Source organism: Paenibacillus rhizosphaerae, from assembly GCF_014192015.1.
In the GTDB taxonomy this organism is placed as follows: domain Bacteria; phylum Bacillota; class Bacilli; order Paenibacillales; family Paenibacillaceae; genus Paenibacillus_AQ; species Paenibacillus_AQ rhizosphaerae.
Genome location: NZ_JACHXJ010000005.1, coordinates 1 through 230,686, shown reverse-complemented (window position 1 = coordinate 230,686; position 230,686 = coordinate 1). Strand labels below are relative to the sequence as shown.

The following is a 230,686-nucleotide window of genomic DNA, read 5'->3' as shown; positions in this document are numbered from 1 at the left end:
GCCTTCCATCCGGATGACGCCCGCGAGCGCCCGCGGCAGCTTGTTGGAGGAAGCGCGTCTCCAGAGAAGGAGCATGCCGATGATGCCGATGGCGCTCCCGATCAGAATATCGGTCAGTCTGGCCGAGATGAAGAAGCTGACCGCCGTATCCGGATGGCTGCTCTCCGCGATCAGCAGCGAGCTCGGTGTGATGAAGATGACGGCCAGGGCATAATTGCGCAAGTAAATCAGTTCGATAATAAATTGAAGAACGGCCATAATCAGCGCAATATAGATGCCCTCGGGCCGCAGCGACAGGAGGAAGGCGCCGAGGAACAGTCCGACGACGGTGCCCGCCGTCCGCTGGATAGCCCGGTGAGCCGTGCCGAGCACCGTCGTACCGAGCATCACCGCCGTGCAGGAGAGCGGCACCCAGTAGGACCGGTTCAAATCCAGCGAGTAGGCGACCGCTGCAGCGGCGGCAATCATGATGCCGTACCTGAGCGAGGTATGAAGCAGCGCCGAATGCGGGTTCAAGGCGCCAGACAAGAGACGGCGCAGGGAAAAAGAGGGAGGAAGGGTCACTTCCTCCACCGTCCCGCGGCCGGCATCTTCGCCCAGGCAGATGGCGGCCGCCTCGTTCAGCAGCCCGGACAAGCGCCGGACATGCCCGTTCGGGATGTCCGCAGCCGCCTTGGGCTGCAGCTCCTGCTGCGGATCCTGTAAGCGATCCGCAATCGAGAGCAGGGACGCGGCCGTGCCGGCCGGCACCTTCGCCGCCTGGCGGTCCAGCGAGATTTCGACGGCGGCCATAAACATTTCATTGGCCTTCCGGCTCAATGCCATCAGGCGCAGCGTCGGCCTGTAATTCCGGCGCCAGCGCAGCTCCCCGCCGGACACGGCAGCTTCAGCGGTACGAAGCTGAACGGCCGCCTGGTATCTTTTCTCCGGGTACAGGTCGGTTCCGATGGCATCCACAAAGGCAGCCAGGCCCCGGTAAGCCCCCGCAACCGCTTTGGTCTCCGGCCCATGAGGACGAAGCAGCCAACCGCTCATCCCCACCATCCAGGCAAAGGCTCCGCCGGTCAGCACAAGCAGGGTTCGCAGCGGCAGGGCATGAAGATCGTACGGCAGACTCGTCCCGACCGAGAAGGTCAGAATGAAGAACATGGCCGACGGTCCGGCGATTTGAAACGCGCCAAAGCCGAATACGGCAAGGGCACCGATCAAACCGAACAGCAGCACCATCAGCCACGGGGTTGCCGCCGAGAGCGCCCCAAGACCAAAGGTAATGGACAAGCCCAGGGCTACGCAGGCCAGCTTAATCGCCCGCTGCCGGTACGTTTCGCTCCCCACGTACAGGAAAGCAAAGCCCCCGATCGAGGCGCAAAGCCCGTAATCGAGATGCCCGGTCAGCGCGCCGACCAGCGTAGGCAGGCCTGCCGCAACGGCCGACCCGATCCCCCGGAACCACTGCAGCGGCAGCGGCCGGATGCGGAACGCGTCCCGGACGGTTCCGGGAGCCGGACCCTTGTGTACCGCCCTTCCCCCCGGATAAGTATGCATTGAATTCAATTCGCATCATCTCTTTCTCTTAGACTCCATATTTGTTCGCACCCATCAAGGCGGTACGTCATACCTTTTCATCACTACTCAGCCTCATATTCATCAAGAAAGGGACCGCTCACGCCGATATTCCGGTTGATCCGCTTCAGTGTCTCGTTGAACAGGGCCAGCTCTGCCTCCGGAATGCCGTCGAGCACCTCTTCCCGGTACAGCCGGTTGATCCGCCCGACCAGTTCCCCGTGCAGCTGCTTGCCCTCTTCCGTGATATAGATCAAAAACGACCGCCGGTCCTCTTCATTCCGGCTGCGGCGTACGAGTTGCTTACGTTCCAGGATGTCGAGAATCTTCGTCAGGTTCGCCTGGTCCTTGTCCGCAATCCATGCGAGCTCCTTCTGCGTGATGCCGTCCTGTTCACTGAGCCGCTTTATGACCGTCCATTGTTCCGGAGTGATATCATCATCCTTCAAATGAAACGCCATGTAACGGTTCAGCGCACGGCTGGTTCTGGATACAAATTGTCCGTACAGATCCTCGTAGTCTCCCTTGTTCACGGCCGGATCGTCCTTTCTCTTGTACATGTTCTTCTTTTCACTTTACAGCCAAAAATGTTTTTTGTAAATAATATTCGTAAGCAAATAATTGACATACGAACTAATTACTCAATCGCATCTCTTCCCCTACATCATGCGCAGTGCAGGTGTAAGGGGATACACCCGGTTTTCAAAAAAATTTTCGTCAAACGCAAAAAAAAAGCAGGCATTCTACGCGAATGACTGCGCCCCGCTATGTATTTCTATTCTCTATCCAATTCGTTCAAAATCAGCTTGGCCGCCCCGATCGCTCCCGCCTGGTTGCCAAGCTGTGCCGGGCGGACATCAATCCCCGGACTTAAGCTGGTGAGACTTTCATCAAGCAGCGGCCACCAGATTTCCTGTGAATCGGTCAAGCCTCCGCCAATGACGATCGCACCGGGGTTAAGGCCGATATGGATATTGTGCAGCAGCACACCTAAATTTCGGACGTATTCGTTGACAACCTTCACAACAGCCGGAAGCCCCCGCTTGAAGTCCTCCAGCACCTCAATTCCTGATGGATAGGATACGTTTGCAGCCTCAGCCGCAAGGGAAACCAGCGCCGTCCCGGACAGATATTGCTCCACGCAGCCCCGCTGGCCGCAGTTGCATGGCCGCCCCCCGGGGACGAGTATGGTATGCCCCCATTCACCGCCGTTCCAGCCAGCCCCCCTGAACAGTTCGGAGCCCACCATGTTCGCCCCGCCTACGCCGGTGCCCAGGGTGAGCATGGTGATGTCGGGAATCCCTTTGCCCGCTCCGAGCCACGCCTCGCCGACAAGGGCCGTGTTGGCGTCGTTATCGACAAAGACCGGCCTGCCGTATGCCTGATCCAGGATCGCCTTCAGCTCCGTTCCCTGCCAGCCCGGCAAATTGTCGGTCGCATACACAATCTTACCGGTATGAACGTTGACCCGGCCGGCGGTGCCGATGCCGATGCCGGATACATCCCCGTTTCTTTGCAGCAGCTCATCCAGGAGCGAATGCATGTTAGCCATAATCCGATCTTTTCCCTGCTTCGCATCAGTCGCGATTCTACCGCGGTCGAGCACCTGTCCGCTCCCGTCGAGCACCATGCCCTTGATGGAGGTTCCGCCAATATCCAGGCCAATTGCTTTCACTTGTCGCACATCCCTTCGATCCTGCTCAGATGTCTCTATTATAACAATGGCCAGATATTTTCTCCATTATTAAATTCATAAACGGAGAAATATTTCATCAATACAATCCAACTGCCTCCCTTCAGCAGTACCGCTTAAAATGAATGTTCTCGTATTTCATTCTCAGCCGGTCCCGGAGCGCAATCAGCTCGTCTTCAGGCATGGGGTCCAACTGCTCCCTCGTATAATCCAGCCCATGCTCCTCCGCTATATCCAAAATCCCCTGAATATAAAGTTCCCGGTAATCTTTCATCCCCAGTCCCACCTCCTTTGAAGTTTAGCCCCTACTTCATACACTACCCCGCTGTTCTGCGCTTAAACAAGAACCTCCACCTCCTGCACCTGGGCCGCGTATAACTGAATCATGATTGGATAGAATACCCACGAGGTGTGATTTATGGACGTATTTGCAAAAATTAAGCATTTTTTTGTAGCCGGGGAACAAGAAGTAACCACGGTCAAAGAGCCGGAAAAGAACGAGCATCCTTCACTTGAACACACAATCCGGCAGTTTGAAAATTCGATGGATTTTATCCACCGAACCTATCCGCAGTCCCATGTGGATGTCATATACCTGGCTTATCTCATCGGAAACGACCAGCTGCTTCAAGAGATCATTCGGCCCTTTACCGATGCGAATGAAGAAGAAGTCAAAACCGTTCTTAGCCGTTCCCAGTATGTCGTCGTCGTGGACAGCAAGGAGTGCATCAACGGCATTCTGAACGGCAAGGCGGCCGTTTTCTTCCGTGGCAGCACCTATTTGGTTGATATCTCCAAACCGGTCGGCCGCAGCGTTGAACAGTCCGAAACCGAAACGGTCATCTCCGGCCCCCATGACGGCTTCGTGGAGAATATCGGGCAGAACCTCGGCGTTCTGCGCCAAAGGCTGAAAAGTGCCCACTTGAAGTTCGTCAAGCTGGAGGTTGGGGAGGTTGCCAAAAACGTCGTCGTTGTCGCTTATATTGAAGGGCTCGCCAATCAGGAGATTGTCGACGAGCTGATCAGGCGGATCCAGTTGATTGAATACGACGCCGTTACCGATACCAATATGCTGATTCAGTTCATCGATGAGAATCCCAACTCGATCTTTCCGCAATTTATGACGACCGAACGTCCGGACGGCATCGTATCCAAGCTGATCGCCGGCCGGGTCGCCGGATTTGTGGATGGCAGTCCGTCGGGCTTTACCTGCCCCACCGACTTCTTCGACTTTTTCTCATCGCCGGACGACTATTACCAGCGGTGGCTGATCGGCACCGCACTGCGCGTTTTGCGGTTTATCGGCTTCCTGATTACGATTTCCTTCACCGCCTTCTATGTATCCGTCACAACCTACCATTACGAAATGATCCCGCACACGATGCTGCTCAACTTGACGGAGTCCCGGGCCAAGGTCCCTTTTCCCCCGCTGCTCGAAGCGCTGCTCATGGAAACGACAATCGAGCTGCTGCGGGAAGCCGGCGCCCGGCTGCCGACCAAGGTTGGACAGACTATCGGCATCGTCGGCGGTATCGTGATCGGGCAGGCCGCCGTTCAGGCCGGATTTACGAGCAACATCCTGATCATCGCCGTGGCAACGTCAGCGATCGCTTCCTTCGTGATCCCGAGTTACATCATGAGTGCATCCATCCGTCTCATCCGGTTTGGACTGATCCTAATGGCCGGTATTCTGGGGAATCTAGGTCTGCTTATGGCTATCGGCATGGTCGTGATCCATTTGGCGGGAGTCACGAACATGGGGACCTCTTATCTCACCCCCCTGGCCCCCATCAACTTCAAAGACATGCTGGACACTTATATCCGGGGGCCGTTTTGGGCTTTACGCAGCCGGCCGACGATAACGAGAACCTCCAACAAGAAAATCAACAAAATGCGGAAATAGCGGCGGTGATGGACTGTGAACGAAAAATTGAGCGCTTTTCATATTGCGACCTTGATCTATATGATCGAGAATAACATCGTCTTGTTCGCCCTCCCGCGGCTGGTGGCGGAGAATATGGGGACTAACGGCTGGGTGGGATATATCATTCTTGCCTTGGTGTCCACCTGCAATATTCTCCTGTATTGGGCCGTCTATCGCATGGGGAAGGGAAGGTCCATGTTCGACATTCTGGAGAAGTCCCTTTCCAAATGGATTCTCTACCCGGTATATGTAGGACTAGCCATGTTTTATATCTTGGTCGCTGCCTTTGTCGGAAAAAACTTCTTTCTGATCTTCCAGATGATTTCGTTCCAGACATCCAATGTAACATTTATCTTTCTGCTGTTCTGCGTCATGGTGTATTTCCTGCTCATCAAGCATGTGTATAACATCAGCAAAGCAGCCACAGTGTTTGCTTTTTTGACTTGGTGGACCTTGCTGCTGACGTCTTACCAGGCGCGCGAGTGGAAGCTGGTCCGCCTAACGTCTTATTTTTTTGAAGATCCCGCCGGGGGCCAGGTTCTTCACAATTGGGCCGAGGTGTATACCTCCTTTATTGGTTATGAGCTGTGCATCTTTTTATTCCCTTATGTCAACAAGAAGAGCAAACTGTTCAAGGGAGTTCTGTACGGGCATTTGCTGACCGCATTGGCTCAGGTCATCGTCCTGCTGACGGCGTTTGGCTTCTTCAGCTTCCAGCAGCTTCAATCCCTGCTGTACCCGATCATCGATATGCTCGACTTTATTGAAATGCCGTTTATTAACCGGGTGGAAAATCTGGTGTTCGTCATATTCGTATTCGGCAATCTGGTGTCGACCACGATGTTTTCGTTTGCGTCCCTGTCCATGATCAAGCGGATCTTTCCCAAGACCCGCCCAAAGCGCCTCGAGTTTTTCATCGTGCTCGGGGTATTTATCGTCGGGTTCTACTCCAGGTATTTGTCCCAGTCGGAATATCAGCTCCGGCGCGTGCTTTTTACCGAGATCGGCATTGCCTTTATTCTGCCTATGCTGCTGATCCTGGTGCTCCTGTTTCAAAAGCTTCGGGAAAGGATGAACAGTCATGAACATTAACAAGCGCCTGCTGATGATGATGACTGCCGTTATCCTGCTGCTCACGGGATGCACCGACCAGCATATTATCGAAAGGGCGGGGTTCGTCCGGACGATCGCCTATGACTTATCCGGTGAAGGTGAGAACACGAAATTAAGGGTAACCGTCAGCATCCCGAAGTCCAACCACGAGGACGCGATTGTCTACTCCACCATGGCGGAATCAGGGAAAAAGGCCAAAATGATCTTCAATCGGCATAACAACCGCCGCCTGGTCAACGGACAGCTGCGCCAGGTCGTATTCGGCGAGAGGCTGGCAAGAAGAGGCGTTTGGAGCAATATGGACACGCTGACCCGGGACCCGTCCATCGGTTCGCGCCTGCATATTATCGTGTCGGAATCCGACCCGCATCACATCCTGATTCGCAACGACTATCCCCAAGGCCCCACCGCCGGGGAATATATCGACACGCTGATCCGGACCGAGGCCAAAGCCGGCGAAATCCCGGACACCTCCTTGTATACATTCACCAGAGACTACTATGACGACGGCATTGATCCGGTCGCCACGATCTTAAAGGAAGAGAAGGAGTCTCTGTCCGTTGACGGCATCGCACTGTTCAAAAATGACCAATATGTCGGGAAAATCGAAGCGGAAGACCGAATGTTTTTCGCCCTGCTCCATCATGGGGTTCGTGCCGGCGACTTAAACGTCAGCATCCAATCGGAGCGAGACCTGGAAGAGCAGGCAACGCTGGAATACCTGTCCAGCAAACGGAAAATCAAGGTGCTCTCGACCCGGGGCATCCGCGAGGGCAGGCCAATTCAGGTTGCCCTCCGCATCAAGCTGTCGGGCTCACTGCTGGAATATATCGGAGAGCTCGACATGAAAAAGCCGTCCGATCAGCGAAAGCTGGAGGCGGAGCTGGAACAAACCATTAACCGGAAGTGCCAGAAGCTGATCGACCACATGCAGGAGAAAAAATCCGACCCAATGGGGATCGGGCAGTATGTCCGCAACTCGATTCCCCACAGCGTATGGAAGCAGCTGAAGTGGGAAGAGGTATTTTCCAAAGCGGATATCAGCGTGCACGTCGACGTCAAAATCCGGGATTACGGCAAAATGCTGCACTAATGCGGACTGGTACCACCGTGCTTGCGTCAACAATCGTGAGAATGCACCAAAAAAACCGCCCCGAACGAGACGGCACCCACCCTCAGATACAATCTACCATTGGGGATGCTGTACAAACGCTCGGAGCGGTTTTTCTGTCTGTTGGCATGAACCGGCTGCCCTAGTCCTCGTAACTGGCCAATCCCTGATCCATCAAAAAGTCCATTTCCGCCTCCAAAATGGCTTCCACGGTCATCTCATCCAGCTTGATATCGCGGCGGTTCAGCACATAATCGACCAAATCATCCATGTCGATCTCCACCTCGCCTTTCACATCGGCTTTGGCGTTGTTAATATAGGCTTCCTCATGCTTCAGAACGAGCGCAATGCTATCCCGGTCGGCTTGTGTTTCCTCGGCAATATATGAAATCAGCTCTTGTTGTTTGAGCGGCTTGTTCATGGGCGAAATCATCTCCAATCTTTGTTTGACTAGAGCCATTGTACCACATCTTTCCCCGAACTCCATGGGCAGGGCCCGGCGCGAAAAACCCTCTTCTCATTTCGGCCCGTTGTTGTAGAATAGAATGGCATCCTTATGGAATGCAAGGAAACCATTGGGAGGGCCAATAAAATGAGTTCAGCAGTCCCCTAGATCAGGACTGTTCGGAAAGGAAATGTTGGACGAGAATGAAGCAGGTGTACGACAAAGTGTTTAACCGCTATTGGAGCCCTTATTTGGCCATGGCGCTGGCCGGTATTTTAAGCGCATTGTATTTTGGCATCACCGGCACCGTCTGGGCCGTCACCGGAGAGTTTACCCGTCTGGGCGGACATCTTCTGGAATGGTTCGGTGTGGATATTTCGGACTGGGCCTACTTTCAGCTGATCCATATGAACGGAACCACGCTGACCCGGACCGACGGATGGATCGTATGGGGTATGTTCATTGGCGCGCTGATCATGATTCTGCTCAGCAACAGCTTCAAGATCAGGGTGCCGCGGCAGAAACGCCGGCTGTTTCAGGGGCTGGCCGGAGGTTTTGTAGCCGGCTTCGGAGCGAGGCTGGCCCTCGGCTGCAATCTGGCGGCATTTTTCACAGGCGTGCCGCAGTTTTCCCTCCACTCCTGGATTTTCATTGCAGCTACCGCAATCGGTACATACTTCGGGACCAAGCTGGTGAATACCTCGTGGTGGAAGGGGAAGCCCACCCTTCTGAAGGGAAATGCCGCCGCTCCTTCCGCGGCCCGCAAGAAGATTCAGCCCTACGTCGGTGCCCTTCTGGCACTCGCATATGCGGCTCTGGTCGTCTATTTCTATGCGGCAGGCAAAACGATGCTGGGCACGGCCGCTTTGTTCGGGGCCGCCTTCGGTATTCTGATTGAGCGGGGACAGATTTGCTTTACGTCCGCGTTCCGCGATCTCTGGATCAGCGGACGGGCGGCCATGACGAAGGCGATCTTTGTCGGGATGGCCGTCAGCTCCGTCGCCACGCTGATCATTATTCTGGTAAACGGAATGGATCCGATTACGAAGATTGCCGCGCCGAGCACGCTGATCGGCGGCATCCTGTTCGGCATCGGCATCGTCATGGCCGGCGGCTGCGAAACCGGCATGATGTACCGTCTGATGGAAGGCCAAGTAGTATTCCTGCCTGTATTCATCGGCAACATTGCGGGAGCCACCGCTTTGGCATACGCCTGGGACCACCTCGGCATTTTCAATGCCATCGTGAAGCCCGGCAAACCAATCAACCTCATTACGGCGATGGGACCGGCCGGGGCGATCCTTCTGACGCTGGCTCTGCTGGCGGTCGGTTTTGGCATTGCCGTGTACTGGCAAAAAAACTACCGGTTTGGCATCGGCTTTAAGAAAGGGGAAACGAAACATGTCCATTGATTTTACGCTCGATCTCCGCGGGGAATCCTGCCCGTATCCGGTCATTTACACGCTGGAAACGCTGCGTGACCTGAAGAAAGGCCAGCTGCTGCAGGTCATTACCGACTGCCCTTCTTCCTTCCGCAACGTACCGGAGGAAGTCGTGAAGCACGGCTATGCGCTGGAACAGGATCCCGTCCGGAACGGCCAGGAGTTTTTATTCTATATCCGCGCGTAAGCCGCGGCATACATTGAAGACCAAAAAAGGATTAGAGCGATAACCGCGCTAATCCTTTTTTACATAACAGACAAGGAACAGCGCCAAGAGAGTCCCCGTCACGCCCGCGATGACAGCCGTAACGCCGGCGGCCTCCGGCCGTTCCCTGTATTGATCATAACGTATGAAATGCATACCAGATCAAGATGTTTTTTCGCCGCGTACTTTTTTAGGCTTGCGGCTCGCTGACTTTGACTAACATTTTGCCGAGATTCGTACCCTGGAATAGCTGCAGGAAAGCGTCGATGACATGGTCAAAGCCTTCAACGATCGTTTCTTCGTATTTCAGCTTGCCTTCGGCCAGCCACTGTCCCAGCTGCTGCAAACCTTCGGCTTGGCGGGAAGCATAGTCGCTGAGCACAAAACCTTTGATCATCGAGCGGGTCTTGATCAGCTTGGACAAAATTCTCGGACCTACATCCTCCGTGCTGTTGTAGGACGAAATCGCACCGCACAGCGGAATCCGGGCATAGTCGTTCAGCAGGTTCATGACCGCATCCGATACCCGGCCGCCGACATTGTCAAAATACACGTCGACCCCGTTCGGACATGCTTCTGCCAGCTCCTCTTGGAAATGGTCTGATTTATAGTTCACCGCCGCATCAAAGCCGAGCTCGCGGACCAGGTACTCGCATTTCTCATCCGTACCGGCAATACCGACGACGCGGGTGCCCTGTATTTTGGCGATCTGGCCCACGAACATGCCGACGGAACCGGCCGCTCCCGAGACGACGACCGTTTCTCCTTCCTTCGGCTTGCCGATGTCCAGCAGACCGAAATACGCCGTCAATCCGGTCAGGCCCAGCACGCTCAAATAAGCGGACAACGGCGCGATCGACGGATCGAGCTTGCGGACGCTGCCGGCATCAACCGTGTTGTACAGCCGCCAGCCCAGCATGCCAATCACCTTGTCCCCCGGCTGCAGGGCATCGGACTTCGATTCCACCACTTCGCCGACGATCCCGCCGGAAATGACCTCATTCAGCTTGAACGGCTCGATATACGACTTCGCGTCGCTCATTCTTCCCCGCATATAAGGGTCGACCGACAGGTACAGCGTGCGGATGACGGCCTGCCCTTCCTGCGGCTCCTGGATGCTCCCTTCGCGGAACTCAAAGTTTTCGGGTCCCGGCATGCCCACCGGGCGCGATTGTAACAAAATTGAACGGTTCATTAATTGTTGTACCATACAATATTCACATCTCCATCGTTTAGAATTGGGATCAAAAGGCGATGACTACACACCTTAAAACAATCGAATTTGAATAAGAAAAACGTCTATCGGCGTACCTTTCTGATCTCTTCAGATAGTTTTAAAACTTTCAAATTACAAGGAATAAAGAGAGGTTTCCCGCCCAATCATAGACTGTCCAGGAAACCCGGTAAAAATGCGTTAAACGTATCCTCTCTAAGCTGCCCGTATTTATTCTGGCCCCTCCGGTAAATGTGGATCAATTCGGCTTCATACAAAATCTTGAGATGATAAGACACGTTGGACTTGTCCATCCCGAGCGATTCGCCGACCTCACCGCATGTCTTGTGCTCCGGATGCCGAACCAGATATCGGATCATTTCGATCCGTTTCACTTCCGACAGCGCCTTGAAAATTTTGGCCCGTTTCTCATCGTCTTTTGACGTTAGTTTGATAGTCATGCAACTATCCTACTCCTTTGCCTTCGGCAGAGTCAAGCAGCCAAATTGTTACATCCCCTATTCCACTGCCTGCTCTTTCTCGGTCGTAACAATGACCCCATCGATATTATCCCCGGAAATCTCATAGTTTGCAGAAGCCGGCTTATCAATTTTTCCCATATCTGCCGACGGGTAATAAGCGATCTCGTAGGTCTTGCCCTCGACCGTCTCCGTGATCTTCCCCTGCTGCTTCACATAGTCCAGATATTCTTCCAGCGCCATATTCTTCTCATGCATCACCGCGCTGTGCGGAAGGCCGACATAACGGAAGTGCCACGGTTCATATTCGATGCCGGTAATGCTGATTTTGTCCTCGGGATAACGCAAAATAAAGCCGTACTTCCAGGCGTTCTCCTTCAGCCACTTGCCTTCCGGGGCCTTATCCATCTCCTCGAGACTGGAGCCGATATCCATAGAGAGCCCTAAATTATGCTCGCTGGCACCAGCCGGAAGGGCATATTTGGAGCCCTTTTCCTTATACAGCTCCTCCTGCTTGTCAAAATCGCGGTAGCCGCTGCTGATGAGAAAATGATCCACGCCGTCCTTCCTGGCCGCGTCCACCATGGTCATAAAATGGCGTGCCAAATCCTCGGACAGCATAATATGCGCGTCCAGCAGGCTGTATCCTTCCATCAGTTCTTTATGATCAAACAGATTGACAACATCCTTCTTTACCGCGTCCCCGGAAACGACGGGATGATCCTTATTGACCAGCAGCAGGTTGCCCAGATGCACCTGATTCGAATCGACGTCCAAATACGGACTTTCTTCTTTGGTTGGGGACTCTTGGTCCGGTTTCACCGAAGCCCCGTCTTGCTTGGGTGCTCCCTGTTCCGTTTCTGTCTTGACATGCCTTGTGCCCGAGCCGCCGATCTGATGCTGGACGCTTCTAAAGCCCACCAGCACCAGGATGACGATGACCGCGAGCAAGAAAAACCACTTTCTCATTTCATCGTGTCCTCCTTCAATGCCTGTGTAATATAATAGAGGATCGCTTGGGAAATGAATAGGGGAAATTATGACTATTTCGCGGATTCGCCAACAATGTACGGTGCTAAGGGCGTCCGGGAGACCGTCTTGACGATCGCCCACGACAGCAGGATGGACAGCGCTCCGCCGGCCCATACGAGCAGATGATAGGAAACCGGTCCGGTCTGCTGTACATATTCCCGCCACAGGAGAAGAAAGAACGGATGCATCAGGTAAATGCCGTATGAATACGTTCCCAGTGAGAACAGCGCCTTGTACAGCGGGCTTCCTTGGCGGAATCCCCGCGCCAGCTGCAGCAGGAATAAGCAGGCCAGCGAAAAATATAATGCTTCGGACAGCTTGTTAACATACGATAGATACGGCTGCGGGACCCAGTGGGGAGCGGCGGTCTGCAGCCACTTCTGCCCAATATACACGGCTGCGGCCGCTATAAACGCTGCGGACATCCAGCCCGCGCCTTGGCCAAAGGCTTGTTGGACGCCCTTCTCCCTCATTTTTTTGGCAGCGAAAGCCCCCAGGTATAAATACAGCATATACGATCCGATAAACGTACCGATTTCGTCCATATGCCATACATAATAGTTCAACAAATAGACAGCCAACTGGATGGCGATCCCGAAGACGAGCGGATGCCGCCTCAGCACCGGAACCCTCTGCAGCAGCATAAACAACGGAAACAGCAGGTAGAACTGCGCGATAATGACCATGAAATACAGATGCTCGTAATTGTTCCCCAGCGGCAGGTTGTTCCAGAATCGATGCCAGCCCTGCTCCAGCGAGAGCCGGTGATCGTACGTGTAATAGGCGGCATAAAAAAAGGACCAGAACAGATAGGGAACCACGACTTTCTTGATCCGCTTTTTATAAAAAGAAAGCCAGCTCAGCTGCCTCCCGTCGTAATGATAGAACAGCAGGAGCGCGCTCAGGAACAGAAATCCCGGAACGGCGAAGTTGCAGCCGACGTTCACGGTATAGTACAGCGGGTATAACGCCGAACCGGTCGGCAGTTTTGCGACCGAAAACGAAGTCGTATGAATGGCGACTACCGCGATGATCAGTAGGCCTCTCAGCAGCTCCAGATAGGTTATCCTCTCTCTTTTTCCCACAGTGTCACCCCAGATGTTTGGATTCAGCCATATACAGGTATTACCCACATGTTAGGGGTGGTTACCCAGGTATTTTTAGGGGGCGGGAAAAAGCAAAGAGCCCGCGGGATCTTCCCGGGGCCTAAAACAGCTGCATTAACTCATCATTCTGTTCTACAGATGCTGAAGCTTATCGGGGTTTCTGACGATATACAGGTCGCGAATCCGGTCTCCCTCCACATGGAGGAGCATGGCGCCCTCGATTCCCTCCGGCGACCGGAACACAAGCCCCGGCTGGCCATTCAGTGAGACATGCTCAACTTGAATGCCTCTCTCAGCGTCCGAAAATTTACGGTAAACTCCCAAAGCGAAGCGGGCGACGAAGATCGGCGACACGATCGGCTGAACCGCCGCGGACGCCTTGCCGCCCCCGTCGGACGTGATGACGACGTCCTGCGAGAGCAGCGACAGCACAGAATCTATGCTCCCCTGCTCGAGAGCCGACAGAAACCGGTGGACCCACTCTTCATCCGCAGCTTCCGGCTGAATCGGCATCTCGGGATCAAACCCCATTTTCGCACGGGCCCGGCTGAACAGCTTGCGGCAGTAAACCTCCGTTTTCTCGACGAGCTCCGCAATGTCCGGATATTCAAAGCCCAGTGCCTCCCGAAGAATAAAAACGGCTCGCTCCAGCGGGGACAGCCGTTCCAGCAGCACCAGCATCGCGTAGGACAGCAGCTCCCCGCGTACGACGGTCTCGGCGGTATCCTCCGCCGACGTCTCGATCGGCTCGGGCAGCCACGGCCCGAAGTACTGCTCCCGCTGCCTGCGGGTGGATTTCAGCATATCCAGGCAGCGGTTCGAAACCATTTTGCACAAGTAGGCTTTCGGTTCGTTCAGCTGCGCCAGGTCCCGGTCCGCTATCTTCACGAAAACGTCCTGCACCGCATCCTCCGCATCGGACACGGAGCCCATCATTTGATAAGCGATCGAAAACAGCAGCGGACGGTAATTCTCATACAGTTCCCTCATCGAATGCTCACCTTTCCTATTGGCATGGCGGGTGCTCACTTGAGCAGACTCGCATGATCCCAGGTAAATTTCCGAATATTCCGGCCGAGTCTCCCTTGTATGATCATATCGAGTCCCCACTGCCGGGTCCAGACCATTCCTTTGGCCGGACCCAGACCGAAGCAGAAAACATCCATATACCCTTTATGGACAGGTGCAGGACGGCCCTCGACATCCGCCGCCACGACCTGGCCGAGCCTGGTCGCCTGAGCGCCCGCCTCCTTGCAGGTCATACCGTCCGCCCGGCCCGTTTCCGGATCGACGATCTGAGCGCAATCTCCAATGCTGTAGACGCCGGGTTTGCCTGCTACCCGATAGCTCGCATCGACAGCCACTTTTCCTTCCGCAGTAACCGGAAAGCCCATGCCGGAAAGCCCCGGATTCGGCACGATACCAAGTGTCCATACGCACAGCCCTGCGGAGATTTCGCTCCCGTCCGAAAGGGCGATTACCCCGCCGCGTTCCCGAATGACCTTGCGTCCGTGCAGCGTGGTCACCCCTTCGTCGGCGAGCAGCCCCTCCAGTTTACGGGACACCTTCATCGGACCCTGTGCAAACAGCCGCTCCTCGGCATTGACCAGGTACACCCGGATGTCCGCGGGATTGAGGCCCAGGCCCTTGGCATCTGCCCGGATGGCATGAGCCAGCTCGGCCGAGGTTTCAATACCGCTGATGCCTCCTCCGGCCACGGTAAACGTCAGCAGCTTGGCGCGGTCCTCCGCATCGGCGCCGGCCGCCTCGCGAAGATTCTGCTTCCACATCCGGCGGATCTGTTCAGCCGCTTCCTGCGAAGTCAGCGCGATGCCGCCCTGATCCGGCTGCGGGCGCCGGACCATGCTTCCCGCCGCCATCACCAGGACGTCATACCCAAGGCGTGCGTCCCCGCCTTCGCTGCGGCTGAAGGCGATCTGCTTTGCCTCAAAATCTACGCGCGTGACCTCCCCCTGAACGAGTTCGACCCCTTCTCCTTCGGGGAACAAACGCACCAACGGGACGGCGATGTCCTCCTGCAGAGCCGCCGGCTTGAACAGCAGCACCTTGCGAAGGTGATAAGGGTCCTTGTTGATCAGGATGAGTCTAAGCTCCCGGACAACCCCTTTAAGCGATTTTTGCATAGCCTTGACCGCATTGATTCCGGCGTAGCCGCCGCCGACCACGACGCATGTTAACTTTTCCATAACGTCCACTCCCCGCTTTGGTTTTGCATATATCACGAAGAAGAGGGAGCATTTGTGACACTCGAAGGGAAAAATTTAAAAAAAAGCGGTACAGACTAAAAACAGACCTCCCGCCTTCGGGAGGTCTTATGCATTTCTATGATTTGTCTTCCGTGATTATGGCTGAGCGCCGGGATTTAATCCGCAGGACGCCTCGCCTGCAGCATTCACACATTTCTTCTGTCCCGCAGCCCCTGCCCTTGCCGACTTCGAGCGCTCCAGCATCAAGCTGCCCGCGGCCAAGGCGATGCCAATGGCTACGATCGCGGCGGAAGCCAGCGGCAGTCCGGGCAGCCCCAGCCTGCTCTCAGCCACATACCCGCCGATAAAGGCGCCAAGCGCATTGCCGAGATTAAAAGCAGAGATGTTCAGGGTGGAGGCCAAATCCTGCGCTGAGCCGGACCGCCGCAGCACCTGGACATTCAGCGGAGTGACCATCGCGTACGCGGCCGCTCCCCATATAAACACCGTGATAAGTGCGGGCACGACCGAAGTGCTCGTGAAATAAAAGGCGATCATCACCACAAGCAGCAGCCCCATACTGCCCAAGAGAGATGTATGCAGATGCCGGTCTGCCAGCTTACCCCCAGCGGCATTCCCGATCACCGAAGCCAGCCCAAACAGCAGCAGCACGATCGAAATGCGCTCCTCCGGCAGCTCCGTGATCTCCTGCAGGATCGGAGAGATGTACGTAAAGGCCAAAAAGACGCCGCCAAATCCGAATACTGTCGTGAAAAGGGCCAGTACCGGTCCCGTACGCGCAACCTGACCGAGCTGCCGGCGGATCTGCGGCCTTGCAACCTGCGGCATGTCCGGAATCTTCCACAGGATGCCCGCTCCGACGAGCAGCGTAATGATGACCAGCATCCAGAACGGAAAACGCCAGCCGAACTGCTGGCCGAGCAGCGTGCCCAGCGGCCCGCCGATGACCGTCGCTATCGTCAGCCCCGACCCGGCTAGAGATATGGCCGCGCCTTCCCGTCCCGGAGCGGCCAGCTGGCCGGCCATGACGACGGCGGCTCCGAAAAAGGCCCCCTGCGCCACGGCGCTGACGACGCGGGAGGCGATCAGCAGTTCGAAGGAAGGCGCGACAGCGCTGAGCAGGCTTCCTGCCCCGAACAGAGCCAGCATGTACAGGAGCAGGCGTTTGCGGGGAACCCGGACCGTGGCGACCGTCAGCAGCGGTCCTCCTGCGACGACACCGAGCGCATAGGCGGTGACGAGCCAGCCTGCCGTCTGAACGGTGACCTGGTACTGCCGCCCGATGTCCGGCAGCAGACCCATCGGGAGCAGCTCTGACGTGCTAATCACAAAAATGCCCACGGCCAGCAGAAGGACCTGCAGGGTACCGGGACGCATCCATCCGCTGCCCCTCATCCCCGGACCTCCTCTGCCTCAGGCGTCCCGCCCGGTCTGCCCACGATCGGCATCTGCAGTTCGGACATCACCGGGCTGGCCGGCTGCTCCGGCAGCTCCCAGTAAACCTCCCGGCTCGGCTCCTGCTCCGGGATGCCGTAACCCTGTTCCTCGAGCCAGCCTGCCAGCCTGGACGTGACCTCATAGGAACCCGCTAGGCCCGCGGAATGGGCGATACAAGCAAGCTGGGCAGCCTTCAGCTCCCTAACCCGTATCCGGCCTTGGTCCGGGAGGGGGCCCGCAACCGGAACACCTACTTCCAGATCCACGGCGTCCTCACATTCGGCGCAGCTGTGCCACAGAACAATCACCCGCTGATCCAGAGTGCCCTTGTACAGCGTTTTGACGGCCTGCCGCAGCTCCCGGATCAGCCCAGGAACCTTCGATTTGGAGGTGACTTCCCGAACGGAGGCGATCCATTCTGGGCCGGTCTTCCTCACGACGACATCCAGGGGCGGCTCTCCATCCTCATTCCGCTCCAGCTCATCCAGTCTGGCCCCGAGCCGGTTCAGGCGGGCCTGCTCCTCCCTCAGCATCTCGGTAATTTCGGCCGATTTATGAAGGAGCATCGACCTCATCTGTTCCGTCCCCAGGGCTCCGTCCAGCAGCGGAATCATCTGCTCCAAGGTGAATCCCAGGTCCTTAAACACAAGAATCCGGTGAACACGCTTCAGCTGGTCTGCCGTATAGAAGCGGTATCCCGTATCCGGATCGGTATAAGACGGCTTTAGCAGCCCGATCTGATCGTAATAGCGGAGCGCTTTGGCCGATACCTGGCTGATTTTCGAAAATTCCGTAATTTTAAACATTTCCCAGCCTCCTCTCCGCTCCAGTATAAAGCTTTCCCTTAAGTGGAAAGTCAACCCCTGTGACAGCGCCCATCGTTCATGGATTCCATAAGCTTTTACGAAATCCAAGGCGAATGTCCATACCTTTCATGATAGAAAGAATACGATAAAAAAAATCAACTGTCATCACACCAGCCGCTGCTGTCTAAGTTACTTTCCAATGGAGGGAGACCCCAACATGGCACATCTTCTTGGTCAAAGGGAGATCCGCAGCATTTCCCGGCGCTTCCGCCTGCAAGCCCTTCGCTGCACGCCTGTCTCTTCGCTGTACCGAAAAAACGCCGTGATCCAAATCCAGACGAACCTGGGCACGTTTGCATTAAAGCCGTACAACCGGAATCCCCATCTTCGCTCAGGTCTGGCTGCCCAAATAAAATCAGCCGCAAAGAATGTCCGTTTGTTAATGAACAACGCATATGGCTTTATACCGGACTGGCTTCCCGCCGACTCCGGAAAGCTGTGGGTCATGCACCGAGGGAAACCTTTTTATATGACAGCTTGGATTCATGGGCGGCCTATGGGGATGGAGCAAGATTATGAGCAGCTGGGCCTTGCCCTGGCAAAACTTCACACCCTCCGCTGCGGACTGCCGCACACCCCTCAATCCGCTACCCTGGAGCAAGTTCGGCTGTGGAAAGCCAAGGATCATGATCTGCGGAAAAATATGGTTCGGGCCTCTTCCGTGAATCCCGCACTCCGAAGAGCCGTCAGGCAATATGGCACAGCTTGGAAACGCTTCTCCGATGAGGCATGGTCCGAAATCCGTCATCCGGATATTTCGCGGCTCTGCGCCCAGGAAAAGGCGAGTCCCGCCCTGATTCACGGCGACATCACACCACCGAATGTCATTATTGCAAATGACGAGCGACTTCATATTATAGACTGGGATTTTATCAGAGTCGGCTCCACTTATGCGGATACGGCCAAGACGATCATGAATACGACCGGGTTTCATACCGCCTTCATGGAGGCTTTTCTTAGAGGATACGAAGGGATCAGGCCCTTAAGCCTGCCGGAGCGTAGATTGGTCAAGGCATTGTACGGCTTGCCGAGGGAAGCCTGGTATGCCGTCCGGTTCCCCAAGAGCAAAAGAAGCACCGAGATGCTGAAGACGATGGACCAGACCTGGACGCTCAGGCGTCAATCGATGGAATACATGAACAGCTGGGCAAATCCATAACAAGGGGTGATGTTATGACGATGACGGACTTCAGGACCAGTATTGAAGAAACCTACGGCATGAGGATCCGCGAAATCAGGCGGGTAAAGGACGTATTTCGGATTCGGACCCCTCAGGGTACTTACTGCTTGAAGGGCTACGATGTTCAGGCGGAGGACGTTTTCTATATAGCCCGGGTCTTTGCCTGCCTGAACGATCGGCGGTTTACCCGAAGTCCAAAAGTGTACCCTACTACCGCGCATTCACCGATTATGGTCCATCAGGGCTCGGTATACATGCTGACGAATTGGGTACACGGAAGGCAGCCGGATTTTGGGACAACAACGGATTTGAGGAAAGGGCTGCGCGCGCTGGCCAGGTTTCACACTGCCGCCGAAGGCTTTCCTGCAGGGGAAGCCCCCGCCTCCAGGATTCGTTATTTCGATTTGGAGAAAGATGTCTCGGATTATAAGAACCTGCTCGGATACTACGAAAATACAGGCCACTTAGTCCCTCCGTGCGAAGAAGTAATCCACTGGCTGCGCGAGCCCGCCGTTCTTGCGGCGATTACAGCGGAGCAGCAGGCATCTGCTTTTATCCATGGAGATTACAACTATCCCAACTTGATTAAAGACAAACGGGGAAAGCTGCATCTGATTGATTTTGAAAACAGCTCACTGCATGTGCGAATGAAGGACTTATCCCACATTCTTCACCGCAATTTCACCTGGAACGCCAGTGGAATGCTGCGCGCCGTCGAATATTACCAGCGGCACCGGCAGCTCAGCGCCCCGGATCTTTCTTTACTGCATGCACTGCTGTCCGCACCGTATCCCGTCGTCCGAAGCATCAAAATCGGCGGAATCCAGTCCGCCGCCCGGGTCATCCCCTCCCCAGCCCGATTCATGCAATATCGAAAGGAACTGGGCGCATTGCTCGCTACCTCCTGAATTTCCGGCCGCGCTCACCCTTCATCGGGAAGGTGCGCACGCCTCGTTTAACGGAACGAAGGGAGCCTGTGCCCAGGCCTCAATCCGCCCCAGGCTGCGGATGATAGAGGTATGCTTCCAGGTCTATCCGTCCCTCGGCGTCGACCTCTACCCCCTCGCCCTTAAGATACAGCATTTGCAGCATGCGCGGCTCCTCCTCTACAATGGCGATCTCGCCTTTCGCGTTGACGACCCGGTGCCAGGGAAGTCGGTGCTTCCTGCCCAAGGAATGAAGGATGCGCACGACCTGTCTTGCCTCCGGCTCCCCGCCAGCTCGGCGATTTGCCCGTAGGTCATCACACGGCCCTCTGGTATATGCTGAATAATATGGATGACGTTCATCGTAAATGGCTTCATTGGCTTCCCCAACCTCCAAAACGGGATTCATGCTTTATACGGTCGATAAAATACCGGTACGCCGGCCTCTTCCGGGTCTCCTGCCAAATCCAGCCAAAGTGAACCCGCTCCTGGTCAAAGCCTTCGACATCCAGCATGACGAGGTTGTCTCGGAGCGGTCCGCCCAAGCTGTAAAACGAATAATCATGTCCCACCGTCACGGCGAGACCCTCCTGCAATGCGCTCTGCACGGCTCCGCCGTTATTGGTCCTGAACTCCTTTATATAAGTTTAGCTTAAGTTAGGGTAACCACAATTAAATTTATTTAAAGCCCAAATCATCGCGGTGGACGTCTCGGATGAGCGGCTGGCGAAGGCTCAGGAGATCGGTGCGACGGCGATCATTAACGGAACCCGGCAGAACACCGAGGAGGAAATCCTCGCATTGACCGGCATCGGCGTGGATGTAGCCTTTGAAGCGGCAGGCGCCCAGCCGACGTTCACCAATGCCGTGAACACGGTCAAAAAGGGCGGCGAGGTTGTTGTGATCGCGGCGTTCTCCAAACCGGCGAGCATTGATTTGATGCAGCTGATGGTGAAGGAAGCGAGCGTTACCGCCATCCTGGCCTACCGCCACATTTTCCCTGAGATCATTTCACTCATCGCAAATGGTGCTCTGGACGTCAAACAGGTGATCACCAAGAAAATCCCGCTGGACAACCTCATTGAAGAGGGCTTCGAGCTGCTGATCCAGGACAAAAGCCAGGCTAAGATGTTGACCAAAATCCAGCCGTAACGGCAGGCCGGAATGAATCGACGGCTCCCGCTGGCACAAAAGGCCGCCTCTAAAGAGGCGGCCTTGTTTGGGCTGCAGCGCTTGTACAGATCGTTACTTCACCGGAATCCAAATTTCCGAATACAGGTCCGGACTGGAAGGATCGTCGTCTGTATAAACCTCCAGCTCGGCAGTGCCGGTATATTCGTACCCGCTGGACGGGAACCATTCCGAGAAAATCCGCTTCCAGGCGCTCTGCATCGCGTCCGGCATCGGACCGCGCACTTCGAACACGGCCCATTTGGATGCCGGAATGTCCAGCTTCTCTAAGCCTTCCGGCGTCTCCTGATCGCATTCCGTCGCAATCCAGTAGTCCATCTCCTTCGATCTCACCGCGCCTTGATCAACGCATACGCCGAGCGCGCCCTTGATCTGCCCGCTGTTCACGCGGAACAACAGATCGTTGACTCCGTTCTGGTGAACCTCCTGCCACATCTTCGGAATCCCCTCGAGGTTCTGGCCATTTTCATAGGAAAAGGCCCGCTTGACTCCAACGACTTGGAACGCTTCTCTCTCCACCATATGATATTTCACCGGTTCGGCTCCTTTCAGACTCACTTGGATGACCAGGCGGTTATAAAATTGCAGCTTCCCGATCCCTTTCCGCGCCTCCGTCGGGGTGACGCCGTGCTGCTTGCGAAAAGCCTTCGAGAACGCCTCGGGAGTGTCGTATCCGTATTTGCAGGCAAGGTCGATGATTTTGGTATCCGTTCCCGTCAGCTCCTTCGCCGCGAGAGACAGCCGCCTGCGCCGAAGATAGTCGCCGACCGTAATATCGGTCAGCAGCGTAAAGGTCCGCTGAAAATGAAACGGTGACGAGTGCGCCTGCCTGGCGATCTCCTCGATAGTAATGTCTTCGTAGAGGTGGTCCTCCATATAATCGATTGCCCGCTGCAGCGATTCTACCCATGCCATAGTTCCGATCACTCCTCGTATGTCATCATAACCCCGTCATTCGCCAAATTCCTGTCATTCCGTGCTATTGCCGAACAGGTTGTCCGTTACGTTCTTCCGTTAAACTTAAGTATACAATAGGAACTCGGGGGTACAGCACCCCGTTTGGCGAAGACGGCACAAATCAAGAAGCCTGGCTGTTTGGGAACTCCGCATAGAACGTCAAATAAGCCCGGAACGCAGAGGTTTCGGGCTGCCCTAGAATATGGCTGATCATTGGATATGCATACCGTTCATTTTTTTATCTTCCCCATTTCAGAAACATGGCCAGCTTGCAGCATGGATCGGTCTCCACTAACGGGTCGACGGTAATCCCGATTCCGCTCGGGGAAAACTCGGACGAGATCTTCGACGAGCTGCTGATCGACTTCATCAGCCGGTCTACCTCCTGCTTGTTCCCGGCCTGGGCGGCTGTCATCACCTGAACGGCAAAAGAATGGTCCGACAGCCTGTTGAGAATTTTGTAGCCCTCCTCCATCAGCGGATAGTATCCCTGAATGGACTGGTTGAGGGTATCGGTCTTGATCTGCGGGTATTCACGAATCCATGAATAGTAATAGGGCCGCGGGTAATAATGGGGGCACCATCCACCGTATGAGGGATAACTCATGGCGTGATCTCCTTTCTGTAGGCACCGGTCGGTCCATTATATGCCGCGGCTGGGCAATGGTGAGAGACGCCTACCCGAAACGCTTGGTCTTATACCATTTGCTCTGTCTGCCCGTCACTTTATCGACGATCATCGACCAGAAGGCCAGCAGCGAAATGACCAGAAACAGCTGGGCATACGTGAAGTAAGACACGCAGGACAAGATGAAGTTCCTGACGTTGCTCTGTCCGATATCGGTCGCCAGCGCCAGGTTGATCTGAAGAACATAAATGTAATACATCAGAGCCCAGGCAATGACCAGATACACATACAGGTCGCTGCTGAATTGGAACGGTGATAACATATCCGGGTAAAAGAGCGCAATGATCTGGTACACGAGATTGACGATAAAAATGAGGTCGGAAACGATAATCGCCACCATGAACCAAAAATAACTGGCGGCGTAATAAAGCACTTGCAGCTTGATCCGCCAGCTGCTCCTGTTAAACAGTTGGTGGATATTGTCCACGACCACCCTGTAATTTCCCTTGGCCCAGCGCTGGCGCTGCTTCATATAAACGTCGAGCCTTTCCGGCTCCTGCTGATAGGCTTCAGCCTGCGGTGCGAGCGCGATCAGCTGGCCGCGGCCCAAAATTTCGAAGGACACCGCCGTGTCTTCCGTGATGGCGTGCTCGTCCCATCCACCGATATCCTCCATCAGCGAGCGTTTGACGATAAAATTGGTCCCGGGGATCGTTCCCAGACCGAACAGCTCCCACAGACCGGTATGATGCACCCGCTGGATCGTGATCAGCTCCAGGTTGATGAACTGCGACAGCAGGTTCTGCCCGCGGTTGCGCGCTTTGTTGCGTCCGAACACCGCACCGTAACGCTCAGGCTGCTCCATAGCTTTCCGGACCAGAAAGTAGAGGGCGTTGCGCTCGGGTGCCGCATCGGCGTCATAGACGCAGATCCAATCGCCGGTGGCTTCCTTCAGCGCGTCATTCAAAGCTCCGGATTTCCCGCCGGTGCCGGTCCTCTCCAAAATGAGCAGGTCCCTGTCTCTATAACTGGTTTTCGCCTTCAGTGCCTTCAGCTTGTCCGCGGTGCGGTCGGCGCAGTTATCGGCGATCACGATGATCTGGACTTTGTCCGGGGGATAGTACAGCTGCAGAATATGCTCCACCGTCGCGGTAATGACCAACTCTTCATTGTGGGCGGGGACCATGACCGTCACGGTCGGAAAATCGTCCAATTGCCCGCTGCGCACCAGAGCCCCCCGGTTCTGCCTGTACACAAACCGGATCGCCCCGGCCATGATGACAATCGACTCCAGCACGGCGATCCAGATCGATACGATCGACAGGAGCAGGATCACGTCAGCCACTGAAATTCCCCCGATCATATTTTTTCTTGACTTTGGCCCGGAACATCAGCGTGGCGATCGTCAGCACCAGCACCGCTGCGGCAAAAAGGATGCTGACGCCGATACATACAGGAAAAAACCACTGGGTATACGACATGCGGGCGCCCCTCCTTTCTCCTTATACATACTCACCGATCAGATCGGTCTCCGTATTGCGCTCCAATGCGGCAATGACCTCGTCGATATGTTCATATTTGCTGAACTGCTCCGGCTGGAACACGAGCGCCCCCGTGCGGACGACGAGCTTCAGCGGACTCCCGCTCCGGTCGACGGCGTCAACATTCATCATGGCCTGCTTAATCCGGGCGGTGAGCTGCTGCAAATGCTCCTGATTCGTCATCGGATACAAGACCACAAAGCGTCCCTGGTCGATGAAAAATTTATAATCCTCGTAGCGGATCTGCTTCTGGATCGTGTGCGACAGCTCGAGCAGCAGCCGGGCGTACCGCCTGGAACCGAGCGACTCTTGGACGAGCGGCAAAAATTCAATTTTAAACATCGCCATACAGAAGTCGTAGCGCTGCGGATAACGTTTGGCGAGATTGGAGTGTTTGATGACGGCATCCTCCAGGGAAAGCTTATTCCCGAGGGACGTATCGAGGTCCAACTGCGGGCTCATGTCCTTCAAATCCTCCAGCCGCTCGATCAGCCTCCGGTTCCGGATCAACCCGGAATGAATCACGGAGGCCAGGATCATGTTGGCGGGAACGAGCAGCAGCCAGGAGAACGATAAGATATCCACATGTGCATAAGTGTTCAGCCACACAAAATAACTCACAAGATAAAAGAAGACGGCCACCGCCGTAACGCCGACCGGCATAAAGAAGCCGATCAGCAGCGCAGCCAATGTCCCCAGGCTGAACAGCAGCTCCTGAGGGGTATAGGCCTGATCTGCATATACCTTGATAAAAATAAGCAGCTCCTGAATCATGATGACAAACACAAGGATGAGATAGCCTGCTTCAATGCGTCGTGTCGGCGTTTGGTCTTTCATCGGCATCCTTCCCTTACAGCAGCTACAGCAGCCAAAATTGGAATCAATTTCTAATTATTACCCCATTTACAGGCGATGTCACAAAAAAATACCCCCGCAGAGCGGCGGCTTTTTACTCAGATGCCTTGGACCCTGCGGGGGGATTGAAATTCATATTTTTTAAGCACGTGAAAAAGTCATTCCGATGAGAGAATGCAGACCTGTTAATGATCGTCCTTCCAAATGACCCGGTCCCCATAATGACTGCCCCAGTCGTACATCATCCGCAGCACCGGCATCAGCGAGCGGCCGTATTCGGTCAGCGAATATTCCACCCGGGGAGGGACCTCCGGATATACCTTCCGCGAAATCAGCTGATCGTCTTCCAGCTCCCGAAGCTGGTTGGTCAGCATTTTTTGGGTCACATTGGGGATCAGCTTCTTCAGCTCGCCAAACCGCTTCGTCCCCTCAAGCCCCAGATGCCACAATATAATCAACTTCCATTTGCCGCTGATCACGGCAAGAGTCAGTTCCTTCGCGCAATTGATTTCCTTTAGATTGATACGGTCTTTGATTTCCGTTGCCACGCTGCCACCTCCTTCTTATAGGATACTACACGATTCGCTTTTTCGCTTGATGCAAAAAAGAACCATCCCTCGGTCTGTGAGACCTTTGGGATAGCTCCTATGCGAACTGCTTGATTTGATATTTCTGGTTGAGCTTTACTCCAGGTTTGCGTGCCTGCCGAACATCTGGGAGGAACTTTGCCCCCGCTGCTCCATCAACCGGAGAATGACGGCATCGTATAAAATGATCAGCGTTTGCTCAAACAGCGATCCCATCGGCTGAATGGTCGCCTTTATTCCATTGTCCGCCGTTTGTTGATCCTTGGGCGTACCCGGGAGACGGACCGGGAGATCGGACAACCGGCCCAGCGTGGAGTCCGGGTGAATGGTTGCGGTGACTACCGCTGCTCCGATCTTCTTGGCTTTACTGGCCATGGTGACCAGGCTTTGCGTCTCGCCTGACCCGGACCCGATGACAAGCAGGTCCTCCGGGCCGATTCCCGGCGTCACCGTCTCGCCTACCACATATGCGGGAATTCCGAGATGCATCAGACGCATGGCCAGTGCCCGGCCCATCAGGCCCGACCTCCCGGCTCCCGCCACAAACACGTGTCCGGCCCCGAGAATCATGTCGGCGAGCCGATCCGCTTCTTCATCCGAAATGCGGGTAATCGATCGCTGCAGCTCCTTCGTAATTTCGAGGGCGTAATCGGCCGTATTCATCTTAGACCTGACTAACCAGCTGCTTCATCTGCGATGCCGCAGCCCGCTTGTCATCCTGACCGGTGATTCCCCCGCCCACAATGACCAGATCCGGGCCGGCCGCAATCACCTGAGGCAGCGTACTCAGCTTGATCCCGCCGGCAATGGCCGTTTTGGCGCGGTTCACCACGCGTTTGATCGTCAGCAGGTCTTCAAAGGAGCTGATGCCTGCCGCCTGGTGGTCGTACCCTGAATGCACGCAGATATAATCCACGCCCATTTGGTCAATTTCCTTGGCGCGCTGTTCCATATCCTTCACATTGATCATATCGACCATGACTTTTGTGTTTTGCTTCCGGGCTTCATCCACGGCTCCCCGGATGGTGGAGTCATCGGACACGCCGAGAACGGTGATAATGCTCGCTCCGGCCTCGGATGCCTTCATGACTTCGTATCCGCCGGCGTCCATGATTTTCAGGTCTGCCAGCACGCGCAGGGAAGGGAAGGCTTCTTTCAGTTCTTTCACCGCCCGAAGCCCCTCATTGATGACGATCGGCGTTCCGATTTCCACGATGTCTATATATTCAGCAACCTCGTTTACGATTTCCTTGGCTCCGGGAATATCAACAAGATCAAGTGCCAATTGAAGTTCCATAGTGCGTATATCTCCTTTATGATCGATTTGGTTCGTGAACCACAACCCCATTGTAGTTGCTCCATTTCGCTTGCGTAAGTAGGCACTTTATCGTAATGAAGTTACCTCGGCGTAACTATTGGATGTCCAAAGAACACAAAAAAGGCCCCCTTGAGGGGGCCCTCACGACCAAAAGTGAACGGTATCATGTTGGCCGGAGCAGGGCTTCTACTGCTCCTTTTTCCCGCCGTACCGCACGGCATTGTACCGCTCGATAAGCGTATGGACCGCTTCCGGCGCCAGGCCGGTTAAGCTCTCTCCCGCCGTAAGCTCGGCGCCGTTCTCCGCAGGAGTACGGCTCGCCCGGAACGCGTACCCTTTCTTGACCGCACGGCGGATCAGGCTCTCATAAGCCTGACGCGGGTCGCTGCCGCTGATATCCTGTTCCTTGCGGAAGCGGCGGAATCGGCGGGGCTTGGCGGCAACGCGGTCGATTCGCTCGACCTCATCCACGAAGTCCGCCGTCTCCTCGGAAATCCGCCGGATCTGCCGCAGCAGTCCGAGCCGGTAAGCGAGGCGCCGGACCCAGCTTCGGATGCGCTCCGGAAGCCAGCGCCGGAACAGCTTATACAGCAGCATCCCCAGCAACACAAGCGCGGCCAGGCAAAGAATGCCCAGAACGACATAGCCTATGACTTTCAGCCACATCGGGTGCTGCACAGGACCCTGATCCATTCCGGACAGATCGGGCATCATCGGATCGGCCGGTGCTTGCGGGGGCTGTTCCACAGACTGTCCGTCTCCTCCCAATCCTTGAAGGAGAGACCGGAGGCCGTCCCGCAGGAACAGGAAGATCGAACTAAGGCCCTTCCATCCGCTGAGCAGGGCGATGACGACAATGACGATCCACGTCATTGAGCGGTTTGCCGTCAGGATCCGGCCGAACAGCTGGCGGTCGGCCTGCTCGGCGTGCGAGGCGTCCCGGACCCGCTCGCCGTTCATGCGCAGCAGGAGGGCGAACAGCGTGATCATGGCCATCACGTACAGCGACGTGCGGTGCGGATGAAGGGCGCCGACCTGGCCGGCCGTAATGTACAGCACAAGCGATGCGCCAAGGCCGATCAGCGGCAGCCGCTGCACCGCTGTCTTCCACCACTGCTTGCGCCCGGCAATCAGCCCGCGGATCGCAGCCGCCAGCAGGGCCAAAGCGGCCAGCGCCGCGGCGAGCCGCAGGCCGAACACGGCCAGGGGCAGCAGGACCGCGGCCGCCAGCAGGATGGGCGTCCACAGGCGGCCGCCCCGGCTGCGGGACTGCTCCCGCCCGGCCAGTACGCCTGCCGCATGTACGGCTCCCGCGAGCAGCCAGATGAGCAGCGGATGGAGCGGCAGCACATATGCCGCAAGCAGCACGGCCACGGGGTACAGCGAAGCGGACTCGAGCAGCGAGAAGTACAATGCTTCCCCGGCTCCCCGGTAACGGGCTTGCGCTTGCTGACGTATCATACCGCCGCCTCCCTCGCATCCGGCCATTCCGCAACCGATACGCGGTGGCCTTTGTTCTCGAGTCCGTGGATGCTCTCCCGGACCGCTTCAGACAGATGGGCCGTTATGAGCAAATAATCGACCCTCTCTTCCTGCTCGCGCTCCGCTTCCAGGCGCAGCAGCTCGTGGAATGACATCCGCGTCTTCATATCCACACCGGCCATCGACTCCAGCACATTCTCCAGATGGGCCATGCCGTAATCCGGGTCGAGCCGGAGCATAGCCTGGCTCTCCGGATTGACCGAGGCATTATGGGTGAAGCCGGCGGCCATGCCCTGGTGGATCAGCGAAGCCGCACAGGTGGCTGCGTAAGACAGCGCATCTTCGACCGTCTCCGGCCGGGTCACCACGTTCCACATCTGCTCGGACACCTCGATGTTCAGGCAGATCATGACCCGCGGATCGGCGGTATAGCCGTGCTTGTGCACCTGAAGCTCCCCCGTTCTGGCGGTGGCTTTCCAGTGGATCCGGTTCATCGGGTCTCCCGCGGCGTATTCCCGGATTCCGGTGATGAGAAACGGATCCTCAACGACCCAGCGCCGCACCGCTAGCTCCCCCTGCCAAGTCTTCCAAGAGGACGGCAGCTGATCATCGCCCAGCAGCTCCGGGTAGACGACGAGCCGTTTGCTGAGCGTAATTTGCCGTGACGGGGTGTAGACCGCAAACAGGTCCCCGCCGGTCATCGTGGCCGAGTCCATCCGGTAGATCCCCCGGCGGGTACACTGGATTTGATGCGTCCGGGTAATCCGGGTCCGGGGACGAAGCATAAATAAGCTCGTATGATTCTGATAAATATTCCCCTCGCTGATAGAGGTTTCCCGGCTGCGCTTAAACATCAGGGACGAGGGAAGCATCGCTTCCAGGCGCAGCCAGGGCACCGGAAACATTTTGCCGTTTTCGATCACCTCGACCATTTCAATCCGGTCCCCCACGTAACAGGTTTCCGTGCTGAAATGGCGCTCGTACGTCAGTTTCCGCAGCGATCCCCTGCCCAGGATCAGGCCCTGCAGCACCAACACCCCGCCGCAGGCCAGAAGCAGCCACAGCATCGCCATTATCTCACGCCGCTTTCCAGTCCCGCTTCGCTGGGAACTGCGATATGATCCAGCACCTCAAGCAGAATGCGCCGGGCGGCCTCCTGCTGCCCGCCGTAGCGCTTCTTGAGCACCAGTCTGTGAGCGCAGACCGGCACCAGCAGATGCTTAATGTCATCGGGAAGTACGTACTCCCGTCCATTCAGCGCAGCATAAGCCTGCGCCGCGCGCAGCAGCGCCTGGGTTCCGCGGGGGCTGATGCCAAGAGCCACTTCCGCATGGACACGGGTCGCTTCGGCCAGAGAAACGATGTATCCCATCAAGTCCTCGCTCACGTTCACCTGCGCACACAGCTGCTGGGCTTCCAGCACCTCGTCGGCCGTTGCCGTGCGCTCGGCCCGCTCTGCGGTTAGCCCGGCCGGTCCCTGCGTCCGCTTCAGAATCTCCTTCCCTTCCGCTGCGGATGGATACCCCAGCTTCATGCGGATCATAAAGCGGTCCATCTGGGCTTCGGGCAGCGGAAACGTGCCCTGGTTATCGACCGGGTTCTGGGTGGCCAGCACCATAAACGGCCGCTCCAGCGCCATCGTCTGCCCATCAATGCTGACCTGCCGCTCCTCCATACACTCCAGGAGGCTGGACTGGGTTCTGGGTGTGGCCCGGTTAATTTCATCCGCAAGCACGATCCGCGAGAACAGCGGACCCGGGCGAAACTGAAATTCGCCGTCCTTCTGGTTGTAGAAATGGATGCCCGTCAAATCCGACGGCAGCAGATCCGGGGTAAACTGGATCCGTTGAAAGCTGAGCGACAGGGACGCCGCCAGACTTTTGGCAAGCAGCGTTTTACCGGTCCCCGGTACATCCTCCAGCAGCACATGTCCCGACGCCAGCAAGGCCGTCAGCAGCAGCTCCACTTCTTCCTCTTTGCCGACAATGACTCTCCCGATATTCTCTTTCAGTTTTACAGCCAACTCGCGAACTTGATTCACCTGCATTGCATTCCCATCCTCTCCTGTAGGACTGCCTGCACTTTAGGCTAAGGCAATCTACGGTTTATGATTAAAGCGTTTACAAGTGTCTTTGATGCCCCCGGCAGGCTGGGCCTTTACGCGGGAACTGTTCAGCTATCGATCTTCCGGCAGGGCCGTTCTCTATTACCGGACGGTTTTGCTATATTTTATCACCGAAAGGATCATTAATCACCTACCAGGCGTAAAACGCCCTATTTTTTGCCCCTCCAAGACAGTTGTCCCTCACAAAATCCGGCAAACATCACTAGGATGAACCATACCACAGACAAAGGATGGTTGATATGAGGAGGTATCTTAAAAGCCACGGCTGCGGTTATGCCCGCCGGCATATGGCAGGACGACGGAAGAGGCACTCTCGTCCACGGTCACAGGGCAAGCTCATCGTCAGCATCGTCCGAGGTGAAAAACGGCTGACGACCAAAGTTCCGCTCCGCAGGTTCGATAAGTTCGTGTTTGTCATTAACGATCAGTTCACAAACGCCCCGAATACGACGCAGATTGCCAGCGGTGCAGGCCACAGCAGCGCGTCGGGAAGCAACGCGGCCATCGGATCCCCGAATACGGACCAGCAGGTCAGCGTCGGCGCCGGAGGAACCGCCGATAACATCAGCTTCCTCCGCGAGTCCACTCACAGCTGCCGTGGGAAGCGGAGACGCTCGCGCCGCCGGAAGAAGGAAGCCATCTTCGTTCTTAATCACCAGCGGGTTCAAATCCCGGAGGGAAGCGAAGAAGCTGCCGCCACTCAAATTGCCAGCGGCTCCGGCACACACAGCACGAGCGGTACGAACTCCACCATCGACAGCCCTTGCACCAGACAGCAGGACTCGGTCGGCGGCGGTCCCGGGGCGAGCGGCATGAACAAGTTTGTGAAGAAGCAAAGACGGAGTCACCGTATCCGCCGGTATTATTAAGAAAACAGACCGAATCCAAGCCGTTGACGGCCGCCGCGCCAGAACGTATGATGACGCTTAGAGGTGATGGATGTGAATACGCTGCTCATTCTGGGCGGAATCATGATGTTTCTGGCCGTGGCCATCGGCGCATTCGGGGCGCACGCCCTGAAGGATAGACTCGATGACAACCGGCAGAAAACCTATCAGACGGGAGTCCAATATCATTTGGCTCACGGTCTTGGCCTGCTGCTGATGGGTCTCTTTGCCCCATCCGCCGCACATTCAGGCACCATCCAACTTGCAGGATGGCTGCTGTTTGCGGGAATTCTATTATTCTCGGGGAGCCTGTACGCGCTGAGCGTGACCGGCATCCGCAAGCTGGGGGCGATTACGCCGATCGGCGGGTTGGCCTTTTTGGCGGGATGGGTCGTATTTATCGTGGCTGTGGCTGGCTAACCGATTGAGGATAGGGCTGTTCCGCCTAAGATGCCCTTGGACATGACAAAAGCCTGCAGATTTGCAGGCTTTTTCGTGTTTATTCATGTTTTCGGCCTCAACCGTTTACCGCACTGGCCTGGCTCGCACCTCTGCCGTTTTCCTTGCGGATTTGCTTGCTGCGCAGTTGTCCGCAGGCCGCATCGATGTCGGTTCCATGCTCCAGCCGGACGCTGACGCTGACCTGGTTCTTTTTGAGCGTGTCATAGAAAGCCAGGATCGACTCCTGCGCGCTTCTCTGATATTGGCTGTGCTCATCGACCGGGTTGTACGGGATCAGGTTGACGTTGACCAGCTGTCTGCGGTCACCGATCAGCTCCGCCAATTCAGCCGCGTGTTCCCTGCCGTCATTGACGTCCTTGAGCAAAATGTACTCGAGCGTCACTCTGCGCTTCGTTTTGGCCAGATAGTAATCCATGGCCCCCAAGACCTCCTCAATCGGATAAGCCTTGTTAATCTTCATAATCCGGGTTCTCAGCTCATTGTTCGGTGCATGCAGCGAAATCGCCAGATTCACCTTCAAATCGCGGTCGGCAAATTCCATAATTTTCGGAGCCAGCCCGCTGGTCGATACGGTAATATGGCGTCCGGCAATCGCCAGCCCTTTGCGGTCCTTCACCACATTGATGAAGTCGACCATGTTCTCGAAATTATCAAACGGCTCCCCGATGCCCATCACCACAATATGGCTGACCAGGTCGCCCGGCTTGTTCTGGTCCAGGAACAGCTGCACCTTCATGAGCTGCTCCACAACTTCCCCTGCCGACAGGTCCCGGCTTTTCTTCAGCAGTCCGCTCGCGCAGAAGCTGCAGCCGATGTTGCAGCCGACCTGGGTTGTCACGCAGACGGAAAGGCCGAACTTATGGCGCATCAGCACCGTTTCGATCAGGTTGCCGTCCTGCAATCGGAACAAGAATTTAACCGTCCCGTCGGCCGACTCCTGCTTCACATGCTCTTCGAGCGTCTGGATGACATAGTGCTCCGCAAGCAGCTTCACACAGTCCGGATTGGCATTCGTCATGTCGGCAAAATCGGTGACCCGTTGCACATATAGATAGTCCCACACCTGAGAGGCGCGGAATGGTTTATGTCCATATTCAAGCAGCCATGCAGACAGCTGATCGAACGTTAATCCATAGATGGATGGTTTATTCATCGTTTTTCCTCTTTTCAAAAGCTTTAAAATGCACGTTATCTAGATTGAACTAAAGTTTGCCCTATAACATTCATTTCTTTAGTTCATTCTATGTATCTCTACTTTACCAGATCCGGCAGGCAATCTGTCTATTATTGTCCCAAATTTTTTTTGTTAAAACAAGGGATGCGGCAGGAGTTTTGCCACGGGATAGGCATCTGGCTGCGCAATTATCGCATCCTGTTGATAAAGAACAAACTTTTTAAAAATCAGTGCCCGATTTTCGGCGGCGGGAATCCGCGGGGCTGGACTATAATAAGAAAAAAGCATGCTAAAAAAGAGGAGGCCGGTCATGATTACGGCTGAACATAAAGTGGAGTATTATCAGGCGCTGCTCGATAAAAAATCGGAGTACGAGGGGATTTTCTATGTCGGGGTCAAAACGACGGGAGTGTTCTGCCGCCCGACGTGCCCGGCCAGAAAGCCCAAATTTGAAAACTGTGAGTTTTACGAGACCGCGCAGGAGGCGCTGCTCGCGTCCTTCCGGCCCTGCCAGCGCTGCCGCCCGCTGTCCCCTCCGAATCACGTCTCGACGGTCGTTCAGAAGCTGGTTGAAGCCGTCGAGACCTATCCGGAAAAAAGGTGGAAGGAACAGGACTTTGATGACCTCGACATCGACGCCTCGACGGCGCGGAGGCAGTTCAAAAAACGGTTCGGCATGACCTTTGTGGAATATGCCCGCGCCCGCCGGATGGGGCTGGCATTCAAGCAGATCCGGTCCGGCCAGGCGGTGATCGACGCCCAGCTGTCGAGCGGATATGAATCCGGAAGCGGATTCCGGGACGCCTTCTCCCGCATTATGGGGGCGGCGCCGGCGAAATCCGCAGACAGCCGCATCCTGCGCGCGGCGTGGATCGATACACGCCTCGGCCCGATGGTCGCGATTGCCGACGAGAAGGCGCTGTACCTGCTGGAGTTTGTGGACCGGCGGGGCCTCGAGCGCGAAGTGGAACGGCTGCGACAGCGGACGAAATCGGCGATCATCCCGGGCGCCACCGCTCCCATACGGTCCATCGAGCAGGAGCTGACGGCTTATTTTGACGGGAGTCTGTCCGTATTCACCACACCGCTGCATTTGATCGGCTCCCCGTTCCAGAAGTCGGTCTGGGCGCAGCTGGTGCAAATACCGCCGGGCGAGACCCGTTCCTACTCCGGGCTGGCCGGGGCTCTAGGCAAACCAATGGCCTTCCGGGCCGTGGCCCAGGCCAACGGCGCCAATCCGCTCGCCCTCGTCATCCCCTGTCACCGCGTCATCAATGCAAGCGGCGACCTAGGCGGTTACGGCGGCGGACTGACGCGTAAAAGCTGGCTGCTTCAGCACGAGAAGCAGCTTATTTCAAACCAGCGGCAGCATTGATCCAAAGCGTTCCCTGCTTAGAATAAAGCACGCCGATATCGAAAAACAGGAGTCCCCTGCAGGTCCAATGACCGCTCGGGCACTCCTGTTTGCTTTTTCGGCGCATGCTTCGCCTATGCGTGCTGCTCCCCGCCGCTGCCCGTAAGCGTAAGGCTGGCGGAAGCCGCCTCCCGGCCGTTGACCAGCAGCACGATCTGGTGCTCGCCCGGATAATGGCGGCGCGTCGTCAGATCGGCCCAAGAATGGGTTCGCGTCCCCGACAGGCGGGAGCCTCCGGGTACGGTCTTATCCGACAGCAAAAACGCTTTGCGCGATATTTTGCCGCGGGCTTTGACAAAGTCGATCCCGTATTCCACCCGGATATGGACCGGCTGCCCATCCCGCACGCGGATCTCGTAGTGAAGCTCTGTGCTGCCTCCGACTGCTACTTCGGACGGCTCTACCGTCAGCGAAGCGGCGGACGCCAGCGGCTCCTCCGCCGAAGACTCCGCGTATCCGAACAGCGCCATCGCTTCCGGGTGGGACTTCTTGATCAAGGTCCGGCATCCATGACGGATAATCCAGTCGGTATGCGGATGGGTGCCCTTCCATCGCCGGGCAATTTCCAGCACCGTGTCCGGATGATCCTTCGCGATGTCGTTCAGGTTGTTGGCGACGCTCTTCCGGACATAAAGCGACGGGTCCTGCTTCAAGAGTTCCAGCACGGGCAGCACCGGCGCCGGATCCTTTTTGAACATCGGCAGTGCCTGTCCCCACGGCAGCCGCGGCCGGCTGCCTTCGCTGGCAAGACGCCGCACATGCTCGTCCGGATGCTGCGCCCAAGCCGCCATCTGGCGCATCATCCGCTCCGGATCCCGCAGCAGAAAGGGCCTGACGGCAAACTCCGCCGACGATTTGGACGTGAAGCGCTCGAGCGCCTTCATTGAAAGGTCCCAGTGCTCCGGCGCCTGCCCGAACACTTCCACGAAATCGGGAAAGAACAAGTACGGAAACCCCGCACAGTGCTCGTCGATCGCGAAGAGCACCTCCAGCGCCTCTTCATATCGGGCGGGCAAATGGACTCCAAGCGTTTCGCTGATCCGCCGCATGCGGGCCTTCAGCTCAAGCTCCTCCCATGTGTCGTCCATAACGTCACCAATAAACTTATCTGTATCAAACGCAGCGTGGGCGGTATGAACCTTTGCCCCGAATCCGCGTAAAAACTGCTCATTGTATACTGCCTTCAGCTCAGCCATCAGCACACCTCCTCCTGAAGTTATAGTAGACCGCAGCGGAGGAGGAAATCAACTCTCCCAGTCGTCTTACCAGCCCTGCCGCTCCCTTTTAAGCGGCGGACTATGATTCATGGCTCATGCTTGCGATTCGCCAGCAGCCAGCTGCTCCCGGATATGGTCCGCCGCCTCCTCCCAATATGCCTTCATCTGCTCACGCTGCTGGATATCCGCCAGCTTCTCCTGATGGAAGCTGATCGTCGTTCCGGTCTTGGCCTCCAGCAAGCGGATCTGGACCGTGGAAGGATGGATCCAGCCGGGCCGCTGCCAGGTCAAGCGGATTTGTTCCCCGGGATTGACCACCCGAATCTCGCCGTGGTTTCCTTCCTTGGACGTATACGCCGTTCCCGGCTTGAATTCAAGCACCGGGAGTTCCCCGAGCCATACCATCATACCCTCCGGGGAAGTCAGCAGCGACCACGCTGCCTCCCGAGATACCGGAAACGTTCTCCGGACGCCGACCTGAAACCCGGCAGCGGCAGTTAAACCTACGGGCTTCGCTGCATCATTCGCAATGGGTACCGCCAGCTTGCTTGTTGATTTGCTCATTGTCACCGCTCCTCGTAATGTAAAAATGGTTGCTTTGGCCTGTCCCGGCCGAATCGAGCATCCAGCTCCACCACCCATCCAATTCTCTACCGGTCTGTAATTCGTTCGTTCATCGGAGTCAGGGCATCGACAAACAATTCGATGCTCGTCTGCAGGAACTGCTCATGGGACACAGCTGTAATCAAATCCGCGTTGTGTAGACGGGAAATGAAGGCACCGTAATTCATCCACATAAACGTCATAGCCTGCGCCTCGGAATCTATGGCCTTCACCTTCCCCTGCCGGTGCATTTCCTGGAAGTACGCCGTCAGCAGCTGCTGCAGCTGCCGCGGATGATCCTGGGCCCGGTCGCGCAGATCGGACAGCTCCGCGCTCCGCAGCATGACCAGAACCAGCTTCCGGTTCCGATTCATGATGTCATGGTAGGCACGGGTTATCTGCAGCAGATCTTCACGCAAGCTCCATGTCAGCCGGGTGGAAAACAGTTTCTCCATCTCGCCCGCATAATGAAAACAGCCGATCGCCTGTTCCAGCAGCTGCAGCTTGGTGCCGAATTGGCGGAACAGCGTCATCTCGCTCACCCCCGCGGCTGCGGCAATTTCCTTCGTGGATACTCCCTGATATCCCTTCTCAGCCATCAAGTCAATTGCGGTCAGCATCAACCTGTCCCGGTTTGTCGTTGATTCCGTCATTGTGCCAACATCCTTTGGAGTAGTCATCCGGGTGATGTTAGTGTACACTAACATTCCGTTTGGAATCATTGTAAAACTACCACGGGCCTGTTGTCAATAACTGGGATCCATCATGAAGCACTTTATTGAATCGGCGCATCCCATGGAGGGTTCTGTATGATTCGGATTTGTTATGGATTTCCGCCATGCTCCGCGTATTATCTTCTGCCCCGAAAACCCAAGGCGAACGCAACGGCGACGATCACAAATTCCTATGATCGGCGCGCTCCAAACCCTGACATATTGTTGTCAGCGTTGTTGGCTATACTGAGGATATAAGAACGTATAGATCATGAACCTTAAGGAGGCGGTGCAGTCGTGACCGAGCCGATGCCTAAGCCAACCGATACATCCCTTTTTGCGAAAAATGTTCCCCAGGTGCTCAGCCGCCGGGCCTTGAACCGGGCACTGCTCGACCGCCAGCTTCTCCTGCGCCGGGCAGAGATGCCGGTGCTTGACGCGCTGCGGCATCTGGCCGGCATGCAGGCCCAAGCCCCGATCCCGCCGTATTACGGCCTGTGGGCCCGGCTGGCCGGCTTCCGGCACGAGGAGCTGTCCCGGCTGATCGAAACGCGCCAGGCTGTGCGCATCGTAATGATGCGCTCGACGATCCACCTCGTGGCGGCCGGGGACGCCCTGGCGCTGCGCCCCGTCCTTCAGCCCGCGTTGGACCGCGGCTTGAAGGGAAGCTACGGCAAGGAGCTCGCCGGCCTGGATACCGGCGCGGTCGCCGCAGCCGGCCGGGCTCTTGTGGAGGAGGCGCCGCTTGCCTATGGCGAGCTCGGCGCCCTCCTGCAGGAGCGCTGGCCGGACCGCAGCCCGGCCGCGCTAGCAAACACGGTGCGCACGCTCGTGCCGCTCGTGCAGGTGCCTCCAAGGGGCCTGTGGGGCGCCAGCGGCCAGGCCCTGCACACCACCGCGGAGGCGTGGCTGGGCAGCCCGCCCGCGGCAGCCTCCAGCTCCGGATTCGAGGAGCTGGTCCTGCGTTACCTGGCCGCCTTCGGGCCGGCCTCGGTTAAGGACATCCAGGTCTGGTCCGGACTCACCCGGCTGAGCGACGTCATCGGCCGGCTCGGGCCGCGTCTGCGGACCTTCCTGGATGAAAAGGGCGTCCTGCTGTACGACCTGGCGGACGCACCCCTGCCCGCGGAGGATACACCCGCACCTCCGCGTCTCCTTGGCGAATTCGATAACATGCTTCTCTCCTTCGCCGACCGCTCCCGGATTATGGATGAACGCTACCGCCGCCGCATCTTTACGGTGAACGGCATCATCCGGGCGGCGGTGCTCGTGGACGGATTCGTCCGCGGCATGTGGAGCCTGGAGCGGAACAAGCAGTCCGCCGAGCTCGTGATCAAGCTGTTTGAGCCTATCTCGGACGCCGATCAGGAGGCATTGGCCGACGAAAGCCGCCGCCTGCTGGAATTCGCCGCAGCGGATTGCCCCAACCGGGAAGTCCACTTCAAGCTATCCGAGCTCTAACACCGAAGCCTAGCTAGTGACCTGCCGTGGCGTGTCTTCGTTGAACAAGTGGCGCGCGACGGCCCTCAATGATCTAATTCCTTCACAACATGGAAACCGCCCCGCAACGTTCCCGTTCGCACCATCCGATTCCAAACGCCTCCCTTTGTTCCAGCCCGCACGGCAGCCTGCCTATCTCGGGCTTTTTCGCATGTTAGCAAGAACGGTCAAAACGCACCCCCTCCCGTCTGCTATGCTGATATCAAAGGAGGGGCACACTGGTGTATTCAAGTCGGATTCAACACAGCATCCGGTTCATGGAGGAACAGCTTCACGAACCGCTGACACTCGAGCAGATCGCGGCGGAGGCCGGATTCTCACCATTCCATTTTCACCGGTTGTTTAGAAGGGAGACCGGGCTGAGCATCGCCGAATATTCGCGCAGCCGCCGGCTGTGTCTCGCCTCGCGAATGCTTCTGTACTCGGAGGAGCCGATCATCGGCATTTCGCTGCAGTGCCATTTTGAGAGCCAGGAGGCGTTTACCCGCGCCTTTAAAAAGATGTACGGCATGCCGCCAGGGCGATAACCGGAAGATGTTCAGCCTTCATGCTCAGGCCCATGCCGCCCAAGGAGGAGAAAAGAACATGATCGAGGAATCAATGGTGAAGGGCTGGGTGCTGAGCGGCAGCCACCCGCATCAATATGAAATCGGACTGGACCGCCACAACGTTCATCAAGGGAATGCCTCGGGTTATTTGAAAGCCGTCACACCAGCAGGCCCGAACGTGTTCGCCACCATGATGCAGCAATTTAAAGCCGATCGGTACCTGAAACGTAGAATGCGCTTCTCCGGCTTCGTCCGGACGGAAGGAGTAACCGAGTTCTGCGGACTGTGGATGCGGGTCGATAATCAGGCCGAGGACGTGCTCCGGTTTGACAATATGAACAACCGCCGAATTGTGGGCGATACGCATTGGAACCACTACGCCATCGTGCTTGATGTCCCGGACAATGCCGCGACAATCTCGCTCCGCGTGCTGCTGATGGGACCGGGGCAGGCATGGGTGGACAGCTTCCGGTTTGAAGAGGTCGACGAGAGCGTACCTACCACGAATCTGGAGATCGTCTACGAGCTTCGGGACGAGCCGTCTAACCTGACATTTGAAGAATGATAGCCAATATACAGTAAGGGAGGGCCCTCAGGCCCTCCCTTACATATTTCCGTCCGCTTCGGAGGCGGTTTCCTCCTTGGCGGCATTTACCTTGAAATCCATATGCTCATAACCCCAGCTGCACATATCGTGGAGCACGGATCTCAGTGACTCCCCATGTTCCGTCAAGGAGTATTCTACCTTGGGAGGAACCTCCTGATATACCTTCCGGTGAATCAATCCATCTTGCTCAAGCTCACGCAATTGGTTGGTCAGCATGCCCTGTGTAATATGGGGAAGCTGCCTGCGCAGCTCCCCGAACCGTTTCGTCCCCTGGTGCAGCAATATAAACAAAATGAGCGGCTTCCACTTGCCTCCGATCGCCTGCAGCGTCGTGATGATTCCTCCCGTGTTTCCCGTCCCGTGGTCCTTACTCATCTCGCTAGCCCTCCCCTTTCCAGCCGAAGCGGCAGTGCCGTCTTTGCTGCCATTGTACCAGAGTACGCCGAATCGTGACAGTACTCTTCTGAATCGTACATAGTATGGTTTTTCGTACTACCCGGCAGTACGCTGTCCTGATCAATAGTACGGTATACAGGACTTAGTATGTTTAAAATGCGTACTTTTCAAAGCGGCGGTCATGAACAATACTGGGGGTGCATCATTCATAACGCACTCCACCCGAAAGGATGATTTGAAATGAAAACGATGGTCATCGTATCCCACCCTGATCTGAGCCGATCCAAAGCCAATCGTGCGCTGCTCGAAGCGCTGCCGAAGCATACCGATATCCACGTCCGCGATCTGTATCAGGAGTATCCTGATTGGCAGATCGATGCGGACCGGGAGAAGCAGCTGCTGCTTGCTTACGACCGGATTGTTCTCCAGTTCCCTTTTTATTGGTACAGCTCACCGCCCCTCCTAAAAAAATGGTTTGACGATGTACTGACTCCCGGCTGGGCTTACGGCCCCGGAGGGGAGCATTTAAAGGGCAAAGAATTCATCGTCGTCACTACCGCCGGCGGCACGGATAAATCATTTCAGGCCGGAGGAGAGAACTGGTTTACGATCAGCGAGCTGCTAAAACCGATCCACCTTACGATTGCCCACTGCCACGGCACCTTCCTTCCCCCGTTCGTGGTGTACGATGCCAACCGGGCCAGTCAGGAGCAATTGAAGACGGAAGGCATCCGGTACGCCGAGTATATCCAGACGCCTTCTCCTGTGCTGATTCACTGATTCCATCCCGGATAGCTTAAAAGAAAAAGGAAAACGGGCAAGGCCCCTCGGCCTGCCCGCTGTTTATTCTCCCGGGATCAACCCGGGAGCTCCTTTATTTCTCGCACAGCCAGCCTGGTTAGTTTAAGACGTCCTTCATAAACCGTTCCAGTTGAAATACATCGGTAATATTCTGGTTGCACTTGGCGCTGTCGATGCACATATAATTTCCGACCCGTCCGAAATGATCCAGTGCCGATCCTTTGGCTTTCGTCTGCGCGGTCACGAAGGCCACCTCTTCGTGCTTATTGCAGAGGCAGCAGACCCCCTTCTTGTTCGTCGGGGTGAACCGGCCCTCAATGCCTGTCATTTTTCCGTCCAGGTTATAGACGATGAACAGTTTATTCGTTGAAATGTCGGTCCAGCCGATATAGGTCAGGAAGCGGAAATTGAGCTCGGCCAGCGGCGGAAGCTTCAGCTTTTTAACCTTGGGAAAAAGCTTCTTCAGCTGCTGTTCCGTGACCTGCGGAAAGGCCGTGACGTATTGCTCCAGCTCGCTCAAATAAGCCTGGAATTCCTCGGCACGGTTTAGCGTCGGAATCCGGTCGAAAAACCGCTTCTGCTCCTCCGTCGCAGCAGGGAACATTTCAATGACTCGCGTCCAAGTCGTATGCCGGATGGCGGCTATTACCTTCTGGTCGGCTGTGGTCTTGATGTTATATTCGAGGCGCCCCACCAGGCGCTTGATCAAATTATACTCGTGGTTTTCCATAAATGGCGTTAGCATGTGTTTTCCTCCTCAATTCACCAAAAAACGGAGTACCTCAAATAAGGCACTCCGTCGGTATCGAAAAAAATACGATGCGAGAAGTTCCTTGTATTAGGTCAAAAGGGCATACGTATCCCGTGAACAAATCACGAAATTTTTGCACTTTTGCCGGCTACAAGCAAACAACTGCCACTTATGGATTCCCCTTTCGAACTTCTGCACATACACCGACATTATAAATTCTCATTTCAGCCTTGTAAAGATATCCCTGGGTTAAGGATTCTTAACCGCCTGCGGCGGGTTGGAGAGCTAAGCATTCCCCGGCTGGTGTCCGATTGACAACTGCAGGAAGCCTCCCTTATACTGTGTGGCGTAACGATAAACTTGAATGAGGTGGGAAGGTCATGGAAATTTTGTCTACTGTTCTTAGAAGAGATTTGGCTTGATACGGGAGAAGTCTGCCCTTTTTTAGCCATCTCGAGAACAGTCGATATGATTTCCACATCTTTTCCAGCTTTTGAACGTTAAGCGGGTAAGGTGTGTTCACCTCACCCGCTTTTTTTGCATATTTGGGCGGCCCCGTAAAGCACCTGAAACACCGGGGGAACGGACCCAATTGGCTGGGGTATCTTAGTATACAACCGGATATTCACATCATTTCGCTGTCCTCCTGATGGCTTCATTCGAACGTATTCAATGAAACCTAAGGAGAGAGAATCATGAGCATATTAAATGTCACGAATCTTACGCATATGTACGGAGATCAAATCACGTTTCGCCACATTGAATTTCGCCTGCTGCCGGGCGAGCATGCCGGACTGGTCGGCATGAACGGCGCCGGCAAGTCGACGCTGTTCCGCCTGCTGACCGGAAGCCTGCTGCCGGAGGAAGGGCGGATCGAGTGGTCGCCGCGCGTCCGGGCCGGCTTCCTGGAGCAGCACATCTCGCTGCAGGAAGGGATGACGGTCCTGCGGTATCTGGAGCGGGCCTTTCAGCACTTGTTTGACATGGAATGCGAAATGAATGAAATCGCGGCCCGATTCGGTGACGCAGGAGACAACCTTGACGCAATGCTCAGGCGCTACGGCGAACTGCAGGATGGCCTGGAGCAGGCCGGCTTCTACACCATTTCCGCTAAAGTTGAGGACGTGGCCCGTGGGCTGGGTCTGGCCGAGATCGGCCTGGACACCGACGTAAGCCGCTTAAGCGGCGGCCAGAAGACAAAGCTGCTGCTTGCCAAGCTGCTGCTGGAGGAGCCCGATGTGCTGCTGCTCGACGAACCGACCAACTATCTGGACGCGGTGCATATCGAGTGGCTGACCGGCTACTTGAAAAAGTACCCGCACGCCTTTATCGTTGTGTCGCATGACGAGCATTTCCTGAACGAAATCACGAACGTGATTTTTCACCTGGCCCATCAGACCTTGAAACGCTACACAGGCAGCTATGCCGCGTTTCAGAAGCAATACGCGCTCACCCAGAAGCAGCAGCAAGCCGTCTATGAGCGGCAGACCCGGGAGATCGAACGGCTGGAATCCTTTATTAACATCAACCGGGTCCGCAAGGCGAAGCAGGCCAAGAGCCGCGAGAAAATGCTGAGCCGTATCGAGCGGGTCGAGAAGCCCGGAGAGGGCACGGCGCCCCGTTTTGAGTTCCGGGCGGAAGGAAATCTCAGCGGCTCGGTGCTGATCGAGGCCAGACGGCTTCAGGCCGGGTACGGGGTGCCGCTGTTCCGGCCGCTGAACCTCACCGTCAAGGTCGGCGACAAAATCGCCATCATCGGGGAGAACGGCACCGGCAAGTCCACGCTGCTGAAGACCCTGCTCGGCGGCATCAACGCGCTGGGCGGCGCCGTCACCGTTCAGAACACGGTCCGGACCGCCTATTATCAGCAGGAAGACACGCCCTCTTCGGACACACCGCTGCAGTACGTCTGGTCCTTGCGTCCGGATTTGACGGAGAAGGAGATCCGCCGCACGCTGGCCATGGCCGGTCTGAGCGCAGAGCATATCCGCAAGCCCCTGCGGACGCTGAGCGGCGGGGAACAGGCCAAGGTGCGGCTCGCGGAGCTGATGCTCAGCCGGAGCAATCTGCTCGTGCTGGATGAGCCGACGAACCATTTGGATGTCCGCGCGAAGGAGTCCCTGCAGAAGGCACTGGCCGCCTACCCCGGCACCGTGCTGCTGGTGTCCCACGAACCCGCCTTCTACGAAGATTGGATCACGGACATTTGGAGGGTGCAGGATTGGAAGTAAGACCAAGAGACAAAGCGCAAATCACGAATCCAATATGGATTCGCATCATTGATCTTCAAGGAAAGAAGCTGCCGCTCCGGAAGAACCCGGTCGGCAGCTTCTTTTTTGTAACGGGTAAACTTGCTACTTTTTTAAATGGTACGGCACCGTGGTGACGATGATATTTTTCCGGTAGAGCAAAAAGGCACGGATCAGCAGGCTCGACTGGTTATGCAAAATGTTATGCCAGCTCTTCTTGGGGATAAACTGCGGAATAAGCACCGTCACCCGGTAGTGCGACTCTGAAGCTTTGTACTCCACGGTATCCACAAATTTCGTCAGCGGCTGGATAATACTGCGGTAAGGCGACAGCAGCGTCACCAGCCGAATGTCGGGCTGCCACTGCTTCCACTTCTCCTCCATCTTCCGCTCCGATTCCCGGTCATAGGCTACGTAAACAGCGATGATCTGGTCGGGTGACAGCGACTTGGCGTAATTAATCGAGTTCTCCACCACATGGGTAATCCCGGCGACAGGCACGATCATCACATTTCCTTCGACGGGAACGGCCGGCTCGCAGGTCGTAATCCGCAGCTGGTCGCCGACAGCCTCGTAGTGCCTTTTGACCGCATGAAATATATAAACGATCAGCGGCAGGAAAATCAGCACGGGCCACACCTGCCCAAACTTGGTAATAAAGAAAATCATCATGACCGTGAAGCTGATCAGCGCCCCCACAAAGTTGATGATCAGCTTGCCCAGCCAGCCTTTCGGCTTTTCACGAATCCATTTGACCAGCATCCCCGTCTGGGCCAGCGTAAAAGGAATGAATACCCCCACCGCATATAGAGGGATTAAATGCTCCGTGCGTCCCTTGAAGGCGATGATCAGAATGATCGACGCCGTGGCCAGAAACATGATGCCGTTAGAATACCCCAGGCGATCCCCGCGGACGGTAAACATCCGGGCGATGTATTTATCCTTGGCCAGGTTGACGGCGAGCAGCGGAAAAGCGGAATAGCCGGTATTGGCAGCAAGGACAAGAATAAGGGCGGTTGTCGCCTGGATAAAATAATACAGGAAGCTCCTCCCAAAGGTGGTGGAGGCGATTTGGGATACGACCGTTTCTTTTTCATTCGGTGCGATCCCATAATAGTAAGCGAGAAAGACGATGCCGGCGAACAGGATCGCCAGCAGCGTGCCCATCGCCATCAAGGTTTTGGAGGCATTATTCGGCGCCGGGTCGCGAAAGTTCGGAATGGCATTGGAGATGGCCTCCACCCCGGTCAGCGCCGAGCTCCCTGAAGCAAAAGCCCGCAGCAGCAGAAACAGGGAGATCCCCGCTACCGGCGTGCCTATTGGCGCGTGCAGGGTTGGGGGCACCTGTCCGGTCGCGATTTTGTACAAGCCCACCCCGATCAGAATGAACAGCGCCAGCACGAACAGGTAAACCGGATAAGCCAGAATGGAAGCTGATTCGGTAATCCCGCGCAGGTTCAGAATGGTAATCAGAACGACCAGTGCACAGGCGATAACCACATTATAAGGATGAAGGCCGGGAAACGCCGACGTAATGGCATCCGTCCCGGAGGACACGCTGACCGCCACCGTCAAAATATAATCGACCAGCAGCGAGCCGCCGGCGATCAGTCCCGGATTGATCCCCAGGTTCTTCTTGGAAACGACATACGCTCCACCGCCGTGGGGATAAGCAAAAATGATCTGCCTGTACGATAAAATGAGGGCCAGCAGCAAAATCAGAATACCGAAACCGATCGGCATCGTGTACCAGAAGGCTACTGTGCTGACGGTCACCAGCACGAGCAAAATTTGCTCGGGACCGTAGGCAACGGAAGACAACGCATCGGAGGACAGGATGGCCAGCGCCTTGGTTTTATTCAGTTTTTGTTCACCCAATTGGCCGGACTTGAGCGGGCGGCCGATCAGAAACCTCTTGACGGCGGATAACATGAATAACACCTCGATCTCTGTCGATAGTATGGTTTCATTAGGGTATCCCTTTCCCAGCCAAACGACTCCGGGTATATCTAGGAATCCCCTCCTCAATCATTTACACCGCCGCAGGGCATAAAACAACAAAAAAGCCTTCCGCTTAGGGAAGGCCTTGTGTGAAGAATGTGATGAAAGAAACCATAAAAGCCCGAACTATACCAAAAAGATCGCCACGGCCGTGGTCACCGCCAGCCCGATCAGCACGGGCTTCAGGTTCCGTCTCGCCAGCTCGAACGGGCTGACGCCGCAAATGGCCGCGGCGGGAATCAGCGCCCAGGGGATCAGCGTGCCGCCGCCCACCCAGATCGCCGCCACCTGGCCGAGGGCTGTCAGTGTGGCCGCACTGGCATGCGTGGCGGCCGCGAACAGCTGGGCGATCGAGCCGGCGAGCGAAATGCCGGAGAAACCGGAGCCGTCTAGTCCGGTGATGGCCCCGGTGATCGTCAGCGTGACGGCGCCCACCGCTCCGTTCAGCGGCACCACATGCGCCAGCGCGGCGCCCAGGTCGTTGACGATGCCATTTGAGGATTCCGGCAGCACCTTGCCGAAGAGGTCGGTAAACGCCGCATCGCCGAGGTAGAAAAAGGCGGCGATCGGAATAACCGGACCGAATACTTTAAACCCGAACGTGAAGCCGTCGATCAGGTAAGAGGTCACCTTTTCAAGCCCCTGGTTCCGGTGCGAAAGCAGCGTCACCGCGATCAGGATCAGGACGGCCGTGCCGCCAACGAGCGCCGTGGCGTCTCCGCCCTGCAGCTTCAGCACAAACATGGCGGCCACGTCAATCAGGAACAACACCGGGATGATGACGGCCAGCCACACCCTCACGCGGGGCGACAGCGGGGCCGCAGACTCTTCCGCTCCCCCGCCTTCGCCCGTAAGCGCACCCGCCCCGCCGGACCCGGTGACCATACCGTCCCGCCACGTGCCGTTCTTCATATCCCGGCGCATCATCCAGTAGGCCGTTGCGGTCGTCACCAGCCCCATCACGATGACGAGCGGAACGCTCGCTTCCATGACCTGCGATACATGAAGGCCCGCCGCGTCGGCAGTCAGCTTGGGCGCGCCCTGAATAATATAGTCCCCGGAGAGCGCGATGCCGTGCCCGAACAGGTTCATCGCAATCGCCGCGCCAAGGGCGGGAAGACCGACGCGGGTCGCGACCGGGAGCAGCACCGCTCCGATCAGCGCCACTGCAGGCGACGGCCAGAAAAACAAGGAAGTCACCAGCATGATCAGTCCGATTCCCCAGAAGGCGACCGCCGGCGTCCGGATAAACCGCGTCAGCGGCGCAACCATCGTCTCGTTAATGCCGGTGCGGATCAACACCCGGCTCATCGCCACGATAATTGAAATGATCATGATGGTGCCCATCAGCTCTTTGGTCGCATAAATAAAAGAATTAAAGACGCCCGACACCGAGCCGCTCAGCGTCTCGGTCGCCAGCCATCCGAGCACAAAAATGCCTGCCACGCAGATCATCGTCGTATCCCGCCGCTTAATCAGCAGCGCCATAATAAAAACGATAAACGCCAAGTACACATAGTGTAAGGCTGTTAAATGAATGACCATACCGGTCACACCCTTCCCCTGCTGCATTTGTGCTATATGCTATGCGGGGGCCTGGGCATGTGTTCATGTCTATGGCTTAGGACAAACGGTAGGTAGCGAACGGCTCACCGCTTCGGAACGGCTCGCTGATGCGGTCCAGTTCCTGGATCGTCTCCGCGCTCAAGGTCATTTCTACGCTGCGCAGGTTGTCCTCCAGCTGGCCCGTGCGCGTCGCCCCGACGATGACGGTCGAAACGGCCGGACGTGCCATCAGCCAGGCCAGTGACAAGCTGCTTGGCGCTAATTCCAGATCGGCAGCCAGCCGTCCAACCTCCTGGCCAAGCCGGATGTTGCGGTCAATGACAAACCGGCTGAAGTTCGGATCGGTATCGGCCCGGGATTGCTCCGGCGCCCGGTTCTCCAGCGAATACTTTCCGGTGAGGATGCCCCCGGCCAGCGGAAAATAAGGGATGATGCCGACGCCTTGATCCTGGCACATCGGGACCAGCTCCCGCTCCGGCGTCCGGTCTGCAAGCGAGTAGCTGACTTGTGTGGACACGAACCGGTTGAGCCCTTTGGCTTCACTGATGCCGATCGCCTTCATCAGCTCCCAGGCGGCATAATTGGACGCGCCGATGTAGCGGACTTTGCCGGAGCGGACCATATCGTCCAGCGCCCGGAGCGTTTCTTCCAGCGGAGTATGCGGGTCAAACGTATGAATCTGGTACAGGTCGACGTAATCCGTGCGCAGCCGTCTCAGGCTGTTCTCCAGCTCCGTCATCAGATGGTAGCGGGAAGAACCGCGGCCGTTAGGGCCCTGCCCCATGACCAGCCCGGCCTTGGTGGCAAGCACCGCCTCCTTCCGTCTGCCTTCCAGCGCCAGGCCGATGATGCGTTCCGACTCGGTCCCGGCATAAATATTGGCGGTGTCGATAAAGTTCACCCCGCTATCCAGTGCGTGGTGGATGATCCGGATGGAGGTATCCTGATCCGCCCGCTTTCCGAAGGCGTTCGTGCCTAATCCCAGGACGGATACTTCCAGTCCGGTATGGCCAAGGTAACGGTATTTCATGAGTTCATTCCCCTTTACGATAAAGTGAGTGTTCAGTGGCACCTCTTGGGATATTGTGCAGCCCAGGTTCATATGGTTTGCTCCCTAAGCTTGGGCCGTCCGCCGATATTTCCGCCTTCGGCTTCCCGCCCCCGTTGACGAGCCAGATCCCCAGCAGCACAAGCACAATGCCGACCGCCACGACGGGATTCAGGTTTTCCTTCAGGAACAGGCATCCGCAGATGACCCCGACGACAGGCACCAGCAGCAGCGAAATTGAGGCTTTGCTGGCCTCCACCTTGGACAAAATGTACGACCACATCACAAACGCCAGCGCTGAGCCGACGACGCCCGAGAACACGACGTACACGACCGGCATGACGCCCCAGTGGCTCGTCCCGTGCTCGAAGATCGCCGAGTACAGCAGCAGCCCTACCGCGCCGGCCACCATCTGCCAGGTCGTAAACTGGAGCATGTCGCTGCCCGCGAGTTTTCGCTTGATAAGCAGGTTGGACAACGCCCAGGACAGACCTGAGGACACCGCAAGCATCAGCGCTCCTGTGCTGCCTCCCCAGTGGGCATCCATGGCGATGAAGAGCCCGATGATGCCGATGATAATGCCGGCGAGCTTGCGCAAGCGCAGCTTTTCTCCCGGGAGCCAGAAATGGGCCATCAGCGTCAGCCAGAGCGGCATGCTGTACGTGAGGACCGATGTCAGGCCGGCGCTTAGATCCTCCAGCGAAATCTGGATCGCCAGGTTAAAATACATCGTCTGCAAAATGCCGCATACGATGTACCACTTCAAATCCTTCCAGCGGGGCAGCGGCACCCTGCGGAAATAACAAACCGCCAGGAGTACGAGCGCCCCGAGCGCAAAGCGGTAGCCGGCAAAAAGCACCGGCGGAAACACGCCGTTGGCCAGCTTCATAAAAACCCAATTGAAACCCCATATTAAACATAAAAGACCGATCAAACCATTCATGTTCACACCCCGGATGTCTGAGATTGAAACCCCCGTCCGCAGAGTGCAGTCCGGTGAACCCTGCCAGCGGCAGTTACAGTTACCTTTCATGTTAGTCCAATTTCGGACCCATGGGAAGAAAGAAAAATCTTAACTCCATGCGGTTGGCACGGCGGTACGATCGGATTTCTTGCAGATTTCGAATAAATGGATGTGTTACCCGATGACGACGAAAAAGGCCCGGGAAGCTTTGCTTCCAGGACCTATCCATGCTCAGATCTGACACTACATCATTTTATCCTAACCGCAATGCATGTACGCGGAAGGGATGGGCAAATGTTAGGCTGACGCCTCGATTTCCGTCTTCTGTTCGGACTTTCGGCCCGTTCTCCACGCCTTGTTCGCCACCAGCGTCACCAGCATGGCCAGAATCAGCGCCACCAGCATAGCCGCGGCAAAGCCGACCACGTTGTTTGACAGAAACGGCCCCATAAAGGACGGAACGTACGCCGTTCCGCGGACGTTAAACAATCCTACCAGTCCCCCGCCGACGCCGGCTGCCCCAATGGCGCCCGCAAAAACGACCTTGTTTGAGAACATAAACGGGTACGCCGCCTCGACAAAGGTGCCGAAGCCCATGTTGATCAGAAAGCCCGGCGCGGCCACTGCCGCCTCTCCCCGGTCCCGCGGAGCGATGATGTTGGCCAGGGTGATTCCCGCGGAAACCATTACGAGGCCGACCATGTCGATGGCCCCCAGGAAGCTGTTGCCGGTCTTCTCCATTTCCAGCAGGACGATCGGCAGAATCGCCGCATGATACACGCCGCCGATAATTGCCGGCCAGATCAGAAGGCCTGCAACCACGCCCGCGATGATCGGATTCAATGAAATCGCCTGATTGATGATGTATTTAATGAACTCGCCGAGCTGCAGGGCAAACGGGGCGATCAAATAATACATGATCAATCCGGATATGAGTCCCGCTAATCCTCCGGCCACGATGTTGACCGTCGTCATCGGAAACTTCCACTGCACGCATTTGACGAATAAGTACTGCACCAGCAAGCCGGCGCCAATCCCACCGATGATGCCCCCGATAATGCCGCCGTTCACCGACAGCACCCCGGCGATGACGCCCGCGACGATGGACACCTCGTCCATGTCGGAAATCTGCTTGGCCGCCACAACCGCCAGCACGACCGGCAGCGCCTTGAGCATTAGGTCGAACACCTCGCTGAGTCCCTTCAGCGCCGGAATCTGGCTGATCGCCAGCACGATCGCCATGGCGATGAAGCCCGGCAGCGAGGACTGCATGATGCCCTTCAAATTGATCCGCCGCAGCGGGTTCCCCGCAGGTGCAGCGGACTTCTCCCCGGCGCTTCCGAGCACCGGGATGTATTTGATCCCCCAGTACTTGCACAGGGACGTCATAAACGAAACGGCTCGCGTCCGGTTCGTCGTCCCGGTCGTGCCCGACGTGGCGATGACATTCGCTCCCTTCGAGCTGATCATCGCCATCGATGTCCCGCCGGTTCCCACGACGGGAATTCCCGCCTCGGCCGCGGCCTGCACCGCCTGCCGGTTAGACCCTTGCGGATCGGCGCTCATCACGATCAGCCCGTCGATGCCGCCGGAGCGGATCCGGTTTGCCAGCTCCGCATCCGCTTCCGCCGCCGCTTCGTTCGTATCCTTCAGCGTCCCTTCATAGCGCTTCTCCAGACGCTGCTCATCCTCATTCCATCCGTACAGCATGGCGGCGGTGTGGTCCTTCGCCACGTCCATCGACTCGGACGCGGCAATGAACTGCACAAGTCCGATGTCCACGCCTGCGCTCTGACACTGCGCCTTGATCTCCCCGATCAGTTTCTCGGGATCCTTGCCGCCGAGGTTAAACAGGTTGCCTCCGCTGCTGCCTGCAATCGCTATTCGCTTCATCTCGTTCTCCTTGTTGTATGGCTTTCGTTCTTTATCTGATTACCGTATTACCATATTATAAGGATAAAAGGTACGGCCGACAACCGTTTTGCCTGCAGAAAATAGGCCTCTTTCTGCGTTACTGCCGGCACCCAATGGTTAAGCCATCCGGGGTCCCACATTTCGGTTCGATGTTCGGCGGCATCTCCAACCGCCTTGCACCTCCTCCTTCGCTCAAAGTAACTTCGCCCTTTCCCTACGTCAGGCCGAAGGCGGCAGAAGAAAGGACACCCCTGGTGGGTGCCCTTTCGCCGAAGCTTATTCTTTTTTTAACGAACCGTAGACAGTGTTTTCCGCCAGCTTTATTGTCTTTCAAACAATCCCTTCTGCTGGTCCTCTACCGCCATCTGCTTCACGACAAAATGCTTTTTCTTGCCGGTTGCCGTATACGGCAGCTCGTCAATGAACCGGTAGAAGCGCGGCTTCTTGTAATTGGCCAGCATTGGATGATCGCTGCAGTACTTGTTCAGTTCTTTGGCCGTCAGCTCCGGATCCTCCTTGATCACGTAAGCGACGATCGATTCGCCGCGCAGCTCGTCCGGCGCGCCGACGGCGACCGACTCCTTCACTTGCGGGTGCTGGTTCAGAATTTCCTCGATTTGCACCGGGTGGATATTTTCGCCCGAGGAGACGATCATGTCATTTTTCCGGCCGACCACGGTCACGAACTCATTCTCGTCCCAGGTTCCCATGTCCCCGATGTACACCCAGCCTTTATAAAATACCCGCTCGCTCTCATTCGGATTGTTCACATAGGCATACGTGGATTTACCCGGCGACTTGACGATGATCTCGCCTACCTCGCTGCCATCGCGCGCCACGACATCATCCGGTTCCGCCCGTTTGTCCGGGTAGACCTTGACCACCGCGACATCGTCGTCGGTGCAGGAACGTCCGGCCGATCCCGCCATTTCCGGCAGATCGTAAGGACGGAGGAACGTGTTCCAGAACGCTTCCGACGTGCCGTAGCCGTTGAAAATATTCGGCGTCAGCGTCTCCTGGAATTTGATGCAGTCCTCCCGCTCCAGCGGCGCTCCCATCGTCACGATGCCTTTTAATTTAGACAGGTCCACAGGGTTTTTCTTTTGGGCGTCATAGAGCATTTTGAGCATTGGCGGAGCCCCGATCAGGAAGGTCAAGTTGTATTTCTCGGCGAGTTCCAAGCATGTTTTCGGATGGAAGTATCGTAGAATGACGATTTCGGCCCCCACATACAGGGATGGAGTCGGTCCTCCGGAATGGATGCCTCCGCGGTGGAACCAAGGGCTCATATTCATCGTTTTGTCGGTAGGGTTGAGAGGAAAATGCATCGCCACGTCGTGGGCGGACAGGATGTCGTTAATGTTGTTGATCGGAACCCCTTTTGGCTGGCCGGTGGTTCCCGAGGTATACAGGCGCGTAATTTCATCGTAGATATGGGAGGGCCGCTCGATGTCCGGGTTATGCTCCGGCTTGTCCTGCACATAATCGCTGTAGGTGATGTGATCCGCAGGGGCCTCTTGATTGCCGTTCATGTCGACCATCACGATCCGGCGGGGGCGGTGTTTGGCCATGGCCAGCGCCTGCTCTGCCGTTTCCTTGATTTCCGCGTCGTAGATGTAAACGGCTGGCTTGCTGTCATCGAGGATAAACGCAGTTTCTCCGGGGGAGAGCTTGAAGTTGATCGGGCAGTTGATCGCGCCGATTTTTTGCGGAGCCAGGTAGCTGAACACGAATTCGGGCGAGTTGAGCAGCTGGTACACCACAACCTCATTTTTGCCGACTCTGTCTTCGAGCAGGGCATGTGCAAGGCGGTTTACTTCGCCGTTCAGCTGGGCGTATGTCCAGGTGTGCTCCCGCACCGGATCGGTCAAGGCCGGGCGTCCGGCAAACCGGTGCACGTTCCGCATAAATCCGTTGATATACGTAAACTCATTTTCAAAGGTATCTTTAAACATCCGAACATCATAGGTAAATTGTTGTTCCATGGTACCCATCTAACTTCCTTCCTTCATATTCAAAATCAAATCTTTACGAGACTTCGAAAAGCGGAACCGGGTCTCTCGCCCGTCCGCTTCTTAATTGGTTCCGTTGTATTTCCCGACGATCAGGGACGTATTCTGTCCGCCGAAGCCAAAAGAATTGGACATCGCGATACGGACCTTCGCCGCTCTCGCCTCATTCGGCACATAATCCAGATCGCATTCCGGATCCGGCTGCTCGTGATTAAGCGTCGGCGGTACGATCCCCTCGCGGATCGCCTGAATGCAGGCAATCAGCTCCGTGACGCCGCCCGCCCCCATCAAGTGGCCGGTTGCCCCTTTGGTCGAGCTGACCGGGATTCCGCCTGCCCCTTCGCCGAACACGGCCTTCAGGGATTTGGCTTCGATCCGGTCGCCAAGCGGCGTGGACGTTCCGTGCGCGTTAATATAATCCACGTCGGACGGAGCCAGGCCGGCCTGATCCAAGGCCTGTTCCATGCACCGCACCTCCCCGGATCCCTCGGGTTCCGGCGAAGTCACGTGGTAGGCATCCGAGCAGTTGGCGTGGGCGAGCAGCTCTGCCTTGATGTCGGCTCCCCGGCCTTCGGCCGATTCGAGCCTTTCCAGAATGACCGCACCGGCTCCCTCGCCCATCACGAACCCGTCGCGATTGAGGTCAAACGGCCGGCTTGCTTTAGCCGGGTCGTCGTTCCGGGTCGACAGTGCCCGGGCCGACGCCAGACCGGCGTCCATCAGTCCGCACAGGATGGATTCCGCTCCGACGGCCACGACCGCATCCGCTTGCCCGGACTGCAGGAGCATGGAAGCCATGCCGATGGCGTCCGCACCGGAAGAGCAGGCGGTGTTGACCGTATAGCTCGGACCTTTGAAGCCATACGCGATCGAAATTTGGGCGGCTGCAATGTTGCCGAGGATTTTGGGAACCAAATACGGGCTCACCCGGGCGCTTCCCGTTCCGGTCATCTGCTCCTGCGCCGCCGCTGCCGTCGTGATGCCTCCCAGCGCCGTTCCCACCACGATGGCCACCCGCTCTGGCTTCGCGTCCAGCTTACTGTCAGCCAGCGCCTCTTGGGCTGCGACCATAGCAAACTGCATGAAAATATCGGTCTGTCCAGCTAACTTCTTCGGTATGTAGTCCGTGGGGTTAAACGCTTTGACTTCCGCCGCGATCTTGACCGGAAGCTCCGAGGCGTCAAACCGCGTAATACTTCCGATCCCGCTGTGTCCCTTCAAGAGATTGTCCCAGTAAGCCGGCACGCCGATGCCGACCGGGGTTACGGCCCCCATGCCTGTAATCACCACGCGTTCCTTCACTCCGAAAGCACCTCCTCTCTTTTTGTGCCACAACCTATATCGTTCTTGCTTGTAGTTTAAGCTTGTGCCGATGACTTGCCTGTCAATGCGCCGCTCCATATGCTGCTGATCTGCTTCCACAACTCTGGGAAACGCTTCTCCACGTTAAACGGAAGACCTTGGTCATCCACATACGTGTGGGACGTCGTCCCCTCGCACGCCAGCTTTCCGTCCTGCTTCAGCACTTGATAGGTGAACGTCATCCGGCTCCGCGACAGGGCTGTCAGCGATGTGCGGACCGTGACGGGCTCCTCCGGGCGGAGCATTTTTTTATAATCGCAATCCGCTTTTAAGCAAACCAGCGAAATGCCTTTACCATGAAAGGTTTCCATGTAAGGAAATCCGTATACGTGCATGAATCTCATGCGCCCGTTCGTGAACCAGTCAAAAGCCTTGGCGTAATAGGAGATTCCCGCCGCATCGCAGTCCCCCCAGGTCACAATCATCTCCATGTCATGGCTGGGAAAAGAATCTGTCAATCTCGCTCCCTCCTTTCGCTCGTGCTATTTTTCACACTGAACATTATACTCCGATTATCAAAAATAAAAAGTAATTTGCTAACTTTTATAAGGTGGCCCACTCTTTACCTGCGATTCCAATCCACTATTGAGTCCGTTGTCCATTCAAGGATTGCCCTGAGGGCATGTTTTCAAACTGCGAAAATTTTGATTGAAATACACCTGAGAATCACTACAATTCAGATTAGGCTTATTGGTTATTATTTCATGTTCCATAGGGGGAAATAGGTTGAGAAATACGTTGATGAAAGTCCTCACGTCCGCGGCGCTGCTCAGTGCCATCACTATGCCTTCCGTAAGTGCGGCATCCACCACGTTCTCGGATATCGGCGGATCTTACGCCAAGGATGCCATTAACGAGTTAGTCGAAAAGGGTATCCTTAACGGAAAGGGCGACGGCAAATTCGACCCTGCCGGAAAAATTGAAAGACAGGATTTTGCCATCATCCTTGCCAAGGCATTAGGTCTGGACGTTTCCAGTACACCAAAGTCGCCGACATTCTCGGACGTACCTCCGGACAGCTATGCCTATGCCTTTGTCGAGGCCGCTGTTAAGGCTGGACTGATCAAGGGTCAGGGAGATGGAACTTTCGGCACCGGCTCCAACCTGTCGCGCCAGGATATGGCGGTACTGTTCACCCGGGCTCTGGGCGTTGATGTCCAGGGGAAAGGGGCCGATTTGAAATTTTCCGATGCAAGCTCCATTTCCGACTATGCCAAGGATGCAGTCGGCGCCGCGGTTGAGCTCGGATTGATCAAGGGAGGCACCGACGGCAAATTTGATCCTAAAGGGGGTGCGGCCAGAGAAGCAGTGGCACAGGTAGCCAGCCGTTTTTTTGACGCCAAGGAGATCATCGGCAGCCAAGCTCCGCCTGCGCAGCCGGACCCGGCTCCAACCACGCCAGATGAACCGACCAAGCCGACTACTCCAACCCCTCCGGTGACTACGGTGCCATCTACATCGGGCGAAAGCAGCAATAGCGGCGGCAGCACGCCTAGCCAGCCGGAAACGTCGGCTTCGGCGGTGACCTTGGTGTCTTCGTCTCCACTAAATATTGGAGATCCGATCAAATTGATTAGCAGCAAAGTAGGCAAAGTGTATGTGGTGCCTTATGCAGCAACTCCAACGAGCAAGACGGACCTAGATTCACTGCCTGATTTGTTCGTGAGATCAGTTCTTAATGCGAATCAGGTCACGGAAATCGGAACATCATTGTTGACAGCCGGAGAATACAAGGTATATTTCGGAGACAACGAAGGGCGCATGTCGGCGCCGTCTTCTAAAATCGTGCTTCAAGATAATCCTAAGATCGCTTTAACGAATGAAGGGGAATCCTCCTTCCTTTTAGGTAAGGAAGGTGCCGTTCTTAAAGATTTTACCTATACCTATAATCCTTCTAGTACAGACAGAGATATCAACGATTGGATTCAGGTGAAGTGGCACGGTAAATCTTTAAAAATGATCTATAATTCAACTCAACACAATTTCAAAGTTTTTGAAGGGGACCATCTGGTAGGCACAATAGAGGTAAGCTCTGGTTCAGCCCCTATCGCCATTGAGCCCGCTGAAGATGGACTCCACATCCGGCCCACCGAAAAGGCTACTGAAACAACAAAAGCTGCATTTCAGTTTACCCTAAAGAGTTACAATACAGAGGAAGAAACTCAACAAGAGTTGATCTGCCGGTACAATTTGACCTTGCACCATCCGTTACCGAGGCGACTTACCAAGACGGCGTTATCACTTTAACGGTAGATCAAGATCTTCACCAAATGGATGTTCTCCCTCTCGTTAAAAGCATCTCCTATTCTTCAAGCGGCGAGTTTGGTAATGACAACGGATATTTACTTCAAGATGAAGAGTTCAAAGTTGCGTTAAGCGAAGACCCCAAGCAATTTACTATAACTCTCACCGACTCCGTGCTTAACGAGCTGCTCTTGAACGAAAGGGGAAAATTCCGCATGGTTATCTCTGGCCTCAGAGACAAGGCAGGCAACCTGTCCGAAGAGGAAACCCGCGATGTGAACATATCAAACGTCGGCCCAAACCCCACTTCAGAAGGCGAATAATGCAACAAAAAAACGGCCAACATCCTTGGCCGTTTCTCTTTTATCCCTCCTGCCCCGCAGCCTCCATCCTCAGCAACCGGGTCCGGGTCACCATCCCTGCACTTTCCAGCGTCCTCTTGGACGCCTCGTTGTAATACCAGCAGCCGCTGAGCGGCCGGATCCCCTGGGCATGGCACCAAGCTTTCAGCCATAAAATGATGCTTCGGCCTACTCCCTGATGGCGGTACGACTCATTCGTGAACATGCCGATACTGGCGGTGCCGTCGATCAAGACCGAGCGCTCCACAATGCCGATACCTAGCAGTTCGCTGCCCTGATACCAGGTAAAGAGCTCCCCTTTTTGTATTCGCAATGCGCAAGAACCACCCAGAAAATCTCCGCTTACCCGCTGGATGTCTTCCAGATCGGCAAGCTCCGCGGGACGTAATATGCCTGGTTCGGGCCCTCGATCACTCGTCAAGTCCATTCCGCTGTCCTGAAAGAAATAGGCCTGCTTGGCGATAGTCATATCAAAATCCAGGGCTAGGCTGAGCAGGAGCTCATCTCCCGTCGACACGAACACCTCACTCACCTGATGCTCTTCCAGCACCCGCCGCAGCAGGACCTGCGCATGCCTCTGATGTGTCCGGCGGAGATAAAACTGGGTCAGCAAACTGTTGTCATGGACGGCGTAATATCCAAGCGGCGCGTCTTCAGACAGGATGATGTAATATTGTGATTCCAGAATATACTGCTCCAAAAAGGTATCAAACGGCGAAGACAGCCCTCCTATGTATTCCTGCAACAGCTCTCGAACTTCTTCGATCCCGCACGCTCTAGTGTCCATGCTCGAAACACCCTTTCCAACCATCCTTTTCCTTCATTTTACATCGGCTTCCCGCTGATCGAAACTACAAAAAAGACCATTCCCACACGGAATGGCCTTTTGTTCCAAAAAGCTCCTAGAAGCAGCTCCTGCGGCTCGCCCCTTTAGATTTTAAAAGCCCCCATCAGCGGCATAATCATTTGCAGCATGTTCATACCCACCCGAATATTCGGGATAATCTGGCCGAACATGCCCATAAGTCCTCCGGATTGGCCTGTAGTCTGACCCTGCGCATTGGGCTGACGGCCGCCGCCAAACAAGGCGCTGAAGATCCCGGATACCTGTACTTCTTTCTCCCGCGTAGGCGGGCCCGTCATCTTCGACCGTCCTCTGGCCGCGGACAGAACAACCTGCCCGTTCTCAATGCCCGTTACGTATCCCACATACTGCGTGCCATCCTTGAGCACCACCCAAACCGGCTGACCCAGCAACTGGGCGGCTTGTTTAGGATCGACAACGTACTCCTGCTTCATGAAAATCACCTCGCTTTTCAGCTATCTGATCCGCTCGCCAATCCCTTGCTTCCAATCCATACCACATAAGACAATACATCGCCGAACTCGTCGTAGAACTGATGATTCCTTTGCAGCAGCTGCAGCGCTGCCGGATCGTCAAGCCACTCTATATCGAACATTTGGTATGGATCAAAGGATATGCTCACTCCCTGCTCCTGCAGCGAGGCCAGGCGGTCCGAAGGAAGCCGCGCATCCAGACTGCGGAAACCCGCCTGCTTCAATAGCTGCTCCCATTCTTCCAACGAGGGAATATCCCGGGCGCCGTACAGCTCTTGCGACGCTTCCCTCAGTCCCAAACAGTCCTGCTTCCGGACCATTTCACGGTCATATAACAGTCCGCCGTCCTTGAGCACACGGTGGTATTCCCGCAAGGCAGCCGGAATGTCCACAAATACGGTAACCGACTCGACAAAAACGACATCGAACCCGCCGGCTTCAAACGGAAGTGAGGCGGCATCCGCAATCCGGAAATCAACCTCCACTTCCATGGCCTCGGAGCGCCGGCGGGCTTTCCCGATCATGCCCTGATGAACATCGACGGCGGTTACCCGGTAACCCATTTTCGCCAAGTGGCAGGCCGTTCTCCCGGTTCCGCAGCCCACCTCCAGAATATTCGCTCCGGCCGGTATGGTATCGCGCTCAAGGAGTGCCAAGGTGCTGTCAAAGCCGCCTGGATGAGCAGCCCCTTCACCCAGCGCAGCCAGCATATCAAAGTACTTCAACGTTTCTCGCCTCCATCAGGCACTCCGTCTGGTCATCGGCCCGCCATGGCGGACGGACAGGTCTCCCGTTTTTCTCTTAAAAAAAGATCCCTGCATTCCCTATCGTCTGCAGAGATCAGTTCACATCCAGCGAAGCGCCAGTATATATCGTCTATTCTATTTAGATGAAGAGGAACGGTATCAGGAATAATAAAGCAATGGAAGTCCAGGCTAAAGCCCCGTATCCTGGCGGGTAACCGTAACCGTAGCCGCCATAGCCGCGGCCGTAAGGACCGTATCCCGTGTAGCTGGATGTCTTGGCTTTTTGCTGCAGCTCGCTCAGCTGCTTGCTGGCTTTTCCGGGATTCGTGGACAGAACGGTCGCACGGGGAGCCGCGTCGCCGAGCTCCAGTCCATGATCCGAAACTCCCTTAATCGTGCCATACACTTGCGTACCATCCTTAAGAACCGCACAAACGTGCTTGCCGACATACGATCTGCACGTATCAGCCGATGGTGATTGGATCAGCATCATGCCTATTCCTCCTTCCCACTTCATTCCTTTATCCTATTCACCTGCAACCGAAGTCGAAAGGGGAATATGACCATTTATATAGAGCCCTCGCCAGAAAGGCCTTGAAACCCATATTCTCAGGATACGGGCTCCGTTTTCGTCATGTCATCCATGTTCCGGTTATAAAAAAGAAACCGCGTCTCCTATAGATAGGTAGACAGGGCTTCTCTTCAATGCTGACAACCGCCCAGCCTGGCGGCGCTCCAGTTTCAGCTTCATTTTGTTAGGCCAATAATTTTACAGCGACACAGCTCCTGTGCCAGTTCATCTGCCGGGCCAATGCTTGCCGGCCTGCGGAAAACTTGCCGCCGCCTCTTGCAGCGCCCGGTCGATTTGCTGCTTGATAATGTCCGCATAGACGGTTTGGTTCATCTCCAGCAGGCTGGGATACAGCATATCCACCAGCTCGCCGATCGTTGTAAGCGCGGCGGAAAGCTCGCGGATGCGCATCGTCACCGCCCCCCCGCCAGAGGGGACCTTGACCGCCGGATGCTTCCGCTCGGGCTCCTTTAAATCTTCGTGCAGCCTATGGAGCTGCTCTGTTACCATCTGGAACTCCCGGCTCTGACAGATGCAGACGATATGTCCTGTCCCTTCTTCGTCCCAGGACTGATAGACGTCAACCAAAGCAAGCGGGGCGGAACGGGTCTTCATGATCAGTTCCACTTTCACGTTGGCATGGGAAGGTGCAATGTAGGTAATCGCTTTGTCCACCGAGCCCTCGTCGAGCAGATCGAGCAGGGAGCCGGCTTCAGCAAATGTCGCTTCGGCCTGCCTGGAGGCGGTTAAAATATGATAATCCCGGTCAATGCAAAAATAAGGGACCGGTATTTGCGTCATGTCCATGGACGGTCATTACCTCACGATCTGCTGCTTCGCATCAGCGAATAAATAGGAATCGATCCAATCGTTTAATTCGAGTAAAGTTGGCACAAACACGGCCTGATCGGCCAAGCCCTGATCAATTCCGTACGGTTCGATCACGCGGCCGCCAATGATAACTGCAGGACTGCCGGGCAGGCTCCCGAGTGCGTTTACGTACTGCTTTAGCTTGGGTAAATGATACACGATGGAGACCGAAAGGCCGATCACATCCGGCTTCCAGTTCATGGCGCCAAGAAGGGCATCCTTCAGTGGCAGATTCGGGCCGTAAAACCGGGCGGCGAACCCGCGCTCTTCGAAGAGGGCCGATACCATTTTCAGACCGAAATAATGCGCTTCTTCCTCCACGCAGAGAAACATGCCTCTCTTTCCGTTCGGCTGCTCCGGCTTCACTAGCGCGGCATACCGGGTCATCAATATATCGCAGACGCCTGAGGCCAGATGCTCATCGGCCACCGTTATCAAATTTTGCTCCCACAGCGAACCGACGTATCGCATGGCCGGCGCCAGCCACTGCTCATAGATATACAGGCTGTTCCTGCCGGACTCAACTTGCTCCACAAGGCTGGCCCAGCATTCTTCTGTCCTTCCGCCAATCATTTGTTCAGCGAGTTGTTCAATGCCCATATTCATGCAGCGGCAGCCTCCTTTTCCGTCGGTTATGGATATATCACCAATCATATATCAGACTTATATACTATCATCCATACAAAAAGAAGGGAATGTAGATTCAACACAGGTTTTGTCGAATTTGACGACCTTGGGCCTGTTCCTCTACGATGAACACAAATAAAAAATGAAAGACTTGAAAACTTTGGGAGATTATACCCATGATCTTTATTATAATATAATTAGCCCTCATCCGAGAGGCAAGGAGGAACATGCATGTATATCGTTCACTCAACTGTCGTTGTCCCTGCTGATAAGGCCGACGAAGTTATCCATATTTACAACCACCGATCCAAGTTGGTGGATCAGGCTCCAGGCTTCCAATCCTTCATGCTGCTGCAGAATGAACGCAAGCCTCATGAGCTGACGGTACAAATCACTTGGGAAACCAAAGAAGACTACCTCCGTTGGGCCAGGGGGGAAGATTTCAAGCGGGTCCATGAGCTGGAGAAGCAGTACCCGGATCAGGAGCTGGCAGCGATCGTCCCACAGGTCAATAAGTACAACGTGGTCGCCCGATGAAACAAGCCGGCAAATACGAACGACTGATTGATCGGGTGACGCAGCTGATTTACGAAGCCGACCCTTCACTCATAGACCGATACGGCGAGAAAGGAGTGCAGAAATGCAAGGATGATAATGCACACCATATGCGTCATCTGGAAACGGCACTCGAACTTGACGATTCACGGGTATTTAGCGATTATGCCGTTTGGCTGAATGGTATTCTGAACACCTACGGCATGGAAACGCGTACGCTGACGGATAACTTCCGATACCTTCAGCAATCTCTTTCCACAGTGGACGAATTGGACGAGCCCACCAAACGGGCCTTCGGCCAGTACCTGACCGATGCGATAAATCGGCTTGAAGCAGATCAAGATTGATTGCTTTTCAAGAATGATAACGGAAGGGGTAGACGCGGATGAACGGGAATGGACGTAATGAGCTGCAAGCTGCAGCACCGGTATCGACACAAGAACTGACGCTCGTGAATAAGGATGCACTGGAATTGGACCCCAGCTTTGTGGTGGGTCTGGGTGCATCAGCCGGCGGACTGGAAGCATTGGAGATTTTCTTTGACCAAATGCCGACAGACACGGGGATGGCCTTCATTGTCGTTCAACACCTTTCTCCGGATTACAAAAGCCTGATGGACGAGATTTTGCGCAAATACACTTCCATGCCCATTCGCGAAGCCAAGCACGGCATGAAAATCAACGCGAATCATATTTATTTGACCCCTCCACGTAAAATCCTCACCGTTTTGGAAGGACGTCTGCAGCTGACCGATTCCATTCCGCCTACAGCCCTGCACCTGCCGATCGATATGTTTTTCCGCTCACTTGCCATGGCCTACGGCACCAAAGCCGTAGCCGTGATTATGTCCGGGACCGGCACCGACGGCTCACGGGGAATACATGACATTAAGGAAGCCGGGGGACTCGTCATTGTACAGGACAGTCAATCAGCTAAATTTGACGGGATGCCCAGCAGTGCAAGGCTGTCCGGTAACGCCGACGTGGTGCTGGCCCCGAAGGAAATGACAGAAAGGCTGATGCAGCACGCTCATGGCGCAGAGTACGAGAGCATGACAACGGTCCGGGAAACCATTACAACCGAGCAATACATTCAGCTCATTTTTGAGAAAATCCGCCAGGACTGTGGCGTGGATTTTACCTATTATAAACGGAACAGCGTGCTGCGGCGGATCGAGCGGCGGATGGCCATCCATAACGCCCCGTCTATGGCGGCTTACATGACTTATCTGGAGGAACACCGCGAGGAGCTGCAGGCGCTGCGGAAGGATCTTCTGATCGGCGTCACCAATTTTTTCAGGGATCCCGAAGCGTTCCAGACCATATATGACAAGGTGCTCCCGGAAATCTTCGAGCGCAAAAGCCTCTCCAAGGAAATCCGCGTCTGGGTGGCGGGGTGCTCGACGGGGGAGGAAGCCTACTCGATCGCGATGCTGCTCCGCAAATACGCGGATACGCTGGATGAGCAATATCTGATTAAAATTTTCGCCACCGATCTGGACAAGGAATCGATTGAATACGCCAGCCAAGGCATCTATACGCAGAGCAACATCAGCCACTTGTCGGAAGAAGACCAGGAGCGCTTCTTTATCAAGGACGACGATATGTTCCAGGTAAGCAAAGACATCCGCAAGATGGTTGTGTTCGCTCCGCAAAACATCATCAAGGACCCCCCATTCCGGAATCTCGACCTGATCACCTGCCGGAATATGCTGATTTACCTGCAGCCGGAAATGCAGCAGAAGGTGCTGTCCCTGTTTCATTTTGCGCTGAATCCGGAAGGCTTCCTGTTCCTCGGACCCAGCGAAACGATCGGGCGCTTTGCGGGGCAGTTTGAATTTGTGGACCGGCGCTGGAACATTTTCTCGCACAAGAACGGAAAAGCCGAATCGGAAACACGGCTGTTTTCACTCGAAGGGCGGATTTCGCAGACCCAGTCCTACCGTAAAACCGCGCCTCCCCCGGCTGCCGTCCGCGACCCGGCATCGCCTAAACGTCTGGACGATCTGCAGGGGGCGCTGGTCGAGGAGCACATTCCGCCCGGCATGATCGTGGATCAGAACAACGATGTCATTCACCTGAATGGAGCGATCAACGATTATTTGACGCTTGCCCAAGGCAAACCAAGCTGGAATTTGTACAAAATGATCGACCCGAACGTATCCGTCGCGGTCTCGTCCGCCGTCCAGAAAGTCCGTCAGGAGCGGCGCGGCGTCGTCTACCACTCGCTCAGCATCGCCACCAACACCGGTGAAAGGATGGTGGACCTGCACATTCGGCCGTTTTCGCTGAAGAATAAAGCGTTTGAAAAGTACGTGCTCATCCTGTTCATGGATCCCGAGGAACCGGAGGCCGCGGCACAAATGGTGTTGGAGCCGTTCGAAATTGACCGCAACGTGAGCTCCCGGATCATCGAGCTGGAGCAGGCGCTCCTGATGGCGGAGGAATCGCTTCAAGCCACCGTCGAGGAGCTCGAGACGTCCAACGAGGAACTGCAGGCGACAAACGAAGAGCTTGTGGCCGCAAACGAGGAGCTGCAGAGCGCCAACGAAGAGCTGCAATCGGTGAATGAGGAGCTGGTGACCGTCAACACGGAATACCAGTTTAAAATCCAGGAGCTCACCGACGTGAATAACGACATGAACAATTTTCTGGTCAGCACGCGCATCGGCACCATTTTTCTGGACAAACGGATGTGCATCCGCCGCTTTACTCCGGCCATCACGAAGGAGATCAACCTGCTGGAGGTCGATTACGGCAGGCCGATCGAGCACATCTCCCACCATTTTAAATACGATACGCTGGTGGCCGATGCAAAGCAGGTGCTGCAAACGCTCGTTCCATTCGAGAAAGAGATCCAGAGCCAAGACGGCACCTGGTACAGTATGCGCATCCTGCCTTACCGGACGGAGCAGAATTTTATTAGCGGGGTCGTGCTGACGTTCGTGAACATCACGGATCTCAAGGCGGTCAATGAAGAGCTGACGAAGCTCAGCTACGCGGTCGAGCAAAGCCCGAGCATTACCGTCATTACCGACGTCAGCGGATCGATTGAATACGTGAATCCGAAGTTCACCGAGATTACCGGGTTCAGCCTGTCCGAATCAAGGGGAAACAGCCTGAAGGCCTTTTGCAAGACGTCCGAGGGAAGTCCCACGGTGGATCTGATCATGGAGACGGCCAAAAACTGTGGCATCTGGAAAGGCGAGCTGACCAGCACCAAGAAGAACGGGGAATTGTACTGGGAATCGGTGAAGCTTATTCCGATCAAGGACAAGAAGGGCGGGATCATCCATTTCGTCAAACTGTCCGAGGATATCAGCGAGCGCAAACAGGCGGAGGAGATGCTCCGCAAGACCGAAATGCTGTCGGCCGTCGGCCAGCTGGCTGCAGGTATCGCCCACGAAATCCGCAACCCGCTGACCGCGCTGAAAGGCTTCACCAAGCTGATGTCCAACAAGGGGACGGGCAACGACTCATATATAGGGATCATGCTGAACGAGCTGAACCGCATCGAGCAGATCGTCAGCGAGCTGTTGGTGCTGGCGAAGCCGCAGGCGGTCGATTTTGTCCAAATGGACCTGGAGCCCATCCTGCATGACGTCATCATGCTGCTGGAATCGCAGGCCAACATGAACAATGTGGAGATGAACATCGACCTGAAGCCGGGCATGAAGGTAGTCTGCGTCGAGAACCAGCTCAAGCAGGTGTTCATCAACGTGCTTAAAAATGCGATTGAAGCGATGCCGCGCGGCGGCGAAGTGAACATCCAGGCCAGCCTGAGCGACAACCACAACATCGTCGTGCGGTTTGCCGACAACGGCTCCGGCATTCCCGAGAGCAAGCTGGCGAAGCTGGGCGAGCCGTTCTATTCCACGAAGGACAAGGGAACAGGCCTCGGCCTGATGGTCAGCTACAAAATCATCGAGAATCACCAGGGATCGATCCGTTTTGAAAGCGCTGAGGGTGAAGGGACGACGGTCACGATCACAATTCCGGGCGTGGCGTAAGGATTACCGCAGAGTTCATCATAATATCAGCAGCGACAAGGGGATCGCGCATCACTAGCCCGACAACCTGCGTGTTTCCCCGCTAATCAGGAGGATGGGGAACCTTGAATTTATTTATTCCCGGATTAAAGTTATCTCAGTTGTTTTATGAAGAAGTCGTCAGCAAGCTCATCCAATGCCCGCATGCAGCGGCTTTGATCGGCGAAGGCTCCGAAGTGCTGGGGTATGACCAGCCGCGCTCCACCGATCACAGTTGGGGACCGAGGCTGCAGATTTTTGTTTCAACCGCCGAGGTCGAAAAGGTGAGCATGCGCGTCGACAGCGGGCTGCCGGATAGTTTTATGGGATATCCCGTGCGGTTCTTTTCATGGCAGAACGGGACGGTTCAGCACCATGTCCACGTGACGACCCTTGAGGACTGGCTGGTTTCCCAGCTGCGTATCCACGGACGGGGCCCGCTCACTCCACAGCAGTGGCTGTCCCTCCCGCAGCAGCATCTGCTGCAATTTACGGCAGGCGCCGTGTTTCATGACGATGCCGGTGAGCTGTCCCGAATGCGCGGGCAGCTTGGGTGGTATCCGCAGGATATTTGGCTCTGGATGCTGGCGTCCCAGTGGCATTTGATCGGCAATTTGCAGCCGCTTATAGGCAGGACAGCCGAAGCCGGTGACTTTCGAGGCTCCGTTTTGATCGCCTGCACCCTGGTCCGCCGAATGATGGAGATGTGCTTCCTGCAGGAGCGGACGTACTGGCCTTACCCCAAATGGTTTGGAGCAGCCTTCTCCCGGCTTGGGGCTGCCCCCACGGTGGGCCCGGTTCTTGACGGCATCCTCGCCGCTGCCGACTCGGGGAAGCGGGGGCAAGCTGTCAATCAGGTGCTGATCCAGCTGGCCGAGCGGCATAATGCGCTTGGGATTACACTAGAAATCCCGCCGCAGATTGGGGATTTTCAGGTCGGAATTAACGGCGCGGTCCGGCCATATCCCGTCTTGAATGCGGGAAGCTATGTCGAGGCATGCCGGAAGGCAATCGCCGATTCCGCCATCGCCCGCCTTGTCCCGATCGGGGCGATCGATCAGCTGACGCACGCGGATGACGCGCTGATCAACTTCACCTCTTGGCCGGAGCGCTTGAATGATGTGTACGCGCAGGAATTGAACAGCCCTGCCGGTTCGGAGTGAAAAATACTGCCTTGCAAAAGCGCATCTATTTCACCCGTATGCTGGCAAGCAACGGCTTGAACTCACAAAAAAAGAGGGGGATCATGCCCCCTCTTTTTTTGTAGTTTTCAACACCTGAGCACACTTACCCGCTACCGGATCAGCCAGCCGTGTAATTCCTTCCGCTGCTCGCATACTCGCGAGCCCCCGGCTGCAGGCCTTACTCCCTCGGCTCTCCCGCGGCTTCCCATTTCGTAATCTCCTCACGTACCCGCGGCGCCACCTCGGTTCCGAGCAGCTCAATGGCTCGCATCACGAGATGATGCGGCATTGAGCCAACCGGCACGTGCAGCATAAAGCGCGTAACGCCCACGTTTTTGCGGAGATGGATGATCTTCCGGGCGACCGTCTCCGGATCGCCGACGTATAAAGCGCCTTCGAAGCTGCGGGCGTTGTCGAAGCTGTTGCGGTCATAATGGCCCCAGCCCCGCTCCCGTCCCAGCACATTCATGCTGTATTGGGTCGACGGGAAGAACAAATCGGCGGCCTTCTCCGTATCCTCGGCGATAAAGCCGTGCGAGTGGGAGCCCACCGCCAGCTTCGACACGTCATGGCCCGCGTGGGCAGCCGCCCGCTTGTACAGCTCCACCAGCGGCGCAAACTGCGTCGGTCTGCCTCCGATAATGGCCAGCACCAGCGGCAGGCCCAGCAGGCCGGCACGGATGACCGACTCCTGGTTGCCCCCGCTGCCGATCCAGATGGGCAGCGGATCCTGAACCGGGCGCGGATACACGCCCAGGTTGTGAATCGCCGGGCGATGGCGGCCCTCCCAGGTCACCTTCTCGGAAGACCGGATTTTGAGCAGCAGATCGAGCTTCTCGTCAAACAGCTCGTCGTAATCGTTCAGATCGTATCCGAACAGCGGGAACGATTCGATAAAGGACCCCCGGCCCGCCATGATTTCGGCGCGTCCGTTCGAAATCCCGTCGACCGTGGCAAAATCCTGAAAAACCCGGACCGGGTCGGCCGATGACAGCACCGTGACCGCGCTGCTGAGCCGGATTCGCCGGGTCTGCGGCGCAGCCGCCGCCAGCACGAGCGCCGGCGAGGACGCTGCATAGTCTTTCCGGTGATGCTCGCCTACTCCGAATACGTCCAGCCCCACCTGGTCGGCAAGGACAATTTCCTCAACCACTTCCCGCAGACGCTGCGCGTGGCTGATGACCTCACCCGTCTCTACGTCCGGTGTCGTTTCCACAAAGGTACTGATGCCTATTTCCATGGGATCCCCCTAGTTCAACAGATTGGTATACTCTAACCGACCGCCGCAGCAGCCGATTTTTTCTTAATTACGTATATCTTTATATTGAACTATTTCGGCGCCCATTTCAAGCCTTCCCGCAAAAATCCCTATTCGCCTTCCTGCTCCACACCCGGTCAACGCGCGACGGCTCTAAAATACCGATACACCCGGTCCAGCTTCGCTTTATGCCTTCCCTTTGGACTTTCCATATTCCCGAACTCGAAAAATTTAACCCGCTGGATGCCCACGTACCGGAACAGCGCTTTCCGCATCAGCACTTTATGTGCGTTATTCAGCCAGAACAGAGGATAGAGCGCCGGCCCTTTCATAGAAGAGATGCACACGACCGATCTGCCCTTCAGCAGCCCTTCCGGGAGCAATCCGCCCTTATCCCTGTAAGCGAATCCCGAAGCGAACATCTGGTCGATAAAACCGAGCAGCATGGCCGGCGGCCGGCCCCACCAGATCGGGTAGACCAGGACAATTTTATCCGCCCACAGCAGCATCCCCCGGTACTTCTGCAGCGCAGGGTCTGTATGCATATCCCGTCTCCGCTTGGTCTCATTGAAGATCAGAACCGGATTAAAGCCCTCTTCATAGAGGTCGAGCGTCTGGATTTGCGAAATCGCCGGATTCTCACGGCTGCCCTCCAGTACTTTCTGCAAAAACGAGTAACTTAAGCTTTGATGATTCGGATGCGTGTAAATGACCAGTACCTTCATCGTATCACCCCATTTACTTATCATTTGATAACCAAATCCTACCACACCGGAAATTTAGTTGTCAAATGATAATTGTTTATTGATAATAATTTTGATATGTTCGTGAGGAAGAGGTGGTGACATCATGGACGAAAATACGCTATTTGACAAGTTGATTGCCTTTACGGCAGCCGTACATCAGGTCAAGCATGAAATGACTCAAGGCATCAAACCCGAAGGCATTACGCCCGTCCAATACAGCATGCTCGAATACATCGCCGTTAGCCAGCCGGTAACCTTGAGCAAAATCAGTGACTGCCAGCAGATGTCCATGCCGAATACGAGCCGGGAAATCAAGAAGCTGTGCGATAAGCAGCTGTGTGAAAAATACGATGATCCCAGTGACCGGCGCAAACAGTACGTCCGCCTGACCGGCGAAGGGGAGCGTGTGATGAAAGAGGCCTTCGGCCACGTCGGCGCGCGGTTCCTCACCCGGCTGCAGAACGCTTCCGAGCAGGATTTGCAGGAGATCGTTCATGCGATGGACGTGCTGCACTCCCGGGTATTTTATACGGATAAATGATGATTGAACGACCTATATGATCTCCGGATGATGAAAACATGGCCCTTTCAATGCACGCAAAAAAGGCGCCTGTCTCCAGGCACCTTTCATAGATGAAGTATATGCTCCCGGCAGCTCTGCTGCCTCCTGCCTTACCCTTTAATCCGCTCAGCCGCTTCCTGCAGGGCTTGAACCACCTTGTCGCACCAGCTGTCGAACTCAGGATCCTCAGTCTGGTGTTCCGGATGGGCCAGAATATACTGTACTGTCTCCTTAATGCCTTGATCCACCCGTGTCGTCGCCACAAAATCGGGAACGAGCCGTTTCAATTTGGCATTGTTAAAGACAACCGTATTGGCCTTGTCTCCCAGCAGGCTGCCCCTGAAATCCTCCTTGCTGCAGGCATCAAGGAACTCGGATGCGACATGAACCGCATTCAGCTTCACACCCAGCGCGTCGGCGATAATCTCGTAAATCTGGTTCCAGGTGACCGATTCATCCGATGTAATATGTACGGACTCACCAATCGCATGAATGTTGCCCATCAGGCCGATAAAGCCCTTGGCAAAATCCCGGTTGTGTGTCATGGCCCACAGCGACGTGCCATCCCCGTGAATAATGACGGGCTTGTTCTCCAGCATCCGTTTCGCCACCTGCCAGCTGCCCTTGCTTCCGTGCACGCCAAGCGGTATCGAGCGCTCGTCGTACGTATGGCTTGGCCTTACGATGGTGACCGGAAAGCCCTGCTCGCGGTACTGCTTCATCAGATAATCCTCGCAGGCGATCTTGTTCCGGGAATACTCCCAGTATGGATTGGATAGCGGAGTTCCTTCGGTGATGAGGTAATCGGATAAAGGCGACTGATAAGCCGAAGCCGAACTGATGAACATAAACTGTTTCGTACGGTCCTTGAACAGACGGTAATCCCTCTCCAAATGCTCCGGCACGAAGGCGATAAAATCGGCCACGACGTCAAACTGGAGATCAGCGATCAGGCTGGCCACCTGCTCCTCGTCGTGAATATCGGCCTGAATGATATGGGCCCCTTCCGGCAGGGCATCATTCCGGTGTCCGCGGTTCAGCAGGTACAGCTCGCAGCCCTGCGCCAGCAGCTGCTTCGTAATAGCGGTACTGATTGTTCCCGTTCCTCCAATAAATAGCGCTTTCATAAAAAGACACCTCCATCAAGATGGTCTAGAAACTTTGGATTCCTTAAGCCCATCCTAACGATAACACGAGAAGGCCTCCCAGACAATCAAGAGAAGTAACGGCGCAGGCTCTTTTTCATCTCCGCTTTCCGCGCGGCAAACTGTTTGTGCCGATGGCCGTTGGCCCCCGACGGATGGGGAAAGCCCCACAAGCACTGCCCGGCGTCCAGCATTCCCTGCCCGGCCAAAAGCTGGAGAACGCTTTCCACGGCCGTTCCAAGCGGAATGATGAAGGGGCCGACCTGGAAGGCGCCCAATTCTTCGGCCATACCGTTTAGCGCGGCGTCCCTGAGACTTGGGGTCCCCAGCAGACTCGGGCGGCTGCCGTTGTAATTGGCCCGGTTGACGAAGACGGGATAGCGAAGCACGGAACTGGTATGCAGCAGCCTACGCTCCGCGCCAAATAAAGCTTCACACGCACCGATCCCCAAATACTCCGGCATCCCCAACTCGTCCAGCATGGAGATCAGGTTCGCGCGCGGACTTCCGGCAAAGCTGGCCGCCTCCTTCGCCCTCCGGCACACCGCCTCATCGCCCAACCCTTGATCCATGGCATGCCGCGCCGCTTCATAAGCGATTCTCATCTGTGTAAAGCCCGGGGTCAAGCCCACGATAAATAGGCTTGCGGATGAATGAACATAATCATTATGCGGAGCGTAAAATGTCTCTACAAGGCCGTCTGCCGATAGACGAAGCTCCGGAATCAGAAGGTCCTCCCGGGTAAACCGCAGGTCTGCCGGCAGTGACAGAATGGCGCTTCGGAACGTGTTCAAGGCACTAGATAACAGCAATACCATCCCTCCTGTTGTGTCTGACGGAAACGCGGGGATGCTTTCACCTGCAGTGCATCCCTGCTCCCGGACGTTTTCGGAAGTGCCCCTGGCTTGTTATATCCTTATCCTTGCCCTGCCGGTTAGGACCCATCCCCCGCGATCACTTCCAGCGAGTTCCCCAGGGACTGCAGCAGGTTGCCGGCGACCATCATGTCGTTCACTTCTTTGCTTGAAGCAGATTTTCGCAATCGGGCGGTTAACTCTGCCTGCGCGGCATTGGCGATCGCCTGCATCGCATTGCCGATAAGCTGCAGCTTCTCTCCTTCCTGCTGCTGCTTTTTGCGGGATGAGAGCACCTTCGTCTGGCCAATGGCCGCAACATTGGTCCCCCATGCCTGAAGCCATGCAAACGCCGCAATCTGCTCCTTAATCTTCCTTTGCTTTGACCGCATCTTTGATCGCATCGTATCCCTTCTTTCAATCTACAATCTATGAGAGGTATCTACTGCTATAACATACGCTTCTCTAGCACGGCCCGCCGATGGTGTATGTCCTCCCTTGTGCGGCGCCTGTCCGATTTCAAAGGAAAAAGAGGCTTGTCACACGGACAAGCCTCTTACAAGGAGTATGATTCCAGTATTGCCTTACCGATTCTTATCCATCTCCGCCTGCTCATAGCGCCGGGCGAACCAGGTGGCAAGGAGTGAGCCGGAAATGTTATGCCACACGCTGAATATCGCGCTCGGCACGGCAGCGACCGGATTGAAATGAGCTGCCGCGAGCGTCGCGCCCAGACCCGAATTCTGCATGCCGGTCTCAAACAAAACCGCCTTGCGTTTGCTGAGATTCATGCGGAAGAGCTTGGCAAACAAATAGCCAAGGGCATACCCGAGCAGATTGTGAAGAATGACGACCGCAAAAATAAGCAAACCGCTTTCGATGATTTTGGTCCGGCTGCCGGCCACAACGATTGCCACGATCAGCACAATGGCCAGGGTGGAGACGAGCGGGAGCGCCTGAGCGCTGGCTTCGGCCTGCCTTTTAAACAAGGACTTAACGATAACTCCGAGCACGATCGGCAGAATGACCACCATCAGGATATCCTTGATGAGCGCGCCGGCATCGACCGGCATCCAGCGGCCGGCCAAGAGGCTGATCAGCGCCGGCGTAGCCAGCGGTGCGATAATGGTGGATACGGAAGCGATGGATACCCCCAGCGCAACATCTCCCTTCGCCAGCAGCGTCATGACATTGGACGAGGTGCCGCTTGGGCAGCATCCGACGAGGATGACGCCTACGGCGATATCCGGCGGCAGGTTCAGCACCAGCGCCAGAACATAGGCCAGCAGCGGCATAATGATAAAGTGGCCGACCACGCCGATCAGTACTTCGAGCGGCCTGCGGAAAACTTCGCGAAAGTCGGCGGAGGATAAGGTCAGCCCCATGCCGAACATCACGATGCCCAAAAAGATAGAAATGTAGCCCTTTAACGGGGTAAAGACATCAGGTAAAAAAAAGCCCAGACAAGCAAACAGAATGACCCAAACCGAAAACGTGCCACCGACAATCTTGCTTACTTTTGCAACAGCATTCATCTCTCCGAACCTCACTTCTTGTGTAATAGAAATCATTCTACGACAAAACCCGTAAATCGTCTACGAATTCCGGAGAATTGGAGAGGGTTGCTGTTGCAGGAATGTACTGGGCAAGGGCGCCTTCGTTTTTTGGAAAAGCGTGTAACGAATCCTGTTGACCGAAGTCTTATAAGAGACAAGGAGGTGAATCGGTGGAGGATCTTCAGCAAATCTACGATCAATATTTTCAAGAGGTATACCGTTTTGTACTCTCGCTTAGTCGAAACGAGCACATTGCCGAAGAGATCACCCAAGAGACGTTCTATAAAGCGCTCAAGCGGATCGATACCTTTCAGGGAACATGCAAGATCAGCGTATGGCTGTGCCAAATCGCGAAGAATACATATTTCTCGTACTGGGAAGGGCAAAAGCGGTATCAGCGTGCTGAACCGGAGACAGATCCCGTAAGCCAGCTAAATGTGGAGCACAAGGTTGTCCTGCAATCGGAGGCGCTGCGGATCCACCGCATTTTGCACGAACTGGGGGAGCCCTACAAAGAAGTATTTACGCTGAGAGTATTCGGCGAATTACCTTTTGTGGACATTTGCCGCATATTCGGCAAGACGGAGAGCTGGGCCCGAGTGACCTTTCACCGGGCTAAACAGAAAATCCAAGAACGCTATCAGGAGGAGGAACAATGAACAAACCTTCTATATCATGCCATGTAATTCAGGACCTGCTGCCGTTATATCACGACGAGGTGTGCAGTCCGGATACCCGCGAGCTGGTCGAAAGCCATATTAGGCTATGCCAGGAGTGCCGAGCTGCTTTAGACAAATTGGGGGACGAGCTGATGCTGGATACAGACGCCACCCGCGAACACCAAACCCAGGCCAGCAGCCTACGCCGGATCGCCGCGTACTGGAACCGCTCCAAGGCTGTCGCTTTTATCAAAGGACTAGCCATTGCTACCTTCGTTTGTGGGGTGCTAATCGGAGGATACCTGTTATTAACCGGTTGGAATATCCGGAGCGTCCCTACCAAAGTGATCGAGGTTACCGACGTTGGCCTGATGAAAAACGGAACCATCGCGTATCACGTCAAAATGACCGATGGCTATAACGTGAAGCAGGTCAGCTATAATCTCGATGAGAACGGAAATTTCTATATGACTCCCCTTCGCCCCGTCATCAAATCGAAGGCCTTTGCCGATATCGGCCTGGCGAATACGTATTACTGGATCAACCTCGACGAGCAAAGAGCGAATCATGACCCTAACGGCACCGGAACTGGGATCCAAGCGGTTTATTTGGGCACCCCGGAGGATCATATTCTCATTTGGAAAAAGGGCATGACGCTGCCACCCGCCAGCGAGGCGGCAGAGGGCCAGCTAGCTTCGGGAGAATGATCAAGTGCTAACGGTACGAACGAAAAAAGGCCTCCTTCATCAAGGAAGCCTTCCATCCAGTTCATTATAGTGGGTCGTCTGATTCCGCCCATGCGTTTTGGACGCATACAGCGCCTCGTCGGCCTTTTTCAGCAGCGTGGCCTCCGTGTCCCCTGCGGAAGCGGTCGCCACGCCTACACTGACCGTAATCCGCCCGACCGGCCAGTCCGCCTTTTCGGCTGCGGCCCGAAGCCGCTCTGCCCGCTCCAAGGCTTCCGCCGCATCGGTATCCGGCAGAATAAGCACAAATTCTTCGCCGCCCAGCCTGGCCGGAATATCATCCTCCCGGGAGCAAGCCGTCAGCACTTCCCCCAGCTGGACCAGCACTTCATCCCCGGCAGGATGCCCCCAGGTATCATTCACCTGTTTAAAATGATCGATATCGAGAATGGCCAGGGAGAGCGGCCGGCCCGTTTCGGGTTCGCCTGACAGGCGGCTGTCCAGCTGTTCCTGGAAGTACCTCCTGTTCTTGAGCCCGGTCAGCTTGTCCGAACCGACAGCTCCACCAGCACCGCGTTCATCTCCACAAGCTGGGCCTGCTTTTGTTCGATTTCCTGATGGATCCGCTGCAGCTCTTCGAGCGCCTGGTCCTTTTTCCAATACGCTTCCTCCATTTGCTTCTTGGCGGTGCGCAGCTCCTGTTCATAATCAAGGCGCCTCTTCATCTGCACCAAAATGCAGTCGATCGTCTCCACCCCGTCCTGCTCAAACCGTCTGCCATTCAGTATGAAGGGAACCGCTTGCCCCCTACCGTTCTTTAAACTGATAAACAGCTCATTCACATGGCCGTCCAGATGAATGTACGGGTAGAAATACGAGTGGAAAATCAGCTTGTTGGCCGTGGACATGATCGATTCAATATGCCTGCCCACCAGGTCCTCCTCCCGGTATTCCATCATATCGAGAAACGTTTGGTTCACATCTACGACCGAACCTTCACGTGTGATGGAGACATAACCGCAGGGAGCGTAGTTTAACCGGTTATCCATGTATCTTGTAATCCTTTCTATACTTGTGACTCAGGAGAGCCCCGGTGCCGCCAAGTATTCCCGAATGACGGCGATCGTCTCCTGCGGGTGGCTGATATGCGGGTAGTGGCCCTTTGCCTCCATCAGCCGAAAGGTGCTGTTCCTTAAATGCCGGTGCAAATACGCACCGACTTCGATTGGCACCACGCTGTCTTCCGAGCACTGCATAATAAGCGCCGGAACCGACGCCAGGGGCAATTCCTGCCGGTGATCCGACATAAACGTCACTTCGGCGAATTCCCGGGCAATGGCCGGGTCGGCCGAGATAAAGCTCCGCTCCAGCTCCTGGCTGAGCTTCGGGCGCTCCGGGTTGTTCATGGCCAGCGGAGCCATGAAGCTGGCCCATCCGGCAAAATTCATCTCCATCATTTCCAGCAGCTCGGCAATATCCTCCGGGTCAAAGCCGCCGAAGTAGCCTTCATCATTCAAGTAGCGCGGGGACGGGCCGATCATCACCAGCCTGTCAAAGCGGCCCGGACGCTCCATCGAAGCAAGCATGCCGATCATAGAGCTGACCGAATGTCCGATGAACGTCACCTTGTCCAGCTCCAGCGCATCTATAATATCCAGCACGTCCTGCATATAGCCGCGAAGCGTGCGGTATTTTTCAGACGTGTACGCTCTCAAATCCGACTTGCCTGAACCGACGTAATCGAAAAGCACGATGCGGTATTGGTCTTCAAATGCCGGCAGGATATACTGCCACATACTCTGGTCACAGCCAAATCCGTGGGCAAAAAGCAGCGTCCGGTCGCCCTCCCCGATCACGTTCACGTGATTCCGATTCAGTACATCAACCATCGCCGTATCCCCATCCTGTCCCATTGGCTTATCCCCTCATTGTGAAGGGAGCCCCGGCAAATTTCAAGCAAATGGTGGAAAAGCTGCCAGGTCAAATCCAGGGCTTCCGCTAGAGAATGTGTGTTTCATTAATTTACCAATGATGAAGAACAAAACCAATTCGGCTCCCTCTCGTCCAACTATACAGGGACTTCTTGGTAAAGATACCCGCCGGAAGCCCTTGTCCGATGCGGTTCATCATCCACGAACCGTCAATCCTGTTAAAGCAAGGTGATGATAACATGATGAGAAAAAAAGGGGCGGTTCTTGCCGGATTGGCTGCCGCCATGATCGCAGGCACGTCGGTTTATGCGGATGCCGCCCCGGCATCCAACAAGCCGATCGCCGTCTATCTGGACGGCCAGCAGCTGCAGACCGAAGTGCAGCCGCTGAATGTCGGCGGCACGGTACTCGTGCCGATGCGCGGCCTGTTTGAGCGCCAAGGGGCCAAGCTGTCCTGGGATAACGCCACGAAGACGCTGAAGGCCACCAAGGGGGCCACCACGCTGACCTACCGGATCGGCGAGCATACCGCGAACCTGAACGGACAAGCCCTCAAGGTGACGGTGCCGGGTCAAATCTCCGGCGGATATTCCCTCGTGCCGCTGCGTTTTGTGAGCGAGGCATTGGGCAGCGAGGTTGCTTGGCAGCCGGATGCGCACACCGTCCGGATTACGTCCAAGGTTACGCTTGAGACCTCCATCCGCTGGGGGGTGAACCTGCGCAGTAAACCGGATTCATCGAGCAATGAAACATCTCTCGGCATGCTTGCCGCCGGACAGAAAGTGCATGTCATCCGCGAGGTGAACGCCCTCTGGCTGGAGGTGGAGACGGATAATCACCAAACGGGATACATATCGGCCAAGCCGAAATATACCGACTATGCCAGCGTCTCGCTAGCCGACATGCAGGCGGACGAGCTGATCGCCTACGGTAAAAAGTTCCTCGGTACCCCTTACGAATTCGGGGCTTCTTCAGACCAGACGAAGACATTCGACTGCTCTTCCTTCGTTAAGCGGGTTTACGAGGATGTGCTGTCGGTCGAGCTGCCCCGCGTGTCCTACGACCAGGCGAAGGCAGGCAGGGAAGTGTCCCTGAGCGACCTTCGCAAAGGGGACCTGCTGTTCTTCAGCGCCCGCGGGCTGGATATCGGTCATGTTGGCATCTATATGGGCAATAATCAAATTCTGCACACGTACTCCAAGGAGCTCGGCGTTCACGTCGAAGCCTTTGACGGCCAATGGAAAAAACGGTTCGTCACCGCGCGCCGGATTCTATAACCGGATCGTCGGCTGTATCCAACATAAAAAGGGGAGTTTCCCAGGTTCATCGACCCGGGAAACTCCCCTTTTTATATGCGTATTATTTTCCTTGCGCCCACATAGATTCCATTTCCTCCAGGGACTTTCCTTTGGTCTCCGGTACCGCGCGCCAGGTAAATACGAGGCAAATCAGCGACATGACGCCGAAGATCCAGAAGGTGGCTGCCGGACCTGTCGAAGACAGCATCGGCGGGAAGGCCTGGGATACGACGTAGTCGGCGATCCACAAAGCCATCGACGCAATCGCCGTTGCGATGCCGCGGACCCGGTTCGGGAAGATCTCGGAAATGAGGACCCACACCACCGGTCCGAGCGAGATCGCAAAGGCAGCGACGTAAATCAGAATGAAGATCAGGACCAGCGGGCCGGAGGTATGTCCAGTCTGGAAGGCCGTTCCGATCACGGCCAGGCAGATCAGCATCGCGGCCGACCCAACCAGCAGCAGCGCTTTCCGTCCTACTTTATCGATCAGCCAAATGGCCAAAATCGTGAAGAGGACGTTGATCACGCCGACAAAGATCGTCTGGATCAGCGCCGCGTTCGTGCCGGCACCGGTCTCTTTAAAGATTACAGGCGCATAATACAGCACTGCGTTGATGCCGGTTACCTGCTGCAGAATGGCCAGACCGATGCCCACGATCATCGCCATGCGCAGGCCCCGTCCGAACAGCTGGCGGATCGATCCTTTTTCCTGATTAAAGGATTCCTTAATATCCCGCACTTCCTGCTTCGCCAGGTCTTCACCATGAATCTTGAGCAGGATCGGCAGCGCTGCCGCCGCGCGTCCCTGTTTGATCAGCCATCTTGGGCTTTCCGGCACGAAGAACAGCAACACGAGGAACAGTACACCGGGGAGGACGCCAAAGCCAAACATCCAGCGCCAGGCGCTCGACACGTCCCAGGCGTCGTCGCCGAGTCCGGCGATCCACAGGTTGACAAAGTACACGAGCGAGATGCCTGTAACCGTTGCCAGCTGGTTTAATGCCACGAGGCGGCCGCGATATTTGGCCGGCGCGATCTCCGCATTATACAGTGGACACAAGGTGGAGGTAATGCCGATGCCAAGACCGCCGATCATCCGGGCCATAGTAAACCCGCTGAACGTATTCGGAATGGCCGAGCCGATCGATCCGATGATAAAGAGAAGCGCTGCCGTAATAATGACCTTTTTCCGGCCGAACTTGTCGCTTAACATGCCGGAGAACAGCGCCCCGGGAATACAGCCGATGATCAAACTGGAAACCGCCCAGCCTGTCTGAAAATCGTTCAGGTTAAATCGCTTCTCCATGAAACCGATCGCACCCGATACTACGGCTGTATCAAAACCAAACAACAGCCCGCCCAATGCGGCTACGATGGACACCAGCGTCACGAACTTCATGCTGATTTTCTGGCTATCCTGCTCGCTGCTATGTTCCAATGTAATTGAGCTCATATATTATCCCTTCCATGTCATTAATTTGGATGGATGAAGTCCAAGAAATCATCACTAAAAACCTACATCCATTGTAACATGGGGGACCTTTGCATCCGCTTTCGATTCCCTTCACTTATTTGCGGTAGATCAGCATAAAATCGCTCCGACGGCATCCTTAAAAGTCCGGACTAGCACAAATTCGACCGTCATCACAAATAAGTCCATGCCTGTATACAAGCATGGACTGTTCTCTCATTGGTGCTGCATTCTATACTCGGACGGCGTGAGACCCGTCACTTTTTTGAATACCCGGCTGAAGTAGTTCGGATCCTTGTACCCGACCTGGTAACAGACCTCCTTCATGCTGTACCGGCCGTCCTTCATCAGCTCCTTGGCTTTGTCGATCCGCAGCCGGGTCACATAGTCGATAAAGGTTTCCCCGGTCTGCTGTTTGAATACCTTGCTGAAATAGTACGGATTCAAATGGACATGCTCCGCCACATCCTCGAGCGGCAGCTCCTCCTGAAATTTGCCCCGGATATACATTAACGCCCGGTCAAGCATGTTGGTGGTCCGCTGCTCCCGCTCTTCGCGGATTTGTCGGATCGCCAGCTCAACGTAGACGCTCTCTCCGGCATCGCCGGTTCCGTTGATCAGCTTCTCCGCATGCGCCCTGTCGGCACCCGAAGCCTCAATCAGGTCTTCGAAGCGGCAAATGCTGCTCCCTTCCGGGTCATACCTGGAGGCGAAGACCGCCTCGTAATAAGACCGTTTGATGCCTTCCGCCCGATTCTGGACGGTACCGATGCCGACCGGGACGGCCATCCCGCACTGCTCCCGCAAAACGTCTGCCAATCGGGTGCCGAGCTCGCTGGCGGCTTCGGCCAGCGCCGTGTCCCCGGCCTGCCTCGTTCCCAGCAGAAACAGTGCCATATGGCTGTGAATGAGCGAGCTGACGACCGTGCCGTAGCCGTCCTTGGGCGCTGCATGCGCAGCCGTTTTCACGGCGTCGTACACCTTTTTCTTGGCGTCCCCTACTTCGGACAGTCCAAGCACCAGGGAGCAGCCTTTGTCGACCGGGAGCTGCAAAATATCGGCCAGATGGCCCGTCTCCGTCTCATTGACATGGCCCGACATCAAATGCAGCGCGATTTCCGTCTCGGCCAGCGGCAGCAGCTGAAAAAATTGCTCGCGCACCGCAAGCTCCTCATCGCGCTTGTGCTGCTCCTCCTCCAGCTCCTGCACGAGGCGGTTCAGCACCGAAACAATCTGCTCCCTTTTGGCCGGCTTGACCAAATACTCGTGCACGCCGAGGGAGATCGCCTGCTTGGCATATTCAAAATTTTCATAGGCGGTGATGAGAACCATTTTGGCCTGCGGATGCTGGGCTTTAATCTCCTTCAGCGCCTCCAGCCCCTGAATGCCCGGCATTCTCACGTCCATCATGACGATGTGCGGGCGATGCTCTTCCGCCTTCTGTATGGCCATCCGGCCGTTCTCTGCATGGACCGTTTCAAACGTATCCGGCATCATCCGGTTTACGATCCATTCGATGCCTTCCCGCTCCAGCGCTTCATCATCGGCGATCAGCAGACGATACATGGCCATCCTCCTTTCGTGCGGCAGGGATGTTCAAGAGGACCGTCGTCCCCTTCCCGGGCTCGCTGTCAATGTCGATCAAATCCTTTCTGTCATAGAACAGCTCCAGGCGCTTAAACACGTTGCGGGTTCCGAGGCCCGTCGAGTGCCCTGCGGCGTGCCGTTCTTCTCCGCCTCCCTGTTCCCGCGGGCGCGGAGCGTCGGTATCCAGCAGCGACCGCCGGACCTCCTCGCTCATCCCGATCCCGTTATCAGAAATGGCAATCCGTGTCCCGCCCGGCACGGCAGAGACCACAAGCCGAACCTCGGCCCCCTCTTCCATGCCTTCGATGCCGTGCACGAACACGTTCTCCAGCAGCGGCTGCAGCGTCAGCACCGGCACGAGCACATCCAGAGCCTTCTCGTCGATATCCGTAACGAACCGGATGCGGTCGCGAAACCGCGCCTGTTGAATCGTAAAGTACTCCTTCGCGTGCTCCACCTCGTCGCGGAGCGGCACCGGCCGGTCCAGCTGGCGCAGATTGTAACGCAGCAGATTGGACATCGTGACCGTGAGATCGCTCGTCTTCTCGGCCCCCTCGATCAGCGCCAGCTTAGACAGCACGTTCAGGGAATTAAACAGGAAATGAGGATTGATCTGGTTCTGCAGCACCTCAAGCTCCAGCTCCTTGACGAGCCGGTCCTTTTCCAGCCCCTCTTTCTCCTTTCGGATGAGCGATTTCAAATTGTCCTGCATCTGCACGAAAGCTTCGGACAGAATCCGAAACTCGTCGCGGCTCTTCATCACCGGCGGCTTCACCTGCAGGTTGCCGTCTGAAATTTGCCGGGCCGTCCGGGCCAGCTGCCGGATCGGTCTCGTAATGCGGAGGGAGATCCAGTAGGCCAGCAGCACGCTGATCAGCGTGCTGAATATAAACAAGGCGACGCCCCATTGGTTCATCCGGTCGGTCTGCACCAGAATGCTCCGGTAGAGGGGCTGATAATAGCTCAGCTCCTGGTCGATCAGCCGGTACGCTTCTTCCTGGATGAAACCGGCCGTCTTCTCCGCCGCCGCGTAGGAATTCGCGTACGCCAGCGGGGTCTTGCCGCTTAACGCCTGCAGGATGCCGGATTCCTGCGAAACAAACGTTTCCAGCAGATTCCGGTAGCTCCGTACGCTCGTCTCTGTGGACGGAATGGCATCCTGGGCCTTCAATTCCGCCTGCAACTTCATGAGCTGGCTCTGATGCTCCTGATAGATTTGCCGGCTCCGCTCGCTCCGGTCCGCCAGATACACATTGACGGCGCTTAAATTGCTGCGGGTCTCCGCATCGATTTGTTTGTATAGTAATACCCGGTCCAGCATCATATTATAGCTCTGCTGAACGGTTCGTCCGCTTTGAAAAATAAAAAAGGATACCGCGTTCGTCAGAACAAACAAGGCGGGGATCACAATGAGCAGCATTCGGCGCATGTTCATGGGCCGTCCACCTCCAGCTTCAGCGCCGCCTTGTCCATAACGCTCGTCGGGATAAAATACTCGGCTGCAAAGGACTTGCCATGAAAGTGCTCGTCCAAGAGAGCGATCGACCGGGCCCCCATTTCTTTCGGAGACTGCACAATGGACGCCGAGATGTCGCCCTTCTCGATCCCCTGCCGGGTAATGGGCAAGTCATCAAAGCCGTATACCTGGATCCCCGTCTTGCCCGCAGCTTGGATGCCTTCCACAATTCCGGCCGCGTCAAGGGAGCTGAAACCGACGATCGTCTGGATGTCCGGATGCTGCTTCAGCATCGCCTCAGCCTGCTTGGCCGCCCCGATCCGCGAGATGTTGGAGGATCGGACGTCCACGATGGCAAAGCCGGGAGCCGCAGAAACCACCGAACGAAATCCCGCTAGGCGCAGCTGCATATTTTCGGCGCGTTCGCTTCCGATCATGACGCCGATCTTCCCTTGGCCGGCCGCTTCCTTCAGCACCAATTCGCCCATTCGTTTTCCCGCTCCCAGGTTGTCGGTTCCGACATAGGCCAGGCGGGAGCTGCCTGGTTCATCCGCGTCAACCGTAATCACCGGAATTCCTTGCCCTGTGGCTCTTTGAATCAGCGCATCGTATTCCGGATCCACGATTCCCTGCACAAGGATGCCGTCGGGCCTGGATGCGATCGCCCTTTCCAGCAGCCTCATCTGCTCGGCGGGATTGATCCGGATCGGCCCGGTATAATCAATCCGCATCCCCAGCTTGCCCGCCGCTTCCTCCGCCCCCTGCTCCATTTCCCGCCAGAACGGGTTGTCGAGCTCCTGGGCGATCAGCACGACATGCTTAACGGACGGATCATCGGCCTGCTGAAGCCGAATCTGCCCGACCAAATCGCCGATGGTCATGGACGAGAGAATGAACCGGAGCAGAATATACGCAAATATGAGAACAAGAACAATCAGGCCGAAGGGCCAGATTCGCTTAAGCATGAGCATCCCTCCTTTGCCCAATTCAGATATATCCATAGGATCGCCGTTTTACCGTAAATGCTGCTATGATATAAATTTTTATTTAGTATGCGGAAAACCAGCCGCGCCTATCATTGTTAAGACGTAAGTCAGGGAGGTTCCCATTACAACAGTATAGCATTTGGATGAAAATCCGCTGAATTGTTTCTGAATATTTTCTGAACGATAATGAAAGGAACCTGGGAAATAAAAAAGATGGCCCCCATCTAAGGAGCCATCTACTTCTTAAGCTTGATTTATAGTTTCTTCGGCGCCAGTTCAACCGCCTGGCGGATCGCTTCCATCATGCTCTTCTCTTCCACGATCCCTTTGCCCGCAATGTCAAAGGCGGTGCCGTGGTCTACGCTTGTGCGGATAATCGGCAGGCCGACGGTGATGTTCACGCCTGCGTCGAGGCCGAGTACCTTGACCGGTCCGTGGCCCTGGTCATGATACATGGCGACGACGATATCGAAGTCACCGCGGACGGTGCGGAAGAACAGCGTGTCCGCAGGCAGCGGTCCGACCACGTTGATGCCCTCGTCCTGGGCGCGCTGCACGGCGGGCACGACCTTCTCCTCTTCCTCGCCGTAGCCGAACAGGCCGTTCTCACCCGCATGCGGATTGATGCCGCAAACGGCGATGCGCGGCTGCGCGATGCCGGACTTCGTCAGCGTCTCATGCGCCAATTGGATAACGCGGTATACGCGCTCCGGATTGATCATTTTCACCGCATCAATCAGACCGACGTGAGTCGTGACATGAATAACCTTGAGGTTCGGCGCGGAGAGCATCATGGAAAACTCGCTTGTTCCCGTCAGATCGGCCAAAATTTCCGTATGGCCCGGGTATTTGTGGCCGCCTTTATGCAGGGCTTCCTTATTCAGCGGAGCGGTGCAGATGGCGTCGATCTGCTGCTTCTTCGCCAAATCGATCGCTTTGGCCAAATACTCGAACGCCGCGTGGCCGGCCTCAGCCGATACCTGTCCAAGCGGAAGGTCTTCACTAAGCAGATTCAGGTCAAGGCAGTAGACGGTGCCGTGCTCATAGTTCAGAGTGCTGAGCTGATCCTCGGTCACCGCTTCGACGTTCAGGCTGCTGTTGACATAAGCCTTGGCCCGATTCAGAATTTTGGCATCCCCGATCACCAGCGGATGACACAGGTCGTAAATCCCCTGGTTCTGCAGGCTCTTCAGAATAATTTCGGGTCCAACACCGGCTCCGTCCCCCATCGTAATGCCAATGACAGCTTTGGTTTCGCTCATTTTCATTCATCCTCTCCACTCATATAGATCAACGCATTCATCAAAGAATGCTCATTACCGAATCCTCCAGCCTTCGTTACGGCCCAGTACTCTCTTGTATCCGCTCCGCCGCGCAGCTTTCCGAGCGGAAGCCCGGCCTCCACCTCGGTGCACAGCTGCATCTGGTTCATGTTCAGCTGATTGCATACCGCCTTGGCGGTATCGCCGCCAGTCAGAATCAGGCCGTTAATGTCCTCGTATGCGCCCAAGATCTCCCGGGCGATCGCCCCGAGCTCCCTGGAAATCGTCTCGCCGATTTCGGTTTTTCCGATCGAAAGCTCGGCTTCCAGCCGCTTCGTTGCCTCTCTATTGTCGACCGACGAATCGACAAACAATACAAAATGCTTCTTATCCGCTTCCCTGGCCAAGGCGGCCATGACGTCCGGCAGAGCGTACGTACGCTTGATTAGCTCCACCGGATCCAGCTCCACGAAGCAGGTGTCCGGCATCGACCGCACGTTCTCGAGCTGCTGCTTGGTCACCTGCGACAAGCTTGCGGACACGGTCAGCGTCTTGGCGACCCGCAGCCGGTCCCCCGGACGGTCATCGGTCCGCTTCAGCCGGAGCGCTTCCGGCAAAAACTCGATCAGGCCGGCCGAACCGGCCCATACCGTCTTTTTACCCGCACGGGCAAAAACCTCGGCAATCTTTTGCAGATCTTCATCCGTCGCCGCGTCGCATATAAACCAGGTCCGTCCCGATGCGGCATGTTCCTCAATTGTCTGCATCAACCGTTCCGCCGGCCCGTGCAGCTGCGCAAGGTCGATCAGGACGATGCTCTGCTGACCTGCATACGGCCGAAACAAATTCGCGATGAAGCTATCCTGGACCGGCGTTTTGGGATCGCGTCCGAATTCGGTCTCCGAGACGCGCTGCCCGTGAACATGCTGATAACCGTCAAGGGTTTGACGGTTCATCTTCGGATACGCCGGGGCAATCACGACCACTTCCGGCTGATGAACGGAAACGACGGCTGCCAGCTCGGCAGCCACGTTCCCCCGTAAGGTCGAGTCCATTTTTTTATATACTTGAAGATACCCTTGCTGGTAAAACAGATTGCTTGCTTGAGAAACGTTGTCGTATGCTTCCTGCTCACCGGCGGCCCGGGTGTCCGTATCAATAATGGCAACATCCCCGTCCGGCTTGGCCGGAGCTGCCTGGGAATCGAGATACACGGTGGACGTGATCCCGATCTTGGACAGCTGCACGCCGGCATCATTAGCTCCCGTCAAATCATCTGCGATAATGTACATATGCTGCATGTTGAACGACTCCCTTACTTGATTCCTTGTCCATGCCACTTACGCCTGTGAACTCCGCCGCTGCGCCCGTCTTGCAAACCAGGTCGTCAGAAGCGGGGTCAGAATCGCCGTCACAATGACGCATGCCGTAACCTGAAGCGTTGCATCCGCAGCAATGCTGCTGTACCCGGAGTACACTGCGGCAACCGCCATCGGTACCGCCGAGGCGTTGCCTGCCGTCGACGAAGCCGCAATCCCGGCCACGCCGTCGCCGCCGGTCAGACGGTCGATCAGGAACAGGACGATCCCGGTGATCACAACAACACCAATCCCGAGAATGACGCCGGAGAATCCGGCTTTGACCACGTTGGTCAAGTTAATGCCGGCGCCAATCGCAAGCGAGAAGAGCGGGATGATGACATCCTGTCCCTTGCTCAGAAACTCGCGCATCTTCTCGTCGAGGTTCCCGAGGATCATGCCGAGCACTAGCGGCAGAATGGCAAAGACAAACGCCATAATCGGGAAGCTGGCCAGGCCGGCGACGCCAAGAATGAGCATCGTAAAGAACGGGCCGGATTCCAGAGACATGATCGAATACGCGGCGACGTCTTCCTTTTTCTTGCCGAGCTGACCCATCAGCGCCATGTACAGGCCGCCGTTGGTGTCGGAGAATGCCGCGATGATGGCCAGAGCCGACAGTCCCAGAAATAGATTGTTCTGGTCCGGGAAAATCGCTTTGATCAGCAGGGCGATCAAGAAGGTCGTACCGATTTTACCTGCCCAAAGGCTGACGCCCTTCTTCAAAATGTAACCGGTTGCCTGAAACCGAATCGTCGATCCCAAGCAAATATAAAAGGCGGCAAGCAGCGCGGATGTGCCTGTCAACAGACCGCCTGTAAACGAGCTTTTGAATTCCGGCATATCGAATACTTGCGGAAAGAACGTCCGAATCAGGGCGCCGATCAGCAAAGGGATCAACATCATCCCGCCGGGGACTTTGTCAATGGCTGCCTTTATTTTCATGGCTGTGTCATCTCCTGTGTTGTAAATTTAAACAGTTTGTTCTGTAAAAGCGATTACAAAAAACGATTACATCGATTATGATAAACGTTTACAAAAAATAATGCAACACTTTTTAGCTAAATAAAATTCATTTAACTAAAAGTGTTGCATATTTAAACAATCTGTGGCGAATCCATATTAGTCCTTTAGCTTTCTCCATAATGTCGACCGGTTAATGTTCAGGCGCTTCGCCGCCTTGGTTTGGTTGAAGCCTTCCTGCTCGAGCACCTTCTCAATGATCGCCTTCTCGATCTGTTCCAGCGTGCCGTTCAGCAGATCTCCGCCGATCGCTCCGGCAGCCTCGCCTTTTCGCTGCAGCAGCTGTTCGATCAAGGCATGCTCAATGACGTACCCTTTCTCCAAAAGCACCGCCTCCTGAAGCAGCGCCCGCAGTTCCGATACGTTGCCCGGCCAGCCGTAGTCCACTAACAGGGCCAGTCCCTTGTCCGTCATTTTAATAGGCGAGGTGCCCTGCGTTTGGTTAAAATACAGCAAAAACGAGGTAACCAGCTCCCGGATATCCTCTTTTCGCTCCGCCAGCGCAGGTACATGAATCCGGGCGATCCCGTCCTCATAGGTTCCCCACAAATGCTGCTCCTCAACCATCGTGAAGATGAGGGCAATTCCCCTTCCCTGAAAAGCGTTCATCCTCCGCCACAGCTCTGCCTTCAGGCCGCTATCCATCATATCGAGCGCGTGGATATGGAGCGTCTTGATCTCCGTGTCGACTTCTTCGGGATCAAGGACCAGCATATCGGCCGCCTGGACGGAGGCGAGCAGGCCCTCCCCGCCAAACTTGCGGTCATGAATATAACGTGCGATCAATTCCTTGCCGGCCCCCCTCGGCCCGATCAGCACAAACCGGGATGCGGAGAGGCAACGGTCGATCATCGACAAACAAGCGTCCATCGCTTCGCTCTGATGAATGATCAGCGGCGGCGTGCCCGTCTTCACCTGCAAAACCGCCTCGGCCGGCGAATTCATATGGACGCGCAAAAATTCGCACACCCAATAAGCCCCATTTTCCACCGTGACCCGGGTTTTGACGATCTTCAGCGGCCTGCCATCCGCATCGCTCGCATGGCTGGTTTCCCGGACCGCTGCCGTCTCCCGGAAAGCGTGGCGATCCAAGCCGACATGCGGGACGGGACGGGAATCAAAATGCTTCCACTGCTCATACACCACCTGCCCGTTCTCCGCCAGGACCATCACATCCCCTGCCGTAACCTGCAGCACGGCTTTGAGCCTTTCGATTTCCTGCCGGTTCTTCATCATCCAGCGGGAGACGGTCTTCGCCTCCTGAAAGGCATCAAAGATCGCTTCCCGCCCGGACTGGATCAGAATGCCCACAAGCCCCAGCCGGGACGCCGTTTCGAAGGTCACCACATCCCCCATAATCAGCTGGTAGCCTTCCTCCTTGAGCCTTCTGAGCAGGCTCTCCGTCTCGTCCTCGTCATGAATCGTGAAAATATCGATCGGAATTTCCAGCAAATCGATGATGGCCTTGGCGCCGAGGGTGATGGCGGGAAAGCCGACAATCGCCTTTTTCCGCGGAAAATCGTTCGCCAGCGTTAATACCCGCAGCATGTCATAGCCGGATACATGCACGTCGACGACGGGGATATCGACGGCCTCCCCGATCAGCTTGGCCGTTCCGCCGCGGCTGATGATGACGTCGACCCCTTCGGCCTCCGCCTGCTTGGCGATGGCAACCCCCTCTTGAAGATTTCCGACCCGGATCTGAAGGTCCAAATCCTTCTCTTCCGCACGGCATGTCTCGATCAAGTTTTCCATGGCTGCATATGGAGCTATAAACAGGGCTTTTATTCTCATCTGATCCCACACCTATATTCCTTTAAGATTGTAGTTCAGTCATAGCATATAATCGGGTGGTATGCAATTTTAGTCTTGTCTGCCGGTCGTTTGGGGAAGGCGACGCCAGGGAAAGGTCATTTTATTGGGGAGGGAATTCAGAGCCAACAGCTGCAGCCGCGTTTGAAAAAAATACGGCACAAGCCAATGGATCGCCTGCGCCGCAAGGAACTTTATTCATTTCTTCTCTATGCTCTCCCTATGATATCCCGAGCACCAGAATGTGCTGCGGACCCGCCGGCCCGATCCGGGTGCGTCCCTCATCACGGAAACCCGCTTTGAGATAGACATGACGCGCGGCAGTGTTTCTCATATTCACGGCAAGGACCACTTCATCAGCCGTCGGGAAATGCTGCTTGACAAACTCCTTCAGGCCGAGCAGGGACTGCGTCGCGTAACCTTGTCCCTGGTGCCTGTGATCAATAGAGAATGCCCGCAGCAGCAGGGCATTGGGGTTATCCGAGTACTGCCCCCGGTCTTCCCCTTCGTCCAGAATGAAAAAGCCGACCGGCTCTTCATCCCCCAAAATGACGATCGGATGCCGCTCCTTCCGCTCCAGCGCGTTCTGTATGACTTCAAACGGTAGCGCGGTGAATTCATGCTGCTCCTCAGGCAGCGTAAAAGCTTCTAGTCCAGCCTCATAATCCCGGTGATATAGGGCGAGCCTGACGTTACTCATGGTGTTTTTCATCGGAGTCTCCTTGGGCCATGTCTTGATAAAGACCGATTTTGCGGTCCAGCATAGCCTCATATTTCTTAAACCGGGCCATTTGCTCCAGGACGTGCTGCCTTTGTTCCCGGAGCCGCTCCAGCCGCTCCTCAATGGTGGTCGCCTGGTTGACGAATCGTTTAATGTCGGCAATGCCCATCCCCGTTTCCCGCAAGCAGCAGATGAACTCCAGCGCTTCGATATCTTTGGCTTCGTACAGGCGGATGCCGCTTTCGGTGCGCTGAACGCCCGGCATGATGCCTTCTTTTTCATAATACCGCAGCGTATGGATCGACAAACCGGTATGGGCCGACACTTCCCCGATCGAGTAGCTCATACCTCCAAATCCCTCCTAAGCGAAGGCCCACCTGACGACAGGTGAGCCATGGTTATTCGTATTATAATTCCTGCCTGGTGGGCCTTACAATCATTTCATTGACGGCCGTTTGCGGCGGCTGGGATATGGCGTAGGCAATAGCGTGGGCGATGGCCTCCGGGGTCAAGGCGATGTCCATGGAAGCCTCGATGTCCCGCTTCACTTCTTCGTTCGTAATCGTGTGCACCAGCTCGGTGTCGACGCCTCCCGGACAAATAATCGTCGTGCGGATGTTGTTCTCAGCCTCTTCTTGACGCAGCGCTTCGGTGATCGCCCGAACGGCGAATTTGGTGCCTGAGTAAACCGCCCACGTTTTGCGGACGATGTGTCCGGTCACCGACGAGACGTTGATGATGTGCCCCTGCCGGCGCTCCCGCATATGCGGCAGCACAGTCCCGATCCCATAGAGCACACCTTTGATGTTCACATCGATCATCCGGTCCCACTTGATCCCTGCGTTGTTCACCAGCACGTCGATTTGTCCGAATGTATCGAGGGCGAGCCGGGCCAAAACCTCCATCTGCGCCTCCACGCTCACATCCGTTACTTGATAGACCGCTGTACCTCCTTCCTGCTCAATCGCCAACTTGAGCTGCTCTAACCGTTCTCCGCGTCTTGCTGCGAGCACCATCCGGGCTCCGCTTCGGGCGAGGACCCTCGCCGTCGCTTCTCCGATGCCGCTGGAGGCTCCTGTTAAAATAACCACTTTTCCTTGCAACGCATTCATAATCATGGGTACCATCCTTTCTTTACGGGTAAGATGGTTCCCAGTATAGGACCTCGAGCGCGCTCAAGGTCAAGGCTTTCCGGGGATAGGAAAAGACCGGTATCCACCGCCTAGAATCCAGCGGGTACCGATCTAAAGATACTGCGTTTATGAGGTTGTAAACTGGATACGTTTTGGGATCCATTTCCCTACAGAAGGTTTAGATTTATCCCGCCTGAATCTGGCTCCACATCGTCACCATGTCGATCCAGCCGCGATGCTCCGCGATTTTGCCGTCTCTAAGGCGGTATTGGCGGTACAGCGTCACGTTCATCGTGCGTCCGGTCGGTGCAGTGCCGAAGAACACACCCCGATGGGTGCCCCGGACCGTCATCCGAACGAGAACCTTGTCGTCCTCGGCGATGATTTCCTCTACCTCATACTGCTTATCGGGAAAAGCCTCCAGAATTTTAGCAGCAAACTGCTTCAATCCTTCTTTCGATTGATAACTGAGCTCCAGGTAATCTTCTGTCGTAAAGGTATCCGCCGCACTTAGATCGTTACCGTTCCAGAACGCCCGAATAAAAGCTTCAACCACCTCGGTATTTTTTTGCTCCGTCGTTGTCATATGATCCATCTCCTCTGATTTATGTTTGGTGTATCGTACCAGGTGACGTCAGGCACCAGCTTGCAGTTGGGGGAGCAGCGTACCGGTGTCATACCATCCGAAGCGATGAACGATCCGCCCATCGTTCACCGTGAACTCGTGGAACTGCGTGATGCGCACCATCCTTCCCGTGGCTGGGTTCCCCGCAAATGTTCCGGTGTGCTTGCCGGTGATGACAATCCTTGCAATAACCTCCTCTCCCTGGACCATCACGTCATCCACTTCGTATTGCCGGTCTGTGAATGCCTCTTCCAGCTGGCCGATAAACCCTTGCCCCGATTGACTCAACGCCCCTTCCCTCCATGCCTCTTCAATCCATTTTACTGCCGCTTCCACCTGCTGCTGCCGCGTTGTGTTCATAACGATCCGTCTCCTTTTGGGTTGTCATATTCAAATCCTCCGGTGCGCATCATGCAATGGTAAAATGTATAATGTTACTTTTCGGTCACGTATTGTATAAAAAAATATACTGTCTATCCGGTTACAACTACCGTCCCAGCTGAAAGCAGCCGGGTCATCTTAATCAACTGCCCCAGTACTGCGGCAGCCCGCTCCCTCACGCCCGCATCCAAAGGCACGCCATCCGGAGCAAAATCATTCGAACCGTACCCTACGGAAATCCATTCCGCACAATTGACGCCATGCAGGTTGCGGACGATCGTCTGTAGATGCGTTAGCGAGCTGATGCCGAGCGGTCCGCCTGCCGAGCTTACGGAAAGAACCGGCTTGCCTTCCACATGTCCCGGCGTCAAATAATCCAGGGCATTCTTCAGCGCACCCGAGATAGATCCGTGGTATTCCGGTGTGGCCACAATCAGTGCATCCGCATTAACGATCTCATTTTGAAGCCGTAAGGCCCCCGGATTTTGCCCTGATTCCGGCGAATAAAGCGGCAGTTGTAGCTCCCTGATATCCACGAAGGAGACCGTAATTCCGTCGCTGACCAGCAGGCTCTCCAGATAACGAAGGAGCCTGGTGCTTACAGATCCTGAATTGTTGCTTCCGGCAATCAAAGTCATTTTCATTTCATACATCTCCTTTGGATTCCCCTGCGCTGCATCAGCACGTAAACGACTGCCGGCTGACAAACGATTCGGGGTATGATAATATGTGACTATATTGTCACTCTTGATGAGATTATAATACGTTACTATATGGTAACATGTCAAGGGCACTGTTCCATTTTTTTATGTGCATACGGCAAAGGAGGTGTCACGATTGGAGGACAATCTAGTATTTAAAGCGCTCGCCGACCCCACGCGCCGTACCCTTCTGGACCTGCTGCAGGCGCATGACGGACGGACGCTGAACGACTTGTGCGCCCCGCTCGACATGTCCAGGTTCGGCGTGATGAAGCATTTGAACCTGCTGGAGGAAGCCGGACTCATTACGACAAGGAAGGTCGGCCGGGAGAAGCTGCATTACCTTAACGCCGTACCCATCCGCCAAATATACGAACGTTGGGTCAGCAAATACGCCGAACCATGGGCGGCGGGATTAACATCACTTCAATTCGAATTGGAGCGTGAGACGCAAATGGAGTCCCAACCGAAGCATGTCAACCGGATCGCCATCAAATCGAGTCCCGAGCAAGTGTGGCAGGCGATTACCGACCCGGCCAAAACGTCCAAGTTTTGGTTCAATTGTGCCATTCAATCCTCCTGGGAAATCGGCTCTTCCTTTGAACTCCTGGGCCCCGAGGGGGAAAAGAAGGTCAAGGGGGTCATCCTTGAACTGGATCGCCCGCATAAGCTGGCCGTGAGCTGGCAGTTTGTGAATTTGCCGGGCACGGAGAACGATACGCCTTCCCGCGTCACGTGGGAGATCGCTCAGCATGCAGAAATGCCCGGCGTCACACTCGTTACGGCCATTCATGACGATTTCGAACAGGCGCTCCCTACCGCGGGCGTGCTGGAGAACGGCCTGCCGCTGGTCCTCTCCGGAATGAAAACGTTCCTGGAAACGGGGTCTACGCTGGCGGATATGTAAGGAGTTTCAGCAGGTAGCGAAAAGGCAGAATCTCACCTCGTACCGCCAAGCTTTAAGTATGAGGCAGCCTAAGGCCCAGTCGCGACTGTCCGCGAGTGGGTTTTTTTGCGCCATCTGATCGACAAGCATTTTAATCCAAGCCCATAGCTGGATTTCTCAGAGATACTCTAACTTTTGTGTCTTCCAAGCGTTGTTATAAATAGATGGTAGCATGCGTCCATTATAGGCTGTGTGAATTCCACCCTGCTTATATAGCAGATAACCGAAAGCGATGGAGAAGGGAGCTGAATGCTTTGATGAGCGGTGGTAGCATGATAGGTTTAGGCGGCGTAGTGGCGGTCCTGGTAATGTGGGGAGTTTGTGCAGTCATTTTCTTTTTGCTGGTCCGGCTGGCCGTGGACAAATCCAATATGCGCACCGAGCTGCGGCATTTACGCCGGGAGGTTCGAGAGCTGAAATCCTTGGTACAGAACCAGCGGAACGATTCTATCAACCATGTTGAGAATTTCTCCTATAACCATCCCGAAGATGATTAAGTTAATGGAACATTAAATCTCCAGGTCACCAAAAAAAATAGCCTGTAAAAAAAGGGATGCCAGCTACAACCGGCATCCCCCATGATCAGAGCCGAAGCCCACTTCCACCAGCTGACCTCGGTATGATCGCGAAATCGGAGGAACAGCAGCAGCGCCACGTAAGAAGCCGCTAGCGCAATGCCTGCTGAAAGCAGCCAGTACGACCAGTCATAGGTAATCTCGGCCGGAAGACGCATGGCGGCCATCCCCGTGTAGTGCATCGCCACGATGCCGCTGCCCATGCAGAACCCGCTCAAGGCAAACTTGCCCCAGTTCACACCTTTGGACAGCAGCATTTGAAAGGCAATAAAAGACGCCACAATGCTGCACAGCATCGATATCAGCGTAATCGGAATATCGTAATTGACAGGCACGTTCAAATGGAAGGCAAGCATACCGATGAAATGCATGGACCATACTCCGCTGCCCATGACGCATGAGCCGGCTGCCAGCCACCATTTCTGCGTCCTGCCCCGCGACCTTGATATTTTGCCCGCCAGGTTGAGGGTCGAATAGGACGCAAATACGGCGATCATGAACGAGAGAAGTACGATCCATAAATTATATGATTCATGTAACAGGACGATGGGGCTGACTCCTTGTTGTCAGCGCAGTAAAGCTCATAGAGCAAGTATAAAGGAGCGTTCAGCCAAAACGAAAGAAGTATTTTAGCAAAATTCGCTAATTTTCGCCACCTTTTGCACGTGTTTTACCGCCTATCGACATGTCTCCGTGACCCCGGCAGCCTGCCGTCACTCCCCGGTCGGATAGGCTTCCTGCAGATGCTTGACCGACTGCCGGATCAGAGCCTTCAGCACCTCTGCATCGATGTCCGCAACCTTGTTGATATAGACGCAGCCTTTGCCGGAGGTATGCTTGCCCAAATCCTTCAGGAGGACTTCACGCTGTTCTTCTCCAGGGGCAAAATAGAGGCTGATCTTGGCTTTACGGGGCGAAAAACCCACGAGCGGCGCATCCCCTTCGTGCCCTGACGCATACTTGTAATGGTAAGAACCGAAGCCGATGATGCTTGGCCCCCACATTTTCGCAGGGAACCCCGTCGTCTCCGTAAAAATGTCCAGCAGCCGATACGCATCCTGCTTCTTGCCGGGATGCTCCACCTGTTCGATGAACTCGAGGACGCTGTTGTCGGTTTCTTTCGTTTTCAGTTCATACATGGTCGCCACTCCTTCTGCAGGAAAATAAAAGGGCCTGCCCGGTTTCCCGGGCAGACCAACGGAATCGGTTTATTTCACCCAATAAACCCCTTCCTTATAGGTCAAGGTGTACACCAAACCATCATCCGTGAGCTTCGCCGTTTGGATGCGGTCGGATACCAGGCGGGTATTCCCCTTCGCGTCAATCTTGTAGATTCCAGGATCATAGCCTTCCGACAGGTAGTAAATCGCGCTCTTTCCGATGTAGTAAGAGCTCACCGGCTTATCGCTGCGCTTCGTTTCCTTGCCGGTCGCGAAGTCATATTGGTACAGGACGCCCGGATCGTAGGAACTGCCGGCAGCGTTCGAGGTATAGTACAAGCTGCCGTTCAACAGCTGGGCATTAAGCACCTTTCTGGAAATCACGGTTTTTGGCTCCGCTCCGTTCACGTCGGTCTTGGCCAAATAACCGGTCGCACCGTCCACATAATAAATCTGGTTATCCACCATCCAGAACGGACCGGCGGCAGGAGTAAGCTTCACCTGCGTCTGATCAGCCGGGTTGACTTTGTACACCGAGCCTTCATCCTTTGGATCGCTGTCTTTGTAACCGAGCACGTACACAAAGCCGCCTTTCACGTACATCGAGTCATTTACGCTATAGCTGGTGCCTCCCTCGGCGTGCTGCTTCCGGTTGATGGCATAGACGAAGTCGTCCTGGCCGATCGCCTTATTCTCCCCAGTCTTAAGATTAACCCGGCTTAAGTTATCGACCGTTTTGCCCATAACGTTAAAATCGGCATGATACAGGAAATCGCCTGACTTGACAGGCCCGATCATGCTTTTGGCACCTGTTACCTCCTTCAGGGCACCATTTAGGACTCGGTACAATGTCTCCGACCCCATCGTAAGATCGCCGCTATGAAGGTTCACGTACAGCTCATTGTCAATCATCGAGACACTTTGCAGCCAACCGTCCGACGGCTTCCAATCCGTGAGCGAGCTCACCTTCCGAACTTTATTGTTGGTAAGGTCCAGTGCATACAGTACGCCTTGATTGTTCACCGTGGATGCGATATACAAGTCATGCCCGATGACCTTTCCACTGTGCAGTGCCGGCTCGCCCGGAATGTCAACCAGGACTTCCTTCTTGCCGTCGGCCTTCCGGTATAAACGTTCTAATGTGCCGCTGCTTTGATAAATCTGCTTGTAATAATACAGCGCGTCTCCGTATTGGGTCATCGGCGTCAGTATCTTTTCGTCCGCCACCGGCTTCCGGGTGTCCTTCAGCTGGGTCAGGATGCGGTTTTTGACGGCCAGCGTTTCGGCACTTTTCTCGTCAACGGCTTCGTCTCCCATCACGATCAGACCGTCCAGCCACTGGATATTTTTGCCCAGCGCCTCCGCTGCGCTTCTGAGAGGCAGAACGACGCGGCCGCCGATTTTTTGTGGAGCGACGTCCATCTTTTTGGACTCGTTATTCACCAGCATGGTGGTGCTGTTCACTTTGAACTTGATCGTTTTTTTCAGCCCATAGTTCACAAAAGTAACGTCATCGGGATTTTTCGCCTCCCAAATCGTTTGCCACTCACCCTGAGAACGGAACTGCGAAGCCAGCGTCCCCATCAGGCGGATCGGCACCATGACCCTTCCGCTGCGCTGGACGATGTCGTAATCACCGTAAAGGTCGGTCTTTTCCCCGTTAATAAAAGCTTTTCCGTGATAATCATAAGGAATGATGACCATCTGGTCAAAGGTTTGGCTTAAAGGCTTGGGAGCCGCCTTCTCTGCGGCAAAAGCCGGTACCGCCCCGCATACCAACGCCGCGGACAGCAGCAAACTCGTTAGCTTCCATTTTGTAGACATTGAAACTTCTCCTTACCCTCAGAATTTAGTCCTATCTATGGCGAGCCTGGTCCAACCCACCGGCCAGGGACCGCCTAGATTATAGACGTTAGGGAAAAGGAATATGTTTCTAGTTTTTGTACCCTTTTGTGCAGAGAAAGCCACGGCCGCCCATTCAGCCCGCCAGAATCAGCTTCCTCCACAGCCAAACTATAGGCCTTCCATCACCTGCTTCACCAGCCGTTTGGGCGCCGCAAGCAGATACGCCTCCTTGATCAGCACGGCCAGCTCATCCCAGTCCGGGACAGTTGATTTGTCCACGGAAACCCAGCCGTGGTGCCCGATATAGGGCGTTTTGACGTAGCCTTCCTGCTGCAGCAGCAGAAACTGTTCTTCCTTGGTCGACTTGAACGAAAGGCTAGGAATGCCCTCGTTCTCCCCCATCATGACGAACGTTTTGCCTCTGACTTTCAAGACATTGTGGCCGAAGCCGTCAACAATCTCCTCCACCTCCGGCAGCGGACGGCTGATGCTCCTCACCCGCTCCAGCATGTCCAAGCCCTGCTTCGACTTCATCCCAAGCCGCCTCCTTATCTTCTCCGATACAAGTCCATCGTTTTATAGCCCGCCGCCAGAGCGGTTTTCATCTCCTCGCGCCGCTTCTCGCGGGTCTCCTCTTGTACAGCGCTGTAAACGTACCGGGCCCAATCCCGGCGGTATCCCGGCGTTAGAGACTGGTAGAAGGCAAGCACCTCCGGGGCATCCTGCAGATCCTTCTCCACCTCCGGAATCAAGGCTTCATAATCGCCAACGGATTGGCTCGGTTTGGAGGATGGCTGCTTTTTGCTTTGCTTCTCCGCTTTGAGGCCGACGACCGTAAACACGTCGTTCAATCCGACCATTCGCGCAAATTTAATATTGCTTGTCCCAATATATCCATTCTCTTCCGCGCCTAACCCTTCCAGAAGCTCGTCCCTGTGAATATAGGTGGAGTACACCTTGTTTCCCTTTTTCGGATACGCCGCGTACAAATATCCCCCTTCGTTCAGATGATTGCCGTCAATCACCTTCCTCACAAGCGCCTGCAGAGACTCCATATCGAGCACAAAGGCGAAAATCAGGTCGTAACCCCCGTCTTTCAGCTCGGTATCGTACCCCTCCAGACCGGCCAGCAGATCCTCTCCTTCCGGTTGATGCAGTACCGCCGTCTTGTTATATTTTTGCAGGTTCAACTTTTCCACGATCGTTTTCGCCATTCCCACGGACCTCCATAAGTTCATTGATCTCTATAAGTTGAAAATTAAAATGGAAGATGGGGCAAGTACGTCATCATGTACTTCCTTGCTTGCACCGCATTCTTTACTTCAACTCATTTACATAGGTTAACCTGTGGCTTTTTCGTATATAGTAAAGCGAACATTCGGGAAAAAAGCAACCTTCCTGCGGCAGCGCCCCTTGCTCCAGAACGACAAAAAGAACCCCCATCAGATGGGGGTTCTTCGTTACCCGTGCATATCACCGCATTTTCGCGGTATTTTAGGCCGGTCATTAGATGGAGGATGTGCCCGTTTCAGTGGTATCCGAGCTGCCGGAGCCCGACGTGCCGGACTGTCCGGCACTGCTTGTTCCGCCGCCGGACGTACCGCCGCTGGAGTTGCCGGTTGTGCTTCCGTTAGAGTTGCCGGTTGTGCTTCCGCTGCCGCTAGTGCCTGAGGTGCCGCTTTGATCGGTGGTGTCCGATGCATTACCGTTCGCTCCTCTGCCGCCAGGTCCCCGGCCGCCGCCAAAGCCGCCGCCAAATCCACCGCCGCCGGTGGTCACGCCGGACTCGTTCACATACGTGACCGTGTCACCGAGCTTGAAGCTGACGACCTTCGTACCGCCGGTCAGCTTGCCGCCCGTGTACAAGCCGTCTTTCAGCGTACCTGTCGACGTGCCGCCCGTGTAGAAGACGTACGTCTCTCCGGACTTCAGATCCGGCGTTGAAATGACGATGGTCTGGATGTCTTTAGCCGGTGCGAAACTCAGGACCGGCGCACCCGCACTGTCGGCCAGCGTCACCAGCGTGCCCGCCTTCACTGTGCTCGGGAATGTCATGAGCACCGAGCGCTGCGACGACGATTCGGATGGCGCTTGGGCCATACCGGCGCTGCCCGCGGCTACCAGCAGACCGCCGGTCTGCTCGAACGTACCGTCATAGTCAAGGGCGCCGTTGCCGCCCGATGTCGGCCCGTTCACGATCGCGGTGCCACCGGACATGGCGATAGAGCCGTTGGCGTCCAGGCCGTCGCCCTGCGCATTCACCATCAGGTAACCGCCGCTGATCGTGAGCTTGCCGGTACCGGCGCTGCCGCCCCGTCCGCCAGGCATGCCTTGGCCGTCCGGACGCTGCTGAGCGCCGTTTTGGTCGGCTGAGCCGGTCTGCGCCGCCTGGTCACCGGTATTCGCCTGAGCATTGGACTGCGCCGAGTTCGTACCAGACTGCGAACTGGTTCCTGCAGCCGAAGACGTCCCGGACTGTGCCTGATCGCCCGTCTGTCCTTGGCCACCGGCTGCTTGATCCGGCGCCTGTCCCGGCATGCCTGCCGGCGGTTGTCCGCCGAACATGCCGCCCGGCCCTTCCGAGCTGCCGCTGCCGTCGGAAGCATTCACGCCGTCATCGCTGGCGACGACGTTCACTTCGCCGCCGGCGATGTGGATATCCGCGGCCTCAATGCCTTCGTAGCTGTTCTTGATGTTCACTTTGCCGTCGGATATGACGATCGATACGTTGCCGTGAATGCCGTCGTCGCCGGTTGTGAGATCCATCTGGCCGCCGGCAACCAGGACGCTGCCGTTGCTGTGCACCGTGTCATCCGCCGAGTCGATCGTGAACGTGCCGCCCGAAACGGCAATGCCCGCCTCCGCCTTGAGCCCTTTCGAGCTCGTGGACTCGCTTTCCTCATCCTCCGTCTGCGCCACATCCGCGTCTGTTCCACTGCTGCCGTTCGTACCTGCTGCGGCGTCATCCTTCACTTGGGATGCGGAATCCGTACCCGAAACCGATGGCGAGGTGCCGTTCGCCGAATCCGCAGCCGCGCCGCTGCCCGTGTCTTGGGCGTCCCCCTGTGCGCCTGTTCCCGACTGACCGCCGAAATCAGGACGCTGCATCGGCATTTCTTCCTGGTGCGGCTCGGCGTTCGCGCTGCCGCCGCCGGTTACGACATCATAAGTGCCGCCGTCGATAAGGAGCGAGGTGGCTGCCTGGAAGCCGTCGCTGCCGGATTCAACATGGAACGTGCCGTCCTCAATAAGCAAATACCCTTTATCGGTCTTGTCCCCGTCATAGGTCGTCTTGAAGCCATCCCCGCCTGCGTTGACGTTGATCGTGCCTGCTTTGACCGCGGCCAGATCGCGGCCGATGATGCCGTCGTCGGCTGCGTTGACGCTCAGCGTGCCGCTGACGATTTTCAGATCGTCCTTGCTGGTGATGCCGTCCTTGTAATTCCCCTGCACGGTCAGCTGGCCGGTGCCGTTAATCGTCAGATCGTCCTGGCTGAACAGGGCTGCCGTCGGCGCCTCATCGGACGTATCCGCATACTTCGTGCCGTCCGACAGCGTATTCCGCGTCCCTTCCGGCAGCGTCAGCACCGTTTTGCCGGCTTGCTTGACCTGGACAGCCGGGCCGTCCGAGCTGGCGATTTGCGCGCCGTTTAGCACCAGACGCACGACGTCGTCTTTACCCGCATCAACCACAATGCTGCCGCCTTGCAGCTTGCCGCTGATCACATATGTTCCGGCCGAGGATATCGTGATCTTCCCTCCGCTGGCTTTTGCGCCTGCGCCGGTCACAGTGGCGTCCGTGCCGTTCAGCTTGATGACCGTGGAGTCGCCAGCTGACCAATCCACCGTCGTATCGTCGGCGTCATACTCCACCAAATCCTTGATGTTCAGGCTGGCCAGCTTCGCGTTCGCTTCGCTCGCATCCACCGTCGCCGTTTCCGTCGATTCAGTCGCCGTCCCGTCCGCCGTTGTCGTCGTATTGCTTGCCGCATTGGTCGTGCATCCTGAGGCCAGCATGGCCGACAGGATCAGAATCACGGCAAATTTCATTTTATAGGAATGTTTCATCGGATCAACCTCGTTTCGTTTAATATTCCTGCACCGCAGGGTTCATCGTCAGCGTAATGTCCAGATTCCCGTTGCGGGTCCGGATCGCGTCCAGAAATTCCTTCTGGTTCGTCTGCGGCCCCATTTTCACCGAGTACACCACCTCATAGAGGCTGCCGAGCTCGGTGGTCTTGACCTTTTTCAGCTCATACTCGACGTTGTGCTTGCGGAAAATCTCCTCAAATGCCTCCTCGTAACCGAGGTTTTCCGGGATGGTCACCTTGAGCGTCTTGATCGCGTCTTTGCGGGTGCCGAATTTGATCAGCTTCAAGACGTACATCAGCGCGCAGAGGATCACTGTAAACAGTACCGCGTACCCAAAGGCGCCAACGCCGGCGGATAACCCTGCCGCCATGGAGAACAGAACATAGGAGATATCCTTTGAGTCTCCCGGCGCACTCCGGAACCGGATGATCGAGAAGGCGCCGGCCAGACTGAACGCCCGGGCGATGTTGCTGCCAATCAGCATAATAATGATGGCCACGATCGCCGGCAGCACCATCATCGTCAAGGTGAAGCTCGGCGAATAGGCAGGCTGTGTTTTCATGTATGTGAAGCTGATCATGGCACCCAGCACCATGGCGATGGCCAGCGTCAGAAGCGCATGAGATAACGATAAGGCCGTGTCCGCAGCGGACGAATTCAAAATAGAATCGATCATAAAACAACTCTCTCCCTTTCCACAACTGGTGCATTGGCATGTCTTATCGATTTTTTATACTCGTTCCCGTATTTGGAGAAGCTTGTACGGTACATCTGATGCTCGGAGAGCATTTTGGACAGCCAGACCGGAACGGTCTTCTCGGCCTTGACCTCCATCAGCCACTGTCCCCGCTCCATCAGCAGATCGCCGTAATCTCCGGCCTCAAGCGCAAGGTCGTAGCGCCGCGAGCGGATGTTGGTGTCGAAGGTGATCCGCAGATCCCGGTTTCCCTTGCAGAACAAGGCGATGCGGTCGTATGCCAGATACACCATCGGTTTCAGCTCGTACCGGCTCAGAAAATACTCGATCTCGCTGACCACCTGGCGGTTCATGCCCTTCCGGAATTCCGGCGGAATCCCTGTCCGGACGAACTCATATGCCTCATGAAGCTTGAGCGAGGTTCTTCTTTTGTTCACCAGGCCGAATACCTTCTTCTTCAGCTCCAGATATACTTTGGCATCGCTCTCCGGCACGCCGTATGACCGGATCCGCAGCTTTTCCCGGTACTTGGGCTTGGCCAAACTCGTACGGATGAGCGTATGATGCTCCGTATCATAGTACAGGTTGCTGATGGTGTAGAACTTGTTATCCTTGTTGTTTTCATCCGGTTCCATATATGCCATCAGGTCGTTGTAAATGTTGTAAAAAGCCTTGGTGTCCATCAGATACTTGTTCTCATACCGGTTAAACACTTCAATAGCCATCGTCATTTCGCTCCTTTCGTTTATGCAGGTTCACCCGGGCTCATCGCCCTTCATGTTTGTAGCTTAATAGCTTAACCTTTAACGAATCTTAAACATTGCGATAACATTCCATTTACATTCCGATTACATAACAAGTGCACCATTGTACAATAGGGGACAAGCGAAGGAGCTGACGTTCAGGTCAGTCCGGCCGCAGCCTGAAAGGCCGCCGTTCAAGGCGTTAAAGGTTGATTAAAGGTTCGCTTCTTATCATTAAGGGACAATAATGCTTCACTAGAGGTATGAAGGAGATTACGATTATGCGGATATTAATTGTGGAAGACGAGGTTCGTCTGGCCGAGGCACTGACCCAGATTTTGAAGAAAAACCATTACTCCGTCGATGCCGTCCATGACGGCCAGACGGGTCTGGATAACGCCCTCAGCGGGATCTATGATCTGCTGCTGCTCGACATTATGCTGCCGGGGATGGACGGGATTACGCTGCTGAAGACGATCCGGGCCGAAGGCATCGCGACGCCGGTCATCATGCTCACCGCAAAGGGCGAAATTTCGGATACGATTACGGGGCTGGACTGTGGGGCCGACGATTATGTCGCCAAGCCTTTTTCGACGGGCGAGCTGCTTGCCCGGATTCGGGCGGCGCTGCGCCGCAAAGGCGAAGTCGTCCCCGAGGACGGCCTAAAATTCGGGGATATCGAGCTGAATACGTCCACGCTCAAGCTGAGCTGCAACGGCAAGGAGCTGAAGCTGATTTTGAAGGAGTGCGAGCTGCTCGAACTGCTAATGCTGCGAAAGTCGGCGGTCACATCCAAGGAGCAGATGATCGAGAAGCTGTGGGGCTTTGACTCCGATGCGGAGCACAATAACGTGGAAGTCTATATTTCGTTTCTGCGGAAAAAGCTCACGTTCCTGAACGCCTCGGTGCGGATCAGCACGATACGAGGCGTCGGCTATGTATTGGAGGCGACTTCTTAATGTTCAAGAAGCTGCGCAACCGGTTCCTGCTGATGAACATGGTCATCATCACCATTATCATGCTGGTCGCCTTTGCTACGATTTACGTCATTACCTATCAAAACGTGCGCCGCGACATCGGCATGGAACTGGAGCGTGTCTCGGAGTTTTACCACAAGGACGGCGGGCCCGGAAAACAAATTCCGGGGAAAGGCTCCGGGCAGGGCGGGGCTTCGCTGGCCCAGACCGGAAGCGGCGGGAACACGGGCGGCTTGTCCAGCACGGGCAACACTGTCGCCCAGATCCAAAATTCTGTTGGCATCGGCGAGGAACCGTCCGGCTCGGGAGATACGGATCTGCGCCGTCCCCGGGATGGCGGGCAGACGCCGCCGCCGGAGCTGTCGGTATCCTTCGAGCTGAAGACGGACCGGGAATGGAACCTCCTCTCCAAGAACACGAGGTTTGATATGGAGGATACGTTCTATGAGACGGCCAAGGAAGAAGCGGCTTCCAAGCCCGTCCGTAACGCCCAGTTTACCCTAGAGGGAACACGCTGGGCCTACAGCGTTCAGCAGACTCCAAGCGGCTATTCCATCGTGTTTCTCGACGTGACAGCCCAGCTGAAAATCATCACCAACCTGATCTACACCTTTTCCATCGTAGCGCTGGTCATGCTGGCGGTTATCTATCTGACCAGCCGATATTTCGCCAACCGGTCCATCGAACCGGTCCGCGAAGCCTTCGACAAGCAGAAGCAGTTTATTGCGGACGCCTCGCATGAGCTGAAGACGCCACTTGCGGTCATCAACACGAACACTGACGTGCTGCTGGCCAACAGCGACGAGACGATCCGGTCGCAATCGAAATGGCTCCAGCATATCAAATCGGAGACCGAACGCATGAAGACGCTCACGAACGATCTGTTGTATCTGACCCAGATGGACGATGCCCGGGGACATATGATCTTCGTGCCGTTTGATCTCAGCGAAGCTGTCGAAGGCGTCATTCTTACGATGGAAGCGGTCATCTTCGAAAAGGAGCTGTCCTTCACTTACGATATCGAGCCGCGTTTGACCCTGACCGGCAGCAGCGAGCAGATCAAACAGGTCGTCATGATCCTGCTGGACAACGCCGTCAAGTATACCCATCCGCGGGGCTCGATCCATCTGAGTCTGATGAAGCAGCATAACCACCAGCTGCTGCGGGTGACAAACACGGGCGAAGGCATCGCCCCGGAGCATCTGGACAACATCTTCGACCGCTTCTATCGCGTCGACGCCTCCCGCTCCCGCAAGCACGGCGGATACGGCCTTGGCCTGGCGATCGCCAAATCGATCGTCGAGCAGCATAAAGGCAAAATATCCGTGAAAAGCGTGCCGAACGAGAAAACGACGTTTGATGTGCAGCTGGGGTGAGCAGTAAAGTTAAAGTTTTATCCCTTAGCTCATTCATTCGAATAGGAATCAATAAAAGGCACCCATCCGGGTGCCTTTTTTAGTAGCCACAAGGTTCAACTCCATGTCCATGTGTCCTGATCACTACAAATAAGCCGATATGCCGCAGCCGTCAGCTATTATTTCTGCCCATCCTGTTCCGCCAGCTGCTGCTGGGCCAGCCGGATCATCTCGCGGACCATCGATCCGCCGATTTTGCCGCCGACATGGCCGACGGATTCCGTCGTCAGCTCACCGTTGCCGTCCGGGCTGAGCGGCACACCGAGGTCTTTGGCCACTTCGTACTTCACATCATCTGGCCGGTTCGGGTTCACGTCATACCCCTCGCGCCGCATGACTTCCGCTTTAAACGTCTGCATGTCTCGGGCAACCCCAGGCACCGCGTATTTCCGGTTTCTTCTCGACATCCTAGCTTCATCTCCCCACTTGTTTTCCCTTAACATGCCCGGAGACGGCAAAGAACATCCATCCTAAGCGCTGCCTGATCCTGCCTTCCTATATTTACTTCTTTAGATAGGAGATCAGACCCGAAGGTTTCCTTTACGCTCAGACGTTTGTATGTCCCTCCCGTAAAACCGCTGTCCTGCCTTGTTCACACACGCGGCAAAAGCAAGGAACGCTTGGCTCTGGAACTGCTCCTTCCGGGACACCAGCCGTGTGTTCACAAACTGGTATCGTTCGGGAACGGGATACATACTTACGCCATCTTCATCCGTGATCGCAGCAACAGCCATCCGGGTCAGAAACGCACTGCCGATTCCCGCACGAACGCAATTTACCATTGTTTCCAATGTGCTGACTTCGATCATATTCATAGATTGTTCCTCTTTGCTATGGAGCCAATCTTCATTTGCAGCGCGGAGTGGGCAGCCCTTTGGAAACACGACCCAGGCAGGATTCCCCGTCTTATCGATAAATGCTTCTGTCCCTAGACCTGCAGGCGCCAGGAGCACCACCTCTTCCTGTATTTCAAAGGCGATCTGCAGTAAGGACAAATCAAACTCCCCGGTCAAGAAGGCGCCATCCAAGCGTCGATCCAGGACTTTCTCGTAATTTTCCTTCGACGTTGCAGTCACCAGAGACAAGCTCACCTCAGGATATTGACTCTGAAATTCGGATAGCGCCTGAATAAATGGGGCCGTTGAAGCTATCGTTTCCACCACACCGATCGACAGTGGACCGCAAGGATGGTCAGGCTCCTTGACAGCCTTGGCTGCCTCCTCGGCCAGCATGAGAATGTCCGAGGCATATTGATATAAAACTAGTCCTTTCTCGGTAGGGACTACCCCCTTCGGTGTCCTAAGAAACAGCTGCACCCCCAACCCCGATTCCAGCTTTCGCACCCTTGTGGTGAGGTTCGACTGTACATAGCCCAGCTTCTCAGCTGCGCGGGTAATGCTGCCTTCCTTAACGATAGCCATAAACACTTTCAAGTCGGTTAGCTCCATCCCCAAAACCTCCGATTTAATCCCATCAATTTTTTTAATGAGCTCATCTATAGCAATCATTTTACGGTATTACACAGGCAGGATACAATCATCTCAGGTCAACAGCCTGATGCAAGAGAAGGGCCGCTATTAAAAAATAAAGGGAGGTTTTAAAATATGAAGCAATATCCGAAACTTTTTACCGGTTATATGCTAGGTACCCTACCGCTTCCGAATAGAGCAGTTCTGGCGCCGATGACACGCACCAGTGCGGAGGCGGACGGAGTGGCTAACGATCGTATGGTACGTTATTATTCCCGTTTTGCAAAAGGGGGATTCGGCTTGATCATCACGGAGGGCTTGTACCCGGATGCGGAATTCAGCCGAAGTTATCATCATCAGCCCGGTATCGCCAGCGCAGCACAAGCTGATTCGTGGATACCTGTCGTTCAGGCCGTACACCGGGAAGGAGGGAAAATCATTGCCCAATTGATGCATGCAGGCGCGTTAGTCCAGCACAATGCTTTCACTCCGATCGCACCGTCTGCTGTGCAGCCTGTTGGAAAGATGCTGGAGGATCACGGGGGCAGCGGCGAGTTCGCTGTTCCAAAGGCTATGACGTTGGCAGAGATTCGAAGAACGATTGAAGGCTTCAAGCAGGCCGCTCTCCGCGCGAAGTACGCCGGATTTGACGGTGTGGAGATTCATGCCGCCAACGGCTATCTGCTCGACCAGTTTATTACGGATTATACAAACCGGCGCACGGATGATTATGGCGGTGCGACAAGCCGGCGTATCCGCTTCGTAGTAGAAGTCCTCAGAGCCATCCGCTCCGCCGTTGGCCCGGATTATTTGGTCGGCGTTCGCATTTCTCAAGGGAAGGTGAACGATTTTGACCACAAATGGGCTTATGGAGAAGAAGATGCGAAAATCATCTTCGGGGAATTGGCCGCCGCTTCCGCCAGTTACCTTCATACGACCGAGTATAAGGCATGGATGCCCGCCTTCTCGGATAGGGGCCCGACCCTGGCAGAGCTCGCCAAACGATACAGCGGCCTTCCCGTGATCGCCAATGGAAAACTGGGTGATCCTGAAAAGGCCGAACAAATGCTTCTTGCAGGAGCAGCCGATCTGATCGCCGTAGGTACCAGCGCACTGGCCAATCCCGATTGGGTGAACAAGATACGGGAAGGGGGCACGCTTCGGGCTTTTGATCACCGTTTTCTCCAGCCGATGGCCACCTTGAAGGAAGAAGAGGTTTTGGGATAAGACTTGTTCCACACCAAAAAAGGACCAGCTTCTTCGCTGGTCCTTTTTAACTTATTCATGATCTTATATCAGGTTCCGCAGTAAGTCCGATAACGACACGACGATTCCGGTACAACAGCAAACTCGGCCTGTTCCGGTGTATGTGCGTATGGATTGGCCAGAACCTGCAGCAGCTGGTGCATCACTTCGTAATCGTCGTCCTGCTCTGCGGCCTCCAGCGCCTCCTCCACCCGGTGGTTCCGCGGAATGACCGCCGGATTGCTGTCCCGCATCAATTGATGCGCAGCCTCTTTGGTTTCGGGCTGCCGGTCAAGCCTTGCCTGCCAGCGCGAATGCCAGGCCTCGAAGTCTTCGATGCCATGGAGTGGCGTTCCCTCCAACCGGTCAAACGTTAAAGCAAGAAACGTATTGGTGTAGTCGGCGCGATGCGTCTTCATGAGCCCCAAGAGCTCTTCGATGAGCGCCTCGTCCTCCGGTTCTTCATGGAAGAGCCCAAGCTTCGCCCGCATCCCTGCAAGCCAGTATTCATTAAACAGTCCGGCAAAAGTCCCAACCGCGTTCTCCGCCAATTTAAGGGCCTGCTCCTCGTCCTCATGCAGCAGCGGCAGCAGGGCTTCCGCCAGTCTGGCGAGATTCCAGGCGCCGATGTACGGCTGGTTGCCGTAGGCGTAGCGGCCTTGCGAGTCGATGGAGCTGAACACGGTAGCCGGATCGTAGGTGTCCATGAAGGCGCAAGGACCGTAGTCGATCGTTTCGCCGCTGAGGGTCATGTTGTCCGTATTCATGACGCCGTGGACGAATCCGACCAGCTGCCATTTGGCGATCAGGGACGCTTGGCGCTTGATCACTTCCTGCAGCAGGACAAGGTAGCGGTTCTCACCGGAAGCAAGGTCAGCATCCGGATAATGCCTCTGCAGGGTGTAATCGGCCAAAGCCTGCAGGTCATCCGTCGTACCCGCCCCCCGCGCAAACTGAAACGTGCCGACGCGGATATGGCTGGCCGCCACGCGGGTCAAAATCGCACCCGGCAGCTCTTCCTCCCGGGTAATCGCCTGGCCGGTGGACGTCACCGCCAGGCTGCGGGTCGTCGGAATGCCAAGGCCATGCATGGCCTCGCTGATAATGTATTCACGCAGCATCGGCCCCAGGGCCGCCCGTCCGTCACCACCACGGGAGTATGGCGTTCGGCCCGCTCCTTTGAGCTGAATATCCACTCGCTTGCCCTGCGGCGTAACCTGCTCGCCCAGCAGAACCGCCCGCCCGTCGCCCAGCATCGTAAAATGTCCGAATTGATGACCGGCGTATGCTTGAGCGAGTGGCTGCGCCCCTTCCGGAACGCGGTTTCCCGCCAGTTCCGCAGCCCCCTCAGCGCTCATGAGCGCCTGAGCGTTTAAACCGAGCGACGCGGCCAGCGGCTCATTCAATGCCACGATCTTCGGCGAGCGCACCGGCACTGGGTCCTGCCGGGTATAAAACAGATCCGGCAGGCCGGCGTAGCTATTGTCTAAATGCCATCCCGCCTCCAGCTTTCCTTGTGTATCTGTCATAAAGGTCTCCTTTTTTAATCCTAATGAAATCATCTTCGCATGATGGCAGCCTGTTTGTCCTAAGGCCAAGAACGGTTCCACTGACTCATATCCTGTGCCGTATCTAATTAATTATGCGGCCCAGAACTTCAGCGGCCAAACTATGCCTGGTTCTTCCATTATAAAAGAACATGGCGGTGGATACCATGATGCGGTTCGGCCGGTTCAACGCAAACAGCCCCGCCATTCGCGTTGAATGACGGGGCTGACTATAAAGGGTGGCTGTTGTTCGGAAAAGACGGCGGATATTTTTGTCCTACCCATTTTATCCTTTGATTTTAATGATACCGGACTCTCGCTCCCGCTCTTTGTCTTCTTCTTTGTCCTCACCGACCAGATCTCTGGCGGACGACTTGAATTCAGAGAGCGTGCGCCCCACGGCACGGCCCAGCTCCGGCAGCTTGGAGGGTCCGAACAAAATCAGCACGACGACCAGGATCATCATCAACCCGGCGAATCCTACGTTTTGAAACATAGCAATCAGCTCCTTCTCATTTGTCATGGAAAACGTTCCGCCTTAGCGATATCAGTATGCCTGCCTTACTTCTTCTTGGAATCCGGCTTCACGGCCACCGCTTCGATCTCGATCAGCCAGTCGGAGCTCACCAGGCTCGCCACGCCCAACGTGGAGCGGGCAGGCTTGACCGGATTGGCCTCGGTATTGAAGAACTGCGCATAGGCATCGAACCATCCCGTATAGTCAAACGTGCCGCCCTTCTGGGCGTCAGGGGCGATGTACACCCGCAGGTACACAACGTCCTTTAGGCCTAGGCCCTGCTCCTTCAGCTGCTTCTCGATTTCCTTTAAAATGCCGATGCCCTGCGTTTTCGTATCCCCGTAGCGTTCATAGACCGTCTTGCCGTCCTTGTTCAGCACCGGCGGGACGGTACCGCTCGTGAACAGGTACGATGCGCCTTCAGGAACGACCACGCCGCTGGATATGGACGACGACGGGCTGCCGTAAAATACAGGCGCCGGCGCCGCCTTGGCCGGCTTGGCGGGATTCGCCGGGGGATGAGCGGCGCTGTCGGCATAAGCGGTGACGCTGACCGTGCCAAGCAGCACCGCCATCAGCAGCGCCGTTTTCGTTTTTTTCATCATAAGACCAGCCCCTTCTAGATATGGATTTATGATTTCATCACACGCTGATGGATATCGGTGACCACCTCGCGGGCGGACTCGATCGCTCCAGCCTGCCATGCTGTAATGTAGCTGATATGCTCACCGGCCAGGTATATCCGGTTGTCGGGTTTGCAAAGGGTCGGGTAGTGCGTTTTGCGGTCGTTTGCCGAGTAAGAAACCCAGCCGCCTTCTTGATACTTGACCGTTTTCCAGTTGATCGAATAGGAGGATTCGAACTCTTTCGGATACTGCGGATGGATTTTGGCTCCTTGTGCCAGCGCCAGCTTCTCCCGCTCCGCGTACGACATGGCGCCGAGCTTGTCGGCAACCCCGCCATAGGCATAGTAGCCGAGCAGGACTCCCTTTTTCCCGAAATAATCGGTCGGCGGGTAATAGATCTGCGTAATGTCCATATTCGTCAAGCTGCTGCCCCCGTACAGATGCTCATCCTCTTCCCAGAAGCGGCGCTTGAACTGCAGCCCGATCTTCCCGGCCGAGGCATAGTTAATGCTCTGAATCGCCTTGGACATTTCGGGAGAAAAATCGGCGGGAATCTTCTTCAAGACGGAAAGCGGAATGGTACAAATGCAGTAATCCCCTTTGATTTCCTGCTCCCGGCCGGATGCCATGTCGGTGTACACGATTCACACCCGACGAGGACTGGCGGATCTCCTTGACCTCGGCCCGGAATTTGATCCGATTGCCAATCCGCTTCTCGAACGCCTTGGCGATGGCATCCATCCCTCCGATCGGGTGGAACATCATCATCTGCTGATCGTATTCGTACTCATTGCTGAAGTACTTGCCGAAGCCGGAGTTGATGATCGACTTCAGGTCGAACGGATCGCGGAGCACCCCGGCATCAAGCCGGCTTCCCGGCTCATCCTTATAACCGCCGCGCGCCGAGCCTTTGTAGAATAAATCGGGGTTCAGATCCCCCTCCACCTTTAAGTAATCGACCAGCTTCATCTTCTCTTCAGCCGTGAGCGGAAGATCGAGCGCGTTCTGATCGACCGCCTTGGCGAGCATTTCCGCGACGTAGCCGCGCACGTCCGCTTTGGCGGCCCGCTTCGGCACCTTCTGACCGGATAAAGCGCCCACGCTTTCGTTATAGTAATAGCCGCTTTCGTTCACGTTGTTGAACGGTTCGATCGCAACGCCGAATTTCCGGCAGTACTCCAAGGTGACATGGAACTGCGGAATGCGCATCGGGCCGGCATTGAAATACAAGCCCTTATCGAAACGGGACGTTTGGGTACCCGAACCGATCTCCGCCTCTGACGTGCCGCCGCGGATGGTCCAGCAACGGCCGCCAGACCGGCTTTTTGCCTCGAGAATCGTGCAGTCGTACCCCGCCAATCCCAGTTCGTACGCCGCCGTCATGCCGGCGATCCCGGCGCCGAGAATAATGATCTTTTTGCCGCTCCGTCCGCTTAAGTGCAGATCATTCGGACCCGGCGGCTCGTATTCGGCGGCCTTCATCGTCTCCGGCGACAGCAATCCCATCGTTCCCATCAGGCTGAAGACGGCAACGGATCCCCCTACTTTGCCGACGGTCGACAGAAATTGTCTGCGGGTCATCTCTTTTGGCTGCTCCTTAATGGTCACCTCGATCACTCCTTCGCTAGTGGAATGGAACCTCTGAGGCGATCTTAGCAAAGAAACTTGATCATCGGTGATTTTGTGTAAGGATTTCTTACACATTTTTTTATTTTTAAAAAATCGATTGCATTTTCAAAGGGTTTTCCTTAAAATCATGTCATAATTCCTTCCACAGAAATCCGTGGGTGTGTCTCTTCTCTTCGATTTATCTTCTTTTTGTATAGATTGAACTAAAGTTTTGTATGGAACTTCAGGTTATAGCGACCCAATAGAGTCCTATACCATTCATTTCTTTAGTTCATTCTATATTGGTTTCAATCCCGCCTATTTCTGCAATGGCTCGGGGTTAACTATACTTGCACAGGAGGTAAGAAGCATGGAGAGCAAGGTGATGAGCATTGGGGTCGTCTGCGAGCTGACCGGCTTGTCGGAACGCCAAATCCGTTATTACGAGGAACGAAAACTGATCTTCCCGGAGCGGACGAAAGGAGGTAACCGCCGATATTCTTTTGAAGACGTGAAGACCATTCAGGACATTCATCAAAAAATGCAGGAGGGATTTAATACGCTGGAGCTGAAGGAAATGAAAAAATCGAAAAAGCCGCGATGCACGCCGGTTTTCCGGTAACGGATATGACTTGGGAGGAGTGACATTCGCCTATGGAAGCGAAAAATACGATGACCCTGCTTGGCCATATCGCCGAGCTTCGAAAACGGATCCTTCGGATCGCCGCCGTATTCATCGTCAGTATGGCAGCCGGCCTGTTTGCTGCCCCTCATATCCTGACGCTGCTGCGGACGCATTCCCCGCTCCAGGTCGCATGGAACGTCTTCTCACCATGGGATGGACTGCGGATCTATATGAGCATTGCCGTGGTACTTTCCCTGCTGCCGACCATCCCCTTTGGTATGTACCAGATTTGGCGGTTTGTCAGCCAGGGACTCAAGCCTGGCGAGCAAAAGGCGGCGGTCCGCTACATTCCGTTCTCCGCATCATGTTTTCTGGTGGGCGTGGCCTTTGCCTATTTCGTCGTCTTTCCGATGAGCCTGCGTTTTACAGCCGGCATCAACCGTCAGATCGGCCTTGTGGAGACCTATGGGGTTTCCCAGTACTTCGGGTTTATGTTCAATATTATGATCCCGCTGGCCATCGCCTTCGAGCTGCCGGTCATCGTCATGTTTCTGACCCGGATCGGAATCTTAAGTCCGTCGATTCTAAAAGGGATGAGGCGTTACGCCTACGTTATTCTGGTTGCCGTGGCCGCGCTCATCTCGCCGCCTGATCTCGTTTCTCATCTCATGGTCGCCATTCCGCTCATCGCCTTGTACGAAATCAGCGCCTGGCTGGCCGGCTGGGTCCATCGCAAGAAGCTGCGCGCGAAGGAGGCTTTGGAGCTGGCAGGCGCGGATGGTTCCTATTCGGCAACCTAAAGTGCGGAAATGAAGAGTTCCACTCCTATGAACGTAAAAAAGGAAGCTGTCTCCCCTGCGAGGGAACAGCTTCCTCATGATTTTTTGACGCCGATATTGCTGGGATTTCATCCCCGCTCACGCGTTCATGACGGTTTTTTTGTCACTGGTCCTAGGCGTTAACTAGTCCGCGCACAAAGGCTTCGAAATCCGGCGCAAGCCGGGTGATCTTACGCCCATTCGCCTGATCCACATGCACAACCTCAGGCTCTCCGTCGTTACCGGCGCCGCGGTAATCCAGCATGACCACGCCAGAATCTTGCGGGCAGTCGCAAATGACGACGCCGAACTCCGGATAGCCTCCGTTCTCGATAATGGACCGGCTGCCGGAGGCGCCGCAGAGCGACTTGGCCTTGTCCCGGCCGATCCCGAGCATGCCGTTAATCCGGACCCCGCTTGACGTTCCATCTGCGGCTTCACCCAGCGGGAAGTACCGGCTGCGGGGAATGCCCCCGTTATGTATTTTCATCATCTGCACATAAAACGCCGGCAGCTTGAACACCAGTTCCTCCTGGACGGAATCGATCAGATCATCCGTAGGCGGAGCCGAAACATATGATTCCGAATCGGGATCGGCGTCGTTCCAGAAGTTGTTGATATCGAAACCGGTATTTGGCGAGCTAGGCGGCACGTCCAAATTGGCTTCGCCCGATGGGACAGCATTCACGGAAGCCACAGCCGCCACGGCATCGCCCGTTTCTTCGGTTTCTCCGGCTTCATCCGGATCGCTGTCTTCCGCCGAATCGCCGGAATCGTCGGAGTCCAAATCTTCTTCCGTCTCTTCCTCGAATTCCCCGGCCTTCTTGGCACGGATCCATTCCAGGAACTCGAGGGTATCCTCATCCCCCGGCTCCAGCTCATCGGCACGGGTAAACTCCCGCTCGGCGTCATCATACTGCTCCAGGTAATAGTAGGCCAGTCCAATCCGGTAATGCCAGAGCGGATCCTCCGTCCCTTCCTCGGCAACGGTCAGAAACTGCTGCATTGCCTCCTCGTAGCGCTCCAGATTGTTCAGTGCCCGGCCTAAATGGCCGATCAGCTCATAATTCCGCTCCTCAGCGGGAATTTCCGTTACGGCCCCTACGATGCGTTCGTATTCATCCTCTTCATGCCATGTCTCCAGCTGTTCCAACAGATCCTCGCTCATCCTCATTCCCCCTGCGATATACTCTTGCTGTGATTATAGCATTTTCCGAAGGCGGTTCTCCAGGCCGCATCCCCGATGGAAACCCCATCATGATGGAATCATCGATCGCATTGAATATTTGATCCAAGAGGCTAACCTCTGGTGCAGTGCTAACCTTCGGGATTTTCCTGGTCGCGTTATTGACTTAAATCGATAAACGAAAAGTAACCCACTCTTAAGGTTGTCACCTAAGTGGGTTACTTTTCACGGTCATGCAAGATCCTAGGGAACATAGCGCCCAATGATTTTACAGCGGCGGCTGCTGTACCCCCAGCTTCACCCATCCTTCCTTCGATGGCCCGTAGACAGCCGGTATGCCCAGTCCCGCTTGACGCATCAGAACCGTCGCCTGACCCCGATGATGTGCAATGTGCTTGATCAGCCCCATCAGGATGGAGGCATTGGATTCCATTCGTCCAAATGCGTTCTTTACCTTGCTAAGGGATTCATCGGTCCACTGCTCTTCCAGTGCCTTGGCGGCTGCCGAGCTGATTGCCCGGAAGGTATCCGCAATTTCCTGAGCGGAGGGGACTTCACTTTGATTTGCGACCTTATCCATCGCGAGGCCGAATTCGTTCAAATAGTCGGGGATATTCGAGACAAAATGCCAGGCGATCCTGCCCAAAGTACGTCCTTCCGGATAGACCTGCTGCCCCAGCGATTCATCCGTCAGCGCGTCCAGAACCCCCTGTGTCAATTCGGCTTCCTTGTTCCATTCCTGAATAAAATCTTGAACCGTCACATACATAACATTTTCCTCCTTTTTATGGTTACAGCTTCTTACGACCAGCCTCTGCTTCCTTTCGGCCTTTCATACGTCCATCTTAGCCCATATTGGTGACAGGGTTTGTCATAGTTATGGACTTTATCAAGAAAAAAATCAGGAACGCAAACAACCGACTTATGATCGCCATGCGTCGGTTGTTTTGGTATATCGGGCTATCACTTTGCCGTATCTACACCATATATTCCGCCATAATTTTCTCGATATCGTAAGGAGTCACCCCTTGCTCCACGGAAAATACCGCATCGGCCTGCCCTGGTGTTTCGGTCATCTCCCCGCGGGCCTTGGCATGGAGCGTGAACAAATCGTACAGGTCCGGTTTCCGCAAGGTCGTCATCGCTTTACCCATCAGGACCATCCCTTTTTGGTTCCCCTCGACGTTGTTGTAGTTACGGATGACGGGTCAAAGACAGATCCGTCCAGATCACCGTGCGTTCCACCAGATCCAAGATCACGGGGATGGCAATCTGCGTATCGGCGGTGACGTCGATTTTGTTCGCGACCGTACCAGGCTCGAAAATTTCGCCGGATCCGGGCTTCTTACGCATCATCCAGCCCGTGAAGCACTCCGGTAAATCGCAATACGCCTGGCTTGTGAACGAATGCAGCGTCGCCACAATATACCGTCCGCCATAATCGACGATGGAAGGAATGTACAGGTCGATAAACTCGGACGCGCCTTGAGGGGCCGAAACGATATCTCCGCTGTGCACAGCCCGATACTTGGACGACCGCAGGTTCGTATACGAAATATGCTCCACATACTGCCAGTCGCGGTCGTACATTACGGCGGACAGGTCGATATCCACGCGGCCCGTCGGCTTGCCGTCCACCAAGCCCTCTTTCCACCAGCTGAAGAAACGGATCGTGTCCCCTTCCTCCATCGGCACCCGGCTTCCCCGCACGATCGTATGCAGCGCTTTGCTGGCGGAGCGCCCGGAGAACGGCACATGGTAGCTTTCGTACCATCTCTTCCTTCCCGTAACGAACAGCTCGCAAAAAAGCCGGACTCTGTGTGTTATTGAGATTGACGCCGTGCTCCACCAGCAGCTTAACTACCTCCAGCCGCCCTGCGATCAAAGCGAGATCAAGCGGGCTGAATGCGGCGTTTCGGCTAAGCGCGATGTCCTCCTCTATATCCCAGCCTGCTCAAAGAGCATCCTGCAAAGCCGGAATATTCCCTTGGTAGATATGCATCGCGATGTCTGGCAGCTCCTCGAATTTCCCGATATCTTTCAATTGAATCATGGTTTCCTCTCCCCTGCCCGGATATCAAACATTCAAAATTTTATTTGTAAATTCGTAGACGGATCCCCTGTACTCCATTAAGCTTAAAGTAGGTCACTTGGGGTGATTTACCTGCATGATATTAAAAATGGAAGCGGGGTGCATGCCATTGCCGACAATTGTCATGATCATCATCATCTTCTCGTTACTCACCGCGACACTGACACTCACATTTGCCATCAAAACGGTAACCAGCCAGCGTAAAGGGCTGCTGCAGCGAAAAGCCATCCTCACAAGCGGTACATCCGCGCAAGCTGTTATCAATTCCATTCAGCAAACGAACGCGCAGCTTGATAATCAACCGGAGGTCCTGCTTGATCTGACCGTCACCAAGCCGGATGGCGAATCTCATCATACTATCGTCAAAACGTTTATCCCGATCGTGAATATTCCCTCCTTTCAGAAAGGCTGCGTCGTTGAAGTGAAGTATATGACGATCGCAGGCGAGCCAAAGTTTGAAGTCGTCGGTGCTTACGTACCTTGAGCGGTAACCGCAAATGAAAAACGGCCTTCATCCCTTGAAGTTCAGGGTGAAAGCCGTTTTATTTAAGATTATAGAATTTATAAATTTCAGCGAAGCTGAACCATTCTATAATCGCAAGAAAAACTTCAGTTAAACGCGGTCTGTCTTCTTTGAAGGTACGTCGATAGACGTTTTTCTTATCATATATCGCTATATTTACATCACGTTGGCCGAATGCAATCCACGGTTGAGACCGAGCGTCCGTTCCGTCGATGTATGAATTTCGCGGATCAGTCCCGGATTTTTCATCAAAGGCGCGCCGTACGACGGAATCATTTCCCGAATCTTCGGCTCCCACGCCTTCGCATGTTGAGGGAAGCACTTCTCGATGACCTCGAGCATGACGGAAACGGCTGTTGAGGCCCCCGGAGAAGCCCCGAGCAAAGCGGCGATGGATCCGTCCCCGGCGGTAACGACTTCCGTACCGAACTGAAGCGTGCCTTTGCCGCCAGCTTCCGTATCTTTGATGACCTGCACGCGCTGCCCCGCCACCAGCATATCCCAATCCTCGATCTTGGCGTTCGGAATGAACTCACGCAGCTCTTCCATACGTTTTTCCTTCGACAGCATCACCTGCTGGATCAGGTACTTGGTCAGCGATAGGTTCTTGGCGCCTGCGGCCAGCATCGTGAGCACGTTGTTCGGCTTGACCGAACCTAGCAAATCGAACATGGAACCGGTCTTCAGAAACTTTGGCGAAAAGCCCGCAAACGGTCCGAAGAGCAGCGACTTCTGATTGTCGATAAACCGGGTGTCCAGATGCGGTACCGACATCGGCGGCGCACCTACTTTAGCCTTGCCGTACACCTTGGCATGGTGCTGCGCTACCACTTCCGGATTGTTGCACACCATAAAGAGTCCGCTGATCGGGAATCCGCCGATATGCTTTCCTTCCGGGATGCCGGTTTTCTGAAGGAGCGGAAGGCTTCCGCCGCCACCGCCGATAAAGACGAACTTCGCCGTATGGCGTTCGACGCTGCCGCTGCTCAAATTGCGTATTTTCAATTCCCACGCGCCATCGCTGGTGCGTTTGATATCGTCCACACTGTGCTTATAATGGATACCGACGTTTTTGCTCTTCAAGTGCTCAAACAGCATACGCGTTAAAGCGCCAAAGTTGACGTCCGTTCCCGAGTCCATTTTGGTGGCCGCGATCGGTTCATCCGAGGTCCGGTCCTTCATAATGAGCGGAATCCATTCCATCAATTTTTTCGGATCATCGGAGAATTCCATCCCTTGAAACAGCGGGTTTTTGGACATCGTCTCAAAACGCTTCTTCAAAAATGCTACGTCTTCTTTCCCCTGCACCATACTCATATGGGGAAGCGGCATAATAAAGTCCTGAGGATTGCGAATCAAATTACTTTTAACAAGATAAGACCAAAACTGCATGGAAACCTGAAATTGCTCGTTGACGCTAATCGCTTTGCTGATATCTATAGATCCATCCGGTTTCACGGATGTGTAGTTCAGCTCGCACAGGGCGGCATGCCCCGTTCCTGCGTTGTTCCATTCGTTAGAGCTTTCCTCGCCCGGGCTTGCCAGCTTTTCAAACACTGTAATTTTCCAGTTCGGTACTAATTCTTTCAACAGTGTCCCCAAAGTCGCACTCATGATTCCGGCACCAATTAAGATAACGTCTGTATCGGTTTGTCTGTTGCTCATAATTACCGTCCTTACACGCTAGTATTTGAAGAAAAGATGTAGGCGCTCTCAAGAGGCAAGCCAGAGTGCGACCCGGTTATCCACCTTTTCTGATGAATGATTACTTAATTTATAGTATAGCACTATTCTCTGGAGTGTTAAATGATTGTCGTGCGAACAACTCGGAAAAACAAAAAAAACCAAAACCGTCGCCCGGATACATACCGGGATGATGGCTTTGGTCTGGTTAAGTCCTATTCTAAAGATTTTACCCATTCCTCTGCGGTAAGCACATCAGCTTGCTTGGGAAAGACCTTCTCCGTCAAGACGCGATGAACCTCAGGGTCAGCATCGATGCAGGCGTCGGAAAGCACCACAAGGGCAAAGTCCTTATCCGCCGCTTCCCGCAGCGTTGACAGCACGACTCCACTCGTCGCAATTCCGCTGAGTATGAGCGTGTCAATCCGGTTCGCTCGCAGGATGACTTCCAGGTCGCTCCCCGCAAACGCACTCACCCGAACCTTGGTTACAACCGGCTCGTCCGGCCGGGGCTTGACCGATTCGTGAATTTCCATCATACCTTCCATAGGCGCGGATCCGGTCCGGCTGGGCATGCCCCCGAACAATTTGTTTCTAGGGCTGATCTCGGGATAACCCGGGCGAAAGGCAACCCGTACGTAAATCACGGGAATCTCATGACTTCTGGCGGCTTCGATGGCCGTTTGAAACGGCTGCAGCGCCTTCTCGTCGTTCGCGTACCGCGGCACGATGCTGTTCTGCATGTCCATGACCAACAGGGCGCTTCTACTCTCTGGATTCTGCATAGGGTTCTAGGCTCCTTTATAGGTGAATTCGGCGGGTTGGGAAAAAACGATATGTATATATTGGAGTATAGGCCTATGCATAAGGGAATTCAAATCAGGGTTGATTCAACCCAAAAATCTCTTGGTTTGGCGGAGTATAAATGAGTGTAATACTAATGTAAATACACACTAGGAAAAGGTGAACAAAATGACAAATCCGACCACGGACAACCAAGAAGCAATCGAGAAAGTACGCGAATTGATCAAAGGCATTGATACGGCCATGCTGACGACCGTCTCGGAAGAAGGACTGGTTTCACGTCCCATGAAGACCCAGGACATCGAATTCGACGGCGACCTGTGGTTCCTAACCAAGAAAGATACCGAAAAGTTCCATGAGCTGCTGCAAAACCGGCAGGTCAACGTGGCTTATGCGGGCAAGTCCTTCGTCTCCATCCGCGGTGAAGCCGAGCTGGTCAACAGCACCGAAAAACTGAAGGAATTGTGGAACCCCGTTTACGAGCAGCTGCTGGAAACGAACTATGACGATCCGAACCTCGTTCTCATCAAGGTGCAAGCCGAAGCGGCCGAGTACTGGGATGCAGGCAACAAGTTCAAAATGGCCAAGTTCCTGTTCCGCAGGCTGATGGGCAAAAGCGGCGAAGGCACGAATATGAATCGAACTGTGGAATTGGATTAGGATAAAAAACGGGCACCGGTTGAAAAACCAGCGTCCGTTTTTATTTTCAGATCACAATGCACATACTTCGATATGATTCGACTCAGCTTGACGGATCACCAGCCGCCTCGCGTTTTTGCTGTGAAATATAGTGCTCTCCCACTCTCATGATCTGTTCCAAAATGGGCTCCAAACGTTGGCCGAATTCCGTCAGCGAGTATTCGACTTTCGGCGGCACGGTCAAAAATGCATTTCGCTGTACGATGCCGCCCTCTTCCAACTCCCGCAGCTGTGTCGTCAGCACATGCCGGGAAACGCCGGGAATTCGCCGGTGAAGCTCGCCAAAACGGCAGGTTTGCTGAAGCAGCTCGTGGATAATCTTCGGTTTCCATTTTCCGTTGATCAGCTGCAGTCCCACATCTACCGGACAACCAAATGTTCCATCCTGATAAGGCATCTTTTCCTCCCGCTGGTCAGGTTTTGATGACAAAGTCATCTATTTCTGCGTACTTCAATACCGGTGAAGGTTCGTATAAGCTACCTGTATATCTCCATTATACGAAAAGAGGCGATCTTATGAAGCTACCCGCAAATATCCGCCCGGTCATGCGTCCGGAAGACATGAATGAAGCTTTTGCCGAGGCCTTCAACTCCGGCGATATCCACGCTCTGCTTTCGTTATACGAACCAAACAGCATTTTGATGAACCCGGCCGGCCGGCTTGACCAAGGGATCGAAAGAATCCGCGGAACGCTCGATGATCTGCTGCAGCTGCAGGGCCGCATGAAATCCAGGAACATTTACTGCATCCCATTCGAAAATATCGCCTTGCTGCGTGCGCATTTCATCCTTCATACCCAGGATGGGAACGGCAATCCGGTACAGGTTGAAGGACATACGTCCGAAGTGATACGACGACAAACCGACGGAAGCTGGCGGTACATCATAGACCACCCTTCGGGCTCCGATCTACTGGAACGGATACGCCAAGGCTAATGTTTCGCAGGAGGTTATGCCCACTCGGAGCTGCCAGGCTGCCGGTGCCGTGTCTAAGTTCGTCCTCTATGAATATGGTGTAGAAACATTTCAGCAGAGGGTGAGAGCATGTTCCAATTGAGCGGAATTGTAGGCGGGAAAACGCCGGTCAAAGTAGGGCCGCGGCAGACGCTGCTGCTGCAGCAAATCGTCATCCGGGTGAAAAACGGAAGAAAGCTGGTGTTGAAAAACCTCAACTTCTTATTCAATAATGAAGCCTTTGCGATTAAAATCGAGGCCCAGCCATCTCCGGGAAAGTATGTCGCCCGGGGGGGTGCCGGGGATTTAACGCCAAACAAGGTGTTATTCGACAATAACACCGGCGAAGATCAAATCATTTTCCTCTTGGTCAGCGCCGTGAATACCTCGAGAAGTTCCAAAGAACTCAGCCGCTCGGACAGCTGGCGTATGACCCTCAAGCGATGATACTGGTTCTCGATGAATACCGTTTAAAAAACCAGAATTCAGCCCTTTCCGGCATTGACCGGGAGGGGCTTTTGCTTATTCCAGGCAAAGCCCACAAACCAACCCATATCCCAAAACGGGATCTTTTTACTTTAAACCACACAATAAATGTCGTGGCGTTTGAGCAGCTTCATGGCTTGCTCCGCCATCATTGCTGGCGGGTGCGGCATCTGGTTCGCAATCCACCACTCTACCGTTCCGACAAATGCTGAAGCCGTAAACTGAAGCGTGACTTCCGGATCCATGCCTTGGTTGGCTCCCTCCATATCGATCTGTTTCTGGATCAAGGTCCTCGTAATTCCCAGCATACAATCGCGAAATGCTACCGTTTTATGACTGGACAGCATGGAAGAGAAAAACAGAAAATGATCCTCGAAATAAGCGAACAGCGATTTCAGTGCTTCCGTTGCCTCAAATAGATCCGTTACTTTTTGCTGAAAGGACTTGTTGAGCGAGCAAGCCGTAACCATTTGATTCAAATGATCTTCGATGCATTTGTCAAGCAGATCGTATTTATCTGCATAATGAAGATACACCGTTGCCCGGTTGACGTTTGCCCGTTCGGCAATATCGTTTATGGTAATCCGATCGAACGCCTTCTCTGCGAACAGCTCCAGGAACGCCCGATTAATAGCTTCCTTCGTTCTTGTAACGCGCCGGTCTTTTTTGACTTTAGCCTCCACGGGTCGGTTACCTCCCTACAGTTAGTCGACAATTTGGGTATATGTGTCGCGTATCATACGGATCCTCGCCTTTTAACGATTGAATCCATGCCTTATCTCTCTATAATATTAATCAACGGACGTTAAATATACAACAAATGTAGTGCAATGCTGTCGACAGCACGAAACATTAAATTAATATTGGGAGACGATGACCCATGGAAAATATAAAATCGAAAGTAATCATTTTGACCGGAGCGACCGGTGGAATCGGTGAAGCTACTGCGAAACTGCTCGCCCAAAACGGAGCCAAGCTCGTATTGGCTGCGAGAAGGGAAGATCGGCTGCAATCTCTTGCCGACGATATCTTAAAGAGCGGCGGAGAAGCGATCTTCCTGCCGACCGATGTGAGCTCAGCGAATGGGATGCAGGAATTGGCACAGGCGGCACTGCAAAAATACGGGCGGATCGACGTGCTGGTCAATAATGCCGGAATTATGCCCAATTCCTGGCTGAACGAATTGAAGATTGATGATTGGGGCCGCATGATCGACGTGAACATCAAGGGGGTATTGTACGGCATCGCCGCGGTTTTGCCAGCGATGAGGGAGCAGCAAGCGGGGCATATTATCAACATTTCTTCGCTTATGGGGCACAAGGTTGTTCCGGTAACAGCCGTGTACAGCGCCACCAAGCATGCCGTACGGGCGATCACCGAAGGCCTGCGTCAGGAAGAATCACCGACTTCCCGCATCCGGACCACCAATATCTCTCCAGGGATGGTGGCGACGGAAACGGCGATCAGCGTTCTTCCGCCTGAGTACCAAGATGCCGTGGCGCCAGGGAGCGGGATGGCACTTTCACCGGACAGCGTCGCCAGAGCCGTTGTCTATTCCATCAACGAACCTGATGATACCGCTATAAACGAAATCACGATCCGGCCTACCTTACAAGAAATCTGAAAACGGACTGTCCTCCGCATGCCATGCATGTCAGAGGGCAGTCTTTTTTTGTTTTCCATTTACAAATTTTTCATTGACAACCCGCTGAACCAACTATATATTGTATGACAATGATAATCATTATCATATCGGAATGCTCATGATATATCTTATAACAAGGAAGGGTCTGTACATGAATACAAAACGAAGGTTCTCATTAACCACATTAGTAGTCTCGCTGGTGCTTATACTGGCGCTTGTTGGCTGCTCGAGTCAGCCATCCGGTTCATCCTCTTCATCCACAGCAACTGAGGGTGATTCCGCAAACACCGAAACGGCCACATCCGAAACCACGGCTTCTCAAGATGCAGATACGCAGTATCCGATCGTGATCAAGCATGCTTTTGGAGAAACCAAGATTGAGAAGAAGCCTGAGCGGGTCGTCACGATTCAATGGGCGAATCATGATGTGGCGCTCGCGCTCGGCGTTGTTCCTGTAGGCTTCTCGGCGGCGAATTACGGCGTTCAGGATGACAGCGGACTGCTGCCTTGGACGGCCAAAAAGCTTAAGGAACTCGGCGTATCCGATCCTAATGTGTTCCAAGATACGGACGGCCTTGACTTTGAGGCGATTTCCGATGCCAACCCGGATGTCATTCTCGCGGCTTACTCCGGGATTACGCAGGAAGACTACGATATTCTGAGCCAAATCGCTCCGGTTGCAGCCTATCCGACTGCTCCTTGGCTGACCACATGGCGCGAGCAGGTCCTGTTGAACGCGGAAGGCATGGGCATGAAAGCAGAGGGCGAACAGCTCATTAAGGACACCGAGAACCTGATTAAGGAAAAGGCGAACGAACATCCACAAATTAAAGGCAAAAAAGTGGTTTGGGTCAATTTCTCGGCGAAAGATATGTCCAAATTACATATTTATACCCCTGCTGACCCTCGCGGCTCATTTCTAGAGGAGCTGGGACTGGTTTATCCGGAAAGTGTAACCAAACAGATCACCGATCCGAATAACTATTCCATGAATTTAAGTGCCGAGAACGCCGACATGCTGAACGATGCCGACATCTTGATCGGATACGGCGGCGACGACTTATACCAAGCCGTGAAAAAGGATCCGCTGCTCGGCAAAATCCTGGCGATCCAGAGAGGTTCCGTCGTATTTATCGGGGACGGTACGCCGCTGGCCGCTTCCGGCAACCCAAACCCGCTCTCGATCGAGTATACGATTGATGAATACCTGAAATTAATCGACGGAGCCATTAGCAAAATCAATGAATAAATCTTCGGCTTTAACAAAAGAGAGGCAAAACCCGCATACTCCCAGGCATCTTACGACGGTGCTGATCCTTTGCTTTGTCCTGCTGGGCGTATGCATGGTCGCCTCCTTAGTCTTAGGCTCCCGGCTGGTGAGCTTCCATGAGCTGATCGACGGATTATTTCACCACGATGTCGACTCCTACGGGGCAAACGTCGTTCGCAAGAGAATTTCCCGCACCGTGTTCAGTATATTCTGCGGTGCGGCGCTCGGCGTTTCCGGTGCCCTGATGCAATCGGTCACACGCAACCCGATCGCCGATCCGAGCATCCTGGGTGTGAACACAGGGGCGTCCTTGTTTGTCGTTTGCGGCATTGCGTTCTTGAACATCAGTACGGCCAACCAATATATTTGGCTGGCTTTGGCCGGGGCCGCAATTACGGCGGTGTTCGTATTTGGAATCGGCTCCATGGGGCGCGGCGGAGCCACGCCCATCAAGCTTGTTCTGGCCGGGGCGGCTACCAGTGCCGCCCTTTCTTCCCTGGTCACCGCCATCATGATCCCACGATCTGATGTGATGGATCAGTTCCGGTTTTGGCAAGTGGGCAGCGTCGGTTCGGCGAACTGGAGCGCGATTGCTACCTTTGTCCCTTTTCTGATCGTCGGCATTCTGACGGCTGTCATAACGGCTCCGGCCCTGAATGCGCTGGCCTTGGGTGACGAAGTAGCGACCGGCCAGGGTGTTCGGACCGGAACGCTGAGGCTTGTTGCGGCGCTTGCAGGGGTCCTCCTGTGCGGCGCAGCGACCGCGCTGGCGGGCCCGATCGGTTTTGTTGGACTGCTAGCCACTCACGTCATCCGCCTGATTCTTGGCCCCGACTTGCGTTTTGTTATACCAATGGCGGCGGTATCGGGAGCGATCATTCTGACGGTGTCCGATGTGTGCGGCCGGCTGATCGGCAGCCCCGGAGAGCTGGAAGTCGGCGTCGTTACCGCGTTTATCGGCGCTCCCATTCTCATCATTTTAGCGATGAAATCGAAAGTGCGTTCATTATGACAAATCATACGATCGAATTTATTATGGCAGGCAGACGTCAACGACACCGCCGATGGATCCTTGTAACCAGTCTCCTTGCGGCTCTTGCATGCATGCTTTGCTGCGCCATGCTTTTACTGGGGAGTACCATTTATCCGGTTCAGGATGTCATCCGTGCCCTGTCCGGAGAGCATCTCAAAGGCGTATATTTCGCAGTAAATACAATCCGTTTACCGAGAATGCTGGCCGGGCTGTTCGCCGGATTCGCTTTCGGTATTGCCGGGTACACCTTCCAAACGATGCTGCGCAACCCCCTGGCGAACCCGAACGTCATCGGGATTACTTCGGGGTCCAGCGCTGCGGCCGTCTTTTGCATTATTTTACTTCATTCCAGCGGGGCCGTCGTTTCCGTTGCTTCCGTCATTGCCGGTCTGGCAACGGTGCTGTTGATTTATGTTTTATCCAGAGGCAGATCATTTTCAGTCGGGCGCTTGATCCTGGTCGGCATAGGCATACAGGCCATGCTTGACGCCGTGATATCCTATCTGCTGCTCGTCAGCGCACAGCAGGATATTCCCGCCGCCCTGCGGTGGCTCACCGGCAGCCTCAACGGCTCGCAAATGCGCGAGCTGCCGCCCCTGATCATAACGGTTATAATTTTTGCACCGATCGTGATCGTGCTGGGCAAACATCTGAACATGTTGGAACTCGGAGAACAATCGGCTTCCTCTCTCGGCGTGGACACGGATAAGACCAGAGTTGCGCTCATTGTGAGCTCCGTCTGCATGATTGCGATTGCGACCGCTACCACGGGTCCCATCGCCTTTGTCTCCTTCCTTTCGGGACCGATCGCGAAAAGATTGGTCGGCGTCGGCTTCTCCAACATCATTCCGGCGGGTCTGGTTGGTGTGAATTTGGTTTTGGCGGCAGATCTCATCGGACAATTTGCTTTTGAGTACCGATTCCCTGTGGGTATCATCACCGGGCTGCTCGGAGCGCCGTATTTGATCTTCTTGCTTATCCGAATGAATCGAAAGGGAGAATTATAATGAAACCGACACATGTTTTTGAGGCCGAACAACTCGTAGCGGGCTATGATCATAAAACGGTGATTCAAGGCGTCAGCCTGGTGATCCCAAGCAATAAAATCAGCGTCATTATCGGAGCCAACGGCTGTGGGAAGTCCACGCTGCTGAAAACCATGGCGAGGCTCATTAAGCCGTCATCCGGCAGCATTACGCTTGACAGTAAGCCCATCGGCAAATTTTCGCCGAAACACTTGGCAAGGGTCCTAGGTTTGCTGCCGCAATCGCCTATTGTGCCGGAGGGGATTTCAGTCGCGGATTTAGTGGGGCGTGGAAGATTTCCGCATCAATCCTGGCACACCGGATGGACCAAAAAGGACTATGAGGCCGTTGCCGAAGCCATGAGGATTATGGATATCACCGAACTAGCCAACCATCACATTGATGAGCTGTCAGGTGGCCAAAGGCAGCGGGTCTGGATTGCCATGGCGTTGGCGCAGCAAACCGATATTTTATTTCTGGATGAACCAACAACCTTTCTGGATATTACCTATCAAGTTGAGATCCTTGACCTGCTCACCGACCTAAACCGCAAATACGGAACGACGATTGTGATGGTTCTTCATGACATCAATTTGTCGGCCCGTTATGCAGACTATATTTTTGCGCTGTATAAAGGAGCGCTGATGGCAGAGGGTGAGCCATCCAGAGTGATCACCAGCACACTCGTTAAAGACATCTTCGGACTCGACTGCATGGTGATCGAAGACCCTGTATCGGGCTCTCCTTTGGTGGTACCTAAGGGGAGGCATCATGTGGGTCAAGTAGAACAGTGAATTAAGAAAAGCTTAGCTGCCTTCAGAATGCTAAAATCCAATTATGTATGAAAAAACAACCATTGACGACTTCTCATGTCATCTATGGTTGTTTTTGTGTTGGTGTATTACTTATCGATCAAGTTGGTTACTTTCAGCATTCTTTCGATCAATGCCGCAACCTCGGCACGCGTCATTTGCGCTTTCGGACTATGCACTCCCGTCCGGTTGTTATCCCCGTTCGTAAGGCTACTATTGTCGTCCATTCGATTTATATATATAGTTACTTCCAAATCTCTTCCGCGATTTCCTTAATAAAAGCAAGCTTGCGCCATTGCTGCTCCTCGGTCAGGTGGTTGCCTTCTTCCGTGGAAGCGAAGCCGCATTGCGGACTCAGGCAAATCCGGTTCAAATCGACGTACTTCGTCGCTTCCTCGATCCGTTTCAGAATGTCCGCTTTATTTTCCAGCTCACCGAATTTGGAAGAGAACAGACCCAGCACGACCTGCTGATTATCGTTCAGGAAGCGAAGCGGCTTGAAGTCGCCTGCCCGCTCGGTATCGAATTCCAGATAGTAGCCGGAGTAGTTATCGATACCCAGGAGCGTTTGCGCGATCGGCTCGTAGCCTCCTCCAACTCCGGCGTAAGTCGATACATAATTACCGCGGCATACGTGCGTCGTGACGACGAGATCTTCCGGCAGACCAGATATCACTTCCTCATTCAATCTTGCAAATTCATTCGCATACTCCGCCACGTTGACGCCGGCCTGCTTCATGAACGCCATAAACTGTTCGTCGCACAGCGCTCCCCACGTGCAGTCGTCGATTTGGAGGCTGCGGCAGCCGGCTTCATAGAGTGCAAAGATCACTGCTTTGTAGGCTTTGACAATATCTGCAGCAAGCTCTTGCCGATTCGGATAAATGGCTAGCGTGCTCTCCTGATTTTCCGCCCGGTCCAGCTCGAACAGGAACTGCGCGGCCGCAGGAATGGATTGACGCGCAACGACGTCTTCGCCTGCTGCCTCTTTTAAAAACGCACAATGCGAAACAAACGGATGACTGCTGTAACTTACCTTACCCGTCAGGCGGGCGGTTTCAGGTCTGGACTGCGCACCGTTAAATTGGTAGCCCTGATCAATGATGGTCCGCTCTACGCCGCCAAAGCCCCAGAAGAAGTCCAGATGCCACCAGGAGCGGCGGAATTCGCCGTCGGTGACCGCTTGAAGGCCCACCTCTTTTTGCTTCTGCACAAGCTTGATGATTTCGGCGTTCTCCACTTCTCTCAGCTGCTCGGCGGTGATTTCACCGTTCTGGAATTGGGCTCTGGCTTCCTTCAAAGCTTGGGGGCGCAAAAAGCTGCCGATGATATCGTATCGAAACGGAGTAACAGTTCGCTTTGTAGGTTTGGTTTGTGTGCTCATCGGTTAATCTCCTCGGAAAATAATATTAAAATCACTATAGCATATCCCAATGGCTATAACGTTCTACTAAAAGGTTATAGCCTGTTATAGCTATTAACTATAGCAAACCTTCTTTTCCGGGAAGCCGCCGTACTTGCCCTCATCAGTCACTCTTCCTTCATTGTTAAAATCTTCAAGTTCCCGTATCCTTATTCTTGTTACAAGCATTTTGCGTCATGCACGTAGGAATGGAGACTATGACCCCCATGAAATCATCCTTCTTAACCCGGCCTTTCTATTTCCTGTGGACCACCCAAACGGCGGCGAACGCCGCGGATGTGCTCTACATTATGGCGCTTACAGTGCTGGTGTTAAACCAGACCGAATCACTCCTATCGGCTGCGTTTATGCCGCTGATGCGCAGCGGCGCCCAAATGCTGAGTGGCCTGATCGCACCGCTGCTGTTGAACCGCTTCAAACTGCCAGCCCTGCTGCTCCTTTCGCAGACGGGCCAGTTTCTGCTGTTCGTAGGCTTGGCCGTTTACCTGCAGCTTACCGGAAGGGACGCTGCGCTTGTTCTTGTGTTCGGGCTGGTTTTTGCCATGTCCTTCCTCGACGGATGGACGGTTCCCGCCCGCAACGCGCTTGTTCCGCGGCTGGTTGCTCATGAGCAGGGCCTGCTCAAGGCCAACAGCTTGATCAGCGTCAGCGACCAGGTAGTGCAGTTTGCCGGCTGGGGGCTCAGCGGTGTGATTGTCGCCCTGCTGGGGCCAAGCCCCACGCTGCTGGTGACGGCCGCCGTCTACGGGCTGGCAGCGGCCTTTACACTGGGCGTTAAGGAGCCGGCGGAAGCCCTTCTTGAACAACAGCCGACCGACGCGGCGCCTGACCACAGCATAGCGGCGGCCCCTTCTTCCAGATGGCATACCCTAACCGAAGGCTGGAAAATCATCTGGCAAATGCCGCGCCTGCGGCTGCTAACCTTCATGGACATCATCGACATGCTGGGCGGCTCGGTATGGGTCGGCGCCTTTACGCTGGCCTTCGTTCAGATCGCGCTCGGCCAAGGCGAAGAGTGGTGGGGCTTCATTAATGCGGCTTATTTTGCGGGGACGGTTGGCGGCGGACTACTGGTTCTGGCCATTTCACGCTCCATCGGCAGCACCCTTCTGGCCGCCATGCTGATCGGCATGGCGGGGTATGGCATCCTCACTGCGATATACGCCCTCAACACCCAGCCCTTTATCGCGCTCATTCTCGTGCTGCTGATGGGACCATTCGCCGAGCTCTCCATCATCAACCGCCGCACCTTGATTCAGCGAAGCGTAGACAAAGAAATGCTGCCGAAAGTGCTTTCCGCTCAAGCCTCCCTGCTGAACCTGGTGTTCTGCATTTCGCTGCTCGTTATGGCCGCCCTTGCCGAATGGCTCGGCATTGTGAATCTATACTTGTTAGCAGCAGTCCTAACGCTGCTTGCGCTGGGAGTCGGCCTGATCGGTCGCCAGGCTTTCCATAACGAGTCTACTCCCGGCGCAGGAATGTAAATTCCGCTAAAAAACCACTCCATGGCCAGGAGTGGTTTCTATCTTTAATATGCTGATGGAACGGTATCAACTGCATAGCCGGGGTGCAGTTCATATCCTCGGTTGTCCTTTTTCATACTTGAAGACGGTATTATTCCTTAGGCATTTCGTTGAAGTAAGCGATATCCTCAACCGGCAGTCTTAACGTCGGGTGTCCGGGATTTGCCGCCTTGCCGATGGCGATAAGCATAATAGGAGCGTATCTCTCGGGAATATCGAACGCTTCTGAAAATTTAGCCTGATCAAATCCGCCCATTGGGACCGTATCATAACCTTTGGCACGGGCGACAAGCATAAGCTGCATGGATACCAATCCACCGTCAATAGATACTTTTTGAAGAACAGTCTCCGGAGGCATGCTCGCGAACAACCCTTGATAGCGTTCCACGAACGATTTAGCCGTTTCTGCCGGCATGTACCCCGCATCGACCGCCATTCCGTAAATCTTCTCGGCCAATTTATAGCCTTCCAGATCTCCGAGTACCGCAATGACCGCCGAAGCCTCGATCACTTGCTGCTGATTGAAGGCAATCGGATACAGTTTTTGCTTCAATTCCTGCGAGTCGATGACGAGGAATCGCCACGGCTGCAGATTGGCGCCTGAAGGAGCCAGCGCAGCTTGCTGCAAGATTTCGTTCATTTCCTCCTGCGAAATTTTCACGTTGGGATCATAGCTGCGGACGGACCGCCGATCCTGAATAACGTTGAAAAATGGCTGCTCCTCCACCGTTTGGGACAATTGTGAAACGGACATGCTTCTCTCCTCCTCGTAATTACTGTGCTCACAACAGGCACAGTATATCTTAAAATAAAATGCAGTCGAATTAACAACTGCAACTTAACTGATCACAGTATATAACGTTCCGGCTCAAATTGCAATCCCGTAATTATTCTTGCATCAAATCGGCTAATGTATGCTGCTTGAGCAGTTCAACCGTTTGATTCTGCACTTCCCCCATAATCGCTTCAAGCTTTTGTTTGCCCGAAGCGCATTCCTCCTGAACCTCTTGTTCGCAGCAATCCGATTTTACAGCTAAATATATATCCGCCAGCGTAATTTCATCCGGACGGCGCTTCAGATAGTAACCCCCATTCCGTCCCTCTCTCGCTTCAACCATTCCGTTATGCGTGAGCTGTGCCAATACTCTGCGGAGGAATGTGGCATGGGTTTGGACATCGCAGGCAATGGCCGCGCTGTTAAGCGTTCCTTCGCATTTGGCAAGCAAGATCAGGGCATGAACGGCAATGGCGAAACGCGGCGGACCAATCTGGGCGCTCCGGTTAGATATCATATAAATCCCTCCTGTTTACAGTGTATCGCAATCTCATAACAAATTCTGCATCAAGCAATAATACTCTCTTTTATCATATCAGTTCTTTCCTCGAACATAAAACTCGCGATTAAGGAGTGGATGGTTTGCGGAAGAAGGCAGGCACATGTTGATGTGTTTTGGTATCCCGGTCCATAAAGGCTAAAGGCCATCCTTAGAGGGATGGCCTTTGTAATGCCACTTGTTTAACTATTCTCCTGGAAGGTTGTCACGGCACCAACCTCAATTGGATACTCGCGGCGCAAGCGGGCGGGGCTCCATATGACTGTCGGACTGGTACATCGGTTTGGTCCTTACTTCGATTCGATGCGGCCCAGCGGGTTGGCGCTTTCTGCCAAATCCGCGCGGGCTGCCGCCCAGCCGGAATCGTCGATACCAAGCGCGCTGCGGAGGTAAGCCCAGGTGACACGCTGAAGCAGGGCGACCCGTTCGGAATTCTCGTCCGTCGTCTCCGTGACATTGTATCCGGGAATTCCGCCCAGCGAGTGCTCGCTCCCGAAAAGGGTGAGCAGGCTCTTGCTGCCCGGGCTCAGGAAGTACGGGTCGGCGAACCAGTCCGGCCCCCGAGTGGACAGCCGGGACTGATCCTGGTCCCCTGCGACCACGAGGGTCGGCGTGTTCATGTCCGCGAAGCTCGGGTTCATGAAGGGGAAGTGCTCAGCCGCGAACGGGCTCAGGTCGGCTCCGCCCTTGCCCGTCGTGGCAAGCAGCAGTCCCGCTTTGATCCGCGGGTCGGACATGTCCTCTCCCGGCTTGCCGTTGGCATCGAGGACCCGTGCGCCCAGAAGCGTGCTCGCCGTCTGGCCTCCCCAGGAGTGTCCGGCTGCAGCAATGCGGCTTCGATCAAGCCGTCCGCTGAGGCCAGGCACGGAAGCCTCAATCAGATCAAGCTGGTCGAGAATCCGCTTCAGGTCATCGACCCGAATGCGCCAGATCAGCGGTGTCCGGGAATCTTCAGGAGGAAGATTCAGCGTTCTCGAATCGAGGTGAGTGGGCTGAATAACCACGAAGCCATGTGCGGCCCAGAAATCCACCAATGGAGCATAGCCGTCCATCGACGAGCCAAAGCCGTGCGAGAAAACAATGATGGGCAGTTCGTGCCCCGTTGCGGGCGCAGACACCCGCACTTGCAGATCCTCACCCCGGCCCGGGGCGGACAGCACTACCGGTTTTACCGAGATGATTGGAGTAGGTGTATTAACGTTGATTTCCATAAGTAAAGTTCCTTTCGTTAAGCGAGATTGGGTTTGTATTAATCACTAGAAGCTGGTTACCATGGGAGCGGGCCGACCTCGTTCGAAAACGTGCCTGTCGGACCGTTCTGGTCGAGAAGCGCCAGGCGCACGGGTTCGCGTGCCCCCTGTTCGACGGTGCGTGTGCCCGCGAAGTTGTTGAGGTCCGTCCCGGTAAAGCCCGGGCATGCTGCGTTGACCTTGATGCCCGTCGACTCGAGTTCAATAGCGAAAGCAAGCGTCACTGCGTTGAGGGCGGTCTTTGACGGGCTGTACACGGCACCGAACATCGGGCGATGCGGATTGGCCGGGTCTGCGTTGAGCGTCAACGACCCTGCTTCGCTCGATACGTTGACGATGCGTGCCGCCGGTGCCTCACGCAGGAGCGGCAGCATCGCTTGGGTGACAGCGATAACGCCAACCACGTTCGTCTCGAATACCGCGCGTACCTCATCGAGGGAAGCGACGCTTGGCCGGCCCGATTCCCCGATCTCCTCAAGCGGCCGGCCCGGTTTGCCCGCATGCGAGATGCCCGCATTGTTCACGAGCACATCAAGGCGGCCAAGCTCGCTGCGGATACGCTCTGCCGCGGCAGCGATGGAGGCCTGATCCGTGACGTCGAGCTGGAGGGCGCGTGCGTCCGGTCCGACTCTTTTCGCGGCCTCCTCCCCATTCTTAAGGCTGCGCGACCCGACGAGTACGGTGAAGCCGTGTGCCGCCAGATCTTTGGCAATTTGAAGACCGATTCCTTTGTTGGCCCCGGTAACCAGGGCGACGGGTTTATCCTGCATTTAAAAAATCCCCTTTCGTGCATTGAAGTATGGTATTTGTCAATCTCCAGGTTGATGCGCCAACTTCGTATCCAAAACGGATCCTCTGGTTGACACGTCAACCCTATGGGTAAAAAACTTGGTTGCGCGTCAACCCGTCATATGCGATCACATGTGGTTGATGCGTCAACCTGGTATCTACTGTAACATGTTGTAGTTGATGCGTCAACCGTGATATGATGATTCCATGGATAAGAACGAGCTGAATGAAGAAGAAATGCAAATATGGCATATGTGGAAGGGCTCCTTCCAGACCATCTTCGGCCGCGTCATCAAGGAAATGTCCGAACAGACCGGTCTATCGGAAGGTGATTATGGCATTTTGGACCGGTTAGATCTGCTTGGGGACGGCAGCCTTCGCCAACAGGAATTAGCCGACTCGATGGACTGGGATAAGAGCCGATTGTCACATCATTTGACGCGAATGGAGAAACGTGGACTCGTGAAGAGAAAGCCGATGAACACAGATCGTGGTGTTCAAGTCATCATTACCCCCGCCGGACAATCCGTGCTGGAAGATGCCCGTCCCATCGCCTCTAGGGCCATACGCAGGCATTTCTTTGATCAATTAACCGAACAAGACATCGAGTCGATTACTAGGTTGGCGGAGAAGACAAAGTCTTCGTCTGGTAAAACCCCGCCGCCTTGACCGCATTTGTTAATGTTATTCGTGAAACAGATGAGTACAGCGATCAGCAAAGAACGGGCCCTTTCACCTTATCGGTGAAGGGGCCTTCTACTTTCTGTAAGCCATAACCTACTCTAGGGTGTTGATTGGCGAGTATAACAAAAAAGGAGCTGCCCGCGGCAGCTCCTTTCCCTATGTGTCAGAGTACTCCCATCCTCTTTAGGTGGGAATGAAATGATCTAATTTCGTTCTTAGCTGGAATCGATCAGTTTCTGACATTGCGGCTAAACTGATTCACGGCACTAAAGAGCGCTTTTACCGATGAAGTCATAATATCAACGTCAATGCCGCAGCCCCAATATACACTGCCGTTGGAAGCCGCGATCCCGATATAGGACACCGCTTGGGATTTCGAGCCTATTTCCAGAGCATGCTCCGTATAGATCAAATCGGAATAATCCAGCCCAAGCTCGGTTTGGAGGGCATTGCTGATCGCATCGAGTCGGCCGTTTCCGTTGCCGGCGATTTCCTTGACTTCGTTGCCGGTGCGAATCGTGACGATCGTTTGGAAATCTTCGTTGTCGGTCATGCGGTATTTCACAAACTCGACAGGCGTTTGGATATTCACGTATTCCTTCAAGAAAATGGCGTAAATTTCCTCCGGCATCAGTTCTTTCTGCTGCTGATCCGATACGTTTTTGACAAAGTATCCGAAGTTTTCGCGCATTTTCGCCGGGAGATCAAGTCCGTATTTCAGCTGCAGCACGTACCCGATTCCGCCTTTGCCGGACTGACTGTTGATGCGGATAATGTCGCCTTCGTATTCCCTGCCGATGTCCATCGGATCAATCAGCAGATAAGGGACTGACCAATGCTGCGGATCCTTTTCCTCGCGCCATTTCATTCCTTTGGCAATCGCATCCTGATGCGAACCGGAGAAAGCGGTGAATACCAGCTCGCCTCCGTATGGATGTCTTTCGCCTACTCTCATTTTGGTCAGCCGTTCGTACACGGCGGCGATTGCCGGTATGTTCTCAAAATTGAGCTTTGGATCCACCCCGTGAGAGTACATGTTGAGAGCCAGCGTCACAATGTCCACGTTCCCCGTCCGTTCCCCGTTTCCAAACAACGTGCCTTCGACCCGCTGAGCTCCGGCCAGCATACCGAGCTCGGCGTCGGCCACGCCCGTACCTCTGTCATTATGCGGATGGACAGACAAAATCACATGTTCCCGGAAATTCAGATGCTCGCTCATATACTCGATCTGGCTGGCGTAAACGTGAGGCATCGACATGGATACCGTTGCCGGCAGATTGATAATGACCGGATTTTCAGCCGTTGGCTGCCAAACGTCAAGCACGCTGTTGCAAATGTCCAGCGCAAACTCGATCTCCGTGCCGGTAAAGCTCTCCGGCGAATACTGGAACTGGAAGTTGCCTTCCGTCTCTGACGCGCATTCCTTCAGCAGCTTGGCACCGCTCACGGCGATGTCGATAATCTCTTCCTTGGACTTGCGGAATACCTGTTCCCGCTGCGCCACAGAGGTCGAGTTGTACAGATGGACGACAGCTTTTTTCGCGCCCTTCAGCGATTCGAACGTTTTGCGGATGATGTGCTCTCTCGACTGGGTCAGCACCTGGATCGTCACGTCGTCCGGGATCAAATCCTGCTCGATCAATGTGCGCAGAAAGGCGAATTCCGTTTCCGAAGCTGCAGGAAATCCGACCTCGATCTCCTTGAATCCAATATCTACAAGCAGCTTGAAGTATTCCAGCTTTTCCTCCAGATTCATCGGAACGATTAACGCCTGATTGCCGTCGCGAAGGTCAACGCTGCACCAAATCGGCGCCTCCGTAATATATTCCTTCCGGGTCCAGTTCAGGCTGGTCTCCGGCGGCATAAAATATCCTCTGTCGTATTTGTTTACATTTTTCATGGATACCCTTCCTTTCGTCGATTCCTATCTAATCTGCCAAAGATCGGAGGCGCAAAAAAAGCCTTTCATCTCCACTAACAGAGACGAAAGACTTTAACATCTTACGCGGTACCACTCCGAATTCATGCCAACGCCGGCATGCACTCTACGGATACGGTTTGCATAAACGTCACAAACCTGGATCCTCCTGATGATAACGGTCAGGCTCCGGCTCCACCTACTTCTATTTCAGCGAGCAACTCCAAGGCGAGTTCCAATTTTCTCCACGGCTGTTTCACACCGGCCAACAGCTCTCTGTTCGCTTAGAAAACCGTACTATTCCTTTTCAACGTAGTTTAATTATTAGGATTAATGCTATATCACCGACACGATGGTGTCAAGTGTAATCTACATCGTATTGTTCTTCTGTGAGGGCTATTTTATTTGGCTGAATGGTGAAAATCGGGTGAGATATTTGATTTATATGCACAGAAATAAGGGATGAAGACTCCGGCATTAATATTCTGTGGGAGCGGTTTAACAATCATTATGGTTTGTATTCCCTTCTAATCTGTGCAGTAGCCTATAATCAGGATTTACTTCCCATGCTTCAAAGGGCACAAAACATTTAGCATTCATGGCGTCTAATAGTCTGGACCGCTGTTGGGGTCTCGTGATGTATTCCCCGATATTGGATTCATTAATTTTTATATATCTGGCCTCAAGAACTTCGTCTTCTTGTATTTTAATTTCACCGCTTATGTATTGTGCTCTAAAGCACACAGACAAAACTTGTTTTGTTGTGTTCATATAGACGCCGGTTATACCCATGGGCTTAATAACGATACCCGTTTCTTCAAGAAACTCCCTGCAGATCGCCTGATCAAGAGGTTCACCTAATTCAACATTTCCACCCGGCATCTCCCATGTATCTGAACGCCAGTGGGTTCTAAGCAACAATACCTCCCCCTTCTCATTGGTGAGCAGAGCTGATACCGAAATACACTGTTTAGGCACTTCATACTCCAAACTAAGCCCTCCTTATCAAAGTCCGTCACTATTCTAGGTTACCTTTCTGCTTAAACCAATGAAGTAAACACTGGTGTATATTCGAGACCCAACGCTAAGCTCCTTTTCGGGGTCACTTATCGCTAATGACCGCAGCACAAAAAGACACCGCCGAAATAATTCAGCGATGCCTTTCTATCAATGCCGCACAAGCCTCAAAATCGGCTGTTCGAATTTCTCCGCTTTTCCGCCGGCAGGATGGCCTCGACCACGTCCCAATGCTCGGTAATCTTTCCGTTCTCCACGCGGAACAAATCGTAAAAAGCCGTAGGCTGACCATCAAACAAACCTTCACTTACCGTAAGCACAAAATCGCCCTGTCCGATGACCTGGTGGAGGTGAGTATATTGAAATTCAATCTTTTTCTCCGTCAGTGCCTGGAGTGCCGTATGAAGCCCCGAAAGGCCGTCCGCGATATGCGGACTATGCTGAATGTAGCGATCCCCGTCAAAATATGAGTTCAGCAGCTCCGGATTTTTCCCAAACAAAATGCTCTCAACATAGCTTTGAACAAGTCCTTTATTCGCATCCGTCTTGTCGATATCCTGAATCGTGACCGGTCCGTCAATCATCGTATGGCCGCTTGGCGTCTTCTCCACCATCTCCTGCAAATTGTCCCAATGCTCAACGATGAGCCCATTTTCAAAACGGAAAATATCAATCCCGATCTTAGGACCGAAAAAATCATATACGGAATGGAGCACCACAAAATCTCCGTCGACCAAAGCACGCTTAACGCTGACCTTCGTACCGATTTCCCTCAAATGATCCATTGCGCCAAGCATGGCTTCACGGCCATCAGATAAGGCTTGGTTGTGCTGAATATATTTTTCCGGATGAACGTACGCCGTAATCGCTTCGGGGCTGCCGCTCTCCAAGCTTTCCAGTACAGCGGTTGCCTTACGGACAAGCTCATTGTGATGATTAAATGTCATCGGAATCTCCTCCCTGTATTTATCAAAAGTAAAAAAAACATTTGAGAGCGATGGACCGGTCCAAAACTCTCGAATTTATCGTCATCAGATAAATAATGAACATCGTGTTGTTTATTTATCTTGTGCTCATTATAATAAGGAACCATATCACCCTCAATATTCAATATTTTGAGTTTTGCAGGATAAAAGGCAATTCGCAGAGATTTGTCGCTTAACGTTATAAATTTCTTTTAGGAGAGCGAAAATCATGAAAAAAAAGAATACCGATCTAAGAATTGTGCGCACGAAACAATCGATCCGAAAGGCATTTTATGAGCTGATTCAGGAAAAAGGATACGAAGCGATCACGATCCAGGATATTGCCGACCGGGCGATGATCAATCGAAACACGTTTTATCTTCATTACCAGAACAAACCGGATTTATTAGATACCTGCATGGATGAGCTGTTGAGCGAATTACAGCAGACCGTTGTACTTTGCCCATTCCATATGAACCCTTTCCGTATGTCCAGACTTGAGACCGTTATGCAAGCCGTCTTGGAACACATTTCGGGCAGTATTACTTTTTACTATGCCATGCTGGTTGAGGAGAGCAGAATCTATCCGTTTCGAGCAAAAATGGAGGCTATCATCAAAGGCAAACTGGATGAGGGGTGGAAACCTGCGCAGAGGAATTCGCCGTTAGCGGTATCTAAGGAATTGCTGCTTGAATACCTCGTATCGGCTTTCATGGGGATCGTGATTTGGTGGATCAAAAACGACCGGCCCCTGCCCGCGGGTGAAGTGTCATCCCAGTTCAGTAGAATCGTGACCTATGGGCATTTGAAAGCTGCCGGCATTGCCGTTGAGGAGTAGGATCGCGAGGCTAGAAGGAGCGTAGGCGGGCGTTCTTTAAAAAACAAAGGACAGGGGATCCATGTCTGCCCTGCCTGTCCTGTTCGTGTTTTGGTTTGAGCTCTTCGATGTCTTAATGCTTGTTGTCTCAATATTCCCCTTTAATGACAAAAAACGAGCCCCGAATGGTCCCGGCCAGCTTGGACTTCTGCCTCGCAAACTTAAACTTCCCTTCCAGCTCTTGGGGTACCTCCATCCCTTCCGAAAGCTTAAAACCGACGGCCCGCTTCTTCGGGTCGTCCACCGTATACATGACATTAAGCCCCAGACCATCCTCGTAAAAGACGTAGGCAAATTGGATATTTTCTACTTGAAAACGCGATGTCTCCAAAGGTTTGGCCGCAAACTCAATATCCCGTTCTTTTTTTAAAATCCGGTTCACATAATCCAGGGTTTCCTGCCTTTCGCTGGCGGGCAACACCGTAAATTCATGCTTGTATTTGTTCATAAAATAACGGGCTTCATTTGCGCGCAAACCGGCAAGCGCTTCGGCGACAGGTGAAGATTCCAGACCAACCGTAGATACATGTTTAAAATCAACGATATACGACATTTTCATCCCCCGTTTTCTCTTCATTTCCGGAAATCTATATAAGTATAAGTGACTGTCAAATCTGTTAGTCTTCTAAATATTGTTTACATAGATTGGTAGAAACAAACATCCCGTTTAAATATTCAGCACTTTGCGTCAAAATCCTTCAGATACCTTCACAACATCTATGCATTCTAGGAGAATCACTCCTAGGATAATCCGCCCTCTCGTTAATCACCACGGCCTAATATATACTGATGCAGTCACCATTACAACTACAAGATTAGCGGAGGTTTCCTATGAGCCAATTAAACGATAATCATTCGAATAGCGGGAAAAGAGAACCGTTAATAGATTGGAACAAAACAGCTCTGGTTGTCATCGATCTCCAACAATGGATTGGCCAGCAGTACGCTCCTTATTCCGCCGAAATGGTCATTGCCAATGCAGCCAAGCTGGCCCATCATTTCCGTAACCATGGGGCTTTTGTGGCGCTTGTGCATGTATCCAGTAAGGACTTCAAAGATATGCTTAGCCCCAAGCTTGATGCCGCGCCTCCCAAACTCAATCTGGTTGAGGGCTGGGATGAATTTGTTCCCGAGCTCGGCGTAACTGAAACGGATCATATCATCTCTAAGAAACAATGGGGGGCCTTCCACGGAACAGACCTTGATCTTCAGCTGCGCCGCCGAAACATGGATACCATCGTCATCTGCGGTATAGCCTCAGGGATCGGTGTGGATACAACCGCCAGAGAAGCTTTTCAGCACGGATACGATATCATTTTCGCGATTGACGCCATGACCGGGTTCACGAAGGCTGAGCATGAGCATGTACGGGATGTCATTTTCCCGAGGATGGGGCAGATTCGCACAACGGAAGAGATTTTAATGGGGATTTAGTCTATCAGTGAGTATTCCATCTGAAGTCCCAAAAGGCATCCGGCCGGACCATCATAACTGACCCTCCATAGGAGCTACTATCTCTAATTTGCTGCTAATGGAGGGTTAATCTGTCTATATGAACAAAATGGTCTATGACAACGTAGGATTCACATGTTTGAGTTTATCCGGGTTCGCGACGGCATAAATCGATTGGATGCCATCGCTTCTGACTTCGAACGAGTACACGTAGGCCACACGGTTATTTATCGTTAATACAAATCCTGTTCTTCCATTCACATCGGTCATTGAATAGGCAAATCGACTATCGGGCTGTCTGAACCAGTCCGCCCACCCTTTATAGAGACGAATCACATTCACGATCCCCATGACCGGGCGTGTTACAGCTTGGGCCCTGCCCCCTCCATCGGTATAATGGACAACGTCTGTAGTTAACAGCTTCATTAAGCTTTCCATATCCCCCTCGATCAGAGCGTGAAGAAAAAGCTGTACCTGGGAGTCTGCGACTGAATTCGTGGAATGATGTGGTGATTTATGATGCATGCTCTTTTTCGCCCGATGGAAGATTTGCCGGCAGTTGAGGGTGCTCTTCCCGATGATTTCTCCAATCTCGTCGTATGGGTATTGAAAAATTTCTTTCAGAAGAAACACCGCTCTCTCGACCGCGCTCAATTGTTGCAATAGTAACAGATAAGCCGTTGAAATCGTTTCTTTCCGTTGATAGATTTCGGAAGGATTCAGGTTGAAATTCTCCGCCTGTACTAAGGGCTCAGGCAACCAAGTCCCTACATAAACCACCCGCTGTTTAGCGGAGGATTGCAGCAGATTCAAACAACGATTCGTGACGATTTTGCACAGATAGGCCCTTTCGTTGCGAATATTCGTTTCTGGGGGCAGTTGATCGAAGGTTAGAAAAGCTTCTTGTATGATATCTTCGGCATCCATTACGCTTCCAAGCATTCTATAGGCAAGTGAAAACAATAACGGCCGGTAGAGTTGATACATTTTTTCCGTGTCCATAACAAGTCCCTTCTATACCCGCATTGGTTCGCGAGAGAGGATATGGCATGCGGCTCGCTTGGCGCTCGCCGCCGCTCCATCTACTAAATATTCGCCATGCGTTGCCCAATCTCCGGCTACGTATAAGCCCCTGATTTCCGGAACGGCGGGTCCCGGGTTTTCCGTCCGTTTCATATGCATGAAATCGTGAACAACCGTCATTCTGGGGAAATATTGCTCCGCAACCACCTCTCGACGCCAGTTCGGTTGAACGAGATCCATCGCTCGCTCCAATTGTTTGCGATCTTCCTGCGCATCGCTGCTTTGTCCTTGAAATTTAATCATCTGGAACAACTGTATATCGCCATCATCACTTAGTTCCAATCCCTTGACCCGTGAAGCGTTAACCATAAGAATCGGTTGATCGACACCGTACACAAATTGATATTTCGGATTTGGGAGTCTTCGTAATCCGATATCCAGACATGCGGCCGTAATCGGAATCGCTTGTTGTTCCCAGAGCTTGAGCGAGGTATGTTCAGCTTGGGGGATCAACTTCATGAAAACTTTCGGCGAAGTCGTCAATATGACATGCGATGCATCGATCGCTTCACCATCCGCACATTGAACGTGCTGCACTTGCCCATTACGGTGTTCAACGGATCTCACCTTTTTCAGGGGCAGCAGGGTTACACCTAAACGGAGTGCTTCCTTGCACAAATGGTCAACTAGAGAGCCCCATCCTTTTTTCACATAATACACGCCTTTAATCGAACGCTGCATTTGTTTGAAGAGAGGACCGGCTACTTGCAAATCAGGGGCTTGCACATACGTTCCCCCCCGAGCCAAAACGTACAGCAGATTGCGGATCATAGGGTTTTCCACATTCTCCTCCATCCAAGATCGTAAACTCATATAGGGAATCGATTCCGTGTCTAATTTGAGGATTTTCATGAGGATGGCCCCGAACTTGACTTTGTCTGAGAGCGGTAACAAGGGAGACTTTAACAATGAGCCGATACCTGCGGGAAAGGGGTACACCTTCTCTTTCCATATTCCATACGGCGTGAAATCATCAACTCTCTTGAACAGATCCGGCGTGAGCTGGAGTTCTTGGAAAATAGCATAGGCTTCTCCAAAATATAAAGCATGTGAGCCTAAATTAAAACGCACCCCCTCCTTTTCGGTGGTGATCGCTCTTCCGCCCATTTGCCCCTGACTCTCCAGAACTGCGACACTTTTACCCTCTTTCGCTAAATAAAGTGCAGCCACCAAGCCAGCGAGTCCTCCGCCAACAATGACCACATCATATTTCGCTGCCATCTGAAGCACCTCTTTCCTGTCTTTATAATCAAGACAATGAAGCGATTTAAAATGTTACAGGATGGGAGGCAGGCTAATGATGAAAAAAATTAGAGCATCCTGATGGAAAATGGTACTCCATAACGGCAAGTTTTAAGGCACCCTCTCGGGTGCCTTAGATTTATCTCGTTATGCGTTTTATATCTCGCTAGCTTGGCGGTTTAGAAATTGCCGAATCGATGCATCTGTGCTTAGTCCAATGGCACGGCTATAAGCCGAGTGGGCATCTTCTTTTCGCTGTATCCGTTTGTACAGATGGCCGGCAAGTGCCCAGTAAGGCTGATAGCTAACCACCCTTTCAGATGGAATGGCTTCTAAGAGAGCAATGCCGCGTTCCAATCCATAAGCCTCCGCCACCGCCGCAGCTCGGCCGACTAATGCGCCCAGTGTGGGAGATATACGAGTGAGACCCTCGTATAACTGAGCAATCGCCTCCCACTCTGTACGCCCAGTCGATAAACGCTGTGCATGCACCGATTGGATTGCGGCCATGAGTTGAAATCGGCCGATTTCACCGGCCTGCGAGGCGATATGCAAATGACGCTCCGCCTCCAAGATCAAGCCTTGCTCCCATCGAGCACAATCCTGCTCAGAGAGGAGAATAAAGTTCCCTTCTCCATCATGCCGGGCCTCGCGTCGCGCTTCACAGTGCAGCATGAGCGCCAGCAGACCATTCACCTCCGGTTTGCGTGGAGCGAATTGGAGGAGCAACCTTCCTAGAAAAATCGCTTCCTCCGCCAATCTTCTGCGAGGCGACTCGGCAATGGCTGCTTCGTCCCACCCGCTTCCGTAAGCAGCGTAAATGGCCTCCAGAACGGAATCAAGACGATTTGCGATTTCTTCATCATCAGGTAATTCAAAAGTCATGCGTTCGGCACGAATTTTTGCCTTTACCCGGGTAAGACGCTGACTCATGGTGGAGGGCTTGATTATGAATGCAGATGCAATTCGGGCTGCATCGATTCCAAGCACCGTCTGCAGCATAAGCGGTGTACGCATTGCAGGGTCAATTGCCGGATGAGTACAAAGAAACATCATCCTCAGTCGTTCGTCCGGAAAGCCGGCACTTGAAGATGCCAACCGTTGTGCATCCTCGGACATGGCAATGAGTGTCGGCAGCGCACTTTCGGAAACGCGGGTACGGCGTGCACGGTCGATAAGCCGCCTCCTGGCGGCAGTAACGAGCCATGCTTCAGGCTTATCCGGAATGCCGATCTTCGGCCAAGTTTCTAGCGCAGCGAGAAAGGCGTCTCCAATGGCATCCTCGACAGCCTGCAAATCCCGCCAGTTTACAGCCAAATAGGAGAGCAATCGGCCGTAAGCGTTACGGGCCATTAGTTCAATGACTTGATGAGCTTCCATGGCGTGATTACTTCAACGCGGGAAGGTTTTGTCTGACCTCCACCGTATCGACAGGTCCTCGAGCAGCCCACTCTAATGCAGTGTCAAGATCCGGAACATCAATTACGAATATCCCGCCGAGCTGCTCCTTCGTTTCGGGAAACGGTCCGTCCTGAACAACCATCTCACCGCCGTGCCGCTTCATTGTTGCAGCTGACTCAGGAGCATGGAGACCCGAACCGAATACCACTATTCCGGACTCCCGTAAAGCATGCACATAGTGCGTCCAGCCTGCCAAATATTCTTGTTGCCGGGCCGGATCCATTCTTGCCGCAAAGTCCTCCTGACTCTCGTAAAACATTAAGGTGTAACTCATACAAAAACTCCTTTCTTTAAAACCGTATTGGAATTGGGTTGCACTATAATGTCGTATGGGCTGTTCCGATTTCTACATGACTAGAAAAATTTTTATATAAAAAGCTGGTGTCACTTGTGATACGTTTCAGCTTAACATCGTTGTCAGCGGGAAATGGATGGAGCTGCCACCGTCAGTTTTTTGCTTTAATTCCATCTGGTGTGCGTATTGTCATTTTCTGACCCGTCATGTAAGCATGAAAAAACACATCCTAAATGGGGATATAGCATTCTTCTAGATAAACCTTATCATGAATTGAAGGACCAATTGAGGTTTATTCATAGAAAAAAGCTTATTCACCAAAAAGGATGTGTTTTCCTGTCTTAATATAGGGCTTGAATAAGTTTTTAAATTATGAAGCTTTTGCCGCGACTGCTTTTTGAATTAAAGCTTTTGCATCGTTATTAGAAAGACCTTGTTTAGGTTGAAGCAAATTTTTCTCCGCTGCACTTAGAATACCTTTATCAATCAGCTTTGCCATAGATTTAACCGCATAGGCAGAAACGGTTTTGCCATCTTCAAAACCTGCAATGATCGTAGCAGCGTTTTTATCAGAAACTGGATTGTTCAACAATTTAGCAAGAATGGTAGCCGCCTCTTCACGAGTGATATCACGATCAGGATTGAAGTTACCACCGTAGCCTTGAATGAATCCAGCATGAGCAGCTTCAGCGATGGCATCTGCATAGGCAGCGTCAGCAGCGACATCCTTAAATGCAGGTGCTGCAGCTACTTCGTTTAGCTTCAACATGTCTACAAGAGCACTTACAAATTCAGCACGAGAAATCACTTCTGTGGTTACAGGTGTTTCTGGTTGTTCTGTAGATGCACCCAGGTTCGTAATACGTCCTTCTGTTTTAGCTTGAATAGCGCCACCTTTAAAAGTATCTACAATGTACTGGTAGAATACATCCAGATCGATCGGACCTGCTAAGGATGATTTAGCATCCACTAGCACCGTATAGTTATCTCCACCTGCTGCCATAAAGTTGTTAACTACAGCCGTATATGTTTTTCCAGGGTCAATCGGTGTACCATCTTCAAGAGTAAGACTAGTCACACGTTCTGCAACTGGCTTATTGAAATCTGCAGTATACTTCAAGCCAGAGATTTGGAGTGTTTTGGTGTTGGGTGTACCGTCAGCATTTGTTCCCCATTGTTGCTGCAACAAGGTTTGAATTTGTTCACCAGTCAGCTCTAATTTCACCAAAGTATTGCCAAAAGGTTGGATTTTAGCAAGATCAGCAAAGGTCACATCGCCTTTTGGCAGATCTGCACGAATACCACCTGGGTTCATAAATGCAAAGTCAGCAGCGCTTGCCTTATCACCAAAGTCTGCTTGCCGCATTGCATCTGCAATGAGGTTCCCTAGAGGCGCTTCATTATTATAAGCATCTGTACGGGTGACAGAACCATCTGTAGTACCTACTGGCTTCGTTAACTCAGGATGCTTGTCTAATGATTTTTTAATAATAGCTAAAGATTCAGGGTCTTCTTTGACACCCTCTTGATAAGTCGTTGTAACTGTAGCTGATTTTTCGGTTACATCCCCCGTAGTAGGGTCAACCATCAGCTTAATATCTTCAAATGCCGTTCCATAAGAATAAGCTTGAACGATTAATTTTCCATTCACTTCACCGTTAGCTAAAGCATGGTTGTCACCTGCAACGATAACGTCAACAGGGGAATCGGCAGGCAAAGCTTTAGCCAAATCAGCCGCTTCTCCAGTGGTTACACCGTCCTTGGTTGTTGCTGGATCATGTGCCAGGACGATGATCGTTTCTACACCTTGATCTTGCAATTCTTTTGCATATTTATTTACGGCTTCAACCTCTTCTTCTGCGCTTAAGAAACGCACGCCTGCCGTACCCGCTGGGGATACTTTAGAAGGTGTCGCTTTCGTTACTAATCCAATAAATCCGACTTTGACTCCGCCCACTTCTTTAACCACATATGGCTTAATCAATGGTTTGCCCGTGGAGGTTTCAATGACGTTTGCATTTACATAATCAAATTTTGCGCCAGCATGAGTTACCTTGCCTTCTTTTGGATCCAGGCCACCAAAGATTTGTGCTTTTAATGCAGCGATACCTTGGTCGAATTCATGATTGCCCAAAGACCCTACATCAAATCCCATCATATTCATCCATTCCAACGTAGGCTCATCACGATCTAGAGATGAAACTGGAGCAGATGCACCAACAGAATCTCCATTATGGAAGAGTAGAGAGTTTTCATATTTGGCTTGAGCTTCTTTTAAATAGGTTGCTAGAATTGGAGCCGTTCCTGCCTTCTTATCACTAACCATCGATGTGGTATCCAACTGACCGTGCAGGTCATTGATTCCAATCAAGTGCACTTCAACATCTGAGCTTGCAGCAGAGACAGAGCCTACCGCACCAAATAGTTGGGAAAGCAATAGTGCAGTAGTAGCCACACGAATGGTGCTTTTACCCAGAACTTTTTTCCATGACATGAGTTACAAAACCCCTCTCCAATTTCTGTTCCTGAGATATTTTAACATGATTACATTCATAAAAGTCGTAGAATATATCAAATCTATGTAAAAAAGTTGAAAAGTTAATAGAGAAGAAACATACCAATACCTGGCTCTACACCAAAGTTAGTGCTTGAGGTTTCGAATTGCTCTGGCGTCGAAATTTCGGCTTATGAAGAGATACTAACCATGTCTACTTCTCACCCGGCAGTGAAGTAACTGTTCCTTATTACTTATAGAAGTAGGACGATATAGGCGAACTATACTGTGAAAGATTACAATGAAGCCCCTCTCGAAAAATGATCGAGAGGGACTTGCTTATTCTTGGCATACTTCAGCCCTAAGTGATGAGCTTGATTAAGCAGCATCTCATAATGCTTGGAATTGGAAACACCGCTATATGCAATTCCCACATTGAGCAGGTGAAACCTACGGGACCGCCATAATCGTGACAGTACAAAATAAACTGTGGAATAGACAACTGATCCAATAGTTGCTCAATCATGAGCGAGAACTGTTCGAATGTATAAGAGAAATCGGTGATTGAGGGCATGCTGCTGTACCCAAAACTGGGGTAGGCTAGCAGGGATATAGACGATTGGATGTGGAAGAACCAGAGAATCTGCAGTTCGCAGGTTGGCGATTTTATGGCGCAGTAGCGATCATGTTTTGCCATCCTCATTACTTTTCTATTGGTTCTGTTAATTCTCCTCTCAGTAAAGCAATTTCATGTTTATACGGAGGGTTTTTGTATTTAATAGGCCCTATAGATGGAGTTTCAAGCAGTTTGGGGAGATTAGAAAGTTGGGGATGGTGAACAATGTAGTCCAAGGCATGCAGACCTATAAATCCATGTCCGATATTCTCGTGTCGATCTTTTCGGGAGCCGCGTTCGTTCTTGGAATCATTTATGTGAAGCACCTTTAACCGATTGAGCCCAATGATGCGATCGAATTGATCAAGCACGCCGTCAAAGTCATGGACAATATCGTATCCGGCGTCATGAACGTGGCAAGTGTCCAGGCAAATTGAAAGACACTCATTGTAAGTTACTCCGTCTATAATGCGAGCCAATTCCTCAAAGCGAACGCCACATTCCGTCCCTTTACCGGCCATCGTCTCTAACGAGATTTGAACCTTTTCATTCCGGGTAAGAACTTCATTAAGCCCCTTAATGATCTTGTTAAGCCCTTTGCCTACTCCTTCTCCAACGTGTGATCCAGGATGCATAACAATCTGTTCCGAACCCAATGCTTCCGTCCGATCCATTTCATCGCGCATAAAAGCAATGCTGTGACTAAATACTTGATTGTTCATGGAATTTGCCAAATTGACTAGGAAAGGAGCGTGAACAACAATATTGCTGATTCCATTCTCTTTCATATGCGAATGCCCCTCTGAAATCTTGTAATCAGAGATCGGTTTTCTTTTCGTATTTTGTGGAGCGCCGGTGTAAATCAGGAATGTATTCGCTCCATAAGAAGCAGCCTCTTTGCTGGCTTTAAGCAACATCTCCTTGCCGCCCATGGATACGTGACTTCCGATTAGCATGTACTATCCCCCCGAATTCCGTATTTCGTTAAACTGAATATTTTCAGCGTTTACGGGAAGATAAGATGTTATACATCAAGCAATAAGCAACTGACAAACTGAAACGGCAACTTTCACCCTAGTCCCACAACAGCCTATCCGGCCCTCCCCTGAATTGCACCCTACTTATGATACGGCTCTCCTTATCATCTATAGGGCGAAATCTTCCCTCGTTGCTACTTCATACGCAAAAGTACCCACAGCCCATACAACTTTTTCAAAGTGTTTAGTCTATGGGTACCGGTTTACACAGTACCTGGATTTATTATATCCTGTCCGCTGAATGGGGGCCTATCGGTTTTTTACTGATGCCACTTCATATGTTATGATCTCACTTCCGAGAATTGGAGATTCTTTATTTGCTGCCTCTGAACCTGGTTCTGGACGTTTGTGTGCCGATTTAAAGGCATCGCTATTTCTCCAAGCTGTAAAGGAATCCATATTTTCCCAATACATGTTTACATTTAACTCATCGTATTCAGTTAAGTTCTGTGTCAGCAATACTTCTACTTTGACAAAGCCCTTGAAAGTGTCTAGAGGGCCTGGTGCTGTAAAACTCGGTGCCATTACTGCGCCCATTCCCTTTTTCACTTTAATTCGGTTCGTGACGACGATCATCCTTACCATCTCCCTATTTTTTTGGAATTTTCATTGCTCACGAAATGAAGAGGATTCCAACAACACCTTAATGGATGGACTCCAGTTCCGCTAGAGATAACTTGCCATCTTCCATCCGGTATATCTTGTCGCAGTAGGTAAGCAGCCGCTCATCGTGTGTGACCATAATCGCCGCTTTGTGGCGTGTTCTCACTTCATGGGCAATCAAGGAGGCAACTTCATGAGCGCGCTTCGTATCCAGGCTTGCTGTAGGTTCATCCGCCAATATGACATTGGGATCGTTAATTAACGCGCGGGCAATGGCGGTACGCTGCTTCTCGCCCCCCGACAGCTCCTCCGGGTAGCTCTTCAGCTTAGTGCCTAGACCAAGCTCTTCAAGTAACTTTATAGCCATCGCTTTGTCTGCTGCACGGACCTTTCCTGACATCCGTTTCACGACAAGCAACTGATCAAGAACGTTCAGGTATGGAACCAAATTCGAGGCCTGCATGATGAAGCCAATCTCATGCAATCGGACATCGGATAGTTGCTTGCCTGACAGCTTCGATATGTCCTTCCCATGTAGTATGACCTCTCCCTCGGAAGCTTTGAGCAGTGCACCCGCGACAGATAGAAAGGTACTTTTTCCAGAACCCGACGGACCTACCACTGCGACGAACTCACCTGGCTCCACTTTTATGGACACTCGGTCTAATGCCGCAATACGATTCAATCCTTCGTCGTAATATTTGGAAGCTGCTGTTATTTGCAAGCCTTCTGTCATTACTCAACCCTCCCAAGTGCCTTAAGCGGATCAATTTTCGAAATCGTGCGAACGGATACCAACGAACTAAGCAATGAGATCACCAGCAATACAATGGAATACGTGAACACCAGCTTCGTATCCAGCATGAACGGCATGCTTTGGGGCATGATTGCCGCTGTACCATATGTCAATAAGATGCCAACGATAATGCTTGAGAGCGACAAGACGAACACCTGTGAGACGACGGCTTTACCTAAGAAACCATTCTTGGCTCCGATCGCTTTCATAATCCCGAACTGGTTGGACTTCTGCATCGTGAATACATAGAAGAACACGCCAATGATGAATGCTGATATCGCAAGCAGGAACACAAGCATCATCATGATTGTGCCATTCTCTTCTTTGTATCCAGGCATTCCCTGTACCGCCGCCGCACGAGTAACCGTATCGGTACCCGAAAGCTGTTCATTTATAGTATTCCGATCAATATCTTTACCTTGAAGCATAATCGCATTGACGGGGTCCATGACTCCCTTGTCCGAGCCTGGTGCCGCAAACGCAAGCTTACGCCACTCTTCAATAGGTGTAAATACAGCTGCTACGTGGTTATACGTCTGATTCTTGACAAAGCCGACAATCGTCAACGATTCCGTCGAACCATCTAATTGGAAGGTGTCCCCTAGCTTAAATCCTTCGTCTTTCATCGTCTCATTCACGATGACCTTCGTCATCTGATCGGATGTCAGCCCCGTGCCTTCAATAATCGCCGGCTCAAGAAAGCTCCCCGGGTTAATTCCAATAATCGCTATATCTACTTTATCCTCATTCAACTTGCTACTCCCTTTGATTGCCGATGCCATGATGGTTCCCATAGGTGAAACGGCACTTACATTCGGCATCTCTGCTAATTTAGCTGACAAATCATTAGACAATAAAGACTTACTCATTGAAGCCTTCGACCCTTGTTCGAAAACCACATAATCAGCCCTCATCGTCTTAAACGTCGAAGCCGCAAGCGTAGATAACCCATTCCCCAAACCTGACAAAATAAACACCAACCAAGAAATAAGCACAAAAATGATAGCAATCATCAAAAACCTTGTCCTGCTGTGTCTCAATTCCTTCAATGCCAAAAACATATGCTATTCCTCTCCTCAACACAAATAAATGACACGCGTGTCAAATTAATCACATCACATCACGTCCGGCACATATTCATTATAGGTTTTATATGACACGCGTGTCAAATATATTTGTGCTCCTTATCGTCTTCCTACCCCTCCCAGCCACATTTGGTACAATAGCTTACTCCACTGAGGCGTAGGCATATTCATCATATTGGGAGTTTCAATCAGGTTAAAAAATACACCTATAATGGCAGGAAGCGGGATGCTTGTATTCAAGTGCCCCTCTTCCTGAGCACGAGCAAACAATCGCTCCAGTTGATTTTTTAAAGTCACATGCGCTTGCTCAACAAATTCAAGATCGTTGGCCGCAGCCGCAGAATTGGCTTTATTTATTTTATGAGCATATCCAAGCAATTGATGGAAACTAGCTTCCTCCAGATATACATCTAGCAGATGTTGAAGGGCATTCATGCAATCCGTTTCATCAATAGCCGACGCCTTCTGTAATACATTTTCCATTGATCGTTTCATACATGCAGCAACTATCTCTTCTTTGTTGGCATAATATTGGTAAATCGTGCTTCTTGCTCCAACCAGGCTCTTGGATAACAACTTAAGTTGAAACCCCTCATAACCGTATTCGAGAAGCACTCTCTTGGTTTGGTCAAGCAACTCTGATTTTGTAAAAGCCTGCTTTCTTCCCATGTTCATCACCGTCCCTAATTGCTAGCCGTAATCTACATTGTAACAAAAATATCGCCCTACTTGTGATACGGTTCCCCCCGGTTGATCTTCACCGCGCGATAAATCTGCTCCACCAGCACCAGCCGCATCAGCTGGTGCGGCAGGGTCATGCGCCCGAAGCTCAAGCGCTGCTGAGCGCGGCGCAGCACCTGATCGGAGAGCCCGTGGCTCCCTCCGATCACGAACACGACATGGCTCGTCCCGTAGGTGCCGAGCCGGTCGATCTCGGCGGCCAGCTCCTCCGAGCTCCAGAGCTGGCCGCCAATGGCGAGCGCGATCACATGCGCGCTCTCTTTGATGTGCGCGAGGATGCGTTCGCCCTCGCGCTCCTTCACGATCGTCACCTCGGCTTCGCTCAAGGTGTCGGGGGCCTTCTCGTCCGCGACCTCCACCATCTGAAATTTGATGTAAGGCGTCAGCCGCTTGGCGTATTCCTGGATGCCCTGCACCAGATACTTCTCCTTCAGCTTGCCGACGCCGATCATTTGAATCAGCATGCATATCCCTCCACTTTTCTCATTCCAAAACCCTATCCACTCTTCTAAAAAGTAAAAAAGAGCGTGTCTCCACGCCCTCCCTATCGCTATTCAGCTTTGTATAGCTTTTCCTGCTAACCCTGCGGCTACACGACCAAGAACTTGGCAGGCTGATCACAGTGCGCGCACTGCACGGGCGGGTCCCAATCGGAGAACTCCGTCTCCTTCAGGTCCACGATATCCGGCGCGTCCTCGTACTCGTCAACGAACATATCGATCGCGAGCTCCACATGGTCTTTACAAACGACAAACATAGACTGGCATCCCCTCTAAAATTGCACACAATGTACGTTTTTCTGGTTGATCATCCGAAAACCTATGACTCTCATTATATCCGGTTTTAGGCCGGATCACACGTCCTATTTTAGGAATCCGGCTTGTCGGCGAGCTTGACGTCCACGGTCTCCAGCTGGCCTGCACGGTAGAAGGTGACCTTGAGCATGTCGCCGATCTTCACTTTGTCATACAGGTATTTCTTCAGCTCCAGCGTGGTCTGGATCGGATCCCCGTTGAATTCCGTAATGACGTCGTTTAGCTTTAGCCCGGCATCCTTGGCAGGCCCGATGGCATCCAGCACCACCACGCCGTCTTTCACGTCAGCCGGAAGCTTCAGTTCCTTGCGCTGGTCTTCATCCAGCGGAGCGTACGGATTGTTCAGGTCCACGGTATACACACCCAGGTAAGGACGTGAAATTTTGCCGTATTTCATCAGCTCATCCACCGTCTTCATCACCTGATCGACCGGGATGGCAAAGCCCAGGCCTTCCACGCCGGCATCGGAAATCTTCATCGTGTTGATGCCAATCACTTTGCCGTTCAGGTCCACCAGCGCGCCGCCGCTGTTGCCTTCATTGATGGCCGCGTCGGTCTGGATCACTTCCTGCTCCCAGTCGTACACGCCGTCCTGGTTCAGCGACACTGGCACGACCCGGTTGGTGTAACTGATGATGCCGGATGTCAGCGTATCCCCGAGCCCGAGCGGATTGCCGATGGCGAACACCGTCTCCCCTAAACGCAGCTTCGTAGAATCACCCATTTCGGCCACATCGGCAATATTCTTGTCGTCCACCGACAGGACGGCAATATCCGTCACTTTATCGGTACCGACGAGCGTCGCCTTTTTCATATCCCCACCGACCGTCATCACTTCCAGGTCCTGTGAGCCTTCAATGACGTGGTTGTTGGTAATGACAAAAGCCTTGCCGTTCTCCTTCTTGAAGATGACCCCTGATCCGAGCGCCGAATCCTCCAGGTCGGCCGTTCCCTTCTCCGCGTCCTTCGCGTCCTTATAGTTCACGATGCTGACGACGGTGGGGCGGACTTTGGCCGCCGCCTGAACGAGCCGGTCGAACGGATCTCCGCTGCCGTCCAGCGGCGTCGAACTAACCGCACTGACTGCCGCCGTCTCCCTTGTATGGGAAGGAAGGCCGGTGATGAGGCTGAACAGGAGCACCGCCACTACCGCACTGATGACGGAGCTGACCGTCGCCACGAACAGCGTGGACGTCCCCCGGCTGCGCCTGCTTCTGCCCCACACCCGCTGTGCGGGATATACCTTGCGAAGGCTTCGCCGCCGTTTGGAAATTTTGGTCGAATAAAAATCGTCACGAAACAGCCCCATGTGATCCTCTCCCCTTTGTTGTAACACATCCCGAAAATCGTGTGAGATTCATCCATACAGTCGCCTTTGACGAAATAATGAAACATTTCCATCGCCAATGGCTTGATCTGTATTACTAATGACGTGGCGGCATGTTCTCATAAGCTTCTAGTCGTTCAGACTGCCTATACTATTAATAACTGCTTCCAGCTCATCAAGGTTGCACGAGGCAGAGCCTTTATTTTTTACATCACCACATTGGGCTGAATCTAAGCAGCAAATTTGAAGCGTTGATGTCTCAGTCACTCACATTCGTATGTATAGAATTCGCCCACGTTGACTTCGGATTCTCTTTCTATATAGATTGAACTAAAATTTTGCATTGAACATTTATTTAGTCCATTCTATCTAGCACATGAGATTTATTTCATAGAAACAGGAATGTTTCCAGCACATACAGACTAGAATAAAAGTAAAGCCTGATGAAACTATGAAAAAGGGCGAAGCACGACCTGCTTGCTGCAGGCTAATCTCCAGTAAAACCCGCTGTGTGCAAGCCCTCGCGGACATTCATGCGGTATAGTTATTGTAACATAAGTGGGGCGGTTGCCCTAATCTTTTATCGCTTGCGTCATTGGTGGGTTATGGAATGGAAACGATGATGAAAAACAAGGAGGAACAGACTCATGGAACGATTTCCGTCTTCGATGGACTATGTCAATATGATGGCCAAGCTGGGGGATTTAAAGGACGAGCACTACCGCAATACCCTTGCCTTAAGCACGATCATTGAACTGCTCGTTGACAAGGGCGTTCTCACCCGCGATGAGGTAGAGAGAAAAGCGGCGGAGCTCGACGCGTTTATGGCTCACTCACCTTATCCCACGGTGTAGGGCGGTCGTAATAGGTGTCGCACAGTTTAAATTCGCTGTCTTTATAAAAGCATCCCCGGTCTTCCATCCCGGCACGCACGGTCATTTTTGCCAAATCCATCTGATTGTGGTCCCTGCTTAAATGCGCCAGATAGGTGCGCTTCAGGTCCCCCGTCAGCAGCTCGCTCATCGCCTCGCCTGCGGCATCGTTGGACAAGTGCCCAAGGTCGCCCAGGATGCGGCGCTTGGTGTTCCAAGGATATCGGCCCATCCGCAGCATCTCGATATCATGATTCGCCTCCAGCACGAGCACGTTCGAGCCGCTGATGGCCTGCTTCACCTTATCGCTCATATAGCCCAGGTCTGTGGCCACGCTCAACTTCTCATCTCCATCGTAGAAGCAGTAGCCCACCGGCTCTGCCGCGTCATGCGAGATTTGAAAAGACTCCACCCGCAGCGAGCCGAAGTCCCGCACTTCGCCGCTGTCCATCACGACGCGGTTCTCCTCGGCGATTTTGCCGACGGACTTGTTGATCGCCTCCCATGTCTTCTCGTTGGCATAGATCGGCAGATCGTATTTGCGGGCCACGGCACCGAGCCCTTTAATATGGTCGGAATGCTCATGAGTGACAAGAATCCCGTCAAGTTCCTCTCCCGACAGCTCCCGCTGCTCCATCAGCTCGTCGATCCGCTTGGCGCTAAGCCCGGCATCGATCATCAGCGTCGTATCTTTGTTTCTTACCACGGTTGCGTTCCCCGTCGATCCGCTCGACAGAACGGTAAAAGATATGCCCATCATCCCTGCTCCTTTCCCTCTTCGTCCTTGGGGCTGTTCACGGTCACGTCGCCGCTGATCCCCTGTACATAATAAATTTCTCCGCTCTCCAGCGTGAACCGCCATGATGGCGCAGCCACCTGGCTCTCCGAGTTAAATACCTGGCCGTAATAGCCCAGCTGAATATCTTTAATGGCCGAACCTTCCGGGATAAAAGCGTCCACTAACCGTTTTAGTGCCCCGGATGCCGGCAAAATCTTCTGCTCCTGCTCGTCCTCCATCGGGGCGATCTCCACCAGCGACTGGCGGTACGACACGATTTTCTGCTCGCTGTAGTACAGCTCGAGCTGATCGTTGAACAGCGGCCATTTCCCGTCCACCAGCGTATGCATGACGAATCGGCCCGCGGCACCGGCAACTTTCACCCGTTCCAGCTCCGCTTCCGTCATCTCCTGGCTCGCCTGCGGGTCATACCGGTAATTAGCGAACTCGGGAATCTGATCGCCCAGGGCCTCCACAAGGTCGGTGCCCATAAAGATCAGTTTGCTCTCGACCGGCTTCTTCAGCGTGACCGGTTTGCCGATACTTTCCCCGCTGACGTAGTGGTAGGAGATTTTGGGCAGAGCGGGCGTCATGCTTGGAATCGGGCACAGCAGCTGAATCGATTTATCCTCCATCGCCTTCTGTGTACTGTCCGCCAGGGAGGCAAAGTCCAGATTGGTGTCCGCCTGCTCGCGCACGTCGGCCCACAGCTGGTAGCCCAGCACCAGGTTCAGCAGCAAAAAAGCGTAGATCAGCACATTTTTGGCCCGTCCCCAATCCATCCTTTGCCCTCCTTTTACCCGAAATTTGATCCCGCATGGTTACCCATAGCTTCAGCTAACCCAAAATTCACAGGCCACGACATGCTATCTATCTCATCGCTATGAAAATGGAGCCTTGCTCCTACGAATAAACCTTTAATGCTGATGCTGCTTCCGTTATAGCCCTTGAATACAGCAGCAAGATATAGATTTGAGGGCAGAATTTCCTGCTACTCCCACCTTACGCCACTCTTTTCCATCGGTCAACCTGCATCATGCCAAGCCTGGCGTCCTTTTAGCGGATCACCGTCACGGCGCCGCTCTCCTGCTTCACTGCCCAGACCGGCGTCAGCTTCAGTCCCGTTCCGGTCTTGGTCAACTCCGGCAAATACGCCGGATATAGATCCTCGATCGCCGAATCCTTGTTCATCTGACTCAGCTTGTCCTTGAGCTCGGCACCGCCCGGCAGCTTCACCATCGTCTTATGCTGCTCCCCGGATTTCATATAAATCAGGGAACGCTCATACGCCGATACGGTGCCCTGCTGCAGGTTCAGCCGGATCGTGCCGTAATGGAAATTGAGCGTGTCCAGAATCGGATAAGCGCCGTAATACTGCTGGAACACGATTTGGCTGCGGTCCTCTCCGGTGCCCGACTGGCCGAGCCGGTAGGTCCCGTTCCAGCCGCCATGCTCGTTGACGAAGTCAACGGCAGCCAAGGCATCCTTCCCGTCGCTGCTCTCGCCCGCCGGCGGCGCGGCCGGATCGGTGTAGCTGATCCACTTCTGCTCCTGCCGCACCTGGAGACTCCGCTTGCTGTCCGTATAAATCTCCGATCCGTCCTTTTCCTGAATGTAGCGGGTAATGCCGGGGTCGAAGAAGAGGCTCTGCTGCATCTGTTCCACCGTATAAACCCCGATATTGATCTCGGCCTCCACCATCTGGATGGACGACTGCGGCACATAGTACTTGCCGCCTGCCTCCGAAGAGTAAGCTGTCCATTCCTTGCCGAAATCGACATGCTGCTGCACGTCCTGCACTGTCAGGTCGACTTTGCCGGCCTCATAGACGACGTCGCCTTCCGTACTAAAGAACATCGCGTGCGTCTTGGAATCGTTCGGCGACGTGTAAATCCAAATCCGGTCGATCCGCTCGGCCTCGAACAGCGAATCCGGCTCGATCTGCATGACGCGCTGGAGCAGCGATACCGGGATCCCCGACCCGAAGGTCAGCTCGATGCCGGGATCCTCATTGCGGATCTTGTTCCAGTCCGTGTTCTCCACCGGACGGCGCTGGAAGCTCTCGAAGCTGCGCCCCTTCAGACGCGAGTAGATCAAGTTGTAGAACGTGGAGTTCGGGTAAAAGACCGTATGCTTGCCTTCTCCCATATGAATCTGCATTTTATCCGGATAAATCAGGTTCTCGGCGCTCTCCTCCGGTCCCATGTTGTCCGTCTTGATATAATTGTTCTCCGTTTTGGCGATCGAATCCCCGCCCGGCAGCCGGTAAATCAGGTAATAGCTCTGCACCAGGCTGCCCGCAACGAGCAGCGCCAGCAGGATCGATTTCATCTTCTCCTTCATGAGGCGCTCCCCCCTTCGTCACCCAGAGGCAGCGTAAACGTAACCTTTGTGCCCTGCCCCAGCTCCGACTGTAGGGAGATGGTTCCGCCATGGGCGAGCACGATCTCGCGGGCGATGGACAATCCGAGTCCGGTGCCGCCCATGTTGCGGGAACGGGCCTTGTCCACCCGATAGAAGCGCTCGAAGATCCGGTCCAGGTCCTTTTTCGGAATGCCGATGCCGGTATCCTGCACCGAAATGGCGAGCAGGCGGCCTTCGGTCAGCGCCGCTTCCATCGTGATGCTTCCACCGGACGGCGTATATTTGAGCGCGTTGGATACCAGGTTGTCCAGCACCTGATCGATCTGGTCCCGGTCGAACGGCACCTTCTGAACCCCTTCCTCCACACGGACTTCCGCGAGAATGCCCTTCTGCTGCATTTGAAAAGAAAAGCGGTCCGAAACGTCCTCCAGCATTTCCAGCACATCGGTCGGCTGCTTGCGCAGCAGCGCCTCCTTGTTGTCCAGCCTGGACAGATGGAGCAGGTCCGTCACCAGCCGGATCATCCGCTCCGTTTCGTTCTGGATGACCCCCACAAACCGTGCAGCCAGCGGCGGATCGTCCAGCGCCCCGTCATCCAGCGCTTCGGTGTAGCTCTTGATCGTCGTGAGCGGCGTGCGCAGCTCATGCGACACGTTCGCCACAAACTCGCGGCGTGACGCCTCGAGCTTCTCCTGCTCCGTCACGTCCTGCAGCACGGCGATCGTGCCCGTGATGCCGAATTCGCGGCGGTGAATCGGAGTAAAGGTCACGCGCACCATGTAATGGCGCGACTTCTCCTTATCCTCTTCCGGACTGATCTGCAGCAGCATCGTCACGTACGTCCCTTCCGTGAAGGTGTCCGCCTGCTCCGGCGTCAGTCCCAGCACTTGCGCGATATCGCTTCCCGCCAGCTCATCCTCGTCCACGCCCAGGATCGCCCCGGCGCGGCGGTTCATCAGGATGACTTTACCGGCCTCGTCCGTAGCGATCACGCCATCGCTCATGTTCGTCAGGATCGAAGCGAGCTTCTCTTTCTCCTCTTCGTTCTGGATCAGCGCTTCGCGCAGCCGCGAAGTCATATAGTTGAACGCCTCGCTGAGCTGGCCGATTTCATCGTTGCCGAATACGGGCATCTTCTGGTCGAAACTGCCCTCGGCCACCGCAGTGGCGTGGTTCGTCATCTCCTTGATCGGGTGAGTGATCGTATGAGCCAGAATGACGCCAAGCACGCAGGTCATCCCCAGCGCCAGCAGGATGCCGGAGATGAAAATGTTGTTCACCCGGCCCATCGTATCGTACAGCTCCTTCATCGAAGCGACGATGTAGATGGCGCCGACGATTTTCCCGTTGTTCATGACCGGCTTCGCGACGACCTTCTTGCGCACATTGTCTTCATCAATGACGTATTCCTCATTGTCCTTGATGCCCTGCAGCGCCCGGCTCACAACCGTCTGCGTGTTCTTCTTCCCGACATAGTCGGCATGCGAAGGGTAAGAGGTGATCAGCACCTTGCCGCTGGCGTCAAGCACCTGGATTTCCGCCCCGTTCAGATTGAACAGGTTGTTGACGATCGCCCCCAGGCTCTCCACCGGATTATTTTCTCCCGTATCCCCGGTGCCGCCCAGCTTATCCGCCGCAAGCACCGACAGCAGCTCCGCCCGCTCCTGCAGGTCCTTCGTAAAGTTGCTGGTCAGGGAATTTTTCATCGCGCTGACAAAATACACCCCGATCAGCTGCATCGCGATCAGGATTAGCAGCACATAGATAATGATCAGCTTCGCCTGGATCGTGCGGAAAAAGGAGGGCCATTTCATTTACAGGCCTCCGTTTTTGGGACTCCGCATGACGTAGCCAAGCCCCCTCCGGGTAAGGATATATTCCGGCTTGCTCGGATTTTCCTCAATTTTCTCCCGCAGACGCCGGATCGTCACATCGACGGTGCGGACGTCGCCAAAGTATTCAAATCCCCATACCGCCTGGAGCAGATGCTCCCGTGTCATGACTTTGCCCGCATTTTTGGCCAAGTAATACAGCAGCTCGTACTCCCGGTGCGTCAGATCCAGCGCTTCGCCGTCCTTGTACACCAAATACATGTCCGTATCGATAAACAGGCCAAACAGCTGCACGCCCTGCTTCGGCGCTGCCGCGGCAGGCGCGGCGGCCGCTTCCGTACCGCCCGGCTTATTCTGGCGCCGCATCTGCGCCTTGACTCGGGCCAGCAGCTCACGGGTGCTGAACGGCTTGGTGACATAGTCATCCGCCCCAAGCTCCAACCCCAGCACCTTGTCGATCTCCTCGTCCTTGGCCGTCAGCATAATGATCGGCAGCTCCATCCCGGCGGCTCGCACCTCGCGGCACACGTCCATGCCGTCCTTACCGGGCAGCATCAGATCCAGCAGCATCAGGTCCGGCTGCGCGGACAAGGCCATTTCCACGGCGCTCACACCGTCAAAGGTACAGATGACCTCATACCCCTCTTTTTCCAAATTGAATTTCAAAATATCGGCAATCGGCTGTTCGTCGTCCACGACCAAAATGGTTCCCTGCATCGGCTGACCCCACCTCTTTTTCTCTCCGTACTAGTTGACACTGTCCTTTTCATTTTACCATACCTGGAAGCCGGTCACATCCCGCAGAACCGCAGTTTTGACAGTAATCCTTTCCTTTTCATGAAATTTTCTTGCAAACCCCCGCCAACCCATTAAAAAAGCACGGCCTCCATCAGGAGACCATGCTTTGAATATAGAAAACGTATGATAGCCGTAATCCGGTTATTCACTCAGTTCAAATATTTCATCGGATTCTGAATTGAACCGTTCTTGTGGATTTCAAAATGCAGATGGGTGCCGGTTGAATGCCCGGTGCTGCCCATGATGCCGATTTTTTCGCCTTGGCTTACTTTTTGGCCGCTGTGAACAGAGATGCTGTTCAAATGTCCGTACAGCGTTTCATAGCCGTTGCCGTGGCTGATGATGATGGCGTTGCCGTAGCCGCTGATTTGGCCCGTAAAGGTTACCGTGCCGTCGTCAGCCGCCATGATCGTCCGGTTGCCGGATACCACGTCGATGCCCTTGTGCATCTTGCCCCAGCGCGTGCCGTAGGAGCTGGATATGATATGGCCGCTCACCGGCCAGGCGAACTGTCCGGAGCCTCTGCCCGGAACTTTCGTTCCCTGCAGGACGACCTCTTTGAGCGAAGACTTCACGACCGTTTGTCCGAGCCACTGCTCGCTGACGACCTTTCCGTTCTCCTTCGTTACCTGATAGGTCATCACCTTCAGGCCTTCCTGTCCGGGCCGAACGACCTTCGTCTTGCCGGCCGGTAGTTCCTTGCTCTTGCGGATTTCAATTTCCGGCGCAGTCGATACCTGCTCGTTCACCTTCTCAACTGTCCTCACCGTAATTGGCGGCTTTGGTACCGTCAGCTTCAGCTGATCGCCGATCTGCAGGTACTTTTCCTTCACACCCGGATTGTTGCTGTAAATCTCCTTCTGGCTGATCTTGAACTGGCTCGCGATCGTGCTGATCGTATCGCCTTCCTCCACTGTGTACACGAGCGGCGCTTCCTGCCCCGTCGTCAGCAGTTTGGCGGCTTCCGCCGCGGTCAGCACTTTGTTCGGGTCGGCTTTGACCGGCGCTACCGTCACTTTCTCCTCAATAGACACCTTTTGGACCGAAGTTCCCGGCGTCGTCGCGGCTTTCGCGGAGGATGCGGTAGCTGCCATCTTCTTCAGCTTCGTTTCCGCTTTGTCCCTCCCACTGGCCGCCGTGACTGCAGCCTTCGGCGCAAACTTCATCTGCGCCTGTTCCAGCGCAGCATCCACCGCGGCCTGGTCCTTCACGATCCCGACGACCTTGCCGTTTACTTTCAGCTCCACACCTTCGGCATATGCCTTCAGCATGCCGTCCAGCTTCTTGAGCGTGTTATCCGTATCGGGCTTGGCCTGAAACGCCTTCTCGACCTTCGTCGTGATGCCGTCCGTCTGAAGCACCATCTCCACGCCGGGATATTTATCTTGATATTCCTGCTGCTTCTGGCTGAACAGCTTATCGATTTGAGAGGGATCCTTGACCGTCCCGATTTCCTGATTATGTACAAGGACATGATAATACGGGACCATATTGGCATTGACGTACTGATTGCCTGCATAGATAAGTCCAGCGATCACGATAACCGCACCGGCCGTACCCGCGATCCATTTCCGTGGAGCGCTCCATTTCCGCCCTTGGGGTTCGGTTCCGGGCGTCGCAGTACCCATATGCTGATGTTCATCCTGCTTTCCGGAGAGTTGCGCGGAATTTGTCGATACTTGATTATTCTCCTTCCAGCGGTTACCCTTAAAACCCTTCATAACTCTCTCCTTGTTTGCTTTGTATGCTTTTTCAAAAATGACGAAAAAGTTAAAATTTTGATACCTTTTAACACAATCTATACTTTAACACAACGTTTACAAACAATTCAACTCTCATCGCAAAGCAAAAAACCCGCGTCGGGCGCGGGTTTGTGTTATTTACCTATAAGTGGATTGCATTACTTTAATTCATTAAAAGGTTACAACTTCCTCTGTTGGGTTTGATCGTCCAGTGTTTCCAGCTGCCTATTGCTCCAGCAGTTTGCTAAGCGCGGCATATTCTGCCTTCGTCAAATACTTGGAGATCGTGTCTTCTATTGTCGATAATTCTTGCTCGGTCAGGCCGTCCTCCATGGCGGCTGAAATTTTCTGCATTTCCGATTGCGGCAGCTTTTTCATCAAGATGTTAAATATCTGCTCCTTCTCCGTCGCAGTCAGCTCATCTTTCTTCTGGATCATTTCGTCCGGACTGATGACGACCTGCTGATCGGCTGCGGACTGGCCGCCCATGGCCGATTCGCTCAGACCCTGCCCCATAACGGGCAGTGCGTCATCCGGCGCATCTGCGCCTTCGGATTCTGCGGTTCCTCCCGTTTCCGTGCCGGCCGTGCTGCCGTTTTCTGTTCCCGCTTCGCTGCCGTTGGTTCCGGTCAGGGACCCGGCTCCGGCAGTTTCTCCCGCTCCCTCCGTGCTGCCTGTTCCGTTTTCGGCCGCAGTCGCGCGTTCCCCCGATGTCTTGCTGCCGTCCGGCGCTTCAGCCGTGCTCGCCGACTCTTTATCGGGCTCCTTCTCCTTGGCGGTGTTCAAGCCCAGCATTCCTTTCATCATGCCCCCAATGCCCATCGGCTGGCCTTCCAGCTGAATGTTAAAGCTGGCCAGCAGCGATTGGACATACATATTCACGACGGCTCCCGTCGTAAGCACCGTCAGGCCGCTGATCAGCACCACGGTCAACACCGTTTTGAGCAGCCATTGCGTAATCTTCATGGCGTACCTCCTCCTTTGCCCTTCCACCGTCTCTTGTTCGGGCTGTTTCCTGAGAATCCAGCCGTTATTCCTTGTGACCGGCCCATCCCTGCCAATACGTAAAATCGTCTGTTATTAGAGCTTAACGCCTTGGGCCAGGCCGCCCCAGATCTGCCTTGCTCCGACTCTATCAGAGTCATGACAGCTGAACTCTATGAAACGGCGCTACTCTATAGAATGAACTGAAGACATCCTGTAAACTTCATTGCATTCTATATATCTAGCAGTATTGACGGGAAGCGGAGGATTCAATCCTGCGGTACGCAAAATAGCCCCGCAACTTGTGGCTTACGCTTCGATGCCTATTCCAGGTCCTTTGCGGTGACCTCCAACAAGGAGACTGACTCCGCGAAGTCTAATATCTCAAAAAAAAGGCCACCTGCCGCACTTGGCGGCGAGGTGACCCCTTCGATCAAAACGGATATCTATTCGCCTGCTTCCAGGCTATTGTACGATGATTAATAGATCGGCAATACCTGATTGGTCTGGTTCCGGTTGCGTCCTACCGAGAAGATGGCAATCGGAATGCCTGTGAGCTCGGATACGCGGTTGACATAGTTGCGTGTCGTTTCAGGCAGATCGTCCAACGTCTTCGCGCCGGAGATATCTTCGTGCCAGCCCGGCATTTCTTCGTACACCGCTTCGCATTCGCCCAGCATTTTCAGGCTGGAAGGGTAGTGGGTGATGATTTCCCCGCGGTATTTGTATCCGGTGCAGATTTTGACCGTATCCAGACCTGTAAGCACGTCCAGGGAGTTCAGCGACAGTCCTGTCAGACCGCTGACACGGCGGGCATGGCGGACCACGACGCTGTCAAACCAGCCGACGCGGCGCGCACGACCGGTTACGGTACCGTACTCATGACCCTTCTCCCGGATATAATCGCCGATCTCGTTGTTCAGCTCGGTCGGGAACGGTCCGTCGCCTACACGGGTCGTGTAGGATTTGGCCACGCCGATGACCTGCTGAATTTTGGACGGGCCTACGCCCGAACCGATACATACGCCGCCCGCGGAAGGGTTGGACGAAGTCACATATGGGTATGTGCCTTGGTCGATGTCCAGCATGACACCTTGCGCACCCTCAAACAGCACCTTACGGTCTTCGTCGATCGCGTCGTTCAAGACAACCGAGGTATCGGTAACGTATTTACGGATTTGCTCCGCGTAGTCCAGATACTGCTTCAGCACTTCCTCGACTTCCAGCGGCTCCCCGCCGTACATTTCGATGACTTGGTTCTTCTCCTTCATCAGATGGCGGAGCTTCAGTTCGAACTCCTCGGGATCCATCAGATCGGAAATCCGGATGCCGTTGCGTGCCGCCTTGTCCATGTAGCATGGGCCGATCCCTTTCCGGGTCGTGCCGATCTTGTTCGGCCCTTTACGGTCTTCTTCCAGACCGTCCAGCACCATGTGATACGGCATAATGACATGCGCGCGATCACTGATTCTCAGATTGTCCGTCGTAAATCCGTTATCATGAATGTATTGGATCTCTTCGAGCAGTGCCGCCGGGTTGATGACCATCCCGTTGCCGATGACGCAAACTTTATCGGAATAAAATACGCCGGATGGAATCAGGCTGAGCTTATATTTTTTACCGTCAATCAGAATGGTATGACCGGCATTGTTGCCGCCTTGATACCGGGCCACCACATCGGCGCTTTCTGCAAGATAATCCGTAATCTTGCCTTTGCCCTCGTCTCCCCATTGTGTTCCCACAACGACTACTGTTGACATGTTCATTCCCCCGCTTGGTGTGTACCACCGCATTTTAATTAAAATCTTATTTCATTATGTTTACCTGTAAGTATGATTATGCACTATTTCAATGCTGCTATCGTCAAAGGGCATGTAAAACCCTCACACGTTCCAGAGTCTCCTTCCATGAGGCAAGCACTGGACTGTGCTAAAGCAGCATTACCAGTGTAACAGTCCCCATTTTCAAAGTCAAATAAAAAACGAACAATTGCACTATCTAAAGTACAATTGTTCGGAAATAAGACAAGCATTCACAAAAATATGGATAACCATTTATAAGATCGATTGGATCTATCTATCCGTGCTCGCGAACGTCATCGCCCGGCTTTCGCTACATGGCGAATGCGTCGGTATGCGTCCGCTCGTAATTGACGAACTTATTGAAATTCTTCATGAAGACCAGTTCGACGGTGCCCACCGGACCGTTACGCTGCTTGGCAATAATGATCTCGATGATGTTTTTCTTCTCCGTCTCCTGGTTATAGTAGTCGTCGCGGTACAGGAACGCAACGATGTCGGCGTCCTGCTCGATGGAACCCGATTCACGAAGGTCACTCATCATCGGACGCTTGTCCTGCCGCTGCTCTACGCCCCGGCTGAGCTGGGACAAGGCAATAACCGGCACGCTGAGCTCACGCGCGATTTGTTTCAAGGTACGGGAAATTTCAGATACTTCCTGCTGGCGGTTCTCGCCCGCCTTGCCGCGTCCCTGGATCAGCTGCAGGTAGTCGATTACGATCATCCCGAGCCCCTTCTCCTTCTTCAGACGGCGGCACTTGGAGCGGATATCCGCAACGGTAATGCCTGGCGTATCATCGATATAAATTTCGGCCTCCGCCAGGGAAGCAATCCCCATGGTCAGCTTGGCCCAATCTTCATCGGTCTTGAAATCGCCGGTACGCATCAGGTTGGCGTCCAGGTTCGCTTCGGCACAGATCATCCGGTTGACGAGCTGGGGCGCCGACATCTCCAGACTGAAGATCGCGACCGTTTCTTTCGCACGCACCGCGACGTTCTGGGCGATGTTCAGGGCAAACGCCGTCTTCCCGACGGAAGGACGGGCGGCCACGATGATCAGGTCGGAACGCTGGAAGCCGTTGGTCATCCGATCCAAATCTACAAAGCCTGTCGGTATGCCGGTGGTGCTTCCGCTCTGCTGATGCAGTACCTCAACGCGCTCGAACACTTCCATCAGCACGTCGCGGATGGCGACAAAGCCGCTGCCGCTGCGCCGGTTGGAAATCTCCAGGATGCGCCGCTCGGCGTCGCTCAGCATGCCGGATACGTCTTCGCCGCCGGTGTAGCCTTCGCTGACGATCTGCGTCGCTGTGCGGATGAGCCGCCGCAGCATGGACTTCTCTTCGATGATCTGGGCGTAATACTCCACATTGGCCGCCGTCGGCACCGCATGTGCCAGCTTCGCCAGGTAGCTGACGCCCCCGATTTCCTCCAGCTGTCCCTTGTCCTGCAGACGCGAGGTTAAGGTAATGAGATCAATCGGCTGGTTCTCTTCTCCAAGCTGGATCATCGCCTCATAAATCAGCTGATGCGGCACATCGTAGAAATCCTCGGGCGTAACCCGCTCCATCGCGGTGATCATTGCTTCGCTCTGCAGCAGAATCGCACCTAGAACCGCCTGCTCCGCCTCCAGATTTTGCGGGGGAATCCGGTCGAAAAAGAGCTCTCCGCCCATCTTATTCCTCCGTGACCTGGACCTTCAGCGTAGCTTTGACATCCGGATGAAGCTTCACGGTCATCTGCGTCACGCCCAATGTCCGGATCGGCTCATCCAATTCGATCTTGCGTTTGTCGATCTTGATGCCTTGCTGCGAAAGTGCATCCGCGATTTGCTTGCTCGTGATGGCTCCGAACAGCCGTCCGCCTTCCCCGGCTTTCGCTTTAAGCTGTACGGTCATCTCTTCCAGTTTTTTACCGAGAACCTGCGCTTCTTCTTTCTCCTGCTGCTTGCGCTTCTGTTCCGCCGCGTTCTGGTTCTCCAGCGTCTTCATGTTGCCGTCGGTTGCCACACGGGCGAGACCGCGCGGAATGAGGAAATTCGTTGCGTAGCCTTCCGATATATCTTTAATGTCCCCTTTTTTGCCTTGACCCTTAACATCCTTGATAAAAATGACTTTCATTCGAACAACCCCTCTTTCTCCTCAATTTGTGCAAGAACTTCGAGCAGCTTGGCTTCCGCTTCCTTGACGGTGCCCTTCAGCTGCACGGCGGCATTGGTCAGATGGCCTCCGCCGCCGAGGCGCTCCATCACGACCTGCACGTTCATCTTCCCGAAGGAACGGGCGCTGATCCCGATCAACCCGTCCGGACGTTCACTGATCACGAAGGAGGCCACCACATCCGTCATGTTCAGCAGCGTATCCGCCACCTGCGCAATGAGCAGCTGCGGGATGACCGTTCCCGGATCCGTGACGGCCAGGGCGATTTGATCATATACCATTTTAGCATGCTTAATGATATCTGACTTTGCCAGATATTCCTGCAGGTCTTCCTTCAGCATCCGCTGGATCTGGATCGTATCCGCTCCGCTCCGGCGGAGGAAGCCTGCCGCCTCAAAAGTCCGGGAACCGGTATGCAGCGCAAAATGCTTCGTATCCACCGTGATCCCGGCCAGCAGCATGGTCGCTTCCAGCGGTGTAAGCTGGATTTTCTCATGGATGTACTGCAGCAGCTCCGTCACCAGCTCGCACGCGGATGATGCGTACGGCTCCATGTACACGAGCACGGCGTCGTTGATGAATTCTTCGCCGCGGCGGTGATGGTCGACCACAACGACCCGGCTGGCGTGATGAACCAGCTTCGGCTCGATTGTCATGGACGCCTTATGCGTGTCCACCACGACCAGCAGGCTGTGCGGGCTGATGAGCTGCAGCGCCTGCTCCGGCGAGATGAAGCGCTCGACGAGCTTCTCGTCCTTCTGGACCTGGGTCATCATCCGCTCAATGGACGGGTTCGTGCCCGGAAGCACGATGTACGCTTCAACATTGTACATCTGTGCCGCCTTCAGGACGCCGATAGAGGCGCCAATAACGTCCATATCCGGCATCTTGTGCCCCATGATGAACACCTTGTCGCTCTCCTGCATCAGGTCGCGCAGCGCATGCGCGATGACGCGCGCCCGGACCCGCGTGCGCTTCTCGACGGCGTTGGACTTGCCGCCGTAGAAGGACAGCCGCTGGCCAGCCTTGACGGCCGCCTGGTCGCCGCCGCGGCCGAGCGCCATGTCGAGTGACGACTGCGCCAGCTCGCCCAGCTCGCTGATGCTGTCCGGGCCAAAGCCCAGCCCGATGCTCAGCGTCATCGGTACCTTCAGCTCCGCGGTCATTTCGCGGACCTCGTCAAGAATGACAAAGCGGCTTTTCTCCAGCTCCTGCAGCGATCTGTAGTTCAGCATCATCAAATACCGGTCGGACGACAGGCGCCGCAGATACACTTCGTAATGCTTCGCCCATTCCGTGATTTCGCTGGTCACCTTCGCAATGAGCGACGTGCGCTGCTGGTCATCCATGCCCTGGGCGGCTTCGTCCAGATTATCCATCATAATAATGCCGATCGCCAGCTTCTCGGCCTCGTATTTCTCCCGGAGCACGACCATCTCCGTTACATCGTATAAATAGATCAGCCGCTCATCGGTGTTCAGGATCAAATGGTAGTGCAGCTCGCCCACCTGAATTTCCGTCTCAATCTCCTTGGGCCCGTCCTTATGCGCTTCCCGGCCGCCGTCCCTTTTCTCGGCAAGCAGCGGCATCAGATCGGGAAACAGCTCCGATAGGCTCGCGCCCACAAGCGATTTTTGACCGAACATGGTGCACACGAACCGGTTATTCCATTCAACCACGCGGTCCTCGCTGTACAGCACAATTCCGAAGGGCAGCGTGTTGATGGCTTCCCCTTCCACCCGTTTCACCCGGAAGGAAAGGCCGTTGATGTATTCAAGCAGTTTTTTGCGGAAGTCCATTTCCTTCTTCAGCACCGCATAGCAGAGCGCGACGACAAGGCAGAGGCTGACGATTCCCAGCGCCCAGTTATACCGGGTCACAATAATGACCAGAACCAGCATCAGCGCAAACGCCCAGACGGTATAATAGCCGTGCCAGCGTTTCTGTAGAAATTTAGGCATGACACCCACCCTAACGTTTTGATTTGGTCATAAATTGACGAAGCGGAAATGCAAGATCCAGAATGCCGATAATCCGCATCGGCGGGAATAGTAGAATGGGAATCGCGAACAGCAGCGGGATGACGGGATGCCATTTCCGCTTATGCCCCAAAAAGAAGAAGAAGCCAAACGCTTGAATCATAAAGCAAATATGCAGAAGCGGCAGCAAGTTCGCGGCAATCATATCGAGAAAGCTGTTCTTTGATCCGCTTGCGAAAATTTCAATAATGACACCAATCAGATAATACCAGATCAGGGATCTCGGCAGCATCCACTCTCGGGCCGGCTTCAGCCTTGGAACAGAGAAGCCCATGCTATCCATAATCGGACGAGCAAGCGCGTGCGTGATCACCGCCATCATAAAGGAACTGACAATCATGGCAAAAGGAATCATTTGCACCGTGGCGTCGCTTACCATCTGCATCTCCTCAGGGGACCAGGTCATATCCGAAATCAGCGGGTTGCTTCCGCCCACATCACGCAGCGGAGACATCGTCATTTTGACAATGTCATGGACATAGCTGGACAGATCAAAGTGGAAGAACGCCGTTCCGACCAACAGCAGGAGCAGCAGTTCCGCCAGAATGGTACCTGCACCCAGCATCAATATGCGTATAGCCGGTACCCTTCTCTTGTAGGCCCGCCCCATAATCAGGGCAGGAATCAAAAAATAAACGGCGAGCAGCAAATACACCGGATGTACAAGGTAGGCAATCAGCCAAACCGGGAGCACATGCAGTATGAACGATTTGACGTTAAGTGTTGTGAATAGAATTGCGGCCGGCAGGATGAGAAAAAAGACGGTCACAATCGAGAAGGGAGATAGTAAAGATAGCAGCAGGAGCAAATAGACGACACTCCAGACTACCGACGTCCAGCGCATTTTCAATGTGTTCACCTCTTACGCATATGTTCTTCCAGCGCGGAAATATCCTGGTACCAATCTTCAAGCTGGTGACCTTCCTGTTTATGCTTCTTCAATTTGTCGAGCAGCAGATTATCCATGTCCTTGTAGGACATGCCGAGCCTGCGGGCCAGTATGTAAGAGCTCATGATCAAGCTGGCGAGACTGTCACCCACCCGGGTGGTGCTGCCTTCCCACAAGGCTTTGAAAAGACGGGATACGTGGTCTACGACTTCGGTTTTCAGCCATTCAATGACTTTAGCGCGTTTGGCTACATCCAAATCCTTTGGCATGCCTCTAGGTCACACTCCCTTAAATAACCCCACGATGTGGGGCTTTATCCTCCGATGCCTATTCAGTTACTCTTCGGCAGTCCGATATCGGCAAATACGCCTTTTTTTGATGAAAAAGCTTTATTCTCCATTATAGCATAAATAATGGCCTCTCACGAAAAGCCCCCCTGGCATAAAACGGCGGCAAACATCCGGCAAAGTGGCGTTATTCACCTCTGCCTATGCTCCTGCCTACGAAAGGGTAAAAGAATAAATGATAAGGCAAAAAAGACCTGCCATCCCGTACATCCCAATCCAAGCAGGTCTTTTGCCATTGCCTATTCAAAATCTTGCCCGGCTTCCCCAAACCAGCGGATTAGCGGGTCTCAATGGATGCCTTGGTCTCCTCCGAAGCTTTGGATTCTCTGGAGACGAACTTCTCACAATATTCGATAATCTGGCTTCTGCGCACGATGCCGATAAACCGGTTCATATCATCCACCACTGGCACGAAGTTCTGCACTTTCGCCAAATTAATCAGATCTTCCATATTGGCGTCGATGGACACCGGCTTATTATGCACTTTGAGCGGAACTTCCTTCAGCAGAAATTTGGACGTGTTCTCGAACGTCACCTTTCCGCCGGAATTCTTCATATACCAGAGCAGATCGCCTTCCGTGACCGTTCCTGCATATTCCCCGTTCTTCCCGACGATCGGTACGGCCGTGTACCTGTGATACTCCATCCGTTCCAGCGTTTGCCGCAACGTGGAGTCCATGGTAACACTGACCACTTCCTGTTTAGGGAGCAGAAAAAACGCTATATTCATGAAAATTGATCCTCCTCTTACCCTTTTTCAAGGTTCCCCTAACTCCATACGTTTCAAACCGCCCATTGTCTCAGCAGGGACACAAAATCAGCAGCCGAACCTGTGGCTGCCGATCATGCCCCGCATTTCTGATCCCGCATATGCACACTCTTGCTTGTTGCGGTTTATTTTTCTCTATATGCGAGCCAATAGGCACGCTTTTTTGATATAAGGAAGCTTAATCTTCGGAGATCCGGCATCCTTATATCGCAAGAAAAACTTCTGCTAAATGCGGGTCTGGCTACTCTTATTTTACAGCAGTCGTCTCTTCCTTCTTATCCAACATGTCCGGCGTCAACAGCTGATCCGAAGGGGTATCCGGATTCTCCCAGCTGTCGATCAGCTTCGTGGCGTTCTGCACGTCCTTCTTGTTCGGCTCATCATAATAAACGCCGTCAATCTTCATGCCCTCACCCATGATGGTATAGGCGGTCATCTCAGCCTTATCACCGGCCAGCACTTGTTTCGCTAAATTGATAATGAAATTGGGCTGCATATCGGTTTTGAAATTGTCACCCATAATTTCGAGCAGCTCCGGAATTTTGGAAATTTGGTTCAGGTTCAGCATCCGGTTGGCCACCGCATCCAAAAAGACCTGCTGGCGCTTTGTCCGGTTAAAATCGCTGTCCTCCCGGTAACGCACATAGTTGAGCGCTTCTTCCCCGCTGTAAATGGGCTTATTGGCTTTGACCGTAAATTTCTCGTGATCCTTGCCCTTGTTGACAATATCCTTGCCGATTGGCAGCTCCACGCCGCCCAGCGCGTCTACCGCGTCCTTCAGACCTTTAAAATTGATGGTGGCATAATAATTGATATCGTGGTCCAGAAACGCCTCGACGGTATCCTTGGACATCTGCTGACCTCCAAAGGCATACGCATGGGTAATTTTATCTTTTTTGCCTTTGCCGACAATCTCCGTATACGTGTCCCGCGGAATCGAAATGAGCAGCACTTTGGAATCCTTTGGACGCACGACCGAATAAATGATCGTATCCGAACGCGACGGTTCGTTGTCACGCTGGTCAGATCCGAGCAGCAGCACCGAGAACGGCTTGCTTTGGTATGCAATCTTCTCTACCGGCTTGCTCGGCACGTTGTCCTGGGACGTCAAAGGCTGATACGATTTCTGCAGCGAGCTTTCCACTTGCTTGGACAGGAACAGGTCAAAGGCCATGACTGCGAGCTGCTTGCGGAAGAGATAAGCCCCTCCGGCCAGAAGCAGCAAAATCACAGTTAACGTTATATATGTTTTTGTTCTCTTTTTCATTAAGGGATTCCTTCTTTAAATTTAGAATAAAAAATGAATTATAGCCAGGTCGCGCCTGTACTTCCATCCCTCCCTTCTATATATACACGAGGGGCGAAGGCTTGACGCACAAGCTTGCCCGCTGCCGTTTGGGTATAAAGTCACAGCCAAACGACATTTACATTGTAAACGCAAACGAAACAAAAGAAAACCTTAAAAAGGTAACAGCATTACCGGAATGAGGATATTCGATGTCGTTTCCATCCCCCAAAAAAACAGCCCCGCCTCGGCACAAAGCCGCAGGCAGGGCTGTATATGGAACGCTCAGAAGGACCCCAATCCTTCCTGTATACGAAGCATATAACTCTAATGATCGAATAGAATATTACTTCAGACTGTTCAGGTCTGAACCGCCTTCCATGCCGATCGGGAAGTGGCAGGCCACCTGGCGCCCAGGAAGCACTTCCGTCAGGGCTGGCTCCACTTGGCTGCATTTCTCCTGAGCGAACGGGCAGCGAGGGTGGAAACGGCAGCCGGACGGCGGATTGGCCGGAGACGGCACGTCGCCCTGAAGGACGATCCGGTTGCGCTTCTTCGTTGGCGTCGGCTTCGGAATCGCGGACAGGAGCGCCGCGGTGTATGGATGCAGCGGGTTGGCGTACAGTGTTTCCGTTTCGCCTACCTCAACCATTTTACCGAGGTACATGACGCCGACACGGTCGGAGATGTGCCGGACGACGTTCAGGCCGTGGGCGATGAACAGGAACGTCAGGCCCATTTCGCGCTGAAGCTTCATCAGGAGATTGATGACCTGGGATTGGACCGACACGTCAAGCGCGGATACCGCCTCGTCGGCCACGATGAATTTCGGATTCAGCGCAATGGCACGGGCGATCCCGATCCGCTGCCGCTGACCGCCGGAAAATTCATGCGGGTAACGATTCCGACGAGATGCGTCCAAACCGACCAGCTCCATCAGCTCGATGACGCGTTTTTCGATCTGCGACGAAGACATCTTCGTATGGACCTTCAGCGGTTCGCCGATAATATCTTTGACCAGGAAGCGAGGGTTTAGGGAACCAAACGGATCCTGGAAAATAATTTGCATTTCCTCGCGCATTTTGTTCAATTCCTTGGAGCTCATGGAATGAATATCGCGTCCGTTAAATTTAACAGCTCCGGAAGTCGCGCTCTGCAGCCGGAGAATGACCCGGCCCAGCGTCGACTTGCCGCATCCGGACTCACCCACGAGTCCGAAGGTTTCACCTTCGCGGATGGTGATGGATACGTCGTCGACCGCTTTGACGTTGCCCACAACCCGGTTAAGCAGTCCTTTATGAATAGGGAAATACTTCTTCACGTGCTCTACTTCGATCAAGTTCTTAGCCATTGGCGTTTCCCCCTATTCCACCGCTTACCGAAACTCCGTTCAGGTCCTTACCTTCATACAGCCAGCACTTCGTGCTGTGTTCTTCGCCGATCTGAATATCACCCGGCTCCACCTGACGGCACTTATCCATGACATGCGGGCAGCGCGGGTTGAAGCGGCATCCTTTCGGCAGATTGCCCAGGCCCGGAATGGTGCCCTTGATCGTGTACAATTCGTTGCCGCGTTTGCCTTCAAATCCCGGAATGGACTGCAGCAGACCAACCGTGTATGGGTGCGAAGGATTCGAGAAGATCTCTTCCACCGTTCCCTGTTCGACGATCGAGCCCGCATACATAACGGCAATGTGGTCAGCCACCTCGGCGGCCACGCCCATATCGTGCGTGATCAGCAGAATCGCCATGCCGAGTTCTTCTTTCAGTTTCATAAGCAGGTCCAGAATCTGTGCCTGTACCGTCACGTCCAATGCGGTCGTCGGTTCGTCCGCGATCAAGAGCTCGGGCTTGCAGGCCAGTGCCACCGCGATGACGACGCGCTGACACATACCGCCCGACAGCTCGTGCGGGTACTGCTTGGCTCGCATTTCCGGAGCCGGTATACCTACCAGACGAAGCAATTCGATCGCTTCTTTCCAGGCTTCGCTGTGGCTCTTGTTCTGATGCAGACGCAGGCTCTCCGCGATCTGCTCGCCCACGGTAAAGACGGGGTTAAGCGCAGACATCGGATCCTGAAAAATCATCGCGATCTTGTTGCCGCGGATCGATTTCATCTGGTCCTGCTCTTTAGTTGCAAGGTCGTCGCCATTAAACCGGATGTTACCTTCCAGTATACTGCCCCCTGCATAATCTATCAGACGCATGATGGATAAAGAGGTAACACTTTTGCCGCTGCCGGACTCGCCGACGAGGCAGAGCGTCTGTCCTTTTTCGATATTGAGTGAGATCCGGTCCGTCGCCTTGACGAAACCATTCTCCGTCATGAATGCCGTGGTTAGATTCCGGATTTCGAGTAGTTTTTCCGCCATTTGTCCAGCCTCCTCCGGGAAATCTTCTTCTTCTGTCTAGGGTCCATCGCATCACGGATACCGTCGCCAATGAAGTTGACGGCAAGCACAACCGCCAGGATACAAACCCCTGGATAAATGGCCTGCAACGGATCAATCAGCATAAATTCCTGCGAGTTGCTCAGCATAAGTCCCCAGCTTGTGGCCGGTGCCTGGATACCCAGACCCAGGTAGGATAATCCGGACTCGGAAAGAATCGCGCCCCCTACCATCAGGGTAGCGTTAACGATAATCGGAAAACTTGCGTTACGAAGCAAATGCCTGAAAATAATACCTGACTTGGAAACACCGATGGCACGGGCGGCTTCCACGTACTGCATTTCACGAAGCTGCAGGTACGTACCGCGAACGAGACGGGCTACGCCCATCCAGCTTGTAAAAGCCAAAATCATAATCATATATTGAATTTTCGTTCCGAAAATCGCCATAACCAAAATGTTCAGGAACAACGTCGGAATCGAGTTCATGACGTCAATCAGACGCATGAAGATCGTATCGATCCAGCCGCCGAAGAAGCCGGAAATCGCGCCGACCAATGTCCCGATGATGACGGAAATCGCTGCGACGGAAAATCCAACCAGAAGGGAAATCTGACCGCTGTGCAGCAATCTCGAAAAAATATCGCGACCCAGTTCGTCTGTACCCAGTAGGTGATCGCCACTGCCGGGCTTCAGGTTGGCGTTCATCAGATCGATCTTAGCCGGATCGTATGGCGTAATAACGTTTGCCAGTACGGATATCACAACAAAAAAGAGCAGTACGATAAGTCCCGTTACGGCATAAGGGTTACGTAAAAACTTTTTCACGACCGTCATCCACGGGCCCGGAGGCTTCCTGGAAGGAGGGAGTGGCGCGTTTGCCGGTTCCGTATGCTCAGATGCCTGAACATTGGGAGCTGTCTCGATGTTCATGTCACTCATGCCGATTTTCCTCCTTTACTTCCAAGTTTCACGCGTGGGTCAACGATCTTGTACAGAATATCGGCGATAAAGTTGCCGGCAACGACGACCACAGCCGTTATGAGCGTAATCGCCATCAGCACCGAATACTCGCGCGAACGAGCCATTTCGACGAACAAGCGTCCCATGCCCGGCCAGTTAAATACGCTTTCCGTCAGTGTCGCACCGCCGACCAGAATCGGCAGATCGAGGCCGATGATCGTAATGATCGGAATCAAAGCATTACGCAGCGCATGCCGGAAAATGACCTTGCGTTCAGGCACGCCCTTCGCACGGGCCGTACGGATGTAGTCCTGCTCCAGCACTTCAAGCATACTGGAACGGGCGTATTTGGAATATGAGGCCAAGAAACCAAGCACCAACACAGAGCAAGGCAGGATCAAGTGATACAGCAGGTTGCCGAAGTTCCCTTGTTTATCCATGTCGTACATGTCGGACAGCGGGAGCCAGTCTAGCTTTAGGGAAAACAACTCCTGCAGAATGATGCCGAACCAGAACGCAGGCATTGCAAAGCCGATATAACTGACGAAGTTAGCCGTCTGGTCGGATATGCCGTACACTTTCGTACTGTTATAGATTCCCCAAGGGATCGCTATTAATAGCGAGATAAACCAAGCAAACGCCATCAGTTTGATCGTATTACCAACCGTTGGCCACAAAACCTCACCAACCGGCAGATTGTTTTTGAACGTGTGACCCAGGTCGCCTTTCAGCATGTTCGTCAACCAAATAACATACTGGGTAGGAACCGGCTTATCCAGACCCAGGTTATGGGCTTGGATCTTTGCGGTTTCGGGTGATACTCCAGGGGCCATCATCATCTGTGTTGGACCGCCTGGCGCAGCGTGAATAAGGCCGAATGCAACCAAAGAGATCAGAAAGAGTACAAGAATGGATTGCAGTAAGCGGCGGATGAAGTATTCAGTCATTGTTGATCCTCCTAGAGATGATACGGACACGGACGCCTAACCATCATCCTTTTTTAAACACAAAAAAGGGTGGAGGGGAAGTTTCCTCCCCCTCTAGCACCGTTGTTACTTCCTATGTTGTCTATTATTTTGCGTCTACCCACCAATTGATCAGGTGGAAGAAGTATCCGTAAGCCAAGGAGGATTCAGGAGCATCCTCTTCCGCAAATTTCACCTTGCTGTTGTACGCGGTTGGCGTACCGTATTGGTACATGAACACGTATGGAAGGTCTGTCGAAATTTCTTGACCGATTTGTTTGTAAATCTCTTTACGCTTCTCTTGGTCTACGACAGCCGTTCCTTCTTCCCACAGCTTGTCGAGTTTTTCGTTCTTATAGAAACCTTGGTTTTGACCAGCCGGCGGGAAGTACTTCGAGCTGAACGTCGTTTCTCCGTCCGGATCCGGGTTGTTCAGGGACCAGCCCATCAGGATTGCAGGGTATTTACCTGGAGTCAGGTTTTGGTCAACCCATGCAGCGAAGTCCAGTGCTTTAGGCACTACTTCGATACCTACGTCCTTCAGGTTTTGCTGGATTACGCTCGCCACTTGCTCACGGCGGCTGTTACCCGAGTTGTATTGAAGTTCGAAGGAGAAACGGTGTCCGTCTTTCGTCAGGATGCCGTCGCTGCCTGCAGTCCATCCGTCTTCAGCCAGCAGCTGCTTCGCTTTTTCCGGATCAAAGGCATAGTTGACTGCCGCATCGCCCGGATCTGCCCAGGAACCTGGCAGGAACGGAGCGTTCATCAGCTTGCCTGTGCCTTTCAGAACGTTGTCGATCATGCCTTGACGGTTAAGCGCGTAAGCAATCGCCTGTCTTGTTTTTTGTCCAGCCCAAGGAACGAATTTGTCCTTGAAGTTGTCCGGGTTGAAGTTGAACCCGAGGTATTCGTATTGCGGACCTGGCTCCTGGATAACGGTCAGGCCGTCTCTGCTCTTCACGGCGTCGACTTGGGTTACCGGGATACCGCCCAGAAGGTCAACGTCGCCTTTGATAAGGGCTTGAACTTCTGTGTTTTGGTCGGCATAGATTTTATATACGATCTTGTCGATATGAGGTTTAGGACCCCAGTAGTTCGGGTTTCTTTCGAAGGAAAGGTACTGCTTCTGCTTCCACTCTTTCCATACCCAAGGACCACTGGACACCGTTTTGGCCGGATCGGTTCCGTAAACGTTCTTTTGCAGCTCTTCAGGCTTAACGTCCTTCAGGATGTGCTCAGGAACGATTTGGGTAGACAAAACATATTGGAATGGAGCGTAGACTTGTTTCAGCGTAATTTTAACGGTAAGGTCATCCACTTTCTCGATTTTCGTTACCTTGTCAAATCCGGACATGCCAGGGGATCCGACTTTAGGGTCCTTAATCGAATTGAATGTGAAGACAACGTCGTCAGCCGTAATCGCTTCGCCGTCGCTCCATTTCGCCGAGTCTTTCAGCTTGATGGTATACGTAAGTCCGTCTTCGGAAACCGTCATCGGCTCAGCAGCAAGAGACCAAGGCTCGGCTACGACTTCACCTGTACGGTTAATGTCATACAGCTTGGCATACATGAACTCCGCAGCATCACCAGAAGCTGTATCTTGAACGAACAGTGGGTTTACGCTAACGATGTCGGAGAAACTTCCGTAAGTCAGCGTACCGCCGTCCACCGGACCGGTTGCCTCTTTAGTTCCCTCCGTGCCCGTAGTCGCAGACGAATCCGTGTTACCCTCGTCTTTAGGTGTGCTGCTTGCTTCATCCTTGCTGCCGCATCCTACGAACAGCGTGCTGACTACCGATAATGAAACGAGTAATGAGAGCCATTTTTTCTTGCTTGTCATGTACCATTTTCCTCCCCTTTATGATTTGAAAAATAATGGCGTCCCGCATAAGATACGAGAACAACCCAAGACCTCTCCAATGGTCTTAAGCGAATCTGGCCGCGAAAACCATTAGGGACTTTACACCTACTTCGGTTACCGTAACTGACCCCCGAATGACGTTGAAACAATTCCCCCTCTTGCAGACCTTTCATATTGCAACAAGACGACGGTAGCAAGGTAAAGCAATATATTAAAAAATAATATATCCAGAAGTAAGGCAGGACCGGTGCGGGATCGTACAGGAATAAAGGACAGTTGATTCCGCAACGTGGCCGCGCAGTGCATTATAGCGCAATAAAGCATTAATGCTTTAAATGACCATCGGTCAATTTGAATCAGCAAAAAGGACTATATGTGAAATGGTTAAAACTTCCTAATAAATTTAATGTAAATAATACGTGTAAATTAATATCACGTCAATATTTTTTTTAGGCGGTTTTAATATATTTTTTAAAATAGCTGAATATTAGCTGTATCAATGGGATTTTGATGAAAGAGGCGATCCGTTATCACCAAATTTAAATGTTAAAAACAGGAAGGTTCGACGTCTGGAATATCCAAGTTTTCAAAATGTTCATAGTATAAACCGCTTACATTAAGAATACATAAAAATGCATGTTAGGTTCTGTGACATAATAGTGAGGTGTCTTGTAAATTATGGCAGCCACAGGCTAACAGCATAGGAATCTTCCGCGTCATTTCTTGCAAATCAACATTTGATTACGTTCAAATTTACTGGAACATAAATCATCTGTCAATTATAAATATAGCGGGTAATTCTGGTAAATAGATGGGAATTACAATATTTAAATTGTCAAGGAGCTGGGGCTGCCGGAGGGGGAAAAAGCCCCGCCCCGTATACCCCTATTATAAATCACTTATTGAATAAATCTATGAGTACTAGATTATTCCATACAATTAACATACTAGCGCTCTATACCTATCGTTACGATTTCGCAAGGTCCCGCTTCCAGCTCCAAAGACTCAGACAGCTGTTCTACCGAAGCACCTTGCGCCTCTTCCAGAATGGTCGTTTTATATGCACGGCTCACCGGTTGAGGCCATTCTAACCGAAGGCTGGCAGGCTGCTGCTTCATGTTGTACCAGCGAAGCATATGGTCTCCGGAATCCTCGTTAACGGTCCACGCCGAGAAAGCCACTCCCTCACCGCTCCAGGCAAAAGGAACATGTACCGCAGACAGATCGCCGGCATGGATTCCCGTTTGTACGCTTGTCCAAGGAATTTGGAATTGGTAGGCTTCCGCGTAAGCTCCGGATTCCTCCCCGTGGCCGTCATGCGGAATGATTTCAAGCTGAACGGCATGTTCGCCAAGGCATTGAGCTTCCGGCGTCGGGAACCAGCCCCAGTCGCCCAGCTCGCCTACCGAACGCAGCAGCGTGACTGCAATGGTATTCCGCCCGTCCCGAAGCACTTCATACTCGTTCAAACCAAGGTTGGCTACCGCCAGGCCGGCTGTCTCCCCACTCACATCGACAAAAGCCTGCTGGTGCTGGGCGTTGCTCGGATTCTGCCATTCGATTGCGGGCTGATTATCCCGTGTCACGATTTCAAACATGGAGTCCACGCGGTGCCGGCTAGCTTCAATGTCGGTCGGCAGCAATGCGCGGACGCGGTGATCCTTAGCCTGGTTGTTAAACGAGGCCTCCACTTTAACGCCTTTGCCGTCTTTCTCCAGACGAACCAGGGTACGAATCTTCATCGGCACGGTTTCTTTCACCCGTTGAGCTTTGCGCTCCGGATAGTAGACCACTTCGATCTGCTCCTTCTGAAGAAGCTCATCTGCCGATGCCGGTACCTCCCAGTCATGAACGATTTCGAGCGTAGCGCGGTAAGGCGTATCTTCCACAACCCGAATCGATGCTTGCACATCGCGCGTCGTCAGCGGAGTTTCACCTTCAGGCTGCTTGTACATGTATTCGTTGCCGATGTCCCCGGTATCCTCATAAACGAGCAGGTCACGGTATTCACGTCCGTTTCGCTTGTCGGTAACCGTAAGGCTTCCGTTCGGCTGGGCCGCTACCCGCAGGATGCTATTTTCCATTACGTTGTTCCCGGTGATCAGCGATGCTGAAGCATTGTCCGAGTGCTGCGCCGCTGACTGGCCAGACACGAGTGCGTACGCCCGAAGTCCGTGAGCCGGAACGGCGCCCGCCTGCAGCGTAATCCGCACGGCACGCGCCATATACGGCTGACGGAACCGGTCATCCGGCAGATCGTAGCCGAAGCGCTGGCCCAGATCCTCGAGTGTAAACGGCACCGGCTTTCCGCTCGGGTCCAGTACCACGCGCTCACCAAGTTCGAGCGCCTGAATTCGGCGGCTGATTTCGTCCAGCGGGATGCCGTCGCGGAAGTAGATCCGCTGTACGTCCAGTTCGACGGATACGGTGCCGGTCCGCTCCCACCCTGTGGTGTTGAACACCACAAACGGCAGCGCATCCTCGCCGTACTGTGCGAAGGATGACGTATCCACCGCCTCGGCCACAGCCCGTTTGCTGTCTTCAATGATCGATTCAGCCACGTCGCGGCTCTTCGCAAAGCGGGTTACCATCTCGCGGTGAACCTCATCGACGCTGCAGCCGCAGATGCTGTCATGCGGATGGTTCTGCATCAGCGTTTTCCATGCATACGTAAACAGATGGTGCGGGTAGGCCTGACCGGTCAGGTGGGCATAGGCTGCCAGCGGCTCGGCTACCTTTTCCAGCAGCGCCTGGCCATGCTGGTTCATCTGCTTGAGATATACGCGGGCAGACGCCGTGTTCACGAGCGTCCCCCATCCGTCGGTCCGCTGGCTCCGAAGCTCGCCGCGAACGACGGACAGCTCATTCTCTTGATGGCCTTTGACCGACTCCAAATACTGCGGGAAGTTCGAGTGAACGAACTCCGTGTCCGGGTACAGCTTGCGTGCAGTCTCCAGCGCCTCAGCCAAATCGGTCTGAATCGGCTGGTGGTCGCAGCCGTTCATGAAGAGAAGCTCCGGCGTCGACGCATACTTTTCCGCGTCCGCCAGCTTCCGGTCCCAGAACACCTTCGCCTCTTCGGGATCGGCCGGAATTTCGTTGCCGTTGCTGTACCAGTTGGCAAACAGAATGCCGAGCACCTTGGAACCATCCGGACCTTCCCAGATGAGCTCCGAGAAGGAAGACTCATATTCGGAGTCGGCAACAGTATTGTTAAATCCGGTCGGCTTGACGCCGCGGCCGAACAGGGCGTTATCGATGCCGGATTGGCGCATCAGCTGCGGCGCCTGGCCGACGATGCCGAAGGTGTCGGGGAAGTATCCCACCTTGGAAATTTGCCCGTAACGGCGGGCGTCCTTATGGCCGATTTGCATGTTGCGGATGTTGGCCTCGCCGCTGGTCAGGAACGCATCCTGCAGAATATACCACGGGCCGATAAAGATGCGGCCTTCGCGGATGTATTTTTCAAGCCGTTCCTTCTGCTCGGGGCGCACCTGAAGGTAATCCTCGAGAATGATCGTTTGCCCGTCCAGGTAAAAGCTCTTGTACTCCGTATCATTCTCCAATGTATCCATCAGCACGTCCATCAGACGGATGAGACGGACATGATGTTTTTCATAGGGCAAATACCATTCCCGGTCCCAGTGAGTATGGGAGATGATATGCGCCGTTCGTTTCGGCTTGTTTGACATAGAAATCGGGTCTCCTTTCCTTGGGCGGCTTGTTCCCGATCGGAACTCTCATCCCCTGCTTGCAGATCAACATATCGGGCTAAGGCCCAGCTTATAACCAAACCTTTCCCTGGATAAATTTGCACTATCATGGATGGCTGAGCGCTGGCATTGATGACTTACGGACATGACCATGTCCTTCCGTTAGTGTCCATCTATCGCGTACAAATTAACATCCAAAGTAAGTCTTCAATTTAACCTATATATAATAGAAGAAAAAAATTTCGGCGATCGTTACATTGGACGATTTCTGCGGGCCTGATCTTTCCTTTAAAAGTTTAAAAAAGTCCCCTTCTGGTTGCCCAGTTTTGGTGATCAATCCCAAAGTAATCTCCAAATAGAAGGAAGCCGGGGCACCAACATTCAATATCCGGCTATCGCTGCAAAAGCCCTAAGGCGCGGCCTCCTGTCGGAACAATATCGGTTTCTGAAAACAAATGTCCATTCACAGTGGACAAACGTTTTGCCTCTGATAAGGCAGCGGATCGGCGCAGGATCGCTGGATCCCGCACCAAAATTATCCTTTTCCCCTGCCCTGCAAGGATTGGTTTGATGCCCATCCCGTTTGGCCCTGACGGCTCACACCTGCAAAAATCCCTGACGATCGTCTACAAGTTGCTGTACCAAATTAACGTGCCGGTTCCACTTGGATGTCAACCTCATCCGGCCGGTAAACAGCCGTAATGCGGCCCTCCCGGTCGGCGGCAAACAACACGCTGCGGTCGCTCTCGAGCGTAAAGCTGTAGATAGCTCCGGTCAACGGGTCCTTGACCTGTACCGGGGCATCCCAGCCGTACTCGGAGACGAATACGTACAGGCTGCCATCCTTGAAGCTGAGCTTCCGGCCATACACGCCTGGCAGGTCTCCGCCGGCCATCCACTCGAGCTCGCGCTCCACGCCGGCTGCGGCAGCCGCGTACCGGTACAACTCAAGGATCGGCTCGTCCCGGCCGTTCAGCTCGAGCGGCAGCGGGCTCCAGATCAGCCGGCCCTTGCCCAGCGGCACGTCCACGAGCGCATCCATGCTTGCACCGGTCCCTGCGGCTGCGGCCGGGATTTCCTTGGCCACCTCGGCGATCCGCCGGTGCCCGAAGGATACCGGCAGCAGCCGCCCGTTCACGCCGAGCATTTCCTCCCGGCGCACATTGGCAAGCCGGCGCTCGCCGAGGACGGCGTCCAGGCGCGTCGTCGGACGCCAGTAAGCGTCCAGGCCGAGCGGGCCGGTTGCAAGCAGTGTCGCGCCGGTGTCCTTGACGAGCTCCAGCAGCTCGTCCAGCGCCCGGCTGTCCATGTTATGCGGGCTCGGTAGCAGGATCAGCTTCGGCGCCTTCTGCCGCAGCGCATCCAGATGGTATTCCGACGCCGCACGGAACGGCAGTTTCAGGTCATAGGCCAGCAGCCGGGTCAGCCGCGTCGTCGACTGGAACGCGAATGCGCGGTTTGAGAAGTCGTTCGAATACGGGAAGACGGCGACGATGTCCTCGAGCTCCCGGTCCGTAAACAAGTCCCGCGTGGCCGTGATAAAGCGTCCAAAGTCGTAGGATACGTCCGCTTCCGGCTTTTCCGTGCCGTCGGCGCGGAGCGCTCCGATATGCGATTCGTTGGCGTTGTCCATATAGAAGTTCGTATTCCAGATCCAGTGGATCGCACCAGCTCCTCCGGTAGAGAAGGCATAGGCGTATTTCCGCTCCAAAATGCCGCGCAGCTCGGCTTCGGACCGCTTGGCGCGGCCGTCCGGCGTTTCTACGTACATAATGCCGGTCTCCTGGATCAGGTTCGGCTTATCCGGCGTTTTGGTGAAGATGCCGTCCCATACCAGATAGTCGTTCAGCCACCAGGAGTGCACTGTCGTATAATCAACGGCCTGCTCATAGAAGAACGGAGACGGACGCTGGGCGCCGAGCGCTTCGTCCTGCCCGACGGTCACCAAATGGTCCGGGCACAGCTCCTTGATCGTGCCGACGAGCTGCTCCGCCCACCGGTTGTGCATATCCATCGAGAACAGGCAGTAATCGAGCCATCTGGTTCCCTTCTTGGCTTTGTGCATATCCTGCACGTCGAAATTGATCTCTTCCACTTCCGGAATGGATGCCGAAGCAAAGTCAGGCAGCTGGTCCGGCGTCATGTTCCAGGCTTCCTGGAGGCTGCGGATATCGCCGTGGCGGCGCTCCAGCCACTCCACGAACGCCTGGTGCTCAAACGGATCCCGGGCGGAACGCGGTCCCTCCGAGAAAATCCGCGGCGGATCAAACATCGACGGCTCGTTAATCAAATCCCAGTCCACATGCGTCGTGGCCGTATGGCGGCTGACGATGCTGCGGATGAAGCGTTTCTGAGCCTCAACGCTCTGCGGGTCGAGATAAGGGTTCAGCCCTTCCCACGTCTCCGGCGTAAAGGAGAAGAACGTGAAGGTCACCTGCAGGCCGTGGCGCTTGGCCGTTAGGAAGAAGGCGTCGATTGCGCGCAGCACTTCCTCCGAGGCATGCCCGTCGACCTGCATGATATTCCGGTAAGCCGTCCAGACGCCGGTGCGGATCCAGTTGATGCCCGCCTTAGCCATCTGGGCCATGTCCCGCTCCCACACGTCCACGTTCGGCAGGAACAGGAACTTGCGCGCCACGTCGGAGGTCATGTACGTCATGCCCACGACGGGCAGCGGCCGGCCGTCTTTGATAAAATAGTCACGGCTGCGGGTAATCGGCGAGCCCTCGGCCAGAAGAAGGTCATCGCGGCCCCAGAAGCCCTGGCGCAGGACGCGCACTTCGCCATCCGGTCCCTCCGCACGGCACACGATGCGGTATAGTCCGCTCTTCAAAGCCAGCGGCACCGGAATGCGCACGAAGTTCTGCTCCTTCGTCACCTGTGCCTGGAACCGGTGGCTCCAGGCCTCTCCGCTTCCGCCCTCATGGCTTACTTCCAACTCGAAGCTCCACAGTTCAGGCGCCGAACTGCGCAATTCCCCGCGCTGCAAAATCTGTGTCTGCAGCGTCAGCACCGCGTGTTCCCCGGCTTCGTACGAAGCGTAGTTCGGCTTCAGCGACAGCTCGGTTACACCCCGGGCGCAGAAACGCGCCCAGTCAATCAGATGCCCAGCGCCGCCGCCGCTCCAGAACGTTTCGGTCAGCGGCAGGAACACGAACATCCAGCGCGAGCCGGCGAACGTCACGCGGGAGTTCTCCCACAGCACGATTGGCGCGGCGATCTCCCGCTCTTCGGCGGTGAGGCCGGTAAGTAGAGGATAGATCTGCGTGCTCATCGGGCCGGCTGAGCCCATCTGCTGCGGCAAGTCGGCGCTTTTCGTCGTATGCGGCACCAGGTTCCAGGCATCTGCCAGCTCAAACAGGCCTTCCTGGCCGTTCAGCAGCGGGATGCGGTCCGAAACGGCGAGCTTCGTGACCTTGTCTGTGTTTACCCGCAGTGCTTCATGAATATAGAGTTCCTGATGATAAGCGGTTTGCTCGGTCTCGGAAACCCAGGATCCGTTATCTCGTACCACAGGAATTTTAAAAGGCGCCCCGCCCGCACTGATCAGGCTGCCTCCCCGATGCAGGAAGGCGGAAATTTCCGTCCAGGCGGTCTTTGGAAAGTAAGGCGCATGCAAATTGACAAAACAACCTTGATCCACTCCGCGAAGCGCGTCGGCCAGTTCTTCGGCGCGAACGACCGCCACTTCTGCGGCATGCTGGAAATCCCCGGATTGCGGGAGCTTGCCCGCAGCCGGAAAATCCGGATCGCACAGAATGATGATATGCCGGCTCATAGCAGACCGTCCTTCATGGCCTTATACACGAGCTGGGAGAACAGGCTGTTGGACCAGGCGAACCATTTTCGCGTAAAAATGGTCGGATCGTCAGCGTGGAACCCTTCATGCATAAAGCCTGTATCCGCATCGGTGGCTTCCAGCATGGCGATCATCTCCAGCTTCTCTTCGGCCGTCTGGGCGGTCAATCCCTGCATGGACAAAGCCATATGCCAGATATAGTCCTCCGGCGTGTGCGGGCTGCCGATGCCCTTGGCCGCCTTGCCTTCGAAGTAGAACGGATTTTCCTTGCTGAGCGCAAACCGTCTCGTATTTTGATAAATCGGATCGTCTGCCGTCGTGTACCCCAGATAAGGGATGGACATCAGGCCCGGCGTACCGGCGTCGTCCATCAGGCAGTAGTTGCCGTATCCGTCGGTCTCGTACGCGTAAATCGGACCGAACTGCGGATGGCGGTAAATGCCGTACAGCTGAATGCCGTAGTTGACTTCGATCTCCAGCTCCTTGAGCTCGGCCAGCATGTCCATGTCGCGGAAGACCCACTCGGCGAACTCCTGCATTTGACGCAGCGCCACAACCGCAAACATATTGCCCGGAATGTTGTAATGGAAGTCGCACGCGTCGTCGCTGGAGCGGAATCCCGACCAGATCATACCCGTATAGTTGACCGGCATCCCCATTCCGTTATTGCGCAGGGAGTCGGTTAGGATACCGTTGTTGCGCGTAAAGCGGTACGGAGACTTCTCGAAATGGTGCTGCTCCGTTTTGAACACGTCGATGATGGCGCGCATGGCCTTTTTGAAATTGGCATCGAAAATGTCAGTCAGTTCGGTTTCCTTCCAGTACAGGTAGGCCAGACGAATGACGAAGCACAGCGAATCGATCTCAAATTTGCGCTCCCACACCCATGGGGACATGTCCGTTTCGTCCGTCGTGTTCCAGTGCCAGTCATTGGCCGATTCGTTAAACGCGTTGGCGTACGGGTCGATCAAGACGTAATGAACGTGGCGTTTGACCAACCCGCCGATAATGCGCTGCAGATCCTTGTCTTCCTTGGCAAAAGGCACGTAATGGACGACTTGCTCCACGGAATCGCGCAGCCAGGAGGCCGGGATGTCGCCCGTAATGACGAAGGTCGTTCCGTCGTCCATCAGCTTGGTTGTCGTTTCCAGCGTATTCGGAAAGCAGTTTTTGAACAGCTGCAGCAGCTTCGGCCGGTGGGCCAGCTTCTGCTCGGCTTCTTTGATCACGTCCTGGATCGCCTGGGGCATCTCCAGCGCCGGCATCGGTATTTTAGGAAGTCTGAATTGTTCCAAAGCGATACGCCCCTTTACTTGGCTGAATAGTAGAGTGTAATGATGACACATCAAATCATGTGCTGTTATACGATCTATACCAAACTTCTATATATTGCGTTATTCACCCTGCTTAAGCAGGACGGTTTTAATTTCATATGGGGCAAAAGACAACTGCAGTCTGCCCTCCTGAAGCTGCAGCGGATGAGCCTGCTCCTCGAGCGCGTTGGACAGATAAGCCTCTGAGATGGCTCCCGGCCATATCAGTTCGATCTGTTCACGTCCGCCAGTCGATTCATAGAACCGCAGGATAACGCCGCTGCCGTCCTCGGCCGGTTTTACCGTGTCGAGCACGACGTGTCCGCCGGATAGGGTGATCAGCGATCCCGTTGACGGACGAGAGCCTTGGGCACCGGATTCCGCTTGGCGAACGGGCACGTCGACGTTCAGCTCCGCTGCCTGACGTACGGTGTGCGACTCTCTCCAGCCGCCTTGATGCGGCAGCAAAGAGTAGGTGAAGTCATGCTCGCCAAGGTCAGCCGTCACGTCCGGCCACTTCGGCGCCCGCAGCAGGGACAGACGGATCGTGCTGCCCTGAACGTCATAGCCGTATTTGCAGTCGTTCAGCAGGCTGACGCCGTATCCATGCTCCGACACGTCCACGAAGCGGTGTCCGCATACCTCGTACTGCGCCTGCTCCCAGCTCGTGTTCCGATGGGTGGCGCGCTCGAGGGAACCGAACGGAATTTCGTAGGTCGCCTTATCGGTGACCACATCAACAGGGAATCCCACTTTCAGAAGCTTGTGCGCCTCGTTCCAGTGGACATGCGTTTTGAAATCGATCCGCCGGTCATGATGATAGAAGATCATGTCCTGCGTGATTTCGGACTGCCCGATCTTCCAACGGAAGCGGAGGACGTCCTTGGTGCGTCCGGCCAGAACCAGCCGCTTCTCGAGCAGCTCCGCCTCACCGGCCGGCTGCTGTTCATACCGGGTGTCAATGTCCCAGGCGTCCCAGAGCGTCGGGCGGTCATGGAAGAAGTGGAACCGGTTTGCGCGTTCCCCTTGCTTCACAACTTCGCGGCCAGCCGCTTTGTCCAGCAGGCTGGTGATTTCACCCCGTTCGTTGAATCGCACGAGGTAAGCTGAAGTTTCCCACATATCGCCAAACGATTGAATTCCGGCAGAGTCAGCATTCACGGCGGCTTCCGGTTTCACCCATACGGTTTTGTAACCCAGTGCCGGAACGTCGGAAACCCGGACGGAGATTCCGCCTTCGACGGTGTCCGTCTCCAGGCGCGTGCCGTGCTCATCATAAGCTGCCAACGAGGCAACTTCGCCTTGTTCTGCTTGGATATGGACCACAGCGCTCCGGCTCCATCCGAGACTGTTGAAGACAACATACGGAGTGCCCTCCATGCCGGAAGTGTCGATATCCGACACCAGCGTGTTCAACCCTTCGTTCAAGGCATGTTCTCCCTTGGCGAAAATGTCGACGTATTCCTTGTCCGACGTTTCATACGTCTCTGTAATCGCCGAGCCCGGAATGATGTCATGGAACTGGTTCAGCAGAATCAGCTTCCAGCCGTCATGCAGCTGCTGCGTCACCTCTGTACGGTTGGCCGCGTCCATCTTCGGCCCAGCCAGCGTGTTCCACAGCTCGGCTTCCCGATACAGCGCCTCCGCCTTGCGGTTGCTGCGTTTGTTGCGGGCATGCGTCGTATACGTGCCGCGGTGCAGCTCCAGGTAAAGATCGCCGCGCCACGTCGGAAGCACCGGGCCCGCCTGCTCGATGCTCTCGAAGAACTTGGCCGCCGTACTGTAGCGGCTTGCCGGCTGTCCGATCATCAGATCGGACCGGTCGATGTACTCCAGCATCTCGCGGGTGACGCCCCCGCCGCCGTCCCCGTGTCCGTACAGGAGCATCTGCTCGGGATGCAGCGCCTTTTCCCGATAGGACTGCCAGTGGTCGTGAACATCCTTCGGCAGCGTGTTCTCGTTCACGCCATGGTTCAGATAAGACAAGATCGGCGTTCCATCAATACCGACCCAATGAAACAAATCGTATGGGAACAGGTTGGTGTCGTTCCAACCGAGTTTGGTCGTCATGAAATAATCCACTTTGCCATGCTTCAAAATTTGCGGCAGCGACGCACAGTAGCCGAACGTGTCCGGCAGCCATTCGATATTCGACATCCGGCCGAATTCCTCCTGGTAGAACCGCTGGCCGTACAGCATCTGCCGGATCAGCGATTCGCCGCTCGGCAGATTCAGGTCGGGCTCGACCCACATGCCGCCGACCAGCTCCCAGCGTCCTTCCACGATCCGCGCCTTGACCCGTTCGAACAGCTCGGGATCGTTCTCCTTCAGAAACGCGAAGAGCTGCGGCTGGCTTTGCGTGTAGCGGTACTGCGGATATTCCTCCATCAGCCGGTCGACCGTCGAGAACGTGCGGCTCGCCTTGCGCACCGTTTCGCGGACAGGCCACAGCCAGGCGATATCGATGTGCGACTGGCCGACCATATGCTCCAAGCCCTCGGCATTGCCGCCTACTTTATGGACGTCCGCTCTAAGCGCTGCCTCAATATCGGCAACGGCTCTGCCGTCACGGATGGCCGCTGCATCCAGGTTCACGAACCGGTCCATCGCCCCGTACAGCACTTCCATCAGGCGCACGCGGCGGAAATCCTCCTGCGGCAGCAGCACCAGCGAATCGCGTACGACGGTGACGGAATACATCAGGCTCAGCACCGCATGATTCGGCCGCACGAGCAGACTCGTGACCGACGTGATCGGCGGGTTGATGACCGCCTGCTGATTCAATGGATCGACCGGTTCCGGAACCGGGTCAAACAGCTCGATCTCGAGTTCAGGCGTCTCTCCGATCACGGCGGGGTCGAGCGTCACGTAAGTATGATTGCGGTCGAGGCCCTGATAGGAAACCCCGTTAACGCGCAGCAGGCCTTCTCCGCCCGATGCGAAGACGAGCCCAAACGGCTCGGATGGCCAGCCTTCCGGCAGCACAAGCCGGGTCCGGAAGAAATACGTCGTTCCTTGTTTGCTTGGAAAAGAGGCCAGCCCCTTCCCTTCCGGGTAAGGAGCCGTATTCTCATATTCGCCAGGCAATTTGTAGTAAGAGCGGGTGATGTCCCAGCTGCGGAGCTCAATCTGCTCCAGCCAGCGGTTGTCTGACAATTCACGGATAAAGCGTCTGATCCGTTCCATTTATTTACCCTCCCGCACGGTCAACTCCGTGCTCATCGTGTCGTTTACATGTCTGCCGACATGGATCCGGAACAGCCCCGGCTCCACGACGGGCTTTAGGTCCCTGCCCACGTACTGCAGCTGTTCCCTGCCAATCTTAAATTCCACGGTCCGGGACTCACCCGGCTCAAGTTCCACTTTCGTAAACCCTTTGAGCTCCATCAACGGACGGCTTGCGGCGCTCACGGCATCTGAAATGTACATCTGTACAACTTCCGCCCCGGCACGGCTGCCCGTGTTCGTCACGTTCACCGACACGGTCGCCGTTTCGTCTTCCGTTATCGAATCGGCGCTGATGCGGAGCTGATCATAGTCAAAGGTCGTATAACTGAGGCCATAGCCGAACGGGTAACGCGGCTTCGAATCCTCTTCCATATACCGCTTGCCCCGAGAGCGTTTGCCGTTATAATACACCGGCAGCTGGCCGACATGCTTCGGAATCGATACGGTAAGCCGGCCGGACGGATTGACGTCGCCGAACAAAATGTCCGCCACCGCATGTCCGCCCTCTTGCCCCGGATACCAGGCCTCCAGAATCGCGTCGGCATGCTCGTCCACCCACGGCTCGGCAATCGGACGGCCGTTAATGTACACCACGACGAGGCGCTTGCCGAGCTTGTGGATTTCCTGAATCAGTTCCAGCTGCACGCCGGCCAATCCCAGCGTCATGCGGTCGATGCCTTCACCGCACTCCATGTCGTTCCAGGAGCTGTCCGACACCTTCGAGGCGCCGGTCTTCAGGTCGATCGTGCCTTCGCCGAAATCGCGTGCGCTCGATCCTCCCATGACCATCACCACGGTGTCCACCTGTTGTGCATACGACAGCGCCGTCTCAAATCCTTCTTTCGAGTCGCCTTTAATCCGGCTTCCCGGTGCATACAGCACCCGGCCGGAATCGGCGCCAAGCTTCGCTTGAATCCCCTTCAAGACGGTTGCTACTTTGTCCGCTGGCTGCGGGGACGTGTAATCGCCCAGCTGGTTATAGCCGTGGTCCGCGTTCGGACCAATCACGGCAATGGTTCCCGCTTGCTTATCCAGCGGCAGCGCACCATTTTCATTCTTCAAGAGAATGATGCCTTCCTCCGCCAGCTTGCGTGCCAGCTGCACATGCTCTCTTTGGCCAATGACCTGCTCAGCCCGCTCCGGATCCACATACGGACGGTCGAATAGGCCCAGCTTGAACTTGAGAAGCAGTACCCGAAGGACCGCCCGGTCCAGAACCCCGATCCCAAGCTTGCCTTGGCTAACCGCATCCAACAGATACCGGCCGAACATTTCGCCGGACATCTCCATGTCGATGCCCGCCTTGATGGCTTGAACGGCGGCATCCATGCCGTCTTCCGCCACATCATGGCCCGCGGCCAGCATGTCGATGGCCCCACAGTCGGTGATGACCATGCCGTCAAATCCCCACTGCTTGCGGAGGACGTCCTCCAGCAGTTCCGTGTTGACCGTGCACGGCACGCCGTCAATTTCGTTATACGCCGGCATGATGGACGCGGCGCCGGCTTCCACGGCTTTTTTGAACGGATACAGGTCCACCTCAAGCAGCTCACGCCAGCCCATGTGCACGGGGCCTGCGTTGCGTCCGCCTTCGGAGCTGCCGTATCCGACAAAATGCTTCAGCGTCGCGGCAACGCTCGCGCCGCTGTCCAAGGCATCCCCCTGAAGCCCCTGGACCGATGCGGCGGCAAACTCGCCGATCAGATAAGGGTCTTCGGCGAAGCACTCCTCCGTGCGCCCCCAGCGGGGATCGCGCACGACGTCCAGCACCGGCGAGTACGTCACCGCCCCGCCCTGCGCCCGGGTCTCCGCGGCGACGGCGCGGCACATCTCGCGGTACAAATCGACGTTCCATGTGCTCCCGAGCAGCAGCGGCACCGGATAAACCGTGCCGTCGATCGCCATATGCCCGTGCGAGCACTCCTCCCCGATCAGGATCGGAATGCCGAGCCGGGAGTTTTTAATGGCATAACGCTGAATTTCGTTCACCGCCTCTGCACCTTCCTTGGCGGACAAACCGTTCTCCAGCGTGACGCCGGTCCAGGGATCGGCGCGCAGCACCCCGTACAGGGAACCGACGCCGCCATTTTGGACTTGCTGCTTAAAAGATTCCGTTAATTCAATCTTCCCATCTCTATATTCATAGGTTTGCCAGCCGAACGGCTGTACGAGCTGGCCGACCTTTTCTTCCAAAGTCATCAGACCTAGCAAATGCCGGGCCCTCTCCACAGCTGGTTTCGTCTTGTCTTTGTAAATCAACATCTCGACTTCTCTCCTGTCTCCATATAGTGATGTTGTTTATTATTCTTTGACGGCACCTACGGTAAGTCCTTGTACAAAATAACGTTGGAAGAACGGATATGCAAAAATAATTGGCAGCGTAGCGAGCACGACCATTGCCATACGGGACGTATCCTGTGGAATGGACTGCAGTGCAGCCATGCTGAGCGAACTGTTGGCCGAGTTTTGCTGAATGAACTGAATGCTGGATTCGATCCGCATCAGCATCGATTGCAGCGGCACCAGATTCGGATTGTCGATATAGAGCAAGGCATTAAACCAGTCGTTCCAATATCCGAGCGTACTGAACAGACCGATCGTAGCCAGACCTGGCAAAGACAACGGCAGCACGATGCGGAGGAAAATGTAGAAATCGCCCGCGCCGTCGATCCGGCCCGATTCGATAATCGCCTCCGGTACGCTGGTGCTGTAGAACGTACGCAGAATCATGATATAAAAAGCGTTCATCGCGAGCGGTAAAATCAGCGCCCACAGGGTATCTTTCAATCCGAGCAATTGCGACACAACCATGTACGTCGGAATCATCCCGCCGTTAAACAGCATGGTGAGAATCGCGAATACGGAGAAGAATCTGCGATAGCGGAAGCTTTTCCGCGAAATAGCATAAGCGTACAGCGAGATCAGGATCAAGCTGACGAGCGTACCTACAACGGTAACCAGGATGGTCACGCCATAGGAGCGGAGCAGCGTGTCGCCGCTTTGAAATACGAATTTGTAAGCCTCTAAGCTCCATTTGGCTGGGATCAGACGGTAGCCGTCCGTTGCCAGCGTTTTTTCATCGGTTAACGAGATAATGACGACGAACAGAAAAGGAAATACACACAAGAAGGAAAAGATCGCCGCAATTGTATGAAGAACAGCGTTCGCGCCGCGCGAAACATGATGAAAATCCCGTTTTTTTCTTTGAATGACCTCCGCCATAACCTGACACTCCCTTCAAAAAATGATTTAGAATAATGCGCTGTCCTTGTCGATTTTGCGGACGACAAAGTTGGACACAATCACGAGTACAAAACCGACAACCGATTGGTAGAGGCCTGCAGCGGTACTCATACCGATTTCTCCAGTCGTTTTCAGACCGCGGTATACGTACGTATCGATAACGTTGGTTACGGAGTACAGCGTACCCGAGTCTCTTGGAACCTGGTAGAACAGACCGAAGTCGGCGTAGAAGATCCGGCCCACTGCGAGCAGCGTCATGATAATGATGATTGGCGAGAGCATTGGAATCGTAATGTTCTTGATTTGCTGCCACTTGCTGGCGCCGTCGATCATGGCTGCTTCATACAGGGATTTGTCGATACCCATGATGGAGGCGAGATACACGACGCTGTTATAACCGACGGATTTCCAAAGACTGACGAAGACAAGGATATACGGCCAATATTTTGGATCGGAATACCACTGAACCGGCTCGGCGCCAAACCAGCCGAGGATTTGGTTGATCATCCCGCGGTCCATGCTTAGGAAGCTGAATGCGAAGTATCCGACGATGACCCAGGACAGGAAGTAAGGAAGGAACATCCCCGTCTGATAAATTTTTGCCATCGTTTTGCCGACCAGCTCGGAGAGCAGGACTGCCATGGCTACGGACAGGATCAATCCGAGAATGATAAAAGCCAGGTTGTACAATAACGTGTTACGCGTAATCGTGTAGGCGTCATTGGTGCTGAACAGGAACTTGAAGTTGTCCCAGCCTACCCACTCACTCTTGCTGATACTGGCCCAGAAGCCTTCCCGGTTAAAACGGTATTGCTTGAACGCCACGATTGTTCCCACCAGCGGCAGGTAGGAAAAGAAGAAAAACCAAATGGCACCGGGCAGTACCATAAACAGCATGACTTTGTTTCTAATGAGGTTTTTGAAAAATGCGGCCATTCTGTTTCCCTCCCATGATTAATTGGTTATACATTGAAAAAGGACCGGGCGCTAAGTCACCCGCCCGATCCTTTCCGAATTTTTTTCTACATTACTTGTTGTTGTTTGCAGCTTTCCAGGCGTCAAGCTGAGTTTGTGCTTCAGCGATGACCTTGTCCAGGCCGGCTTGCTTGAATGCCGCAATCGCTTTTGGCAGATAAGTTTCCGGATCAACGGTACCGGTCATCAGGGATGCCCAGAACTGTTCCTTCACGTTTTGTACAGCTGCCATTTCGGTTGCTACTTTCGTGCTGTCGAAGTTGAAGCTCAGGATTGGAGAATCTTTACCTTCGGCATTAAATTTCTTGAATTGCTCCCACTTGTCATCCGGGTCGTTCGGGTTCAAGTAGAGCAGCATGTTGTTGCCGAGGGAGTACGACGGCATGTCGTAGTTCTTGCCTTCCGGAAGGTTTTCAATGTGCTTGTCGTCAACCTTCTTGTAGTGCGTTCCTTCGATACCGGAATCCACCATGTTGCGAAGAACCGGATCCGTATTCAGCAGGTTCAGGAATTCCATTGCTTTCTCCGGATGTTCGGAGTTCGCGGAAATCGCCATGATCGAACCTTGAACCGATGTGTTTGTGATAATAGCATCACTTGCCGGTGTCGATTTAACCGGATAGCCATAGCTTGCAGACCAAGTATTGTCAGCCAGCGGCTGGGTTTGCGCACGGTCCATGAACCAGTTGCCGGAAGTCATCAGATCGCTAGTAGAGCCTGTTGTTGCTGCTTCCGGAGCCACATAGCCGGCTTGATAATATTTGTGCATCGTTGTCAGCGCCTGCTTCATTTCTGGCGTTTCGAGGATATCGACGATTTTGTAATCGGTCGTATCCAGCTTCACGGCCATTGGCAGATTCTGAATGATGTAGTCATAAGGAATATAAGGAACGTAGTTCTTGTCCATCGCGAACGGTGTTACGTTCGGCTCTTTTTCCTTAATCGCTTTCAGCAGCGGCTCAATGCTATCCAGGGAACGTACATTGGAGGTATCCAGTTTGTACTTGTCCACCAGGTTTTGGTTGAAGCGCCATACCTCCTGCTGAGGAAGCTCTTTGTTGGCCGGAATGCCGTAGTTGTGTCCATCGACTTTGGAGCCTTCCAGGAAAGCAGGATCGATGGTGTCTTTGATGCCTTGTCCATATTTATCAAGCAGATCGTCGAGTTCCATGAACGCGCCTTTTCTTGCGTTCTGTACGTAATCGAATCCGCCTGCGGATGTGAACATAATGTCCATCGGTTCGCCGGAAGCGACGTTCACCTGCATTTTTTGCTGGTAGTCGCCCCAGTCAATCATTTTCATGGTGACGGTTGCATTAATCTTCTCTTGCGTATACTTGCTGACCTCGGCCATAACCTTGTCAACGTCTTTTTGCGGCGTGCCGATCGTGTACCAGATCAGGTTTACCGGCTTCTCGGAGCTTCCCGAAGATCCGGAACCGCTGCCTTCCGCGTCTTTGTTGCCCCCACCGCACGCGCTGAGTACAAGCGCGAAGGCCGTCAACATGGCCAGTGCGAACGAGAAGCTTTTCTTACCCTTGCTCATGTGTGTTCCTCCCTTTTTGAGTTACAAGTAACTGATGTCTAGCTGTCTGCCCATCATGAGGATGAACCGGCTTTTTCTTATATTGTTTCCGGTTCGGTTTGTTTAACTAAGATAACCTTAACGGATGTAAGCCGTTACAAAAAGAAGATAAACTAAATAAAACCGTGTACAAATTAAAGAAAAGGTTTTCTTTTTGTCTATTTTTGTCAATTTTTCAGTGAAACGCTTACTTTTATTGTTTTTCTTTCATTTTCATTTGTTTTTTTCTGCATCAAACGTCACAAAAAAACCCTAAATCGGATGAGATAGTAGGTGTTTAGTCTCATCTGATTCAGGGTGTCTCAAGTCGGTCAACCGAGCCCCTTGTAATCCGTAGGTGAGATCCCGACATATTTCCTGAATTGTTTATAAAAATATCCGGTCTCCCAGTAGCCTACATTCCGCGCAATCTCCTGCACCTTGAGGTTCGTGTTCTTCAGCTGCTGCTTCGCCTTTTCGATCCGGAACTTGTTGATGTATTCGGCGAACGTTTCCCCGGTTTCCTTATGAAATAGCTGTCCCAGATACACGGGATGGATATGATACTGCGCCCCCAGCGTCTTTAGCGAAAGTTCGTCCGCGTAATGATTGTGGATATGGACAAGCACCTGATTCACTACGGGGTTCTTCATGTCCTGCAGCAACGATTGGACTGCAGCTCCGGCCACTTCCTGCAGCGCGGCGATCAGATCCTGCAGCGAGGAGCTTTCCCGAACCCTGCCTAGGCCGTTCTTGAATATATCCGACTCGTCCGTATGCTTGATCTGCTCGAGCTCCATTTTGAACCGGATCACCAGCTCCAGCCCGGCATTGAGCAAATCCTCCGGCCGGATATGCCCCGCCTTCTGCATCTGCTCAAAGTCGTCTTGGATTTTCCGGTTCAGCCCGGCTTCATCCCTCGCCAGAATCAGCTTGGCGTATTCGTCCCAGGCGATGGCGATATGCCGCTCGGGGCCGCCGCTATTCTCCTCCAAGCTGGTGTAATCGATGACCCGTCTATCCGGAAATACCATAAAATACTCCAGCGACTGCTTGGCCTCTTTGTAGCTGACCGAAGCCTCTCCGGGGAGGCGTACGGCCGAGCCGACGCCAATATGTACTGTGCGGCCCTGCTTCGCCAAAGCAGCTTCCAGTTGCTCCAGGGCCGTCATCAGACGAGCCTTCCCCTCCTGCGGGTCTTCCAGGCTGCCAATCAGCACGGTATCCCCATCAACATCGCGGAACAGTGTCAGCCCTGTACTGTCTTTCAGCAAACCGTCAACCTGCTCGAACAGCGCCTCATCGGCCATGGCCCGAAGCACTGCCACGGCCATATAAGGCCGGTCCAAATTCACGCCAAGCAGGTCGGCTCTTTCCACAAACTCCGGAGAGGCGATCTGCCCGTTCATCCAGCGGTAGAGTGTATTGTCCTTTAAAATCTGTACATCAAATGCGCTGTACAAACCGTTCGCCTTCGTGCTGTCCAGCTTGGATACAGTATTGCGGAGCGTTGATTCCAGCTCCTCCACATTGATCGGCTTAAGCAGATAGTTTTCGATGCCGAGTCTCATTCCCTGCTTCAAATAATCAAACTCATTGTATCCGCTCAGGATGATCACCTTGAGGTCGTTGCGGGATTTACGAGCTTCGCCGATCAGGCTCAGGCCGTCCATCACCGGCATCGAAATATCGGTAATCAGCACGTCCACGGGCGTAGACGCCATGACCTCGAGCGCCTGGCGTCCGTTCTCTGCGTGCCCGACGATCTCCAGGCCCAACGCGGCCCAATCCAAAATATCGTATAGCCCTTCAATAATGAACGGCTCGTCATCCACAATAAACACTTTATACATCTTCAGCATCCGTCCCTTCCCGGTTAGGATAACGTACGGTGACGACCGTACCGACTCCTTGCCGGCTGTCAATTTCCACCCCGTAAGCCGGACCATATAAAAATTGCAGCCGGCTGTGCACGCTGCGCAGCCCAAACATTTCGCCGGACTCCTCCGGTTTCCCCAGCTCTTCATGGATTTCAGCCAGGCGCTCAGGCGTAATTCCTTTGCCGTTATCCGTGATCACAGCCACCAGCATATCGTCTTCTTCCCTCACCCGAATGTCCAGATGATTATCGTCGCGATCGGTCTGGATGCCGTGAACGATATAGTTTTCGATCAGTGGCTGCAGCGACAGCCTCATGACTGATTTGCCCTGCAGCTCCGGGTCCGAATCGATCGTGTAGCTGAACTTCTCCTTATAGCGGATCCGGAACAGCTCCAGATACAAGCGGCATGCCTCCAGCTCATCCTTGAGCGTGTAGATCTTTTTCTGCTTCACCAGACTTTTGAAAAGCACAGACAGACTGTAGATCATTTCCCCGACATCTTTAGCCCCTTGGGAAATGGCCCGCATCCGGATCACTTCGAGCGTATTGTACAAAAAATGGGGATTGATCCTTGCCTGCAGCGCCACCAGCTCCGTCTGCTTCTGTTTGATTTCCGCCTTGTACACCCGCTCGATATACAAGTTCAGCTCGTCCAACATGTCATTAAAACTTCGGGATATCTGGCCTAGCTCATCTTCACCAGGGTTATCGATCCGTGCGGACAAATCTCCGTTTTTCACCTTACGCGTAATTCTAATGATCCGGTTCGTCCGGTTGGCGAAATTAATCACAAAGAAGGCCGGGAAAAAGATCGCGAACAAAATACAGATTCCGCTGATCGTAATAATCGTTTTCCGGATGCCCGAATAACTGGCCTCCACGTCCTTTTTCGGAACCGCACCAATCACGACGTATCCATTGTCCGCCGAAGTCAGCTTGTTGATATACATTCGGCTGCTGACCTCAGCCGGGCGGGTATTCCCACCGTCGTAGAGCGAATCGGTCACATCCATATACGGATAGGTCTTCCCATAATATTTCCCTTCCGAATCATACAAAACCTTACCGTCCGCCGATAGCACCGCAATATCCCCTTTGAAGCTGTCCTTATAGCTGGTCAAAGCATCGGTGATGCCGCCCGAATCCAAATAAACGAGAAACTGCCCCGCGTTTTTCAGCTGACGGTTGTTGATCGGTACCCGGATGGCGTACAGCTCAGGCGCCCACTGGTCCGCCGCTTTCCGTATCCAGTAATTCGGAGCGGTGATGCCCTTATAATCCATCGCCATGACGTCCGGAATATAGGAGTGGGTCATATCGGTGGTCAGCTGCTTGTACTGCTTGTTGGGCTTGAACACAGATAGATACTGCTGCTCCGAACTGTACAACATGATGTTGCGGATATCTCCGTTTTCATCCATCACCTGCTGAAAATACTGCAGCGGGTCTGTCGAGTTGTTATTCGTTTCGTTGTAAAACTGATCCATCCGGTGCTGGACATATTGCGAATAAGGATGCTCCATCAAAAAGGAAATGTTCGAGAACAGCATTTCGTTCCGGTACATGTCCCTGGCAATATTCTCTACCGACTGGTAACGCTGATCCAGATACCGGCTGACATTTTCCATCGCGGCCTTCTGGTTGTTGAGTTCCTTCTCCACGATCGATTGGGATAGGGAAGAGAACATCAGATAGGACAAGATTACGATCGTCAAAATGGCAATAATCGTGAAGATCAGCAGAATCCTCATGAACATGTTATTTTTAAAATAATTCCTGTAGACTCTGCCCAGTCCCATGGTAATCCCCCTTCTCGCCGTTTTTCCATTATATCATACCCTCGTTGGTCGTTAAGGAACACGCTGTTTACGGATCCTGTTTACAAAACCTTCTAGCCGGAAATTCACCATCAGGAAATTGCCCGGGAAATGGAAAGCCTCACCCTGCCCTTCCCCTCGGGTACGCTTACAACCCTGCCGCAACTGCTCTATGCAGCAATACCACTATGATAACTTTTTCATTTCCCGTAAGACAAATGGAATAATTTTGAACGTTACGAACACAGCAAAAAAGCCAGCACCTGGGATGTCCAAGGTACTGGCTTTCTCACTCGCCAACGTACAGATTACTCTGTAGTGTATGGCAGCAATGCGATTTGACGGGAGCGTTTGATCGCAATCGTCAGCATGCGTTGGTATTTTGCGCTAGTGCCGGTTACACGGCGAGGCAAAATTTTACCGCGTTCGCTGATAAATTTCTTCAGCAGGTCGGTATCTTTATAGTCAATGTGAGTAATCTTGTTCACAGTGAAGAAGCACACTTTACGACGTTTGTTACGGCCGCCGCGGCGAGCCGGTCTTTTATCGTTGTCTCCGCCTTCTCTTTGTTTAAAAGCCATGCTGTTTCAGTCCTTTCCTTATTAAAATGGCAAATCATCATCCGAAATATCAATCGGTTTTCCGTCATCGGAAAAAGGATCCTGATTGGAATTGTTCCGCGAGTAGCTGTTACCGCCACGTCCTCCGCCTCCGTTGTAGGAAGGCTCCTCACGCGGGGTGCTTCCGCCTCCACCGCCTTCACGGTTGGATTCCAGGAAACGTACGTTATCGGCAATGACTTCGGTGACGTATACACGTTTACCTTCGTTATTCTCGTAATTCCGTACCTGGATGCGCCCTTCTACAGCCGTCAAACGGCCTTTGCGCAGATAATTGGCGCAGGTCTCAGCAAGCTGTCTCCATGTGACCACCGGAATAAAGTCCGCCTCACGCTCTCCGCCTTGCGCCGTAAACGGGCGATCCACAGCGAGCGTAAACTGCGTTACAGCTACCCCTGAAGGTGTATAGCGCAGTTCCGGATCCCGGGTCAACCGGCCGATCAAAATAACACGGTTCAACAATCGAGTCCCCTCCTTTGAGCGAATTTCATCACTAATCCCGTAAACGGATATTAAGCAACAACGTCGAGCGTAATGAGATAACGAATGACTTCGTCAGAAATTTTCATGAGGCGCTCAAGTTCGGCTACAACGTCAGGGTTGGCGCTGAAATTAACCAGAACAAAAGTACCATCACGGAATTTGTTGATCTCATACGCAAGGCGGCGTTTACCCATCACTTCATGCTTAGTGATTTCTCCACCGTTGGAGATGATGCCTTGGAATTTTTCGACTGCGGCTTGAACAGCATCTTGTTCAATGTCAGGACGAATAATGTACATCACTTCGTATTTGCGCATATGTTTCACCTCCTTATGGACTTCGGCCCCTGATCATGTCAGGAGCAAGGAGCGAGTCTAAACTCGCACCATATTAATATATCAAATTGGTCCAATGATTGCAAGTACAAAGCCGTATTGATCCTGCTCCACACATGATTCTCCGCCAAGGGTACACACTACAGAGGCAGTCCATTTTAACGATTAAAGGAGGCCTTGTCCATGGGTGAAAGAACCGAATTCGAAACAGGCGACAAAGCGCCGAATCCCGGCGTGTACATGGAGGTTGGTGAAAACAGCTTCCATACTGAAATCACGGATCCACAGCGGGTCGAGCTGGCTAAGGGCGATACCTTTCCAGAGACATCGAAGAAAGACCGCAAATGGAAACGGATGACGAAAGCACGGGTCCACTAATTTTGCAAATGGATGCATAAGCGCACGAAAACTGCGCATATTACAATCAGGCGGTGCTTGAGAGAGGTGTGGTTCCGTTGGACATGATCAACGCAACAAAGCACAGGAAGTCTGAAACAGCACGTTCAAGAAGCGGAGGGAAGTGCTAAAAACACTTTATTGTCTAAAGCAAAGATTTGCTAAAGGCTGACCCGAGTTTCACTTGCTGAAGTGTTGTGTGGATGAATTCCAAAAAATCATGGCATCGCCTGCCAAATCGGAGGACCTTCGGGTCCTCCTTTGGTTTGTATGCAGCTGCCTGAAGCTTCACCTCTGATCATGAAAGCAAAGCATCATAATGCGAAGCTCCCCCCTGCTTTATCTCAGCCACAAATATGGCGTTCATGTAGAACGGGTATTCCACGCTCAAAAACCAAACCCTCTCGAACTTCCATGAAGCTGTTGGGGTATATCAAAGCATAACGCTTTGATGATCTATTCATGAGCAACGCCTTGGCTCTAATAACTAAGAAAACCTCCAGTTTATCCAACTGAAGGTTTTCGCCGTATGTATTCTATGCGCAATCACTTAAAAAAGGGAATGTGGCGGAAAGAGAGGGATTCGAACCCTCGCACGCCTTGCGACGCCTAACTGATTTCGAGTCAGCCCCCTTAGACCTCTTGGGTACCTTTCCGCAGCAAAATTGATTATAGCACATGTCCATCATTTGTGCAAGCCCCTTGTCCAAAAGCTACCGATTTCTAAGCCTGCCCTTCCGTTCCCTCTTCCGATTTCGAACGAAGCACCTTTTTCATGTTTTTCTCAAACTTCGCCCGGGGGATCAGTACGCTGTGCTGGCAGCCGACGCATTTGATCCGGATATCCATTCCCATGCGAATGATTTCCATCTCGTTACTTCCGCATGGGTGGTTTTTCTTCATTTGAACGATATCTCCGAGCTGAAACACTTTACGTTCCACCGTTATCCTTCCCCCATTTCGTTATTCCCTTCTTTACCTGCTGCAAGCTCGGCCTGTGCCTGTTTCATCATGTCCTCGTATTCCAAAGCCTGCTTCACGTCCGCTTGAATCTGCCGTTCGACATCCCCTTTGGTGTTAGGCATACACTCGGCTACGATTCGAATGACGTATTCACTCGTGTTTAAGGATTGCACCCCGAGTACATTCGGCACTGAAATGACATTGGGATCCCGCTGCTGAATGCCGGTAAGCGCCTGTTTAATCAGCGCTACGGTTTCTTCAAGGTTTCGCTCGTTTTTCATTGGAAGGTCAACGACCGCAAGCGCATTGGATAAGGAGTAGTTCGTTACGCTGGCGATGGAACCGTTAGGCAAAATATAAACTTCACCAGTAGGGCTTACGATGCGCGTGGTCCGAAGGCCGATCATCTCTACAGTACCTTTGAAGGTCCCGGTCTGGATTACGTCTCCTACCGCAAATTGGTCCTCTAATATAATAAAGAATCCGGTAATCACATCTTTAACCAAACTCTGCGCGCCAAAACCTATGGCCAAACCAAGCACCCCTGCTCCGGCAAGGAGCGGCCCCAGGTGAAAGTTGAATTCCGACAGAATCAGCAGCACCATAATAAAATTGCAGGTGACCGCCGTCACGTTTTTCAGCAGTTCGGCTACTGTGGCGAACCTCCGCGGATTGACGTTCATCCGGCTTTGTTCCTGTCTCGCCAGCGACTTGTCTATAATTTTGGATACAACCCGTATAATGACACGGGAGACAAAAAACAGAATGATGATCCGAATACCTGAAAACAGCACGTTGGTCCACATATCTACATTCGTCACCCAGTCCAGAAATTTATCGCCGATACTTACCGCCTGCTTGACGGCCTGCTCTGGATTGGGAATCATTTCATCAAGCCATAACTTCCTCAATCAACTCTACCTCCTATTCTCGATGCTCTTATAGCCCTCTGTGCTGTCTTTGAAGTAGATTCCCCGAATCTCCACCTGCTCCTGCTCGATGATCGTCTGTACGCTCTCCAGCTCGTTTGGAGGGAACTGGATCGACAATGCACAGCCCGCTGTAATTTCCTTTGGCGTAGGAAATAAATCAATTTCAATATCTGCATATTCAAGCAGCATCTCGGCGCGCAGCGCCTGCTGCGTCGAATCAAAAGCAATCAGCATCCAGGTTTCCATCTCCGCCACCATCCGTTTCTCCCCACCCTGATTTGTGCTGCATTCTTCCGTATTACTTTTTCTATGGAATCTCTGCGCGAAGTATAAAAACCCTCATCCTTCCATATACTAGTTACTACCAAATGCAAGGAGAGGAAGATTCTATGACTCAGTGGCCAAAAACGTCTCCCAAACAGGAGCCTACATGCTTAAAAATACCACATACAGACCCTGAAATCCATTCCGCAATTATTCATCGTCTTCTGTTTCATCTCTCTCAAGCCGGGGAAAATCAACAGGTCATCGTTGTATGTATCGGCACCGACCGATCCACGGGCGATTGCCTCGGTCCTTTGGTAGGCACGGCATTGGCCCGGTATAATAATCCATGGTTCCACTTGTTTGGTACGCTGGACGAGCCTGTGCATGCCGTTAACCTTCAGGAGACGCTCTCCTCGATCTATTCGCTGTATGACAATCCGTTTGTCATCGGCATCGACGCGTGCCTGGGACAATCCTCCAGCGTAGGCTGCATTCAAGTCGCCAACGGCCCGCTTAAGCCCGGTGCAGGCGTACATAAAGAATTACCGCCGGTTGGCGATATCCATTTGACGGGTATCGTTAATGTCGGCGGCTTTATGGAATACTTTGTATTGCAGAACACCAGGCTGAGCTTGGTGATGCGTTTGTCCGAAATTATTGCCTCAAGCCTTCATTCCGCCATCAAGGAATGGAAAGCCCGTACTACGCTTTTTGCAAGGCTAGAGTAATCGCCTCTGCCTCTTCCGGAGAAAGAGGATAAGTCGACTGCCCGGCTTCTACCGGCTTAGCATAAACATAGGAGCTGTCACGGCTGTATAGCGCAGTGATGACGACTCCGCTTCGGTCAGCATCAACGATCGCAATCGAGAAGCTTAGATCGCTCCCTCGTTCGCTGAATGCATTGTAGCGTTTAATACCGATATTACCTTTGATCGTTTGAAGATTATTCAATGCCGTTGACAAGGATTCACGCTGTTGCTGCTGCTCATCCTCCACGCTGTCCACCTGTGTCTTTAGATCGATGAGCAGTGTCTCTAAATCCTCCACCCCGCTGCCGGCCATCATCGTTTCGTATTTACGGCGAATTTTTCTAAGCTTTGCCCCTTGTGTCAGCACCAACACGAGCAAGATCAAAATGAGGAATACGATCCCGCCAATGATTCCTGGTAATTGTTCGCTGATTAAATCATTTAAGTCCGACATGCTGTTCATTCCTTTTCCTCAATCTGACCTACTCGTTTTCAAAACGTATCGTGATCCCACATATTCATAGTCACTCAATAATATTAGGTTAAAAATTACAACCAATCTAATTCTGCCGGTTGTCCCTCAGCTCCACAGGGTAACCGGTTTTGTTTTGCCGTCAATGATTTGATTAGAAATCGACCCCGAGGGCTTGCGTCCAGGCCTACCAGTCAACGAACCAGCTCGACCATCGCTTCAACCATCCGTTGAACCTCCTGCTCCGTGCTGTTCGCACCAACACTTGCCCTCACCGCTCCGGTCTGATCTGTTCGTACCGCATAATGGGCCAATGGCGTACAGTGCATCCCCGCCCTGACCGCGATTCCAAACTGCCGATCCAGGCGGAAGGCGATTTCCGTAGAATCCCGGCCCTCAACCGTGAAGGCCACGATTCCGGTCCTTTCCTTCCCTTGTGCTGGACCAAGCAGGTTCAGACCCGGCAGGTCTTTCAAACCCTCAATCATCATTTGGGTCAACGCCCATTCATGCTGATAAATCCGCTGTGGGGTTTCCTTTAGTACATACTCCACCCCTGCTCTTAGCCCGGCAATTCCGACCGTGTTCAAGGTTCCCGCTTCATACCGATCCGGCCTTACGCTGGGCATTTCCTTTTCCTCCGATTGGCTGCCAGTCCCTCCATGGATCAGTGGTTCCAGATCAATCTCCGGGGATAAATAGAGCCCTCCCGTTCCTTGCGGACCGAGCAGCCCTTTATGACCGGGAAAAGCCAGCATGTCTATGCAGCAAGCCTCCACATCAATGTCCAGCACGCCGGCGCTTTGTGCGGCATCCACCAAGAATACTGACCCAACACTGTGTGCCAACTCACCCATTTGCTGGATCGGCAGAATACTTCCCAACAGATTTGAGCTGTGGCTGCAAACGACCAGTCTCGGCCTCTTGGATAAGCATGCCTCCAACTGCTGCATGTTCAGTTCTCCTTGATCATTTACCCCAATGTAATCCACATGAATATCAAGTGTCCGCATTAAATATTCCAGTGGCCTCCTCACGGAGTTATGTTCAATCATCGTCGCAACGACGTAGTCACCGGACTTCAGGATCCCCTTGATCGCCATATTCAATGCCTGGGTTGTGTTATACGTGAAAATGATGTTGTTGGGATTCTTCACCCGAAACAACTGAGCCAGCACCCGGCGGGTCTCAAAGAGAACCCTGCTCGCTTGTACGGCCATTTGATGGCTCCCCCGCCCTGGATTCGCCGCCGCTTCCTCCATCGCCTTTTGCATGGCCGTCAGCACACCAGGCGGTTTCGGCCAAGAGGTCGCTGCATGATCCAGATATACAACTGAGTTCATATCCTGTTTCACTCCGATCCAAGGAACAAAGAATGACGCATCCTCGGTCCCTTTCAGGAATCACTTAGACGCGTCATCCCATCCACTGATCTTTATTGCAATAACTCCAGCAGCCGTTCCAAGTCCTGTTTGCTGTAATAGTTCAATTCAATTTTGCCCTTATCTTTATTTTGCTTGATCTTCACTGTCGTTCTAAACCGCTCCCGTAACGACTCTTCCAAGTTATCGATATATGGATCGCGTTTTTTGACCTTCGCCTTGTTTTTATCCACCGGCTTCCGGTCGAGCTGTTTCACAGCCTCCTCCAGGTCACGTACGCTCCACTCATTGTTCACGCATTGCTTCGCCAACTGTTTAATGAGAGACGAATCCTTGAGACCAACCAACGCTCTCGCATGGCCCATGGAAATTGTTCCACGTGAAACATAGTCTTTGACTTCATCCGGTAAAGCCAATAAGCGAAGGAAGTTTGCAATATGGGATCTGGATTTCCCTACTTTCAACGATAGTTCTTCCTGTGTTAGCGAATATTGATCCATCAAACCCTGATAAGCAACAGCCACTTCCATCGCATTCAAATTTTCACGCTGCAGGTTTTCAATCAAGGCAATCTCCATCACCTGCTGATCGCTGAATGTCCGGACCACCGCCGGGATGGTTGCCTTACCGCAGTATTGCGAAGCTCTAAAGCGCCGCTCCCCTGCAATAATTTCATATCCTTTGAGCACGCTGCGTACAATAATCGGTTGAATGACCCCATGCTGACGAATCGATTCGGCCAATTCCTGAATAGATTCCTCGTTAAAGTCTTTGCGCGGCTGGTAAGGATTGGCACGAAGTTGGCTGAGTGGGATTTCTACGATTTTGTCATCCTCATTAATCGAAAGTGAAGGAATTAAAGCATCGAGCCCTTTACCCAATCGTTTACTCATACGAAATCACTTCCTTTGCCAACTCTAAATATACCTCAGCGCCTTTCGAACGCGGATCATACGTAATGATCGACTGACCATGGGACGGAGCCTCACTAAGCCGGATATTTCTTGGAATAATCGTTTGGTACACTTTTTCCTGAAAGTATTTCTTAACTTCCTCAATTACCTGAATTCCCAAATTTGTCCGAGCATCCAGCATCGTAAGCAGGACGCCCTCGATGCGAAGCGAAGTGTTCAAATGCTTCTGGACAAGACGAATTGAATTCAGCAGCTGACTTAATCCCTCAAGGGCATAGTACTCGCACTGGATAGGAATAATGACCGAGTCAGCGGCAGTAAGTGAGTTAATAGTAAGTATACCAAGAGACGGCGGACAATCGATTAAAATATAGTCATAATTTGCTTTCACCAACTGAAGCGACTTTTTGAGCCGGAGCTCTCTAGAAATGGTCGGCACTAGTTCAATTTCCGCTCCAGCTAATTGAATCGTTGCCGGAATGATGTGAAGTCCTTCGATTTGCGTTTGCAGGATCGCATCCTTGGGATGTACATCATTGATGATCACATCATAAATGCAGTTCGCTACATCCGCTTTGTTGACACCTACCCCACTGGTTGTATTGCCCTGGGGATCGATATCGACGAGCAGCACCCTTTTCCCGAGCGAAGCCAATCCTGCACCGAGATTGACGGAGGTTGTCGTCTTGCCGACTCCGCCCTTTTGATTTGCTATGGCAATAATTTTGGACACTCAATTCACCTCTATGTGTATGAAGACTCTTCTTGTAGGTCGCGGGATTGTGATCATCAGCAAAACAAACGGCTGCTTATACCTGTATGACCCCGGCGGTAAATCAGAGATCCGGTGCTTCATTATACAGATACGCAGAAACGGCTTCGCCCTGCAGTAGTGTGCTTCCCCTTGCTTGAATAACAAGAAAAACCTTTACTCAATTATTCGGACATCATCAATGAACAACTTTGATTTCAGAACCATGACGAGAAAAATAGGAGATGCGAACTTTCCCCCTCCCCCTCTATCCTTCCGACTTATGAAATTCTGCTATCTGGAACATATAATTTCATGGTTTTAGAGCCAATTGGACTCATTCGTATCATGCAGAACTGTGGGAAGCATGTTTCGGTATGACTCATTTTAACTTCCTGAAAAAAGCGGCCGATCAGCCGCTAAGCTCCATCGTATTAGCGCTTAGGAATTTTGATCACGATCTCATAATGATCCTCATGATCGTTTTCCTGCGTTTTAATGGCCATCCCGGATCCAGACACCATGTCAATGGATTGGCGAATCGTGTTCAATGCCAACCGGACGTCCTTGGAATAAGAGATACGTTTTGCCTTTTTGATTTTGGCCGATTCCTTGTAAAACGCAACTCTAGCTTCCGTTTGTTTCACATTCAGTTCCTTGGATACAATCTCAGCCAGCACTTTCAGCTGCAGCTCCTCGGTATCGAGGGACAATAACGCGCGGGCGTGCCGCTCAGTAATTTTGCGCTCCATCAGTGCGTTCTTCACTTCTTCAGGAAGATGAAGCAGCCGGATTTTATTGGCAATCGTTGATTGGCTTTTCCCAAGGCGCTGCGCCAAGCTCTCCTGCGTAAGTTGATGAAGGTCAATGAGCTTTTGGTAAGCAACAGCTTCCTCGATAGAGGTCAGACCTTCACGCTGGAGGTTTTCGATCAACGCAATGGAAGCAGCTTGGGAATCGTTAAATTCACGGACAATGGCGGGAATGGTCTCCAAACCGAGTTTGGAAACGGCACGCCAGCGCCGTTCACCGGCAATAATCTCGTATTTGGCATTACGGATACGAACAACAATGGGCTGGATCACCCCATGCGTCTTGATCGTTTGACAGAGTTCGTCGATTTTATCGTCATCAAAAATGGTCCGGGGCTGGTAAGGACTGCTCACGATTTCTACCACCGGAATTCGCTTTACTTCATCCCCATTGCTTCGTTCCGTCAAACCAAACAATTTAGAAAATTGTTCTTTCATTCCGTATATTACCACCTAAATTCGTAATAGCACCGCTAGAGCACCTAACAACAATCTACAGGTCATCGAGACATCCATGATTGGATATGGGTAACAAACTAACCGGCTACCCTTGAGCTTTGATAGCTGCCATCCAGACATAGAAAGACATTTCTATGACTTCAAAAATGGAAGATGAGAATCGTCAGATCCGATCGTATTTTATGTATAAGGTTCACATGACTGAACGGTCTGACAGTCGGACCACTTACCAATGACCATCCCTCTCTATCATACCATTTGAAGCCGGTTCATAGAATACAGTTTATACTCTATTCTACCACTTTTCTTCATATAATCCTATTCTCCAAAGTTCCCGATTTTTCCTGCCATTTAACCATTATTTCACATTGGGAAAAGCATTTATCGATGTTACTTTAAAGAAGACAAAACGCTTCTAACGGAAGCTTTTCTTGCGATTTTCCAATGATTCAGCACCGTTATATTATAATTCTATAATCTAAAAAAAAGAGGACTGTTCCACGTGAAACAATCCTCTTCATTCCATACATATGACTTGGTTTCAGACGGTTCAGTGATAGGAAGTCAGTCGAGTGCACATTTTATAGGTTGATACAGCTTCCTAATACCAAGTTTATATTGATTACACCAAGGGAGATTTAACAGCCGTTCCGGCCTTTCTCGGATATTTACCAGGGGTTGGCGCAGTCTTGCGGATCTGGACAATATGGCGAGCCGATTCCTCCACAGGCAGCAAAAAGCGTTCCACTTCGATCACCTTGCCCCGAAGTTCTTTTAAACTCTTGGCGGCCTCTTGTACCTCTTCCGCCGGATCGCTTCCCTTCATCGACGCAAACAGACCATTCACTTTGACGAAGGGAAGGCAGAATTCATTCAGTACGGCCAGCCTGGCCACCGCACGGGCGGTAACGAGATCAAAATGATCTCGGTATCCCGTTTTCCTTCCCCAGTCCTCAGCTCGGCCATGGAGAAGCTCTATATCCTTAAGTCCGGTCTCCTGCACAATGTGCTGAAGGAAGGAAATGCGTTTGTTCAACGAGTCGATAATCGTCAGCTTCAAGTGTGGAAAGCAAATTTTCAGCGGGATCCCCGGGAATCCCGCTCCGGAGCCAATATCGGCTAGTGTCCCGATCTCCCCCATATTCACATAAAAAGCCAGAGAGATGGAATCATAGAAATGCTTCGTATACACCTGCTCCCGCTCGGTAATCCCGGTAAGGTTCATTTTCTCGTTCCACTCCACCAGTTCCTTGAAATAAATTTCAAATTGTTCCAGCTGGGATGGTTCGAGGGTAATGCCATGTTCTTTCAAACGCTGCACAAACTGCTCTTGTATTGGATCCATTCGTTAACCTCTTGCCGCTGTAACGCGATTATAATGTTCCAGATATACCAGCAGAATCGAGATATCCGCCGGCGTTACGCCGGAAATGCGTGAAGCTTGACCGATCGAAATCGGACGGATGCTGCTGAGCTTTTGACGAGCCTCAATGGCAATACCTTGAACATCGTTATAGTCGATCGATTCCGGAATCTTCTTCTTATCCATCTTTTGCAGACGCTCCACATGGATCAGCTGCTTTTCGATATACCCTGCATATTTGATTTGAATTTCCACTTGCTCCTTCATTTCTTCCGTCAGTTCATACGGCGAAGGTGAAATTTGTTCAATATGGCTGTGGGTCACTTCGGGACGGCGCAGAATGGTCAGCAGGTTGCTGCCATCCTGAATGGGAGCCGAGCCAATCGATTCTAGCAGTGCATTTACATGGGAAGGACCCACCTTCGTCGAACGAAGACGTTCGATTTCCAGCTCGACTTTTTCCTTCTTATCCAAAAATTTCGCGAACCGTTCTTCCGAAATCAGGCCGATTTCATGACCCACCGGTGTCAAACGCAGATCGGCATTGTCATGGCGAAGCAGCAGTCTGTATTCCGCACGGGAAGTCAACAGACGGTAAGGCTCGTTGGTACCTTTCGTCACGAGGTCGTCGATCAGAACACCGATATAGCCTTGCGAACGATCCAGAATGACCGGTTCCTTGCCCTGTACTTTGCGCGCGGCGTTAATGCCCGCCATGATGCCTTGACCTGCGGCTTCTTCGTAACCGGAGGTTCCGTTAATTTGACCGGCCGTGAAGAGGCCCGGCATTTTCTTCGTTTCCAGAGACGGCCACAGCTGCGTCGGCACCATAGCGTCATATTCGATCGCATAGCCGTTACGCATCATTTCAACCTTTTCCAGGCCAGGGATACTGCGCAGCATCGCCAGCTGAACGTCTTCAGGCATACTGGTGGACAGGCCTTGGACATAATATTCAGAGGTGTTCTTGCCTTCCGGCTCGAGGAAAATTTGATGCTTCGGCTTGTCGCTAAAGCGCACGATTTTATCCTCAATCGATGGGCAGTAACGTGGTCCTGTTCCTTCAATAATACCGGAGAACATCGGTGCCCGGTGCAGGTTTTCATTAATAATGCGGTGGGTTTCCACCGAAGTATACGTCAACCAGCAAGGAAGCTGCTCGTTATCGGAAGATTCCGTTTCATAGGAGAAAAACTTAGGTTTTTCATCCCCTGGTTGAATTTCCGTTTTGGAGAAGTCAATGGTGGACTTGTGCACGCGCGGAGGCGTACCGGTCTTAAAGCGAACGAGATCGAAGCCCAGCTCACGCAGGTTTTCCGCCAGCTTCACCGAAGGCTGTTGGTTGTTCGGTCCGCTTTCGTACGTCAGCTCACCCATAATGACTTTCCCGCGCAGATACGTGCCGGTAGTCAGCACTGTTGATTTGGCCCGGTACGCGGTGCCGGTTTTCGTCACCACGCCGACGCAGACGCCGTCTTCGACAATCAGTTGTTCCACCATACCTTGACGCATCGTCAGGTTCGGTTCCTTCTCCATCGTTTCCTTCATCGTTTGTTGATACAGGAACTTGTCGGCTTGCGCACGCAGTGCATGCACGGCTGGCCCCTTCCCTGTGTTCAGCATCCGCATTTGAATAAACGTTTTATCAATATTGCGTCCCATTTCGCCGCCAAGTGCATCGATTTCACGGACGACATGTCCTTTGGCCGGTCCCCCGATCGAAGGGTTGCACGGCATAAATGCGACCATGTCCAGATTGATGGTAATCATCAGTGTGTTGCAGCCCATCCGCGCTGCGGCCAAGGCAGCTTCACAGCCAGCATGACCTGCGCCGATGACGATGACATCATAGTTGCCTCCATCATAACTCATTGGACAAACCTCCTTCATTTTTCTGAAAATAAATGCATGAATCTATATGAACGAACGACTTATTTACCTAAACAGAACTGGGAGAAAATTTGATCCAGCAGCGTTTCGGCCGCCGTATCGCCTGTGATCTCACCAAGCTGTTCCCAAGCAAGACGGACATCGATCTGGATCATGTCGATCGGAATAAATTGATCCGCCGCTTCGTAGGCATCCTGAAGCGATTTGTAAGCCTTTTTAAGCAGTGCGATATGCCGGACGTTGCTGACATAAGTCAAATCGCCCGACTCCAGCTTCCCGCTGAAAAAGAGCGATGAAATCGCCTTTTCCAAAAGATCGATCCCCTCTTCGGTCATCACCGACATCGGGACGATCAATTCATCCGGATAGTACCTGGACAACAAATCCCTGTCCAATTGCGAAGGTAAGTCCATTTTATTCATAATGACGATGGATTGTCTACCACGGATTTGTTCCATTAATTCCAGTTCGTCCTCGTGCAGCGGTTCGCTGGCATTCAGCACAAGCAGAATGAGATCGGCTTCGGTGACCGCATGCTTCGAGCGCTCCACCCCGATTTTCTCCACGACGTCCATCGTTTCCCGGATTCCCGCCGTGTCCAGCAGCTTCAGCGGAATGTTGTTGATCGTGACGAACTCCTCGATGACATCCCGCGTCGTGCCCGGAATGTCGGTAACAATGGCACGGTTCGTATGCGCCAGCGCATTCAGCAGCGAAGACTTGCCCACGTTCGGACGTCCGACGATGGCCGTGGTGATGCCCTCGCGCAAAATTTTCCCTTCTTCGGCAGTCTTCAGCAGCTTTTGAATACCTTCCATGACTTCGCTGCTCTTCTGCTTAATGAACTCCGCCGTCAGCGATTCCACATCATGCTCCGGGTAATCGATATTCACTTCGATGTGAGCCATCGTTTCCACCAAGGTGTGGCGCAGCTCCCCGATTCTTTGGGACAAGGACCCCTGTACTTGCTTCAAGGCAATCGAGAAGGCCCGGTCCGACTTGGACCGAATCAGGTCGATCACTGCTTCCGCCTGGGAAAGGTCAATCCTACCGTTCAAAAAGGCCCGCTTGGTGAACTCGCCGGGTTCCGCCAGGCGGATCTCCAGCTGCAGCAGCAAATCCATCACCCGCTTGACTGAGATGACGCCGCCATGTGTGCTGATCTCCACCACATCTTCCGTGGTAAAAGATTTGGGCGCCCGCATCACGGTGACGAGCACTTCTTCTACCCGCTCCTGGGTGTCCGGGTCAATGATATGCCCATAATGAACCGTATGCGACTCCGCCTTCGTTAACGCCGTTTTGCTGTGAAAAATCCGTTCGACCTCAGAAATCGAGTCCGGTCCGCTCACGCGGATGACGGCGATTCCCGCTTCCCCTACAGCCGTCGATATCGCTGCGATTGTATCCGTAAACAAGTCTGTCACCTCTTTTTTTCTATATTAACGTTCATCGTTTCCGTTAGCTCTATTGTTGCCATATCCGGACGTATCAAGACCTGCAGCACTTGTCCCGGCACCTGCTTTGATCTAGTCAAAGATTCAAAAAAAACAATGACTTTATAAGCTAAAGGTAAGCTCAATAAAGTCATTGTACAGGTCTCTCTTTACTTTATCGTAATGACTACGCGCCGGTTGGGCTCTTCCCCTTTACTGTAGGTCTTCACCTGTGGATGGTCCTGCAGCCTGGAATGGATCACCTTCCGCTCCTGCGGGGACATCGGTTCAAGAACGACTTCTTTATGGGTCCGAATCACCCGTCCCGCCAACCTGTCTGCCAAATCCTCCAGCGTCTTCTTCCGGCGCTCCCGGAAGTTCTCTGCATCGAGCACAAGCCGCACGTAACTGCTCGATACCCGGTTCGCCACAATGTTAGCCAAATACTGCAAGGCATCGAGGGTTTGTCCCCTTCTGCCAATAATCAGTCCCAAGTCGGGACCGAAAATATGAAGTGTCGTAGCATCCCTCGCGTGCTGAATTTCAACGCTCACATCCAGCCCCATGCTCTTTCCGACGTCAATGATAAACTCGGCAGCCGTTTCGTAAGGGTCCTTCTCTTCTTCCTCTTCGGAAGCTTCAGGCTCATTCAAATCTAGTGGCAAAGGTTTCGCCGTCTCCACTGGTTCCGGTGCGGGCTCAGGCAGCAGTGTAAGTTCCACCTTTGCTTCCTTGACACCGATCAGTCCCAGGAATCCTTTTGACGGCTGCGATACGATTTGGACCGTGACCCGGTCGCGGCTTACCCCAAGCTGGGCAAGCCCTTGGTTTACAGCATCTTCAACGGTTTTTCCTGAAGCGACGACTTTGCTCATTTAGATTTTTTTGCCCCCTTCTTCCCTTTGTTATTTCCTTTACCGCCTTTGTTACTGCTGCCTTTGTTTCCAGACTTGGCATTTCCGCTTGCTCCAGCCGAAGAAACGGCGGCTACATTCGCTGTCGTATGGTTGTTACGATACAGGAAGTAGTTCTGGATAATGGTATACAGGTTACTGTAAACCCAGTACAACGGCAGTGCGGATGGGAACTGGTAAGACATGAAGAAAATCAAAACCGGATATACCAGCATCATAAACTGCATGGCACCCTGCTGCGGGCTCGGGTTCATCTTCATCATCATGCGGGACTGCAGGAATGTCGTTGCGGCAGCCAGCAGCGGCAGGATGAACGTATGGTCCGGCTTACCCAATTGGAGCCACAGGAACGAGTGGTCACGAAGATGCGAGTTGTACACGATGGAATTATAGAGTGCGATAAAAACCGGCATTTGGATAATCAGCGGCAGACATCCCGCCATCGGATTAACCTTGTTCTCTTGAAACAGCTTCATCGTTTCCTGCTGCTGTTTCTCCGGCTGATCCTTAAACTTTTCTTTTATCTTTGCAAGTTCAGGCTGAATCGCTTGCATCGCCTTAGAACTTCTAACCTGCTTAATGGACAACGGCAAAATAATCGTACGGACGATAATCACCATCACGAGGACGGCTAAGCCGTAAGCCCCGCCGAACCAACCGGCGAACGTATCTAATGCGAGTGAGAAATAATAAACGACGTTAGCCTGCCAAAAGCCGCCGTTCTTCATTTCTTCTGTAGTATGCGTCACAGTGTTGCCCGTTCCGCACCCAGCTAAAACAACCACTGCGAGCATCATCACAGCGATGAGGAGGATCCATTTCCTGCCTCGGCTAGTCTTAAGTAGCGACACTTCATAACCCCTCTCTTAACGCTTCCATTCACCGTAAATCATACCATAATTAATTGGACAAAGAAACCAGCATTCAGCGCCCCGGCGGCTTCAGCAGCGATGCTTTCCGAAGCACGTGCAGAACGCTTTTTTCAAGGTCTTTATAGGACATTTCGACCGCGCCCTTCCGTACGATAAAGACGAGATCAACGTGTTCAATGAGCTTGTCTTCATGGTGACGCATAATTTCCTTGACCAGTCTTCTCATCCGGTTGCGTACAACGGCATTACCGACCTTCTTGCTGACGGAAATTCCGACGCGGAACTTCTCTACCTCTTTTTTGCGGAACCAATATACGACGAATTGGTAATTGGCAAATGACTTCCCATGCCTATATACGCGGCTGAAGTCAGCCCGGTTTCGTAAACGTAAACTTTTATGCACGAATATCCCCTGCTTGCTGCCCGCCATGACCTTGTCCAGCGGCCTTTCCTTCAAAAATATCAGCATTCGAAATTTTGCTTCATATAATATATAGCGATATTCCACTTCCTAGTATGGTCATCAAATTTGCGATATAAACCACAATAAGAAATCGGAGCTCACCTTTAGAGGACGTCCCATCCTTTTTAATTTCATCGGAATTGGGTCGAATTTACGTCTTCTACCCGGCTAACAGGCCCGCTTCTCCCTCTTTTTCATGAAGGAACTTGCAGAAGTAGACGCAAAAACTTCCGCTAAAAGCGGTATGTCTTCATAGAATGACGTCGATAGACGTTTTTTTATGAAAAAAAGACCACCTCGGTGGTCTTCATGTACGAAATTTACGCGCTCAGTACTTTTCTGCCCTTCTGGCGACGAGCTGCCAGCACTTTGCGGCCGTTTTTCGTGCTCATTCTTTTCCGGAAACCATGCACCTTTTTGCGCTTGCTTACATTCGGTTTAAATGTCGGTCTCATGTATTGCACACCCCCTTACAGGATTTCATAACCTTTATGGTTAAATATTCATTTTCATTCAACACAGAAAATGCCTTTATACATTTAATCATGAACAGGCCCAAAAGTCAACTCAAACCTGTTCCCCCACTTTCCGGAATTTGACCCCCGCGATCGCTCTTCTCCCTCTTTTTGCTGCTTTCTCTTTCTCTCTTCTCGATTCCGTCTGACCTGGAACGCAGCTTCATCGCTTCATCACCTTCTTCGGCAGCGGCTTCCTTAAACGTTCCATCTCTCTCTTCACCTTCGGTTCATGTGGACACTTCTTCTGACATTCGCTCGTCATTTCGATAATATTTCATTGAAACCACGCCATCTCATTTTTAAATCCAGCCAACCCGAGTTTTCCACAGCCGCCGACCCAACAAACCCGAAAAATCCACAATCCCGATTTATCCACTTGTTCACATCGTTCGCAATAAAACTCTAAGATCCGGCATAACCTGTGCACAACTGATTTTTTATTTTGGGAGATGCTGTCGAAACTTAAACACGTTATAAACAATATATAGTGGTGTGAATAAAAATTATACACAACTTATTGAATTTGTGGATAATTTCAGCCATTTCATTGATAAACGGGCGTTCTTTTGCTATGATTATATTGTTTTTGGATGTGAATATGTGATTTCACCCCATATATTATCAACAAGCTGTGGATAAACTTGTGAACAATTTCAATTTGTCCACTTTTTTTATTTTCCCCCGTTTTTGAAACTGGGGATATATTCTGCACCATTCATCTTTTTTCGACATTTCCACTCATGGCTCGATCCCAGCCACATTTGGAAGATTTAAAGGAGTGACAGTCTGTGGACAGCCATACTTCCGAATTATGGCAGCAAATCCTATCTATTATTCATACCAAGCTCAGCAAGCCGAGTTTTGACACCTGGTTTAAAGCAACCAAAGCGATACAAATGAGCGAGCATACCATCGTAATTTCCGCTCCAACCACATTTGCTGTCGAATGGCTGGAAAGCCGCTACACAAAACTCGTTAGCTCCACGATCTATGAAGTGTTGGGGAAGCAAGTTGACGTGAAATTCGTCATTGAGGAGAACAAGCCTGCCGAACTCACCCCACAGCAGCCCGCACCCATGCCTCAGGCGACCCCTGACGAGGCTCTAACCCATATGCTCAACCCGAAATATACGTTTGACACATTCGTCATCGGTTCGGGCAACCGGTTTGCGCACGCGGCCTCTTTGGCTGTCGCGGAAGCGCCGGCGAAGGCGTACAACCCTTTGTTTTTGTATGGAGGGGTAGGGCTTGGCAAAACCCACTTGATGCATGCGATCGGACACTACATTCTGGAGCACAATCCTGCCAGTCGGGTCGTATATATCTCTTCCGAGAAATTTACGAATGAATTCATCAACTCGATCCGTGACAACCGGGCCGAGAGTTTCCGCAACAAGTATCGGAATGTCGATATTTTGCTGATTGACGATATTCAGTTTCTGGCGGGCAAGGAGTCGACGCAGGAGGAATTTTTCCATACGTTCAACGCCCTGCATGAGGAGCAGAAGCAGATTATCATCTCAAGCGACCGGCCGCCCAAGGAAATTCCGACGCTGGAGGATCGGCTGCGCTCACGCTTTGAATGGGGACTGATTACGGATATCCAGCCGCCGGACCTGGAGACGCGAATCGCGATTCTGCGGAAGAAGGCAAAAGCAGAGAATCTCGATATTCCGAACGAAGCGATGATGTATATCGCCAATCAGATCGACACGAACATCCGAGAGCTGGAAGGGGCGCTGATTCGCGTCGTCGCCTATTCCTCGCTGACCAATCAGGACGTGACCACGCATCTGGCTGCCGAAGCGCTGAAGGATATCATCCCGTCCAGCAGACCGAAGATGATCACCATTCAGGACATTCAGCAGAAGGTCGGGGAGTACTACAATCTGAAGCTTGAGGATTTCAAAGCGCGGAAACGGACGAAAGCCGTCGCTTTTCCAAGACAAATCGCCATGTATTTGTCCAGGGAACTGACGGATTTCTCGCTGCCCAAAATCGGCGAGGCCTTCGGCGGAAGAGACCATACGACCGTCATCCACGCCCACGAGAAAATATCTCAGTCTCTGAAAGAGGACCAGGATCTGTTCAAAGTCATCAATAACATCACGGAAAAAATCAAAAACCCAACCTGAACAAGTTCAAAGCCTATGCACAATCTATACACATGTGAATAGGCTTGATTTTATTGAGGTTTTTGAGCTTATCCACAAATTCAGTGCGCCTACTGCTATTACTATATATTTTAAATAATATAATATTCATAATAGGCTGCACGCAGCCGTCATACCCAGGTAGTCTTGCAATCCGAATTTCCTGCTAGGAGTGAAACTATGAAAATCAGCATCCTTAAAAACGTTCTTAACGAATCCATCCAGCACGTATCCAAGGCGATATCGAGCCGAACCACCATTCCGATCTTGTCCGGTATCAAGCTGGACGTGAATCATTCGGGAGTGACCCTTACAGCCAGCGACACCGATATTTCCATTCAGTCCTTTATTCCGGTAGAGGATAGCGAACGCACCATCGTCACGGTGGAACAACCGGGCAGCGTCGTGCTGCCGGCCAAATTTTTCGTAGAAATTATCAAGAAGCTGCCTTCCCAGGAAATTCAAATGGAGGTCAAAGACCAGTTCCAAACCTTTATCTCCTCGGGAGCCACCGAAATTCAGATGGTTGGACTGGATCCGGAAGAATTCCCGGTGCTGCCTGATATCGAGGGGAACCAAACGATTTCCCTGCCGGGAGCGCTGCTCAAAAACATGATCCGCCAAACCGGTTTTTCCATTTCCACGCATGAGACGACACCGATCCTGACGGGGGTTCTGTGGAACCTGGATCAAAACGAACTCAAGTTTACCGCTACCGACCGGCACCGCCTGGCCACCCGCTCCGCCCATTTGGAAGGAGCCGACGAAGTGAAATTTCACAACGTCGTCATTGCCGGCAAAACGCTGAGCGAGCTGAGCAAAATCATTCCCGACCAGAATACGCTGGTCGATATCGTCGTGGCGGACAACCAGGTGCTGTTCAAGATCGACCGCGTCCTGTTCTATTCCCGCATCCTGGACGGCATTTACCCGGATACTTCTAGGATTATTCCGACAAACTACAAAACAGAACTGGTTTTGGACACAAAAAAATTAAGCGAGTCGATCGACCGCGCTTATTTGCTCTCCAGAGAGGAGAAAACGAATATCGTGCGCCTGCAGACGATGGAACATGGCGGAATCGAAATTTCTTCCAGCTCGTCGGAACTCGGTAAAGTGCGCGAAGAGCTGGACGTGATTGATTTTAAAGGGGAACCTCTGAAAATCTCGTTTAACTCGAAATATATGCTGGACGTGCTGAAAGTGGTGGAAAGCGAGCAGCTCAAAATTGCTTTTACCGGCATTATGAGCCCGATCATTCTGAAACCGGCGGATGACAGCCAAAGTCTGTACGTTATCCTTCCGTACCGGACCACCAACTAAGCAAAACTTGTCCACAGCGAAAGGATTTCTGATGAACAAAATAGTTATCCACAGTGAATATATTAAGCTTGATCAATTTCTGAAGCTCGCCAACTGCGTATCCACAGGGGGGATGGCCAAAGCCCTGCTGGCGGAGAACATGGTGACCGTAAACGGGGAGCCGGAAGACCGCCGGGGGCGGAAGCTGTATCCGGGCGATCAAGTCAAAGTGACGGACTGCGGCGAATTTGTGGTAGCACAAGAGGCATAAAGTGCCCCCAGGCCGCTGCTTCGGCGGCGGCCGGCGAAGATGGGGAGGATAAGGCGTGTTTGTTAAAAATATCAGTCTGCAGCATTATCGTAACTACGAGAAGCTGCAGCTGGATTCTTTTGGAGACGTAAATCTGCTGATCGGACAAAATGCCCAAGGCAAAACCAATTTGCTGGAGGCTATTTTTGTGTTGGCATTAACCAAAAGTCACCGGACCTCCAAAGATCGGGAGCTGATTTCGTTTGAGGGAGGAAGCGCGCATCTGTCCGCGGTTGTGGATAAGAAGTACGGTCCGATTACCCTCGATTTGACGATGTCCCCACAAGGGAAGAAGGCGAAGATTAACGGACTCGAGCAGCGGAAGCTGAGCGATTTTATCGGTGCGCTGAACGTCGTGATGTTTGCCCCGGAAGATTTGGAAATTGTGAAAGGCACCCCGGGCATCCGCCGGCGGTTCCTCGATATGGAGATCGGCCAGGTACAGCCGGGATATCTCTATCATTTGCAGCAGTACCAGAAGGTTCTTAACCAGCGGAACAACCTCTTGAAACAGATGTGGGGGAAAGACAGCGTGAAGCCCGGGATGCTGGAAATCTGGGATCAACAGCTTGTGGAGCACGGTGTTAAAATCATCAAAAAGAGGAAACAATTCATAATAAAGCTGCAGAAGTGGGCGGAAACGATCCACCAAGGCATCACAAGCGGCGGGGAATCGCTGAGGCTTGTCTATCAGCCGTCGTTTGGCGACGCCGAGGAGGAAGATGAAGCTTATCTTTTTGAACAATTTATGTTAAAGTTATCACAAGTGAAGGATCAAGAAGTGCGCCGCGGGATGACCCTTGCCGGGCCTCACCGCGACGACATGGCCTTTTTCATTAACGGTAAGGAAGTCCATACGTACGGTTCCCAGGGACAGCAGAGAACGACTGCGCTGTCTCTTAAACTGGCTGAAATCGAACTGATCCAGGAGGAGATCGGAGAATATCCGGTGCTCTTGCTGGATGATGTGCTGTCTGAGCTTGATCCTTACCGGCAAACGCAATTGATCGAGACTTTTCAGAGCAAGGTTCAGACCTTTATCACGGCAACGGGAATCGAAAGTTTGAATGCCGATAAACTGAAGAACGCGAACATCTATCATGTTCATGCGGGACAGGTCAACTCTTAAGGAATGGGGAATGGTTATGTATATCCATCTGGGCGGTGAAAAAATCATCCGTTCTGCGGAGCTGGTTGCGATCTTTGACATTTCGATCGAGAAATCCTCCAAAATATCCAAGCAGTTTGTAAGCCATGCCCGGCAGGAAAAGAACGTGGAGTACATTGGCGAAGAGGAAGCCAAATCCATCGTCGTGACGAAGAGCACCGTCTATTACTCTCCGATTTCCTCATCCACGCTTAAGAAGCGGGCGAATGTCTTCTTCGCCAACGCTTAGGACACTGTGAACGCAGGTACACTCCAATCAGCAAACGTAGAATATATAGAAGTAGGTGACAGGCATGTCTATGAATCAACCGCAATACGATGAGAGTCAGATTCAGGTTCTGGAGGGTCTGGAAGCCGTCCGGAAACGGCCGGGCATGTATATCGGATCAACCAGCGTAAAGGGACTTCATCACCTGGTGTGGGAAGTGGTGGACAACAGTATCGACGAGGCGATGGCTGGTGTATGCGACCATATCGAAGTCATTGTCCACAAGGATAACAGCATCACGGTTGTCGACAACGGACGCGGTATTCCGGTTGGTGAGAATGAGAAGCTGAAAAAATCGACGCTTGAGGTCGTCATGACTGTGCTTCATGCCGGTGGTAAGTTCGGCGGCGGGGGATATAAGGTGTCCGGCGGCCTGCACGGCGTTGGCGTATCCGTCGTTAACGCGTTGTCCAGCAAGGTCGTTGTCCAGGTTAGGTTGAACGGGCATATTTATCAGCAGGAATACCGGCGCGGCGTGCCCCAGTATGACGTCAAAGTCATCGGGGATACCGACGAGCACGGTACGACCGTTACCTTCCTGCCGGATCCGGAAATTTTCACGGAGACAACGGAGTATGACTATAATACTCTCCTGACGCGGATTCGTGAGCTGGCCTTCTTGAACAAAGGCATTGCTTTGACGCTGACCGATGAGCGTACGGGGGCTTCCAACTACTTCAAGTACGAGGGCGGTATTATCGAATACGTCAAGTTCCTGAATGAGAAAAAGGAAGTTCTTCATGAACAGCCGATCTATGTAGAGGGCTCCCGGGACAACATTCAGGCGGAGATCGCACTGCAGTACAATGAGAGCTACACCGAGAACATTTATTCTTTTGCGAACAATATCAATACGCATGAGGGCGGAACCCACGAATCCGGCTTCAAGAGCGCCTTGACCCGGATTATTAACGAATATTGCCGCAAGAGCGGCCTCGTCAAAGACGGCTCTAATCTGTCGGGCGACGATGTGCGCGAGGGCCTGACAGCCATTATTTCGGTCAAAATTCCGGAGCCGCAGTTCGAAGGCCAGACAAAAACCAAACTCGGCAACAGTGAAGTCCGCGGCATCGTGGAATCGCTCTTCTCTGAGAAGCTGTCCGAGTTCCTGGAAGAGAATCCTGCCGTATCCCGGCGGATCTTGGAAAAGGCACTGCAGGCATCCCGTGCGCGCGAAGCCGCGCGTAAAGCCCGTGAATTGACGCGCCGCAAGAGCGCACTTGAAGTCAGCGCTCTTCCCGGTAAGCTGGCGGATTGCTCCTCGAAGGATGCGTCCATTTGCGAGCTGTACATCGTCGAAGGGGACTCTGCCGGCGGATCCGCCAAGCAGGGACGCGACCGGCATTTCCAGGCGATTTTGCCGATCCGCGGTAAAATCCTGAACGTCGAGAAGGCGCGTCTGGACCGGATTTTGTCCAATTTGGAGATCCGGGCGATTGTAACGGCGATGGGTACAGGCATCGGCGATGAAGATTTCGACCTGAGCAAAGCCCGGTACCACAAGCTCATTATCATGACTGACGCCGACGTCGACGGCGCGCATATCCGTACGCTGCTGCTGACCTTCTTCTATCGGTACATGAGACAGCTGCTGGAAGCGGGATACGTATACATCGCGCAGCCGCCGCTCTTCAAAATTGAGCGCAACAAGACGGTCCGTTATGCCGGTTCCGAGAAGGAGCGTGATGAAATCATCGCCGAGTTCGGAGAGGGATCCAAAATTAATATCCAGCGGTATAAAGGTCTGGGGGAGATGAATCCAGAACAGCTGTGGGAGACGACTATGGATCCGGAGAGCCGCACCATGCTGCAGGTCACGATTGAAGATGCCATGCAGGCAGACCTTATTTTCGACACCCTTATGGGTGACAGCGTTGAACCGCGGCGTGATTTTATTCACGAACACGCAAAAACGGTTAAAAATCTGGACATTTAAGTTTGAACTCCACCTAAACTTGTTGGTGAGTCCAGCCCTGAATGATATAGACGGACAAAACAAGAGAAGTTTCCGGAACCGGAGCTTCTCTTGTTTTTGTTAATAGCTGCCTCTCCTTTTACTTCTGCCGGGGAGCCTCCCATAGTTGATCGCATACCGTTCGATGCGGCGGTAGATGCTTTTATCCTTGAAAAACTTTTTAAACGGAAAGATGGCCGGGAGCGTGTTCACTTCAAGAATCCAGGGGTTGAGCTGTTCGTCGATGGCTACGTCGAGGCCGATCTCCTTGATACCGGGGAATTTGGTCTGCAGCTGCTGTGCGGTGGCTACACCCAGCTCATACAGCTTTCGTTCCAATAGCGGGGCTTCTTCAGGGCTTACGTTCCCTTCGAGCAGTTCATTCAGCAGGCGTACGGAACCTCCACCGTGGTAGTTCGTGATGATCATGTTTTTAGCGGCTACCCGACCGATGATGCCTGTCGTCTCCCAATGGCGGTACGGTGTTTTTTGGGTCAGAATTCTCAGATCAAACTGGCGCTCCTCGTACTTCAAAGTCACGATCCCTTGCTGAATAATATAAAACTTTCCTCTTGTGTGCCTGAGTATGGCCAGATGCAGCGCGTCGAGGTTCGCGTACGTCTCGGAGCGTGTGCCGTAGCGCAAGGTATATTCCACTACAGTGCGGGGAGAGCTTTCGACGGGCTGCTCGCCAGCTGGAGCAGCCGGTTCCCCGTGCCGCTGAACGTTCATGACCCCGTTGCCGTACGTGCCGCGGTCCGGCTTAATGTATACAAGAGTTGTGTTTTCAAGCATATTACCCAGCGTAGCGCGTGTATATTTTTGCGTTAAAGGAATGTAAGGAGATACCTGTTGATTCTGTAAAAGGACCTGGGTTTTCGCCCATTTGCTTGCAACACGTTGAATCGCCAAGAAATATCATCCTTTCTACGTGATTGGCCTTGTTATGTGCTTGTCGGCCGGAGCTTCTTCTCCGCGGTTCAAAGGCGTAAAACATAGGACAAGCAAGCAAAACAATGGTATAATATACAGATGTGGTGTTTTGTTTGCTCAAAACAGCACTAGGCGTCCTTATTGCCCTACCAGTATATGTGGAAAAGGCACAGAAGGCCGGGCGAATCCCTAGAGAAACGGAACTTGGGCGGCTGCGGAGCCGGCGGCGCTCAAACGTTTAATTGTGCTCTTTTTGTGAAAGTAATATAATAAAGATTGGTGGTTTTGCGGATTGACGTCCGTTGATTTCACCTTTTCAAGCCCTGCGGTCATACGCTTTTCTGTTCGCTTGGGCAAGACGGAATTGAACTTTAACAGGCTTGCTTGAGCCTGAAAGTTATGGGAACTTTTGCGGAAGTACGGGCGTTAAGCCCAGCCTGCAAAGCATGTACGTCGATAGACGTTTTTCCTCATATATTGATTTTTTTCTTGCTGTACTGAATGAATCGTCTGTAAAGACAATGTTATTGGTTTGATAGAAATTGGAGGAGGTCCACCATGGCGGAAGAAAGAGGCTCGCAAATCAAAGATCGGGACATACGCGACGAAATGCGCGAATCCTTTATGGATTATGCGATGAGCGTTATTGTTTCCCGGGCTTTGCCGGATGTGCGGGACGGGATGAAGCCGGTCCACCGGCGTATCCTGTACGCGATGTCGGAGCTCGGTATGTACCCGGATAAACCATTTAAGAAATCGGCGAGAATCGTGGGTGAGGTCATCGGTAAGTATCACCCGCATGGTGACTCGGCTGTATACGAGACCATGGTTCGTATGGCACAGGATTTTTCGATGCGTTATATGCTTGTGGAAGGCCATGGAAACTTTGGTTCCGTTGACGGTGACTTTGCAGCCGCCATGCGTTACACCGAGGCGCGTCTCTCCAAGATTGCCATCGAGATGCTGCGCGACATCAACAAAGAGACGATCGATTTTACCGAAAACTATGACGGTGAGGAACTGGAGCCGGTTGTGCTTCCGGCACGTTACCCGAACCTGTTGGTCAACGGGGTATCGGGAATCGCGGTCGGCATGGCCACCAATATTCCACCGCATAACTTGGGTGAAGTCATTGATGGCGTACAGGCGCTCATCAAGAACCCCGACATTACGTCGCTGGAATTGATGGAATATATCAAAGGTCCTGACTTCCCTACCCGGGGCTACATTTTAGGCCGGCAGGGAATCCGCCAGGCATATGAGACCGGCCGTGGATCCGTCACAATGCGGGCCAAAGCCGAGATCGAAGAAGTCAACAATAAAGCGCGTATCATTGTGACCGAGCTGCCTTACCAGGTCAATAAAGCGCGTTTGGTTGAGAAAATCGCCGAGCTCGTGCGCGAGAAGAGAATCGAGGGCATTACCGATCTGCGGGACGAATCCGACCGGACCGGTATGCGAATCGTCATCGAGCTGCGCCGTGACGTCAATCCGAGCGTTATGCTGAATAATTTGTACAAACACACGGCGCTTCAGTCCACGTTCGGCATTAACATGCTCGCAATCGTGAACAAGGAGCCGAAGGTTCTGACGCTGCGCGATGCGCTGTATTATTATTTGCAGCATCAGATTGAAGTTATCCGCCGCCGGACCGAATATGATCTGAAAAAAGCGGAAGCCCGCGCTCATATTCTGGAAGGCTTGCGAATCGCACTCGACCATCTGGATGAGGTTATCTCGATTATCCGTTCTTCGCAGACGACGGAAATTGCCCGCGACCGTTTGATGGAGCGTTTCAGCCTAAGCCTTGAGCAGACCCAGGCCATTCTGGAAATGAGACTCCAGCGCCTGACCGGCTTGGAACGCGAGAAGATTGAGGCCGAATACCAGGAGCTCATGGTGAAGATTGCCGAGTACCGCGAAATTCTCGCGAATGAGCAGCTTGTTCTCGACATCATTACGAATGAGCTTCAAGAAATCAAAGAGCGCTTCGGCGACGAGCGCCGCACCGAAATTACCGTTGGTGAGGAGAGCATTTTGGATGAAGATCTGATTCCGCGTGAAGAAGTGGTTATCACCATCACGCATACCGGATACATCAAACGCTTGCCTGCCAGTACCTATCGCAGCCAGAAACGCGGCGGACGCGGGGTAACGGGGCTTGATATGAAGGATGAGGACTTTGTCGAACATCTCTTCGTCACCAACTCGCATAATTATCTGATGTTCTTCACGGATCGGGGTAAGGTGTACCGCCTGAAGGCGTACGAAATTCCTGAACTCGGCCGTACCGCACGGGGAACGGCGATTATTAACCTCATCCAGATCGAACAGGGAGAGACAATCAATGCCGTGATTCCGGTCTCCGAGTTCGAGGATGACAAATACCTGTTCTTCGTTACCCGCACCGGGGTTGTGAAGAAGACGCCTCTCGAGGATTACGTTAATATTCGCAAAGGCGGCTTGATCGCGATCAACCTGCGTGAGGACGACTGCTTGATTGAAGTCAAGCTGACGGATGGTAAGCAGGAAATGATTATGGGTACCGCCCATGGCATGTCCATCCGCTTCTCCGAGCATGATGTGCGGTCGATGGGGCGCGGAGCGACAGGGGTTAAGGGGATTACCCTGGACGAAGGCGACTCGGTGATCGGCATGGACGTCATCGATAAAGAGCTGGATGTCCTGATCGTAACGTCCAAGGGATACGGCAAGCGTACCCCTGCCAGCGATTACCGTTCCCAAACGCGTGGCGGTAAGGGGATTAAGACCATTAACGTCACGGACAAGAACGGACCTGTGGTTGGGCTGAAGGTCGTGAAGTCTGAAGAAGACCTGATGATCATTACGACCAGCGGCACATTGATCCGGACCAGTATGGAGGGAATCTCCACGATGGGCCGCTACACGCAGGGCGTGAAGCTGATTAACATCCGTGAGGATGATGCCGTAGCGACCGTATGCCGAGCGGATAAGAGCGACGATCCGGAAGATGAAGATGAAGTCTTGATCGAAGGTCAAGAGGTCGGCAACGGGTCGGAAGAAGGCGCGGAGCCTGACGACACGGGGGCGCCTGCACCTGAGATGACGGATACTTCGGATGAAGCACCGGACGAAGAATAATTCCGGCAATACGGCAAACGTTAAGAGCATGAGTCTGATTCCATCAGATTCATGCTTTTTTTCTTGGCTTCATATGGCAAGCAGGCAATTGTACAGCAATCTTATCCGTAATATAATTGGTGTATATTACCACCATAAGAGTCGGAAATGAGTGAATTGATTAATGGCCAGCGTATCGATTACGGAAATCAAACCCGGTTTGAAATTATCCAAGGATGTTCACACGCCATTGGGCGGATTGCTGCTTCGGAAGGGAACGGTACTGCTGCCGAGAGACCTGGAAATCCTGCGTGCATTTATGGTGCATTCTGTTGACATTGACAACGGAGAGCAGGAGACGAAGAATCCAGCCGACAGCAGAGCGGCGATACCGCAGCGAAGCGCCCCTTCAGTTCAGGCTGGTAAGGACCCAGGGACAATCGTCCAACGTTCCAGTTTTCAAGAAGAGTACGAAAGAATGATTCAGCTAGTTAAAAGCACATACCCTTCCGTAATTGCGGCTGAGGTGCCGATTTTTGAGCTCAGAGGCCAGCTGGAGGCCCTTATTTCACAGATTAAGGACTATAATTTATTAACCTTTTCCCCAAGAAGCATGAGGGAGTATGACTATATTTATCACCACGCCGTCCTCTGCGCTTTGTCATCCTATCAGCTGGCCAGATGGATCGGGTTACAGCAGAAGGACTGGATGCAGGCTGCTTTTGCAGGCTTATTTCATGATATCGGTAACATCAAAATCGACCCGGCGGTCTTGTACAAACCACAGCCCCTTACCGCAGAAGAAGTTGAGGAGATGAGGAGGCATACCACCTACGGCTATCAGCTGCTGAAAAATGTAACGGCCATAAATGAGGGCGTACGATTGGCGGCACTGCAGCATCATGAAAAAGTAGACGGCTCAGGGTATCCTCTCCGGCTGAATGGAGGTAAGATTCACATCTATGCCAAAATTGTCGGGATCGTTGATATATTCCACGCCATGACGCTAAATCGGATATACCAGAAGGCCCAATCTCCGTACTTGGTACTAGAGCAAATACATTCAGAGGCTTTTGGCAAGCTGGATCCGAGCATTGTCCAAACATTGATCAGCAAGTTGACGGAATTTCATAACGGTACCGTTGTCCGATTAAGCAATGATCAGATTGGAGAAATTGTCTTCACGGACCGCAATCATCCGACACGCCCCATGGTCTCTGTTAATGGGCAGATTATCAATCTGATTCATCAAAGGCAGTTATTTATCAATGAAATTATTTCTACGTAAATAGTTGACTTCATATTAAAAGCTGTGTTATATTATTTCTTGCCTCTTAAAGCGGGAATGTTGATAACACAGCTTTTTAAAAGAAATATAAAAAAAGCTTGCAAACTTGCTAAGAGCATGATATACTATAAAAGTTGCTGAGGCGATGAGATCTCGGTAACACAACGAAGTTTGATCTTTGAAAACTGAACAACGAGTGAGTATAAACGCGATGGTCTTATGACCGGAGCGAATGGAGATTAAATCAATCTCGTCAGATTCAAAATGAGCTACAAACTTTCTTGGAGAGTTTGATCCTGGCTCAGGACGAACGCTGGCGGCGTGCCTAAT

General features: G+C 53.5%; 215 protein-coding genes, 1 tRNA gene, 5 pseudogenes and 1 other annotated feature (1 of these 222 cut by a window edge). Of the genes and pseudogenes, 56 read left to right on the top strand and 165 right to left on the bottom strand.

Features of this window, described 5'->3' with window-relative positions; genetic code table 11:
- The 4 genes from FHS19_RS26535 to FHS19_RS26520 all read right to left on the bottom strand — a co-directional run.
- Positions 1-1,545 carry the 5' portion of an FUSC family protein gene (locus FHS19_RS26535; RefSeq protein ID WP_246426852.1) on the bottom strand. The gene continues 393 nt to the left of window position 1, outside the view, so 1,545 of the gene's 1,938 nt are visible here — the first part of the coding sequence; its start codon is at positions 1,543-1,545; the stop codon falls past the left edge of the window.
- Positions 1,546-1,628: 83 nt separating this feature from the next.
- Positions 1,629-2,123 carry a MarR family winged helix-turn-helix transcriptional regulator gene (locus tag FHS19_RS26530; protein WP_183584793.1) on the bottom strand — a complete coding sequence of 165 codons (495 nt, stop codon included), beginning with the start codon at positions 2,121-2,123 and terminating at the stop codon, positions 1,629-1,631.
- Positions 2,124-2,338: 215 nt separating this feature from the next.
- The gene (locus tag FHS19_RS26525; protein WP_312887340.1) at positions 2,339-3,238 is read right to left on the bottom strand and encodes an ROK family protein; all 900 of its coding nucleotides are present in this window, start codon (positions 3,236-3,238) and stop codon (positions 2,339-2,341) included.
- A gap of 121 nt (positions 3,239-3,359) precedes the next feature.
- Positions 3,360-3,530: a hypothetical protein gene (locus FHS19_RS26520; RefSeq protein WP_183584792.1), complete on the bottom strand. Its 171-nt coding sequence runs from the start codon at positions 3,528-3,530 to the stop codon at positions 3,360-3,362.
- 144 nt (positions 3,531-3,674) lie between these two features.
- On the opposite strand from FHS19_RS26520, the gene FHS19_RS26515 reads away from it, so the two are divergent.
- Genes FHS19_RS26515 through FHS19_RS26505 form a run of 3 tightly spaced genes read left to right on the top strand, consistent with a single transcriptional unit; the run spans position 3,675 to position 7,386 of the window.
- Positions 3,675-5,159 carry a spore germination protein gene (locus tag FHS19_RS26515; RefSeq protein WP_183584791.1) on the top strand — a complete coding sequence of 495 codons (1,485 nt, stop codon included), beginning with the start codon at positions 3,675-3,677 and terminating at the stop codon, positions 5,157-5,159.
- 15 nt (positions 5,160-5,174) lie between these two features.
- Positions 5,175-6,272 (top strand): GerAB/ArcD/ProY family transporter, encoded by a 1,098-nt coding sequence (locus FHS19_RS26510; protein ID WP_183584790.1) that lies wholly within the window; start codon positions 5,175-5,177, stop codon positions 6,270-6,272.
- Positions 6,262-7,386 (top strand): Ger(x)C family spore germination protein, encoded by a 1,125-nt coding sequence (locus FHS19_RS26505; protein WP_183584789.1) that lies wholly within the window; start codon positions 6,262-6,264, stop codon positions 7,384-7,386. The genes FHS19_RS26510 and FHS19_RS26505 overlap by 11 nt, the downstream gene beginning before the upstream one ends.
- Before the next feature lie 160 nt (positions 7,387-7,546).
- Here the strand turns inward: FHS19_RS26505 and FHS19_RS26500 are convergent, their stop codons facing one another.
- The gene (locus tag FHS19_RS26500) at positions 7,547-7,825 is read right to left on the bottom strand and encodes a hypothetical protein (RefSeq protein WP_183584788.1); all 279 of its coding nucleotides are present in this window, start codon (positions 7,823-7,825) and stop codon (positions 7,547-7,549) included.
- Positions 7,826-8,052: 227 nt separating this feature from the next.
- On the opposite strand from FHS19_RS26500, the gene yedE reads away from it, so the two are divergent.
- Positions 8,053-9,261, top strand: coding sequence for a selenium metabolism membrane protein YedE/FdhT (yedE, locus tag FHS19_RS26495; RefSeq protein ID WP_183584787.1), 1,209 nt, complete (start codon positions 8,053-8,055; stop codon positions 9,259-9,261).
- A complete protein-coding gene (yedF, locus tag FHS19_RS26490; RefSeq protein WP_183584786.1) occupies positions 9,251-9,478 on the top strand; it encodes a sulfurtransferase-like selenium metabolism protein YedF in 228 nt (75 codons plus the stop codon). Before yedE ends, yedF begins: the two co-directional genes overlap by 11 nt.
- 208 nt (positions 9,479-9,686) lie before the next feature.
- Here yedF and FHS19_RS26485 read toward each other — a convergent pair whose 3' ends face one another.
- The 8 genes from FHS19_RS26485 to FHS19_RS26450 form a co-directional block, all read right to left on the bottom strand.
- Positions 9,687-10,706 carry an NADP-dependent oxidoreductase gene (locus FHS19_RS26485; protein ID WP_246426837.1) on the bottom strand — a complete coding sequence of 340 codons (1,020 nt, stop codon included), beginning with the start codon at positions 10,704-10,706 and terminating at the stop codon, positions 9,687-9,689.
- Between the two features lie 170 nt (positions 10,707-10,876).
- Positions 10,877-11,170 carry an ArsR/SmtB family transcription factor gene (locus FHS19_RS26480; protein WP_183584785.1) on the bottom strand — a complete coding sequence of 98 codons (294 nt, stop codon included), beginning with the start codon at positions 11,168-11,170 and terminating at the stop codon, positions 10,877-10,879.
- Between the two features lie 57 nt (positions 11,171-11,227).
- The gene (locus FHS19_RS26475; protein ID WP_183584784.1) at positions 11,228-12,157 is read right to left on the bottom strand and encodes a M15 family metallopeptidase; all 930 of its coding nucleotides are present in this window, start codon (positions 12,155-12,157) and stop codon (positions 11,228-11,230) included.
- Positions 12,158-12,231: 74 nt separating this feature from the next.
- Positions 12,232-13,305, bottom strand: coding sequence for an acyltransferase (locus tag FHS19_RS26470; protein ID WP_183584783.1), 1,074 nt, complete (start codon positions 13,303-13,305; stop codon positions 12,232-12,234).
- 153 nt (positions 13,306-13,458) lie between these two features.
- The gene (locus FHS19_RS26465; RefSeq protein ID WP_183584782.1) at positions 13,459-14,316 is read right to left on the bottom strand and encodes an RNA polymerase sigma-70 factor; all 858 of its coding nucleotides are present in this window, start codon (positions 14,314-14,316) and stop codon (positions 13,459-13,461) included.
- 35 nt (positions 14,317-14,351) lie between these two features.
- The gene (locus FHS19_RS26460; protein ID WP_183584781.1) at positions 14,352-15,533 is read right to left on the bottom strand and encodes an NAD(P)/FAD-dependent oxidoreductase; all 1,182 of its coding nucleotides are present in this window, start codon (positions 15,531-15,533) and stop codon (positions 14,352-14,354) included.
- 156 nt (positions 15,534-15,689) lie between these two features.
- Positions 15,690-16,949 carry an MFS transporter gene (locus FHS19_RS26455; RefSeq protein ID WP_183584780.1) on the bottom strand — a complete coding sequence of 420 codons (1,260 nt, stop codon included), beginning with the start codon at positions 16,947-16,949 and terminating at the stop codon, positions 15,690-15,692.
- Positions 16,946-17,797 (bottom strand): MerR family transcriptional regulator, encoded by an 852-nt coding sequence (locus FHS19_RS26450; RefSeq protein WP_183584779.1) that lies wholly within the window; start codon positions 17,795-17,797, stop codon positions 16,946-16,948. The genes FHS19_RS26455 and FHS19_RS26450 overlap by 4 nt, the downstream gene beginning before the upstream one ends.
- Positions 17,798-18,014: 217 nt before the next feature.
- Here FHS19_RS26450 and FHS19_RS26445 point away from each other — a divergent pair, with 217 nt between their 5' ends.
- Entirely contained in the window at positions 18,015-19,016 is a 1,002-nt protein-coding gene (locus FHS19_RS26445; protein WP_183584778.1) for a phosphotransferase, read from the top strand.
- A gap of 20 nt (positions 19,017-19,036) precedes the next feature.
- Positions 19,037-19,945: a phosphotransferase gene (locus FHS19_RS26440; RefSeq protein ID WP_183584777.1), complete on the top strand. Its 909-nt coding sequence runs from the start codon at positions 19,037-19,039 to the stop codon at positions 19,943-19,945.
- Between the two features lie 79 nt (positions 19,946-20,024).
- On the opposite strand, the pseudogene FHS19_RS26435 reads toward FHS19_RS26440, so the two are convergent.
- Together FHS19_RS26435 and FHS19_RS26430 are read right to left on the bottom strand one after the other, a co-directional pair.
- Positions 20,025-20,341: pseudogene (locus tag FHS19_RS26435) on the bottom strand (MGMT family protein).
- Positions 20,338-20,541 carry a hypothetical protein gene (locus tag FHS19_RS26430; RefSeq protein WP_183584776.1) on the bottom strand — a complete coding sequence of 68 codons (204 nt, stop codon included), beginning with the start codon at positions 20,539-20,541 and terminating at the stop codon, positions 20,338-20,340. Before FHS19_RS26430 ends, FHS19_RS26435 begins: the two are co-directional and overlap by 4 nt.
- 112 nt (positions 20,542-20,653) lie before the next feature.
- Between FHS19_RS26430 and FHS19_RS26425 the strand changes: the two are divergent.
- Positions 20,654-21,115, top strand: a pseudogene (locus FHS19_RS26425) (zinc-binding dehydrogenase); the annotation flags it as partial.
- A 93-nt stretch (positions 21,116-21,208) separates the two neighbouring features.
- Here the strand turns inward: FHS19_RS26425 and FHS19_RS26420 are convergent.
- The 11 genes from FHS19_RS26420 to FHS19_RS26370 all read right to left on the bottom strand — a co-directional run bounded on the left by FHS19_RS26420 (position 21,209) and on the right by FHS19_RS26370 (position 30,569).
- A complete protein-coding gene (locus FHS19_RS26420) occupies positions 21,209-22,069 on the bottom strand; it encodes an AraC family transcriptional regulator (RefSeq protein ID WP_183584774.1) in 861 nt (286 codons plus the stop codon).
- 280 nt (positions 22,070-22,349) lie between these two features.
- Complete coding sequence (locus FHS19_RS26415) at positions 22,350-22,718, bottom strand: YuzC family spore coat inner layer protein (protein ID WP_183584773.1); 369 nt, start codon at positions 22,716-22,718, stop codon at positions 22,350-22,352.
- A gap of 70 nt (positions 22,719-22,788) precedes the next feature.
- Positions 22,789-24,084: a glycosyltransferase family 2 protein gene (locus FHS19_RS26410; protein ID WP_183584772.1), complete on the bottom strand. Its 1,296-nt coding sequence runs from the start codon at positions 24,082-24,084 to the stop codon at positions 22,789-22,791.
- Positions 24,077-24,220: a hypothetical protein gene (locus FHS19_RS26405; protein ID WP_183584771.1), complete on the bottom strand. Its 144-nt coding sequence runs from the start codon at positions 24,218-24,220 to the stop codon at positions 24,077-24,079. Before FHS19_RS26405 ends, FHS19_RS26410 begins: the two co-directional genes overlap by 8 nt.
- Before the next feature lie 21 nt (positions 24,221-24,241).
- The gene (locus tag FHS19_RS26400; protein WP_183584770.1) at positions 24,242-25,117 is read right to left on the bottom strand and encodes a diguanylate cyclase domain-containing protein; all 876 of its coding nucleotides are present in this window, start codon (positions 25,115-25,117) and stop codon (positions 24,242-24,244) included.
- Between the two features lie 203 nt (positions 25,118-25,320).
- The gene (locus FHS19_RS26395) at positions 25,321-25,683 is read right to left on the bottom strand and encodes a winged helix-turn-helix transcriptional regulator (RefSeq protein WP_183584769.1); all 363 of its coding nucleotides are present in this window, start codon (positions 25,681-25,683) and stop codon (positions 25,321-25,323) included.
- A gap of 135 nt (positions 25,684-25,818) precedes the next feature.
- On the bottom strand, positions 25,819-26,385 hold the full coding sequence (gene hxlB, locus FHS19_RS26390; protein ID WP_183584768.1) for a 6-phospho-3-hexuloisomerase: 567 nt from the start codon (positions 26,383-26,385) through the stop codon (positions 25,819-25,821).
- A 1-nt stretch (position 26,386) separates the two neighbouring features.
- Positions 26,387-27,019, bottom strand: coding sequence for a 3-hexulose-6-phosphate synthase (gene hxlA / locus FHS19_RS26385; RefSeq protein ID WP_183584767.1), 633 nt, complete (start codon positions 27,017-27,019; stop codon positions 26,387-26,389).
- 207 nt (positions 27,020-27,226) lie between these two features.
- Positions 27,227-28,501: a DUF4129 domain-containing protein gene (locus FHS19_RS26380; protein ID WP_183584766.1), complete on the bottom strand. Its 1,275-nt coding sequence runs from the start codon at positions 28,499-28,501 to the stop codon at positions 27,227-27,229.
- Positions 28,498-29,589, bottom strand: coding sequence for a DUF58 domain-containing protein (locus tag FHS19_RS26375; protein ID WP_246426836.1), 1,092 nt, complete (start codon positions 29,587-29,589; stop codon positions 28,498-28,500). The genes FHS19_RS26380 and FHS19_RS26375 overlap by 4 nt, the downstream gene beginning before the upstream one ends.
- 5 nt (positions 29,590-29,594) lie before the next feature.
- Positions 29,595-30,569, bottom strand: coding sequence for an AAA family ATPase (locus FHS19_RS26370; protein WP_183584764.1), 975 nt, complete (start codon positions 30,567-30,569; stop codon positions 29,595-29,597).
- Positions 30,570-30,886: 317 nt separating this feature from the next.
- On the opposite strand from FHS19_RS26370, the gene FHS19_RS26365 reads away from it, so the two are divergent.
- Complete coding sequence (locus tag FHS19_RS26365) at positions 30,887-31,516, top strand: hypothetical protein (RefSeq protein WP_246426835.1); 630 nt, start codon at positions 30,887-30,889, stop codon at positions 31,514-31,516.
- A 72-nt stretch (positions 31,517-31,588) separates the two neighbouring features.
- Positions 31,589-31,954 carry a DUF423 domain-containing protein gene (locus FHS19_RS26360; RefSeq protein ID WP_183584763.1) on the top strand — a complete coding sequence of 122 codons (366 nt, stop codon included), beginning with the start codon at positions 31,589-31,591 and terminating at the stop codon, positions 31,952-31,954.
- Positions 31,955-32,051: 97 nt separating this feature from the next.
- On the opposite strand, the gene rlmN is transcribed toward FHS19_RS26360, so the two are convergent.
- Positions 32,052-33,149 carry a dual-specificity RNA methyltransferase RlmN gene (gene rlmN / locus FHS19_RS26355; protein WP_183584762.1) on the bottom strand — a complete coding sequence of 366 codons (1,098 nt, stop codon included), beginning with the start codon at positions 33,147-33,149 and terminating at the stop codon, positions 32,052-32,054.
- Between the two features lie 331 nt (positions 33,150-33,480).
- Between rlmN and FHS19_RS26350 the strand changes: the two genes are divergently transcribed.
- Complete coding sequence (locus tag FHS19_RS26350; RefSeq protein WP_183584761.1) at positions 33,481-34,545, top strand: bifunctional transcriptional activator/DNA repair enzyme AdaA; 1,065 nt, start codon at positions 33,481-33,483, stop codon at positions 34,543-34,545.
- 113 nt (positions 34,546-34,658) lie between these two features.
- Here the strand turns inward: FHS19_RS26350 and FHS19_RS26345 are convergent, their stop codons facing one another.
- From FHS19_RS26345 to FHS19_RS26335, 3 genes are all read right to left on the bottom strand, one after another.
- On the bottom strand, positions 34,659-35,780 hold the full coding sequence (locus tag FHS19_RS26345) for a DNA alkylation repair protein (protein WP_183584760.1): 1,122 nt from the start codon (positions 35,778-35,780) through the stop codon (positions 34,659-34,661).
- 114 nt (positions 35,781-35,894) lie between these two features.
- Entirely contained in the window at positions 35,895-36,365 is a 471-nt protein-coding gene (locus FHS19_RS26340; RefSeq protein WP_183584759.1) for an SRPBCC family protein, read from the bottom strand.
- 86 nt (positions 36,366-36,451) lie between these two features.
- Entirely contained in the window at positions 36,452-37,057 is a 606-nt protein-coding gene (locus FHS19_RS26335) for a TetR/AcrR family transcriptional regulator (protein WP_183584758.1), read from the bottom strand.
- A 357-nt stretch (positions 37,058-37,414) separates the two neighbouring features.
- Here FHS19_RS26335 and FHS19_RS26330 point away from each other — a divergent pair, with 357 nt between their 5' ends.
- Positions 37,415-38,578 (top strand): winged helix DNA-binding domain-containing protein, encoded by a 1,164-nt coding sequence (locus FHS19_RS26330; RefSeq protein WP_312887339.1) that lies wholly within the window; start codon positions 37,415-37,417, stop codon positions 38,576-38,578.
- Between the two features lie 257 nt (positions 38,579-38,835).
- Positions 38,836-39,730 (top strand): annotated as a pseudogene (locus tag FHS19_RS26325) (helix-turn-helix domain-containing protein).
- A gap of 39 nt (positions 39,731-39,769) precedes the next feature.
- Here the strand turns inward: FHS19_RS26325 and FHS19_RS26320 are convergent.
- Complete coding sequence (locus FHS19_RS26320; RefSeq protein ID WP_183584757.1) at positions 39,770-40,147, bottom strand: winged helix-turn-helix transcriptional regulator; 378 nt, start codon at positions 40,145-40,147, stop codon at positions 39,770-39,772.
- A gap of 261 nt (positions 40,148-40,408) precedes the next feature.
- Between FHS19_RS26320 and FHS19_RS26315 the strand changes: the two genes are divergently transcribed.
- On the top strand, positions 40,409-40,948 hold the full coding sequence (locus tag FHS19_RS26315; RefSeq protein ID WP_183584756.1) for an NAD(P)H-dependent oxidoreductase: 540 nt from the start codon (positions 40,409-40,411) through the stop codon (positions 40,946-40,948).
- A gap of 118 nt (positions 40,949-41,066) precedes the next feature.
- On the opposite strand, the gene FHS19_RS26310 is transcribed toward FHS19_RS26315, so the two are convergent.
- Entirely contained in the window at positions 41,067-41,714 is a 648-nt protein-coding gene (locus FHS19_RS26310) for a FusB/FusC family EF-G-binding protein (protein WP_183584755.1), read from the bottom strand.
- A 701-nt stretch (positions 41,715-42,415) separates the two neighbouring features.
- On the opposite strand from FHS19_RS26310, the gene FHS19_RS26305 reads away from it, so the two are divergent.
- Positions 42,416-43,951, top strand: coding sequence for an ABC-F family ATP-binding cassette domain-containing protein (locus FHS19_RS26305; RefSeq protein ID WP_183584754.1), 1,536 nt, complete (start codon positions 42,416-42,418; stop codon positions 43,949-43,951).
- Positions 43,952-44,074: 123 nt separating this feature from the next.
- Here FHS19_RS26305 and kimA read toward each other — a convergent pair whose 3' ends face one another.
- The 8 genes from kimA to FHS19_RS26265 form a co-directional block, all read right to left on the bottom strand.
- Positions 44,075-45,901 carry a potassium transporter KimA gene (gene kimA / locus FHS19_RS26300; RefSeq protein WP_183584753.1) on the bottom strand — a complete coding sequence of 609 codons (1,827 nt, stop codon included), beginning with the start codon at positions 45,899-45,901 and terminating at the stop codon, positions 44,075-44,077.
- A gap of 195 nt (positions 45,902-46,096) precedes the next feature.
- Positions 46,097-47,515, bottom strand: a complete 1,419-nt coding sequence (locus tag FHS19_RS26295) for a hypothetical protein (protein ID WP_183584752.1) — start codon at positions 47,513-47,515, stop codon at positions 46,097-46,099.
- Positions 47,516-47,591: 76 nt separating this feature from the next.
- Positions 47,592-48,566, bottom strand: a complete 975-nt coding sequence (locus FHS19_RS26290; protein WP_183584751.1) for an aldo/keto reductase — start codon at positions 48,564-48,566, stop codon at positions 47,592-47,594.
- 4 nt (positions 48,567-48,570) lie between these two features.
- A complete protein-coding gene (locus FHS19_RS26285; RefSeq protein WP_183584750.1) occupies positions 48,571-49,527 on the bottom strand; it encodes a DMT family transporter in 957 nt (318 codons plus the stop codon).
- A 318-nt stretch (positions 49,528-49,845) separates the two neighbouring features.
- Positions 49,846-51,441 carry a PTS sugar transporter gene (locus FHS19_RS26280; protein WP_183584749.1) on the bottom strand — a complete coding sequence of 532 codons (1,596 nt, stop codon included), beginning with the start codon at positions 51,439-51,441 and terminating at the stop codon, positions 49,846-49,848.
- A 341-nt stretch (positions 51,442-51,782) separates the two neighbouring features.
- On the bottom strand, positions 51,783-53,456 hold the full coding sequence (locus tag FHS19_RS26275) for a class I adenylate-forming enzyme family protein (protein ID WP_246426833.1): 1,674 nt from the start codon (positions 53,454-53,456) through the stop codon (positions 51,783-51,785).
- A gap of 81 nt (positions 53,457-53,537) precedes the next feature.
- Positions 53,538-54,776 (bottom strand): beta-ketoacyl-ACP synthase II, encoded by a 1,239-nt coding sequence (gene fabF / locus FHS19_RS26270; protein ID WP_183584748.1) that lies wholly within the window; start codon positions 54,774-54,776, stop codon positions 53,538-53,540.
- Between the two features lie 56 nt (positions 54,777-54,832).
- Positions 54,833-55,294, bottom strand: coding sequence for an acyl-CoA thioesterase (locus FHS19_RS26265; protein ID WP_183584747.1), 462 nt, complete (start codon positions 55,292-55,294; stop codon positions 54,833-54,835).
- A gap of 268 nt (positions 55,295-55,562) precedes the next feature.
- Here FHS19_RS26265 and FHS19_RS26260 point away from each other — a divergent pair, with 268 nt between their 5' ends.
- Positions 55,563-57,083 carry an S-layer homology domain-containing protein gene (locus FHS19_RS26260; RefSeq protein ID WP_183584746.1) on the top strand — a complete coding sequence of 507 codons (1,521 nt, stop codon included), beginning with the start codon at positions 55,563-55,565 and terminating at the stop codon, positions 57,081-57,083.
- Between the two features lie 23 nt (positions 57,084-57,106).
- Positions 57,107-57,403 carry a hypothetical protein gene (locus FHS19_RS26255; protein WP_183584745.1) on the top strand — a complete coding sequence of 99 codons (297 nt, stop codon included), beginning with the start codon at positions 57,107-57,109 and terminating at the stop codon, positions 57,401-57,403.
- Between the two features lie 40 nt (positions 57,404-57,443).
- Here FHS19_RS26255 and FHS19_RS26250 read toward each other — a convergent pair whose 3' ends face one another.
- From FHS19_RS26250 to FHS19_RS26225, 6 genes are all read right to left on the bottom strand, one after another.
- Positions 57,444-58,229 (bottom strand): GNAT family N-acetyltransferase, encoded by a 786-nt coding sequence (locus FHS19_RS26250; protein ID WP_183584744.1) that lies wholly within the window; start codon positions 58,227-58,229, stop codon positions 57,444-57,446.
- 143 nt (positions 58,230-58,372) lie between these two features.
- Complete coding sequence (locus FHS19_RS26245) at positions 58,373-58,741, bottom strand: LSm family protein (RefSeq protein ID WP_183584743.1); 369 nt, start codon at positions 58,739-58,741, stop codon at positions 58,373-58,375.
- Positions 58,742-58,758: 17 nt separating this feature from the next.
- Positions 58,759-59,505 (bottom strand): class I SAM-dependent methyltransferase, encoded by a 747-nt coding sequence (locus tag FHS19_RS26240; protein WP_183584742.1) that lies wholly within the window; start codon positions 59,503-59,505, stop codon positions 58,759-58,761.
- 160 nt (positions 59,506-59,665) lie between these two features.
- On the bottom strand, positions 59,666-60,019 hold the full coding sequence (locus FHS19_RS26235) for a hypothetical protein (protein ID WP_246426832.1): 354 nt from the start codon (positions 60,017-60,019) through the stop codon (positions 59,666-59,668).
- A 303-nt stretch (positions 60,020-60,322) separates the two neighbouring features.
- Positions 60,323-60,904: a hypothetical protein gene (locus FHS19_RS26230; protein WP_183584741.1), complete on the bottom strand. Its 582-nt coding sequence runs from the start codon at positions 60,902-60,904 to the stop codon at positions 60,323-60,325.
- Between the two features lie 9 nt (positions 60,905-60,913).
- Entirely contained in the window at positions 60,914-61,573 is a 660-nt protein-coding gene (locus FHS19_RS26225) for a cobalamin B12-binding domain-containing protein (protein WP_183584740.1), read from the bottom strand.
- Between the two features lie 252 nt (positions 61,574-61,825).
- Here FHS19_RS26225 and FHS19_RS26220 point away from each other — a divergent pair, with 252 nt between their 5' ends.
- The 4 genes from FHS19_RS26220 to FHS19_RS26205 all read left to right on the top strand — a co-directional run bounded on the left by FHS19_RS26220 (position 61,826) and on the right by FHS19_RS26205 (position 67,339).
- Positions 61,826-62,131 carry an antibiotic biosynthesis monooxygenase family protein gene (locus tag FHS19_RS26220; RefSeq protein ID WP_183584739.1) on the top strand — a complete coding sequence of 102 codons (306 nt, stop codon included), beginning with the start codon at positions 61,826-61,828 and terminating at the stop codon, positions 62,129-62,131.
- Positions 62,128-62,496 carry a hypothetical protein gene (locus FHS19_RS26215; protein WP_183584738.1) on the top strand — a complete coding sequence of 123 codons (369 nt, stop codon included), beginning with the start codon at positions 62,128-62,130 and terminating at the stop codon, positions 62,494-62,496. The genes FHS19_RS26220 and FHS19_RS26215 overlap by 4 nt, the downstream gene beginning before the upstream one ends.
- Before the next feature lie 38 nt (positions 62,497-62,534).
- Positions 62,535-66,158 (top strand): CheR family methyltransferase, encoded by a 3,624-nt coding sequence (locus FHS19_RS26210; RefSeq protein WP_183584737.1) that lies wholly within the window; start codon positions 62,535-62,537, stop codon positions 66,156-66,158.
- A gap of 104 nt (positions 66,159-66,262) precedes the next feature.
- Positions 66,263-67,339: a DUF4037 domain-containing protein gene (locus FHS19_RS26205; RefSeq protein ID WP_183584736.1), complete on the top strand. Its 1,077-nt coding sequence runs from the start codon at positions 66,263-66,265 to the stop codon at positions 67,337-67,339.
- Between the two features lie 199 nt (positions 67,340-67,538).
- Here FHS19_RS26205 and FHS19_RS26200 read toward each other — a convergent pair whose 3' ends face one another.
- Positions 67,539-68,600 carry an LLM class flavin-dependent oxidoreductase gene (locus tag FHS19_RS26200; protein WP_183584735.1) on the bottom strand — a complete coding sequence of 354 codons (1,062 nt, stop codon included), beginning with the start codon at positions 68,598-68,600 and terminating at the stop codon, positions 67,539-67,541.
- A gap of 155 nt (positions 68,601-68,755) precedes the next feature.
- Entirely contained in the window at positions 68,756-69,343 is a 588-nt protein-coding gene (locus FHS19_RS26195) for an NAD(P)H-dependent oxidoreductase (protein ID WP_183585250.1), read from the bottom strand.
- Positions 69,344-69,467: 124 nt separating this feature from the next.
- Between FHS19_RS26195 and FHS19_RS26190 the strand changes: the two genes are divergently transcribed.
- Positions 69,468-69,905, top strand: coding sequence for a MarR family winged helix-turn-helix transcriptional regulator (locus tag FHS19_RS26190; protein ID WP_183584734.1), 438 nt, complete (start codon positions 69,468-69,470; stop codon positions 69,903-69,905).
- A 131-nt stretch (positions 69,906-70,036) separates the two neighbouring features.
- Here the strand turns inward: FHS19_RS26190 and FHS19_RS26185 are convergent, their stop codons facing one another.
- The 4 genes from FHS19_RS26185 to FHS19_RS26170 all read right to left on the bottom strand — a co-directional run bounded on the left by FHS19_RS26185 (position 70,037) and on the right by FHS19_RS26170 (position 73,460).
- On the bottom strand, positions 70,037-71,053 hold the full coding sequence (locus FHS19_RS26185; protein ID WP_183584733.1) for an SDR family oxidoreductase: 1,017 nt from the start codon (positions 71,051-71,053) through the stop codon (positions 70,037-70,039).
- An 86-nt stretch (positions 71,054-71,139) separates the two neighbouring features.
- On the bottom strand, positions 71,140-71,883 hold the full coding sequence (locus tag FHS19_RS26180) for a hypothetical protein (protein ID WP_183584732.1): 744 nt from the start codon (positions 71,881-71,883) through the stop codon (positions 71,140-71,142).
- Between the two features lie 122 nt (positions 71,884-72,005).
- A complete protein-coding gene (locus FHS19_RS26175; RefSeq protein WP_246426831.1) occupies positions 72,006-72,329 on the bottom strand; it encodes a DUF6944 family repetitive protein in 324 nt (107 codons plus the stop codon).
- Positions 72,330-72,509: 180 nt separating this feature from the next.
- Entirely contained in the window at positions 72,510-73,460 is a 951-nt protein-coding gene (locus FHS19_RS26170; RefSeq protein ID WP_183584731.1) for a bile acid:sodium symporter family protein, read from the bottom strand.
- 191 nt (positions 73,461-73,651) lie between these two features.
- Between FHS19_RS26170 and FHS19_RS26165 the strand changes: the two genes are divergently transcribed.
- Positions 73,652-74,140: an RNA polymerase sigma factor gene (locus tag FHS19_RS26165; RefSeq protein WP_183584730.1), complete on the top strand. Its 489-nt coding sequence runs from the start codon at positions 73,652-73,654 to the stop codon at positions 74,138-74,140.
- A complete protein-coding gene (locus FHS19_RS26160) occupies positions 74,137-74,847 on the top strand; it encodes a zf-HC2 domain-containing protein (RefSeq protein WP_183584729.1) in 711 nt (236 codons plus the stop codon). Before FHS19_RS26165 ends, FHS19_RS26160 begins: the two co-directional genes overlap by 4 nt.
- Before the next feature lie 39 nt (positions 74,848-74,886).
- Here the strand turns inward: FHS19_RS26160 and FHS19_RS35550 are convergent, their stop codons facing one another.
- Genes FHS19_RS35550 through FHS19_RS26150 form a run of 3 tightly spaced genes read right to left on the bottom strand, consistent with a single transcriptional unit; the run spans position 74,887 to position 76,715 of the window.
- Positions 74,887-75,318 (bottom strand): GGDEF domain-containing protein, encoded by a 432-nt coding sequence (locus FHS19_RS35550; RefSeq protein WP_312887348.1) that lies wholly within the window; start codon positions 75,316-75,318, stop codon positions 74,887-74,889.
- 47 nt (positions 75,319-75,365) lie between these two features.
- Positions 75,366-75,875 carry a PAS domain-containing protein gene (locus FHS19_RS35545; RefSeq protein ID WP_312887337.1) on the bottom strand — a complete coding sequence of 170 codons (510 nt, stop codon included), beginning with the start codon at positions 75,873-75,875 and terminating at the stop codon, positions 75,366-75,368.
- A gap of 30 nt (positions 75,876-75,905) precedes the next feature.
- A complete protein-coding gene (locus tag FHS19_RS26150; protein WP_183585246.1) occupies positions 75,906-76,715 on the bottom strand; it encodes an alpha/beta fold hydrolase in 810 nt (269 codons plus the stop codon).
- Between the two features lie 281 nt (positions 76,716-76,996).
- On the opposite strand from FHS19_RS26150, the gene FHS19_RS26145 reads away from it, so the two are divergent.
- Positions 76,997-78,034, top strand: coding sequence for a stalk domain-containing protein (locus FHS19_RS26145; protein ID WP_183584728.1), 1,038 nt, complete (start codon positions 76,997-76,999; stop codon positions 78,032-78,034).
- An 82-nt stretch (positions 78,035-78,116) separates the two neighbouring features.
- Here FHS19_RS26145 and FHS19_RS26140 read toward each other — a convergent pair whose 3' ends face one another.
- The 14 genes from FHS19_RS26140 to FHS19_RS26075 all read right to left on the bottom strand — a co-directional run bounded on the left by FHS19_RS26140 (position 78,117) and on the right by FHS19_RS26075 (position 92,517).
- On the bottom strand, positions 78,117-79,511 hold the full coding sequence (locus tag FHS19_RS26140; protein WP_183584727.1) for a sugar porter family MFS transporter: 1,395 nt from the start codon (positions 79,509-79,511) through the stop codon (positions 78,117-78,119).
- 234 nt (positions 79,512-79,745) lie between these two features.
- Positions 79,746-81,095, bottom strand: a complete 1,350-nt coding sequence (locus tag FHS19_RS26135; RefSeq protein ID WP_183584726.1) for an AraC family transcriptional regulator — start codon at positions 81,093-81,095, stop codon at positions 79,746-79,748.
- Positions 81,070-82,551, bottom strand: coding sequence for a sensor histidine kinase (locus FHS19_RS26130; protein WP_183584725.1), 1,482 nt, complete (start codon positions 82,549-82,551; stop codon positions 81,070-81,072). Before FHS19_RS26130 ends, FHS19_RS26135 begins: the two co-directional genes overlap by 26 nt.
- Complete coding sequence (locus tag FHS19_RS26125) at positions 82,548-83,537, bottom strand: substrate-binding domain-containing protein (protein ID WP_183584724.1); 990 nt, start codon at positions 83,535-83,537, stop codon at positions 82,548-82,550. Before FHS19_RS26125 ends, FHS19_RS26130 begins: the two co-directional genes overlap by 4 nt.
- A 275-nt stretch (positions 83,538-83,812) precedes the next feature.
- Positions 83,813-84,820, bottom strand: coding sequence for a 4-hydroxythreonine-4-phosphate dehydrogenase PdxA (gene pdxA / locus FHS19_RS26120; protein WP_183584723.1), 1,008 nt, complete (start codon positions 84,818-84,820; stop codon positions 83,813-83,815).
- Between the two features lie 2 nt (positions 84,821-84,822).
- Positions 84,823-86,121 (bottom strand): four-carbon acid sugar kinase family protein, encoded by a 1,299-nt coding sequence (locus FHS19_RS26115; RefSeq protein WP_183584722.1) that lies wholly within the window; start codon positions 86,119-86,121, stop codon positions 84,823-84,825.
- A 39-nt stretch (positions 86,122-86,160) separates the two neighbouring features.
- Positions 86,161-87,123 (bottom strand): 2-keto-3-deoxygluconate permease, encoded by a 963-nt coding sequence (locus FHS19_RS26110; protein WP_183584721.1) that lies wholly within the window; start codon positions 87,121-87,123, stop codon positions 86,161-86,163.
- A 177-nt stretch (positions 87,124-87,300) separates the two neighbouring features.
- Entirely contained in the window at positions 87,301-88,995 is a 1,695-nt protein-coding gene (locus FHS19_RS26105; RefSeq protein ID WP_183584720.1) for a sigma-54-dependent transcriptional regulator, read from the bottom strand.
- 238 nt (positions 88,996-89,233) lie between these two features.
- On the bottom strand, positions 89,234-89,725 hold the full coding sequence (locus FHS19_RS26100; protein ID WP_246426830.1) for a GNAT family N-acetyltransferase: 492 nt from the start codon (positions 89,723-89,725) through the stop codon (positions 89,234-89,236).
- Positions 89,706-90,080: a MerR family transcriptional regulator gene (locus tag FHS19_RS26095; RefSeq protein ID WP_183584719.1), complete on the bottom strand. Its 375-nt coding sequence runs from the start codon at positions 90,078-90,080 to the stop codon at positions 89,706-89,708. Before FHS19_RS26095 ends, FHS19_RS26100 begins: the two co-directional genes overlap by 20 nt.
- Before the next feature lie 61 nt (positions 90,081-90,141).
- Entirely contained in the window at positions 90,142-90,846 is a 705-nt protein-coding gene (locus FHS19_RS26090; RefSeq protein ID WP_183585242.1) for an SDR family oxidoreductase, read from the bottom strand.
- Positions 90,847-91,051: 205 nt separating this feature from the next.
- Complete coding sequence (locus tag FHS19_RS26085) at positions 91,052-91,453, bottom strand: ester cyclase (RefSeq protein ID WP_183584718.1); 402 nt, start codon at positions 91,451-91,453, stop codon at positions 91,052-91,054.
- Positions 91,454-91,501: 48 nt separating this feature from the next.
- Positions 91,502-91,852, bottom strand: coding sequence for an ester cyclase (locus FHS19_RS26080; protein WP_183584717.1), 351 nt, complete (start codon positions 91,850-91,852; stop codon positions 91,502-91,504).
- Between the two features lie 113 nt (positions 91,853-91,965).
- The gene (locus FHS19_RS26075) at positions 91,966-92,517 is read right to left on the bottom strand and encodes an NADPH-dependent FMN reductase (RefSeq protein ID WP_183584716.1); all 552 of its coding nucleotides are present in this window, start codon (positions 92,515-92,517) and stop codon (positions 91,966-91,968) included.
- Positions 92,518-92,710: 193 nt separating this feature from the next.
- Between FHS19_RS26075 and FHS19_RS26070 the strand changes: the two genes are divergently transcribed.
- Both FHS19_RS26070 and FHS19_RS26065 read left to right on the top strand, forming a co-directional pair.
- Positions 92,711-93,481, top strand: coding sequence for an ArsR/SmtB family transcription factor (locus tag FHS19_RS26070; protein WP_183584715.1), 771 nt, complete (start codon positions 92,711-92,713; stop codon positions 93,479-93,481).
- Between the two features lie 296 nt (positions 93,482-93,777).
- Positions 93,778-94,017, top strand: a complete 240-nt coding sequence (locus FHS19_RS26065) for a hypothetical protein (protein WP_183584714.1) — start codon at positions 93,778-93,780, stop codon at positions 94,015-94,017.
- Here the strand turns inward: FHS19_RS26065 and FHS19_RS26060 are convergent.
- The 8 genes from FHS19_RS26060 to FHS19_RS26025 form a co-directional block, all read right to left on the bottom strand.
- On the bottom strand, positions 94,014-94,487 hold the full coding sequence (locus FHS19_RS26060) for an MHYT domain-containing protein (protein ID WP_281382592.1): 474 nt from the start codon (positions 94,485-94,487) through the stop codon (positions 94,014-94,016). The genes FHS19_RS26065 and FHS19_RS26060 overlap by 4 nt on opposite strands.
- Before the next feature lie 321 nt (positions 94,488-94,808).
- Complete coding sequence (locus FHS19_RS26055; protein WP_183584712.1) at positions 94,809-95,234, bottom strand: DUF1801 domain-containing protein; 426 nt, start codon at positions 95,232-95,234, stop codon at positions 94,809-94,811.
- A gap of 69 nt (positions 95,235-95,303) precedes the next feature.
- Positions 95,304-97,079, bottom strand: a complete 1,776-nt coding sequence (locus tag FHS19_RS26050) for a stalk domain-containing protein (protein ID WP_183584711.1) — start codon at positions 97,077-97,079, stop codon at positions 95,304-95,306.
- Positions 97,080-97,268: 189 nt separating this feature from the next.
- Positions 97,269-97,634, bottom strand: a complete 366-nt coding sequence (locus FHS19_RS26045; protein WP_183584710.1) for an MmcQ/YjbR family DNA-binding protein — start codon at positions 97,632-97,634, stop codon at positions 97,269-97,271.
- 14 nt (positions 97,635-97,648) lie between these two features.
- Positions 97,649-98,314: a YdeI/OmpD-associated family protein gene (locus FHS19_RS26040; protein ID WP_183584709.1), complete on the bottom strand. Its 666-nt coding sequence runs from the start codon at positions 98,312-98,314 to the stop codon at positions 97,649-97,651.
- A gap of 292 nt (positions 98,315-98,606) precedes the next feature.
- The gene (locus FHS19_RS26035) at positions 98,607-101,168 is read right to left on the bottom strand and encodes a carbohydrate-binding domain-containing protein (RefSeq protein WP_183584708.1); all 2,562 of its coding nucleotides are present in this window, start codon (positions 101,166-101,168) and stop codon (positions 98,607-98,609) included.
- 19 nt (positions 101,169-101,187) lie between these two features.
- On the bottom strand, positions 101,188-101,868 hold the full coding sequence (locus FHS19_RS26030) for a DUF4956 domain-containing protein (protein WP_183584707.1): 681 nt from the start codon (positions 101,866-101,868) through the stop codon (positions 101,188-101,190).
- Positions 101,865-102,614: a polyphosphate polymerase domain-containing protein gene (locus FHS19_RS26025; RefSeq protein ID WP_183584706.1), complete on the bottom strand. Its 750-nt coding sequence runs from the start codon at positions 102,612-102,614 to the stop codon at positions 101,865-101,867. Before FHS19_RS26025 ends, FHS19_RS26030 begins: the two co-directional genes overlap by 4 nt.
- A 299-nt stretch (positions 102,615-102,913) precedes the next feature.
- On the opposite strand from FHS19_RS26025, the gene FHS19_RS26020 reads away from it, so the two are divergent.
- Positions 102,914-103,591, top strand: coding sequence for a response regulator transcription factor (locus FHS19_RS26020; RefSeq protein ID WP_183584705.1), 678 nt, complete (start codon positions 102,914-102,916; stop codon positions 103,589-103,591).
- Positions 103,591-104,985, top strand: coding sequence for a sensor histidine kinase (locus FHS19_RS26015; RefSeq protein ID WP_183584704.1), 1,395 nt, complete (start codon positions 103,591-103,593; stop codon positions 104,983-104,985). The genes FHS19_RS26020 and FHS19_RS26015 overlap by 1 nt, the downstream gene beginning before the upstream one ends.
- 158 nt (positions 104,986-105,143) lie before the next feature.
- Here FHS19_RS26015 and FHS19_RS26010 read toward each other — a convergent pair whose 3' ends face one another.
- Entirely contained in the window at positions 105,144-105,431 is a 288-nt protein-coding gene (locus FHS19_RS26010) for an alpha/beta-type small acid-soluble spore protein (protein ID WP_183584703.1), read from the bottom strand.
- Between the two features lie 114 nt (positions 105,432-105,545).
- Positions 105,546-106,472, bottom strand: coding sequence for a LysR family transcriptional regulator (locus FHS19_RS26005; protein WP_183584702.1), 927 nt, complete (start codon positions 106,470-106,472; stop codon positions 105,546-105,548).
- A gap of 156 nt (positions 106,473-106,628) precedes the next feature.
- On the opposite strand from FHS19_RS26005, the gene FHS19_RS26000 reads away from it, so the two are divergent.
- Complete coding sequence (locus FHS19_RS26000; RefSeq protein ID WP_183584701.1) at positions 106,629-107,720, top strand: oxidoreductase; 1,092 nt, start codon at positions 106,629-106,631, stop codon at positions 107,718-107,720.
- A 68-nt stretch (positions 107,721-107,788) separates the two neighbouring features.
- Here the strand turns inward: FHS19_RS26000 and FHS19_RS25995 are convergent, their stop codons facing one another.
- From FHS19_RS25995 to FHS19_RS35375, 5 genes are all read right to left on the bottom strand, one after another.
- Positions 107,789-109,267 (bottom strand): protein adenylyltransferase SelO, encoded by a 1,479-nt coding sequence (locus FHS19_RS25995; protein WP_183584700.1) that lies wholly within the window; start codon positions 109,265-109,267, stop codon positions 107,789-107,791.
- A 304-nt stretch (positions 109,268-109,571) separates the two neighbouring features.
- Positions 109,572-109,781, bottom strand: coding sequence for a twin-arginine translocase TatA/TatE family subunit (locus FHS19_RS25990; RefSeq protein ID WP_076172284.1), 210 nt, complete (start codon positions 109,779-109,781; stop codon positions 109,572-109,574).
- A gap of 65 nt (positions 109,782-109,846) precedes the next feature.
- Positions 109,847-110,407 (bottom strand): RidA family protein, encoded by a 561-nt coding sequence (locus FHS19_RS25985; RefSeq protein WP_183584699.1) that lies wholly within the window; start codon positions 110,405-110,407, stop codon positions 109,847-109,849.
- Between the two features lie 26 nt (positions 110,408-110,433).
- Positions 110,434-110,991, bottom strand: a complete 558-nt coding sequence (locus FHS19_RS35380) for a flavin monoamine oxidase family protein (RefSeq protein WP_281382589.1) — start codon at positions 110,989-110,991, stop codon at positions 110,434-110,436.
- Positions 110,933-112,036 carry a flavin monoamine oxidase family protein gene (locus FHS19_RS35375; protein WP_312887336.1) on the bottom strand — a complete coding sequence of 368 codons (1,104 nt, stop codon included), beginning with the start codon at positions 112,034-112,036 and terminating at the stop codon, positions 110,933-110,935. Before FHS19_RS35375 ends, FHS19_RS35380 begins: the two co-directional genes overlap by 59 nt.
- 370 nt (positions 112,037-112,406) lie before the next feature.
- Between FHS19_RS35375 and FHS19_RS25975 the strand changes: the two genes are divergently transcribed.
- On the top strand, positions 112,407-112,658 hold the full coding sequence (locus FHS19_RS25975) for a MerR family transcriptional regulator (protein WP_183584698.1): 252 nt from the start codon (positions 112,407-112,409) through the stop codon (positions 112,656-112,658).
- Between the two features lie 32 nt (positions 112,659-112,690).
- Complete coding sequence (tatC, locus tag FHS19_RS25970; protein ID WP_183584697.1) at positions 112,691-113,461, top strand: twin-arginine translocase subunit TatC; 771 nt, start codon at positions 112,691-112,693, stop codon at positions 113,459-113,461.
- Positions 113,462-113,612: 151 nt separating this feature from the next.
- Here tatC and FHS19_RS25965 read toward each other — a convergent pair whose 3' ends face one another.
- From FHS19_RS25965 to FHS19_RS35075, 4 genes and pseudogenes are all read right to left on the bottom strand, one after another.
- Complete coding sequence (locus tag FHS19_RS25965; protein ID WP_183584696.1) at positions 113,613-114,647, bottom strand: SMI1/KNR4 family protein; 1,035 nt, start codon at positions 114,645-114,647, stop codon at positions 113,613-113,615.
- Between the two features lie 286 nt (positions 114,648-114,933).
- A complete protein-coding gene (locus FHS19_RS25960) occupies positions 114,934-115,434 on the bottom strand; it encodes a DinB family protein (RefSeq protein ID WP_183584695.1) in 501 nt (166 codons plus the stop codon).
- A gap of 208 nt (positions 115,435-115,642) precedes the next feature.
- Positions 115,643-116,432: pseudogene (locus FHS19_RS35080) on the bottom strand (TerD family protein); the annotation flags it as partial.
- Positions 116,431-116,718: pseudogene (locus tag FHS19_RS35075) on the bottom strand (ankyrin repeat domain-containing protein); the annotation flags it as partial. The pseudogenes FHS19_RS35075 and FHS19_RS35080, both read right to left, overlap by 2 nt.
- A gap of 142 nt (positions 116,719-116,860) precedes the next feature.
- Here FHS19_RS35075 and FHS19_RS25940 point away from each other — a divergent pair.
- The gene (locus FHS19_RS25940; protein ID WP_246426829.1) at positions 116,861-117,241 is read left to right on the top strand and encodes a hypothetical protein; all 381 of its coding nucleotides are present in this window, start codon (positions 116,861-116,863) and stop codon (positions 117,239-117,241) included.
- 195 nt (positions 117,242-117,436) lie between these two features.
- Here FHS19_RS25940 and mqo read toward each other — a convergent pair whose 3' ends face one another.
- Both mqo and FHS19_RS25930 read right to left on the bottom strand, forming a co-directional pair.
- Positions 117,437-118,945 carry a malate dehydrogenase (quinone) gene (gene mqo, locus FHS19_RS25935; RefSeq protein ID WP_183584692.1) on the bottom strand — a complete coding sequence of 503 codons (1,509 nt, stop codon included), beginning with the start codon at positions 118,943-118,945 and terminating at the stop codon, positions 117,437-117,439.
- A 233-nt stretch (positions 118,946-119,178) separates the two neighbouring features.
- Positions 119,179-119,748 carry a cysteine hydrolase family protein gene (locus FHS19_RS25930; protein ID WP_183584691.1) on the bottom strand — a complete coding sequence of 190 codons (570 nt, stop codon included), beginning with the start codon at positions 119,746-119,748 and terminating at the stop codon, positions 119,179-119,181.
- Positions 119,749-119,935: 187 nt separating this feature from the next.
- On the opposite strand from FHS19_RS25930, the gene FHS19_RS25925 reads away from it, so the two are divergent.
- Positions 119,936-120,427, top strand: a complete 492-nt coding sequence (locus tag FHS19_RS25925; RefSeq protein ID WP_183584690.1) for a pyridoxamine 5'-phosphate oxidase family protein — start codon at positions 119,936-119,938, stop codon at positions 120,425-120,427.
- An 82-nt stretch (positions 120,428-120,509) separates the two neighbouring features.
- Here the strand turns inward: FHS19_RS25925 and FHS19_RS25920 are convergent, their stop codons facing one another.
- Positions 120,510-120,863: a winged helix-turn-helix transcriptional regulator gene (locus tag FHS19_RS25920; protein ID WP_183584689.1), complete on the bottom strand. Its 354-nt coding sequence runs from the start codon at positions 120,861-120,863 to the stop codon at positions 120,510-120,512.
- Positions 120,864-120,982: 119 nt separating this feature from the next.
- Between FHS19_RS25920 and FHS19_RS25915 the strand changes: the two genes are divergently transcribed.
- Both FHS19_RS25915 and FHS19_RS25910 read left to right on the top strand, forming a co-directional pair.
- Positions 120,983-121,402, top strand: a complete 420-nt coding sequence (locus FHS19_RS25915) for a YybH family protein (protein ID WP_183584688.1) — start codon at positions 120,983-120,985, stop codon at positions 121,400-121,402.
- 108 nt (positions 121,403-121,510) lie between these two features.
- Entirely contained in the window at positions 121,511-121,867 is a 357-nt protein-coding gene (locus tag FHS19_RS25910) for a hypothetical protein (RefSeq protein ID WP_183584687.1), read from the top strand.
- A 131-nt stretch (positions 121,868-121,998) separates the two neighbouring features.
- On the opposite strand, the gene FHS19_RS25905 is transcribed toward FHS19_RS25910, so the two are convergent.
- On the bottom strand, positions 121,999-122,589 hold the full coding sequence (locus FHS19_RS25905) for a TetR/AcrR family transcriptional regulator (RefSeq protein ID WP_183584686.1): 591 nt from the start codon (positions 122,587-122,589) through the stop codon (positions 121,999-122,001).
- Between the two features lie 197 nt (positions 122,590-122,786).
- Here FHS19_RS25905 and FHS19_RS25900 point away from each other — a divergent pair, with 197 nt between their 5' ends.
- The 5 genes from FHS19_RS25900 (at position 122,787) to FHS19_RS25880 (ending at position 127,673) form a co-directional block, all read left to right on the top strand.
- Positions 122,787-123,530 carry an SDR family oxidoreductase gene (locus tag FHS19_RS25900; RefSeq protein ID WP_183584685.1) on the top strand — a complete coding sequence of 248 codons (744 nt, stop codon included), beginning with the start codon at positions 122,787-122,789 and terminating at the stop codon, positions 123,528-123,530.
- 172 nt (positions 123,531-123,702) lie between these two features.
- Positions 123,703-124,800 carry an iron-siderophore ABC transporter substrate-binding protein gene (locus FHS19_RS25895; protein WP_183584684.1) on the top strand — a complete coding sequence of 366 codons (1,098 nt, stop codon included), beginning with the start codon at positions 123,703-123,705 and terminating at the stop codon, positions 124,798-124,800.
- Complete coding sequence (locus FHS19_RS25890) at positions 124,793-125,833, top strand: FecCD family ABC transporter permease (RefSeq protein ID WP_183584683.1); 1,041 nt, start codon at positions 124,793-124,795, stop codon at positions 125,831-125,833. Before FHS19_RS25895 ends, FHS19_RS25890 begins: the two co-directional genes overlap by 8 nt.
- Entirely contained in the window at positions 125,830-126,861 is a 1,032-nt protein-coding gene (locus tag FHS19_RS25885; protein ID WP_183584682.1) for a FecCD family ABC transporter permease, read from the top strand. The genes FHS19_RS25890 and FHS19_RS25885 overlap by 4 nt, the downstream gene beginning before the upstream one ends.
- Positions 126,861-127,673, top strand: a complete 813-nt coding sequence (locus FHS19_RS25880; RefSeq protein WP_183584681.1) for an ABC transporter ATP-binding protein — start codon at positions 126,861-126,863, stop codon at positions 127,671-127,673. Before FHS19_RS25885 ends, FHS19_RS25880 begins: the two co-directional genes overlap by 1 nt.
- Positions 127,674-127,935: 262 nt before the next feature.
- On the opposite strand, the gene FHS19_RS25875 is transcribed toward FHS19_RS25880, so the two are convergent.
- A complete protein-coding gene (locus FHS19_RS25875) occupies positions 127,936-129,075 on the bottom strand; it encodes a 5-methyltetrahydropteroyltriglutamate--homocysteine S-methyltransferase (protein ID WP_183584680.1) in 1,140 nt (379 codons plus the stop codon).
- Between the two features lie 245 nt (positions 129,076-129,320).
- On the opposite strand from FHS19_RS25875, the gene FHS19_RS25870 reads away from it, so the two are divergent.
- Entirely contained in the window at positions 129,321-130,598 is a 1,278-nt protein-coding gene (locus tag FHS19_RS25870; RefSeq protein ID WP_183584679.1) for an MFS transporter, read from the top strand.
- 130 nt (positions 130,599-130,728) lie between these two features.
- On the opposite strand, the gene FHS19_RS25865 is transcribed toward FHS19_RS25870, so the two are convergent.
- From FHS19_RS25865 to FHS19_RS25850, 4 genes are all read right to left on the bottom strand, one after another.
- A complete protein-coding gene (locus tag FHS19_RS25865) occupies positions 130,729-131,391 on the bottom strand; it encodes a nitroreductase family protein (protein WP_183584678.1) in 663 nt (220 codons plus the stop codon).
- Positions 131,392-131,524: 133 nt separating this feature from the next.
- A complete protein-coding gene (locus tag FHS19_RS25860) occupies positions 131,525-131,929 on the bottom strand; it encodes an RrF2 family transcriptional regulator (RefSeq protein ID WP_183584677.1) in 405 nt (134 codons plus the stop codon).
- Between the two features lie 332 nt (positions 131,930-132,261).
- A complete protein-coding gene (locus FHS19_RS25855; protein WP_183584676.1) occupies positions 132,262-133,182 on the bottom strand; it encodes an alpha/beta hydrolase family protein in 921 nt (306 codons plus the stop codon).
- A 56-nt stretch (positions 133,183-133,238) separates the two neighbouring features.
- The gene (locus FHS19_RS25850) at positions 133,239-133,991 is read right to left on the bottom strand and encodes an SDR family oxidoreductase (RefSeq protein ID WP_183584675.1); all 753 of its coding nucleotides are present in this window, start codon (positions 133,989-133,991) and stop codon (positions 133,239-133,241) included.
- Positions 133,992-134,217: 226 nt separating this feature from the next.
- Here FHS19_RS25850 and FHS19_RS25845 point away from each other — a divergent pair, with 226 nt between their 5' ends.
- The gene (locus tag FHS19_RS25845) at positions 134,218-134,679 is read left to right on the top strand and encodes a MarR family winged helix-turn-helix transcriptional regulator (protein WP_183584674.1); all 462 of its coding nucleotides are present in this window, start codon (positions 134,218-134,220) and stop codon (positions 134,677-134,679) included.
- A 244-nt stretch (positions 134,680-134,923) separates the two neighbouring features.
- Here FHS19_RS25845 and leuA read toward each other — a convergent pair whose 3' ends face one another.
- The 3 genes from leuA to FHS19_RS25830 form a co-directional block, all read right to left on the bottom strand.
- A complete protein-coding gene (gene leuA / locus FHS19_RS25840) occupies positions 134,924-136,594 on the bottom strand; it encodes a 2-isopropylmalate synthase (protein WP_183584673.1) in 1,671 nt (556 codons plus the stop codon).
- Between the two features lie 76 nt (positions 136,595-136,670).
- Positions 136,671-136,932: a binding site (T-box leader), on the bottom strand.
- A 178-nt stretch (positions 136,933-137,110) separates the two neighbouring features.
- Entirely contained in the window at positions 137,111-137,602 is a 492-nt protein-coding gene (locus tag FHS19_RS25835; protein ID WP_183584672.1) for an NUDIX hydrolase, read from the bottom strand.
- A 194-nt stretch (positions 137,603-137,796) separates the two neighbouring features.
- Positions 137,797-138,576: a nuclear transport factor 2 family protein gene (locus FHS19_RS25830; RefSeq protein ID WP_183584671.1), complete on the bottom strand. Its 780-nt coding sequence runs from the start codon at positions 138,574-138,576 to the stop codon at positions 137,797-137,799.
- Positions 138,577-138,823: 247 nt separating this feature from the next.
- On the opposite strand from FHS19_RS25830, the gene FHS19_RS25825 reads away from it, so the two are divergent.
- Positions 138,824-139,432: a TetR/AcrR family transcriptional regulator gene (locus tag FHS19_RS25825; protein ID WP_183584670.1), complete on the top strand. Its 609-nt coding sequence runs from the start codon at positions 138,824-138,826 to the stop codon at positions 139,430-139,432.
- 127 nt (positions 139,433-139,559) lie between these two features.
- On the opposite strand, the gene FHS19_RS25820 is transcribed toward FHS19_RS25825, so the two are convergent.
- Entirely contained in the window at positions 139,560-140,024 is a 465-nt protein-coding gene (locus FHS19_RS25820; protein ID WP_183585238.1) for a DUF8821 family protein, read from the bottom strand.
- Between the two features lie 278 nt (positions 140,025-140,302).
- On the opposite strand from FHS19_RS25820, the gene FHS19_RS25815 reads away from it, so the two are divergent.
- Positions 140,303-140,905 carry an isochorismatase family protein gene (locus FHS19_RS25815; protein WP_183584669.1) on the top strand — a complete coding sequence of 201 codons (603 nt, stop codon included), beginning with the start codon at positions 140,303-140,305 and terminating at the stop codon, positions 140,903-140,905.
- A 132-nt stretch (positions 140,906-141,037) separates the two neighbouring features.
- On the opposite strand, the gene FHS19_RS25810 is transcribed toward FHS19_RS25815, so the two are convergent.
- From FHS19_RS25810 to FHS19_RS25750, 13 genes are all read right to left on the bottom strand, one after another.
- Positions 141,038-141,925 carry an RNA polymerase sigma-70 factor gene (locus FHS19_RS25810; RefSeq protein ID WP_183584668.1) on the bottom strand — a complete coding sequence of 296 codons (888 nt, stop codon included), beginning with the start codon at positions 141,923-141,925 and terminating at the stop codon, positions 141,038-141,040.
- A 12-nt stretch (positions 141,926-141,937) separates the two neighbouring features.
- A complete protein-coding gene (locus FHS19_RS25805) occupies positions 141,938-143,227 on the bottom strand; it encodes a phytoene desaturase family protein (protein WP_183584667.1) in 1,290 nt (429 codons plus the stop codon).
- Positions 143,228-143,404: 177 nt separating this feature from the next.
- A complete protein-coding gene (locus FHS19_RS25800) occupies positions 143,405-144,628 on the bottom strand; it encodes an RNA polymerase sigma factor (RefSeq protein WP_183584666.1) in 1,224 nt (407 codons plus the stop codon).
- Between the two features lie 7 nt (positions 144,629-144,635).
- A complete protein-coding gene (locus FHS19_RS25795; protein WP_183584665.1) occupies positions 144,636-144,983 on the bottom strand; it encodes a YciI family protein in 348 nt (115 codons plus the stop codon).
- 391 nt (positions 144,984-145,374) lie between these two features.
- Positions 145,375-147,498, bottom strand: a complete 2,124-nt coding sequence (locus tag FHS19_RS25790) for a bifunctional metallophosphatase/5'-nucleotidase (protein ID WP_183584664.1) — start codon at positions 147,496-147,498, stop codon at positions 145,375-145,377.
- A gap of 702 nt (positions 147,499-148,200) precedes the next feature.
- Positions 148,201-149,070 (bottom strand): deoxyribonuclease IV, encoded by an 870-nt coding sequence (locus tag FHS19_RS25785; protein ID WP_183584663.1) that lies wholly within the window; start codon positions 149,068-149,070, stop codon positions 148,201-148,203.
- A 330-nt stretch (positions 149,071-149,400) separates the two neighbouring features.
- The gene (locus FHS19_RS25780; RefSeq protein ID WP_183584662.1) at positions 149,401-149,727 is read right to left on the bottom strand and encodes a heme oxygenase; all 327 of its coding nucleotides are present in this window, start codon (positions 149,725-149,727) and stop codon (positions 149,401-149,403) included.
- Positions 149,728-149,794: 67 nt separating this feature from the next.
- Complete coding sequence (locus FHS19_RS25775; RefSeq protein ID WP_183584661.1) at positions 149,795-150,490, bottom strand: ABC transporter ATP-binding protein; 696 nt, start codon at positions 150,488-150,490, stop codon at positions 149,795-149,797.
- Positions 150,490-151,611 carry an ABC transporter permease gene (locus FHS19_RS25770; RefSeq protein WP_183584660.1) on the bottom strand — a complete coding sequence of 374 codons (1,122 nt, stop codon included), beginning with the start codon at positions 151,609-151,611 and terminating at the stop codon, positions 150,490-150,492. Before FHS19_RS25770 ends, FHS19_RS25775 begins: the two co-directional genes overlap by 1 nt.
- 123 nt (positions 151,612-151,734) lie before the next feature.
- Positions 151,735-152,304 (bottom strand): TetR/AcrR family transcriptional regulator, encoded by a 570-nt coding sequence (locus tag FHS19_RS25765; RefSeq protein ID WP_183584659.1) that lies wholly within the window; start codon positions 152,302-152,304, stop codon positions 151,735-151,737.
- Positions 152,305-152,360: 56 nt separating this feature from the next.
- On the bottom strand, positions 152,361-152,840 hold the full coding sequence (rlmH, locus tag FHS19_RS25760; protein ID WP_183584658.1) for a 23S rRNA (pseudouridine(1915)-N(3))-methyltransferase RlmH: 480 nt from the start codon (positions 152,838-152,840) through the stop codon (positions 152,361-152,363).
- Positions 152,841-152,965: 125 nt separating this feature from the next.
- Positions 152,966-153,133, bottom strand: a complete 168-nt coding sequence (locus FHS19_RS25755) for a CxxH/CxxC protein (protein WP_094597789.1) — start codon at positions 153,131-153,133, stop codon at positions 152,966-152,968.
- 110 nt (positions 153,134-153,243) lie between these two features.
- The gene (locus tag FHS19_RS25750; protein WP_183584657.1) at positions 153,244-154,500 is read right to left on the bottom strand and encodes a S1C family serine protease; all 1,257 of its coding nucleotides are present in this window, start codon (positions 154,498-154,500) and stop codon (positions 153,244-153,246) included.
- Positions 154,501-155,165: 665 nt separating this feature from the next.
- Between FHS19_RS25750 and FHS19_RS25745 the strand changes: the two genes are divergently transcribed.
- Positions 155,166-155,372: a hypothetical protein gene (locus FHS19_RS25745; protein WP_183584656.1), complete on the top strand. Its 207-nt coding sequence runs from the start codon at positions 155,166-155,168 to the stop codon at positions 155,370-155,372.
- Here the strand turns inward: FHS19_RS25745 and FHS19_RS25740 are convergent.
- The 33 genes from FHS19_RS25740 to rpsF all read right to left on the bottom strand — a co-directional run bounded on the left by FHS19_RS25740 (position 155,341) and on the right by rpsF (position 202,307).
- Complete coding sequence (locus FHS19_RS25740) at positions 155,341-156,147, bottom strand: MBL fold metallo-hydrolase (protein WP_183585236.1); 807 nt, start codon at positions 156,145-156,147, stop codon at positions 155,341-155,343. The genes FHS19_RS25745 and FHS19_RS25740 overlap by 32 nt on opposite strands.
- Positions 156,147-156,950 carry a two-component system regulatory protein YycI gene (gene yycI / locus FHS19_RS25735; protein ID WP_183584655.1) on the bottom strand — a complete coding sequence of 268 codons (804 nt, stop codon included), beginning with the start codon at positions 156,948-156,950 and terminating at the stop codon, positions 156,147-156,149. Before yycI ends, FHS19_RS25740 begins: the two co-directional genes overlap by 1 nt.
- Positions 156,951-157,224: 274 nt before the next feature.
- On the bottom strand, positions 157,225-158,511 hold the full coding sequence (locus FHS19_RS25730) for a YycH family regulatory protein (RefSeq protein WP_183584654.1): 1,287 nt from the start codon (positions 158,509-158,511) through the stop codon (positions 157,225-157,227).
- A complete protein-coding gene (gene walK / locus FHS19_RS25725) occupies positions 158,508-160,271 on the bottom strand; it encodes a cell wall metabolism sensor histidine kinase WalK (RefSeq protein ID WP_376771983.1) in 1,764 nt (587 codons plus the stop codon). Before walK ends, FHS19_RS25730 begins: the two co-directional genes overlap by 4 nt.
- A gap of 75 nt (positions 160,272-160,346) precedes the next feature.
- A complete protein-coding gene (yycF, locus tag FHS19_RS25720; RefSeq protein WP_183584652.1) occupies positions 160,347-161,081 on the bottom strand; it encodes a response regulator YycF in 735 nt (244 codons plus the stop codon).
- Between the two features lie 230 nt (positions 161,082-161,311).
- Positions 161,312-162,790 (bottom strand): M23 family metallopeptidase, encoded by a 1,479-nt coding sequence (locus FHS19_RS25715; RefSeq protein WP_246426828.1) that lies wholly within the window; start codon positions 162,788-162,790, stop codon positions 161,312-161,314.
- Positions 162,791-163,129: 339 nt separating this feature from the next.
- Positions 163,130-163,870 carry a hypothetical protein gene (locus FHS19_RS25710; protein ID WP_183584650.1) on the bottom strand — a complete coding sequence of 247 codons (741 nt, stop codon included), beginning with the start codon at positions 163,868-163,870 and terminating at the stop codon, positions 163,130-163,132.
- Positions 163,871-164,367: 497 nt separating this feature from the next.
- The gene (locus tag FHS19_RS25705) at positions 164,368-165,648 is read right to left on the bottom strand and encodes an adenylosuccinate synthase (protein ID WP_183584649.1); all 1,281 of its coding nucleotides are present in this window, start codon (positions 165,646-165,648) and stop codon (positions 164,368-164,370) included.
- Between the two features lie 352 nt (positions 165,649-166,000).
- A complete protein-coding gene (dnaB, locus tag FHS19_RS25700) occupies positions 166,001-167,362 on the bottom strand; it encodes a replicative DNA helicase (RefSeq protein ID WP_076172441.1) in 1,362 nt (453 codons plus the stop codon).
- Position 167,363: 1 nt separating this feature from the next.
- Positions 167,364-167,807, bottom strand: a complete 444-nt coding sequence (gene rplI, locus FHS19_RS25695; protein ID WP_183584648.1) for a 50S ribosomal protein L9 — start codon at positions 167,805-167,807, stop codon at positions 167,364-167,366.
- Positions 167,804-169,807 (bottom strand): DHH family phosphoesterase, encoded by a 2,004-nt coding sequence (locus FHS19_RS25690; protein WP_183584647.1) that lies wholly within the window; start codon positions 169,805-169,807, stop codon positions 167,804-167,806. The genes rplI and FHS19_RS25690 overlap by 4 nt, the downstream gene beginning before the upstream one ends.
- Before the next feature lie 10 nt (positions 169,808-169,817).
- Positions 169,818-170,729, bottom strand: a complete 912-nt coding sequence (locus tag FHS19_RS25685) for a DUF2232 domain-containing protein (RefSeq protein WP_312887347.1) — start codon at positions 170,727-170,729, stop codon at positions 169,818-169,820.
- An 11-nt stretch (positions 170,730-170,740) separates the two neighbouring features.
- On the bottom strand, positions 170,741-171,043 hold the full coding sequence (locus tag FHS19_RS25680; protein WP_094597804.1) for a MazG-like family protein: 303 nt from the start codon (positions 171,041-171,043) through the stop codon (positions 170,741-170,743).
- 355 nt (positions 171,044-171,398) lie between these two features.
- A complete protein-coding gene (locus tag FHS19_RS25675) occupies positions 171,399-171,851 on the bottom strand; it encodes a CBS domain-containing protein (RefSeq protein ID WP_116233205.1) in 453 nt (150 codons plus the stop codon).
- Between the two features lie 286 nt (positions 171,852-172,137).
- A complete protein-coding gene (locus FHS19_RS25670; RefSeq protein WP_183584645.1) occupies positions 172,138-173,157 on the bottom strand; it encodes an LCP family protein in 1,020 nt (339 codons plus the stop codon).
- 364 nt (positions 173,158-173,521) lie between these two features.
- Entirely contained in the window at positions 173,522-174,526 is a 1,005-nt protein-coding gene (locus tag FHS19_RS25665; protein WP_183584644.1) for an ABC transporter ATP-binding protein, read from the bottom strand.
- Positions 174,519-175,547: an ABC transporter ATP-binding protein gene (locus FHS19_RS25660; RefSeq protein ID WP_183584643.1), complete on the bottom strand. Its 1,029-nt coding sequence runs from the start codon at positions 175,545-175,547 to the stop codon at positions 174,519-174,521. The genes FHS19_RS25665 and FHS19_RS25660 overlap by 8 nt, the downstream gene beginning before the upstream one ends.
- Positions 175,514-176,506, bottom strand: a complete 993-nt coding sequence (locus tag FHS19_RS25655) for an ABC transporter permease (RefSeq protein WP_183584642.1) — start codon at positions 176,504-176,506, stop codon at positions 175,514-175,516. Before FHS19_RS25655 ends, FHS19_RS25660 begins: the two co-directional genes overlap by 34 nt.
- Complete coding sequence (locus tag FHS19_RS25650; RefSeq protein WP_076172462.1) at positions 176,503-177,474, bottom strand: ABC transporter permease; 972 nt, start codon at positions 177,472-177,474, stop codon at positions 176,503-176,505. Before FHS19_RS25650 ends, FHS19_RS25655 begins: the two co-directional genes overlap by 4 nt.
- A gap of 124 nt (positions 177,475-177,598) precedes the next feature.
- Complete coding sequence (locus FHS19_RS25645) at positions 177,599-179,332, bottom strand: peptide-binding protein (protein WP_183584641.1); 1,734 nt, start codon at positions 179,330-179,332, stop codon at positions 177,599-177,601.
- 968 nt (positions 179,333-180,300) lie between these two features.
- Positions 180,301-183,045: an alpha-mannosidase gene (locus FHS19_RS25640; protein ID WP_183584640.1), complete on the bottom strand. Its 2,745-nt coding sequence runs from the start codon at positions 183,043-183,045 to the stop codon at positions 180,301-180,303.
- Between the two features lie 667 nt (positions 183,046-183,712).
- Complete coding sequence (locus FHS19_RS25635; protein ID WP_183584639.1) at positions 183,713-186,844, bottom strand: beta-galactosidase; 3,132 nt, start codon at positions 186,842-186,844, stop codon at positions 183,713-183,715.
- A complete protein-coding gene (locus FHS19_RS25630; protein ID WP_183584638.1) occupies positions 186,841-188,160 on the bottom strand; it encodes a glycoside hydrolase family 125 protein in 1,320 nt (439 codons plus the stop codon). The genes FHS19_RS25635 and FHS19_RS25630 overlap by 4 nt, the downstream gene beginning before the upstream one ends.
- A 99-nt stretch (positions 188,161-188,259) precedes the next feature.
- Positions 188,260-191,364, bottom strand: a complete 3,105-nt coding sequence (locus FHS19_RS25625) for an alpha-mannosidase (protein ID WP_183584637.1) — start codon at positions 191,362-191,364, stop codon at positions 188,260-188,262.
- Positions 191,365-193,668, bottom strand: coding sequence for a glycoside hydrolase family 3 N-terminal domain-containing protein (locus tag FHS19_RS25620; RefSeq protein WP_183584636.1), 2,304 nt, complete (start codon positions 193,666-193,668; stop codon positions 191,365-191,367). It lies immediately after the preceding gene.
- Between the two features lie 39 nt (positions 193,669-193,707).
- Positions 193,708-194,628 carry a carbohydrate ABC transporter permease gene (locus FHS19_RS25615; RefSeq protein ID WP_183584635.1) on the bottom strand — a complete coding sequence of 307 codons (921 nt, stop codon included), beginning with the start codon at positions 194,626-194,628 and terminating at the stop codon, positions 193,708-193,710.
- A gap of 27 nt (positions 194,629-194,655) precedes the next feature.
- A complete protein-coding gene (locus FHS19_RS25610; RefSeq protein ID WP_076172479.1) occupies positions 194,656-195,585 on the bottom strand; it encodes an ABC transporter permease in 930 nt (309 codons plus the stop codon).
- 91 nt (positions 195,586-195,676) lie between these two features.
- A complete protein-coding gene (locus tag FHS19_RS25605; protein ID WP_183584634.1) occupies positions 195,677-197,170 on the bottom strand; it encodes an ABC transporter substrate-binding protein in 1,494 nt (497 codons plus the stop codon).
- Between the two features lie 350 nt (positions 197,171-197,520).
- Positions 197,521-199,041: a response regulator transcription factor gene (locus tag FHS19_RS25600; protein WP_183585234.1), complete on the bottom strand. Its 1,521-nt coding sequence runs from the start codon at positions 199,039-199,041 to the stop codon at positions 197,521-197,523.
- Complete coding sequence (locus FHS19_RS25595) at positions 199,034-200,869, bottom strand: sensor histidine kinase (protein ID WP_183584633.1); 1,836 nt, start codon at positions 200,867-200,869, stop codon at positions 199,034-199,036. Before FHS19_RS25595 ends, FHS19_RS25600 begins: the two co-directional genes overlap by 8 nt.
- 326 nt (positions 200,870-201,195) lie before the next feature.
- Positions 201,196-201,468: a 30S ribosomal protein S18 gene (gene rpsR, locus FHS19_RS25590; RefSeq protein WP_076172485.1), complete on the bottom strand. Its 273-nt coding sequence runs from the start codon at positions 201,466-201,468 to the stop codon at positions 201,196-201,198.
- A 21-nt stretch (positions 201,469-201,489) separates the two neighbouring features.
- On the bottom strand, positions 201,490-201,969 hold the full coding sequence (gene ssb / locus FHS19_RS25585) for a single-stranded DNA-binding protein (protein ID WP_076172487.1): 480 nt from the start codon (positions 201,967-201,969) through the stop codon (positions 201,490-201,492).
- Between the two features lie 50 nt (positions 201,970-202,019).
- Complete coding sequence (gene rpsF, locus FHS19_RS25580; protein WP_076172488.1) at positions 202,020-202,307, bottom strand: 30S ribosomal protein S6; 288 nt, start codon at positions 202,305-202,307, stop codon at positions 202,020-202,022.
- Between the two features lie 201 nt (positions 202,308-202,508).
- Between rpsF and FHS19_RS25575 the strand changes: the two genes are divergently transcribed.
- Positions 202,509-202,703, top strand: coding sequence for a YjzC family protein (locus tag FHS19_RS25575; protein ID WP_183584632.1), 195 nt, complete (start codon positions 202,509-202,511; stop codon positions 202,701-202,703).
- 583 nt (positions 202,704-203,286) lie between these two features.
- Here FHS19_RS25575 and FHS19_RS25570 read toward each other — a convergent pair.
- The 4 genes from FHS19_RS25570 to FHS19_RS25555 all read right to left on the bottom strand — a co-directional run bounded on the left by FHS19_RS25570 (position 203,287) and on the right by FHS19_RS25555 (position 204,862).
- Positions 203,287-203,377 (bottom strand) — tRNA-Ser (locus FHS19_RS25570).
- Positions 203,378-203,444: 67 nt separating this feature from the next.
- Positions 203,445-203,663, bottom strand: coding sequence for a DUF951 domain-containing protein (locus FHS19_RS25565; protein ID WP_145027525.1), 219 nt, complete (start codon positions 203,661-203,663; stop codon positions 203,445-203,447).
- A 2-nt stretch (positions 203,664-203,665) separates the two neighbouring features.
- Positions 203,666-204,571 carry a mechanosensitive ion channel family protein gene (locus FHS19_RS25560; RefSeq protein ID WP_183585232.1) on the bottom strand — a complete coding sequence of 302 codons (906 nt, stop codon included), beginning with the start codon at positions 204,569-204,571 and terminating at the stop codon, positions 203,666-203,668.
- Positions 204,572-204,601: 30 nt separating this feature from the next.
- A complete protein-coding gene (locus tag FHS19_RS25555; protein ID WP_183584631.1) occupies positions 204,602-204,862 on the bottom strand; it encodes a putative Se/S carrier protein in 261 nt (86 codons plus the stop codon).
- Between the two features lie 143 nt (positions 204,863-205,005).
- Between FHS19_RS25555 and yyaC the strand changes: the two genes are divergently transcribed.
- Positions 205,006-205,611, top strand: a complete 606-nt coding sequence (gene yyaC, locus FHS19_RS25550) for a spore protease YyaC (protein WP_183584630.1) — start codon at positions 205,006-205,008, stop codon at positions 205,609-205,611.
- On the opposite strand, the gene FHS19_RS25545 is transcribed toward yyaC, so the two are convergent.
- From FHS19_RS25545 to rpmH, 12 genes are all read right to left on the bottom strand, one after another.
- Complete coding sequence (locus FHS19_RS25545) at positions 205,586-206,086, bottom strand: DUF4446 family protein (protein ID WP_183585230.1); 501 nt, start codon at positions 206,084-206,086, stop codon at positions 205,586-205,588. The two genes, yyaC and FHS19_RS25545, sit on opposite strands and share 26 nt — an antisense overlap.
- Positions 206,087-206,298: 212 nt before the next feature.
- Positions 206,299-207,447: an aminotransferase class V-fold PLP-dependent enzyme gene (locus FHS19_RS25540; protein ID WP_183584629.1), complete on the bottom strand. Its 1,149-nt coding sequence runs from the start codon at positions 207,445-207,447 to the stop codon at positions 206,299-206,301.
- Positions 207,448-207,539: 92 nt separating this feature from the next.
- Positions 207,540-208,379 (bottom strand): ParB/RepB/Spo0J family partition protein, encoded by an 840-nt coding sequence (locus tag FHS19_RS25535; RefSeq protein ID WP_183584628.1) that lies wholly within the window; start codon positions 208,377-208,379, stop codon positions 207,540-207,542.
- On the bottom strand, positions 208,372-209,133 hold the full coding sequence (locus FHS19_RS25530; RefSeq protein WP_076172495.1) for a ParA family protein: 762 nt from the start codon (positions 209,131-209,133) through the stop codon (positions 208,372-208,374). Before FHS19_RS25530 ends, FHS19_RS25535 begins: the two co-directional genes overlap by 8 nt.
- 452 nt (positions 209,134-209,585) lie before the next feature.
- Positions 209,586-210,401, bottom strand: coding sequence for a nucleoid occlusion protein (noc, locus tag FHS19_RS25525; protein WP_183584627.1), 816 nt, complete (start codon positions 210,399-210,401; stop codon positions 209,586-209,588).
- 643 nt (positions 210,402-211,044) lie between these two features.
- Positions 211,045-211,767 (bottom strand): 16S rRNA (guanine(527)-N(7))-methyltransferase RsmG, encoded by a 723-nt coding sequence (gene rsmG, locus FHS19_RS25520; RefSeq protein WP_183584626.1) that lies wholly within the window; start codon positions 211,765-211,767, stop codon positions 211,045-211,047.
- Positions 211,768-211,770: 3 nt separating this feature from the next.
- Complete coding sequence (gene mnmG, locus FHS19_RS25515) at positions 211,771-213,657, bottom strand: tRNA uridine-5-carboxymethylaminomethyl(34) synthesis enzyme MnmG (protein WP_183584625.1); 1,887 nt, start codon at positions 213,655-213,657, stop codon at positions 211,771-211,773.
- Positions 213,658-213,716: 59 nt separating this feature from the next.
- Positions 213,717-215,093: a tRNA uridine-5-carboxymethylaminomethyl(34) synthesis GTPase MnmE gene (mnmE, locus tag FHS19_RS25510; RefSeq protein WP_183584624.1), complete on the bottom strand. Its 1,377-nt coding sequence runs from the start codon at positions 215,091-215,093 to the stop codon at positions 213,717-213,719.
- A 188-nt stretch (positions 215,094-215,281) separates the two neighbouring features.
- Positions 215,282-215,986: an RNA-binding cell elongation regulator Jag/EloR gene (gene jag / locus FHS19_RS25505; protein ID WP_183584623.1), complete on the bottom strand. Its 705-nt coding sequence runs from the start codon at positions 215,984-215,986 to the stop codon at positions 215,282-215,284.
- On the bottom strand, positions 215,983-216,876 hold the full coding sequence (locus FHS19_RS25500) for a YidC/Oxa1 family membrane protein insertase (protein WP_183584622.1): 894 nt from the start codon (positions 216,874-216,876) through the stop codon (positions 215,983-215,985). The genes jag and FHS19_RS25500 overlap by 4 nt, the downstream gene beginning before the upstream one ends.
- 73 nt (positions 216,877-216,949) lie before the next feature.
- Positions 216,950-217,300, bottom strand: coding sequence for a ribonuclease P protein component (rnpA, locus tag FHS19_RS25495; RefSeq protein WP_076172607.1), 351 nt, complete (start codon positions 217,298-217,300; stop codon positions 216,950-216,952).
- A gap of 380 nt (positions 217,301-217,680) precedes the next feature.
- A complete protein-coding gene (gene rpmH / locus FHS19_RS25490) occupies positions 217,681-217,815 on the bottom strand; it encodes a 50S ribosomal protein L34 (protein WP_068778604.1) in 135 nt (44 codons plus the stop codon).
- Between the two features lie 851 nt (positions 217,816-218,666).
- Between rpmH and dnaA the strand changes: the two genes are divergently transcribed.
- The 6 genes from dnaA to gyrB all read left to right on the top strand — a co-directional run bounded on the left by dnaA (position 218,667) and on the right by gyrB (position 225,015).
- Positions 218,667-220,013 (top strand): chromosomal replication initiator protein DnaA, encoded by a 1,347-nt coding sequence (dnaA, locus tag FHS19_RS25485; protein ID WP_183584621.1) that lies wholly within the window; start codon positions 218,667-218,669, stop codon positions 220,011-220,013.
- A 198-nt stretch (positions 220,014-220,211) separates the two neighbouring features.
- On the top strand, positions 220,212-221,354 hold the full coding sequence (gene dnaN / locus FHS19_RS25480) for a DNA polymerase III subunit beta (RefSeq protein ID WP_183584620.1): 1,143 nt from the start codon (positions 220,212-220,214) through the stop codon (positions 221,352-221,354).
- A gap of 31 nt (positions 221,355-221,385) precedes the next feature.
- Entirely contained in the window at positions 221,386-221,604 is a 219-nt protein-coding gene (gene yaaA / locus FHS19_RS25475; protein WP_076172508.1) for a S4 domain-containing protein YaaA, read from the top strand.
- A gap of 55 nt (positions 221,605-221,659) precedes the next feature.
- Positions 221,660-222,772, top strand: coding sequence for a DNA replication/repair protein RecF (recF, locus tag FHS19_RS25470; protein ID WP_183584619.1), 1,113 nt, complete (start codon positions 221,660-221,662; stop codon positions 222,770-222,772).
- Positions 222,773-222,788: 16 nt separating this feature from the next.
- Positions 222,789-223,040: an extracellular matrix regulator RemB gene (gene remB / locus FHS19_RS25465; RefSeq protein ID WP_076172512.1), complete on the top strand. Its 252-nt coding sequence runs from the start codon at positions 222,789-222,791 to the stop codon at positions 223,038-223,040.
- A 64-nt stretch (positions 223,041-223,104) separates the two neighbouring features.
- Positions 223,105-225,015 (top strand): DNA topoisomerase (ATP-hydrolyzing) subunit B, encoded by a 1,911-nt coding sequence (gyrB, locus tag FHS19_RS25460; RefSeq protein WP_183584618.1) that lies wholly within the window; start codon positions 223,105-223,107, stop codon positions 225,013-225,015.
- 99 nt (positions 225,016-225,114) lie between these two features.
- On the opposite strand, the gene FHS19_RS25455 is transcribed toward gyrB, so the two are convergent.
- Positions 225,115-225,945 (bottom strand): YheC/YheD family protein, encoded by an 831-nt coding sequence (locus FHS19_RS25455; RefSeq protein WP_183584617.1) that lies wholly within the window; start codon positions 225,943-225,945, stop codon positions 225,115-225,117.
- A gap of 579 nt (positions 225,946-226,524) precedes the next feature.
- On the opposite strand from FHS19_RS25455, the gene gyrA reads away from it, so the two are divergent.
- Positions 226,525-229,089 (top strand): DNA gyrase subunit A, encoded by a 2,565-nt coding sequence (gene gyrA / locus FHS19_RS25450; RefSeq protein WP_183584616.1) that lies wholly within the window; start codon positions 226,525-226,527, stop codon positions 229,087-229,089.
- 163 nt (positions 229,090-229,252) lie between these two features.
- The gene (locus FHS19_RS25445; RefSeq protein ID WP_183584615.1) at positions 229,253-230,356 is read left to right on the top strand and encodes an HD-GYP domain-containing protein; all 1,104 of its coding nucleotides are present in this window, start codon (positions 229,253-229,255) and stop codon (positions 230,354-230,356) included.
- Positions 230,357-230,383: 27 nt separating this feature from the next.
- Here the strand turns inward: FHS19_RS25445 and FHS19_RS34645 are convergent.
- On the bottom strand, positions 230,384-230,686 hold a 303-nt coding region (locus tag FHS19_RS34645), incomplete at its 5' end, for a hypothetical protein (protein ID WP_204797559.1).

Coding starts and splice junctions, on each gene's coding strand:
- FHS19_RS25850 (WP_183584675.1), bottom strand. CDS start 133,991: ATGCAGGATAAACCCGTCGCCCTGGTTACCGGGGCCAACAAAGGAATC.
- FHS19_RS26475 (WP_183584784.1), bottom strand. CDS start 12,157: ATGAGAAAGTGGTTTTTCTTGCTCGCGGTCATCGTCATCCTGGTGCTG.
- FHS19_RS26050 (WP_183584711.1), bottom strand. CDS start 97,079: ATGTCTACAAAATGGAAGCTAACGAGTTTGCTGCTGTCCGCGGCGTTG.
- FHS19_RS25915 (WP_183584688.1), top strand. CDS start 120,983: ATGAAGCTACCCGCAAATATCCGCCCGGTCATGCGTCCGGAAGACATG.
- FHS19_RS26000 (WP_183584701.1), top strand. CDS start 106,629: ATGAAGCAATATCCGAAACTTTTTACCGGTTATATGCTAGGTACCCTA.
- FHS19_RS25540 (WP_183584629.1), bottom strand. CDS start 207,447: ATGAACTCAGTTGTATATCTGGATCATGCAGCGACCTCTTGGCCGAAA.
- FHS19_RS25600 (WP_183585234.1), bottom strand. CDS start 199,041: ATGTATAAAGTGTTTATTGTGGATGACGAGCCGTTCATTATTGAAGGG.
- FHS19_RS25875 (WP_183584680.1), bottom strand. CDS start 129,075: ATGAGCACACAAACCAAACCTACAAAGCGAACTGTTACTCCGTTTCGA.
- yycI (WP_183584655.1), bottom strand. CDS start 156,950: ATGGATTGGGGACGGGCCAAAAATGTGCTGATCTACGCTTTTTTGCTG.
- FHS19_RS26150 (WP_183585246.1), bottom strand. CDS start 76,715: ATGGTTGATGTACTGAATCGGAATCACGTGAACGTGATCGGGGAGGGC.
- FHS19_RS26515 (WP_183584791.1), top strand. CDS start 3,675: ATGGACGTATTTGCAAAAATTAAGCATTTTTTTGTAGCCGGGGAACAA.
- FHS19_RS26295 (WP_183584752.1), bottom strand. CDS start 47,515: ATGGTCATTCATTTAACAGCCTTACACTATGTGTACTTGGCGTTTATC.
- FHS19_RS25785 (WP_183584663.1), bottom strand. CDS start 149,070: ATGCTAATCGGAAGTCACGTATCCATGGGCGGCAAGGAGATGTTGCTT.
- rpsF (WP_076172488.1), bottom strand. CDS start 202,307: ATGCGCAAATACGAAGTGATGTACATTATTCGTCCTGACATTGAACAA.
- FHS19_RS26285 (WP_183584750.1), bottom strand. CDS start 49,527: ATGAATGGTTTGATCGGTCTTTTATGTTTAATATGGGGTTTCAATTGG.
- noc (WP_183584627.1), bottom strand. CDS start 210,401: ATGAAAGAACAATTTTCTAAATTGTTTGGTTTGACGGAACGAAGCAAT.
- yaaA (WP_076172508.1), top strand. CDS start 221,386: ATGAACAAAATAGTTATCCACAGTGAATATATTAAGCTTGATCAATTT.
- FHS19_RS25845 (WP_183584674.1), top strand. CDS start 134,218: ATGGATAAGAACGAGCTGAATGAAGAAGAAATGCAAATATGGCATATG.
- FHS19_RS25765 (WP_183584659.1), bottom strand. CDS start 152,304: ATGGGAAGAAAGCAGGCTTTTACAAAATCAGAGTTGCTTGACCAAACC.
- FHS19_RS25965 (WP_183584696.1), bottom strand. CDS start 114,647: ATGAGCGAGGATCTGTTGGAACAGCTGGAGACATGGCATGAAGAGGAT.
- FHS19_RS25690 (WP_183584647.1), bottom strand. CDS start 169,807: ATGCCTAAATTTCTACAGAAACGCTGGCACGGCTATTATACCGTCTGG.
- FHS19_RS26520 (WP_183584792.1), bottom strand. CDS start 3,530: ATGAAAGATTACCGGGAACTTTATATTCAGGGGATTTTGGATATAGCG.
- FHS19_RS25660 (WP_183584643.1), bottom strand. CDS start 175,547: ATGGCGGAAAAACTACTCGAAATCCGGAATCTAACCACGGCATTCATG.
- FHS19_RS25635 (WP_183584639.1), bottom strand. CDS start 186,844: ATGAGCCGGCATATCATCATTCTGTGCGATCCGGATTTTCCGGCTGCG.
- gyrA (WP_183584616.1), top strand. CDS start 226,525: ATGGCGGAAGAAAGAGGCTCGCAAATCAAAGATCGGGACATACGCGAC.
- FHS19_RS26340 (WP_183584759.1), bottom strand. CDS start 36,365: ATGAGCAAATCAACAAGCAAGCTGGCGGTACCCATTGCGAATGATGCA.
- remB (WP_076172512.1), top strand. CDS start 222,789: ATGTATATCCATCTGGGCGGTGAAAAAATCATCCGTTCTGCGGAGCTG.
- FHS19_RS26045 (WP_183584710.1), bottom strand. CDS start 97,634: ATGAAGTCGAAGCAGGGCTTGGACATGCTGGAGCGGGTGAGGAGCATC.
- FHS19_RS26350 (WP_183584761.1), top strand. CDS start 33,481: ATGATTACGGCTGAACATAAAGTGGAGTATTATCAGGCGCTGCTCGAT.
- mnmG (WP_183584625.1), bottom strand. CDS start 213,657: ATGAGTTATGATGGAGGCAACTATGATGTCATCGTCATCGGCGCAGGT.
- FHS19_RS26315 (WP_183584756.1), top strand. CDS start 40,409: ATGAAAACGATGGTCATCGTATCCCACCCTGATCTGAGCCGATCCAAA.
- FHS19_RS25775 (WP_183584661.1), bottom strand. CDS start 150,490: ATGACAGAAGGCTTGCAAATAACAGCAGCTTCCAAATATTACGACGAA.
- FHS19_RS26345 (WP_183584760.1), bottom strand. CDS start 35,780: ATGGCTGAGCTGAAGGCAGTATACAATGAGCAGTTTTTACGCGGATTC.
- FHS19_RS25895 (WP_183584684.1), top strand. CDS start 123,703: ATGAATACAAAACGAAGGTTCTCATTAACCACATTAGTAGTCTCGCTG.
- FHS19_RS26085 (WP_183584718.1), bottom strand. CDS start 91,453: ATGACAACGACGGAGCAAAAAAATACCGAGGTGGTTGAAGCTTTTATT.
- FHS19_RS26455 (WP_183584780.1), bottom strand. CDS start 16,949: ATGAGGGGCAGCGGATGGATGCGTCCCGGTACCCTGCAGGTCCTTCTG.
- rlmN (WP_183584762.1), bottom strand. CDS start 33,149: ATGAATAAACCATCCATCTATGGATTAACGTTCGATCAGCTGTCTGCA.
- FHS19_RS25940 (WP_246426829.1), top strand. CDS start 116,861: ATGCCATTGCCGACAATTGTCATGATCATCATCATCTTCTCGTTACTC.
- FHS19_RS26440 (WP_183584777.1), top strand. CDS start 19,037: ATGACGGACTTCAGGACCAGTATTGAAGAAACCTACGGCATGAGGATC.
- FHS19_RS25925 (WP_183584690.1), top strand. CDS start 119,936: ATGACAAATCCGACCACGGACAACCAAGAAGCAATCGAGAAAGTACGC.
- FHS19_RS25445 (WP_183584615.1), top strand. CDS start 229,253: ATGGCCAGCGTATCGATTACGGAAATCAAACCCGGTTTGAAATTATCC.
- FHS19_RS26370 (WP_183584764.1), bottom strand. CDS start 30,569: ATGCAGGTGAATCAAGTTCGCGAGTTGGCTGTAAAACTGAAAGAGAAT.
- FHS19_RS26100 (WP_246426830.1), bottom strand. CDS start 89,725: ATGAAAAACACCATGAGTAACGTCAGGCTCGCCCTATATCACCGGGAT.
- FHS19_RS25985 (WP_183584699.1), bottom strand. CDS start 110,407: ATGATGAAAAAAACGAAAACGGCGCTGCTGATGGCGGTGCTGCTTGGC.
- FHS19_RS26310 (WP_183584755.1), bottom strand. CDS start 41,714: ATGCTAACGCCATTTATGGAAAACCACGAGTATAATTTGATCAAGCGC.
- FHS19_RS26095 (WP_183584719.1), bottom strand. CDS start 90,080: ATGAGCTACTCGATCGGGGAAGTGTCGGCCCATACCGGTTTGTCGATC.
- FHS19_RS25860 (WP_183584677.1), bottom strand. CDS start 131,929: ATGATATCTAACCGGAGCGCCCAGATTGGTCCGCCGCGTTTCGCCATT.
- yycF (WP_183584652.1), bottom strand. CDS start 161,081: ATGCAGGGAACCATTTTGGTCGTGGACGACGAACAGCCGATTGCCGAT.
- FHS19_RS25825 (WP_183584670.1), top strand. CDS start 138,824: ATGAAAAAAAAGAATACCGATCTAAGAATTGTGCGCACGAAACAATCG.
- rplI (WP_183584648.1), bottom strand. CDS start 167,807: ATGAAAGTCATTTTTATCAAGGATGTTAAGGGTCAAGGCAAAAAAGGG.
- FHS19_RS26445 (WP_183584778.1), top strand. CDS start 18,015: ATGGCACATCTTCTTGGTCAAAGGGAGATCCGCAGCATTTCCCGGCGC.
- FHS19_RS26130 (WP_183584725.1), bottom strand. CDS start 82,551: ATGAACATGCGCCGAATGCTGCTCATTGTGATCCCCGCCTTGTTTGTT.
- FHS19_RS26135 (WP_183584726.1), bottom strand. CDS start 81,095: ATGTATCGTCTGCTGATCGCCGATGATGAAGCGCTGGAGCGGGAAGGC.
- FHS19_RS25795 (WP_183584665.1), bottom strand. CDS start 144,983: ATGAGTTACACCTTAATGTTTTACGAGAGTCAGGAGGACTTTGCGGCA.
- pdxA (WP_183584723.1), bottom strand. CDS start 84,820: ATGAGCGAAACCAAAGCTGTCATTGGCATTACGATGGGGGACGGAGCC.
- FHS19_RS25680 (WP_094597804.1), bottom strand. CDS start 171,043: ATGCCAAAGGATTTGGATGTAGCCAAACGCGCTAAAGTCATTGAATGG.
- FHS19_RS26175 (WP_246426831.1), bottom strand. CDS start 72,329: ATGCGATCAAAGATGCGGTCAAAGCAAAGGAAGATTAAGGAGCAGATT.
- FHS19_RS25815 (WP_183584669.1), top strand. CDS start 140,303: ATGAGCCAATTAAACGATAATCATTCGAATAGCGGGAAAAGAGAACCG.
- FHS19_RS25710 (WP_183584650.1), bottom strand. CDS start 163,870: ATGAAGATTACGCAATGGCTGCTCAAAACGGTGTTGACCGTGGTGCTG.
- FHS19_RS25790 (WP_183584664.1), bottom strand. CDS start 147,498: ATGTCATGGAAAAAAGTTCTGGGTAAAAGCACCATTCGTGTGGCTACT.
- FHS19_RS25610 (WP_076172479.1), bottom strand. CDS start 195,585: ATGGCCGCATTTTTCAAAAACCTCATTAGAAACAAAGTCATGCTGTTT.
- FHS19_RS25740 (WP_183585236.1), bottom strand. CDS start 156,147: ATGGGCATATCTTTTACCGTTCTGTCGAGCGGATCGACGGGGAACGCA.
- FHS19_RS26245 (WP_183584743.1), bottom strand. CDS start 58,741: ATGAAGCAGGAGTACGTTGTCGATCCTAAACAAGCCGCCCAGTTGCTG.
- FHS19_RS26305 (WP_183584754.1), top strand. CDS start 42,416: ATGAGCATATTAAATGTCACGAATCTTACGCATATGTACGGAGATCAA.
- FHS19_RS26060 (WP_281382592.1), bottom strand. CDS start 94,487: ATGGGCAGCGGAGTATGGTCCATGCATTTCATCGGTATGCTTGCCTTC.
- rsmG (WP_183584626.1), bottom strand. CDS start 211,767: ATGGATCCAATACAAGAGCAGTTTGTGCAGCGTTTGAAAGAACATGGC.
- FHS19_RS26115 (WP_183584722.1), bottom strand. CDS start 86,121: ATGCAGCATATGTACATTATCGCAGATGATTTGACGGGAGCTAATGAT.
- FHS19_RS25820 (WP_183585238.1), bottom strand. CDS start 140,024: ATGTCGTATATCGTTGATTTTAAACATGTATCTACGGTTGGTCTGGAA.
- FHS19_RS25870 (WP_183584679.1), top strand. CDS start 129,321: ATGAAATCATCCTTCTTAACCCGGCCTTTCTATTTCCTGTGGACCACC.
- FHS19_RS26485 (WP_246426837.1), bottom strand. CDS start 10,706: ATGGTACAACAATTAATGAACCGTTCAATTTTGTTACAATCGCGCCCG.
- FHS19_RS26140 (WP_183584727.1), bottom strand. CDS start 79,511: ATGAGCTCAATTACATTGGAACATAGCAGCGAGCAGGATAGCCAGAAA.
- yedE (WP_183584787.1), top strand. CDS start 8,053: ATGAAGCAGGTGTACGACAAAGTGTTTAACCGCTATTGGAGCCCTTAT.
- FHS19_RS26195 (WP_183585250.1), bottom strand. CDS start 69,343: ATGAAGGTACTGGTCATTTACACGCATCCGAATCATCAAAGCTTAAGT.
- leuA (WP_183584673.1), bottom strand. CDS start 136,594: ATGAAAAATGTAAACAAATACGACAGAGGATATTTTATGCCGCCGGAG.
- tatC (WP_183584697.1), top strand. CDS start 112,691: ATGGAAGCGAAAAATACGATGACCCTGCTTGGCCATATCGCCGAGCTT.
- FHS19_RS26480 (WP_183584785.1), bottom strand. CDS start 11,170: ATGACTATCAAACTAACGTCAAAAGACGATGAGAAACGGGCCAAAATT.
- FHS19_RS25730 (WP_183584654.1), bottom strand. CDS start 158,511: ATGAAGGAGAAGATGAAATCGATCCTGCTGGCGCTGCTCGTTGCGGGC.
- FHS19_RS26030 (WP_183584707.1), bottom strand. CDS start 101,868: ATGATCGATTCTATTTTGAATTCGTCCGCTGCGGACACGGCCTTATCG.
- FHS19_RS26500 (WP_183584788.1), bottom strand. CDS start 7,825: ATGAACAAGCCGCTCAAACAACAAGAGCTGATTTCATATATTGCCGAG.
- FHS19_RS26275 (WP_246426833.1), bottom strand. CDS start 53,456: ATGGGTACCATGGAACAACAATTTACCTATGATGTTCGGATGTTTAAA.
- FHS19_RS25830 (WP_183584671.1), bottom strand. CDS start 138,576: ATGACATTTAATCATCACAATGAGCTTGTCCGTAAGGCAACCGCTGTA.
- FHS19_RS26185 (WP_183584733.1), bottom strand. CDS start 71,053: ATGAAAGCGCTATTTATTGGAGGAACGGGAACAATCAGTACCGCTATT.
- FHS19_RS25535 (WP_183584628.1), bottom strand. CDS start 208,379: ATGAGTAAACGATTGGGTAAAGGGCTCGATGCTTTAATTCCTTCACTT.
- FHS19_RS25645 (WP_183584641.1), bottom strand. CDS start 179,332: ATGACAAGCAAGAAAAAATGGCTCTCATTACTCGTTTCATTATCGGTA.
- FHS19_RS25780 (WP_183584662.1), bottom strand. CDS start 149,727: ATGATCGTCGTCACGAACCGAATTAAAGTGAAAAAGGGAATGGGCGCA.
- FHS19_RS26170 (WP_183584731.1), bottom strand. CDS start 73,460: ATGAATGCTGTTGCAAAAGTAAGCAAGATTGTCGGTGGCACGTTTTCG.
- FHS19_RS26005 (WP_183584702.1), bottom strand. CDS start 106,472: ATGGAGCTAACCGACTTGAAAGTGTTTATGGCTATCGTTAAGGAAGGC.
- FHS19_RS25615 (WP_183584635.1), bottom strand. CDS start 194,628: ATGGCGGAGGTCATTCAAAGAAAAAAACGGGATTTTCATCATGTTTCG.
- FHS19_RS26220 (WP_183584739.1), top strand. CDS start 61,826: ATGTATATCGTTCACTCAACTGTCGTTGTCCCTGCTGATAAGGCCGAC.
- FHS19_RS25995 (WP_183584700.1), bottom strand. CDS start 109,267: ATGACAGATACACAAGGAAAGCTGGAGGCGGGATGGCATTTAGACAAT.
- yyaC (WP_183584630.1), top strand. CDS start 205,006: ATGACTCAGTGGCCAAAAACGTCTCCCAAACAGGAGCCTACATGCTTA.
- FHS19_RS26145 (WP_183584728.1), top strand. CDS start 76,997: ATGATGAGAAAAAAAGGGGCGGTTCTTGCCGGATTGGCTGCCGCCATG.
- FHS19_RS26400 (WP_183584770.1), bottom strand. CDS start 25,117: ATGAAAGACCAAACGCCGACACGACGCATTGAAGCAGGCTATCTCATC.
- FHS19_RS25670 (WP_183584645.1), bottom strand. CDS start 173,157: ATGAAAAAGAGAACAAAAACATATATAACGTTAACTGTGATTTTGCTG.
- FHS19_RS25705 (WP_183584649.1), bottom strand. CDS start 165,648: ATGTCAACAGTAGTCGTTGTGGGAACACAATGGGGAGACGAGGGCAAA.
- FHS19_RS25805 (WP_183584667.1), bottom strand. CDS start 143,227: ATGGCAGCGAAATATGATGTGGTCATTGTTGGCGGAGGACTCGCTGGC.
- FHS19_RS25770 (WP_183584660.1), bottom strand. CDS start 151,611: ATGTTTTTGGCATTGAAGGAATTGAGACACAGCAGGACAAGGTTTTTG.
- dnaN (WP_183584620.1), top strand. CDS start 220,212: ATGAAAATCAGCATCCTTAAAAACGTTCTTAACGAATCCATCCAGCAC.
- rlmH (WP_183584658.1), bottom strand. CDS start 152,840: ATGCTGATTCAAATGATCGGCGTCGGCAAGCTGAAGGAGAAGTATCTG.
- FHS19_RS25575 (WP_183584632.1), top strand. CDS start 202,509: ATGGGTGAAAGAACCGAATTCGAAACAGGCGACAAAGCGCCGAATCCC.
- rpsR (WP_076172485.1), bottom strand. CDS start 201,468: ATGGCTTTTAAACAAAGAGAAGGCGGAGACAACGATAAAAGACCGGCT.
- FHS19_RS26290 (WP_183584751.1), bottom strand. CDS start 48,566: ATGAAATACCGTTACCTTGGCCATACCGGACTGGAAGTATCCGTCCTG.
- FHS19_RS26020 (WP_183584705.1), top strand. CDS start 102,914: ATGCGGATATTAATTGTGGAAGACGAGGTTCGTCTGGCCGAGGCACTG.
- FHS19_RS25545 (WP_183585230.1), bottom strand. CDS start 206,086: ATGTCGGACTTAAATGATTTAATCAGCGAACAATTACCAGGAATCATT.
- FHS19_RS26105 (WP_183584720.1), bottom strand. CDS start 88,995: ATGAGAATAAAAGCCCTGTTTATAGCTCCATATGCAGCCATGGAAAAC.
- dnaB (WP_076172441.1), bottom strand. CDS start 167,362: ATGGGCGGAGAGCTCTTTTTCGACCGGATTCCCCCGCAAAATCTGGAG.
- FHS19_RS35545 (WP_312887337.1), bottom strand. CDS start 75,875: ATGGATAACCGGTTAAACTACGCTCCCTGCGGTTATGTCTCCATCACA.
- gyrB (WP_183584618.1), top strand. CDS start 223,105: ATGTCTATGAATCAACCGCAATACGATGAGAGTCAGATTCAGGTTCTG.
- FHS19_RS25865 (WP_183584678.1), bottom strand. CDS start 131,391: ATGTCCGTTTCACAATTGTCCCAAACGGTGGAGGAGCAGCCATTTTTC.
- FHS19_RS26530 (WP_183584793.1), bottom strand. CDS start 2,123: ATGTACAAGAGAAAGGACGATCCGGCCGTGAACAAGGGAGACTACGAG.
- FHS19_RS26040 (WP_183584709.1), bottom strand. CDS start 98,314: ATGGCGAAAACGATCGTGGAAAAGTTGAACCTGCAAAAATATAACAAG.
- FHS19_RS26250 (WP_183584744.1), bottom strand. CDS start 58,229: ATGGACACTAGAGCGTGCGGGATCGAAGAAGTTCGAGAGCTGTTGCAG.
- FHS19_RS26235 (WP_246426832.1), bottom strand. CDS start 60,019: ATGATGCTGATCCAATCACCATCGGCTGATACGTGCAGATCGTATGTC.
- FHS19_RS25890 (WP_183584683.1), top strand. CDS start 124,793: ATGAATAAATCTTCGGCTTTAACAAAAGAGAGGCAAAACCCGCATACT.
- FHS19_RS25920 (WP_183584689.1), bottom strand. CDS start 120,863: ATGCCTTATCAGGATGGAACATTTGGTTGTCCGGTAGATGTGGGACTG.
- FHS19_RS26280 (WP_183584749.1), bottom strand. CDS start 51,441: ATGAAGCGAATAGCGATTGCAGGCAGCAGCGGAGGCAACCTGTTTAAC.
- FHS19_RS25685 (WP_312887347.1), bottom strand. CDS start 170,729: ATGCGCTGGACGTCGGTAGTCTGGAGTGTCGTCTATTTGCTCCTGCTG.
- FHS19_RS25640 (WP_183584640.1), bottom strand. CDS start 183,045: ATGTCAAACAAGCCGAAACGAACGGCGCATATCATCTCCCATACTCAC.
- FHS19_RS26465 (WP_183584782.1), bottom strand. CDS start 14,316: ATGAGGGAACTGTATGAGAATTACCGTCCGCTGCTGTTTTCGATCGCT.
- walK (WP_376771983.1), bottom strand. CDS start 160,271: ATGCAGCTGATCGGGGTGTATTTTGTCAGCGCGATGAAAAATTCCCTG.
- FHS19_RS25885 (WP_183584682.1), top strand. CDS start 125,830: ATGACAAATCATACGATCGAATTTATTATGGCAGGCAGACGTCAACGA.
- FHS19_RS25855 (WP_183584676.1), bottom strand. CDS start 133,182: ATGGAAATCAACGTTAATACACCTACTCCAATCATCTCGGTAAAACCG.
- mqo (WP_183584692.1), bottom strand. CDS start 118,945: ATGAGCAACAGACAAACCGATACAGACGTTATCTTAATTGGTGCCGGA.
- FHS19_RS25930 (WP_183584691.1), bottom strand. CDS start 119,748: ATGCAGAATCCAGAGAGTAGAAGCGCCCTGTTGGTCATGGACATGCAG.
- FHS19_RS25750 (WP_183584657.1), bottom strand. CDS start 154,500: ATGGGGCTGTTTCGTGACGATTTTTATTCGACCAAAATTTCCAAACGG.
- FHS19_RS26210 (WP_183584737.1), top strand. CDS start 62,535: ATGAACGGGAATGGACGTAATGAGCTGCAAGCTGCAGCACCGGTATCG.
- jag (WP_183584623.1), bottom strand. CDS start 215,986: ATGAGCAAAGTCGTCGCTTCAGGAAAAACCGTTGAAGATGCTGTAAAC.
- FHS19_RS26025 (WP_183584706.1), bottom strand. CDS start 102,614: ATGGCTATTGAAGTGTTTAACCGGTATGAGAACAAGTATCTGATGGAC.
- FHS19_RS26320 (WP_183584757.1), bottom strand. CDS start 40,147: ATGAGTAAGGACCACGGGACGGGAAACACGGGAGGAATCATCACGACG.
- FHS19_RS25960 (WP_183584695.1), bottom strand. CDS start 115,434: ATGTATGTGACGGTTCAAGATTTTATTCAGGAATGGAACAAGGAAGCC.
- FHS19_RS26010 (WP_183584703.1), bottom strand. CDS start 105,431: ATGTCGAGAAGAAACCGGAAATACGCGGTGCCTGGGGTTGCCCGAGAC.
- FHS19_RS25560 (WP_183585232.1), bottom strand. CDS start 204,571: ATGATTCCCAATCCAGAGCAGGCCGTCAAGCAGGCGGTAAGTATCGGC.
- FHS19_RS25975 (WP_183584698.1), top strand. CDS start 112,407: ATGGAGAGCAAGGTGATGAGCATTGGGGTCGTCTGCGAGCTGACCGGC.
- hxlA (WP_183584767.1), bottom strand. CDS start 27,019: ATGGAACTTCAATTGGCACTTGATCTTGTTGATATTCCCGGAGCCAAG.
- FHS19_RS25650 (WP_076172462.1), bottom strand. CDS start 177,474: ATGACTGAATACTTCATCCGCCGCTTACTGCAATCCATTCTTGTACTC.
- FHS19_RS26420 (WP_183584774.1), bottom strand. CDS start 22,069: ATGGCATGGGTAGAATCGCTGCAGCGGGCAATCGATTATATGGAGGAC.
- FHS19_RS25595 (WP_183584633.1), bottom strand. CDS start 200,869: ATGGGACTGGGCAGAGTCTACAGGAATTATTTTAAAAATAACATGTTC.
- FHS19_RS25880 (WP_183584681.1), top strand. CDS start 126,861: ATGAAACCGACACATGTTTTTGAGGCCGAACAACTCGTAGCGGGCTAT.
- FHS19_RS25620 (WP_183584636.1), bottom strand. CDS start 193,668: ATGTTGATTTACAAAGACAAGACGAAACCAGCTGTGGAGAGGGCCCGG.
- FHS19_RS26090 (WP_183585242.1), bottom strand. CDS start 90,846: ATGAATGCGTTGCAAGGAAAAGTGGTTATTTTAACAGGAGCCTCCAGC.
- FHS19_RS25900 (WP_183584685.1), top strand. CDS start 122,787: ATGGAAAATATAAAATCGAAAGTAATCATTTTGACCGGAGCGACCGGT.
- FHS19_RS26335 (WP_183584758.1), bottom strand. CDS start 37,057: ATGACGGAATCAACGACAAACCGGGACAGGTTGATGCTGACCGCAATT.
- FHS19_RS26035 (WP_183584708.1), bottom strand. CDS start 101,168: ATGAAACATTCCTATAAAATGAAATTTGCCGTGATTCTGATCCTGTCG.
- FHS19_RS26065 (WP_183584714.1), top strand. CDS start 93,778: ATGAGCGGTGGTAGCATGATAGGTTTAGGCGGCGTAGTGGCGGTCCTG.
- FHS19_RS25745 (WP_183584656.1), top strand. CDS start 155,166: ATGGAACGATTTCCGTCTTCGATGGACTATGTCAATATGATGGCCAAG.
- FHS19_RS26190 (WP_183584734.1), top strand. CDS start 69,468: ATGGACGAAAATACGCTATTTGACAAGTTGATTGCCTTTACGGCAGCC.
- FHS19_RS26075 (WP_183584716.1), bottom strand. CDS start 92,517: ATGAAAATGACTTTGATTGCCGGAAGCAACAATTCAGGATCTGTAAGC.
- FHS19_RS26200 (WP_183584735.1), bottom strand. CDS start 68,600: ATGGAAATAGGCATCAGTACCTTTGTGGAAACGACACCGGACGTAGAG.
- rpmH (WP_068778604.1), bottom strand. CDS start 217,815: ATGAGACCGACATTTAAACCGAATGTAAGCAAGCGCAAAAAGGTGCAT.
- FHS19_RS25665 (WP_183584644.1), bottom strand. CDS start 174,526: ATGGCTAAGAACTTGATCGAAGTAGAGCACGTGAAGAAGTATTTCCCT.
- FHS19_RS26505 (WP_183584789.1), top strand. CDS start 6,262: ATGAACATTAACAAGCGCCTGCTGATGATGATGACTGCCGTTATCCTG.
- FHS19_RS26225 (WP_183584740.1), bottom strand. CDS start 61,573: ATGAATATGGGCATTGAACAACTCGCTGAACAAATGATTGGCGGAAGG.
- FHS19_RS25800 (WP_183584666.1), bottom strand. CDS start 144,628: ATGGAAGCTCATCAAGTCATTGAACTAATGGCCCGTAACGCTTACGGC.
- FHS19_RS25655 (WP_183584642.1), bottom strand. CDS start 176,506: ATGAGTGACATGAACATCGAGACAGCTCCCAATGTTCAGGCATCTGAG.
- FHS19_RS26450 (WP_183584779.1), bottom strand. CDS start 17,797: ATGTTTAAAATTACGGAATTTTCGAAAATCAGCCAGGTATCGGCCAAA.
- FHS19_RS25625 (WP_183584637.1), bottom strand. CDS start 191,364: ATGGAACGGATCAGACGCTTTATCCGTGAATTGTCAGACAACCGCTGG.
- FHS19_RS25605 (WP_183584634.1), bottom strand. CDS start 197,170: ATGAGCAAGGGTAAGAAAAGCTTCTCGTTCGCACTGGCCATGTTGACG.
- FHS19_RS25715 (WP_246426828.1), bottom strand. CDS start 162,790: ATGGGTACTGCGACGCCCGGAACCGAACCCCAAGGGCGGAAATGGAGC.
- FHS19_RS26215 (WP_183584738.1), top strand. CDS start 62,128: ATGAAACAAGCCGGCAAATACGAACGACTGATTGATCGGGTGACGCAG.
- FHS19_RS26160 (WP_183584729.1), top strand. CDS start 74,137: ATGAACAAACCTTCTATATCATGCCATGTAATTCAGGACCTGCTGCCG.
- FHS19_RS25910 (WP_183584687.1), top strand. CDS start 121,511: ATGTTCCAATTGAGCGGAATTGTAGGCGGGAAAACGCCGGTCAAAGTA.
- yedF (WP_183584786.1), top strand. CDS start 9,251: ATGTCCATTGATTTTACGCTCGATCTCCGCGGGGAATCCTGCCCGTAT.
- FHS19_RS26015 (WP_183584704.1), top strand. CDS start 103,591: ATGTTCAAGAAGCTGCGCAACCGGTTCCTGCTGATGAACATGGTCATC.
- FHS19_RS26055 (WP_183584712.1), bottom strand. CDS start 95,234: ATGTATGAACTGAAAACGAAAGAAACCGACAACAGCGTCCTCGAGTTC.
- hxlB (WP_183584768.1), bottom strand. CDS start 26,385: ATGAATACGGCCGATTACGCCCTCGAAATTACGAAGGAGCTGCAGCGA.
- FHS19_RS26080 (WP_183584717.1), bottom strand. CDS start 91,852: ATGAACACAACGCGGCAGCAGCAGGTGGAAGCGGCAGTAAAATGGATT.
- kimA (WP_183584753.1), bottom strand. CDS start 45,901: ATGTTATCCGCCGTCAAGAGGTTTCTGATCGGCCGCCCGCTCAAGTCC.
- FHS19_RS26230 (WP_183584741.1), bottom strand. CDS start 60,904: ATGGACATGACGCAAATACCGGTCCCTTATTTTTGCATTGACCGGGAT.
- FHS19_RS25555 (WP_183584631.1), bottom strand. CDS start 204,862: ATGGAAACCTGGATGCTGATTGCTTTTGATTCGACGCAGCAGGCGCTG.
- FHS19_RS26110 (WP_183584721.1), bottom strand. CDS start 87,123: ATGAAAATAAAGGCAGCCATTGACAAAGTCCCCGGCGGGATGATGTTG.
- FHS19_RS26365 (WP_246426835.1), top strand. CDS start 30,887: ATGAGGAGGTATCTTAAAAGCCACGGCTGCGGTTATGCCCGCCGGCAT.
- FHS19_RS26460 (WP_183584781.1), bottom strand. CDS start 15,533: ATGGAAAAGTTAACATGCGTCGTGGTCGGCGGCGGCTACGCCGGAATC.
- FHS19_RS26380 (WP_183584766.1), bottom strand. CDS start 28,501: ATGATACGTCAGCAAGCGCAAGCCCGTTACCGGGGAGCCGGGGAAGCA.
- FHS19_RS26375 (WP_246426836.1), bottom strand. CDS start 29,589: ATGCTGTGGCTGCTTCTGGCCTGCGGCGGGGTGTTGGTGCTGCAGGGC.
- FHS19_RS26415 (WP_183584773.1), bottom strand. CDS start 22,718: ATGAGTTATCCCTCATACGGTGGATGGTGCCCCCATTATTACCCGCGG.
- FHS19_RS26125 (WP_183584724.1), bottom strand. CDS start 83,537: ATGCTTAAGCGAATCTGGCCCTTCGGCCTGATTGTTCTTGTTCTCATA.
- FHS19_RS25755 (WP_094597789.1), bottom strand. CDS start 153,133: ATGTTTGTCGTTTGTAAAGACCATGTGGAGCTCGCGATCGATATGTTC.
- FHS19_RS26405 (WP_183584771.1), bottom strand. CDS start 24,220: ATGTCGTATACCCAGTGGTTTTTTCCTGTATGTATCGGCGTCAGCATC.
- FHS19_RS25990 (WP_076172284.1), bottom strand. CDS start 109,781: ATGTTTCAAAACGTAGGATTCGCCGGGTTGATGATGATCCTGGTCGTC.
- FHS19_RS26255 (WP_183584745.1), top strand. CDS start 57,107: ATGGATGTTCTCCCTCTCGTTAAAAGCATCTCCTATTCTTCAAGCGGC.
- FHS19_RS25675 (WP_116233205.1), bottom strand. CDS start 171,851: ATGAATATAGCGTTTTTTCTGCTCCCTAAACAGGAAGTGGTCAGTGTT.
- FHS19_RS25810 (WP_183584668.1), bottom strand. CDS start 141,925: ATGGACACGGAAAAAATGTATCAACTCTACCGGCCGTTATTGTTTTCA.